The sequence below is a fragment of the Mycoplasmoides fastidiosum genome, assembly GCF_024498275.1.
GTDB lineage: Bacteria > Bacillota_I > Bacilli_A > Mycoplasmatales > Mycoplasmoidaceae > Mycoplasma_N > Mycoplasma_N fastidiosum.
This window is the reverse complement of the sequence record NZ_CP101809.1, coordinates 461,373-692,058: the sequence shown is the minus strand read 5'-3', so window position 1 is coordinate 692,058 and position 230,686 is coordinate 461,373. Positions and strand designations below refer to the sequence as shown.

Here is a 230,686-nt window from a genome sequence, read left to right as displayed (position 1 = left end):
GAATTTGACTTAGTTTGTTTGCAATCTAGTATGTTAGAAAAACAATTTCAACAGTTTCTTCTTGCTAAATTCAAGTATAAGTTTAATTACATCAGTTTAATTAATTACTTAATGTATAAGGATTTATCTTCTGTGCCTGATGATGTAGATCTTAGTGGAGTGGGTTATTGACGTTCAGTTGAATGGTGATTTGAACGTTACAACATTAATTTTTTAGGCAAAAAATTCACCCCTAATTTTCTAACTTCATTATGAGAATATGCCCGAAATTACTGAATTGTGCCTCACAAATTGGACTGAATCATTAATCATGATTGAATAATTGATTTAAAACGAGTTAAAGAACTACACAATCCTGAATTAATTGATTGTGATCCGATAATGATTTTGGGTTATTTAAGAGAAAAATTACGAGAAAAATTAAAATTTCTTAACTTAGAAATTTATCGGGAAAAATTTATCAAAAACTTTGATACTTATTTAACAAATAAAAAAATGCCTTATAAACAAATTGTGCGATCCGCAATTGTTGATGTTATTAAAAAACAAATGTTTTATGATTTGTTAAAACCAGAAAATTTTGGTTTGGTAATAAACCAATCAGAACATCCTGCCAATCAAATGCTTAGTGAAGAAATTGATACTTAGTTAATTGAAAATCTTGTTTTGGATCAGCCATAAATTGGTGAACTGCTGTAAAAAAATTATCAAAATCAGATCAAAACGGAATATGAGCACCACTATCTAAAATGATATGGTTGATATGAAGAAAATTTTGATTTAAAAACTCTTTAACGTCGTTTTGAGGGGTTAAAAAATCATAATGTTTACCCGAAATATATAAAACTGGCATTTTGCGTAATTGGGGTTGTGACATTAAAGCAATTTTTAATTTGATACTGTTTTTTTTAGAAAATAAATCACGAATTAATAAGTAAACCCAAGGAGACACTAGTTGCCGAAACTTGCGCTTTTCTTGTCAAAATCCGCCATTAATTTCCGCAAAATGATGATAATGAGCAATTAAATTACGAAATTGTTGTTTCAGCTTTTTATGTTCAACCTTAATATTGAAAGCGGGATTGGGTTTGCTTCCATGAATTAGTTGATGAAATATTTCCTTGATTCAATGTTTGAAGTTTATCAATCATTTTCGTAAAGTTCGGTAGGTTATTCCAACTCGTTCAGTTTTAAATGCCAAAGCAGGTGTAGCTGGAGAAATTAAAATAATATTTCGAATTCGGTGACTAATTTTTGTAATTAAAGTTAACGAAATGGCTCCTCCCATCGAATGTCCCATTAAAGTAATATTTGTTAAATTACGTTCAACAATAAATTGAGCGATTTGTTCGGCAAAATAATCAATTGTTAATTTAATCTTTTTTCATTCAATTTGCTCATCATGATTAGGTAAATCAACTGAATAATAATCATGTTCAGTAATTTTTTCAGCAAATTGAGTCATGTTTGAACTATTACCCACTAATCCATGAATAAAAAAAATTGGATTAGCTGCGGCCTGATTATTTTTAAATTTAAAACGGAATTTATTACGGTCAATAACAATCATTTTAACGATTCATCTTTTTGGTTAATTGCGCTTGAAGTGCGGTTTGTTGCTTCATGAATTCTTCTAATTTCGCTTCTAATTCAATAGCAACTTGTTGGGGAATTATTTGAGCTAATTCTTCGATTGGTACTTTTTGTAATTGACGTACTGTTTCATATTTTTCCAATAAAAGTTTAATTTTTTTAGGACCTAAACCTTTAACACTTTCTAATACACTTTGAAATTGTGACTTAATATTACGGTTTTTGAAAAAAGTAATAGCAAATCGATGGGTTTCATCTTGAATAGTAGTTAAATAATGCAAAAGATTAGGGTCACTAATTTTTAGTTCCTGATCCTGATAGATTAAAGCTCTAGTTCGGTGTTTTTTATCTTTCACTAAACTAGCAGTAGCGAAATTTAAACCTAAATTTTTTAAACAATTATTTAACAAATTTAAGTGAGTTTGTCCTCCATCAACAATCACTAAATCAGGTAAAACTCAATTTCGATCCAATAATCTCGTATAACGCCGATAAATTACTTCTTTCATGTAATCTAAATCAGAATTACCTTCAGCTTCTTTAATAATGAATTTTCGATATTGTTTTTTGTTAGCAATTCCGTTTTCATATACAACCATAGCGCCAACTGGATTAGTTCCAAAAAATTGACTAATATCAAAAATTTCAATTCGCTCCAATTTAGCTAGTCCTAACAGTTCTTTAAGTTGGTTATTAACTTGTTTTCGAGAATTTTCTCGACCATAATTTTTTAAATTATGTTTTTGTAAATTGAATTCAGCATTGTGCATGGCTGTGGTCATTAAATCCAAAAACTGTCCCTTCAAAGGTGTGATAAATTTAATTTTTAAATGTTGTTCTAATAATTTGATTTTCTCATCAATGAAGGATAAATAAACTTTGAAATTACTTTTTTGAGTTTTATAAAACTCATAAAGAAAATAGTTAAATGTTTCTCGCCAATCATCTAAGTAATGTAAAACTTTCTCAGTTTTAGAAATTAATTTTTGATCAATTCAGGTAAAAATATTGATGGCAACAAAATTCTCATCAACTTTAAAACCAATGATATCAATTTTACTTTGATTAACTTGAACATATTTATTTTGGTTAATTTCGTTTAATGCTTTTCTTAAATTTAAAAATTTTTGTGCATCTTCAAATTCAAAATTATTTTTATGATACAGTTCTTGATTTTCTAAATAATTAATTAAAGGTTTGGATTTACCTTGCAAAATATTATTAATTAAATTAACAATACTTTTAAAATCTTGTTGATTACTTTTTAAAATAGGAATTTGGATTCGTTTGAGAATCTCACAATTAAAACATTCCTTATTTCATTTGTGTTTACAATCTTGAATCGGTAAAATTTTTTTTAATAAATTATACAATTCTCAAGGTCGAGTCCCACTAACTGCAAAAGGCCCAAAATACTTTCCAGTTAAATGTGTAATTTTATTTTTAGTATAAAACAACCGGGGTTTAGGTTCATTAGTCAAAAATAAGTAAGGATATAAATTATTTTCCCGCAATAAAATATTATATTTAGGTTGATGTTTGTTGATTAGTGTTGATTCTAGAATTAAAGCTTCATTTTCTGATTTAACTACGATGTAGTCTAAATCATAAATTTCACTCACCATTTTTTGAGTGCGCAAATTATTAGAACCCGTAAAATAAGAATGGGTACGATTAAATAAATTTTTGGCTTTACCAATGTAAATGATTTCGTTATTTAAGTTTTTTCACAAATAGCAACCAGGTTTTTTGGGAACAATTGCCATTTTTTGTTCAAAAAATTCTGCGGGCATTAAATATCATATCCTTCAGATTGAATAATTCGGTCTAAGGAAATATATACAACTTCGGGAGCGATTGTTTCCAATGAAAAAGCTAAATCTTCAAATTCAAAATAAACATTATTAAAATTAAGTTTTAGTTGTTTTAATTCATTAAACCGAAAAACTAAGTACATCGTTTTACTAGCTAAAATTAACCGTTTGTTAGTGATGAATAAATTACAACCCAACTTATCAACGTCAAATTGCGAAAAATGACTTTGAAAAATTAAGTCGGCATAAAAAAAATAATTAGCTTCTTTTTTACTCATTGGAAAATCAGGATTTAATGATTTCAGTTTTCGTGTGATAGTGAACACAATCATGTTTAAACGCTCAAAATAATAGTGTTCTAAAAATCCAAATTTATTCTCAATTTCTAAAAAATCAACCAATTTTTGATAGTCTTTTAAATAATCATAATTATATTTTTCATTATTATTGGTTCAGGTGTATAACAGGGAAAAAAGATAAATTTCTAAATATTCTAATTGAGAGGTATTAACCATATCGTATATGCTACGAATATAAATTTTAGTGAAATTATTTTCGTTGTAAAATGGTTTAATTTGTTCAACAAATTGCTGGTATTCTTTTTCCAATCGTGGTTCTACAATTCGTAAAAAAGGCTTATCACCGATTAACATTTTTGTCTCTTTTATCCTCACCCATTTTGTAATTTTTGCCCCAAAAAATAAACCATTTTTTGTTCTTTTAATATAATATAATACTATTTATGAGATTTTAAATCATAAAAATTAATATTAATTATAAGAAAGTCTAATTACTTTCTTACTGTAATATCTTGCAAATTTTTATTAAATTTTCCTTAGAAGGAAGAAACGATAGATGAGTCAAATATTTAATTCTTTACTAGTTAATGCCACTGAAATGACTAAAAAGGCTTATGAAAATAAGTATGCCATTCCACACATTAACATTAATAATTTAGAGTGGGCTAAAACGGTCTTACTTACAGCTGATCGAGCTCGATCTCCAATTATCATTGCTACTTCAGCTGGTGCCATCAAGTATATGGGTGGTTATCAAACTGTGGTACGAATGGTTACTGGCTTAATTGAAGATCTAAAAATCAGCATTCCAGTTGCTTTACATTTGGATCATGGTACATATGATGCTTGTAAATTGGCTTTAGCAGCTGGATTTTCTTCCATCATGTTTGATGGATCACATTTAGATTTTGCTGATAATTTGGAAAAAGCCAAAGAAATTGTTGCCCAAGCACAATCTATGAATGTTTCTGTGGAAGTTGAAGTGGGAACTATTGGTGGAGAAGAAGATGGGGTTTCTGCTGATGGTGAATTAGCTGATTTAAACCAATGTGTGGAAATTGGCAAATTAAATATCTCCATGTTGGCTGCGGGAATTGGAAATATTCACGGGGTTTATCCACAAGGATGAAGTGGTTTAAACTTTGAAGTTTTATCCGAAATTTCTCAAGCAGTCCAAAAACCAATGGTTTTACATGGAGGTTCAGGAATTCCTGATAATCAAATCAAAAAAGCAATTAGTTTAGGAATTGCTAAAATTAATGTAAATACTGAATTGCAATTAGCTTTTGCTGATGCAGTTTCTAAATATGTCATTTCTGGTAAAGCGAATGATATGGTAAAAAAAGGCTTTGATCCGCGTAAATTACTCAATGATGGAATCATTGCTATGGAAAAAGTCATTTTAGATAAAATTAAATTATTCGGATCAGCAAACAAAGCTTAATTTTCTTATTGTCATACCTTTAAAAATAATCACAACCATTCAAATCATTGAAGACTACTTAAAATTCATGATGAAACTTAAAAAAGACAAATTAGATTATGAAAGTGGTTTTAACCCAAATTCTGATCAGGCTCGTACTGGTCTTTTTTCAAGAAAACCAAAATTAGATTTTTCATTTGATCTTGATAATGAAATTTTAACTTATTCTAATTGTTCTGATAGTAAGAATAAGATTGATGAAATTGATTATGAAACCCGTTATTTCATTACTTATGTTTTATTAAAGATTCAGAATGGAGATTGAAAAATTGATGAAAGTATTGCTTCAGAAAAAACACTAGCAAATAAATTAGATATGGCAAAATCTAAATGCCATTTTTTATTAAATTACTTTCAGAATGCTAAAATTTTACACTCGGTTCCGTTCAAATCTTGAGTTGTACAAGATTATTTATCTAATGGTAGTGTTTTAAGTTTTTGCCACCATTTTGATCAACCGTTTGATTTTCGGATTTCAATTAGTCAAAAATGATTACAAGATCCAGTTGATTTAGAGTTTGATGATCAAATTTTTTGCAGTTTATTACAACCTGAAACAGATTTTGATATCAACAATTTATTTTGTTGTAAAAAAGTTTTTTATGCCAATAAAGCTTCATTGAAGTCTTGTGTGCAAAAAATTGGAATTGTCAGACCACATTTCTTTAATTGAGATGTCGAATTAATTCGAAACGATATTCTAAAATTTTTAGCGGTTAATGGTCATGCTGTTTTTCGTCGGGTACGTAAAATTATTTTATGTAACCACAAATCTAAATTTCAAGAATGCGATGCAATCATTGAAATTTTTGAACTAATTTATAATCAAAAAAATGAATTAGTGATGGTGATTAAAGAATCACATACTCGCTTTAGTACAATTAATAACTTAATATTTAATGAAGGTGTTTACTAATCTGGTAAACAAGGTATTTTTTATGTTAAAAAATATTAAATATATTTATTTTGATCTTGATGGCACTATTTTGGACAAAAATAAGACATTAAGATTTAATTTAATTCAAAAAATTATTGAAATTCGAAATAAATATAATATCAAATTTGGTCTGGCAACTGGACGTCATTATGCGATGGTTAAATATGTTGCAGCTAAAATTTTGCCCGAATTACCAACAATTACTAACAATGGTGCTAGTATTTCTTATTCGGATGTCAAACACATTGATTTAGCTGTTTTATCACCTTTAGCTGTTGCGGGATTAGTCACCTTCTTACAAGCTTCTCGTTGTGATTTCTTTATTTACACCTCCCAAAGAATTTACACTAACAACCAAAAAAACTGGCGAATTCGTCAATTAACTGAAAGCGCGATTAAAAATAATTTAGGACCGCTAATGTGGAAATATTATCCTTTAGATCATGAATTAATTTCTCGAGAAAATGTTCTAAAAATTTTAAATTGTACTCCAGCTAAAAACCAAGACATTAGTAGTTATGTTCAAGAACATTTGCCCTATGTTGAATCAACTTCTTCTGAAGCAGACTTATTAGACTTGTATAATTCATCAGCTGACAAATTCTATTGCATTAAATACATCATGGAAGAGATGGATGCTGACATGGATGAGTTATTATATTTTGGCGACAACAACAACGATTATTTGTGTTTAAAAGAAATTAAACACAGTGTTTATGTTGGTAAAACCAACCCCAACTTATCTGCTGTTGCAACTTATGTGACTGATTCAGCTGATCAAGATGGTGTCTTAAAATTTTTAGAAGAACACTTTTAAGATCACCAACCACTCGTGACTTTCATAAAAAAACCATTCCAAAATTGGAATGGTTTTTTATTTTAAAATAAATAATTAAATTTTTTAATTTGCTAAATTTTTAAGCACATTAGCACAACGTGGCGATAGATTTTGTTGGTTTAATTGTTCAGCTGGAAAGTGAAGTTTACAACGATCACAGATTGGTTGACTGGTTTTAGTAACCCGAACATCTTGTTCAGCTAAATCTTGAAAACTTAATTCAGCTACCATTAAATATTTGGTTAATTGCTCAGGACCAAAATGTTGAGTTTGGTATTTTTTATTGACTTCTACTTTAGCTTCAACATTACTATTAATAATTTTCTGGTCCCGAAGGCGTTCGGTTTCTTCGTATACTAAATCTTTTAATTTAAAGAATTGTTCTCATTTTTGTTGATCAAACGCTTGGGGTTTGATTCATGCTAAATCGACTCATTTTTCTAAATGAACTGATTCTTGTTTAGACGGCTCGTTTAAAACTTGATAAGCTTCTTCGCAAGTGTGCGGAAGAATTGGCGCTAACAAAACTAGAGCAGTTTTTAAAATCTTATATAAAACAGTTTGCACTTGCCGTCGAACAGGATCATTAGCCTGGTTACAATAAAGTACGTCTTTAACTAAATTAAAGTATCATGAAGAATAAAAGTTTAGAAAGTTTAGTAGTTTTTTAGTTGCACGGTAAAAACTGTAATTATCCAATTCTTGTAAATAGGCTTGAACAGTTTGGTGAAATTCAGCTAGGACATAATTATCAACTTCAGCTAACTGGGTTTGCATGTCAGTAGCTGGATTAAAATCTCCTAAATTAGCTAGTGAAAACCGGAACAAGGAGTTACGAATTTTACGGTAATTATCAATTGCTTGTTCAAAAATGGTTTTACCTAAACGCATGTCATCAGTGTAGTCGGTTGAAGCAACTCATAAGCGTAAAACATCTGCACCACTTTCAGCGCAAACTTTAAGTGGATCAACTACATTCCCTTTGGACTTAGACATTTTAAATCCTTTTTCATCAAGAATAAAACCATGGGAAATTAGGTTTTTATAAGGTGATTGCTGGTTCACAATTACTGAAGTAATTAATGATGAATTAAACCAACCCCGAAACTGATCACTTCCTTCTAGATACAATTCGGCTTGAGGATTTAAGTGATGGTGAGTTAGGATATTATAAGATGTACCAGAGTCAAATCACACATCCATGATGTCCTGAGATTTAGTTACACCTTTTAAACCACGGTTTTTAGGAGATAAAAAAGCTTCAGCTGATAATTCAAACCAAGCATCACAACCTTTTTCTTGCAAAATACTAATTGTGTACTTAATTTGTTCTAAATCTAAAATTGGTTCATTATTACCATCAAATAAAATTGGAATTGGTACACCCCATAACCGTTGCCGAGAAATACATCATTCTTTACGTCTTAAAACGGTATCTTGTAATTGTTTTAAGATTCATTTAGGATGAGAATCAATTGTTTTGCAAACGTTAATGATGTCTAATTTAATATCATCAATATTCACAAACCACTGGTTAGTCGCTCGATAAATTAAGGGCTTATTAGTACGCCAGTCATGAGCTACACTGTGTACAAACCGATCGTGGAAATAAAGAGCTTGTTTAGTTTGCAGTCATTCAATAATTAAAGCATTGGCTTTAGCATAAAAAACCCCTTTTAGTTCGGGAATTTTAACTTGGTGATCAAATTTACCATCATCATCAATTGGACAATAAATTTCGATCCCATAACGTTTACACACGGTGTAGTCTTCAACCCCAAATCCAGGAGCATTATGAACTAAACCCGTACCATCCGCATCAGAAACATATTCATCAACCACAACAAAATGTTCTTCATCTAATAAAGGATTTACATATTTTAAATATTCAAGTTGTTGACCCTTATAGGTGTGTAAGATTTGCGGATTATTTCATTTTAATAATTCAGCAACAGCAGTTAGTCTGGTTGCTGAAACAATCACTGTTTCTTGATTAATTTTTACTAAATGATATTCTAAATCGGGATGAACAGCAATTGCTAAGTTAGATGGCAAAGTTCACGGGGTAGTGGTCCAAATCATTAATTTGGTACCCACAGGAATTTCTAAAAAAGAAGTAGTTGTTGCCATTCCAACATAAATGGAATCTGATTCAGCATTTCCATAAATAATTTCAGCTTCAGCTAACGCAGTTTTTGATGACCATGATCAATAAACTGGTTTTAAGGCTCGAAAGACTAAATTTTTTTGAACCATTTTCATGAAAACATGTAATTGATCCATTTCAAATTGGTGGTTGTAAGTGACATAAATATCATCAAAATCACTTAACATTCCCAAACGTTGAAATTGTTCTTTCTGGTTATTTAATTGTTCAGTCGCAAAGTCTTTACAGTTTTGGCGTTTTTCAGTTGGTGTTAAATTCGGATCAGTATTTTTATTCTGTTTAATTAAAGCCCACTCAATTGGCAAACCATGCGTGTCTCAACCTGGAATATATGGAGAATAAAAACCTTGAAAGGTTTTAGTACGAACAATAATGTCTTTTAAAATTTTATTAACAGCATGACCAACATGAATATTCCCATTGGCATAAGGTGGGCCATCATGTAAAACTCATTGGGGATTTTTTTGATTTTGTTGTAATAATTTTTGATAAATTTGGTGGTCTTTTCAAAATTTTTGTAAAACTAATTCTTTAGTTCCTAAATTAGCTCTCATTTCGAAGGGCGTAGTTTGAATATTAAGCGTTTTGCGATAATCCATAATTCAATAAAATTCTTTTTTATGTAATGGTTTCTAATTATAAATGGCTAAAAACATAATTGCTTTTTTTTCGTGTTGATTTTAAAAACCAGATTCAAAATCAAGCTCAGATTTATCTTAATTAAAAAGAAACTATTACAATAAAGTTTACCAAATTAATTTAACTAAAAAATCAGCAATAAAAAAATGGTGAATGATAAATTCACCATTTTTTTATTGCTGAAGTTTGGAATTATTTTTTAGTGGATTGGGTTAGATTTATGTGGTCGCAATTTTTGACCAACACGTTGATAAAAAATTTTAATTTTACTTTCATTTTTTAACAAGAAATGCAAAGCAACCGCTTGGGTTAGAGTACCAATAATTAAAGCTAAAATGGTGAATAAAATCCCAAACCCAATTTGAAGATTAGTACCACTAAATAAAGTTGAACGAAATAAGGGTAAGATAAAAATTCCTCCATGGGGTGCTAAAGCATTAATCCCCAATGCACCCGAAATTAACCCAGCACTGCCTCCGCCAATAATATTGGCTAAAACCATCACTTGAGGCCGAGCAGCTGTAAACGGAATTGCTCCTTCACTAATAAAAGATAGTCCTAAAATTCAGTTACTTTGAGCTGCTTTACGATCCTCATCAGATCAATATTTTTTAGAAACAATGGTTGATAAAGCAATTCCTAACGGAGGAATCATCCCAGTAATAATAGCAATTCCCATTGGTAATGAACCCGTAGTTGAACCATTTTTAACTGCTTCTGCTAAAGAAAAAGTGCCAAAAATATAAGCAGCTTTATTGATTGGTCCCCCCAAATCAGTTGCCATCATCACCCCAATAATTAAACCTAATAAAAATCCAATGTACTGGGAATTAGCATCAATTGCACCTAACATTTGGGAAAATCCGTAACTTAAGTATTGAAAAGGAATATTAGCAAATCAGAAAATCGCAACAATTAATAATGTGCCAAACAAAGGCATAATTAAGATATTAGTAATACCTTGAGCATTTTTAGGCAATCGATTAAACACGTGATTAGTTAGCAAGATGATGATTGCAGCAGCTAAAAAAGCACCGCCAATGGCTCCAAAAAAGCCAGAACTAACTCCAGTAATTGCTTCAGGAGCATTAATTGTGCTTAACAATTTATTCATTGACCCATTAGAAATTAATCCGACCATGAACCCAGGTAATAATCCAATTTTACCCACCATGGCAAAAGTGATATAAGCCGATAAAATTGGGACAATCAAACCAAAGGCCATTTCTCCTCCGATTGTATTAAACCATCGGGAAGTAGCAAACATTTTTCCAAAATTAGCATCAATGGCATTAATTTGACCCTGTACACCCAACTGCGCTAAATCAATAATAAAGCCTAGAGCAATTAAAATTCCTCCAAAGATCACAAAGGGCAACATGTAAGAAACCCCAGTTAAAAGGGACCGATAAGCCTTTTTGCCAAATCCATCGAACGATAAGCGTGAATCATCACTACCTAATCCTCCACCACTAGTAATATTTTTTAGTTGTACTCCAGTGCGGTTTTTAACTTGGTCAAATAATTTCGCTGGTTCATAAATCGCTTTGCGGGTTGTGGTTTCTACAACATTAGTGTGTTTAGCAAATCGGGAAGTATCAATGGAACGATCAATTGCTAAAATGATTCCCCCAGCATTATCAATTTCTGCTTGGGTTAAGCTATTTTTGGATCCTTCAGTGCCTTGAGTTTCTACTTTAAGCCGGACATTTGCTTCTTTGGCGTAATTTTCTAAGGCTTTAGCAGCTAGAAAAGTGTGAGCAATTCCGGTTGGGCATGATGTTACAGCAACAACATCGTATTTGGCATTAGGATCATTATTAATAACAGGGGTTGATGCATCAGTTTCAGCTGTTTCAATTACAGCTAGAACATCATTTTTATTTTTAGCAGTTAATAATTTTTCACGATTTTTTTCATTTAACAATAAATTTGATAACTGCATTAAAGCATCGATGTGTTGGTTATGACCTCCTGTTTTGGTCATGGCAATTCCAAAAATTAATTCAACTTTTTGGTTATCAATTGCTGCTCAATCAACAGGAGTTGTTTTTGCAAAGAAAATAACATTTTCAGTCATTACATCATGCAAAATATGCGGGATAGCAAGTTTATCTCCCATGCCGGTTGAAGCTTGGTTTTCACGGTCTTGAAATAATTGGTAAATGGTTTCAGAATCACGACCATATTTGTGAAGTACTAATTGATTACTGAAAAATTTTAAAGCTTCTTGTTTGGAACCAAATTTGGTGTCAACAAAAATTAAGTTAGATTTAAGTAATTGGGAAATTTTCATAAATTACCTGATTGATAAATTGAATACAAAAAAATAAAACACTCAGAAAATAAGTGTTTTGTTTTTTTGGAATAATAATGCACAAAAAAAGATAAACTAAACAGTTTAAAAACTATTTACGTTTTGTTTCTTTGTGAACAACCGCGTGTTTACAACGGTTGCAATATTTATTTAATTCTAATTTTTCAGGATGTTTCTTACTATTTTTTTTAGTAAGATAATTGATTTCTTTGCAATCACTACATTGTAAGCGAATGCTTCGTTTAATTGCCATAAGATCTGTTCTACTTTTTAAATTAAATATAAAATGAATATGTGAAAAAATTTTAAAAATGTGGCTTTTATTTAAAAAAATTCAATAAAAAATACACTACCAAGCAATTTTACAGCATTTTTAAATGATTTCCCAAAATAATTTAGCGCCTCTAACACTTTTTAGTTTTAAGATAATGCACTAAAAATAATTTTTAATCCCCAGTTTAATTTTGATCAGTTGTGAAAATAACGTTGCAAATGAACATATTTTGTTACAATGGTTGGGATTGTGTTATGTATAAAAGCAAAGTTAGTAGGTTCTAATAATGATAAAGAAAAAAACCAAAAAGTTCTTGATTTTCGGACTGTTTGTGCTCCCAACAATTCTTTCGGCGTGTTCTAATGCTGATTTTCAAGGTACATTAGATAATTCATTTGAAACTACCAATCATAAAAATGATTTTCCTTGATTAACTAATCAACAAAATCCGAATGAAGAAATTCAAAAAACTGAACCTAAAAAACCCAATAACACTCCAATTAAACCCAATTCCAACAGTTCTACTCAGTCACCTACTCGAGTTATTCGTTCAGGAATTCCTAAAAGACCAGTACGAAATATTCCTTTGACTGATGGGGTCTATCCTGGTGCCAATTATGGAGTTAATACTGCTGATGAAGCTAATTTAGGAACTTCTGGATGAGATCCATCTTTTTTTGGTGGTGACTACAGCAAAATTGACGAATTAAGTAATACTTTTAACTACTACACATTAGGAACTGAAAAACAGACTCATTTTTATCAAGATGAACTAAATTTACCAGTTAAAGATTCTCATTATCAAGTTGCTAATCAGCAAATTCCAGTTAATACACAATTTATTCGTTATCCTGAAACTAATAATGCTGTCAGTGTGGGTGATGATGGTAGTGTTAGTTTTGGTGGAGCAGGATATAGTGATTTAATTAATTCAACTTTATTTCCACGACCTGCTTACCGAATCAACGGAATGATTGCTAATGATTATTATGATTCCATTTTTAAATCATCTGTTTCATTATATTTCTTAAACGAAACTACCCAAACTAATCCAACTCCAGATGATCTTCAGGGAGAAAAGGGTCCTGGGCCAAAATATGGGACTGGTTGATTCCTTGATTACAAACTAACCAATGATGGATCATACCCTATTGTTTGATACCTTGCAACCAATGTTCATGTTGCTAAAAATTTATACAATGATAAAAGTTATGGTAAGTATAAACAAGCTTCTGAACACAATAAACTAAAAACCCAACACTTTCGCATGACTCGTTTTTTTGGTTATCAAAAAAACAACAATATTCCTGATTATAGTGGGGCGGATAATGATGAAAATTTCTCTCGACCACCTAAAGTTATTGGCTATAACACTACACCAACTGAATCTAACAGTAGTGTAGGTTTTGATTTAGATCATGTGAAATTGCTGTACATGGCTGATGATTTTTTAAAAACCAGACCTCATGATTTTTCTCCTGATATTTTCCAAGAAAGTGATGAAGAATTTTTAGATTTCGCTGTTTTGGAAGTGACATTTAAAAATGCTGATGATGCGAAATTTTATACTAATGATTATGCTAATTGGGGTGATAAGCAGTGAAAATTTCGGGCTAATTCTTACATTACTGATCCAAGTTTATGAAGGGATCCGCAATTTTATGTTTTAGGTTTTCCATACCAAACTGATTTACAAATTGCTAGCAATAAACCAGCATATGAATCATCTTTACTTCCTGTTGCTTATTCTGTTTACAACAAACGTAAATATCCCGATGAAAAAATCATCGATCAAGGAACTCCGTTTTCTAATTCTAGATGAAGTACCAGTGTTCAGGGGTATGAAGGTATTTTAAATCCCGCATTAGCTCTAAAAAATGTACCATTTCAAATTTATGGTAAAAAACACTATTTTGGTGGTTTATCTTATGCTGTGCGGGATGCTGGATTAGGAGCGGGTTCTTCAGGATCAATGATGGTTAATAAAAATCGAGAAATTTTTGCCATTCATCACGCTGAATGAAACAATGGTGGAATTGGAATTTCTCAAGCCTTAAAGTCTGAACGGTATTTGTATAGTAATTTAAAAAATTATTATATTCCTGATTATGATATTGTTCATGGTGGAGGGTTGGATCAGAAAACTTCTTATTATCAAGCTTTATTAGAACATCATTCAGACTACAAAACTCATTTATTTCCTAACGGATTACAACACAGATCCCGAAGATAAGGTTTAAGACTGATTTTTTAATCGAAAATTTTTAAAATAATTGCCAATTCAATTTCGAATTAGCAATTATTTTTTTGTTTAGTCAAGACTTTTGGAACAAAGATTATTAAACGCATTTTCTTGAAAGTTTTTCAACCGAAATTGAGTAAAAACCTAGATTTTTAAGTAAATAAATCAAAAGATTAAAAGAAAAAAGTGTAAAATTGTTTGGTATTCAATTTAATAAAAAATTAGCTATTTAATAAAAGTATCACTAATTATAGAAACATTGTTAGCTAATTGCTCTGCGATATTTTTCAATGCAGTTTTATGTAAATTGAAACTTTATATCCTTAGCCTATTATCAATTGGTTATTTTCAATCTAAAAATAATCAGTGAAACCGGGCCGGAACCCAGAAGGAATCAAAAATTAACACATGAACAAATATGAAATTATGTTAGTTGTTGATGGGGAATTATCTCATGAAGATTCAGATAAAGCCATCAGCAATCTAAAAAGCCTATTTACTGAAAAAAATACGACTAATTTTAAACAATCTGTTACTTGATCAGATATTTTAGCTTATCCAATCAACAAAAAAACCTCAGGTCATCGTTATTTATTAAACTTTGAATCTGATGATTTAAAAGCGATTGAAGAATTTACCCGTTTAGTTACAATCAACAAGCATGTTTTGCGTCATTTATTAATCAATGAAGAACGTAACTATGCTTACAAAAGTTTACATAACGCGAAAAAAATTAAGTCTGCTGAATTTCGTCAACGCAAGTTCCAAGAATATTTATTGAACAAACAACGCGAAGCTGCTGCTCAAGAAGCTAAAGAAGTGCAAAACGCAAACGTTGTGGAAGCAAAAAAACGTGAAGTTCGTGACTATAAAGGCTTGGACACTCAATCAACTACCACTAAAACTTTAGAACGCGAAGCAAAATTAGAAAAAACTGAAACTTCTAATGAAGAATAGTTCGGTTTTTTTACTAAATTTGAAGCAATAAAAGGATTGTATTTTTGTGTTACCAAAAGTTTATTTAATTGGCAATTTATCACAAGATCCTGTTATGGGAATGAGCAATAGCGGGGTAAAATACGCTCGGATTTCTGTTGCTTGTTCGGGAATTCCGACTAAAAACAATCCCAAACCACCAGCAAATTATTTCAGTATGGCAGTTTGACGCGGAACTGCTGAATTTGTGGAAAAATACTTGAAAAAAGGTGATGGGGTTTTTATTGAAGGAAATTTAACCGTTCGAACCTACACCAATAGTGATGGTCGAGTTGTTTATTCAACCGAAATTAGTGTAATTCAACTCCAAGTGACTAATCGTCGTTCTGGTGGTTTTGGTAATAATCAAGCAAACAATTATAGTAATGCTAGTTCTAGCAACTATAAAAGTTATGATAAAGAAACACCTGTTAATCAACCTGTAATTAATGATTACAACAATTTTAACGATGAAGATTTTACTGGAGTAAATGTTCCCAGTGATGAGAGCGAAATTGTTAGTACCACAAAGATTAATTACCAAGACATTAAGCCAATTAGTTATTCTGATGATCAAGATGAAGAAGATGCATCCATTTACGATGAATTATTTTCTTAATCAAAAATTAAAATCTTTTTTAATAAATAAATAGGAACAGAAAATGTTAAAACAAAAAACTCACTCAAAACGCAAAAAATTTGCAGCTAAACGCATTTGTTTATTATGTAAAAAAGGTCAATTTTACATCGATTATAAAGATGTAACTTTATTGAAACGTTACTTGAAAACCAATAATAAAATTTCAAGTTCTAAAATCACTGGAAATTGTGGTTCTCACCAACGTCAAATTTCTAACGCAATTAAACGAGCCCGCATTGTTGCCTTATTACCATTTGTTGCTGAATAAAAAATAATCCACAATTAAATAAAACAATTGTTGCATTGCAACAATTGTTTTGCTTTAATATAAAGACTAATGGAGGATATACTTATTGATGAAAGTATTTTTATTAGAAGATGTTCCTAACGTTGGCAAGAAACACCAAATTGTTGATGTGCGTGATGGTTATGCCCGTAACTTTTTGTTGAAAAAAAATTTAGCAAAAGTTTATGCAGCAAATAATCGCAAAGAAATTGATGCCATTTTAAACCAACAGCAATCACTGGCTGATGAAAAATTATTGAAAAATAGTTTGCTGAAAAAAACCCTTGAAAATTTGGAATTAGTTTTTAGTTTAAAAACTCATAACAATAAAGAATTCCACCGCATCACCCACCATGACATCATTAAGAAATTAAAATCTGATTATCAGATTGAATTATCTAAATTTGTTTTTAAAAATCACCAGTCATTTACAGTGGGATCGCATGAATTAATTTTACAATTGGATAAATCAGTTGCCGCTACTTTAAAAATTTTAGTTAAGGCTGAAGCATAATCATATGAATTTTGAGAATGATAAAGATCCAAATTCATTTGATCTTGACGCAATGGAATTAGAATTGGAAGAGCTTAATGCTAATAACGAATTACTTGATGAAATTCCAAGTGATGATCTCACACCAGCTGATTTAGATCCTATTACCCAAAAAGATGTTGAAGAAGCAGAACGAATTGTTTTAAGTGCTTTAATTCATGACTATAAAACTTTGGCTTCATCTGATTTATTGATTCAAATTAGCATAGATTTATTTGCGAGTCGCAATGCGCGAACAATCTATCAAGCAGCAAATAAGCTTGAATTAACTAGAATCCCAATTAATTTAAGTACTGTCACCAATGAACTAAAGGCTTTTTATCCAACTGATACCCCTTCAAATTTACAAAATAACATTGTCTATTTGTCCAATTTGCCTTATGGGACTTTTATTTTTGATTTGCAACATCAAATCGACATTTTAAAAACTCATAGGACTAAAAACAATATTGATCTTTTGTGTCGCAAAATTTTAAAAACTTATGTTTCAATTGATCAAATTAAAACAATGACGAACGAATGAAGTCAAAAATTTGCGGATATTGTTGTTGATAATAATGTTAAATCATTTTTAACAGCTAAAGAAGTGGTGGAAGAATACAACGATTTAATTAACAAATCACTTTCTCATACTGATCAAAGTGATAAGTTTTTAAAAACTGGTTATTCGCTTTTAAATCGTAAAATTAAGGGTTTAATTGGTGGAGAATTATTGATTTTAGCAGCTCGACCCGGAATGGGAAAAACGACGTTTGCAATCAATATTTTAATTAATAATCTTGATGCTTTAAAGCGTGATCCTAGCGAAACGGATATCACAAAAGTTAATAAAAATGCAATTGGGATTTTTTCTTTAGAAATGAATAAAGAATCACTTCTAGAAAAAATGATCGCTATTCACGGTAACATTTTTTTAAACGATGTGAAAAAACCACTTGAAGGAATTTTACCCACTCAAGACCAACAACGAGCGATTAATAATTCGTTACAACAAATTAAAAACAGTAATATTTTGTTTCACGATCGAACCGATGTTAACATTAGTGAGATTATTGGTATTATTAAAACCTGAAAACGCGAATATAACTTGAAATTAGTTATCATTGATTATTTACAATTAATCAATATTACCCGGGATGAAGCCAGCCGGGGCTTAAATGTGCAGCAACGGATTGCGATTGTTTCACGAAGTTTAAAAACTTTAGCAATTGATTTAAAAATTCCAATTTTAGCTTTAGCACAATTAAACCGAAAAACTGAAGAACGCAAATCAGAAGATCGAGAACCAATTTTATCTGATCTACGTGAATCAGGTTCGATTGAACAAGATGCTGATATTGTTATGTTTTTATACCAGGAAGATAAGGCTTCGAATGATTTGGGTGGTGATATGGAAAGTAGTTTGTCCAATGCCAAAAATTATTTGAATCCCGAAATCACTTTAAAAATCGGCAAAAATCGACACGGAGAAATTGGTAACATTAAACTAGTTTTTAAAAAACCAACTGGGCGATTTGAAGACATTGTTTAAGTTTTTTATTTCTCTAAAAAATCAAGAAAAAAATTATTATTTTCATGAAAAAAGCTTTTTGAAAAAAACCAAAATTAGTTTTAAGTTTTTTAATTTTTGGTTTAACCACACCATTAGTTTTAGCCGCGTGTGGTCGTTCTGGGGGACCAGTAACCCGTTTAGTGGAAACAACCCTGTTTTATAAAACTAAAAACCAAGCTAGCCAAGTTGTTAATAACGAATACAAATTATGGACTAATTATGGTGATCCAGAAAATGTTAGTGAATACCTTTTTACTGACCAAAACGATACTAACAAACGAGTGAAATTAGGCGAATTAAAAAATCCATTAAGTATTGTTCAAGCTAATTTCTTTTCTAATTTAATTTCAGGTGCTCTAAAATATCAGAAATATGCTTTAGTGGCTCGGGCTAATTTATTACGTAATTACTATACTTATGTTAATGATCAAAATAATCAAGTAACAGCGGTATTAAGTGATGCAAATGCCATTCAAAAGTATTTGGGTGAACCTGAGGCATTAAAAAAATTGAACCAAGCAACCCCAGCTGCTGCTAAACAATTTCTCGATTATCAATTTAGTTTTGCTGAAGCTAATGTTTTAAACCAAGGGAACGGATTTGCTGGAGGAAGTCCAGGGATTAAATTTGAAGTTCGTTCTATTTATTTTGATTTGGGAAATTTAGAAAACATTGAATTTGTTACCAATCAAAAGGGTGATCAAGCTTTTATTAAATTTACTGACCCAGCCAATACAATCACCAATCAAACAGTGACCACTTTAAATGTCAATAACCAACCTCAGGAATTAGTTCGTTTTAACATTCAAAAATCAATTTATAATTATGGTTTTCGTTTAGACAATACTGGACAATATACCGAAGATCCTGAAGTTATTAATAATTATTTTAAAATTTCTGGTAACAGTAACTTAATCCCGCCCACATTGCAACATTTTCAAAGCACTGATTTTAATGTTCATCTAGCTAATTATGCTTTGTGAGCGAATGTGATCAAACCAGTTCAGCAAGAAGGGATTAGTTCTGCTGATGCACCAGAGAAAATTTTAACCAATCCTAATCCTAATAATTTGGGTTGAAATAATTTGGTTAATCAAACTAAATTCTATGATGATAGTTTGGTTAAACTTAGTCAAGAATTAAATCCTAATAAGTTTTTTAATCCCACTTCGCGAGTATTAATCCAGAATACTTATGGATATTACATTGATCAAAAAGTTTTCTTTCCTAATAATCGGGTAATTAATGATTTCCGTCAGGAAATTAAAGCTTTTAATGATGGATCTGAAAATACTTTTAATTGATCAGGAATCCGTCAACTTCAAGTGAATGATTTGTTGTTTAGTCTTTTCCCGGACTTTGAATTTTCCAATAATTTTGACACGGTTGTAGCCAAGTCAAATGCGGAAAACTGACTGAGTCAAACCACGGTTGAAGAAACTAAAAATAAAATTATTAATGGCTAATCTAATAGAATTTAAACAAAAATTAAATAATTTAATTAGTAAATTAAGTCCGGGATGAAAACAATTCTTCCTTAATATTAAACATGAACCATGATGACAAGAATTAATTTCTGAATTGGCACGGTTATATAACGCTTATGATGTTGTTCCACCACTAGATAATTTATTTCATGCTTTCTTTTTAACACCCATTGAAGAAATGAAAGTAATTATTTTAGGACAAGATCCTTACCCAACCCCAAATGTGGCAAATGGATTAGCATTTTGATTTGCTGAAAACACCCGAACTCCAGCTTCATTTCAAAATATTATTGAAAAACTGAATCAGGAATTTAGTACTAGAATTACTGGTTATTTAGATATTAGTAATTGGGCTAAACAAGGGGTTTTCTTGTTGAATGCTGCACTAACAACTGAAATCAACCAACCAAGTAAGCACCAAAGAATTTGAAATTTATTTTCAAAAACTTTAATGAAACATTGTGCTCATTATCATCCTAATTTAATTTATGTTGGTTGGGGTAAATTTGCACAAAACTTAATTAATCATGTTTGTACTAATCCTGAACAAAAGATTTTTTCTTCTCATCCTTCACCCTTAGCAGCTCATATCTCTTTTTTTAAAGTGCCAATTTTTACAAAAATTAATGAGATTCTTGAACAGCAAAATTTAAAAAAAATAGAGTGGTATTAATACCACTCTATTTTTGTAATTTCTGAAGTTTGAAAAATTGAAATGATTTATGTTTCAGTTTTTAAGTGGGATCAATATCAACATATACATCAACTTTTCAATATACTAATTTTAGTGCTGTCTATTCTTTTTTATTTTTTTCACCATAATTTACTTATACGCTAGTAAGTATACAATTTGTACATTTTACAATAAAATTCTATTATCAAATTTTGTGCATAATCCATTTAGTTCATTAACATGAAATTGTATATCATTTGTTTTAATGTCGCAATTAAAACAAAATGTAGGTTTCTGATCAGGATAAATACTTTTAATTTTTCTTAGTTTTTTAATATTCATTTTTTATTACGAATTATAAATTTTTATGTAATGTAAATAAATATTTTTTACATCAATAACCCTAATTAAGAGTTTTTTTAAATCTTTTAAGAAATTTTTTATTCTTATAAACTCGAACAATATAAATTCCAAAAATAAAAATTAAAATAAAAGCTAAAATTGCTGAAATACTAATTACAGTAATATTGGCTGTAGAATAACTGGCATCTTTACCAACTGATAAAACAGTATAAATCATGCCAAAAAAATTATTAAATCCAATAATTGCTGCAGTAGCAAAAGCAAAAATTAAAATTTTAATTTCATTATCTTTTCGAAATATTTTGTCTTTTTCATTAATTCGATCGATTAACAAACGAATAGATGATTTTAAATTATTGATTTCATCAATTTTATAAACAATATGCCGAATTTGGGGAATCCCATAAAATTCATCTTGTCAGTCAAAAATTAAATTTTCTAAAGTATTAATTTTTTCACGATACAATAAAGCATTTTTTTTGGGATTTAAATCATTGTCAAAGTCGAATTCAATGTCTTTTCGAATTCAATTAATTGATTGAGCATAAATTTGAGCTCAGAAATAATCATGATAAACATCAACTGGTTCTGTTTTAAGAATTAAGATAGTTTTTTCATTTAGATAAGTGGCAAAGTTGTAATTTAGCTCACAATTAGATTCTTGTACTTTTTCATAAAAAAGTGGCATAGTTTTGGAATTAAATTTATTAGCTGCTAATACCCGAAGTAATTGTCCGTATTCAATAAAATATCCATCTTCATCCATGCCAAATAATTGGGGGGAAATAGTCATTAAATAAAATAATTTCATCTTATCGTTTTCTTTAAAGAAACTGTCTGCTGAAATTAATAAATTATTTTGACTATCATGAAATTCAAATACTGGTAATGGGAAACCAAATGATTCAAAACCTCGCTCTGCATTCGCTCAAGTACTTAGTTCAATTAATTCTTCAGCTGATCTAACTTTTTCAATTTTTAAATCTTTCTTTTTACTAAAATAGTTTTCTGATAAAAAGTGAGATAGCTCATTGTAGTCTTGTACAGGATCTTGTTGTTGACGATTAATATTGGTTGGACGATTTAAAATTCCTAAAATAATTTCAGGACTTTCATTAGTGAAATAAATTCGTAATTCTTCATATAATGACAAAATAATAATCACTGTAATAACAATGGAATAAAATAAGGTATCTTGAAAATATTGTTTAGCAACTTGATCAAGATCAAGATAGTTTAAAAACTTTTTGTTAATGATTTCGACTCAATTATTTTTGATGTCATCAACTGTAATGTCAGTAAATTTTAATTTATCTGTTTTAGTAGTTCGGGCTGTTGGTTTTCGGTGAGAATCAAATGTGCCAAACAACTCCAACAGATTTTCTAATGACATTGGATAAAGTTGTTTTAGAATAAAATTCCGAATTAAAGTTCGTAAATAAATTTTTTGAACCGAAGCATCAAAACTAATTAGCTGATCTCAATCATAATTAAGTGAAAACCCACCAGATAAAATTTCATTATCTTCATCTAAATAAAAAGATAATTGAATTTGTTCAATGTATTTATTCAGATAGGATGATTGATTAATATCAATAAAAAAATTATAGCGTCGTTCAATTTGACTGTAAACAGCACCATCGATTTCTTGGGGATGATACTTATGCATATAGCCAATGTACACAGGATTGGTTTTAGTACTTTCGGGCTGTAATTTTAATAGTCCATCACTTGAACCACTAGTCCGGGCCATAATTTTTTGTAAAGCCAAATTCAGCATTAACTTGATTTTTTCAGCTTTAGTTAAATTATCTAAAGCATCCAATTCTTCTAAGTCTTCAGCCTTTAAATTTTTTTTAATTGCTGGTAAAACTTTTTGAATGAAAGTTTTGTTAGGATGATTATTTAAGCTATCAAAAAACTTAACATTAATGTCAGAAATATAAAAAGGAACAATTTCTTTTAATTTAAAAATCTCAATTGTTTGATCAGAAAAACGGTGTTTAATCATCCTATCGTCTCCTTCTTTTTTTTCACTGCGCAATTTTACGTTTTAAATAGAATTTATAAAAAATCACTAAAAAGCCAATGAATAAAATCGTTGATAAAAATGATCCAATGACAATTGCGATTAAACCATCGGTTGTTAATTCGGTTTGATGCTGGTAACTAACTGGTAAAATTGAATAAACTGTGGTGAAGAAATCCAAAATTCCAAAAATAGCAGCCATAATAAAAGCATACTGGGTTGTTGCGCGTTCTTTGGTTTTTCCAAAACTACTATCGGTTCGCATTACCCGGCGGATTAAAATGCGAAGTGATGATTCAAAGTTATTGTATTCAACATATTTTTGGACTAAACGTTTGATTTCTTTCATTCCGTAGAAATCGTCATTTCAGTCAAATTTTAAGTTATTAAGTTGATAAAGAATATCGCGTAATTTACTAGAATTGTTAATACGTGATTTATTAAATTTAACTTCTAAAACTCACAGTTTTCAAAACCGAGCTTGAGTGTAAATCATGCTTCAAAAATAATTATTAAAAACGTGTAAGTTAACATCAAAAACATTAACTCCTGTTGCAGTAATAGTAACGGGATTAGCGTTTTTAATAATTAATGATGACAAGTTTTTATTAATGAAACCAGCATAATCATAATTTCACTCACAAATATTATTTTCCACATAATCAGCTAATGTTTCTTCTAATAACATGTTAGATTGTAAATTAGCAATTTTTTCATTGTATTTCTCATAACTAATATGACGATCACCATCTTCATTTAGACCAAATAAAGAAGGGGCCATAGTTAATAAGAAAAAGGTTTTGAATTGGGGGTCATCTAAAAAAATATTTTGTTCTTCATCCATGAAACTAATATCGGCTTGACGGGTAATTTCATAGGCGGGAATGGGTGAGAGAAACGATTCGTCTTCGGTCTTAGTTCAAGCAGAATCAACAATGCTTTCAATATCTTCTAGATCTCTCACATCATCAGTATCAAATGTGGTTGTGTAGAATTTTCGAATGATTGCTACAACATCCATTCAGTCTTGTTTAGGTGAAAAAGTTTGATTTACATTCTTTAACTTTAAAGGTTTAAAAGAATGTTTTAAAATTTTTTGAGTAATTGCTAATGGTTTGGTGTTTTGAAAGAATTTACGTAAATCTTCATACATCATTAGTTGGGCTGATAAAACAATTAAAATGGAAAAAAATCATTTGTGAGTTTGTTTAGACGCAAACATTTGGTCATATTGATTAGGATAACGCTTTCTTAATAAAGCTAATCATCGTTTAAATAAGACCGGATATTTTTCTGTAACATTTGAATCACTTTTTTCATCAATCAAATCAATGATGTTGTTAATGGAAATTTTAGTAATGTTTTTATTAATGAAAACATTACTAACATCGTTGATAAAAAGTTGATCAGTAATTTGATCAAATTGATTCAATTGGGGCTTAGTATCACCCCAGTTAACTGAAAAACCACCCGCGACCATATTATTTTTTTCATCTAAATAAAACGATAATTGGATTTTTTCAGCGTATTCAAAAACGTAACTAGTGGGATCAATTAAAATATCAAAATTATATTGACGATTAAAGTCTTTATTGCCAATGATTTTGAAATCATTAACTTTTTCATAGTCAAAAACACATCAATTTTTTTCGAAATGAAAAATTGATGTATTTCGTTCTGCAAATTTTCGGCTAATTCGCATTAACGAACTATTTAACAAAGTTTTGATCGCGGTTAAAATTTTAACGTTAAAGTTAAAGTGAATTTTTTCATCGTCCAATTCAGTAGTATTATCTTTATTAAAGAAGCTAATATTATAAGTTTTAGGAATTAATGTGTAATCAAAATAGAATTTGTTAATGTTGTCAATGAAAAATGTGTATACATTTCTGATTTTTAAACCGTTAATTAATTCGATCCCATGCTAAAGTACCTCTGATTCATTTTAAACTAGAATTTTTTAATCTAATGATCTTCTTAATTTAGTGCCTGCATTTGTTTTTGGGGAGTAATTTTTAAAATAGCTAATCCGTTAAACAAAATTTGTTGAACAACATAAATTAAGTGTAAACGTTGTTGTTTTAAAGCTGCATCTGTTAAGTTGAGGATTTTGTTAGAATTATAAAAAGTATGGAGTAATTTTGCTAATTCAAACAAGTAATTACAAATTCGATGGGGTTCATAATTTTCTGCTGCTTGAATTATATTTGTTTCAAAAAAATACAAATGATTAATTAATTCACGTTCGATCCCAGTTGTTAATAAACTAAAATCAGTGGGTTGAAACTCAAAATCTGTAACTTTATTTAGAATTTGTCAAATTCTGGCATAAGCATATAAAACATAGTAAATGGGATTGGATGCGGATTCTTCTTTGATTAGATCCAAATCAATATCAATGTGAGTGTTAATAGACTGAGCGACTAAATATCATCGTAATGCATCATAGCCAATGATTTCATACATATCGCGCATTAATAAAGAATTACCAGTTCGTTTGGACATTTTGAGTTCTTGACCATTTTTAATTAGTCGTACTAATTGAGTAAGTAAAAAACTGACTTTTTCAGCTTGATTAATTGCTTTTAAAAAAGCTTGCAATCGACTCACATGACCATGGTGATCGCTGCCCCAAATATCAATGAGTTGATAATGGGAGTTTTTTTGTTGGATCCGTTGTATTTTATTTCAGTGATAAGCTAAATCTTGAGCATAATAAGTAATTTGCCCGTCTGATTTTACTAAAACTTCATCTTTATCATTGTTTAAGTATTGAGAGCTTGCAAATCAAAGAGCACCATCTTTGTGATAGGTATGATTTTTAAATTTAGTAAAAATCTCAGTAATTTCTTGGTTTTGATGCATTGACTTTTCTGAAAAAAAATGATCAATTTGAATTTGATATTGTTTTAAATCAGTTTTAATCTCTTCAAGAAAATAATCAGTTGCAAATTGCTCCAAAATTACGGGTTGATGATCTAAAAATTGTTGCTCATGAATGTGGTAAAAAGCAAGAGCACAACTGATAATTTCTTGTCCATTGTAACCGTCTTCTGGCATTAAAACATCAACACCACAAATTTGAAGGTAACGACAATAAACTGATTTAGCTAAATTATTGATTTGATTTCCCGCATCGTTGATTAAATATTCTGTATCAACTTGATAGCCTGCAAATTTTAATAAGTTAACTAGAGTATCACCAAAAATTCCGTTACGGGCGTGTCCTACGTGTAATAGACCTGTGGGATTAGCAGAAACTAATTCTACTAAATAAATAAAAGGTTTGGTTGGTTGCTGGCCAAAATCATTGCCTTTTTTTCTAATATTTTGTGCTAAAGTTGTGAAATTATTTAATTGTAAATTAAAGTTAATAAAACCAGGTAAAGCAAATTCAACTTTAGTAAATTCATCATATTTTCTGAGATGATTAATTAAAAGATTAGCTATTGTTTGGGGATTTTGCTTAATTAATCGGGCAACAATGATAGCCACATTAGTTGAAAAATCACCAAAACTAATTTTTTTGGTTTTTTCCACTTTAATAACAAAATCAGATGGTAGGTTATTAGCAACTAAAACCTTATGAATAATTTCTTGAATTCTTTTAAGCAAAATCAATACCTCAACAACAAAATTATCTAATAATTTTAATATAAATTTGACTGAAAACCTAAGTTTGAAACAAAATGAGATTAGAAAATAGTTAATTGCTTTAACTAAAAAAATTAATTAAAAACAAAAAATCACAATAAAAAATCTCCTAATAATGTTAGGAGATTTTTTAAATTTAATTATCTTTTAATTGAATTTTTAAATTAAATCGAAACTAAATGTAATTACCGTTACCGTCTCTTACTACACCAAAGATGCTTAAGAAAATATCAATTGGTCATCAAATGGCGATTAAACCAATAAAGATACTAAGAAATTTTAGAATGGCAATTTTTAGATTTCCCGCATAAAAACGATCAACTGCAAAAAAACCTAAAAAAATAGAAAATAAAATTAAAAGAATGCGAGATTTAGAAGATGAAGAACTCATATAATTTTTATATTACACTTAACCTTATTTTTTAATGTAAAAATTCGAATTAAAATTTAATAAACAAATTTTTCTATTGCTAATATCTTATCACAAATTTATTGGTTCGGATTTGAGTTTTGATAACCAACTTTATTTTGCTTGTATTTTTGATAATAAACAGCAAAATAAGAATGGGTTTTACGAATGTTGTAATTTAAATAAAATAATGTATCTAAAAGATAAATAATGAAACCAAAATTAACTCATCCCAAGAAAATATTTTTGGAAATTGAGGGATTAAACTTTCAAATATATTGATTATTTTTTCATCAATTATCTCTATTAGTATAAACATTAAAAAAAATAATCAAACCAACTACACTAAAAAAGAAAAGAATTGCTAACCCAAATGCAATTGAATGAATAATTTTATTATATTTATGACATTTATCAGCCAAGCGATTTGATAAATACTTCCGGTCGTTTCAGAAAAAGAAAATTACCCATTCAGTAAAAAGAATTAAAATTGGCAGCAAAAAAATAAAATTAAATGCCACGATTCTAGTAAAAATAATTTGAGTTTGAGATAATTCAATTTCAATGTGATTTGACATATTTTATTTTTGTAACTTTAGAATTAATTGATAATTTTTTAATTCTTCTTGATAATTTTTTAATTTTATTTTTTCTAGTTCAACTTTTTCAGTCGTTGCTTTTAATAAAAAGTTTTGGTTAGCCAAAATGTTTTCTGACCGTACAACTTCGGCATTTAATTTAGCAATTTTTTTATTTAAAATTTCTTGGTATTGTTGGGTTTGTTCGAATGAGCAATACAAATCGAACAAATAATTTTTAATTGCAAATGAAATCTTAGTTTGATCTTGCGCCGAATTAATCAGCTCACAATTTACCATAGCAAATAAATCAGTAACTGCAGTAATTTCTGTTGCTATATGATTATTTTTATCATTATTATGAATTATAAATTGTCATTTAGTATGATGATCTTTTAATTCGTTACGAATGTTCCGCACTGCTTGAATAAACTGAAAAAATCAAGGGTGTTCAGGTTGTTCAAATTCAATTAAAACATCAACTTGATTATAAAATTGATTGCTTGTTTGATGAATTTGATCATAAATAAATTCGGTTACAAAAGGAATTAAGGGATTTAGTAAAATCAGAATTTTATGTCAAATAAAACTGATGAATTTTTGACTATTAACTTGAACTCTATTTGGGAAATTAAATTTAATAAATTCAATAAACCAACCACAAAAATCATTCCAAACGAAATCAGTGATTTTTTTACTAATTAAATTAAATTGTAATTGTTCATAATGACGCAACAATTGTTTGTTTAAAGCTGCTAATTTTGCATAAATTCATTTTTCAGATCAATTTAAAGTGTTTAGATCAAAATTGGTATCAGTTAAATTGATATTTTTATGCTGTAAAAAATTGTAAGCATTCCAAAATTTATTAATGAAAGCACTAGCATCTTTAACTTTAGCTTCAACATAAATTAAATCTTCACCACTATTAGTGTTGTCGATAAAGAACAATCGGGTAGCATCAGCACCATATTGTTGAATTAATTCTTGAGGATCAACACCATTTCCCAATGACTTAGACATTTTTCTGTTGAGTTGGTCGCGAATTAAGCCGTGTAAATAAACTTTTTTAAACGGCATCAATTTTCCAAAAACTGCTCCAAACATCATCATTCGCGACACTCAAAAAAATAAAATATCTGTTCCGGTTACTAATACTGAAGTGGGGAAAAAATGCTGAAATCGGGAGTTTTGATTCTTATAAGTTTCAGTGGTGGTTAATGGTCATAGACCAGAAGAATACCAAGTATCAAATACATCCGAATCTTGAACCCAATCGCCCGATTGATCAGGAGCTGTAGTTGCATTTACTATAGCTTTTGTTTTTTGATTATAAAAAATCGGAATTTGAATTCCCCAAGTGAGTTGTCGAGAAATACACCAGTCTTCCATATTGGATAAATAATGAAACATTTGTTTCAAAAAATTATCCGGAAAAAAAGATAATTGATCAGGGTTTTGTTCCAAAATTTCTTTAGTTTTTTTGGCAACTACTGAAGTTTTAACGAATCATTGTTCAGATAACATGGGTTCAATAACAACATTAGTGCGATCAGAATAGCCAACATTATTAATGTGAGGTTCAGTTTTTAAAATATTTAGCCGCTTAAATTTAGCCACTAATTGCTGACGACAATCCGTTTTATCTAAACCACTAAATTCCAAACAATTATTTAACATTTTGCCATCTAAACCAATGCATTTGACAAGGGGTAATTGGTGATCTAAACCAATTTGATAATCATTAAAATCGTGTGCAGGTGTACATTTCATTACTCCTGAACCAAAACTTGGATCAACATAAGGATCAGTAATGATTTTTAAAGGTTGATTATTTGCGGGATTAATAAATTCAAGATTTAAATATTTTTGATAACGTTGATCATCAGGATTAACGACTAAACAAACATCACCAAACATTGTTTCGGGTCTGGTCGTAGAAACTTTTAGCTTAATTTCAGAATTAGTAGCACAAGTATAATCAATATGATAAATAACATCAGCTACTTCTTTGTGAATGATTTCAATATTAGAAATGGCTGTTTGTAAATGAGTGTCCCAGTTAACTAACTTTTCGGCCCGATAAATTAAACCTTTTTGATAAAGTTCAGCAAACGAATCCAATACTACTTGAACCGAATGATCATCTAAAGTGAATCGTTCATTAGTTTTACTTAAACAAAAACCCATTTTAGCTCATTGCTGACGAATAGTTTGAGCGTGTTGGTTTTTTCATTCGGTAATTAAAGCGTTAAATTCTTGACGGGTGTATTGGTCTTTATCAATTTGTTTTTCGCGTAGTTCTTTTTCGAATTTAGTTTGTGTCGCAATTCCAGCATGATCCATTCCACTGGCTCACAAAACATTGTATTTTTGTAATTTATAAAACCGAATCAACATGTCTTGTAAAGTGCCGTCTCAAGCGTGACCTAAATGTAAAATACCTGTTACATTAGGGGGTGGTAAAACAATGGAAAAATATTTGGTTTGATCAGAAGCAATTGTTCCAATTGCCAAATTTTGTCAGCCACTGGGAATTTGGTTTTCGATTTGTTGGTGTTGATAAAAATTAATCGGTTTAGACATAAAAATTATTTACGAGTTCAAGCTTTGATTAGTGCTAAAAGTTTTTCGGTATTAGTTTTTTTGCGTGCGCTAACTAACAAAATTTTATTAAGATCTAAATTCATTTTAGCAGCAATTAGTTTCAGTTGATGCTGTTGTTGACTGTAAGATAGCTTATCCATTTTGTTTAAGGCTAATAAGTAGTTATCAAATTTAGTGATTAAATAATCTTTCACTTCAACATCATGTTCAGTAATGACATTGATATCACAAACTTGAACAACAGCAATTAATTGGGGTCGATGTGAAACGTAGTTTTCAATAATAGTAGTTAATTTTTGTTTACGGTCATAATTTACTTTGGCATAACCATAGCCAGGTAAATCGATTAGTCAAAATGAGTCAAAATTATAAAAATTAACCGTTTGAGTTCGTCCAGGGGTTTTGGAAATATAGGCAATTGCCTGTTTAGCCAAACCATTAATTAATGAAGATTTACCAACATTAGACCGACCAACCAAACAACATTCAAATAAATGATTGTCAGGGTATTGTTCGGGTTTTTCAACGGCGATAATGAATTTAGGCATAGTTTAAAACTTCCAAATAAAAAACAAATTATGATTGTTTTTTGAATTGATTCATAATTTGCTTAATTTGTTTTTCAGATGGTTTACGCCCCATTTGCATGTACATTTGTCGGATTTGTTTTTCAGTAATGGGCGGGTTTTCGCGGAGTTGTTTTTTAAATACTCGCATTGCTAAATATCAACCAATGATTAAACCAGCAATTAAAGAAAAAAAGATGCCTAAACCCACACCCAAACCAACTGCTAAATCGTATTGGTATTGGCTGTATTTTAAAACAACTTCGTTAGCTTGGGTGATAGTGTTTGCTAATAAGGAAAGAAATTTCACGTTGATTCTCCAGTATAGATCTCAAAAATTAATTGTAAAGCATTAATCTTGTTTCTGATTTTGCTTTTAAAATTTAGTTGGATAAACAAATGGTTCAGGCTGAGATTCGTGCAAAGCAGCCGTTTCAGTCTTAACTAATTGATAACATTCTTCAAATTGGTTGTTATTTAACAAATCCCAAAACATTTTAAATTTTGGTGGGGTTCAAGCTGCTTCGCGTTTAGGCTCTAACCGATCAGCCAAGAAAACAATTTTAGTTAACGGATCGGGTTGGGATACAATCGGCATCGTATGTTGAGCAACTGCGCTTAGAATTCGGGAATTATTTAAATAATATTTGTGCTTTAACCATCAAGCCGCTACTGGTCCGTGTAAAACTTTTTTAGTGGGTCACCATTTGATTTTTAATTGATTTCGGGCAATATCAATTAAATCATGGGACCGCAATTCTTTGCACAAATCGTGATACAACCCAGCGATATAAGCATCAGCAATTAATTTTTGTTGTTCAGTTGGATCGTGTTTAGTGTCAGCATGATTATAAATTTGAGCAATTTTAACAGCTGTATCAGCAACTGCTAAACAATGTTGGTAACGTTCTTGACTGACCATATGTTTTAGTTGGGCTTTAGCATAAGTGCCGTATTGGTTAATATAATCAATCACTTTTTGATTTAGTTCGTTCAGAGTGGGGTTTAAAAATAAAGGTGGCTGATTAGGATTGTACCCATCATCATCTATATATTCAATTTTCGCATCATTTAAAAAATTCGATTTAAGTTGATCAATATCCTTATTTTTATAACAAATAAAAGTTACCATCGATTTAATTAAAGCTGCATCGTACAATTCAGAAAAAGTGCTTAAAGTTTCATAATCAACTAATAAATAAAATTGAGCATCTGGGTGCAAACTTTTTAATGCTTCTAAAGTATCGTAAGGATTTGATTTTTCTTTTTTTTGCAGTTCATAATCACTTACAAGATAGCGCGGTTTTAAAGGTTTGGGGATTGCTAATCGACACATGTGAATGCGTTCTTGATCAGAAGCAGAATGAATAGTTCCATACTGACCATAGTAACTAGGCAATAAATAAACCAAATCAGCATCAACTGATTGGGCTGCTTGTTCAGCAATTTTGATATTAAAGTTACTAATCGGATCAAATGCAGAGCTGTAAACAATGATTTTGGATGGGTGAGTTCTAGCCATAATTAAAGGGTTTTTCAGTAATTAAATTGAGTAATGTGAACTTGGGGAGGTAAATAAATTATTACACGAATTGCACTTGGAGTATGGATATCAATTCAACCAAAATCATCAATTACAAAATGGGTATTTTGATCTAGTTGAAATTCATGTTTGCTTCAGTTTTCAGGTGCTAGTTGTGTATCAGCATACTTTTGTAATTGTGGAAAATTGTTCAAAATTTCAAGTTGAAAATTTTCGTTTTTAGTATGGATAACTTGGGTTACATTCGGTCCATGATAGATGATGCTAATTTTATCATCTGAATTTTTATTTTTATCGACTTGTAACACTAAATAGTTTTCAAAAAAATAAGTACGAGATTGAGAAGATTGATAAATTTTTTTATGTCATTTACTTTTTTGTAAAGTTTTAATTTGACTTGGAGCCAAATATTGAAAAATGCCAAAACTACGTTGGGTTCCGGGAGTATCAATTAATTTTAGACGTTCAATTTTATTAGCAATAATATTTTTGGTGGTATTCAAATAACTTCCAACCAAATTAATTGTTTTGGCACCTAATTTTTTGGTTACACTATTGATTAATAATGATTTACCGACTCCAGAATTACCAACGAAATAAATTTGAAAGAATTTTTTCAAATAACTTAAAAAGCTATTTAATCCAACTTGATTTAATGCAGAAAGAAAAGTAATTTGGAAGTTGAGCTTTTTTTGTTTTAAAACTTGATCCCAAGCATGCTTTAAAATTGCTTTTTGAAAGTATGATATTAATTCGGATTTATTAATACAAATTAAAACATTTTTAGAAATTAAATACTGATCAATTTGTTTTAAAAGGCTCAAATTATAAATATCAGTAACAACAACAGTCAAAATTTTATTGGAATCTTTGTTATTGATTTTTAAATTTTGGAGGGTATTTAAAAATGTAGTTGTTTGGGATGGGTCAATACGGGGTGGTTTTTGATAGTGTTTTAATTGGTAACAACACTGGCATAAACTCACTTCAATGATTGGTTTAGGGGTATAGCCTAAATCAACAGGATTAGTACTTAATTGACTACCACAACCCTTACATTTTTTAGCAGAATCAGTTTGCGGATTTTTAGAGGATTTCATCATCGGTGCCTATAATAATTTTGGATAACTCGGATTGGTTTAACATATTGTTTTTTTGTAAAGCGGCATAAATATGATTTTCCACTAAATATTTAAAGCTTAATTTTTTAGTGATTTTATTGACTGGTAAATTGATTAGTGATGTTACTAAAATGCTTTTAGAACCTAATCAGTTAGCTGCTCAAATATCAGTAATAAATTGGTCGCCAATAATAACGGTTTGTTCGGGTAAAACATTATATTTTTTTAGCACTTTTGCAATTTTGTACGGAAAAGGTTTTAAAGCAATTCAAATTAAATCATCAATCATATCAATGCCTCGAAAGAAATTAACAACCCTCCGTTTGTGGTTATTAGAAGCAACCACAACAATCATGTCCCGACTTTTTAATTTGTTAATAAATTTCAAAGCATAACTGGTTGGTTTCCGCCCAAAAAAGGGGGCTAATGTGTTATCTAAATCTAAAACAACTAATTTGATTTTATTGCCGACTAAAGAGTCAACATTAATTTGGGACAAATTAGAGACAAAAATATTAGGACGAAAGTATTGGAATCAACTAAATAAAAACTTTTGGGGTCAAAGTTTATTAATCAATTTCTTACTTTCTTTTCATCAAGTTTTAGAAGAAGTAACTAGATTATTAATTTTTTTCATAACCAATTTTCCAGTTCATTTTTTATTAAACGCCCCTAAAGTTTGTTTTATTCATTACTAGAATAATTTGGCGATTGGGGTTTCTTTTTCATTTTGAGTAAATGATAAAGGTTGGGCAAATAAGGTTTCTTTTCAAAGATCGATAAAAGTTTGATTTTCCACCCCCGTGCCTAAAGCAGTTTTTCTAAATTGACTCACAGGTATTAAATCAATCGTTTCATCAGTAGTTTTAATTCATAAAAAATCTTTTTCAGTTAAAAAGAAACCACGTTCTAAAGTGGTTTTGGTTTTGGCCAAACTAAAACCCTGCAAAGCTAATTTATTTAAATCATTTTTATTATTAAAACTTATTTTTTTAATACCAGATTCAAATCATAAAAATAATTCAGCATTAGAATTAGCTGGCACTTCTAAACAACCAACAATTGCATCGTTAGGTTTTAACTTCATTGCTCGTTGTCCTGAAGAATTACGGGATAAACAATTAATACTATTAATTAAAACATGACTACCCATACTGTTTTTAGTTAAAAATAACACTGATCCCAAATTATCATTAATTAATAAAGAATCAACTAGTTGGTCATTTTCGCTTAATTTGATTGCAATCAAACCCCGACTAGATTTATTTTTAAGAAACTGATTAATTAAAACTTTTTTAGTTAGGCCGTTTTTAGTCGTTAATAAAACCATTTTGTGATCTAAATTTCACGTATAAGAAATGGGATGAATGCCAATAATTTGTTCGTGGGGATCAGTTTTTAAATAACTACTTATTACAGTTGGTAATGCGTTGAGTTTTTTCGTATCAATTTTAGCAACATTTAAAACATAAGCATTGCCAGTATTGCTGAAAATTAGTAATGAATCACGGTTATTGATTTCTATTAAATCTCGATAAAAATCATTGGCTTTAATTTTGTTATTTTTTAAATCAGTGAAATCGATTTTTTTCTGATCAATAATTTTTAATTCCTGGTTTTTGGTTCAAGTATAAAACACAGGTTTATCAGCTACCAAAACTTCTTCATTAACTTCTAGATTTAATACCTCTTCAGTTAATTGGGTTTGACGTTTTAAACCAAATTCTTTGTTGAATTCTAAGATTAATGATTTCAAATGATAATTAAACTGTTCTTGATCATTTAATAAAGCTTTAATGCGAGCTAAATTTTGTTCTAGTTCTTGGTGTTCTTCTTTAAAAGTGCGTACATCAGCTGCACTTAAGCGATACAAACGTAACTGAACAATGGCTTCAGCTTGTCTTTCACTAAAACCATACCGATCTTGCATTTTGGTTTTCGCATCTTGTTTATCAGAACTGCGGCGGATTAAAGTGATGATTTCATCAGTAATTGACAGGGCTTTAATAAAACCTAATAGAATTTCAATGCGCATTTCAATTTGGTTGACATCATATTCAAATGCTTTACGAATTACATCCTTAAAATGGGTTAAAAACGAGTTTAGTAACGATGGCATACTCATTAATTTGGGCTTGCGATTATCAATCACCACAAAATTAATTGGGTAGCTAATTCTTAATCGGGTTTTTTTGTATAAGAAATTAATGATTGTTGGAATATCGGCGTTTTTTTCAACATCAATGACAATTGATAAGCCGTTTCGATCTGATTCATCTCGAACTTCAATTAAATTAGGTAAATCATTATTTCAAATTAAATCATCAATTTCTTTAACAATCACTGCTTTATTAGTATCAAAAGGAATGTCGGAAAAAACAATTTGTTTAATTTTAGCTTGTTCAACAACTGTGTAATTGGCATGAATAAAAAATTTACCCCGCCCAGTCTCATAAGCTTCTTTAATACCTGTTCCCATTTCAATTGTTCCTTTAGTTGGAAAATCTGGAGCAGGTAAAATTTTTAAAATTTGGTTGACTGACAGATTAGGTTCATCAATTAATTTTAAAAGAACTTTTGATAATTCAGAAGGATTAAAAGGGGGGATAGTGGTGGCATAACCCCCAGCAGCAATTCCAGTACTTCCGTTAACTAATAAATTAAAAAATTGGGCAGGTAAAACAGTTGGTTCTTTTTTGGTGTCATCAAAATTATTGACAAAATTAACTGTTTTTTTGTCAATGTTTTTTAACATTCATTCACTCACTGCTCCTAACCGAATTTCTGTATAACGACTAGCAGCGGCTGGATCACCATCAATCGAACCAACATTACCGTGCATCTCTAATAAAAGAAGATTAGATTTTCAGGGTTGTGCCATTCGCACGATGGCATCATAAATTGAACTATCCCCGTGAGGGTGAAAATTCCCCATTACCTCACCAACTAAATTGGTGGATTTTTTGTGCGGATGCTTGTGGGTTAAATTTTTTAGATGAGCAACATATAAAATTCGGCGTTGAACCGGTTTTAAACCATCGCGTAAATCAGGTAAAGCCCGTTCTTGGATTACGTATTTAGCATACCGGCCGTATAATTCAGAAATAACTTCTTCTAACGGCCGTTCGATCATGGATTCAGCAACAGTAGCGGATTTTTTATTTTTCATAGATTTCATCCTCAGCTACGAAATTGACATTTTCATTAATTCAATCCCGTCGAATTGCAATATCATTACCCATTAAAGTTAGTACCCGACGTTCAATTAAGGAAATATTTTCCATCGTAACTAAAACTAATTGACGGGTTTCAGGGTTCATGGTAGTTTCTCATAACTGTTCTGGTTGCATTTCTCCCAAACCTTTAAAGCGTTTAATTTCCACTGATTCGTGTTTTTGTTTCAGCTGGTTAATTTCATGATTGGTTCAAACATAAAACGGTTTTTTAATTTTGGGTACTTTGACCATATAAAGGGGAGGATTAGCTAAATACACATGATTATTTTCGATCAATGGTTTCATGTACCGATAAAACAAAGTCAATAATAAAGATTGAATATGCGCTCCATCATTATCCGCGTCGGTCATGATAATGATTTTGCCATAATTAATTTTTTTTAGGTCAATGTCCTTACCAAAACCAACCCCAATCGCATTAATAATCGAAGTGATTTCATCATTGTTTAATAAATCAATTAACCGAAATTTTTCAGCGTTAATAATTTTCCCTTTTAAAGGCAGAATTGCTTGATTAAATTTAGAACGACAGTTTTTGGCCGAACCACCCGCAGAATCTCCTTCAACAATAAAAATTTCATTATCACTTGCTTTTTTAGATTGAGCAGGAGTTAACTTACCCGCTAACATTCGGGTGTTTTTTGCGGTTTTAATTTTACGAACTTCTTCACGGGCTTTTTTTGCAGCCACCCGAGATTCTTGAGACAAGATTGCTTTTTTGATGATTGCTTCAGCTGCTGGTTTATTATCGGTTAATCATTTACTAATTTGGTTAACTGCTACTTTATAGACAGCATTTTTAGCTTCGGGAGTGAAGAGTTTGTTTTTAGTTTGGCCTTCGTACATGATTAAACTTTCAGGAATATGCACTGAAATTACTGCTGAAATACCTTCTAAAATGTCGCTGGTTTCTAAATCGCCTTTTTTTAATAATTTATTCTTCTTAGCATAAGCGTTAATAACTTCAGTAATGGCGTTTTTAAATCCAATTTCATGACTACCACCTAATTTAGTTTTTACTGAATTAGCAAATGAAACTACACTATCATTAATTTCATCGGTATATTGAAAAGCAAGTTTCACACTAATTTTTTCTTCTTCGCCCTGAAAAAAACAAATAGGACTGATACCTTTACGGTTTTCGTTCATGAATTTTACATAACCAGCCAACCCTTCAGTTGCATTGAAAATGTGGGTGTTATTTTCTTGATCAGTAAAACTAATGATTAAATTTTCAAATAAATATGAAGTTTCGCGCAACCGTTCAATAATAATGTTGCTACGAAATTCACAAATAGGAAAAATTGTTTTATCAGGTTTGAAATAAACTTTAGTACCTCGGATTGTAGTATTACCAATTTTTTTTAGGGCTTGTTTGATTTTACCCCCATTATGAAATTGGGATTGGTACAAAGTTTTATCTCGGGCTACTTCAACAATTAAGAATTCACTCAAAGCATTAACCACAGATGAACCAACCCCGTGTAAACCACCCGAAACTTTATAAGCTGAATCACCCCCAAATTTTCCTCCAGCATGCAATTTAGTAAAAACAGTATCAACGGTTGAAAGTTTGGTTGTTTTATGAATTCCAACCGGAATGCCCCGACCATTATCTTGAACCATTACTGAATGATCAGGAAATAGTTGGATCACAATTTTATTAGCATACCCCGCAATTACTTCGTCAACACTGTTATCAACGATTTCTCAAATTAAGTGGTGCAAACCTTCTTGGTTAGTAGAACCAATGTACATTCCGGGCCGTTTTCGGACAGCCTCTAATTCTTCTAAGACTTGAATGCTCTCATCAGAATAGGAGTGGTTAGTTTTTTTATTCATATGAACTCTTTTGGCTAAATTTCTAATTAATTATTTTAATACACTTCTGAATAAAAAAATGTGGCCCATTAAAAAAACACCATTACGTTTTTAGTAATGGTGTTTTAAAAAAATAAAAAATCACAATTAAAGGTTGGTGTTTCGCTTCTGTGCACCAGCTTTAATTTTGTTAAACACATTGTTTTGTTCCCGATCAATTTCATCAAAATCAATTTCTTCGGTTTCAGGGCAAGTGTTGTGGTAAGTATTGATTTTATTTAGTTCTTCAATATCTTTGGCATTTAAATCGATTTCTTTGGCTTTGGCATATTCATCAATTTCTTTTTTGTTGTGTGCACAAATAATTGGAGAAATATCAAAGTACATTAAATAAGCTAATAAAATTTGAGGCACTGTAGCATCGTATTTTTCAGCAATTTTAATGATGCGTTTATCAGTTAGATTAGATTCAATATCGCCTAAAGGAGCATAGGCTTGAATTGCAATATTTTTCGATTTACAAAAATTAATTCGGTCCCAACGCATGTTATTAACTGATAATTCAATGCGGTTAAATTCAGGAAGATAGTTAGTAATTTCGTATAATTTTAAAATTAAATCCTTATCAAAATTAGAAACGCCAATTACTTTTACATTCCGAATGCGTTTACAGTCGACCAATTGTTTTCAGGCACTAATAGTCATTTTTGTGTCGCAATGTGGACGGTGTAATAAGTAAGAATCAATTTCTTGAATGTTACCTAATTTTTGCAGTGATGTTTTTAACGATTTATTAATTCCACCTTTGTACTGGGAAGGCCAAATTTTAGATTGTAATTCCATTTTCAAACTAAATCGTTTGTATTTAGTTTCGATTTTTTTAATTGCAATTCCAATCGCTGCTTCGTTACCGTACCTTCAGGCACAATCAATAAAATCAAATCCGGCATTTTGTGCGTTCTTAATTAATTCAGACAAAACGTCAGCATCTCTGGAATGTTTTGTGCAAAGCCCTAATTTCTTTAAATTATCCATTTGATCCCTTCGACAAAACTTTTCTACTTTATAGATATTACATTTTAACATAAAAAATTATAAATTTTATCACTATATCCCCAGTTTTTATAAAAAAAGTTTGGGTTTTAAAATCTTTTTGTAACCTGATTTTATTAGTAGATTATTTAGGATTAAAATTTAAGAATGATAAAATGACATCACTGATTCCTCGGGATCAATTAACAGATAAAATACTTTTAATATATGTATAAAAAACGTGATTATGCTGCTAATTACTTCTTTAAAGCCGAAGCAATTATCAAGCAATTCAATCCTGATGCAGTGGTAACCCTCCAATTTTTCCAACGTCACGACGATGCACTTTTAGGTGGAATGAACGAAGTTTTAGATTTGTTAACCACCGAAACTGATACTTCCAAATACATAATTCGGTATCTGCCAGAAGGTTCAATTATTAATAACAAAGAGGTTGTTTTAGAATTAGAGGGAAGATACGCTGATTTTGGGGTATATGAAGGTATGATTGATGGAATTTTAGCCCGAAGCACTTCAATTGCCACTAATGCGAAACGTTGTTTAGCTGCTGCTAATGGTAAAACAGTGGTTTTTATGGGTGACCGTTCTGATCATTATTGCAACCAGGAACGTGATGGAATTGCTGTTGAGTTAGCTGGAATTAAAATGCATTCAACAAATGCTGGAGCTCAAGGTAATGCTGATGTAGTTTTTGGCTCTATTCCCCATGCTTTAATTCAGAATTTCAACGGGGATTTATTAACAGTTATGCAACATTATGCAACCTTATTTCCTGAAGATCAAGACTTAGTGGCTTTAGTTGATTTTAATAATGATGTGATTGCTGACAGTTTAAAAGTATTAGCTTATTTTGGTCCAAAACTAAAAGGGGTTCGGGTTGATACTTCTAAAAGTATTCGAGATAAAATGTTTCCTGCTAATGCAAACGAATACGGGGTAACTCCGAACCAAATTAAACAATTACGAAAAGCTTTAGACCAGCATAATGGCCAACATGTACGCATCATTGTTTCTTCTGGATTTACTCCTGAAAAAATTGCTGAATTTGAAGCAGTTAACACACCAGTTGATGCTTATGGAGTTGGGGAGTATATTATGGGAATTCGCAATTTTTTCAGTGCTGATGCTACTAAGATTAATGGTGTAGAGTTAGCTAAAGTAGGGCGAAAATACCAATTTAATCCGCGATTAGTTACTTACAAAAAATAAAATGAAAATTGGTATTTTTGGCGGATCATTTAATCCCATTCACAAGGGCCATGTCAAAATTGCAAGAAACGCTATTAAAGTTTTGGGTTTAGACTTGCTTTATTTTGTTCCGGCTTATCGTAATCCTGACAAAATTAATCATAACTATGTTCTAGGTTATGATCGGATGCAAATGATTGATTTAGTTAAACCAGATAAGAGTGTGATTTCAACTTGAGAATTGTCTCAAGCGAAACTGAGTTACACCTTTGAAACAATCAATCACTTTAAAAATCATTATCCTAATGATCAGTTATTTTTTATTTTAGGATCAGATAATTTGGATCATTTAGATCAGTGAGAGGGCATTGATCAAATTTTAGCTCAATGTCAAATTGTTTGTTTCAAGCGTAATAAGCGCATTAATTGAACTAATTTGCACAAATTAGGAGTGCAATTAATTGATCAAAAATTATTCCCCGAATCTTCAACTGCATTTCGAGCTGGACAATTTGATTATTTAGCAGTTAAAGTAAAACGGTACATTGGAAATAATTATTTATATTTATTTGAATTATTAACAACTCATTTAAAACAAAACCCTGAATTAAAACCCTTATTTGATTTTACAATTCAAATTTTGAAAAGTTTTTTGCACAACCACCAATTAAAAGTTGATTTCTTGTTATTTAATGAAAATCATGCACGAATTCAAGAATTATGAACTAAAACAAAAATTAATTTAACTGCTTTTAAACAAATTCAATTTGATGAAGTGCAATTATTAACATTAATTCAAACTCACCGGTTATTTATTGATTTGTTGCCAGTGATTAATTTAGTAACTTTTATTGCATTAAAACCCAAAGATTTTGTTCGTAAAAAATTTGGAAACAATTTAGTCAAAATCTTTGAATGAGGTCAAAAATATTCGTTAAATAAAACCATATTAATGATTTTTGGCCCAACCCAAAAAACTAAAGTTCAAAAAAATTGAACCCTAATTTATCAATTATTATTCGAACCAATTTTTAGTTTTTACCAAAATGAATTCAAAAAGCATACAAACTAATTGCCACTGAGTTAGCTAAATTATAAGATTTATCAGTTGCGATTGGTTCTAACATAATACGAGGTTGGCAAACATGAATTTGTTCCAGTTTTGTCAATCCAAAAGTTTCAGACCCAAAAATTAAAAACAAGTTTTGGGCTTCCATGATTTGTTCAGTTTGTAAATATTTTTGTAAATTGATTGCTTTGTGTTTGCTAAAATAAAGCAACAAATTATTATTTTGTTTTTGAACTTGTTGATAAAAATCTGCTCAAGAATCATATTCAACAATTTCTACTTGTTCAATACAACCCATTGTGGCCCGAATTAATTCAGCATTTTTAAATTCATCATTTGGTTGTTCAAAATACCGTAAATTGCCAATTCAACCATAAGGACGAATGAGTGAAATTTTTGCTTGAAAAATATAAGCAGTACGAATGATATTGCCTAGATTTGCAGCGTTTTCGGGTTGATATAAAACAATGTGTAGCATTTAAATTCACCATTTTAATTAATTGATCAAATTAAAAAAAACATTAAAACTAGTTTTTTAATTTATAAATCAATATCAATAATCTAATAAATTATATCCTCTGATTAAATCATTAGATTGTTTTTAAATAAAAGCAGAAAGTTTTTTATGAAATTTAATAAAAATTCAAAGCTACGATTAGTAACAACATTAGGATATTTTAGTTCCTTACTATTAAGTGCTTGTAGTGGTGGAAATGATCGTGTTGCTGATACAAACATTGGCAAACCAAACACAGTTTTAGTGATGAAAAATAATCAAGAAAACAAAGTTTTTACCAACTTAGAAGTTACTAAAGTTTCTGATAACAAGGGTTTCAGTCAATTACATTTTAGTCAAGAATTTGGTTTGTTAACAATTAATCAAGATCATGTTTTACAAACTTTTAAAAATAACCAATGAACCACAATTAGTGATCATGTTTTTCCCAATAGTCCAATTTCAGCTTCTGGAGGCAGAATTAGTTTTTTAGATAGTGATCAAAAATATGTTTGATATGAAAATGGAACTAAAGCTGTTTCTGATTTTGTAGTTAGTCCTTACAGCTATGCGGTTCATTTAGGTATTGCCAATATTGTTGTAGCCAAAATAAATGGCCAATATACTCTAACTCGGGTGAGTCGTTCTGGTTCTAGAATTACAATTGATAATTCCAGCCGTTCTCTGTTTTCTGAATACACCCAACCATTACAAATTGATTGAAATAATTCTAATCATGGTAATGGCCATATTGTGGCCTATGGTGAACCAACAACTGAATATAATCATTATATTTTTGATCCTAATCGAAAACATAATTTTAAAAAATTATTTTATTTTGAACGTCATGATATGAATGATTTAAGAGGCGAACTAAGACTAGCTAATGGAACTGTTTTTGAAGATGATGTTTTTGATGTTTTGTTTTATAAAAATAAAACTTATTTAGTAACAACAACTGCTAATGCAACTGAAGGTGCGCGAATTAATTTAATTAGTTATGAAAAAGAATCAGAAACAAGTAACAAATTTAATTTAAAAATTGTTGCTTCTTCTCAACCAATTGCCTCTGGTAATCGCTGAATTAGCCCAATCGTTTTAAACAATCAAATTTATGCAAACTTAACAAATGATACTGAAAGTGATTTAGTCAAATTTAATTTGTTAGATTTGCAAAAAACCGAATTAGCCAAAGGCATTAGTTTTCATGAAACAGGCGAAAATAGCGGAGCTGTTTATGGTTATTTAAATAATAATTTATTTGCTCGTAGTACTGATTATCAATCTTTAAAAGTGATTAATTTAACAGATCCAACTAAAACATTAACTGAAGACTTTCGTCAAAAAATTATTCAAATTGTGACTGGTCAAAATTCGGCTTTTGTTCGATTAGCTGATGGAACTATTCATGAAATTAAGCCAGTTATTGCAGATACTAAATAATTTTGATAAATCAAAATTATTGTTTGAATTTCAGAAAGAATTTTTTAGTTATTTACATGAAAAAAATTAATTGACTTAGTTGACTTGGATTAGTTGGCTCTCTAGTTTTAAGTGCTTGTGCACAAGCTGAATCCACTAATTTTGATCCTTCTAGTAATTCTCAAAAACTGCCACCTTCTTCCATGAATAAACCTCAAAAGCCACAACCAATTGTTCAACCCCAAAATCCCAAATCAGTTTTTCCTCAACCAAAAATGATTGAAGGTTGAACTAATATTAATATCCAACAAATTTCTCATAATTATCAATATACCCAATTGAATTACAGTTCTGAATTTGGTTTATTAGGTATCAATAACCAAATGAAGTTACAACGTTTTCAAAATAACCAGTGGTTGGATTTAGTTGATAACGTTCATCCTCATAGTCCAATTGCAACTGCGCGGGGACGAATTAGTTTAGTGGATAAGGATCAAAAATACATTTGATTTGAAAATAATAAAAAAACTGTTTCTAACATTGTGACTAGTTTACACAGTCAAGCAGTACATTTGGGAGCTGCTAATATTATTATTGCTAAAAAAACTGATAACTCTTATACTTTAACGCGAATTGAAAAGACTGGTAATGAAATCAAAATTGTAAATCAAAGTAATGCTTCATTTTCATAATACAGTCAACCCCGACAAATTGATTTAACTCAGGTTAATAATGATAGTGATGGGCATATTGTGATTTATGGTGAACCATCAACTGAATATTCTCATTATGTTTTGGGCAAACAACATAATTTCAAAAAGTTATTCTACATTGAGCGTCATAACATGAATGATAACTTGGCTGACCCATTAATTCTTGAAAACCATAATGTTTTTGAAGGTGATGTTTTTAATTTATTAAGTTATAACAATAAAAATTATTTAGTAACAACTACAGCAAATGCTGAACAAGGTGCTCAATTAAATTTGGTTGGATTAGCAACTAATAGTTTTCGAAATAATAAATTCCAAATTTTTGCTTCTTCTCAACCGATTGGTATGGGACAACGATGAATAAGTGCATTTGTGATTAATAATGAATTGTATGCCAATAAAACTCCCCATATTAATGGTGGATTATATAAATATAGTTTGCCAGATTTAAAACAAGAAACCAAAATAGTTGATGGTATTAGTTTGCACAAAATTGGAGAAACCACTGCAGCAGTTTATGGCTATTTAGACCAGCAATTATTTGTTCGTACTACTAATTATCAAACTTTAAGAATAATTAATTTAACCAATCCAACCCAAATTTTAGAACATAATTTTCAACAAGAAATCAAACAAATTTTAAGCGGGCCAAAAAGTGTTTTTGTTCGCTTAAATGATAATTCTGTTTATGAAATCCAAAATATAAACAATAAAAAAGAGCAATAAAAATGAAACACAATTATTCAAGAAAACAAACTCTATTCTTTGGTTTCAGTTATTTAAGCGCACTTTTATTAAGTGCTTGTAGTGGTAGTGCGACTGAATCAATTGATTTAAGAGTTGATCAAAACTCTAAAGCGTTTACCAAATTAAATAGTGAAAAAATTTCTGGTAATCAACAATATAGTCAACTGAATTTCAATTCAACATTTGGTTTATTAGCAATTAATCAACAGAAGCAATTACAACAATTCAAAAACAACACTTGAAATAAATTGGTTGATGGGGTCCATCCGACTAGTCCGATTTCAGCTGATCGAGGTCGTTTAAGTTTTGTTGATGAAAACCAAAAATACGCAATTTTATACAATCAAACTAAAGTTAGTTCCACATACACTGCTAGTTTATTTGCTCCTGCTGTGCACTTAGGTGGTGCTAATGTTGTTATTGCTAAAGCAACTAACAATAAATATAATTTAATGCGGGTAAATTTTGGAAGCAGTATTGGTTTAGATAATGCTAATTCTAAAAATCATTTTAATGAATACAGTAGCCCTCGACAACTTGATTTATATGGCAATAGTCACAGTAATGGTCATATTTTAGTTTTTGGGAATCCGGTTAATTCGGTAAATACTGATAAAGATGTAGCTCAATTTAAAACATTGTTTTATATTGAACGTCACAACATGGATGATATTAATTTTGCTAAACCATTAACTTTAACTCCTGATAATTTAGTTTTTTCAACTGGTACTTATCAAGTTTTAAATTTTAATAACAAAAATTATGTTGTTGCCACAACTTTGGATGCGCCCAAAAACCAAAGTTTAATTAATTTAATTGGCATTGAAAATAATGCTTTAAAAATTTTTAAAACATCTGTTCCGGTAACTGGTTTAAACAGTTGAATTAATCCATTTGTTGTTAATAATGAAATTTATGCAACCAAATCGACTGATTCAGATACTGGTAGTTTGTATAAATACAGTTTGCCTGATTTAGTTGAAACTAAAATCAGTAGCGGTTTTGATTTAGGCCAAAATCAAACAACAGCTATTGGATTGTATGGGGTATTAAACAATAATTTATTTGCTCGGGCTACTGATCATAAATCCCTAAAAATGATTAATTTAGTTGGTTCTAACACTATTTTAGAAGAAACTTTTACAAGTGATATTAACCAAATTGTGACTGGAAATAATTCTTTATTCGTTCGCTTAACTGATGGATCAGTTTATGAAGTTAAACCCGAATAAAACAAATTAAATTCAATATTTAATAGAAATTATCATAAAAAAACCACTGGTTATTAATCAGTGGTTTTTTTATGTCTTAATTGTTAATTTTAAAGTGCTGCTGCTTCATCCATTACAATTTCAACATCGGGATGAGAAGTTAAAATGGATGCTGGTAATTCAGGATCAAAAGTTGTTTGTTGTAATAATTTTTGCATAATTGCTTTTTTATGCGATCCAAAAGCAATTAAAATGATTTTTTTAGCTTTCATAATCGAAGCTAATCCCATGGAAATTGCTTTTTTAGGAACTAAATCAATAGAATCAAAATAACGCGAATTATCTTTAATTGTATTGGGGGTTAAATTGACAATTCGAGTTCAAGAATCAGGATTAGTACCCGGTTCGTTAAAACCAATATGTCCATTAGTCCCAATGCCTAAAATCTGCAGATCAATTCCCCCTGTTTTTTTGATTAAATGATCATAATTTTGTTTTTCATTCGGAAAATGGGTATTTCCATTACGAATATCAATTTTTGAAAACAAATGATGATTCATAAAAGTATGATAGCTTTGTTCATTATTTGGATCTAATTGGTAATATTCATCCAAATTAAAAGTAGTAACTTGACTGAAACTAATTTTTTTGGCTTGATAAAACTTAACTAACTCGGCATAAGTTTGTTCAGGAGTTGATCCTGTAGCTAGACCTAAAACAGTATCAGGTTTTTGATTAATTTGTTTCAAAATCTGTTCAGCAACATAAAAACTTGCGTCTTTGGGATTGCTATAAATTTTGGTTTTAAAATGCATTTTTTTCCTTTTGTTTTTTCACAAAACTGAATAAATTTACTTGTTAACTAACTTTAATTTTATAGAAAAACCATCATTAATGGCTGAAATCTTTAATTTGCCATTATTTCTTAAATCAAAATGGAATAATTTTTAGAATAATAAAATCCGTGTGTCATAATAAAAGAATTCAGTTTTATTCAGTAGTAATAAATTTATAAAAACTCTTTAAATCATTTTACAAAAAATGTAAGATGATTAATTTAAATATGTAATTTCTTGTTAAAAATTAGTTTTTTCAGTCTAAATTAGCTGGTTTTAAGCCAAAAATAGCTATTTTAGGCTGAAGTTCAGCAATTTCTAATTAATTCTAAGAAATATTTATATAATACACCTGTTTTTAGAGCCTCAAAAATACTAGTTAAAACTTTTTTTAACATACTAAATTTGTTTTAATTAATTTTTGAACCGATTTTTCAGTTCGTGGTTTTTGTTCTCTATTAATAAAAATAAATTTATTTATTTTTTAATACTGAAGGGTAAAGAAATATGACCGAAGTAGATATCAATACTGAGTTAGAAAATACTAATTCTAGTAATGATTCCAATGAAGCTCTTGAAACTCTTTCTGTTGAAAATGAGCAACCCCAAATGGATCCTATTATTGCTGAATCCGAAAGTACTAAAACCGTTTTTGAATATGATGATTTAAGTCCATCAACAAACTTTTATCATATTGTGCAACATCAGTTTAATAATAATTTTAAAAATGACTGGTTGAAATTTGATGGAATCAAATTCAAAAAATTTTTAGAATTATTGAGTTCACAAAATTTAGAATTAGCCCAATTTGTAATAAACAATTTTGACCGTGATAAATTTATTTATTTGTCTAAATTACACGGTGTGGAAGCAATGGATTTTGTAGTTAATCAATACAATCTTTTTCATGACGATTTAGTGGATAAAGTAATTAAACCAACCGAGCAATTACAAGCACAAAATGAAAATTATGTAAATTCTGATTTTGTATACGAAACTGCTAATTTTTATCAAGCTAAACAATTGAATCAATTCAAAAATAAAACCGTTAATTATTTTTTACACCAACGGATTAATAATCAAAAACAATTGAATGATTTAATTTATTTGCTTCAGAATAAACCGCAAATTAATTTTGTAGAAGCAGTTGATAGTGCGATCAAAACCCCAGGAATTAGCGCCTTAGGCAATAAATTAGAAAAACCTGATTTTAATAATAATCAATTTCGTAAGCGCATTGTTGGCCGTAAAATGATCTCTAATTTTTAGGATAAATTAAAAGATATGAATAACCAAAACAATAAATTTGATTGACTAAATAATACTGGACGAGATTATGATCTTAATGACTTACGAGTTGTTTTAAAAAAAGATCATGAACCAAATCCTTATGAAGATATTATCAGCATTAAAAAGAACTGAAAAATCTATGCCGAACGCTTTGAAGAATTTGCTCCACTTTTGCCTAATGCGATTAATCTTTATCGAATTAACAGCCAAAAATTTTTAAATAAATCAGAACTGCAACCAATTTTCATTAAAAAACAACAAACTAATTCAGTTGTCCCTCGAGTTGAAGCTAATTTGAAACATGAAATAAGATTGCATCAAATTGATATTGAAGTTCAACCCCAAATGGCAATTACTAGTCGAAAGCAAAGTGACTCAATCAATTTTCAGCATATTGATCCTAATGTAAGTGATTGAAAAAAACAGCCAGTTAATAAAAAGGTTTTAACTGAAATCTATAAACCATTAACTTATTACGATGTTAAAGACTGAATTAAATTTTTTATTAAAGGTAACAAATAATTTTTATTATGAAAAAATCAAAAACAAAAAAAACTAGTTTAACTAAATCAGTTAAAGCTGAATTACAAAAGAAAATTGCTTCTGCGTCTTTAAAAGGTCCAGTAGCAATTACTGAAGCTGACCTAAAAACTTTAGGATTACTTTTTGGGAAGAAAAATTCAATTGTTTGTTCATTTGACGAAGTTTTATTTATTTGTTACAAAACTTTAAATCAAGTAACTAATGAATATGAATATTTTGTTCACCGTAAATTAGACAAAAAAACTAAGGCACATGCTGTTTCTTTAGTTGATGAAACTCAAGCAAAAGCAATTGGATTACACGAAGGTATTAAAAAACTGAAAATTGGTGATGAAGTATTTGATATTCACTACGTTTCAGCTGATGCTTTTCCAACTCAATTTAAAAAATTTGCTCTTAAAGAAAAAGCACCAGTGATTAGTGATGATCGTTTCTTAACTCATTTCATGGATGCTGATGCAGCTGACAAAGAATTAAATATTTTCTTTGATGAATTACGTAATTGAAAAAAACAGATTACTGACAAAGTTTTAGAAACTAAAGAAGTAGAAAAAGTTGAACCAAAAGTTGTTAAACAACCAAGTGAAAAACTAATTGATATTACCGAACTTTCTACACCTAAAAAAGTAAGTGCTGATTCAGTTACTTATTCTGATGCTTTCAACATCCGCTCTGTTCAAAAAACTGGTTATCACTACTTAGCTGATAATGAATTAATTTTTGTACGCGAACCAAAAACTCCACGAAGCGAATTAAGTTTTAGTTATCAAACTAATTTCCGTGATGTTGATAACTTTTGATCTAAATTAGTAAAATTCTATAACATCAATGCGGTTGATCTAGATCGCAAATTAGATTCCTTAGAAAAACACGAGAGTCCAACTCGCGTGTTTGATACTGAACAAGCTGAATTAAAAATTACTTCTAAAACTAAATCAGCTGAAGAAAGTTTAGAACCAAAACGAATTTATCTAGAAGAAGAAAGAGATGTTTTACACGAAAAAGTAGAATCACTAAGATTGATTTTAGAAACCAATCAAATTCCACTTGATGACAGTGTTGAATATAAAAATTTGGTTCAAAAATACGAAGAAACAGTTGCTGAACTAGATCAAGTTAATAAAGCAATCGAAATTGTTAATACCGAAAATCAAACTCTTTCTCAACGTTACCAAAACTTTGTGCCACGTAACTATACCAAAGTAAATGCAACTACTGAAACTTTAAATCGCCATCAAGATTTTGTTATCGATAAACTAAGTAATTTTGATCAACAATTAAATGATATTGAATACCGTAAAAAAGAATTCGAAGAGTTATTGTATCAACGAGTTGTAAATACTCATAAAGCTAAGAAAGCTAAGGCTAAATTTGAATTAGAATTACGAGCTCAAAAACCTGATAATTCAGAATTATTATTAATTGCTGAACGAGAACAAGAGCATTTAAATCAACTAGCTGAACAAGGTCGAATTCAAGAAAATATTGCTTTAGTTCAAGCTCAAATTGACTTAGATGAAAGTAAAATTAACAATTCCATTGAAACTTTACGTGAATTTGAAGTTGTTGATAACTATGAAGAACGTATTAAAAATTTACACACCCAACAACAAAGTTTAAAAGAACGTCAAGTAGAATTAAACGATGTTTTAGTTGGTGCAAAAATTAAATTATTAAAACGACGTAAATTAATTAAAGAAGACTTGAAAAAACGTAGTCAATCTTTAATGTTCTTTGAAAACGAAATTTATCAATTATCTAAAAAATTGAATGAAGAAATCAGAGAAAACTTTGAAGTTGTTTGAAAATTATGAAATGGTAAAGGAATTTCTGAAATTAATGAAATCTTTACCAAAAAAATCGAATTACTAACTCAAATTTCTGAAGTAGTTGCTGCACAAATTGATCGTTTATCTATCAATCAAATGCAATCATTAGAACTTGCTAAAGAAAACCAAATCGATTGAGAAAAAGTTTATGAAGAAGTTGTTAACGAGTATAAAGTTAAAGGCTTCTATCAAGAAAATCCTAAAATTGAAGAGTTCATGTTTGATAATAATCAAACAAAACAAAACCCATTCGTACGTGTTGAATTAGCTCCAGCAGTAGAAAAAATTGTTAACTTGGATTATGCATTATCTTTAGCTGATACTCAATCCCGAGAAACATATTTAAATGATCAAGCTAAATTATCTTTATTAGGCTTAAACCCAGTTACTAAAGATGATGATGAATACTTAGTAATTGATCAGTTACATGAAAATGATGAGCTAACTCCAGAACAACAATCCCGATTAGAACAAGCGCAATTAGAGCGTCGCTTACTAGAAGAAGAACAAATGGCCAAAGAAGCTGAAGTTGTTGCGGCTCAGGTTGAAACAGAACGTGAATTGGAAGCAGAAATGGCTCGAGTCCGTGCTCAAAAAGAACAAATTGATCGTGAAATTGCTGCTGAAAATGCCGAATTAGAGCGCAAACTACGTCAAGAAGAAGCTGATGCTTTAGCGGTGGCTCAAGTATCTAGTGAAATTCATTCCAAAATTGTTAGCGAACACAAAAAAGAAGTGTATCACTTTGCTAAAAATTTGATTACTGAAAAATATGTGGAATTAAATGGTAAAAACTTGGTTATTACTGACCAGTTTGAACCAACATTGCCACAATCTAGTCAACGATTACAAAACCTAGATTATTTAGCTAAACCAGAAGATTTAAGTTTCCAAGAATCTAATGAAGTATTAGATTTAGAACCATTTGAAGAACCATGAACTAATAGTTTTGATAACCCATTAGCTGATGAAGCGCCATTAGGTCCAGAACTAAACATTGAAAGTGCTAATGAACAATTAGAAGCTTTCTTAGATCAACCAGTTGAGATTGAACCAACCAATTTGGATTCTCAGGAAACCCAACCAATTGAAACAAATGATGATAGTTTAATTGATCAATTAAACCAAGAAGAATTTGATTTAAGTGATGATTTAAGTTCAACTGATTTTGCTCCTGAACAAAATAATTTTGCTGAATTTAGTGATGTTGATGTCATTAGCACTGAAGACTTATTGGGTGATAATGTTGATCATGAATCTAATGTAACCGAAGATTTAGTAACTTTAGAAGATTTAAGTGGACCAATTCAACGGGTTGAATCAGAACAACAACCTGCTTCAACTGAAGACTTTAGCTTTGAAGCACCAGATTTCAGTGCCTTTAAACCCGAAGATTTAGTTGATGAATCCGCATTAGCAGTTGATGAAAATCAATTAGATCAACAATTAAGCTTAATTGAAGAAGAAAACGAAATTATGAACGATGATAAAACAGATGATAAAATCAGTGCGGTGTTTGATGATTTAACTTATCGTGAACCTGCTCCAACTGAATCCGAACAACCAAATCGAGTTTCAGAAATTGATTTATCTGAAATCAAAAAACGAATTATGCAAATTGATGAAGAAATTTTACATTTATCTTCCTTCACTGAGCGTAGCGAAACTCGGGTTGAACAAGCAGTTAAATTGCGTGATGAACTAAAACGACAATTTGATGAACAAATGGAAATTGGCAAATTAGAATTCGAACAATCCCGAGATGAATTCAATAATTACTTAAAGTCTGAAATTGATGAAATCAATGAAGAAAATACTTTTGATGAAGCAATTGAAAAACACTTATTAGAAGATGATTTATTTGCTGAACCAACTGCTCATGATGAAGTAGTTGATAAAGACACTGATCCAAGTATGCCTGAATTAAGTAGTCCTGAAAACAGTTACTTCGATACCCATCGTCACACTGATCAACAAGATGAATCAACAGGTGAACTAGATCAAGAACCAACTGATCATTTTAATCAATATGATACTACTGATCATAACCATGATCACGAACCTGAAGGATTAGCAGATGAAGCAGCTGAACAAAATCAAAGTCATGATTTAACTGATAGTTCAGAAGAAGAAACAGAATCAGAAACTGAACCAGTTGCTCCGGCTAAAAAAGAAGGTATTTTTGGCAAATTAAAAAACTTGTTTGGTGGTAAATAATTCTAAATAATTCGAATTAGTTTCCCCAAATTCAGTTAAAAACCCTCCACTGTTTGAAACAGTGGAGGGTTTTATTTTGCTTTGATTCAATGAAGCATGAACTTATGCTAAATTAAGATCATGAATCTTGTTTGAAATTATAATACGGTGTAATCGGGCTGAAAATCAGGACGTTTCACTAAATTAATTCCAGTAGCTTGAATTAGCTTAACGATTTCTAATGCGGTTGCTGGGGCTGAAGATAAGCCGGGTGATTGCATTCCAGCTGCGTTAATGAAGCAAGGTTCATTTTTCGCCGCTTGAATTACAAAATCATTAGTAGCAATGTCGATTGGACGTGATCCCGCAAAACTTAAAACAGTTCGATCTAAATCTAAACTGGGCACTAAATCCCGACCAATTTGACCGATGTAATTATATTTAGCAGGAGTAATTAAACTAGTATCAGTTTTAGGAATTCCTTCTTCAGCAGTTGGCCCGACTAATAAATTACCATTTAATAGTGGGGCAACAATAACGCCCTTACCGTGAATGGTTGGTACTTTAAAACAAACAGAATTTACCAATGAAGCTTGACTAGAATCTAATACCCGATACTCGCCACGTCGGGTAGTTTGTTGAAAATCTGGATAACCAGCCATAGCAGCTATAAGATCAGCATAATGTCCAGCAGCATTAATGATAATTCGGGCTTGGTATTGTTCGGTCTCATTAACTGTAACTTGAAATAACTGGTCAATTTTATGAATACGGGTAATTGCAGCTTTTAAAAACAGTTGCATACCATTATTCATCGCTGCTCCAGCAAATGCAGTTGCGGCTTTAACAGGATCAACAACCCAAGAACTAGTGCATAATAACGCTCCTAAAGCTTTAGGGTTAAGATGTGGTTCCCGATTTAATAATTCTTCTCTGTCAATCACTTTTAAATCTGCACTAGCAACTCCATTTTCTAGTCCGCGGTGATATAACATGCGAACATGTTCCATTTCTTCTTCATTAAAGCCAATTACTAATGAATCAACTTGACGGTGGGGGAAATGTAAATGGGGGAAAACTTGTTCGACCCATAATTTATTACCTAAAACATTTAGTCGTGCTTCTACTTTATGAGGTTCAGGATCAAATCCGCCATGAATTACTCCTGAATTACCAAAAGAAGTTTCTCGGGCTAGAACAGGATTTTTTTCAAATAGCCCAACTGTTAGTTGATATTTAGCTAATTCATAAGCGATTGCAGTTCCAACAATACCACCACCAATGATTGCAACATCAAATTGTTTCATATTTCTTCTCCTTAAAAAATTAATAATTATATTTTATCCCGATTTATTTCGAACATAATTAAATTCCATGTTTAATCAATTCTGAAATAATTTTACAAATTTATCCAGTCGAAAAACTTTAATTTAGGAATTTTTATTTCGATAACAAATAATTTAAGCAATTGATTTAGGCACTAATTCATTTAATTAATTTTATATTTTTTTTGGTATAATATTCTCTGTCTTATGGTTATGAATTAATTTTTTAACAAATTAATTTTCATCATAAAAAACAGCTTTTTCAATTTAATTTTTGAAACTAAATTCTTAAATCATCATAAATTTGACAAATTAATTTAAACATAAAGAAGGGATTTTCTATGGCACGTCGAGATCAGTTAACTAACCGCGGTCCACTATCTGGTAACAACCGTTCAAAAGCGTTAAACATCACTAAACGTAAATGGAATTTGAATTTACAAAATGTTCGAATTCAAACCAAAAATGGCCAATCAGTTAAATTACGGGTTTCAACTAAAACTCTAAGAACTTTAAAAAAACTTGGTAAGTTAGTTTAAGAATTTTATGATTGAGAAAAGATCCAACTTCGGTTGGATCTTTTTGTTTTTTTATTAAAAAAAAAACGAATGTCTATCAATTTTTATAAAACATACTCATTCTTCAGCCAAATGTTTAAAATTGTAAAATTTGGTTTATGTTGAAATTTTTTAGTAATTAAGCTGGAATAATTTTTTGTTACTTTTTAGAAAAAGAATAATTTTTCTTCTGAAAAAATAAACCATATTTTTTAATAGGAATATAATTTAGTAGAAATATTTTTAGTTATTAATAAAAATCCGCTTTGCCGTTTGGATTTAAATCATTTATCAATCATTCCTTTTTAACAGGAATTAGATTAAATTTTTAATATTCAAACTTGCAATCTGGTTCTTTTATAGTAGTGAAATAGGCTACTTAAAAGCTAAATTAATGATTTAACCAATTTTTATTTTTTGTACGATTCTAAACGACAATTATTTAGAAACCCATTCCTAAAAAAAAAAAAAATGAAAAAAACTAATTTTAAACGCCTATTAAAAGTTAAGAGTTTATTAATTGGCGTTTCACTAAGCAGTTTGATTTTAGCTGCTTGTTCTAATACTGGCTATGATCCAGAACTAATCTTTTCCATTGCACAATCCAGTGTTTATCCGATGGCCATTGCGTTGACAAAAATTGTCCCGCTTTATAATGAGCAACAAAAAAACACCGAAAATTTCTTGCCAGTTAAATTATTGACCACAAAAGAAAATAATTTAAATAGTGAGTTTGGATTGTTAAACGACACTATCACCAAAATTACTGGTAATGATAAACAAACTCCTTCTTTAATTTTGAATTCTGCAGCTAGTGCTGCAACTATTAATAGTTATCAAAGATTATTGAATGTATCAGATATTTTAAAACCTGAAGATTTTGCTCCTGAATTAAACCAACTTTATACAACTGTAGTTGGTTCTAACGATACTTCTCGCTTATATGCTATTCCTTACAATGTTTCAACCACTGAATCATTAGCCATTAATCTACCTGTTCTTAAATTTTTAATTGATCAAGCTACTTATCATGGTGCAACAGTTTCTGAACCAGTTACTAATTCCAGTGGGGTTTTAAAGCAATTAAAATCCACAACAACCGAACAAGCCAAAACAAAAATTGCACAAACTGTTTGAAACCGTTATGAATATAAAGATGGCACAAATGCTGATGCAACTAAGAAATTAACCGGATTAACCATTAATGAAGATACTTTCACTCATTATGATAAATTAACTGAATTTACTAAGAAAATAGTTGATGTTTTAACTTTAAAAACAGGCGAAACTGTTTCAAAAGACAGTAAATATGCTAATGTTTTATCAATCGATTATTCTTCTAGTGTCTTTAGTCGCCGATTGTGAGAAGAAACAGGATCTCAGATCAATGATTATATTTGGAAATATTTGCCAAAAGCTGAAAATAATAAATCTAATATTGTTGATTATACTTTCTTAAAAGATGAAACCAAAGCCCAACAGTTTACAAAAGCTTTTGATGCTTTCATTGCTTATTATGAAACTCCTAATGTGGCTAAAAAATTACGCAACATTTTCTTCACTAAAAACACTAATGACTGAGCATCTTGGTTATTAAGAACAGCTGATACTGCTATTGCTATTGCCCCAAATGTAGGTGTACGTCAATCAGTCCAATCCCAATTAAGCAAACTCTTTTTTGCAACAAAAGACAAACAGGTAAATCAAACACTTTTCAACAGTTTTGCAGAATTAGATAAAGATGTTTTCTGATTCAATCAATTTACCAAAACATCAACTCCAAGCACAAATGAACAACAATTACAAACTTATGTTGCTGGTGGTTCTTCATTAGTGCCAATTAGCATAAATGAAACTAAAGATTTGGCTTTAAAAAAATTCTTAAATTGGATTTATAAAGGACAATTAGAAAACGGAATGAAAGTTAGTGATTTTATTGAACAAGAATCTAGCTATTTTATTCCGTTAAAAGATAAATTTGGTGATGAAGCTAAAGTTCAAAAACAAATTGAATTTTATAAATCTAAACAAACTAATTTGACTGATAATGATCAAAATAGTGATGTTAAGTTTTTAAATCGTAGTTTACAACTTTCTGCTGAAGATTATCTCTTATTTTTACAAGCTCAAAAGGCTGCACCATATAATCTAGAAAATAGCAATAAACAAGTTTTATTTAATGATGCAAGTGACATTAATACGTTAAAATTAAGCAGCGAAATTTCATCTCAAATTAAAAGTTTAGGGGATGAAGGTGCTAAGAAAATAACTGGCAATGAATTACTTGCAAAATTAAAAGAAGAAAATTTATCCCAATAATTCTTAATAGAAAACAATTTAAATCGATCAAATGAGAAAAATAGCAATTGCAATCAATAATCTCTCAATCGAATTTCATAAAAAACTAATTTTAGAAAACTTAAATTTAGAAATTTATGAAAACACTTTAACCTGTCTTTTGGGTTCAAGCGGAACCGGTAAAACAACATTAATCAACGCCTTAGTGGGTCTTTTAAAACCTACTAAGGGTTCTGTTGTTTATAAGAATCCTAGTTGAAAATCTAATTTAGGTTTTGTTTTTCAAGATTCCATGTTATACGATGAGATCAGTGTTTATAAAAACATTTATCTTTCAATTAAAAATTCCTATGATTGAGTTATTAAAAAATTAATTAAACTAATCCAGCAATTTATTGACCAAAATCAAATTGATGATTCAAATTTTCTAGCTCATTTTCAGCAATTAAAAAATTGTTATGATGAGCAAAAATCAATCTGAAAAATTTGACAAAAACTTTATCAATTGTATTGAGTTTTAATTAGAACTAAAAAAATTAATTTATTATTGCAATTACATAAAGTCACTAATTTAAAAAAACACATTAAAAATGAAATTGAAGTTTTAAGTAAAAACTTAAAAATTGATCATATTCTTAAAAACAAAGCAAGTCAAATTTCAGGCGGGCAACGCCAACGTGTTGCAATTGCTAAAGCTCTTATTAAGAATAGTAAAATTATTTTTATGGATGAACCATTTTCATCCTTAGATGCAGATACTAAAACTCAGGCTCGGGATTGATTACGAGAAATTCAACGTAAATTTAAACTAACTGTTTTAATGGTCACTCATGATCAAAATGATGCTGTTTTAATATCAGATTATATTATTTATCTATCTGATAAAAAAGTTCAACAATATGATCATCCTGAGCGTTTTTTTGAACAACCTTATAATTTAGAGATTGCTGAATTCATTGGATACCCTAAAATTAACTTTTTAAAAGAAGAAAATGGCGTTAAACATTTTATTCGTCCTAAACATTTAAAACTTGAAAAAGATCCAAATGGAGAATTTGTAATTACGAACATTATTAATACTGGTAATTTCAATATTTGTGAAGTATTAAATGAAAAAACCCAATTAAAATTATCGGCTTTTTTATCCCATTTAATTTGTCAAACTAATGATCGAGTTAATATTAGTTATAAACCTGAAGCAGTCATTAAATTTAATCAACAAGGAATTAATTTAGTTTATGAAAAGCAAAATTAAACCTTGATTCACTGCAAATAAAATCAAACCATGACTATGAATGACCCCAATTTTTTTGATGACAATGATGTTTTTGGTTGTGCCATTTTTTACTGGAATCACTGAAGCATTTAAAGTTACTGAAATTTTTGATCGAGTGAATTTTACAATTGGTATTAAAAATTTTGAAACAGTCATTGGTGATCGTGATTTTAATAATGCTTTTTATTATTCCAACATTATTTTATTTCTTGGAGTTCCATTAGGATTTGGCTTAAGTTTAATTTTAGCTTTCTTGTTAAATAGTTTTTTTAACAAAATCTTTCGCAGTGTGGTTGTGGGTATCTTATTCTCCCAATTTTTTATTTCTGGTTTTGCAATTGGAATCGCTTTTATTTATTTATTTGATACTGAGAAAGCGGCATTCAATTTAATTTTTGGAACTAGAACTAATTTCACTGAAGGCAACAATAATTTAATCGTACTAGTTGTTTTTCATTTGTGACGCATTTGACCCTTTAATACTGTAATCTTTTTATTTCACTTTACCGCACAAAAGAAAAAATATACGGCTTTAATGAATATTGATCGATTAACTTTTGCTGATAAAGTGCAAAATATTTATTTTCAAAAAATTAGAACAACTTTAATTTTATTGATGTATATCAATATACTTCAAGCATTATTACTTAATCCTGTAGCGATTTATACAGAATCAACTTTACGCGTTAATAATGTTTCTACTTTTTCATATTACATTTATTACTATTTAAAAATTAGTCCAGAGCCATTATTTGGACGAGTGGGAGCTGCTTCTGTTTTAACTTTAAGTTATTTGTTATTAATTACTTTCATTTCTATTGCCATTTATTATTTGGCAAAATATCGTCGTCAAATTAATCAAGGAATACAACAACTAGTTAATAAAATAAAGCTACTTAATCTGAGTAGGAGACAATAATGAAACGCATTTTTTCTTTAATGATTCGGTTAGCTCTTGCAGCTTTTATGCTTTTGGTTATTATTTCACCAATTTATTTCTTAATCATTGTTTCTTTATTCAGTAACACTCAGATCACTAGTCCAAGTCAAAGTATCATTCCTGATGGGTTTAATATCGGCAATTTCCTTGAAGTAATTCGTTCAGATTCCCGGTTTTATTTCGCTTTAGGATGAACAATTTTATTTGCTTTATTAGCTAGTTTGTTAAAAACAATTATTTTAGTTACTGGGGGATTTGGTTTAAGTTTAATGAAACAAAAAACCCGATTAATTATTTCATTAGTGTTAATGTTTTTTATGTCGATTCCCGAAATCATTTTATATACAGGATTATATAAAAACACTATTTCTTGAGATCTAAAACAATCAGTAATCTTTTTGCCTTTAAGTGCACCCTTAATTTTTTCTTTTTTTTCATTGATGTATTTTCAAAATGCTTTTTTAAACATTGGAGAAAAATTTAGCAAAATGGTGATGATTGATCGCTTAAGTGTGTGGGATAGAATTGTTTATATGTATTTACCAAAAATTCAGTTTTCATTAATTGTCTCTGCAATTTTTAGTTTAATTTATGCTTGAAATAGTTTTTTATGACCGAACATTATTTTACCTGGTACAGGCATTATTTTCTTGGGACAATGGTTTCGCACTACAGGGATGATTCCTAGTGGTCAATTAGAAAATTTAGTCGCTGCTGGAGCGATTATTACGATGATAATTCCTTTAATTTTTTACTGATCAACCACAAAATGAGTAAACCGCAGTTTTACTAATCCGGTAAAACAAAATAATTAAGAATAATACCTAACAAGAAATCCAAAAACCACAAGAATCATTCTTGTGGTTTTTTATTATGATTCAAAAATAATTTCAATCATTCTTGGAATTTTAAAAATGAGTAAATCTTTTTTACATTAAAATAATTTAAATTGAACAAAATGAAACTAGTAAGAAAATGATTTTAAAAAATGCGTTAATCACAACTATTCAAAAACAATTCAGGGGCTGAATCGAAATTATTGATAACCAAATTACTCAAATTAATCGGGGCAAAACTGATCAAGAAGGGATAGATTGTCAAGGATTAATTTTAATGCCTGGATTTATTGATAGTCATACTCATGGTGGCTATAATTGATCTTTTAACGATATCATCGAATCTGATTATGAAAAAAAATTATTGTATTATGAACAAGAAATTATCAAAGAAGGCGTTAGTGCTGTTTTAGCCACAACGGTTACTTGTTCTCGGGTTGATTTGCGAGTAATGATGGAAAAATATCGTCAACTTTTTCAACAGGAGCATAATTTTAATTACTTAGGCTGGTATATTGAAGGGCCATTTATTTCAGTTGAAAAAAAAGGTGCACACGAAGCTGATTTAATTAATAGTATTGATTTGGATTTTTTATCAGAATTACAAAACCATTTTTCACCTAATCAAGTTTGTTTGACAATTGCGCCTGAAACTAATGCTTTAGAATTATTAAAACAATTTCAAAATTATTTTATTTTCAGTATTGGTCATAGTAATGATTATCAGTTTTCGCGTTTAGGCATCCAAGAAAATTGTTTTAAACGAATCACTCATTTATATAATGCCATGAGTGGATTTGATCATCGCAAAACAGGGATTGTAAATGTTGTTCTAGAAAATAAAAAATGAAATATTGATTTTTGTATTGAATTAATTAGTGATGGTTATCATACAACTAATTCCTTGATTGATTTTACTTACCGAGTTTTAGGAACTCAAAATTTAAGTGTGGTTTCAGATTCACTGCCAGCTAAAGGATTAGCTAATGGTCTTTATAAGTTGAATAATTTAGATATCTTAAAAAAAGATGATGTTTTTTATTTGAAAGACATGTCCAGTTTAGCAGGAAGTGGAATGAAATATAACAAAGTGGTTAAGCATTTTAAAGATGTAACCAATTGTAGCTGATCTGAACTAGTAAAAGTTTCATCTTATAATGCGGCCAAAAATTTACAACTAGAAAACCAATATGGGAATATTGCTATTGGTCATCATGCGAATTTAGTCTTAGTTAATTCTGATTTAGATATTTTATTGCATGTTCTTAAAGGCAAAGTTGTTGTCAACAATTTAACAAATTTGACAAAGAATAGTTAATAAGCATCTATTATTAGTATTGTTTTTCTAAAAGATCTAAAAATTTATTAACTTTTACTCCTTGTAAAAGGCTGTTAACAATAGTTTCATCACTAAAAACAGAAGCAATCTTGCTCATTACTTCCATTTGATCTTCATTAACTAAAGCCAAGCCAAAAATAAATTTAACTGGTTGATCATCTCACATAATAGTTTTAGCTAATTCTAAAAAGCAGATATAGTTTTGGGTAATTAATTGACTAGTTTCATATGTGCCATGAACTAAAACTAAATAATTTCCCATGGCTACTGGTGCAGTTTGATCACGCACTTCAAAAGAATCTAAATAGGCTTGGGGTGTTGTCGATTTTTGTTGCATAATTTTCCGAACTGTAGTAAAAACTTCAGCTTTAGTTTGAAGGTTAAGATTTAAATAAATATCGTTAATCATTTGATGATTCATTGTTATTTTCTTTCTAATTTAAAAATATTTTGATCCGGTTAAAAAGATTCATAAAATAATTATGATTAATTCCTTTTTGGAAAAAGTATTCTCAAATGGGATAAAGTCGTTCGTTTGGCATTATTTTCTGTTTTAGATTTCGTAAAATCCGGTTATTTTCATCAAGTAATTCAGGATTGATAAAACGCTGAAAATTAGTAATTAAATAGTTATGAACAAAATTTAACTTTAATTTTGTAATTGCTGCAATTGCCATACTCATTTCTGTTATTATTGCATGAATGATTTCTTGATAATTATTAATTTTTACTAGTTCGTTTACATATTGATAACCTTGTTCTTGACTTAAAAAAGCTAATAAAGTATGTAAACCATTAACACCTAAAAATTTTAATTGAAAGTATTCAGCAAAATTATCAACTGCTTGAATTTTTTTATTATTTTGATCCAAATTTGAAAAAGGAAATTTATAGTTATTCTTTTCATAAAAAATATTAACAAAATTTTCTACCATCAACAAATCACTAACTTGATTAGGAATAATACGATCAACAACTACGTTAATAAATTGAACTAATTTGTGATATTTGGGATTTAAATCAGCTTTGACTAAATTGGTTAAAGCTTCACTAGCTGCAAAATGATTTTCAAAAGCAATTAAAACTAATGGTTGATTAGTGATTCGTTGTTCAATTGCGTTTTTAATAATTGGTACAATCTTTGTGAAATTATGTGCACCAATTGCTGTTAATAAATAATCTGCATTTTTAAATTGTTTAGCTATGAAATCTGAATTATGAACATTTCAAATTTGATCCATTCGATATTCTAATATTTGATCACTATTCAAATAACTTACTTTGTAAGAGTGGTTTTTTAAGACTTGAATTAACTGGGGATCGGCATCAAAATAATTAAGTGAATAGCCATTTTCTAATAGTAATTCTGCAAGCAAACCACGGCCAATATTACCAGCTCCAAAAACATAAATTTGTTTTTTAATACTCATTGTTCATTATTTTGTTTTGTGTTTTTAAAATTTTTATTCATTCTATTGTATGTTAATGACTAGGAATTTACTACAGATTTAACAGTGAGTTTGACACTAAATTTTGCCAAAAAACTATAAGATTTTAATTTAAAAAATCAATCAATAATTAAGATAATAATAAAAAACTCCTCCAATTAAAAGGAGGAGTTTTTTGGTGAAAATTAGCAGATTAACTTAAATGTTTTTAATAATATAGTCTTTAAGTAAATCAACTGTTTGAAATTGGGTTTTAATATCATTAATTTCTTCAACAATTTTACCGCCTTTCATTAAATAAAGTTTTTTTGCAAAGCGATAAATTTGTTCTGCATCATGAGAAATAATTAAAACTGCCATGGATTTATGATTAAACAAGTATTCTAAATAATCGCCCAGTTCTTCTTTGCTTTTCAGATCTAAATTATTAGAATATTCATCTAATATTAAAAGCAATGGATCAGTAATTAAACTTGTAAATAAAATTAATCGTTGTTGTTCTCCGCCCGATAGAGACCGAACTTTTTTATTAAGAATTTTTGAAATTTCTAATAACTTATACAAATCATTATTTTCAAAATCAACTGTTTCAGTTGTCATTCTTGCCATATTTAGTACATCAAAAACAAATAAATTCTGGGGAAAACTAGCTGATTGAAATTGAATAACAATTTTTTCATTAGGACTTTTAGTATATGGATAATGATGAATAATTTCCCCACTAGTTGCTTTGCGAAAACCACAAATAATATTGGCTAAAGTTGTTTTGCCTGCTCCGTTATTACCAATTAAAGCAATGCGATCATTTTCATAAATATTAAAATTTAAATTACTAATTAATTTTTCTTTTTCATTTAAAAAGAAACGTTTAACCTTTTGTCACCAAGTTAAATCTCTATTCAATAAATAATTAAATTTTGATTTATAACTTTTATTGATATTTTTCAGTTCAATTAACAATTTAGATTTATCCATACCTACTCCGCTTTAAAGGATCCAAATTTAAAACAATTGCAAACAAACCAAAAGAAAAAATAATAGGCATGATTAAATCTAAAATTTTGTCTTGATAAGTAGCTAAAGCTACAACAGGTAAACCTTTTAAAAGGCCTAAATCATCTTGCACTTCTTTGCCAATAATCGTAAATAAATCTAACTTAGTTTCTTCGGTCAATGATCTAAGAATGGTTCGAAAATTTAAACCTAAAAAACTTTGATTAGGATTACCATTTAATTTAAAGTTAACTATATCCGAAGGATCCATAAAAATCGTAATTCAAGGTCGATTAATTTCAAACACCTTTGATTGTCCTAAATTAAAGGAATGACCTAAACTGCGCGCTGTTCACGATTCCATTGTTAAATATAAAATATATTTGAAAGGATTAATATACGAAATTTGTGCGTAATTTGAACTTAACGTATAAAGAATCATGTTATTAAAAACTAAAATTAAAAACAGAAAAAAAATTGCTACTAAATTAATTGTGGTTTGTTTTTTTAGAATGTTAGCAAAAATCAAACCAAAGGCAATCGAAATATTTAGGCCCCAAAAATTAGCATAAATCATTCCTAGATAATCAATATTTAGTTTAGATCCAGTGCGAATTCAGTTAAACAAATTTTGGTAGCTAATTTGTAATCAAATATTCGCTAAACTAATAGCTAAAATAAGAGCTCAAATAATCAAATTTTTACTTTTTTTGATTCCAGTATGAATAATAATTTTTTTATAAAAACTACTATTATTTAAATGCGAAGTGACAATGCTAGTTAAAAAAATGGGGAAACAATAACAACTAATTAAAATTGTAGTGCTTCAGAAGAAATAAGTAAAATTAGTAATTCAACCTAAAAAAGAAATCAAAAATGGAAAAGCAAAAATAAATAAAATTAAAAGTTTAGAACGTTTTAAATATAACAAAGCCGACTTATAAAGATTCAGTGTATCTGAATATTTAATATCAATTTGAGTTGAAAAATATTTAAGAAAAAAGTTCTGAATTTTAATTTGGTGTTGCATTTTTAATAATTTGAATTTTGGACTTATGTATATTTAGTTTTCTTTAAAGGATTTAATGCAAAAATAATTCCGAAAAATCCAGCAATAAACAATCATGGCATCAATAAATTTACAATTTTGTCTGCCTTGTTATTAACTATGTACAATAATTCTGTTGTTGGTTGTTGATTGCTAGGATTCATTTTGGCTTGATTAATTTTATTTAAAACATCTAAAATCTCTAATTGAGAGCTTGGAGTTAATTCGTGAAATATTCGTAAAGCTGTTTCGAAATTTGGATTATTTTGAGGGTCAACTAACAGATCAACACTATTGTTATCTGTATCTGTAAATCAATGGGGTAGTGTGGAAATTTGAGAAGCATCAATCGTTGTGTAACTATCATCAACACCACCACCAATTGCAATTTGGGGAACATTAACATCAAAAATGTTGGCTGATAATAAATTATAAGGAGTACCCGAATATCAACTTTGACCTTCTAATAATGAAATATATCGATAAGGCAAAACATAAGATAAATCTGCAAAAAATTTATTACCCATGTAGTAATTGAAATTAGTAAAAAGAATAATAAAAAAAGAAAAAAACAAGCCAATTGAAAAAACAGCCATTTTTTTAGTAAAAACATTTGCAATAATTAAAGCAATTAAAGAAGAAGTAATACCTGAAAGAAAAATTGTATAAAAAAATTCTGGACTAATAGGTGAGGTTTGTTGAGTTATTCAATAGTAAATACTAATGTATAAAACAATCATTCCTAAATTAACTGCTTGAAAAACTAGAACCAAAACAGCGGGAATCAACATTTGGTATTTGCGTTCACCGCAGCTGATTAAAATTTTTTTAAAAAAACTGGTGTTATTTAATTCAAATGATAAATAGATCGTGTTTGTAAGTGTTAAAAAAACACTAAAAACTTTAAATAATGAAAAGAAAAATTCGTTATGAGCAGCTGTTAAAACAGCAACAAGATAAATTAAAAAAGGAACCAAAATAGAAGTGATAACCACTCCTCTTGAACGTAATAAATATAAGACCGATGACTTTCAAAGATTTAGCGAACTAGGATAGGTTAAATCAATTTTAGTCGTCAAATATTTCTGATAAAATTGACGAATTTGCGACTTGTACATACGAATTCTGTTCCCAAATATAATATTCTTTCCATTTTAATAGAAATAAAATAAAAAAACCACGGAATTGTGGTTTTTTTAGTGAAAATATTTCTGGTGTTGGGCTCAAATTTTAAGTCCTTCAATAACAATATTGGACTGATGTAAATGGTCGGGAAAATGCTGATTTAAAAGTTCTTGGGCTAAAAAATAATCTCCTCCACTAACAATTAAATGATCGGGTTTGATTTGTAATTTTTGTAAATAAGATTCAATTACTAAAACTTGCGAACCTAAAATACCAATACTTAAGGCATCAATTGTGTTATTGCCTAAAATAGGTGGATTTTGATTTAATTCAGTATTTTTATCTAACAAAGCAGCACGATTTAATAATGTTTGTAATGAATCTTTAATACCTAAATTAAATCCTGCGCCTAAAATTTGGTGGTGCTTCTGGTGTAAATAAACCGAACTAGTACCATAAATGACAATTAAAAATTCAGCTGAAGGAGATTGTATTTCAGTAGCAATCTGATTAGTTGCAATTGCTGCTGCAATTAAATCTGCGCCAATGTATTTTTTAGATTCAGGATTTTGAATACCTGGAAAATCAATTAAATTTTGATTATAAAAATTTAAAAAATGCAATTGAAATTGTTCAGTTCATTTTTGGGCTAAAATTTCATTAATATTGGGATTAACTGAAGCAATATAAGTTTGATAAATTGTTGTAGTTGTGATTAATGATTGTCAAAAAGTTTGAGCAAAAAAAGTTTGATCAACAATTTGGGTATTAGAAATTGTTACAACTGCTATAGTGTTTTCAACATAAATTTTGGTATTGGTATTTCCAATATCAATATATAAATTAAGGGTTGACAAAGTTGAAAAAAGTTAAATAATTTTCTAAAGATAACCAATCAAATAATGATTATTCAATTGGTGTCAGTTGATCAATTTCTGATAATAAAATCATTTCGGATTGAATTGCATCAAAAATAGCTTTACCAATTAAAGCAGTAAAACCAAAGCCATAAAATCACAACATAGTTTGATAATTAGTTTTGATTTTAGTTGCGCCCAAAACTACTTGATAATAACTGGGTTTTTGTCACACACTGTAAGCAACAAAAATTCAGTTATTAATGAAAGCTAATACTACAAAGAAACTACCAATACCAACATTAACAGCTTGAGCAGAATTATAAAAAATTAAGGAAAAACCAATTACTGTAAATCCAATTCAAATTAATAAAGTAATTGTGCTCATTAAATAGCGTTGATAAGCTTCTTTATAAAAACTGCTTGTTTTAGATTTTCAAAAGTTTTTTAAAACTTGTTTAATTTCCTTAGAATCAGTATATCGCTCAGCAACAACATCAGTTGTTGCTTGATTAACATGATTCGCAAAAATATAATTTTTAAAAATTTGTATGTTATTAGCTTCGTTTTTCATTTTTATTTTCCATTTTTTACTGGTAATTGTTGTTATTTATTTCAGAATTATTTTTCCTCAATTTTATTAACAACAAGATTGGTCTTCAAATCTTTTTTAGGATCTTTATAGCGTACCACAGCTTGAATTAAATAATCTTCAACAATAAAACCTTGTTTTTGAAATTGTTCAATAACTGCATCGTGCAATTCACAATTGATTTCTAATGCGGTTTCACGTTCATCTTCAGCGACATAAGCATGAATATGGGGTACAGCATTTAATAACAATTCAAAAGTTGTTTCATTAGTAGAAATATTTAAATTCGGGCGAATTGCACCAATTCGACATAAAATTTCTAAATTGTTATAAACACTTGAAACATTAACTTTGGCATTAATTTTTCGCAATTTAGCTAAGATTGTGGTCATTGTTAAATAATGAGTTTCATTATTTAAAAAAACCTTTAATAAATCCAAACGACTTTTAGTAATTTTTAAATGCCGATCTTGCAAAAAATCTTTTACTTGTTCGATATTAATTAATCGTTCAGAAGTGGTGTGGCTAGTACAAAAATGACTGGGAAAACCAATTTTTATTTTCCGATTAACTTTTGTTTTCATTGTTTTTGCTTAATTGCCTCAATTTCGTATTTATATGGGGGCACACTAATTAAAGCTTGTGGGTTTTTTGGTGAACTAATTTCAACAAAAGGAGTTTCTAAAATTTTGGGTAAATTTACAAACTTGGGTTCATAAATTCATTCCAATAATGTCTTAAATCCAATTTTACCATAACCAATATTTTCGTGTCGATCCTTTCTTGAACCTTGGGAATTTTTTGAATCATTGATATGTAACACCTTTAGTCGATCTAAGCCAATTGTTTGATCAAAATTAGTTAAAATTTGCTCTTTTTGTCTTAAATCATATCCAGCATCGTGAACATGACAAGTATCTAAACAAACCCCCAATAATCTGTGGTTATTACAGCCTTGAATTACAGCTGCAAGTTCTTCAAAATTTCGACCAATTTCATTGCCCTTACCAGCCATAGTTTCAAGACAAATGGTGACATTTAAATGCTCAGTACGTTGTAAAACAAAATTTAAAGAATTAATTAAATGTTCAATTCCTTGAGCTAAAGTTTGACCAACAAAAGAACCTGGATGCAAAACCACTTTATCAATCCCCATTCCAGCAGCACGACGTAGTTCTTCAATTAAGAATTGTGTAGCAAATTTACGATTATCTTCTTTGAAGGTTGCTAGATTAATAATGTAAGGAGCATGAATCACAAAATTTGAAGAATCAATACCATGTTCAGCAGCTAATTTCAAACCAGCTTTGATGTCCATTAGCTCTAAATCTGTTCGTTTGGTATTTTGTGGTGGGCCAGTATAAATCATTAATGTGGTAGCATTATATTCCAACATCTCTTTAACTGCACCAACTAGATATTTATTCTTCTTACTCATGGAAACATGAGAACCTAAAATTAAATTCATTTATTAATTCAGTCCTTCTAAAATAATTTTCACCGGCATCATTGCTGCATCAATTTGATTTGAATGAACCAACGGTGCGAACATGTTTAAATCATCTAATAACAACTTATCATACTCCTGATTAAGCAAAAATTGCTGAAAATTTTTAATGATTTTTTGAGCTTGGTTTTTAGTTAAATGCATAATTTTCTTCAATAAAATTTCACACACAACCACACTAAAAATTGCAAGACCTTCACCGAAAAAATATCCGTCACAAATTTGTTGGTCACAAAATTTAAAACCAATTGTTAAGTGAGTATTACAAGGAATATCATGATCATCGCGGTGATTCATTTTATAGCTTTGATCATCGTAATTTCAAAAATCAGTTTGAATCTTTGACTTTTGAAATTGCGGATTTTTATAAATCTGCAAAATCTGGTTGCGATCAACAGTCATACTTAGTTCTCAAGTTGATTAAAATTCAAGCTAAAAACCAGATTTGTTTTTTTATTTTTTAAAACAAATTTATTTTTAGTAGGGGATCAATTCCCAGAAGAAAAATTTGCTAATTGATTTTTTAAATTGGTTTGAATTTGTTGAAAATTATTCTGATAAAGCATTAACAAATCAGCCAAAATTAAATTTTGAATGTTATTCTGAGTTCCTGCTGCCAAACTAAAAGGATAAGCATTAGCAACAAACTCATGATTTTGTAAAAAACTCATCCCACCACCAAATGCAATTGGAGCAATTGATGAATGAACATTTTGTTTAATACCAATCACAACTGAACCTAAAATTTTTAAACTGTTAAAAGGGTTAAAAATAAAACCATCAACTAATTTCACCATTGTTTGAAAATCTTCGTACAATAAAAAAGAAATATTTATAAAAATTTTCAAATTGACCAAAATTTTCTTAGCTTTCAAAATTAAAGTTTGAATCTCAAATAAGGAAAGTTCAGTCGTGTGGTTTATTCACAACAAATTATTATTAGTATTTTTTTCTTTCTCAAAAATTGTTAAATCTCAATCACTAGTTATTAATTCGTGAAAATTCATCTTTTTTAATTGGGTAGTAAAAATATTTTGTTCAAAAAAAGCTCCATCTTCACCCCAATAAAAAATTGTTCCCTGTTGTTCTAAATTAAGTAGTTGTAAACAAATTGTTTTTGCAATTACTTCATTAGGAACAAATGTTGTTTCGTTTTTGTGACATCCAAAAAAATTGGCAATAAATAAATCAGCATCTGCGATTTTTTGATTCAACAAAACTCCAGTGGATGAAGTTTTATTATGAGAATTAATCAAAAATTTTTGGTAATACTGAACTGCAGTTATTGCTGGATCTAATCAAAATTTAATTGGTTTCATGATAATAATGTGCTAATTAAAAAAGCTTAAATTTTCAAAATCTAATTATAAATCTTTTTTTGATGAATCAAAAATTACTCAAAAAAATTTTAGATTAAACTCCAAACTTTTTCAAATAACTAAAAAACAAAAAACTAGACCATTAGTAGTCTAGTTTTTATTTTAAAAAATAAATGATTTAGAAAAATTAAGCTTTGTATTTATTTTGTTGGGATTGGACTGATTTGGTGTGAGATTGGTGAAACATTTTAGTAATTGACTCAAAAACAAAATCAGTATTATTTTTAGAATTATCGTTTTTCAAATTAATTTCTCTTCGAACTTGGGAAGCTGGGACTGATCGCACTGGAACAACGCTAGAATTACGACTAACATTTCGTGCAGTTTGCACATTTTGTTGATTTCAGTTGTAATCAATTTTTTGCGTTTTTGTTTTAGAATCAGGTTCCATGAAATTAATTTCAATCGGTTCACACATCATAATATTAATCCGAATTTTGTCACTAATTTTATTATCATAAAAACCAAAACTAAAATCATTTTGATTGATATTTTTTTGGGATTTTAAAAACTGATTAATTGCTCCAGAAATGTCAGCGCAAAATTTGTTAGTAACTCGTTTTAAACCAAAATCAAAGAAAATTAAAAACCGGTTAATTTTGGATTTTTCAATTTGATAAATTTTTAATGACTCCTCTAATTTATGATTTAGTTGATCAATGTTATTAGAATTTACTTCCATTGAATAGAAACAGAAACGTTTACCCTCTTTCATTACTTTAATGAAATCATTACTATCAATTTCTTCGTATAAACGACCAGATAAATTTACAATCGATTCTAAACCGTCAATTAATGATTGATTTGCTAGATCAAAACTTGTTTTTTGATCCAAATTATCAACATAAAAATGATTATTGTTATAAACCGCCACAGAAGATGAATTATATTTAATTCGCGATAATGCATCTTTAAATTCATTAATTTTATTTTCAGATAAAAATTGAGTTTGGGGATAAAACACTAAACTAACAACCGGAATGTTTAACTCTTTTGCATATTTGGCAATAATTGGGGTTGCTCCACTACCGGTTCCTTTCCCAATTCCTGCTACTAAAATAATTAAGTTAAAACCTTTTAATTCATTAATAATTTGTTTAGATTGTTTTTCAGCAAAATTTTGAGCTACTTTTAAATCGCTTCCACTTCCTAAACCTGTATTGCCTAATTGAAACGTACGACATTTATTACTTAGTTTGCGTAATGCTTGTTCATCGGTATTTATTGCTAAATAATCAACATTTTTGTTGTAATTAATTTTTTTGCTAATAAACAAATCCAAAACATTATTTCCTGCTCCGCCAATTCCGATCACTTTAATTTTAGCCCGAGAATATGTATAATTTTTTAGTTTACGAATTTCTGAATTACGATATCGTTCAGTTCTAAATGTGGCTTCAATTTTAGTTAAACCAAAATTGGTAAATTGAACTAGTCCTTTCTTTGCTTTTCATAAAAAAGTAGGTAGTTTTTGGTTGAAGGACGAATGGGAATTAGTAATTTTTGCAAAATTAAATGTGACTAAACTTTGATGCATGGATAGGTACCTTTCTTATTTTTTCTGAATTACAAAATATTAGTAGAACTGGTTTGGGATTGGGTTTTAGTTAGATTTTTAGTTTGGCGAATTTCAGCTTTCTTAAGCTTTTGATTTTGCATTAAGAAAAAACTGTGAACAATGGGATCGTCGATATCTAATAATTGATAATTACTTGCGGCTAATAATTGATCAGGACTAATTCATTTACTGCCTAATTTAGAAAAATTTTCTTGGAATAATTTGTAAATGAAATCATTTTTATATAAACAAATTGTTTCTAATTGAGGAATTTTTAATTCATTCTTAAGCTTGTTTAAAGTTTTGTATAAAATTCCTATTAAAACTTCGTTAATAGCTTTTTTTAAGGTTGCAATGAAAAATTCTAAAACTGAAAGTGGCCGATCATTAAATAATAATAAAAGCGATAAATTATTTTTAGGATCAAGAACTGGATCGATTTTTAATAATTCAATCATTTTATCAATCTGGAATGACTGATCTAAATCATAAGAATCTTTAAGTTTTTTTGCTAAATGCTCAAAAATATAATCAACCCCATAAGAAATACTTTTAGTATTAAAAATATTTCTTCCGTAATAAAAATTATAGGTAATTTTTCGATCTTCTAATTCAATCACAGCGTTAAATTTTGAATTTTCAGCAAAAAATTGGGGAATTAATAAAGCCGGGGTGTAAATTTCAGAAATTTTTAATCTTAATTTCATGAATAAATTTTTGTATTTTTCAAACAAACTTTTATTAATGAAATAAGAATAATGGACTTTTTCAGCACCAATGTAGAATTTATAAAATTTAATTTCAAAAAATTGAATTTCATCAATCTTTTTTTCGTATCGTTCAAATTTATTATTAACAAAAATTTGTTTATTTAAGATGGGAATTTGAAATGGTAAAACCAAATTAATTTCATGAAATTTATCAACTAAAACGTTTTGACACAAAAGTTGATAATTTTGTTGAATGATTGTTGCTAATTGGTCAATATCCAGAATTGTAGAATTACTAATTAATTTATCAGTTGCAAAACTTACAAAGTCTAAAATCTGAAATTTGTTTGTTTCAGGATCTAAAAAGTATGCAGTCATGTTACTTGTGTTGTTAGTTAAATTAATTAAAAGATTAGGTTTCATGATCGTTTTTTTGAATGACTCACATCTTAGTACTACGGGCGCGGTTATTTGTTGCAATTTCAGCTGCAGAAGGCCGAATTGATTTTTTGGTAATTAAGTGAAAAGCTTTAGGAATTTGAATTGGTAAATTAGGTAAATCTAAATATCCGGTTTGTGATTTAATTCACTTTTTAATAATTTTTTCTTCTAATGAGTGAAATGTTAAAAAAACAACAATACCATTTTTATTAAGAACATCATTTAATTGTTCTAGAACTAATTTAATACTATCAAGTTCTTGATTCAAATAAATTCGTAATGCTTGAAAATAAGTTCGACAAGGATGTTTTTTTGCATACAAATTTTTTTTAGCAACTGTTGTTTTAATTATTTCAACTAATTCTAATGTACGAGTAATGGGTTGTTGTTGCTGGTGTTTGAGAATTGCTCGTGCAACTTTCAAACTTTCATCACATTCACCATAAATTTCAAAAATACGAGCTAATTCTCCAACTTTTATTTTGGCTAACAAACTAGCTGCTGTTTCTGATTGGTTTAAATCCATTCTCATATCTAACGGACCATCATGATGATAACTAAAACCACGATTAGGATCATCTAATTGTGGTGAAGAAACTCCAAAATCGAATAAAATCCCATCAACTTTTTGAATTTGTAATTTCGATAAGGTTACTTGTAAATTGCGAAAATTATTTTGAACAATCATAAAACGAGGATCAGCAGTTTGAAGCTGATTTCCTACAACAACAGCGGCTGGATCAATGTCCAAACCAATTAAACGACTATTAGGACTTAATTCTGCTAATAATGCTTTGCTATGTCCACCTCGGCCAAAAGTACAATCCACAAAAATTCCATTACCTTGATTTTTTCAAGCTTGAATTACTTCGTTTTTAAGAACTGGTAAATGAATTAGTTCGTTCATGATTCCAATTCTGCACTTGCATCTTCTAGTTTATTATCGGTTTCAGCTTGAAATTCTGCATATTTTTTAACATCTCAAATTTCAATTAAATCACCAACACCTACCAAACAAACTTCATGTTCAATTCCCGCAATTTTAATCAAATTAGTGGGCAATAAAATTCGAAACGATCGATCAACCACTAAATTAGCCGCATATCCTAAACGTTGTCGCAAAATAATGCGAGCATTACGGTTTTTGGTATCCAAAACTTTTAATTCTTGATCGTAATATTCTTTAAATTTACTTGCTGAACGTAATTCTAGCGCACCATCATACCCTTTAGAAAGAACAACATCATTAGAAAGGGCAGAACGTCATTTCGCTGGTAAAATCAGGCGTTTTTTATCATCTAGATTGAAATTGAAGGTGCCTAGAAAATCCATATCTCCCACTTTCTTCCATTATTCCCCATAATTTTAGCATATAAGCCCTAATATTTGGTTTTTTAATATAAGAAGTTCAAATATTTTAAGATGTTAACTCTATAGGATTTGGAAAGATGGGGGTTATAGTAATAACCGATTAAAAACAAAAAAAGAAGGAAAAATTAGGCAAAAACAATTAGTAAACTGGTAATCACTAAAATCAAAACAACTAAAAAATAGCTAAAAACACTACGATTTCAAACTAAAGAACTAACTTCATAACTAGCTCGTTTTAATAAGAAGTTTTCTACTTTTTCTAAATTACGGTTTTCAGCTGGCTTAATTAAGGCTACTTGTTTGGTTGGATTTTGTTTTCATTCACGAACATCAGCTAAAATTTGATCAACATTCTGATACCGATGATGTATTTCTTCATCTCGTGAAACCAATGATTTATAAACAATATTTTCAATAATTCCTGAAATATTAGGCACAAAATTTGACAGTGGTGGAAAATCAAAAAATTTAGGCTTTAAATAAACATCATATTTGCCACTACTACTTAAGTTATAAGGAAATTCAGCAGCAATCAAATTATAAAGAATTACTCCAGCAGCAAAAATATCCCAAAATTCATTAATAATTTTGGCTTTTTCAGTACTATTCATTCTCGAACTAAGCTTTTTAACCTCAGGTGGAACATAACCTGTTGATCCATAAATACTTTTTTCTTCAATTTTTAAAGAACGTAAACCAGTGTTATCCAAAACAGTTGCAATTCCTAAATCAATAATTTTGATTCGTGAAAAATCAGAAGTTAACATCACATTATCAAGTTTTAAGTCCCGGTGTAAAATCACTTCAGTGCCTTCACTATTACTTTGGTGTAAAGATTTAATGCCTAATAAAATTTTTTCATAAATTTCCATGGCTTCAACAACCGGAATCATACCTTTAAGCTTGATGTAGTTAGTTAAAACCATTCCATCAACTAATTCCATCACGATTGCAAAATATGCTTTATTAGGATTGCGCTTAGAATTAATTCAGAAATGATCATAAAATTCACAAAACGCATCAGATCGAAAATTGGCTCGTTGAGTGGCATTAATTTCTTTATTAATATTAGTAAATTGCTCTAGTTGATTTTTGGGATCTGGATCAATCATTTTAATGGCACAGTAATTTTTAAATTCAACTTCATAAGGATTAGTTATTGTTAACTGCTTGGCTTTTCAAATTACTGAATTCATTCCCCCTTCACCAATAATTTCTGTTAGTTCATATTTCTCATCAATAATTTCGCCAGGTTTAAATTCTTTTTTCATAATTAATTAGATTTAACATTAACTAATGCAATTGATAAATTATCATTACTCATTCCTGCTAATGCTTTTTTAATGATGTTATTAGCAATAACTTCAATTTTTTGACCAGAAGTAATTTCAGATGCAAAATCAGTTAGTTCAATAAAATTGTGAATGCCATCACTTGTACAAAATACCCAATCAAACTCAGATCGGTCATATACAAATAAATCATACTTAACTTCTACTTCATCAAATTGTCCAACATAGTTAACAATTGCATAAACTTGTGAACCATAAGCCGCAACTTCTTCATTGCTTAAACCACTGTCAAGTAAGTAATTATAAAAATTATGATCCTTACTAATCTGAACAACTTTTTGGTTTTGAATTCCAAAAATGCGGGAATCACCGATATTAAAACAATATAATTTTTCTTTTGTTAACACACCTAAGACTAAAGTTGAAGCCATTTTATGAGCTTCTGGATTGATTGCAATAAAACTGTTAATTTTAAATTTAGCTTCATTAACTGCATTGACAAACCAATCACGAATTTCGGTTTCAGTTAATTTTCGAAAATTGGTTTTAAAACTTTGAGCAACAATTGTGGTTCCTAAAATTGTTGCCGCTTCTTTACCACCTTCATAACCACCTAACCCATCACAAACTAAAAAAATTTGATCACCATAATGATTGGTGCCTGCAACAGTATAGTCTTCATTTTCTAAACGATCAATGCCAATATCAGTTGCTACTGTCATTTGGGAATGAGCATTTAATTTAGGTTCATTTTTGGTTTCCGTTAATGAATTGATGGGATTTTTTTTAAAAAGATTTCATAATTTCATAAGTTATTTTCGCGCAAGAATTTCAGCTTTAATAATCTTTTTTAACTCATTAGCTGCATCAGTTGCAACAAAATTATAAATTTTATGTTGATAGATATCTTGTAATTTTATTTCTTTTCGGGCTTTTTCTAAACGTTTTTCAATTAAATCAATTGTTTCAGTTTGACGCATGATTAATCGGTTTTTTAATTCATCAATACTTGGGGGCAAAATAAAAATTGTGACACAATCAGGCATTAATTCCATAATTTGTTGTGCCCCAATTACTTCAATTTCTAATAAAACATTTTTGCCTTCAGCTAACATTTTTTCAACAATTGGTTTAGGTGTTCCATAAAAATTATTAAAAAATTCGGCGTATTCTAACATATTATGTTTTTCAATTTCTTGTAAAAAAAAATCTTTATCAACAAAATAATAATCTTTACCGTGAATTTCATTAGGACGTTTAGGACGAGTGGTCATGGAAATACTGTAGTGTAAATTCAGACTAGTGTCATCAAATAAATCGGTCAAAATTGTTTTTTTGCCCACTCCACTTGGTCCACTGATTAAAAATAAAATACCTTTTTTCATAAAATTTTATTGAATCAAAATTATTGGCTAATTGAAGAAGAATAATGAAGAAATTTATTGTTTTGGGTCCTGTTAAATCAAAAGTAAATAAAATAAACAGGATCTCAAATAAAAATGTTTGAGATCCTTATGATAATGATTCTGCAATATCTAAAACAAAAATTATGTTGTTTTTATATTATAAAGCAAAGATTAGTCAATCAAGCCCCAAAATTCGGCTTTTAAGCCGTGATTTTCACATTTAAAGCCATAATATTACTATCTAATTTGAAATTAATTAATTTTTAAGATTTAATTTTCTGAAACTTGAACGAATAACTAATCTTTTTAAAAATTAAACATAATCCCCAATATTTAATAACTATAAACTTCATTTTTTCTGATTTTAATGACTTATTATGATAAATTGGAATTGCTTGTTTTATGTGTATAAACTAGTTATTCACAATAAAAAACAAAAAATGGATTAAGATTTTTGATTCTTAATTTTAGTTAAACAATAAATAAAAATAAAAGAAGTTAATAATTATGAAAAAATATTGTCGTTAAAAAAGGTTGGATTTTTAACTGCTAGTGTATTAACTCCTTTAATTATTAGTTCTTGTAGTTTAAATAATACAGAATCACAAAATAATTTTTCAGAAATTTCTTCTTCTTCAAACCAACAAAAAACAACTTCAAATAATTCCCAAACTTCTAATGATCAGGTTAAAGATAATTTACCTAAATTACCAACAGATCAATCTAGTTCTATCGATTCATCAAATCAAGGATTGAATTCCAGTCTAAATGAAACTAATTTACCTGTTTTAGAAGATTCTAAAAACAATAATTTAGTAAATTCAATAAACTCAAAACCTACTTCTGAAAGTGTTCTTCAAACTAAATTAACAACCCCTTTACAAATCACCGGATATAAAAAACATATTAGTAATGTTGATAATTTTATTACTTCACTTCAAGATAGTAATAAACAAAATGAAATTTTGCAGGAATATTTTGAAACTAATTACGATTCTGATCCTAATTTAACTTTTCAAATTATTGGTTCAATAACCAAATTATCTAATCAAACATCTAGTGATAATATTCAAAATATTACTAAATTACGTTTTAAATATCAACGTAAATATCAATACCAAAAATTATTAAACAATCAATTAACTACTCAAGTTAAAAATTCAGAAACAAATACTAATTTTCAGCTTGATTTAGAAATTTTGCCAGAAGTATATTGACAATTCAAAAATTTATCAGTTAAATCTGATCGAGACAATGGAAATAAAGAATTATACGAAAAACAATTTCCATCTTTTTGAAAAAATTTATTAGATAAAAATGGTACATTGAATAATACAAATCTTAGCATTCCTGAAACTTCAAAATATTCTCAAATCAATATCTCTACTGATGATAAAAGTAGTTTGGGATTATTTGCAGGTTTTGTTTCACATTGATTAGAATCCAAATACAAAAATTCAGAAAATTCCAATAACAATTATTTGTGAAAACTTCATTCAATTACTGAAACAAATGATTTGACTGGATTATTAAAATTTAATGTGCAATTGTTCCAACAAATAAGCAAAACTGATGGCTATGTTCCAACAAATTTAATTTCTAATTGATTTGAAGTGAAATTATTGAATATAAATATTAATGAAATAAAACAAAATTTAGAAAAAGGTTTACATATTGTTGTAAATGAAAAACATAATGGATGAAGTACAAAAATTACAAATTGAAAAGAACAAATTCACAAAGCATACACTGAAAAATCAAAAGTTTTAATTGATAATTCAAACTCATTTTTAACTCCAAATAATCAAACATTTGTTAAATCTAAAATTCCAGAATATTTCACTATGAAATTTGAGAAAATTTCTTATTTAAGCGAAAATTTAAGCGATATTTCTGAAAGTATTTGACCAATTCAAATTTCATTTATTGAAAATCCAAGTATATCTTCAATATATTTTGAAGCAAAAAATAATGAATCTGTCAAAAGGTATATTGTTTATAGCCTAAAATATACGATAAATTCTTTAGAAGATGAAGTATTAGGTAATTCAAGTATGATCACTTCTGTTTCCATTTCTGGATCAACGCCAGAATCATATACATTAAATCTCAGTAACTAAAAACTAATATTATTGACTCTTTTTAAATAATTAATAATATTTAGATTCTGTAGTTTACATTTATTTTGTAATTCTTACAAAAAAGCCTTCGAGAAAACAAAAAATTAAAAAAATATGAAAAGAAAACTATTTTCAAAAATACCCTGAATTTTAACTAGTAATATATTAATTTCTTCAGTATTAAGCTCTTGTGGTTTGAATAATACAGAATTACAAAATAATTTTTCGGAGTCTTTTTCATCAGATCAACAAGAAATAACATCAAATAATTCTCAAGCTCCTAACAATCAAACTAAAAATAACTTACCTAAGTTATCTAAAAACCCGTCTACTTCCACTAATCAATCAAATCAGGAATCAAATTCTCAAAGCAATAATTCTTTTTCTAAAAAAGAATTTCAAAATCTTTCAGAAGATGTAATTAATTATAAACTAGCAACACCTCTTAAGATTACTGGATACAAAAAATATGTTAGTAATGTTGATGAATTCGTTAACTCTTTACAAGATGCAGAAAAACAAAGTACAATTTTTAGAAAATATTTTGAAACTAATTACGATTCTGATCCTAATTTAACTTTTCAAATTGTTGGAACAGTTACTAAATTATCCAATCAAATTTCAAGCGATAATATTCAAAATATCATTAAGCTTCATTTTAAATATAAGCGTAAATATAAATATCAAAAATTATTAAATAATCAATTAGTTACAGATATTAGATATTCATCTACAAATAATAATTTAGAAATTAGTGTAGAAATTTTGCCAGAAGCATATTGAATTTTTAAACATCTGTCTATTAAAAAGAATAGTAATTCTACAGATAAAAATTTATACGAAAAGCAATTGCCTTCTTTTTGAAAAAATTTGTTAGAAAAAGAAGGTGAATTAAATAATTCTGAACTTAGTGTTTTAAATGATTCGATGTATTCTTCAATTGATATTTCTACTGATATAAAAAGCAGTATAGGTTTTTTTAGTGGATTTGCATCATATTGATTAGAATCTTCTTATAAAACAGAAAATAATTATGATAATTCTAATTTTATTTGAAAACTCAATTCAGTTACTGATGCTAATGACTTAAATGGCTCTTTAAAATTTAGTGTTCAATTATTACAAAAACCTAATAATGTTGATAATTATATTTCTACTAAATTAATTTCAGATTTTTTTGTTCTTCCTGAATCTTCATTAGCTAAAATTAATGTTAATAAAATAAAAAACCAACCTGAAAAAGGTTTACATATTAGTGTTAATAATTCTCACAGTGAGTGAAATACGAAAATTCAAAATTGAAAAGAAAAAATAAATCAAGCTTATACAAATAATACAAAAGTTTCAATTGACCAAGGATCATTAGCAATTTTTAATCAGGCTGCATTTGAAAAATCTAAAGTTCCTAAATATTTCAATATAAACTTTGAAAAAATTACTTATCTAACAAATAATAAAAATAGTTTAAGTGATATAAGCGAATATATTTGACCAGTTCAAATTTCATTTATAGATTCTCCAAAAATAACAGAAATATATTTTCAAGGATTAAATAATCAAGCTGTTCAAATGTATATTGTATATAGTTTGCATTATAAAATAAATGAATTAGAAGAAAATTTTGGTGGCGACAATCTCATTACTTCAATTAAAATTTCTGGAACAACAAAAGATTCATTTAAAATAAGCAATTAACAAATTAAAAAACTGGCGCAATTTAAATTGCGCCAGTTTTTTAAACTATTTGATTGTTCTTTATTTCAGAAAAATAAATTTCGTTTACTGAAAAACTATTATTTAATTTTCAATTTTTTATTTAAATTATTTTCCTAAATTATACGATTGTTTAATTAAATACAAAATGTAATCAAAATTATCTGCATTTTTTAAATGTCACTCTTCATCATAAACTTGGATTTCTTCTGATACTTTTTGAACAACTTCATCAGAAATATTAAATGGTGTATTTTTAATTGTATTATTTTGCACATTTACTTCTTCAATTAAAAAAATTTCATTTCCATATTTTTTAATTTCAAATAATTTAAACGGAACTTTACTTAAATTTACCGCATCTTTTTGATATGAAGTGAAATTTGGAGAAATAAAAATTAATTTAGTTTCTGATCAATTAAAATCTTTTTTCTGCTTATTAGCAGTAGGATTTTTTTCATTATAAAGAAGCACAAATTCTGCACTTTTTGTTAAAAAAGTATATAGATATGCATAACCTTGATCAACTAAACTTTCATTTTTACCTCTTTTATATTCAATAATTACAAATGATTTAGTTTCTTCATCAAAAGCTACAGTATCAAATCGATAATCTCCTGTTTGAAATTCGGTTGATAAAATTTTATATCCAAATAACGTTTCAAGATTTTTTTCAACAATATTTTGAATTTCCTTTTCTAATTTGAATAAATTTTCTTCTTTCTTTTCTAGAATGTCTTTATTTTTTAATATGAAAATCATAAAAATATAAATCCTTTTTATTTAAGTTATTTTTTAATTATTAATAAATTTAAACAATTAACGAATAAACCCTAAATTAAAATTTTTGAAATTAATTAACTTAAGAAATGATATGTTATAAAACAATAAATAAATTAAAGATCTGAAATTAACTATTTATTTTATGTTCAATAATGTTAATTATTTTTTCTTGAGTTTTTTCATTAGGCATATTTATCTCTAGTTTTTCTAAATCTTTAAAATAAATATGAGATACTACTGATCCTTTTTTAAGGATAAAATTTTCTTTTTATTGCTAAAAAATAAAAATAAATAAATTTAGTTGTAATAACACTTGAATTAGAAAATGAAAATAATGTAGAACCTATTCAACAGTCAAAATCAATAAATTTCATTAATCCAACAGATCCATCTTTAACAAAAAGAATACTATTTTTAGGAGCAAAAGATCCTAATTGATTTTCAAATTTTTTAATATTATTTTTTGATATTGAATCAGCATCTATAAAAAATTGACTTTGTCCCTCCTTCAAAGAATTTTTGAAAGTAAGTTCTTTTATTCTAATTAAATTAATAAATGATTTGTTATTAATTAATTATTTTAATAAATAAGTGTATCTTTTTTAGCACTAATTAGTCTAAATTGATTTAATTTAAGCAATTTTTCTAGAGGTTCAATAATATGAATAATGAAATTTCTAAAAAATTGCAATTAGCTGTAAAGAATATTTGTGATTTATTAAGAACTTCTATGGAAGTTAATGACTATCGAGATTTTGTATTAGGATTTTTGTTTTATAAATATTTATCAGAAACCATTGAAAATACAGTTAAAAAATTTCAAAATATTGATTATAAAGATTTTCAATCTTCACCCAATTATGATGATGAAAAAGAGTTCATTAAGATAAATTAGGATACTTTTTTAACTACGATTTAAGTTATGAAGCAGTTTTAGAAAAAATTGCTGCTGGAGAAAATATCATTCCCACTATTCAAGATGCTTTTAATCAAATTGAAAATTCTTCTGTAAATAGCAAATCCGAAAGTAATTTTAAAGGGTTGTTTAATGATGTTAAATTGGACGATACTAAATTAGGTAATATCGAACGTGAACGAGAAATAAAAATAAAACGTATTATCCAAGAATTATCAGATATTCAATTAACTCCCAATGATCATAGCATCGATTTTTTAGGCGATGTTTATGAATATTTATTATCCAATTTTGCAAGTAATGGTGGAAAAAAAGCTGGAGAATTTTATACACCAGAATCTGTATCTGAATTAATAGTTAGAATTGCTACTCACGGAAGAAAAAGTCTTAAAAGTGTATATGATCCAGCTTGTGGTTCTGGTTCTTTATTAATTAGAATTTTAAAGAACGCTCAAACACAAAATATTAAAGTTCAAAAATTGTATGGACAAGAAATAAAATCATCTACTTTCAATTTAGCTCGAATGAATTTATTTTTAAGGGGTTTAACTTATTTTGAATTCGATATTAGAGAAGGAGATACATTAATTGATCCAAAACATTTAAATTTAGATCTAAAATTTGATTGTGTTGTAGCTAATCCTCCATTTAGTTTGAAATGAAATCCCAATGAAACATTATTAAACGATGAAAGATACAATGAATACCGTGTATTACCGCCTCGTAATAAAGCTGATTTTGCTTTTCTAATGCACATGCTTTATAACGTGCATTTCGAAGGAGTAGTTGTCTCTATTTTTTCATTGGGAATTTTAGAACGAGGTAATTCTGAAAAGAAAATTCGACAAGTAATTATTGATAAAAACTATATTGATGCAATTATTCTGATGCCTGAAAGACTTTTTTATAATACAATAATTGCTACTTGTATTGTAATTGCTAAAAAAAATAAAAAGAATGATGATATTTTATTTATTAATGCAAGTCAAGAATTTAAGAAATCAAAAAAACAAAATTTTTTAGACGAAAATAATATTCAAAAAATTTATCAAACATGAGCTAAACGCGAAGAAATTCCTTATTTTTCTAAAATTATTTCTAAAAAACAATCATTGAAAACGATTATTTTTTATCAGTCCAAAAATATGTTGATAATGCACCTGATGAAGAAGAAATTATTGACATTGAACAAGTAGAAAAAGATATTCTTAGTGTTAAAAATCAGATTCAAGAATTAGAAGAAAAATTCCAAAAAAAATCTGGATGATTTTAAAAAAACCATCCAGAATATTTTAAATAATTGAATAAGAAAAAATTTAGCTCATTTTTTTCATTATTCTATTGTAGTTTTGTTCATTATATTTTTCAGAAAGATTCAAATATCTATAAGTAGTTTCCACTTTAGAATGACCCATTTGCAACATTAAACTTTTAGGATTGGAGCCATTGTTTAACATATGAGTCGCAAATGATCTTCTAATGGAGTGGGGAGTATATTTTTTATCTAAATATTTTTTGACTGCTAAACGTAATGATTTATTATGATAAAAACCTTTCAAGTCAGGAAAATACTTCAACATTAATATTAATGTTTCTTTAACATAGAATAGTTGTCGTAATTTATTTCCTTTACCTAAAGTATATAATTTTTCATTTTTTAACTGCAATGTATGTAATTCACTAGCTCTAATTCCAGTTTCAAAAATAAATCGAATAATAATCTTTCATTTTCGATCATTGTCACTATCATGATCTAAAATTTGAGTTTTTTTATAAAGCATATTTTTGGAAATGGTTAAATAATACTTTGTATCAATCGGAGGCAATTTAATCATTTCGAGTTTTTTAATGTATTGTTTGTTATTTTTAAATTTGAGATATTGTAATAAAACATTTTTATGTAAATGTACAGTATTAGCTGCGTAATTAGAATGAAATATTTTCTTTTTTATTTTAATTCAATCCCAATTTTCAACATCTAGAAATAACAACGAATTTTTATATGTAATAATTGTATTTTTTGATAAGTTTTTCTTCCTCAAATAATCTAAAAAAAATTTCATTTTTAACCTTAAATATTAAATACGTTTTTGATTTAAAACAGAAAATTTTTACAGTTTTGTCTTTGATGAACCTATCAAAACTTCAAAAATTCTATTCAATTTCAAAAACCAAAATTATTAAAATAAATTCTTCTATTTTGAAAAATAGAAGTTTTTTATTTAATTGGGGTGAGAACATCAGGATTTAAACCTAAAATTTCAATTTTTAAAATTGATGTTTTATCGTTAAACTATATTCTCTTAAAAATCACAATTTATTTTTCCCAGCTAAAATAGATAAGAAAAATGTTTTCCATTAAATAAAGATCAATTAATATTATTATTTCTTAAATTTTTTAGTATATTAGAAACTGAATGAGATTCAATTGAAAAAGTCTAATCAGAATTTGAACATTTCTTAAAAATGGATAACTTTTTTTAATAATTCTCTATCAAAATAAAGGAGTTTTTTGTGAATTACAATCGTAAAGTTTTACTAGGATTTGGTACATTTCGGTACGAAAATGGAACTGTTGATTCTTTTGTACAATCATTAAACGCAGCTTATCAATCTAAGTATGATTACATTGATACTGCTAAATATTATGAAAACGAAGCTGAAATTGGTCAAGCTTTAGTCATTTTGAAGGAGAAATATGGTGAAAATTTCCATTTTCCAGTCCAAACTAAAGTTTGAACTGAAGACTATTTAGATGCTTATAATGCTGTGCTAGGTTCTATGGAACGATTGCAACTGAAACAATTAGATTCGGTTTTATTGCACCGTCCTAGCACTAATTTAGCTAATGATATTTCAGCTTGAAAAGATTTAATCAAACTACAAAAAGAAGGTTTGGTTAAACAAATTGGTGTTTCTAATTATGATAATGAAATGTTGTATTTCTTCAAAGAAGTAACTGGAGTTTTGCCAACAGTTAACCAAATTCAATTCAACATTTACAATGCTCGTTTGGATCGTTATTTTAATAACAGCCGCATTGGCATTAGTTTACAAGCTTGAAGACCATTAACTTTTCGGATTAATGAATTATTAACAGATCCTGTTGTTCAAGAGTTAGCTAAAAAACACCAAACAACTCCAACTGGAATTGCCATTGCTTTTAATAAATTTTTAGGGATTGATCCCATCATCAAGTCAACTCATCCTGAACGCATTATCGCTAATGCTCAAGCATTTCATACCATTAATTTAGAAGAAGCTGATGTCTCTAAACTTTTAAGTTTAAATCGCTATGACGATGGCAAAATTGATTTTGGTTCTGCTAGTTACCCAATTAATCCAGAATATGCCGCAAAACTTAAAGCTGAAGTCGATTTTTTGCGTAAAAATAAATAATTTAGCCCTATTCATAGAAAATTTGTATAAATTTTTGAAAAAAAAAAAAAATTATATTTTTTGTAAATTTTTAGTTTTTTATGTATAATACTAAGTGAATAGTTGCCGAACTATTCAATGCAATACAAGGAATGTTAACACACTGAGATAAGAGTTTATCTCGTACAAATGGGGCTAAAGGCCCCTTTTTTTATGCCTGCTTCACACCAAAATTAATCAGGATTTACTGTTATGGGATGAAAAACTGTTACGATTGCATCGAATGAATCATTGCGGGTTTATCTAAATAATTTAGAAATTAAAAACGATACTCGTCGAATTTTAATTCCGCTTTCAGACATTGATACAATCATTATTGAAAGCTATCAAACCGTTTATAGTAACAAACTCTTAGAAATTCTAAAAAATTTCAACATTAACGTTATTTTTTGTGATTCTAACCATCTTCCGTTCATGCATATGGTACCAATTAATGGTCATCATAATTCCTTAAAAATTTTGGAAAGTCAAATTAAATGAAACATTCAGTACCGTACTCATTTGTGACAGAAAATAATTGCTAACAAAATTGACAACCAGAAACTAACACTAGCTAAACTTGGTCTTTTAGTTAATTCTGAAGAATTTGACGAATACAAAAATAATATTGTTAACATGGATTCAACCAATCGCGAGGGTCATGCTGCTAAAGCATATTGAAAATATCTTTTTGATCCCAAATTTATTCGTGATCACAAAGCAGATAAGTTTCCTGAAATTAATATCCCCCTAAATTTTGGGTACTCAGTTTTAAGAAGTATGATTGTTCGAAGCATTGTAAAAAAAGGATTAGATCCGCGAATTAGTATTAACCACCGTAGTTTTCATAATTTTTTTGCTTTAGCTTCTGATTTGATGGAACCTTTTCGTCAAGTGGTGGATTATATTGTTTATTTAGAATGACAGAAAAAACCATTTAATTTTTTAGAAACAAAAAAAGAAATCGTTGCTTTCTTAGCTAATCAAAAGGTACGAATTAATGATAAAGAATATCATTTAAACACTGGGATTGACATTTATATCGAAAAATTACAATCAGGACAAATGCTAGAATGAGTCGGTTTATGAGATTAATGTTATTTTATGATTTGCCAACCGAAACTGAAGAAGACCGGAAGCGTTATTCAAAATTTCATAAATGAATTGTTAAAAAGGGATATTTAATGTTGCAATTCAGTGTTTATTACAAAACCATTCCTTCTAGTCAAAAATATCCAATTGAATTACAGGCAATTAAAAATAATTTACCTAAACGGGGCAACATTCGGTTATTAATGGTTAGTGAAACCCAATTTTTTAATATGAAAGTATTAACCGGGCAACAAACCATTAATGAGAAATATAACGGCATGGAAAGGTATGTTCGGATCGAAGATGATATTGAAGACGAATAATCAAACATTAGAATTTACTACCCCCAAAATTATTCACTGTTTTGATTTATTAAAAACTTGAAAACAAATCTTGATTGATAATCCCAAAACTCTGGTAATCACTCCATTAACCAAAATCGAAGATTTATACGAAATTAAATCGAATAGTGCTTTTTTAAGTTATTTACAAAAGTATTTAGATCAAAATTTTTTAAACGAAGAATATTTATACAAATTAGAAGATATCATTAATAACGATTTGGGAAATATTTTAGAAATTAACAACAATAATGCCAAATTGATTAAAATTCTTTTTGAAATCAAAGAACAATATGTTGATTCTAAGATTTTAAAATTCTTTTTAAACAAAATGATTGAACATCTTCCTAGCATTCCCATTCTTTTAATTGGATGAGATGAACATTTTCAAGAATTATTTGATTCTACTCATAACTATAACCTAGTTTATTTTTTAACAACTAACGTAGAGAAACTTAATTTAACCAAACCTTTTTTAGAATTATTAGTCGTTCAAACCAAATCAGACAATTTTTTAGAAATTGATGATTTTTCACTTTTGAAATCATTTTTAGAAGCCGAATCTGGATATGAGATTGCTGATCATGAAATTTATCAATATTTTTTGGGAAAAAATGATGAAAATGGCTATTTTTGGGCAAAATCCTTAAAAAAATTGTAACTTTTTTTCAAAATGAGGTTTCAGTGTGTTAACATTCCTTATATTGCATTAACCCCAGTGATCCAAAGTTTTTTTGTATAAGCGTTTCAGTGTGTTAACATTCCTTATATTGCATTAACTTTTCAACCACTCCTAACAAGTCATCAAACGTTTCAGTGTGTTAACATTCCTTATATTGCATTAACTTTCTTTAAATGATATGCTTTCAAACAGGAGTTTCAGTGTGTTAACATTCCTTATATTGCATTAACATGAAGTCATTCAGTTGGATTTTGGTTTTTGTTTCAGTGTGTTAACATTCCTTATATTGCATTAACCAAATCCTATAGAATGTGGGATTCTGAAACGTTTCAGTGTGTTAACATTCCTTATATTGCATTAACTCAAAAAAACGGCACCCATCCCCGCGCGATGTTTCAGTGTGTTAACATTCCTTATATTGCATTAACCTCGTGATAGAGCTGTTCACCCCGTTCAATGTTTCAGTGTGTTAACATTCCTTATATTGCATTAACTGGAAGCTAAAAAATAAACCCCGAACGTAAGTTTCAGTGTGTTAACATTCCTTATATTGCATTAACATATGACGCGAAAATTCTCCACCCCATCGCGTTTCAGTGTGTTAACATTCCTTATATTGCATTAACATCATTTCCAACAAACCGACGTTGGGTTTCGTTTCAGTGTGTTAACATTCCTTATATTGCATTAACATTGTGGGCTCAGAAAACGAAGTTAGTTACGTTTCAGTGTGTTAACATTCCTTATATTGCATTAACCAGAAATAAATAAGCGGACAAAGCGTTGGCGTTTCAGTGTGTTAACATTCCTTATATTGCATTAACTCAATTCTGGCGCTAAAATTATCAAATTTCGTTTCAGTGTGTTAACATTCCTTATATTGCATTAATTGGCGAAAAAGCATTTGTTAATATTTCTACCTTTTAATTTATTAATATTTATTATCGACATTAATAAATTTAATATTTTTTGAAAAATTATGGTTTTAATATAAAAATACCAAGTCTTTTAAGACTTGGTATTTTTATATTAAATTTTTAAAATTTTTAAACTATAAATGCTTTATTCAATTTCTTTAATATTGAATATATTACCTAAAACATCAAGATCTGCAAAATAAACATATCCATCTTTCATTAAATTTTGTAAACTTTTCCTAATTCTTTTGTTTTTGTTTGTAGCATGGTATTCTAATTTTTTTATTTCTAAACTAGAATTCGATTGTTTAAAACCTACAAAATAAGCAGCTGAATCAATATTTTTCTTACCGTCTTCAAAGTATGTATTATGCAATATAATTGAATTTCTAAAAATTCTATGAAAAAAAGTAAAATTTTTTATCTCTTTTATTTTATCTGATTCTTTTTTTAATCTATTTTGTACGTAATAAAAATAACCACTTTTATAATCAATTTGTTTATTTTGTTTGATATCTGGAAGGTTAAAATTAGATAAATTGAAATAATTACGAAAATAATTATTAATTTTTTCTTTTTCCAAATTTCTTTCTAATTTTATATTTTCATTATTTTGTTTTTTATTATAAATCATGATTGTATTGCAATTAGCAGGAACTGGTAAATAATGAATTTGATTATCTATTTCATATTTATACACATCAATCCATAATCAATCAAAACTCTCATAAAAAGAATTAGAATTTTTTAACTTTAAGATTTCTATGGAATTTTTAGATTTTTTATCATAGTGTCTAATTTTGTTTACAACTGAAATTCTATTCTTAGAAGATGGTGTTTTAAAATTTATCATTAGACCATTATTATTTACAAAATTAAAATTTTTTTCTTCCTTTATTTGATCTGATATTGCTTTTCTAAAAGGGAATTCTTCTTCTAAAGAATTTGCTTCAAAAATTTCTTTTAAATTTTTTCATAACAAATGATCTTTTTCTTCAATTATTGGTTCTAAATAATCTCCACTTTCTGGATTGAAAAAGAATTAAAATCATTTTTTTCTATATCTGTTATTTTTTTGAATTTACTTTTCTTAATTTTCCTTCAATTTCTTTACCCGAATATAAAGTATCGTCATGAAATTTTATATTATTTTTGAAAGCTTTTTTCTAGAAAATTTCATAAACTTTTTAGAAGCATTCATTTTTTAACCAGTTCATTTAATCCTTCAACAAAAAATTTATGATTTTCATCTTTGGATATTAAATTGCTATAGGCATTATTTATTTTATTTTTTTCAAAAATTTCACCATTACTATTTTTTACTTCGATACTATTTTCTAAAGTATTTGCAATTTTTGGATTCGTAGTGGAATACGCAATTAAAACAGCATCTTGAGCGTGATTACCATTTCATTTTCTGTTTTTAATTTTATTGGAATAAAAAGGATCTTCAAGAGATACATATAATTGGTTATTCTTAAAATAATTATCCAATATTTTAGATCTTAAATTATTAATAAATTTTCCAGTAATTGTTCTTATTTTAGTGTCAGAAAAAATTTCATTGTTTTTAGAATGAAAATTAACAAATTCTTTTAGAACATTTAAAATTTCTGATGCAATATATCTTGTATCTACTAAATTACGAGCAATAAAATCTTTTTGTAAAGATTCAAATTCATCAGGATCTGATTTAAGAAAAGATAATTTTTTAGGATTTTTATCTTTATATAATTTATCTCATAAACCATTAATTTTAGATAATTTATTAAAATCATCTTTAGGAATGGTTTCTTTGGGAAATCCATTACTTTTTTTTCTGTTATTTTTTTCTTTGTTAAAACTTTGTTTTCCATAGAATTATCAAAAGATATAGAAAAAGGAATAATGTGATCTATTTCATAATCATTCATATTGCTAATGAAATCTTCTTTTTTGATCTCATTTCCATCATAAACATCACAACCATTTTGTTCTATTCACAATTTCATTTTCAATATTTTATTTCTTGAGATAGAACCTTTATTTTTTAATCCAAACTCTGTAATTACTTCGTTTCATTCATCAGATATTTTCTTTAAATGATTAGATTTTCTTTTTTTAACATCTATATTGTTTCTTTCTTTTGGCATTTCAAGAGTTATTGTTTCAATTTTGTAATTATTTTTTTTACAATAATCAAAAATAGCATTTAAAACATTAATCGTTTGTTTAACACCTCTTTTTACAGAAGGTGAAATTATCATTTTATTAATTCAATCGCCGGTTAAATGTTTAGTATTTTTAATTAATGTATTTTTTTCAAAAATTTCTCTTTTCCTTTTTTCAATTTCAAAGGCAACACCAGAATATTTTAAATATTGATTATGATTTCAATCATTTTCTAATAAATGTTTTAATTCTTTTTTAACCCTTTCAAAGAGAGTGAAGCAGTCCCAGAAATATTTTGAATGCCTTTTATTTCTTCACTAAATTTTCTCAAACTTTTTTTAAAATTTGAACTATCAAATAATTCACCAAAAAGATTATGAATTTCAGTTTCGTTTTGAAAATTATTTAATCGTATTTTTTTTGTAACAAATTTGCTCAAGAAAATAATAATTAAGTCAATTAAATCAATTAATTTTTGATTTCTTGAAAAAAAATCATTTTCTTTTGCAAAAGTGGACTTTAATTTAAATTCTGAGTTTAAAATTTTTAAATAAATTTCTTTAAGTAATTCATTTGTATATGGAAATTTTTTAGGAATGGCTAATTTTTCTTTATTATTTTTTGAACTTTTTAATTCAGTAGCAAAACCATAAATATCATCAATTTTCAATTCTTCATTATCAAGTTGTTGTTTAAATTTTTTCAAAATTCTATTATTAGATATGTTTGAAAATTTTATCTTCACAAAATCAAAATTTTCATGCAATAACCTATTTTTAGATTCATAGCTTAATTTTTCATTATTGCATGTTAAATTATTCAAATAACAAAGAACACTAAATAGATAATTAGAAAATGATTTTTTTGGGGCTACATTTTCATTTTGATAAATTAAACATTTTCTAATATTTTTTTCTCATAAATTTTCATCTTTTTTTTCAATTTTTCCATTAACTTCTTGTCATAAACCATATTCTGTCGGTGATTTTGGACCTCCTGGTCCAAGTTGAAATTCTCGTTGTCGATCAAAAATTTTTAAGAAGTTTTCTCGAAAAATTTCATCAGCAAAATGAGATTGTTTTTTTAAAATTATTTCTAATTCCTTGCGATAATCTTCACGTTTAAAATAATTATTTATCACACCCTTCACTTTTGTAGTGCTATGTTTATTTGGGTTTCATAATTTTAGTTGTTTTTCAACTATATAATCATTAGTTACTAAAATATCGTTAAGAGTTTTAATTTTAATTTTTTCATTTTCATCTATTTCTGATTTTTTTGAAGATGAATTATTTTCATCTTTTTTAGATTTTTTATTTTTTTCTCATTTAAATTTTCGTCATAATTTCATCCTCTATTAGTTAAATATCAATAAATTCCTCTCAAAAAATATTTAATACTATCCTCTTTTTCATATAACATTTTTTTGCGACATGAATATATATTAAATTTTTCTCCATTTTTTAGAGATAAATATTGAGAAAATTCAGGAATTAAATTATTATTTTTTCAATATTCTACTGAATCTATAAAATTATTTGGTTTATATAAATTATTTTCAATAAAAAGTTTAATGGCATCTCTTTTTCTAGTTTTAATTCTTGATAATTTTCTTCGCATAGCGCGATTAGATCTACGATCTTGTGATAATAATTTGTAAGTACGAGGAGAATCTACTGTATCAAATAAACGCACCCCATGTAAAACGATCTCATTATTTTCATCTAAAAGTGCTCATCCTACAGAAGCGATGCCAACATCGATTCCGATTTTAATTTTTTTGTCATTCATTTTTTATGACCTTTTTTTTTTTTTTTTTGATAAATAACAACTATTTTTTTGTAAAAAAATTAGCTAAATTTAACAGTTAGAAAAGCTATTTTTAATTATGCAAAATAGCCTATTACAAAATATTTTAACATAATCAAACTTAATTCATTTTTAAGTCTGCTTTAATAAGTGCATTAAATTACGGGATTAATTTCTAACAATAAATATTATGAAAAAACCCAAAATTATCATTTGTTAAATGATCTAAATTAACTCAATCAAAATAATTAAATTTGTTATGCTTGCCTTAAAAAAGATATGCACATTTTTTCTTTTAATTATTTGATTGTTTTTGTGAGGAAAAATTAATTAGAAAATATAATCAAAATGTATTGGTTGATATATCTAAAAGCAGGTCATTTTATGTCCTACAACAAACAAAAACGGAAATGATTATTTATTCCTACTATTGCACTTTTATTATCATCCTGTTATCCAAATGCTTCTTTACCAATCATTCAAAAACAAGCAGCTTGGCATTACATTAATCGTACCCCTTCAAAAAAAGAATTATTCACTAAAGCTCAAACTGCTCCTGATCCCCAGGTTTGTTCGAATACTGATCAATGTTATTTTGACTACATTAACCAACGAAGTATGAGTTTAAAAATTACCTCCATGGTTAATAAAAAGACCCAGTCCTCGTTTGGAACCGGCTGAATTATTGATCGGGAAGTTGGCAATAATAATTTTTATATTGTGACTAATATTCACGTATGTAATTTAACCACTGATGATTTAATTAAGAATCATCAAGATCCCGAACTGTTCAGTATTGAAATTGGTCGACAAAAATATGATGCCAAAACAAATTGAACCAAATCTAATAAACCGATTGTTTATAATCCAGTTGGTATTGATCAGACCAATTATTATGCTGAACAAAACCGCTATGCAATTCGGGTTGATTCATTAAAAACCACTGTTTTAAATCCGAATCAACACCAATACTACTTCAATTTTAGTATGCCCCCTGGTACCACTCAAGCTTTTTTACAACCCAAAACCCAAAAAATGAATAAAGTCTTTTTTGACAGTTTTGTCAATAACGAATTCATTAAAGCGGCCCAACGATTAGAAACCAAATACCAATGGCAAAACCAATCACTATTTTTACCAACCAGTTTTTATCAGTATTTTAGTCATTTGTACACTAGTAAAACCAATGGAATTGGGTTGTATGATTCTAATCAATTTAATGAATTAAATAAAATTGATTATGACCAGTTAACAACTGCTCAGAAACAATTTTTAGATGGGTTTTATCACGATGATAAGGTTGAATCATTCATTGATGCAGCCGTATTAAAAGTGAGAATTCCCGATCAAGTTTTAGCTGAGTGGTTTCCTTATTTTTTAGACACCAAAAAATACAACCAATGAACTTTCCCCCGGTTAGCCCAAACTAATTTATATGATTTCAATGCCGATCAGAAAAATTTAACCACTTTTGATTTAAACTCTGAACAACGAAAGCAAAAATTTTACCGGGCTGGTTATCCGTTAGAAACATTTAATAAGAATAGTTCAGCTGTCCCAGTTTTTCGGGGTTCAGCTTCAACTGGAATCAAAATCCAACGGGCGTATACCAACCAGAATTTGGATCATTTTAAATATAATCGAAATAAAATGCGGTTTGGTGGAGCCGATTATAAAGTCCCAATTGGGTTATATAACATTTATTCTCAAGATACTTATCCTACTGCAGCGGGTTCATCGGGATCAATGGTAATTGATCAAGATTATAATACTGTTGGAATTTATTGGGGTGAATCTAGTGGTGATGGTGTGAGCAAAACTACTGAGCGGCTAGGCATTCAAACCCCGTTTTACTCCGATCAAAATAATGTTAATTCCCAAAATCACATTAGTCATTGAGCAAATCATTTGCCTGCTCAACAAAAAAATTTGTTGTATCAAATCATGGGACAACATTATGGCACGCTGTTTGCTAAAAATTTAAGTGCAGTTGTCTGAGCTAAATACCAACAACAAACTGATCTCACCCAAAATGGTTTCAGATTTGGAGCTGATCCTGCCCAATTGTATGCAGACATTAACCAGTTCATGAACCAACAACCTACCCAGCATGCTCAAACTCATACCGATTGATCCGATGAACAAAAACAAGCTGCAATTACAACCGCACTAACTCAGCATTTAACAACATCATTAATTCCTGAATCTAATGGAACAAATTCTAAAACGATTGCTGAACTTTATGGGGAATTTTTTGGTGATTATTACAATCACACCCTTGATTTATTAAATGATTTATCGCTGACTTTTAAGGGCACAACTGTTGGTGATACGATTAATTTAAAACAACAATTGCAAGATTATTTTGCAACTAAAAATGTTGTGACTTATAATTTAAACCACATTAAAAAATCAATGTTGCGTCCGATCCGGGTTTTACCCCTTGTGCCTAATAATGAGGACATTTTATAATTGATAGAAAAATTAATTATTGGAACTTGTTTCAATTATTGATTATTATGATTGATTAATTAAATGCAATTAAATCAATAAAAAACGCTGTTTATTTTCATAAACAGCGTTTTTTATTGATGATTTTCCCCAAAAAATAAATATTTGTTTAATTGAAAAATTTATTTCACAACTTTAAAAAATTTGGGTGAGATGGGAATTGGTTGTACTGAAGTGGGTACTTGAAAATGAGCGTTGACTAAATGGGGAACTGGTTTAGTAAAAATTTGGTGCCCCGCTGCTGAAGTGATCACTAATCCTAATAAAGAATTCAGTTCTTGGTTTAAAGCTGCGACTTGATCATTGGTTAGGTTTTTAGCATAATCAAGCGCAAACTGGGATAAAGCTAAAGTCGGATCATATTGACTGTTGGGATCGGCTTTCATAAAACTAACCACATCAGCTCAATCTTTGTTAGTTCCGTTTTTAATTTGATCATAAGTTTTTGAAGCTGCTTGATCAGTATTGACAAAAACAATTGGCGAGTGTTTAAACTTGGTTGCTAGAGCATAAAATTGCGGGTATTGATCAATCTTTTGTTTTTGTTTTGGATTGTTTGGATCTAATTCAGCAAAACTAATGAACCCAGGTAAGTATGAGCTTTCTAAACTGCTGTAGAATAACAATTCTAAATAACCCCCATAGCCCTCAATGTCATAGCCCCAGCCAATTTCATTAACCGCACTTTTACCACCAATCAAAATTTGATCAACTTGCAGACTAAATGGTTGGCTACTAAATTCTAACCGCGGATCTAATTGATTTAAGACTTTAACCGCATTTGCTGTAGCGGCTCTTCGGGGTGCAGAAGTATCAAGTGCCCGATCATAAAAAATAAATTTAATGCGGTTGTTGTCGGGATCATTTCCTAAATTTTTACCTAATCCGTTTTGGTAAAAATGATCTAGTAAACGTTTAGTTTCGGTTTGCAAACTGACAAAATTAGTGGCTTGAAAACCTAAGGCTTGTTCGTTTTGATGATCGGTTCAATGGGTTTGATCATCAGCTAAAGTTTTACTAAATTTGGTCTTACCATCAGCCCCACCATAGAAGAAAAATTCATTTTGGTTGGGATAATCAATCAGTTTTTTGCGTGGATTAGTGGTTTGATCAGTGCCATTAATTAAACCATCTGGTCGGGCAAAACTGCCCCAAAACGTTGTATCACTATCGATGCTCGTATTGAAAGCATAGTAGTTAAATGCGGTTGATAAAAGGGAGCGAAAAATGTGGCCGTCTCCAGTTCAGTAGTATGATAAATTCTGTTTGCCCGCTTCTAAATCTTTGATGTTAGACCCATACATTAATAAAGCAAACGCATCATTATAAGCATAATTAGTTTGTTGAATTTGGGTATCGTTTAAATTCGGATAAACTAAAGTTCTTCAGGTTAAAGTTTTAGCACGAGGAAAGAAATTATGATCTGGTTGTTTAGTGTAATTTAAATTGAAGGCTTGGGCATGTCTAATGACTTCTAACCGTTGGGATTCGTTTAGAACATCATAATCTAATTTGGCAACTAAACCTTGTTTGTAATCATTAAATAAATTGTTGGTAAACGTCAGTGGATCGGTTCCGACATTTTCACTAACAATTGCTTTAACACTATCAGCAGCTTGCACTCAAACTTGATCATAAAAATGCGAATTAATTTGGAATGATTCAAACGAAGCATCAGAGCGGTTGACATAATATGGTCCTGCATACAACATCTCCTTAAAGTCTGCACCATATCAATAATAACCAAACTCGGCTGCTTCAGCAGCAGTATTAGCTAAATCCTTGGTTGGTCCAAGTTCTTTAATATACTGACTAGGCGCGGGCGTGAAAAAATCCAAATTGTAAATAATTTGGGCAAAAAAATTAACAAAATCAGCGGGGGTATTTGAATCTGTACTATCAAACGTGATTGCTTGGTGGGTTTGGTTGTGGAAATTGATTGGTGTTAAAAACGTTGCTTTCTTTTTTAGCTTGTTCGCATCAACATTAAATAATTTCACTAAGTATTCGTTATTAAACCGACTCGCGGCTGAAAACCGGTTGACTGCACGCAGTTTTCCCTGATAAATTTGATCAACTGCTTGTTTGTCTAATGCTGCTGAACCCCCGTGCTGGTGCCGATAACTAGTTTCAGCTAAAGCGGTCCGTTGGTATTTAGCATAAAAATCTTCAGGAATAACGGGGTATTTAGTTGGATTTCCTTGAGCATCAGTTCAGAATAAATTTTCTTTTAAAACCACTTGCACCCGCACTGATTGGGCTAATGCATTTGTGAAATCCGGGCTGTTAACTGAGCGCGGATTGGTTGATGATCAAACTTTTACACCCAAATACAACGGATCTGCAGCGGGGATGGATGCATCATCTTGATCAAAAACTAACGGGGTTGAACTGTTCGTAGTTGTGACAATGACCGCTTGGGCTAAACCTAATTTAATTTGGTGTTGACTAAACTGTTGGTTCACCACTGCTCCGGTTTCGTTTAACCGGGTTTGACCAGTGTAAGCAATTTCTAATAATCCTGGTGCAATTGCGTTGGTTAAATTATTTCTTCCTGTGGCCCGCACGGTATAATCATGCCGGAAAGCGGTGAGATCAACTTGATCATGACCCGCTTGAACTTTTGTGAAATATTCATTGCGTTGGTGGGGCAAACTGGCTTGTGAACAAGCGATTAAAACCCAGCTGCTAACCATGGCAGATAAGAGGGTACCAACCAATAATTTTTGAGAACGAGCGAATAAAGCAATTGGTTTCATGCAAAATGTTTCCTTCTGAATTTAGGCAATAATGGTTTTAATAATGAATTGAAAGCATCTTATTTTGATTTTTGTTTGATCAGGAGTGGTTGCAAAATTCTCATTTTCCGCAATAAAAAACCTACCCATAACAATTATGTTTTGGGTAGGTTGGAAAGTTGAAACTTAATTAAGTTTGCTTCTGAATCACTAATAAAAATGATCAAGAAAGATACTGTTATTAAGTTGTCGATGAACGCGCGAACCTACCGCTTTTGGTAAAATAAAAATACCAAAAAGCAGCAGAAAATGATGCAGATGCAAAATTATTTAGGCGCATTGATCAATTAAAAATGAAAATAATTAATTTGGATTATAACACAGCTAATTTTATTTTGACAAAATTAACAACCTCATTAATTTGTTTCATCAAGGGAAAATTAATATGAACTTTTATTTGTGAACAGTGACATATCTTAAAGCCACAACTCCTGATTCAACTGAAACCGGAATTGAATAATGTTGGTTAATTAGAATCGGAATGGGTTTGTTAACTAATTGATACCCAGTAGCTGAATTTAAACTAAACCCAACTAGTGAAGTAATTTCCTGATTTAGAGTTGCTGATTGTAAATTAGTTAAAGTTCGTGAATATTCCAACCCAAATTTCGACAAAGCTAAAACCGGATCATAATTAGGATTAACGACTGCGCGCATAAATTCATTGGCCTCAGCTCAATCCTGGTTGGTTCCGTTTTTCATTTTATTATAACTACTATAATCTTGTAAGTTAGTTCGGGGGAAAACTGTAGTTGATGCTTTGAAAGCTTGGGCAAATTTACTAAATTCAGGGAACTGGTCAAACCGGGTTAATAAATTTGGTTTTACAGCTTTAATTGCAGTTTGATCGGCTGGGTCAAATTGAAATAATGCGGTAAACAACGGGTTGTTTTTATTAACGTATAAAAAGTATTGTAAAAATCCCCCATAAGAATCTAGATCATAATACCAACTTGAGTAAGCATTTGCAGTCCGGCCTAAAGTGACAATCGCATCATTTTGCACCGTTAGTGGGGCTTGCACTAAAGCCAAACGGTGTTTGCGATCTAAAGCATTAATCGCATTTAAAGCATTCTGGGTTGCTGAACGCCGGGCTGGGGGGGCGTTTCGCATCCGATCATAAAAAGTAAACTGAATTTTATTGTTAACTGGATCAGTTTTTAAATTGCGACCTAATCCGGTTGCACTGTCATAAAACTGGTCTAACAACCGTTCCATTTCGGTTTGTAACTGTTCATAATTATTGGCCTGATAGGCCACAGTTTGGTTGGTTTGATTATTTTGAAACCGGGCTTGATCTTCAGCTAAAGTTTTTTCAAACCGGGTTTGTTGATCAGCGCCCCCATAAAAAAAGAAACTGTATTGGTTTGGGGCTTCTGATAATTTTTTAAATGGAGCAGTCGCTTGATCAGTACCATTGATTAACCCATCGGGTCGAGCGATTGTCCCCCAGAAACTGGTATTAATATTAATTTCATTATTGAAAGCAAAATAGTTAAATGCAGTTGATAATAAGGATCGTAACAAATACCCATCGCCAGTCCAATAATGACTTAAATTTTGTTTTCCCGCTTCTAAATCCGCAATGTTGACCCCATACATTAATAAACTAAATGCATCATTAAACGCATAATTAGTCCGCAAAGTTTCCGCATTAGTCAGATCAGAATAAACAATCGGTTTTCAAGTAATTAATCCGGTGCCTGTGTAATCATAATCGGCTAATTTTTGATACTGTAAATTAAAATCTTTTTGATTTAATCCCACTTGATTTTTTTGAACTGGAGTTAACGCCGCAAAATCAATTTGAGCAACTGCTCCTTGTTTGTATTCTTCAAATTGGTTGTTTTGAAAAGCTAAAGGATCACTTGAATCATTTTCAGTGACTAACAAGCGTAAAGTATCGTTCGCATGTACCCATGCTTGGTCATAAAAATGGGGGTTGATGGCATAAATTTCGGCACTGCGACTGGATTCTTGTACATAATAAGGTCCAGAATATAACATGTCTTCATAATCCGCCCCATACCAATAATAACCTGATTCAGCTGCTAACCCACTCACTCCAGTTGGATTACGGTCTTGATGATCTTTAATGTATTGACTAGGTGCGGCTGTGAAAAAATTAGCATTGAAAACGGTTTTGGCAAAAACATTTTTAAAATCAGCTCGGGCTACTGAAGCTAAACTGTGAAAAGTAACTGCTTTTTTGGTTTGATTACCAACTTGAACATTAGTTAAAAAAGTGGTGAGATCACGGAGTTTATCAGTGTCAACATCAAATAATTTTAGTAAATACTCACTGGCATAACTACTTTGGGGGCCAAACCGGTTGTTGGCTGCAAGCCGCCCCTGATAAGTTTGATCAATCGCAAATTGATCCGCAGCAGCTGATCCACCGTGTTGGTGCCGGTAGGCTCCATCAGATAAAATGGTGCGGGCGTATTTGGCATAAAAATCTTCGGGAATGACTTGATAAGCTGTTTGTTCACCCCTAGCATTAATTCAGTAAGCATTTTCCCGAACTGTGAACTGAACTTTAGTTGCGGTATTTAAAGCTTGATCGAATGCAGCACTGTTAACTGAACGGGGATTGTTGGACCGTAAAATTTTCACTCCTAGAAAAACCGGATCGTCAATCATAAAATCATCAGCGGCATCACTATCAAAAACAACTGGTTCAGCTTGGTTGGGTAAGGTTAAATAAATCGCATCGGCTAAACCAAACCGGATCCGGTATTTAGTGTACTGGTTGTTAATAACTTGACCATCCTGGTTTAGATCAGTGCGACCAGTGTATTCATAATCAATTAGTGCCGCAGATAAATCATTACTAATTTTGCTTTTACCATTAGCTTGTACCGTATAGTCATGTCGAAACGCATCCAAGCGAATGTCACGAGCAGCTAAGTTACTTTTTGTTCGGTATTCGTTGCGTTCATAAGGTAAATTAGCTCCCGAACAAGCTGCTAAAAACAAACCGGTTGTTAAGCCTGTAAGCAAACTAGTTTGAAACATCCGGGACCTTGTGCGGGTAATCAAGTAATTAAATTTCATGATGGTTAACCTCATATTTATTAAATAAATTTTGGACAAAAAGAGAAAATTATTTTGGTAATTAGTCTGGTTTTTAACCCCGTTAATGTGTTGAAGCCAATAAAAAAACCTATTTATTCTGTGGCATACGAATAAATAGGTTTTCAAATTTTTGTTAGATTAAAACTAATTAAAGCGGTTTCATTAATTGGTTTTAAATAAATGTTTTGCTTTATCAAAAAATTGTCAACCCAAAAATTCCTTACTTGAAACCAAGTAAGGAGTGGTTGTCTTCTTAAGGTTGATTGATAAACAAATTAAGGACATTTTTGGGGTTAAAAATAAAAAATAATTTATCCAGAATTATAGCACAACTAAAATTGTTTTCACTTTTTTTAAATTAATTTTGGGACAAACTTAATTGCGCACACGAACAAATAATTTCGATAATGAACCAGATTCTACACTGACCGGAACATCATAGTGTCTGTTAATTAACAGTGGGAGTGGTTTATCAGATAATTGATAACCAGCTGCAGAATTCAAACTAAAGCCCATTAACGAAGTGATTTCTTGGTTTAAGGTTGCTGATTGTTCATTGGTTAAAGTTCGACCGTATTCTAAACCAAATTTAGAAAGGGCTAAAACGGTATTATATTCAGTGTTCCCTTCAGGACGCATTACTTCATAAACATTACTTCAGTCTTTATTATTGGCTTTTTTCAGTTTTTGATAAAGTTGGGAAGAATTGCTTGAATCAATGTCGGGAAAAACAGTTTTAGACTCTTTGAAGGCTTTAGCGAATTTACTAAATTCGGGAAAGTTTTTAAACCGCACTACATTTGCTTGACTAGCTGATTGGGCTTGATTAGTTTTTGGAGTGGTTGAAGTATCATCAGCTGGATCAAAACTAAATAAAGCAGTGAATAAAGAATAATCACGGTTAGCATACAAGAAAAATTGTAAAAAGCCGGCATAACTATCGACATCATAATGTCAACCAGAATAAGAATATGGTGCCTTACCCAGTCTTACGATTGGTTCATTTACTGAAGTGGCTGCTTCTTGGGAAACATCAATCCGTTTTTGTTCCGGATCTAAAGCTTTTAAAGCAGTTAGAGCTGATTCAGTTGCTGCACGACGAACCGCTGGTGTGTTTTGGAACCGGTCATAAAAGATTAGTTTAACCTGTTTGTTCTCGGGATCATTTTTTAAACTTTCACCTAAACCACCTGCACCATAAAATTTATTTAACAGCCGTTGCATTTCGGCTTTTAATAAATCAAAATTAGCAGCTTGAATTCCGGCTTCGCGATTTTGTTGACTGTTAACAAACCGCTCTTGATCTTGTTTTAAAGTGCGTTCAAACCGAGTTTGATTATTTGCCCCACCATAAAAGAAAAAACTGTACTGGTTTTCAAATTGGGATAAACGTTTCTTTGGACTGGTTGCTTGATCAGATCCTTCGATTAATCCGTCTGGACGAGCAACACTTCCTCAAAAACTAGTATCAGTATTGATGGTGTTGTTAAATGCATAATAATTAAAGGCTTGGGATAATAAGGACCGGAAAATATACCCATCCCCAGTTCAGTAATAATTGACATCTTGTTTGCCTGCTTCTAAATCTTTTTTGTTCACACCATACATTAATAACGAAAAAGCATCATTAAATGCGTATGGAGTGGTTGTAGTTAGTGGATTAGCCGGATCAGAATAAACGATTGGTTTTCAAGCAAGCAGTCCCCGACCAGTGGAATTGTAATCAGGAACTTTTTCATAATTTAAATTAAATTCATTTGTTTTGCTGGTTAAAACAGTTGCGCGTTGTTGATCATCTAAGTTGGCAAAATTAATTCGCGCCACGTTTCCCTGACGGTATTCTTCAAATTCACTTTGACGGAAAACTAATGGATCAGTAGTATCATTTTGCACTACAACCCGACGCACTGAATCTGCTGCTTTAACCCAAGTTTGATCATAAAATTGGGGATTCATTTCATAAGATTCAAATTGGGTATCTGAGCGAGTAACATAATATGGTCCGACATACAACATGTCTTTAAAATCTGCCCCATATCAATAATAACCAACTTGAGCTGCTAATCCAGTGACATCTTTTGGATTTTTGGCCATGTTTTCAGCAATAAACTGACTTGGGGCGGGAGTAAAGTAGTTGGCATTAAATAAAGCTTTTGCAAAAAAGTTGACAAAATCAGGTTGGGTTGCACCACTAACCCCATCAAAAGTAATGGCTTTTTGTTCAACTCCACCAACGTTAACTGGTGTGATGAAAGTGTTTTCATGCCGTAATTTTTCTGAATCAATATCAAATAATTTAATTAGATATTCATTACTGTAATTACTTTGAACACTAAAACGATTATCCGCTTTTAGTTTATTGTGATAAGTTTTAGCAACCGCAAATTGATCCGCTGCAACTGAACCACCTTGGGCGTGACGATAATCCTGATCTTGTAAAGCTGTGCGAGCATATTTAACAAAAAAGTCTTCAGGAACAAGTTGGTACTTAGTTTTTTCGCCTTGAGCATTAGCTCAGTAAATATTATCTTTTAAAGTGAACTGGACTTTAGTTGCTTTTTTTAAAGCGGCATTAAATGCATCACTGTTAACTGAACGATTGTCATTAGAACGTAAAACTTTAACTCCAGTAAATAAAGGATCATCTACTTCAAGATTTTCAGTTACATTATCATTGTCAAAAACTAGAGGTACAGCAGGATTATCTTTTTGGGTCACATAAACAGCTTTAGCTAAACTCAACCGAATTCGGTATCGAGTGTAATTATTATTTTGCACTTCACCTTGACCGTTTAATTCGGTTTTACCAGAGTATTCGTATTCAATTAATGGTGCAGCTAAAGAATTACTTAATTCGGTTTTAGCAGTTGCTTGTAAGGTGTAATCATGCCGAAACGCATCTAAACGAATATCTGTGGCAGAGACATTATTTTTAGTTAAAAACTCGTTCCGAGTATATGGGGCTGTAGTTGATGAACATGCCGCTAAGACCAAACTAGTACTTACAGCAGTAACCAAACTACCACATCAAAAAGCAGTTTTTGGTTTTACTCAAAATTTGGGTTTCATTTTTGCGATCCTTTATTTAATGAAATTAATTATTTTGTTCAGAATAAATTATTTTTTAATTGGTTTAGTTTGGTTTTGGAATAAAACGAGCCAATGTTACTAAAAACAAAAAAACCTATTTATTCAAAAAAGAATAAATAGGTTTTTAATTTTTGCGGCTAATTTTTTATTGGTTTATTTTTTCAAAAAAATTAACTGATTCGTTGGAAACAACCAAAATTGCAAACCTAAATATTTCTTACTCAATAACAAGTAAGAAATAATAGTTGTAATCATGATAGTAAAACGAATGAATAACATTTGCAACCAAAGTTAAAAAATAATTTAGTCGAATTATAACATAGTTGCTCAAGTTGTTTGATTTTTTTAAAACAAAATTAATTATTTTGGTTTTATTAATTACAAAAAAGAAATCCGTTTGGTCTTTTTTTAAAAAGACCAAACGGATTCAATAAATTATTTATGAAATTTTTTTAACGAACTTTAATGAAGCGGTTGTAAACTGCACCATTCCCATAAGCCATGTTGGGACTAATATAATGACCATTTAATAAAAAAGGAAGTGCAATTTTTTCTCGAGTATAACCACCCCGACTGTTAAAAGAAAATCCTATTAAAGAACTAATTTCTTGGTTTAATTTAGCAGCATCAGCATTAGTTAATCCTTTGAAATAATCAAGGGCAAATTTAGCAAAACTAAAACCAGCATCATATTTACTATTTGTATCAGCTTTCATAAAATTAGCAAGATTGGTTAAATCACTATTTTTAGCATTTTTAAATTGTTCAAAAGTAATGGATTTTGCTCCATCGGTTTGAGAAAAAATAATAGTAGATTCTTTAAATTTTTTAGCTAATTTGGTAAATTCTGGATATTGAGTTACTCTTTGTTTTAGCACACTATCAGTAGATGTGCTACTATCATCAGCAAAATATGACAATGATTGTACAAATGTTAATCTTTCATTAAGAAAAAAGAAAAAACCTAAAAAACCTGCGTAAGTATTGACATCATAACCTCAACCAGCAAAAGTATTAGCAGATTTATTAGTTAAAAATATATTGCTATAAATATCATAAGTTATTGGTTCTGTTTTGAAATGTAATCGATTTTTAGAATCCAAGGAATTTAGTACTTCAATTGCATTTTGAGCAGCGGTTTTTTCTTTAGCTGACAAACTTAAACTACCTTCATAAAAAGTCATTTCAATCTTTTTATTATTGTCAGTTAAACTATTTCCTAAACCACCTGTATTATAAAATTTATCTAATAATTTTTCCATTTCTGTTTTTAATTGTTCGAAATTAGCAGATTGAAAAGATTTCTTTTGGTTATTGGTGTTATTAGCTCAGTGATCCTGATCTTGTTTTAAAGTTTTACTAATTTTAGTGTTATCAGATCCATAAAAGAAATATTCTTCTTGATTTTCAAAATCAGTTAAATGTTTTTGTGTAGAAGTCTCTGCATCAGTTCCTCCAATTAAACCATCAGGACGAGCTAAACTACCCCAAAAAGTTTGGTTGTCATTAATTTCATTAACAAAAGCATAATAATTAATTGCTTGAGATAAAATAGCTCGAAAAATATAACCATCACCTGCTCAATAATGACTAGTTAAATCTTGATCTTTAGTTTCTAAATCCTTAGTTGATTTACCTCACATCATTAAAGCAAAAGCATCATTAAAAGCATATCCATGTTTTTTGCTATCTTGAGAAATATTGACAGGATAAGGATTAGGTTGTCATAAAATAGCTGTAGGAATTGTATTGTAATCAGGAGTTTTAATATAATTTAAGTTAAATTTTTCAGGTTCTTTATTAACTTCATTTCTCTGATTTTGAGTTAAGGCAGAATAGCGAATGTTATAAACTGTTTCATCTTTAAAATCATTAAATGTAGCATCACGAAAAGTTGCTGGATCAGTGCCAATATATTCCAAGGTAATTAAATTAACACTTTTCGGATCATTCACTCAAGCTTGATCATAAAAGTATTGATTTTTAGTATAGATGTCAAACTGATCATTTTTCTTACTCAAATAATAAGGGCTACTATACAACATTTTAGAATAATCAGCGCCATATCAATAATAACCACTTTCAGCGGCAATACCTGTAATACCGTCAAAATTATTTTTTTGATTATTAGCTTTGATGTATTCAGTTGGTGCAGGTGAGAAATAACCCGCAGTTAAAATTGTTTTGGTTAAAAAATTAGTTCAATCAGAACTTGTTGCATTGGCAGCTGTTTCCATTGTTACTGCATCTTTTTGAACATTACCCGCAGTTACTTTGGTTAAAAAAGTATTTTTTTCTTTTAGTTTTTCTGAATCTACATCAAATAATTTAATTAAGTATTCATTACTATATTTAGATAATTCAGAAAATCTGTTAGAAGACGGCAGCTTATTTAAATAAACTTCGTTAATTGCTTTTTCATCAGCAGCTTTTGATCCACCGTGGGCACGGCGATAAGAAGTTTCAGTTAGAGCTGTTCGCAAATACTTAGTATAAAAATCTTCAGCAGTAACTTTATAGTCTGTTTTATTTCCTTGCGCATCAATTCAATAAACATCATCTTTAATGGTAAATTGTAGTTTCGTAGCTGTTTTTATTGCTTCAGCAAAATGTTTACTGTTAACTGATCGTGGATTAGTTGATGTTAAACGTCTGACTCCAGTATAAATTAAATCAATTTCTGGTGTTCCGTCAACTTCATCAGTATCAAAAACTTCTGGTTGAGTTTGATCCTTTTTAGTTACATAGACAGCATCAGCCAAACCCAAACTAATTTTGAAATCAGTGTAATTATCACCAATAACTTCACCTTTACCATTTAATCTAGTTTCACCTGAATAAACATATTCTAGTAATCGGGAACCCTTTAATTCAAAATCGGCTGCAACTGCAGAGCTGATTGTGTCATCTTCTCCAAAAGCATACAATTTACGATCTCCTGATTTAATATTAGATTTTTGATAAATCTGATTTATTGTATGAGGTAAAGGATTAGCAGAACAAGCTGCCATTAAAATCCCACTTGAGGTTGTAGCAATAAAACTTAATGGTAAAAATCAACGTCTTTTTAATTTTGAGAAATTAAGTCTCATATTTGTTCCAGTTTTTAATAAATATTTAAATTTTTTTATTTAGATGACTTAAAAAACAGGCTGATAAAATTTTGATAAAAATAAATTTAAAATAATGTTTGTAAAAATAAAAAACCTATTTATTCTTTTGTGTTAATAGAATAAATAGGTTTTTTATTTCGTTGAATGAACTTTAGTTTCTATCATTCAAATACTATTTTATTGCATTCAAAATAAAATCATAAACCTAAATATTTTTTCCATAAACAAGAATCAAATCATGATAGTTTCTATGATATTTTTAACAAGAATCAGTCTGATTTTCTTGGTGTGAAAAAATAACTTTTATATCATTAAGATGTTATCACATAGATTTACAATTATGCGAAATAATTGCGAAAATTTCACTTTTATTTTCAGGAAATACCAATAAAAATTGTCCACACTAAATTAAATAAATTGAAAAAATTTTTAAAATAAATAAAAAATATGAATTTATAAGTGTATTAATTAGATTCGTTTATTGTTAAATCAATTTTTAAATAACTATTTTAGTGCAAGAACAATATATTTTGTTTCATCACTAAATCCTGAATGGATCTAATTAATTTTTCATAGATATTTAAACAATTATTTTTTAGGTGAACAAGTATGAAAAAATATTCTTTTTTAAAAAATTTTCCATTTTCATTTTTGGAACTGCATTAGTTACTTCATCTTTTAGTTTAATTAAAAATGTAAGTAGTAATTTTGATAATTCAGAACAGAATTCAATTGATTTAAATTTTACTAATTTAAATTCAAAAAGAAAAAAATATGGATTCTGAATCTGTAGCTTTAACAACTTATAAAAAAAGAAATTTTGTAGCCTTGAATATTGCCAATGCTTATAATTGGGGTTCAACTAAAATGTCATCAACTCATTTTGAAACCTCGCTCTTGCTTTATTGTGACAATTCAATAGAATGCGGTGGTGGAGTTGATATTAGCAGTCTTGCTAGAGGTGGTGAAAGTGGTCTTGGTCGGATTGGCGGAGGCGGAGGTGGCTGAAGTGGTTCTGGTCGGGGTGGCAATGTTAGCAGAGGTGGTTCGGGTTGAAGCAGTTCTGGTCGGAGCGGCGGAAGTAATCTTGGTAGAGTTGGTGGAAGCAGTTCTGCTCGAGGCAGCAATGTTAGCAGAGGTGGTTCAGGAGGCAATAGTCTTGGCCAAGGCGGTAATCGAATTGGTAAGGGTAGTGGAAGTAGCAGAAGTTTAAAAGGCGGTCGAAACAGCCCTAGTCGAAGCAATAATAATTACAAAACAAGTGAGGAAAGATATCCTAACAGAACTGAAGATCATGTAAGAATAGAATCTGAAGCTTTAAGAATAAAAGCTGAACTTAAAGAAATAGGTAGACAAGCATGAAATTATGGGAAATCAATGGCAGGAAATTTTGAAGATCTTAGAAAATTAATACCAGAAATTACCCTTCAAAAATTCTTAAGAGATGATCAAAATAGAAATCGAATAATTTCATATTTTGATCACTATATTAACCAATTAGAAGCAGATAAATCAAAAATAGAAGCAAGAATTTCAAAAAGTAGACGCCCAGTTACTAATATGGTTAATTGAATTTACATCATGGATACAGAAAAATTAAAAGATTTATTTGGTAATCCTGGTGAAGGAATGTTAATAGTAATATATGACATGCTTTCTAATTTAAAAGAATTTAAAAATAATTTAATTAAGTTTGGATCATCAAAATCAGAAACATCATTAATTAGAAAGATTTTAGAAAATTGATGAAATTTTTTAAAATTAGAAAAAATAGCATCTGAAACAATAGCAATATCTAGTCCTAAAGAAATAAAAGAAAGTTTTTATTTAAAAGCTTTTGCTTAAAAAACATTTCAAGACCATAATTAAATATATGTAATAATCTTTTATAGAAAATTTAATTTACTTTTTTATTTTATTTCATAAAAAACCCGTTCATTGTTTTTAAGACAATGAACGGGTTTTAATTATTTTAAATAATGAATAAAACTAACGCAATTTAATGAATTTGTTTAATAATAAATTATCACTGTATGGTTGAATTGGATAAACGTATTTTTGATTAATTAAAATTTCAGTTGGGTTTTTAAAATGCGAATAACTGTTTTCTGAGGGAAAAGCAAATCCAAGTAATGAATTAATTTCCTGGTTTAGTTTAGCTGATTCTTCATTTGTTAATTCTCGAGCATAATCAACTGCAAATTTAGTGAAAGCAAAATTAGTGTTATATTGACTTTGTCCTTTTCCTGTTTTCATAAATGTTCCTAAATTAGCTCAATCTTTGTTTTTAGCATTTTTAAATTGCTCAAAACTAATAGATTCTTCTTCTGTTTTGATTGAGAAAACTTCTGAAGATTTACTAAATTTTGTTGCAAATTTAGTGAATTCTGGATATTGAGTTGCTTTTTGTTTGATCTCATTATCACTGCTTTTATCGGCATCAGCAAAAATAGCCATTGAATTAAATAAAGTATTAATTCGGTTTGGATAAGTGATTAATTCTAAAAAACCACCATAACTATCTAGATCATATCCCCAACCAAAAATGGTGGTTGCATTTTTGTTAGAAAAGAAAACATTCAGTGATTCTTCAACAAATGGCTCAATTTTAAAATTTAAATGTTCTGGGTCTAATGAATTTAAAACATTTAAAGCATTTGTATTAGCATTTCTGCGCTGAGCACTAGTTGATCGTGATCCTTCAGTAAAAGTTACTTCAATTTTTTGGTTCTTATTACCAGTAATTTTTTTCGCTAAACCACTATCACCATAAAATTTAGCTAATAATGTCTTCATTTCTTCTTTTAATTTTTCAAACTGTGGAGTTTGGAAGCCAATGTTATTTTGGTTTTGATTTTTTTGTCAATGTTCTTGATCTTGAGCTAGTGTTTTACTAATTTTTTCACCTTGAGCGTTATAAAAGAAAAACTCATTTTGATTTTCAAAATCAATTAAACGTTTTTTAGAACTGGTTTCAGCATCTTTACCATTAATTAATCCATCTGGTCGAGCTAATCCGCCTCAAAATACTTTTCTGCTATCTGCTACAGTTGTAAAACCATAATAATTGATTGCTTGAGAAAGAATCGAACGGAAAAGATATCCATCACCAACTCAATAATGTTTAGTTAAATCTTGATCACCAGCTTCCATTTCTTTAATGGTTTTTCCCCACATCATTAAAGCAAAAGCATCATTGAAATTGTAATTAACTGGAGTGTTGCCTTGATTAGGTGATGGGTAGATATTGGGTTGTCAACCAATTGTAATTCCAACATCGTTATAATCTGGTGTTCTTCGGTAATTTAAATTAAATTTTTCGGGATTGCGTTGAACACTTAGTTTTTGTTGGTCGGTTAAATTTTGAAAATTCGTAGTGAAACTAATTCCATCTTGATAAGAAGCGAATTCAGCATTATAAAAAGCTAACCGATCGCTTCCATCATATTCTGTGGTAATGGTTTCAATTGTTTTTGGATCATTAACCCATGCTGAATCATAAAAGTTTGGGTTTTTTTGATAAATTTTAAATTGTAAATCAGATCGACTTACATAATATTTCCCAGCTGATAACATGTCAGAAATATTCGCACCGTATCAATAATAACCACTATCAGCTGCTTCTTGGGTTAAACCTTGAGGATTTTTTTGGGGATTATTATCCCGAATGTATTCAGTTGGTGCAGCAGAAAAGAAAGCAGTATTAAGCAGAACTTTGTCAGTAAAATTTTCAAAATTAGCTTGAGTGTTATTAGATTTTGCTTCAAAAGTTATCGCATCTTGACTAACACCTTGTGCATCAGTGATTTTAGATAAGAAATGTTTTTTGTCTTTTAGTTTATCAGCGTCAACATCAAATAAACTTATTAAATATTCATTAGTGAATAATGATGATGTAGAAAAACGGTTTTCTGAATTTAGTTGGTTTTTAAAAACTTCATTAATCATTTGATTATCAATTTTTTCAGATCCACCATGAGAACGACGGTAAGTAGTGTCAGTTAAAGCTGTGCGTAAATATTTAGTATAAAAATCTTCTGCAGTTACTTTATATTTAGTTTTATTACCTTTAGCATCAGATCAGTAAACATTATCTCTAATAACTACTTGTAATTTAGTTGCGGTTTTTAAAGCATCACGAAAATTTTTGCTATTAAGTGAGCGCGGATTATTTGATAATAATTTTTTAACTCCCGCATAAATAAGATCATCTTCTTCATGATCAGTTTCATCATTATCAAAAACTTCTGGTTCAGTCTGATCTTTTTTAGTGATATAAATTGCACTTCCCAGATCAAAACCAATTTTGTAACGACTATATTGATTATCAATAATTTTGCCATCAACATCCATTTTGGTTTCTCCTGAATATTGATATTCAATTAGGTTATTACTGATTAATCCACTATACTCTGTCACAGTAGTGTCAACAGTGTAATCATAAGTAAAAGGATTATTATGAATTTGAGAAGTAGATTTATTATCTTTATAATAAACTTCCTTTCTAGCATATGGGAGTTGTTGTGAAGAACATGCTGCCATTAAAACTCCGGCTGTCATGGATAACACTGAACTCAATGGTATTAATCATGTTTTTTTAATTTTAGAAAAATTGGGTTTCATTGTGAGTTATTTCTTATAAATTTAATGTGATAAAAATTTTTATTAATACTTAATAATAAAATTGTTATTAGTTTTGTTATGTAATTATTTTTTCTTTTTTGAAAAAGAGAAAAGATTTGAAAAATAAACCTCCTGAAAATTACTAATAATTATTTTGCGTAAATGTCACAAAATTTAAAAAATTAAAAATAAAAAACCTATTCTTTCCTGAAACGAAAAAATAGGTTTTGTTTTAAACTTTCAAAGTTGAAAAATGCGTTTATTTTCTAGAAAAAAATGCAAGACCTATCATTTCTGATTAGAGTTAATCAAAAACGTTTTTGCTTCATTTTGGCTAGGGTTAAACGGTTATAAGACATTTAATTTTTCAAATTAATAAAAATAATTTAGCCTAGTATAACAAAAATTTAAATTTTTGTTATAAAAAAATATTTTTAATTACAAAATAAAAAAGTTATTAAAAATTATTTAGTTCAACGCTTAATTTGTTCGTCGGTTCCAAACAAGAAATGATCGGGTTCAATTTCTTGATAGTTAACAATATTAGGAAATTTTTGTTCTTTTAAATAAGCAGTGTCAACTTGTGAATTGACAAATGCTTGGTTTGCATTAGACATTTTTGGAATTGCATCAAATAAATTTTTGGTATAAGGATGCAATGGTTTTTCATAAATTTTTTTGGTTTGACCATATTCCACAATTCGACCTAAATGCATAATCAAAATTTTATCAGCAATATATTCCACCATTGACAAATCATGGGCAATAAAAATAATTCCGATGTTCTTTTTAATCCCCAACTCTTTTAGTAAGTTAACAATTTGGGCTTGAATAGAAATATCTAATGAGGCAATTGGCTCATCAGCAACAATTAATTTTGGTTCAGTAATTAAAGCTCGAGCAATCACAATTCGCTGGCGTTGTCCTCCCGAAAAAGCGTGGGGATATCGGTAAGCAAATTGGCGCAATAAACCCACATCAGCTAAAGCATTATAAATTTTTTTACGTAAAATAATGCCTGAACAAATGGAGCGACTTAAAACTTTTAGTTTAAATTTATGGTGTAATTTATCAAAAATTTTTATAACTTTAACTAAAGTTTCATGTTTTTTAAATTCAGTATGATTTTTAAAAAAATGTTTTAATAAAAAACGATACAAAGTCTTGGTTGGACTACCGTACAAAAATTTAACTTCATCAAAAGTCTTTTTTAAAATTTTAGTTTCGATTTGAAAATTAGTGAATGATTCTTGTTTTTTATTTACTTTAGATTTATAATCATCCAAAATAATTTCAATTTGACTGGAATTAAAGTTTTCTTCAGTCATTTTTTGTTTAGCTCAAACTAAAAATTCTTTATGCCGTAAATCAAAAAGTTTAAGAATCCGGGCTTGGGTTTCTAAAGTTTTAGTTTTTCATTCTTCTTCGAGTTGAATTAATCTGGTATAACGTTCTTTTTTACCAATGTTATATTTCTCTAACATGGATTCGAATTCAGTTTGATCCAAACTAGCTGCAGCCACTCGCTTTTCAAGTAATTGATTCAATTTTGCTAAATAATCTTTAGAATCAGTTTTGGATGATGAAGTTTTTAAATTATTAATTTTTGTTTTTAAAATTTTAATTTTTTTGAAAGCTTTATTTTGTTCATATTTAGCATGTTCATAAAACTTTTCGGTTTCTAATTGAAAATCATGTTTAATTTTTTCAATGAATTTTCGGCTAAAATTAGGATCATCTGGATTTAAATCATGTTTAAAATTAACAATAAAATCTTTGGCAGCTTGAGTTAAATAATTAGCAAAATCTTTAATTTGATTAGTATCAGAGTACACTAAAATATCATTTTGCTTTAAATAAAATTTAACTCATCCTAAATTAATTTGTAATGCTTTAGCGCAAATATTATTTACCGTTGAAATTAAACGGTGCTGAGCTCAAATTTTTTTATCAGAAGCTGCTAAAGCTGATTGAAAATTGATTTGTGCTTGGTATTTAAATTGATGTCTAAATGCTTGCAATAAATTTAAGTTGGTTCAAATTCTTTCATTCAGTTCTTTTGAAAATACACTTAAATCTTTTTTAGCTTGTTTTAACAAGTATTCTTCACTAAGAATATCATTAGCTTTTTTTAATGTTTCAATTTCCAAATCCACTGCATGTACATGGGTGCTAAAAGATTGGGGAGTGTCATCGCGAAAGGCTTTTTGTTTTTGAAAATAAAACTGGTATAAATCTTCGTATTTTTCGTACTGATAACCGATTGATTCAGCTTCTAAATTATTATTGTTTTCATAAAAACTATAATAAGCATTAAAAGCATCATCAACTTTGTCATATTCATCAAAAGTTAAATTAGTTAATTTTTCTTCTCAACCATTTAAACCTTTAGCCGATAATTTTAAGTTATTTTCAAGAATGTCAATAATGGTTTCATAATATTTAGTTTGAAAATCATAACGATACTCGTACTGAACATCATGTAAATCTTTCAAGATATCTTTGACACTATTTTTCAATAAACCATTAACAACTAATGGTTCTTTTAAAATTGCAAAAACATTTTTTTGCGGATTCAATGAAGAATGCGGATCTTGAAAGATCATTTGCATATTTTTTCGCAAAAATTTGTTTCGTTCCCGACTGATTTTTAGTCCAGATACAATTTTGTCATCTAAAGAAACAAATCCTGAATAATCATCATGTAATCGAACTAAACAGCTGCCAACCGTAGTTTTACCACTGCCAGATTCACCAATTAAACCAACAATTTCTCGTTCCTTAACATTAAAACTAACATCATTAACCGCATGTTTAACCTGAAACCGATTAATAAAAAATTTAGAAAGATTTTCAACTTGTAAAATGATTTTTTTATGATTCATTGAAGACCTTTCTAAAAGATTCTAAACGAGCTTTTAAATTACTATTTAATTCAATTTTTGGAGCATCGGGATGTAATAACCAAGTTGCTGCAGCATGAGTTTGACTAACCTGAATTAATGGGGGTTCTTTAACAAAATCCAATTCTAAAGCATATTCATTCCGCTGCGCAAAAGGATCGCCAGCTGGTAAGTTCAACATATCAGGTGGAGTTCCTTTAATGGTATATAGTCTTTCTTCTTTATTTTCAGGAATTGAATTAATTAAGGCTCAAGTATACGGGTGTAAAGCGTTGGTAAAAATATCTTTTCTTGTGCCGCGTTCAACCACTTTTCCCGCATACATCACATAAATATAGTCGCAGAATTTTGCTACTACAGAAATATTGTGGGAAATAAAAATAATTGCAATTTTATATTTTTTTCGAATTGTATCCAACAAAGATAAAACTGAAGCTTGAATTGTTGGGTCTAAAGCTGTTGTTGGCTCATCCGCAATAATTAATTCAGGATTTAAAGCAACAACCATGGCAATTACCACTCGTTGACGCATTCCCCCACTAAAAGTATCAGGATAAGCATTTAAACCCTTACGGGCATCGTGAATTCCAAAAGTTTCTAATAAACCAACTAAATAATTAATTTTTTCATCTGTTGTTTTGAAGCGCGGATCATTTTTTAAACAGTCTAATAATTGTTTGCCCACAGTTCTAGTTGGGTTTAAAGCAGTTAAAGGATCTTGAGGAATGTAACCAATTTTTTTACCCCGAATTGATAATCAATCTTTATTTTTTTTGAAATTTAATAAGTTGACATCAGATAATTGCGCCAAATCAGCGCTGGAGATGGCATTATCATTCACTCCTAAAAAAGCTTTAGAAGTAACTGTTTTGCCACTTCCTGATTCACCCACTAATCCAACAATTTTACCTCTTGGAATATCCAAATCCACTCCTCGAATAATGTGGATATATTGTTTAGTATTATGCGCTAAAAAAGAAATATTTAAATTACGAACTGTTAAAACTTGATCAGGATTAACTGAAAATTTTTGAGCATTCATTTTAAAAGTTGGCTCAATTAAATTCGCATTCATAATTCGTTTTTTATATGATCAATCTTGGTATTTTTTGCTTAAAGCTCTAAATGAAAAATCAGTTTTCAACTTTAATAAAACTGTTTTCGAATTTTGCAAAATTAAGCGAGATCATTCGTTGTTATTTGAAGGATTTTTATTCATAAAATGTTCCTAAATTTTAATTTTAGGATCCATTGCATCATGGATATTAATAGATAATAAGCGCAAAGAAACTGTTAAAGAAATTAAAATAATAGAAGGAAGCATTACTGCTCAAATATTATTATCAATTTGTTGTCGACCATCATTTAACACTAGTCCTAAGTTTGGTGATGTAGTTGGTCCTGAAACTAAAATTCCTAAGAATGCTAATCCAGTTAAAATAGTAAAACCAACAACTAAACTACCCATGAAAGACATTAATAATTTACCTAAAACTTGTGGTAATGCTTCGAAAAAAATAATTCGGAATTTAGAAGATCCAACAGTTTTAGAAGCATTTAAAAAATCACGATCTTTAATTGTCATCATAAAGAACCGAGCACCATAAACTGGTCCTGATCAGTTAATTAAAACTAAAATAATTCCTAGAGAAACTAAATCGCGCCCCATAATTCCCACCAAAATAATGATCATTAAAAATGAAGGAATGGAGTCAAAAATTTCTAAAACTCGGGTGAAAAAGGTGTCAATTCATTTACCTGCATGATAACCAAGAATCGCACCAACAAAAGTTCCAATAATAAAAGTAGCGACCGCATAAACTAAAGCTAAAAGTAAAGCATCTCTAGTTCCTTGTCATGATAATAATCATAAATCACGACCATATAAATCAGTTCCTAATATAGTTGTGATGTTAACTGATCCACCATTAGCAACAGTAGCTCCGTTAATCGCTGCAATTAATTCATAAGGTCTGTAAGTCACAACATAACTATTTCCCACTTGCAGTTTATCAATAATAATATTTAATCCACTATTATCATGATATCCTTGAATGATGTCAAAATCCACACTATTAAAAGTATTTTCTTTGACATCAATATATCATGGTGGTAAATCTTTTAGTCATGTTAATGAAATTATATCAATAGGTTGTACAGCTGAAAAAGGTGATAAAACAGGCACAATAAAAGCCATTAAAATAACTCCAATAACAACTGCTAAAGCCATTCAAGTTACTTTTTGTTTAAACAACCGTTTTTGAAAATCGCGGTAAAAATTAGAAGGTTTACCAATCAAACCGACATTAAAACTTTGCCGATTGTTGAAATTTAGTAATTTAACTTCATGGGATAATAAATTATATTTTCGGTTAAACTCTTCGCGGTTGAATTTTGTTCGTTCCATATCAATATTATCCTTTAATTTTATTAACTTTTAAAGATGGTAAAGTTTTTTTAGGAAAAAATCCTCAACGTCGTAAACTACCTAACCCCATTTTAAAACGAACTGATCAACGAGATTTTCGACCCAATCTTACTCGAGGGTCAAAAATGGTTAAAATAACATCAACTAAAATGCTCACTCCTAGTGATAAAGTACCAAAAAACAATAGCACAAACATGATAACGTTTATTTCCCCACTTTGTTGCGCATCTAAGATGGCACTGGCACTACCTGGTACTCCGAAGAAACGTTCAAGAAAAACAGTTCCATAAAGTAAACTAAAAAAGGATCTTAAAATTGTGTCCATAATTGGTAAAGAAGCATTTCGTAAAACATGTTTTTTAAACACTTCGAAAGGAGATAAGCCTTTTGTTCGGGCAATCAAAACTTGGTTAGAAGTTAAAACTTGTACCATTTGATTACGAGTAATAACAGTGTATCCAGATAAAGAAGTTATAGTGAAAACAAAAATTGGGGTAATTAATGAAAGTAAAGTTCGATCAAAACCAACTCCTGCTTCTGGGCGTGGATTAATGAAAGAATAAGGTAATCCCACATATTTATAAGCAAATACAACAGTTAACGGAACAAATACCACTGTAGGAATTGCGGAGATAAAAGTTGTGACCCCATTAATTACACGGTCCACTAATTTACCTTTTTTATAAGCTGAAATTGTGCCTAGAGTCACCCCAAAAATAGCACTAATTACAAAAGATGGAAAAGTAATTAATAAAGTTCAACGTAATGGTTCAAAAATACTTCCAGGAATTCTAAGTTGAGCAACATAAACTCGTCCTAAATTACCGTGAAATAAACCACTGAAATAAATAAAAAACCGGACAATCGGTGCGCGATCAAAGCCGTTTTCGGTTAATTGCTTACTAATAAGATCACTCAGGTTTTGACCTCGAGGTGGAGTAATCGCACCGTCCTGAGTGAAAGGATTGCGGCCAAAAGTTGCTTGAATTAGATAAACAACTAACATTGCAAAAAAGATGGTGACTACTAACAAACCGATTCTTTTGAAAATGTAATTAATCATTTCAAGTCTCCTTTCTTTTGTGGAAAATAAAATATTAGTAATATACTAAAACAAAATAAGCCTTGTTTTATATTTAAGACTTATTTTGTTTTTTTAATAAATAAAAATCTTTTTACTCTTTAATCACAATTTTAATTAAAAATTAGTTAATTTTTGATTAAAATTCAAGGATTTGGATAATTCAAAAGTTTATTTAATAATGCGAATATACCGATGGGATAAACTATCAGAATTAACTGAGATTGGAATTTCATAATGGGGATTTACTAATCGGGGTACTGCATTTCTAATAATTTGATAACTATCACTTGAATTTAAGGCAAAACCCATCAAGGAAGTGATTTCATAATTTAAGTCAGCTAATTCTTGATTATTTAAAGTAGTTATATAACTTAAAGCAAATCGGGATAAAGCCAATGAAGCATTGTATTTACTATTTTGATCTTTCTTCATAAAATTCAGTGGATCAAATCAATCTTTATTAGTGCCTTTTTTCATCTCTTCTCAAGATTTGGCTTCAGCATTAGGAGTTTTAGAAAAAACGATATCAGAATTTTTAAAAGCCTTTGCTAATTTGCGAATTGCTTTAAATTTTTCTGTTCCATTAGCTTTTCCAGAAGAAGTTGAATCATCAGCAAAATGAAACAAGGAACTAAATCATAACATTGGTCCAGAAGGAGATAAAAATGCTCCTAAAAATCCTGCGTAAGAATTTACATCATAATTTCAACTAATTATTGTTTGTGGACTTTTACCATTAAGTAAACTATCAAATCTTTCTTGAGTCCACTCGCCCACACGAACATCAAGTCGATTATCTAAGTTAGTTAAAACTTGAATTGCATTTTCAGTAGCTAATTTACGATTCGCTGAAGTATTAACGTAACGATAATTAAAAGTTATTTGAATTTTTTCGTTTGGATTAACTAGTTTTGATTTTCCATTAGAACCAGCTTCTGTAGATTTTTGTTCGTTATAAAACTTATCTAATAATCTTTTAGTTTCTGTTTTTAAAGCCTCATAGTTGGCTGATTGGTATCCAATTTTTTGATTGTTCGTATGATCTAAAGAATGCTGTCTATCTTGCTCTAAAGTTTTTTCAAATTTTTGATTACCATCAGCCCCTCCATAAAAGAAGAAACCAAATTGACGCGGATCATCGGCTAAATGTTTAATTGAAGCATTGGCTTGATCGCTACCACCAAGCAGAGCATCTGGTCGAGCAAGGCTATTCCAGTGAGAAAGTTGATTACCAATTTCATTAGTAAAAACATAATAATTAAAGGCTGAGGAAAGAATTGATCGAAGAATATATCCGTCCCCAGTTCAAAAATGTTGGTTAGACATTGAAATTTTGCCAGCTTCAATATCTTTAATTGTTCCACCATACATTAATAATGCAAACGCATCATTAAATTCATAATTTAATTTATTAACACTTGGATCTTGGTAATTTGAATAAAGATTAGGTCTTCATGTGATAGTTCCCGCACCAATATCGTTATAGTCAGGAACTTGAATATAAGATACATTGAACAATTCGGGATGATCTTTAATGCTACTTAAAACTTCAGTTTGTTGGGTTGATGATAAAGAATTAAAAGAAATATTAGGAATTTGATGACTTTTATATAATTCAAAATTTTGATTTCGAAAACTTGTGGCCTCACTATTGTCATATTCATAGACAATGCTACGCACAGAATTATCATCTTGAACTCATTTTTGGTCAAAATAATAAGGATTCATTTTGTAAGACAAGCGGGTTTCGCTGACTTCATCCAAGATATATGGTCCAGCATATAACATATCTTGGGGATTAGCCCCGTATCAATAATAACCAACTTCTGCTGCTAAATCTGTTACATCTTGGGGATTTCGACTTTGATTTGCCTTAATAAAATCAGTTGGTGCTGGAGTAAAATAACTACCAGCAAGAATAATTTTTTCAATAAAATTATCGAAAAAAACCGGAACTTTATTTTCACCATTACCAGCTGAACTATTAGTGCTTGTTAATGCTTCAAAGGTAATTGCTTGTTGATTCGTATCTTTAACTGAAGTTAAAAAAGTTTCTTTTTTAGTTAGTTTTTCAGCATTAATCCCAAACAATTCCAACAGATATTCATTACTATAGTCTGTAGAAGTCAAAAATGGATTTGATCTAAGATGTAAATTATTTTGATATGTTACATTATTAGCATAATCATCAGCTTTTTCAGAACCACCATGAGAACGACGATAAGGCGCATTCAACATTACTGTTCGCATGTATTTAGTATAAAAATCTTCTAGTTTAACTTCATATTCAGTTTTCTCACCTTTAGAATTAGTTCAATAAATGTCTTTTTTTAAGGTAAATTGAACTTTTTTAGCATCTTTTAAAGCTTGTTTAAAAGCCAAGCTATTCAATGATTTAGGTGAACTAGAAGTTTGTCTCATTACTCCAACTTGAAGATTATCAGGCTCACTACCATCTGTTGAATCATCATCAAACACTACAACAGTATCATCATTCTTTGTGACATAAATTGCTTCAGCCAATGCAAAAGCAATTTTATATGTTGCTTTGGCTTCTTCTACAGGTTTACCTGTTGAATCCAGTTTCGGTTGTCCGGAATATTGATATTCAATTAAATTAGGAGCAATATTGCTGAAATTTTTTCCTCCTGCGTCTTTTGTGTAATCATATTGAAAATTTCTTATTTGAATTTTTTGACCAGCCAAATTCTGCTTGACATAAAATTCATTACGCATATATGGCAATGTTTGAGAAGAACAAGCAGATAATAATGCGCCTGTAGTCATTGCAAAAACTGGACCTAAAGCAAATAGGCGTTTAGTGGTTTTTGATGAAGTATTTAATTTCATATTTTTTTAATCCCTTAATTAATTTTTAGAACAAAAATTGCCTTGTCACGACCCAACAATAAAAACGCAGAAATTGCCAACAAAATAATAAAAAAACCTATTTATTTAACTAAAAATTAAATAAATAGGTTTTGAAATTACAAATTTCGAAAATTAATTGATTTTTAAAAATAACTTTTCAAGAATTTTATTTTTAAGTTAAATGCTATTTCAACTCATTAAATAATTTCAAAACCAAAACCTCACTATAGCCAGTGGCCATAGTATTTTGGATTTTCAAGAATTTAATAAATTTCATTAAGAACATTTTAATTTTTGAACTATAAAAAATAATTTATACTTGATCATATCATAAAAATCAAGTTTTTTTTTTTTTTTACATGAGAAAACACAATGTGCACAAGCAATATTAAGATCAATAAAACAAAAAACAAACTAAGAATGAATTCAGTCTTAGTTTGTTTTTTATAATAATTAATAAGGATTGGAAAAAATTATTTTGCCATTAAGCGTCTTTTAAAATGCGAACATACCGGTATGATGATCTGTCACCATTTACATCAACAGGAATTTCATAATGACGATTCACTAAACGTGGTACTGCATTTCTAGTGATTTGATATCCATTAGCTGCATTCAAAGCATAACCCATTAATGAAGTAATTTCGTAGTTTAAATCAGCCAATTCTTGGTTAGATAAGTTATTTGCATAAGTTAAAGCAAATCGGGTTAATGCTACTGCTGGATTGTATTTACTATTAGCATCTTTTCGCATGAAATTTTGAAAACCATACCAATCTTTATTGGTTCCGTTTTTCATTTCTTCTCAAGTTTTAGATTCTGCACCAGTTTCTTTAGAGAAAACAACCTCAGAAGCTTTAAACGCTTTTGCTAATTTACGAATTTCTTTAAAATTCTCTTGAGGACCTGCAACTCCTGCATCACTTGATGAACTAGTAGTTTCATCTGCAAAGTGGAATAAAGAAGTAAATCATGAATACTGACGTTCAGGGTATAAAAATGCTCCTAAGAAGCCCGCATAAGCAATTACATCATAACCTCAACCGTTCCATGTGTGCGGACTTTTAGCATTAGTTAAAGCATCAAATCGTTCTTGGGTTCAATCTGCAACACGAATATCAAGACGGGGATCTAAACTGTTTAAAACTTTAACCGCATTTTCAGTTGCTGATTTACGGTTAGCTGTTGTTGCAGAAGAACGAGTGTTAAATGTTAATTGAATTTTTTGATGTTTATTATTTGTTAATTTAGCAATACCAGTACCAGTTGTATTACCGGTTGTTACCCCATAGAATTTATCCAATAAACGTTTTGTTTCTGCTTTTAGTTGTTCATAATTACTTGCTTGGTATCTAACTTCTTGATTATTGGTATTGTCTACAGAATGTTTTTGGTCAGCTGCTAAAGTTTTTTCAAATTTTGTTTTGTTATCTGCTCCGCCATAAAAGAAGAAACCAGTTTGTCGTACATCATCAGATAAATGCTTAAATGTAGCAGTAGTAGATTGATCAGACCCACCAAGCGGAGTATCTGGTCGAGCAAGAGTGCTTCAATGTGATAATTCACTACCAATTTCAGTAGCAAAAGCGTAATAGTTAAAGGCGGAAGAAAGAATTGATCGGAAAATATATCCGTCCCCAGTTCAATAATGTTTGCTAGAAGTTGCAACTTTTCCAGCCTCAATATCAGCAATGGTGTTATCATACATTAATAGTGCAAAAGCATCATTAAAAGCATATTCTGATCGTTGTACAAGTGGATTTTGATAATCTCCGTAAAGAATTGGTCTTCACGTAACAGCTAAACTGTTAAAACCACTATAATCAGGTGTCACTGTATATGATAAATTAAATAATTCGGGATTAGTTCTAACACTATTTAAAACTTCGGCTTGTTGAGTTTGTGATAAATTATTATAGCTAATCGTAGGAGTTTGTCCGGTTTTGTATAATTCAAAATTTTGGCTTCGAAAACTTGTGGCATCAGTTCCATCATTTTCAGAAACCACACTACGTACAGAACTATCATCATTAACTCACTCTTGATCAAAATAATGCGGATTCATTTTGTAAATAAATCGATTTTGGTTTGATTCGGTCACAAAATAAGGTCCAGCATACAACATTTCTTCAAATTTAGCGCCATATCAATAATAGCCAATTTCTGCTGCTAATCCTGATACATTAGCCGGATTTCTGCTTTGGTTGGCTTTAATAAAATCAGTGGGCGCTGGAGTAAAGTAGTTGCCTGTAAGAATAATTTTATCCATAAAAGTATCAAAAAATACTTGTCTTTGAGTTGAACTTGGGTTACTTGAAGTTCCACTTGTGCTGGTTGAAGCTTGTGGAGTTAAAGCTTCAAAGGTCACTGCTTGTTCACCAGTGCTGCTAACTGTAGTTAAAAAACTGTCTTTTTTAGTTAGTTTTGCTCCATCCACGCCAAAAAGATAAATTAAATATTCGTTACCAAAATCAGTTGAAGCAATAAATGGATTTGTATTAGGTTCTAAATTTTCTCGATAAGTCACATTATTCGCATGATCATCAGCTTCTTTGGAACCACCATGAGCATGACGATATCCGACATTTTGCATAACTGTTCGAGCATATTTAGTGAAAAAATCTTCTGGTTTTAGTTGGTATGAAGTTTTTTCACCCTTACCATCGGCTCAGTAAATACCTTCTTTTACAGTAAATTGGACTTTAGTTGCTTTTCTTAAAGCTTCATAAAAAGCGGGACTATTAACTGAATTAGATTGGGTAGAAGTTTCTCTCATCATCCCAATTTGAATTCCATCTGGTTCTACACCATCAACCGCATCACTATCAAATACTTCTACTTTACCACCTTCAGTGGTCACATGAATTGCTTTAGCCAATGCAAAAGCAATTTTGTATTTTGCATTAGTTTGGGGTGTAGGTTTTCCTTCAGCATCTAATCCAAAGTGGCCAGAATATTTGTATTCAATTAAATGCGGGGTAATGTTACTAAAGGCTTTATTTTGAGCACTTTTTGTGTAGTCCCAGTCAAAAGCTCTTGTTTTGACTTCAGCTGGATTAGAATTAACTTTATAATAAAATTCATTCCGCAAATGGGGCAATGTTGTAGAAGAACAAGCGGATAATAATGCCCCTGTAGTCATGGCAAAAACTGGTCCTAAAGCAAATAATCTTTTAGTGGCTTTTTTGAATTATTCAGTCTCATATTTTTCGAACCTCGTGGTTAATTATTTAGAAACAAACATTGTTTTATAGTTAGATAATAAAAATACAAACCCTTCAAATAAAGCAAGAAAAAACCTATTTATCGAACTAAAAATTAGTGAATAAATAGGTTTTGAAATTACGAATTTTGAAGAATAATTAATTTTTAAAAAATTAATAAGTTTTTAAAAATTTTATTATTTGAGTTAAGCTCTGCTTCAATTTTTTAAATAATTTCAAAACCAAAATATTATTATTGCCAGAGGCCATAATATCTTGAATTTTCAAACATTTAACAAATTGAATTGATAACATCTTGAGTTTAGATTTTTTGAACTATAAAAAAATAATTTGTAAATAATTTTACCACAAAACTCAATGAAAAAAATAAATATCAACTCTTATTAAACAAAACAAAATAAACTCCAATATTAATTAGAGCTTATTTTGTTTTTATGGATTGAAATTAGCAAAATTGCAGTTATTTAAGCGTCTTTTTCAATTCGAGCATATCGAGATGATGGTGCATCACCATTAACACCAACAGGTAGTTTATAATGTCGGTTAATCAATAATGGTACTGGGTCTCTAGCAATTTGATAAGCAGCAGTTGAATTTAAAGCAATTCCCATTAATGAAGTAATTTCATAGTTTAAATCAGCTAATTCTTGATTAGTTAAACCATTTGCATAAGCCAAAGCAAATCGGGCTAAGGCAACTGTTGGATTGTAATCACTATTTGGTTCTTTTTTCATAAAAGTTAAAGGACGGTCTCAATCTTTATTAGTTCCTTTTTTCATTTCTTCTCAAGTTTTAGCGCCAGAAGCAAAGACTAGACTAGAATTTTTAAATGCATTTGCCAGTTTACGAATTTCTTTAAAATGATCTTTATGACTGGCAATTCCTGGATTAGTTGAAGAACCAGTTGTTTCATCTGCAAAATGGAATAAGGAAGTGAATCATAAATATCTGCGGGAAGGATATAAAAATCCGCCTAAAAATCCTGCATAAGAATTTACATCATAATATCAACCAACTGGTGTATGTGGACTTTTAGCGTTAATTAAACCATCCAGCCGTTCTTGGCTTCAATCAGCAGTATTAATTTCCAGACGCGGATCTAAACTTTTTAAAACATTAATTGCGTTTCCAGTTGCTGATTTACGATTAGCTGTTGTTGCAGATGAGCGAGTGAAAAATGTTAATTTTACTTTTTGATGCGGATCACTAGGCAATTGAGCAATTCCAGTTCCCTTTGGATTAGCCTCTGTTACCCCATAGAATTTATCTAATAAACGTTTGGTTTCTTGTTTTAGTTGATCAAAATTATTAGACTGATATCGAACCCCTTGACTAGTTGTATTAGCAATCGAATGTTGTTGGTCAGCTGCTAAAGTTTTCTCAAATTTTTGATTACCATTTGCTCCGCCATAAAAGAAGAATCCAAATTGACGCGGATCATGAGCTAAATTTTTTAATTCAGCACTTGCTTGATCTTTGCCCCCAAGTGGAGTATCTGGTCGGGCTAAACTGCTTCAATGGGTTAATTCTTTTCCTAGTTCATTAGTGAAAGCATAATAGTTGAAAGCTGAAGAAAGAATGGACCGTAAAGTATAACCATCACCAGTTCAAAAATGTTGACTAGTTGTTGGAACTTTACCGGCTTCAATATCTGCAATAGTATTACCATACATTAGTAATGCAAAAGCATCATTAAAAGCGTATTCTGCTTTTCGAACAATCGGATCTTGATAGTTCGCGTAAAGATTAGATCTTCATGTTAAAGTTCCGCCAGAAAAACCTTGATAATCTGGAGAGACATTATAGGATAAATTGAATAATTTCGAACCACTTTTAACACTATTTAAAACTTCAGTTTGTTGAAGTTCAGATAAAGAAATGAAAGAAATACTTGGAATTTGACCACTTTTGTATAACTCAAAATTTTGAGTACGAAAACTTTGAGCCTCACTACCATCATTTTCAGACACAATACTTCGAATGGAACTGTCATCTTTAACCCATTCTTGATCGAAATAATGCGGATTCATTTTTAATGCAGTTCGAATATGGCTTGATTCAGTTATCACATAAGGTCCAGCATATAACATATCCTCAAATTTAGCGCCATATCAATAATAACCAATTTCTGCTGCTAAACCAGTTACATCACCTGGATTTCTGCTTTGATTAGCTTTAATGAAATCCGTTGGTGCTGGATTAAAATAGTCGCCCGCAAGAATAATTTTGTCCATAAAATTATCAAAAAAGATTTGTCTTGGTTGTTCATTAGCACTAATTTGAATTTGACTGGAATTAGTTGCAGTTTGAGCAGCAGCTTCAAAAGTAATTGCTTGTTCGCCACTGGCAACCGGAGTCAAAAAACTTTCTTTTTTAGTTAGTTTTTGAGCATCAATCCCAAATAAATCAATTAGATATTCGTTACTGTAATATGTTGTTGGTAAAAACGGATTGGAATTAGGTTCTAACAAATCTTTATAAGTCACTTCATTAGCATAATCATCAGCTTTTTTAGAACCACCATGAGCATGACGATAATCCACATTTAACATTACTGTTCGGGCGTATTTAGTGAAATAATCTTCTGGTTTTAATTGATACTCAGTTTTTTCACCCTTATTATTAACCCAATAAATACCTTCTTTCAAAGTAAATTGCACTTTTTTAGCAGCTCTTAAAGCCTCTTTGAAAGCTGGACTGTTAAGTGAATTGGGTTGATTAGAAAGTTGTACTGTCATTCCAACTTGAATATCATCTGGTCGCTCTCCAGCTGTGGCATCATCACTATCAAATACGACTACTTTTTCTTGACCATTTTCTTCTACGGTCACATGAACCGCTTTAGCTGCAGCAAAAGTAATTTTATATTTAGCATTAGATTCAGGTGTGGGTTTTCCTTCACTATTTAAAGTAAAATCGCCAGAATATTGATATTCAATTAAGTTGGGTGTGATATTACTATATGACTTACCTGCAGCAACTTTTGTGTAGTCTCAATCAAAAGCTCTTGTTTTAACTTTGGTCGGATCAGAATTGACTTTGAAGTAGTATTCATTACGCAAATATGGTAGTGTAGTTGTTGAACAAGCTGATAATAATGTAGCTGCAGTCATTGCAAAAACGGGTCCTAAAGCAAATAGGCGTCTACTTGCTTTTTGGGAACTACTTAGTTTCATAATTTGAGAACCTCTTGATTAATTTAAAAAAACATTGTTTCATAGTTGAATAATAAAAATTCAAGAAATCTTCAAAAAGGGAATAAAAAAACCTATTTATTTAACTAAAAATAGTAAATAAATAGGTTTTGAGATTATTAAATTTGAAGAATAATCAATTTTTTAAAAAATTATTATTTAAATTAAATTCTGCTTCAATTTTTTAAATAATTTCAAAACCAAAATATTATTATGGTCAGTGACAATAATATCTTGGGTTTTCAAAGATTTATTAAATTGAATTGAGAACATTTTGAATTTAAATTTTTGAACTACAAAAAATAATTTGTAATTAATCTTATCACAAATACGTATTTCAGAAACAAAAAATAAAATATTATTTTTTGGTATTTTTCAAACATGATATGTGCAAAAATATTGTTATAAAAAGGCTAATTTTGCTCATATTAATATCAAATTTGTTGATGATTTTTAATTTAATTAAAATTATTTTTTATTTCTTTGTCATAGATAAATTAACAAATAAATTTTCTAATTAAATGAGATTAATTGTTAATAATTTATTTGTATTTACACTAAAAAATAAATAATATTTCTCAAAATTTATTTTATTTTAAATTTGTTGATTTTAATTTTATATATTTTAATCTTGCTTTTTTTTCTGTTATTTTATCCACTGCTGCAAGTTTTTTAATAATTTCATTTTCTTCTTTTTCAGAAATTGAACTTCCTAATTTAATTTTTGTTTTTGCTTTATGTTCAAGTTTTCTTATAGATTTTAAAAATAATGCTTTAGCTAAAATAGATGCAGCTGCCGCACAACAGTATTCTTCATCCGCTTTTGATATAAGTTCAAAATTTTTTGGATCAAGAATTGATCAAAGTGAATAATTGGATATATTGTAAGAAAATTTATTTTTTTTATTTTTTTACTAAAATCATTTCAATATTTTAAAAAAATATCTTTATTTACAAAACTATCAATAATTTTTGGGCTAGAATCAAAAATGTTTTTCGTTATGCTAGAAGATAATTTGGAATTCAATTGACCTCAAACTACTAAATGAAAATAGACAAGTACTTTATCAATATTTCCAAATCGTTGATAAAACTTGTTATAAATTTCTGGTCTAATTGAATAAGATGTAAACTGATTAGCCAAAATTTTTTTAATTTCGCGAGCTAATTTTGGAATTTTAGCATCATCAATTTTTTTCGAATCTTTAACTCCTCTTTTTATCAGTTCTTCCTTTATTTCTTTACTTTTGAGAAAACAAACTGACACTGTGATGCTGCCAAAAGAATCACTTTTACCACTTTCATCATTTCCTGCACAAATATAAATTTGATTAATGTTTTCTATTTTAGTGAACTCATTAGTTTCGTTTGATTTTTTATTAATATTAGGTGTTAACTTTGGCTTTTTAAAATAAATTGCAAAAAAATTAGCAGGCAAAAATTTAGAAACTTCTTCAAAAGAAGATTCTTTAATAATATTTGAAATAGATAATTTCAATCTTTTTTACTGTTTTTAGAAAACATTAAACATATTTTTTTATTTTAAAACAGTGAATAATTCCTATATTTGGTTTGTTCTTTTTTAGTGATTGTATCTACTAATCCTTTTTTCTTAAAAAAATTAACAAGTTCTTGTCATTCTTCTTCGGAAATAATAGTTGATCTTTTTCTTTTTGGTGGAAATTTTTGAAATGAACTGTCACTCATAAATTTGTTTTAATTCCTTAATTCTTTTTTTAAAAATACTGGTCAATTATTTACTTTCAAAGATAAATGGTTTGATTTTTAATCATCAATTTTTTATTTTGTTGGTGTTTTGAAAGCAAATTTCATGTAGTTAAATTTAGCTTCTTCAGGTGATTTAATGTTTTTTACTTTCATAATTTGTTCAATAACTAAATCATAATAAATCTTGGTAAAATTAGCACCTAATTTAATATTACAATTCAGTTCTTTACAAGCATTTTCAATTGATTTTACAAATCTATCACGCGCCAAAATCGATGCACACGCTACTGATAAATATTTATCTTCAGCTTTAGCCACTAATTTAAAATCTTTAGCATCTAAAATTGGGGCGAAGGTAAATTCCCCTACTGAATCATAATGTCTGCCAGTTTGGGGATCCAGTGGAAATTTATTTTTGATTTTCTTAAAGTAATCTTCTAATAAATTCGCATCAGTAATAAAGCCATCAATAATTTTTTCAGCCTGATCAAACCCATCCGAATTTTTGTGTTCTCACACATATTTTTCTTTTAAACGAATTCAAGCAATTCAGTAAAGATAAGTTAGTACCACATTTTGATTTTCAAAAATAAGATAATACTGGTTATATAGCTTAGGCGGTACTGATATGATTACAAAACGGCCTTCAAGAATCTTTTGAATTTCTTCAGCAAGAATACAAATTTTTTCTGGACTAAGTTTTTTAGAATCTTGAATTTTATTTTCTAAATCAGTTAATTTTTTTTGGGTTTCATCATCCAGATAACAAACAGCAATCGTTAAGTTACCAAAATAATCCCCTTTTCCACTTTCATCTCCACCCGCAAAAGTAATTAATTTGCTTTCTGTTTTAGTTTGCGTTGCTTTCTTAGCCGATGTTGAGCTAGATGAATTATTTGTTTTATCAGTTACAGCTGATACACTTTTTTTTATATCGTTTTTATCGACATCAAAATAAGTTTTTAAAATTTCATCAGATAAAACTTGATAAAGTTTTTGCAAACCCATTTCTTCTTTTGCATTTTGAATAGAAAACGATCTTTTCTTCTTTTTTCTAAGATAGAAAATTAAATGCATTTTCCCAATTTTAAATCACTCTGAAATATTATCCATTTTCTTAGCCTTAGTAAGATTTGGATTTTTACTATCATAGTATTTTATTAATTGATGGGAATTAAATAAGCTGATTAAATTCTCATAATCTGCTTCAGAATTTAAAACGATTGTTTTATTTCCCGCAGAAGAAAACAACGATTTAAATTTTTTAAAATGTTGGTTGTTCATAAAATATTAAATTTAAATAATTATTATTAATATAAATATTTTGTAACTAATTAACTGCTCCTTATTTTCGAATTATTAAACATAAAAGATAAAAACACAATCAATTACCATTAGATGTGAAAAATTTATTAATTTTTTGCATCAAGTTTTCTGCTGATCGGTAACAATTTGTCTAATTCTATCGGTCACATAAAGAAATTGAATGCAGTTTCGCACGTCTTTATCAACAGAATTAGGGGATTGTCTTTGGGCCAGCAAGAAATTAGTATTTTTGGTTTGAATTCGGTTACTAAAAAACAATTAATAAATTTTTAACGAATAAAATTAAGTCTAATTTTGATCTTAAAAAGAAATTGTTTTTTCCAAAAATCGGTAACAAAAAATACCGTCGTAATCAATCTTAATCAAAAAACATAAAAATTAATGATTTTTATTGGAATTTTTTAATCAAAATTCTTACCTAATTGGGCGTGCTTCGCAATTTAAAACTGTAAAAAATTTTATATAATGGAAAATGGAACAATGTCTAGTTTTCAAGCAACTAGGCTTTGACTACCAATCTAGAAAACATAAAAATTGAAAGCATGATCCCAAACAAATCAGATTCTTTAGAAAAACAGAACCGTTTTGTATTTATTTATAACCGATTTAAGACGCAACAGAGTGGCTGCAAAGCAGCTAGTGACATTCTTCCCAACAGTAAAGATTTTGAAATCTTCTATACTTCGTATGAAGATCTAAAAAATCAGATGATACCCAAAGTGAAAACTCTTTTAGCAGATTTGCCAAAAGATTTGCCTTATTTCAAAAATAAGTTGTTAGTTGATTTATGGAAGTTGATTGATCAAATAAGCGATCATCCATCCATTGAAGCTTTTATTGTGAAATGTATTAATTGTTCAGGTATTTTATTGAAGGGTTTTTCAAAAATCTTTTTTGAAGGACACGAGTATATTTTTTTAGAAAACCAAATTTGTAAATTTCGGTGAAAAGACCGTTGTTTTGTTCCGAAATTACAAGATAAGCACGAAGTCATTTGACGGCGGAAAGTTTATATCTCCAAAGAACGCAAGATGAAGTCAGTTCGCTGACGCAAAATTGAAACTTTTGATGATTTTTACGCCTATTTTGGCAAACCTTTAAAAGACGAAGAAGAAGATTAACTTCTACTTCTGACCCAAAGTGACAAAAATACAAGGACTGCAACTTGTATTTTTTTTATGCCCTCAATAAGATTAATCTGGTTTGATTAATCATTAAAAATTTAATTAATCAAATATATAATTACAATTGCACTTCATAAAGGCCAACAAAAACCAGTTAGTCTTGAAGTTAAAATTGAATTGAAACTTAAATATTTGAAGGAAGATGCATGAGTAATCAATTACTAAAAGCGATTAACGCAATCCGGGTAGTGGGTGTTGAAGCCGTTGCTGCGGCTAATTCTGGTCACCCTGGAATTGTATTAGGAGCAGCACCGATTCTAGCGACCTTGTTTGCTAATCACATCAACTTTGATGTTAAAGATCCACACTATTTCAACCGGGACCGGTTTGTTTTAAGTGCAGGTCATGGTAGTGCTTTGTTGTACGCGTTGTTTGCAGCAATTCAGATGAAAGATGTTCATGTTGGCGATTTAAAAAACTTCCGTCAGCTGAATTCAGTTTATGCGGGTCATCCCGAACGCAACCATTTACCCGGGGTAGAAATGACAACTGGGCCATTAGGCCAAGGGGTTGGTGCAGCAGTGGGGATGGCGATTGCCGAAGCTCACTTAAGCGCTTTGTTTAAAGCTAATAACCAGAGTGTAGTCGATCATTACACTTATTGTTTATTTGGTGATGGGGATTTTCAAGAAGGAATTTTTCACGAAGCTTTAAGTGTTGCAGCTTATTACAATCTATCCAAATTAATTCTGATTTATGATTCGAATAACATCCAGTTGGATGGACCAACTAGTGGATCTGAAATTTTGGATCATCAGAAGTATTTTGAAGCTTTTAATATTGATTATCATCTAGTCACTGATGGAGATGATCCAGTTGCCATTGATCAAGCTTTACAAGCTGCTAAAGCTGCGAATCGACCAAGTGTCATTGAGGTCAAAACCGTAATTGGGGCGCATTCACCTAAAGCAAACAGTTCTGCTGTTCATGGTGCTCCTTTAAGCGCTGAAGAGATTGTGTGCTTGCGCGAAAACTTAGAATACACTGCAGCGCCTTTCAGTTATGATGCTGCGGTTTATCAAGCTTTTGATGGTTTACACACTCGTACCCAAGCAACTAAAGAACAATACCAAGAGCGTTTAGAAGCTTTAGCCACAACTGATCCGGAGCAATTTGGTTTATTCAACCAAATTAGTCATAACGAATTCGATCTTTCCTTCACTGAGACCGCATTAGCACTTAATTATGTCAACGAAGCCAGCCGGAATATTGTTGGTGATGTTTATCAATTAGTAACTAAAACTAATCCGACTTTAATTACTTTAAATGCTGATTTATCAGTTTCTACTAAAATCATCCACAAAAACCAACCATTTGCGTCAGCTACTGATCATGCTGCACCAAACTGGAATATGGGGGTGCGCGAACTAGCAATGCAAGCAATTAACAACGGAATTAGTGCTCATGGGGGAGTGTTGGCTGCAGGATCAACCTTTTTAGCTTTTGCTGATTACACCAAACCCGCAATTCGGTTGGGCGCAATTAATGAATTAAACACTTTAACTGTTTTCTCTCATGACTCCATTACTGTTGGTGAAGATGGGCCAACCCACCAACCAATTGAACAACTAGCAATGTTACGTGCCACACCTCATGTCTATGTAGCCCGACCAAGTAATGTTGCTGAAACTACAGCAGCTTTAGAACTATGATTGCAAAAAGATGCTAAAAATCCGGTTGTGATTACTTCTAGTCGGGCACCGTTTAAAATCATTGAGTCCAACATGAAAGATGTTCGCCGGGGGGCTTATGTGATCTATGGAACAGCTTACACCCAACCTGATGTCATGTTGTATGCCACAGGTAGTGAAGTCGAATTAGCCGTACAATTAGCTGAATTTTTAGAAACTAAAAATTTAACCGTACAAGTTGTCTCATTTTGATGTACCAAATTATTTGATGAACAAGACATCGAATACAAAAAAAGTATTCTACAACACCGTTATACCTTTAGCTTAGAGTTTGGTGCAACTTTAGGTTGAAAAAAATACGCCCGTTATTCTTGGGGGATTGACCGGTTTGGCTTATCAGCACCAGCTGGTGATGTTGTCAAAGCCTTAAATTTTCTAGTGGAAAAAATGGCGAATCGGGTGTTAAAAATTGTGCAGAAATAACCCCAGCACAACCGAAACATTTCAACCCCTGTTACTAACCAACAGGGGTTGTTTTATTTTAAGCAATCATTTCAATTTAAGAATTTTAGTGTCAGTAAAAAAGTTATTCATTCTCCCGAAAAATCTTTTAAAATTTGATCTTAGAAAGCAAAACTCAAGGCCTGTTATGAACTCTAGTGTGTTGAAAACTAACCCTTATTATTTAGCGTTTGTTGAAGAAATCAAAAACTATAATGGGGATCAGTTAACTCAGTTAGTTTTGAAAAAATTGTGGACTAACAACCAGTTAGAGCCTTTGTATCTAAGCGTTCTAAAGGCAACTGAATTGCTGATTTTAAAAACTAAACGGCATTTGATGTGAACTTTGCTTCACACTAAATCTGAAGCAAAGAAAAAGATTTTAAGCTTAAGCTTAAAATCAACCGCTGAGTATTTAGAAACCGAATATTTTTTAGATAATTTAATTCGGCCGAATTGGGAACAATTGCGCAGTAGTTATTCTGATCTCGCTGATGAACAATTATTCAAAATTTATTTAGACCAGTGGTCCAGTTATTACGAACATGCCAGACAACCACTGAACTTAGAGCAATTACACCAAAAATACGCTAACACCCCTGATTATGTCCTTAAAACCATTTTAAAGCACGAATACATTAAAGAAGTACGGTTACGTTCTGATGTTGATTTTCACCGTTGCCACCAGTTTTTTGAACGGGTCTTTTTTGGGAATAAAATTGTTGTTTGGGATTATTTACAAACCGATCAAACCCCAATTTTAATTTATGCTGATGAGAAAAAACAAATGGCCCTTGATAAACAATTAGACATCCGGGCCAATTATCAAAAATATCTTAACGATCCTGAAATTACTGACTGACAACTTTATTTGCAGCAGCAAAAACAAACTCAAAAATCCAAACCAACTGCGGCAAAACCCGATTATAAAAAGAGTTAAATTAGGTGTTTGTTTTCTGTAATCCCAGCATATTTTTTGCAAGAATTAAGTCGTTTTAGGTTATAATTAACGAACATGTGTTTATTCGCTTGCAGCTTTGTTAAGTAGGAAGCGAATAATCACTTTTTAATTTTTTAATTTATTTTCCTAATTTTTGTTCAATTAGCACAAAATTTCACCCTAATTATGAAAAAAAACATTCATCCCAAAGCCACAAACGTTAATTTTACATGTTCTTCATGTCAGTCTAAATTTACTGTTTTATCAACTTTAGAAAACTCCGAAGTTGTTGTGGAAATCTGCTCCCAATGTCACCCGTTTTATCTTGGTAAAAATACCATGGGTAAAGTAACCGGAAAAGCTGAAAAATTATTATCTAAATTTGAAGCTGGAAAAAAACAGATTGCTGAACCAGCAGTTAAAAAAGAAGTGACAAAAGCTAAACCAACCCGCAAAAAACGCCAAACTTTGGCTGATTTGGAAATTAAATAACTTGAACAAACTTCATTAAAGTAGTGGCAACATTGATGCTTGCCACTACTTTTTGTTGTTTTCTGGCACACTATTTTCCCATTTAACTCCCCCAAGGCAACAAGAAAGGTTCACTGCCGCTGTTATGAATCATAGTCAGCATTTATATGAAGCTTTAAAATCAATTCATGAAACTCATGAAAAACTAGTTGAAGAATTAAACCAAGTTGGTGATAATGCCACTAAAATTGTGCAACTCAACAAAAAAATTGCGCAAGTTGCCCCAGCTCATTATGGGTTTTTGGAATATGAAAAATTTCTAACTAATTTCAACCAAGCCAAAGAAATTATTAAGAAACAAAACAAAGAAGACCCCGAGTTACTTGAACTAGCTCAAATTGAATTAGACGAGCTGAAAAACCAATTACCCGAATTAGAAAAACGGTTAAAGTTTTTATTGATTCCCCCTGATCCAAATGCTAACAAGAATGTTATCATTGAAATGCGTCCAGCAGCAGGTGGGGATGAATCAAGTATTTTTGTGAATGACTTATTTGAAGCTTACAAACGATATGCCGCAAATAATAAATGACAATTACAAATTCTTGATTATTCAACCAATGCAATTGGCACAACTTATTTATCATTTAGTTTATCTGGCAAAAACGTTTATCCTAAAATGATTTTTGAATCCGGGGTTCACCGGGTCCAACGAGTTCCTGCAACCGAATCAAAAGGGCGGGTGCATACTTCAACAATTACGGTTAGTGTTTTACCTGAACAAGACGAAGTTGAAGTAAAAATCAATCCCGCTGATTTACGGGTTGATGTATTCCGAGCTGGAGGAGCTGGGGGTCAACACGTGAACAAAACTGAGTCAGCTGTTCGGATCACCCACTTACCAACCGGAATTGTTGCTGCTTGTCAAGAGGGTAAATCGCAAATTTCTAACCGGGAAAAAGCAATGACAATGTTGCGGGCCAAGTTGTGAAAAAAATTAAATGACGAACAAAACCAACAAATTGGCGAAATTGTGCGTTCTCAAGTTGGCACTGGTGATCGATCAGAAAAAATTCGCACTTATAACTACCCCCAAAACCGGGTCACTGACCATCGCATTAATTTAACCATTAACCGTTTAAATTCGATCATGCTAGGCAATTTGGAACCAATCACTGAAGCGCTGATCAATTATGATCAATCCGAAAAATTAAATAAACTAATTGGTTCTGATGAATAACCCCGTTAGTTTTCTGACATTAATTAACCAAGGCAAAAAAATTACTGACTACAAGCAAATGAGTCAGCAAATTCTTTTTGAATTGGTTTATTTTTTGTCTTCAAAATGCTCTAACAAGCTTGATTTCATCAGTTATATGTACCAACCAGTTGATTTTCCGGTTAGTGCTTTTTGACAAGTTGTACTTGCAGCTTGTTACAAAAAATTTCCTCTAGAACGAATTACTGGGCAAACTAGTTTTTATCACCGTCAATTTCAAGTGCATCCTAAAGTCTTTATTCCCCGGCATGAAACTGAATTAGTTGTTAAAGTTTTAATCACCCAAATTCACCGGTTAATAACCAGTTTACCCCAACCAGCAAAACCATGACAGTACATTGATTTGTGCACGGGTACAGGGATTATTGGTTTAAGTGTTCAACACGAATATTCAAACCAACTTGACACCACTTTATTAGACTTAAATCCCGATGCAATTGCTAATGCTCAAGCTAATGCCCAACTACACCAACTCCAAGTTAATTTAATGACCGCTGATTGATTGGACTTTTTAACCACAAATCCGACTTACCAAATTATTTCAGCTAATTTTCCCTATGTTGGTTATACGGATATCATTGATACTAATTTAGTTAAACATGAACCCCACTTAGCTTTGTTTGCTAACGATTATGGGTGAGAGCACTATCAAACCTTGTTAACTTATTTAACTAGTAATTCACATTGACGCTTAGTGGTTTTAGAAACAAGTAGTTTACACCAAATTCAATGAACTATAGCCCAACAAAATCATCCCGAATGGGATTTTGAGTTAATTAATGATTGAAACAACCAGCTACGTGTTGTTTGTTTAAAACCCAAACTCCAATAATTTAGTTGATAACAGCAAAAAGCCCTCTCTTACACACTCTTTAAATGTAAGAAAGGGCTTTTTATCAATGGGGTCTCTTTTGTGAAACCAATCACTTTTAAAAAAATGATTAATTTCTAAAATGGTGCACCTGGAGGGACTCGAACCCACACATCTCTCGATACTAGATCCTAAGTCTAGCGCGTCTGCCAGTTCCGCCACAGGTGCATAAGCATAAGAGTATGCTTAAAACTATGGTGCCGACTATAGGAATCGAACCTACGACCTACTGATTACAAGTCAGTTGCTCTACCTGGCTGAGCTAAGTCGGCAACAAAAAAAGATAAATCTTTTTATTGTAAAAAAATGGTGGAGTGTGAGGGGCTCGAACCCCCGACCTCCTGCTTGTAAGGCAGATGCTCTCCCAGCTGAGCTAACACTCCAAAAACAAAAGTTAGAAAAATTCTAACTCTGAAAGAAACTATTAGTAGTATTAATAATTTAATATGGTGACCCGTACGGGATTCAAACCCGTGAATGCACGCGTGAAAGGCGTGTGTGTTCGTTCACTTCACCAACGGGCCAAAAAATGGCGGTCACAGTAGGGATCGAACCTACGACCAACCGGTTAACAGCCGGTTGCTCTACCGCTGAGCTATGTGACCAAATATATAAAATATGAATGATGAAGTGATTTGCTTTTAAAAATAAAAACCTTAATAGATTATATTAAAAATTTTTGATTTTTTTGCTTTTTTTATCAAAATTTTACGAATTATAATTTCAATAATGCAAGAATAAATTTTAAACTAAATTTAAGAAAAAATAACATTTTTTAATTTGTCGTTTGAGCAACTTGTTCAATTGATAAGTTAAAATTGGGGTTTGAATGAGCAAACCCATTAGCTCTAATGAGTCATTTAGCGCTTGATCAAATTGGTTGTTGATTAATGTTTAAAACATTAACATCAAAACTAATGATACCCCGATCTGATTGATCGGTTGCAGGATTATGGGTTAGAGTTAGCCGATGAACATTTTGATCATCTGCAGTTGTACTAAAGCGCAGTAAATACCAATTTAATAAAGTCGTTAATTTGGTTTGATAAGTTTGAATTCATGAAGCCGCATCCGGATCAGATAAATTAACTGTTTTAATCGCTGCAAATAATTCTGGTTGTAACAAATTAAACTGCCGTTGATCATTAGTTAACACCCGGTGTAACTGTTCCCATTGTAAAAAACTAGTTACAGTTGGGTGGGTTCGTGTATTAGGACTGGAAAGTAAGTGGCCATGTTGGTCGAACTGGTTTAAAAACCAAACATAATTTGTTTTAGTCTGTGTTTTAGTTTCGACTTCAATCACCACCGCAACATTACCAGGAACCGGATAAGCATTAACTAAGGTTCATTTTTGATCAGTTGCTTGTTTAGTTAGAGGAATCGTTAAATTCTTAGCCACCAAATTTGAATTAGCAATTGCATAAGCGTTAGCAACATTGGATTGGTTAAAAATCGTGGTGTGAAATTCGGTTGATTTAACCCCTACATCATTCGGAATTTGGAAATCAGGTCGATATGGTTGCTGTAAATAATCAGTAATTCGGGGTAAAGCATATAATTGAGCAACTGGAACCCCGAAATTTACTGCAGCTTCCGGAGTGCTAATAACACTAGAAACCACTGGATCAGTCGAAGGAGTTGATGTGGTTGCAGCAGTTTGAGCGCTACAAGCACTCAAACCAAAGCTAATAAGACTAAAACTAGTTCAACAAAAAAGTTTAGCCGAACGAGAAAATTGACATTTCATGAAAAAATTAAGTTTGTTTAAATTCGTAGTTTAGGAGCCAGATGAGATAGTGGATGGGCAAATAAGCTCGAACTAGCTTCACCCCCGCCGTGTTCGTGAACGTGTAAATTCATCACCAAAAAAGCACTAATCATGCCTAAAATTAGTAAAATGATTGCTAGATATCACAATTTTTGGGTTTTGGCTTCAGCAATTACTTCGGGTAGTAACTCCACTAAAGCAACAAAGCTGAATAAAACCCCAACAATAATGTGTAATAACGCCTGAATTCAGGGTTGGGCACCAATAAAAGTGCCTAAATTAGCACCAATAAAAATGAAGGGAACTAACAATAAACTCATTCACAATGAATAACCCATTGCCCTTCATTTCGGAATTTGCATTTCGCGCATTCGGTAATACAAAATTAGTTCTTCAGGAATAACGTGAATAAAAAAACCAATGATGAAAGTAACAGAGATTCCTCCCCCTAAACCACTAACAATTTGATAAACCGTATAACCTAAAAATAACCCCGCTCCCACTCGGTGGGATAGTAATAAATAAATTGCTAAATACTTGTTTTTAATCGCACTGTTAGCTCGATCTAAGAAATAATCCTCACCATGAGCATGATGGTGAAATTGGTGGTGATCATGCTGGTTAGAATCGTGTTGGTGGGTATGATGAATTAGTTGGTTTCAGTTCAAAACTTTTAGTTTTTTACTAATTAAGAACTTAAAGAATAACGCTCCAGCTAAACCTAATAACGCTCCACCAGCAATTACCCCGACTTGGATACCAATTAAATGGGGATGATCAGGATAACCATCTTGCAAGAAGTGTAAACCTTCATTACTTTCGCCATACAGTCCTAAAACTAGAAAAAACCCAATGGTGAAAGCATACAATAACATTGTTGCTTTTTTACTTAAAGTTGCTTTGACTAAGGGAGCAAGAACGGTAATTAAAACCGGAACCGAAATGATGATTAAGCTCAAAATTAGGGCATTAAAATTATAATTACCATAAGCCGAAAACGAATTAATGATAATGCCATTAAACATAAATAGCCAACTAAGTTCCTTGTTTTTCTGATAACTAAATTCAATTCAGTATTTTATTATTTTTCTAAATACTTTACGAATAATTGTTATTTTTTTTATAATTTAACGAAGTAAATTTAGAAAAATTATAAATTAGATTTGCCAAAAATTGCAAAAACTTTTCCAATTTTAGCAAAATAGACATAAAAAATACCTGCTGAGCTTAAACAGGTATTTTTTTCATATAACGAAAGGGTCTATATTAATAGAAAGATATTCAAATTTGAATAGTAAAAAAGATTGAAAAACAAGTCCCATAAAGTATTTCTTTATCGACGAGTTTTTAATAAAGGAAGTATAAAAAACTTATATTTTTCAAATAATAGAAAGTTAATATGGTTCTAAACAAGTAGAAAAAAGAAAAATCCAGTAGAACCAATCTGAGATTGGCTGAACTTAGAGGTTACCTAAAAAAGAGCTTAAAAACTTGGAGCAGGTGATGGGAATCAAACCCACGCTTATAGCTTGGAAGGCTATAGTTCTATCACTAAACTACACCTGCGTAAATGGTGCTGGAAGGGGGACTCGAACCCCCACGAGATTGCTCTCACAGGATCTTAAGTCCTGGGCGTCTACCTATTCCGCCACTCCAGCAGAACCCAAAAAACAGTGGGATGTTTTTTGGTAAATGATTTGAAAAATATAAATGGTGATCCACCAGGGGATCGAACCCTGGACCCTTTGATTAAAAGTCAAATGCTCTACCGCTGAGCTAGTGGATCATATATGGCTGGGCTGGGTGGGATCGAACCACCGCGTGCCAGAGTCAAAGTCTGGTGCCTTACCGCTTGGCTACAGCCCAATATGGTGGGCAGGGAGGGATTCGAACCCCCGAAACCATGAGGTGTCTGATCTACAGTCAGAAGCGTTTAACCACTTCGCTACCTACCCAAATATCCGTCTGTTTTTGCAAAAATGGAGAAATTTTTGTAAAAACCAGATTAGATTATACCAAAAAAAATTATTTTCTAACCAAAAAGAGCATCAGAAATAATTTTAAAAAATTAATTTGGTTGAACTCAATTAATGGTTTCATCAACCAAATTGCTAATCAAAATTATAGCCTATTTTTTATAAATTTTCATGTGAAATTCGGGAAATTTCGGTCTTGTCAACCCCATTCAGCCCAATAAATTCAGGATTAAATGTTAAAATTGAATCAGCTGATTGGCTTTGGGTCACCAACTAAAAGAAGAAAGCAGCAACAAAACAATGAATCAGAAACAATATGCGGTTGAGTTTGTTGATTTGACGAAAGAATTTAACGGGTTTGTTGCAAATCACCAAATTAATTTACAAATTGAAAAAGGCAAAATTTTTGCTTTAATCGGCGAAAATGGGGCGGGTAAATCCACTTTAATGTCGGTATTGTTTGGATTGTATAACCCGACTTATGGTTACATTAAAATCAATGGCGAACGGATTGAAATTCAGGATCCGAATCATGCTAATGACTTGAAAATTGGCATGGTACACCAACATTTTAAATTAGTTGAAGATTTTACTAATTTAGAAAACATCATACTGGGATCTGAATTTGAAAAAAACCGAATGTTGTATCGGGAACCAGCAATTAAAAAAATTCAAGCCCTGCAAGCAAAATACCGTTTACATTTTGATTTAAACCAGAAAACTGGTGATGCAACTGTTTCTACCCAGCAAAAAGTAGAAATTATGAAAATGTTGTATCGTAATTCTGATATTTTAATTTTTGATGAACCAACTGCGGTTTTGAACCCCCAAGAAATTGATGGGCTATTAGAAACAATGTTGGAATTTAAAAAAGCCAATAAAACGATTATTTTTATCTCTCATAAACTGAATGAACTTAAAAAGGTTGCTGATAGTGCTGCAGTAATTCGGTTGGGTCAAATTGTTCTAAAAATTCCTGATTTTCAGCAAGTGGATTTAAAAACCGTTTCTCATGCTATGGTTGGGGCTAATTTAGTTGAATCTAAAAACACCCAAACTACAATTGATTCAGAAGTTTTTTTATCATTCGAAAATGTTTCAACTAAGGGTGTTAAGAAATTACAAGACGTAAGTTTTCAATTACAAAAAGGTGAAATTTTAGCGATTGCTGGGGTTGAAGGTAACGGGCAAGAACTAATTGAATTTATTATTGCTGGGTTAGTTAAACCCAAAACTGGCGCCATTAAGTTTTATGATCCTCAAACCCAGCAACTGGTTGATATTACTAAAAAATCAATTCATTTTCGTCAAGCTATGGGTTTATCTTACATCCCCAACGACCGACAAAAATACGGATTAGTTTTGGATTTCAATATTTTTGAAAATACGATTATCCGACGGTTAAAAGATAAGACCCTTCAGTTTTTGGGCATCATTAAAAACCGTGAACTCCGCCAATTTTATCACCAAATTGCCACCCAATACGATGTTCGGGGTGATAATCAGGGTCAAGCTAAAGCTCGGGCTTTATCGGGAGGAAACCAACAAAAAGCAATTGTGGGACGAGAATTATTAACCCCGCATCACATATTACTAGTTTGTCAGCCTACCCGGGGTTTAGATGTTGGAGCGATCCAAAACATCCACCAGGCTCTATTGAAAGATAAAGCCCAAAATAAAGCTATTTTGTTAATTTCATACGAATTAGATGAAGTGTTAGCCTTAGCCGATTCGGTTGCGGTCATTAATAACGGAACATTATCCCCGAAAATTCCGATTAGTCAAGTCAGTCGGGAAATGATTGGATCAATTATGACCGGAATTAATAAAACAAAAAACTAACCACTAACTATTATGAATAAGATCAGCATTTGAAATCAACAAATTAACAACGGAGTTAACTGGGTTTGACGTAAATTACGCGCTGTTCAAGACCAGAATGGAAGACGCAAATTGTACAACGTTTTCTGAGCAGTGATTTTTGGATTAATTTTAGCCGGAATTTTTATTTCTTTTTCTGGAAGCAACCCCTTACTAGTTTATCAAGCCTTTTTTGCTGCAGTTGATGTTAATAGTAATAAATACTTGTTAATTACTGCAATCTATATTTTTTCAGGAATTGCTGTAGGAATTGGGTTTCAAGCCGGATTATTTAACATCGGTGTCCCTGGGCAAATGATGTTAGGTGGAGCGTTTGCAACCATGTATTTACACCAGTTTGCAAATGAACAAAATTCGTTTCCTGTTGATACAGGAATTTTGTTTGTGAGCTTTCTGATTGCTAGTTTAAGTGGGTTTGGAATTGCACTTTTAGCCGGAATTTTAAAGGCCTATTTTAAAGTTAATGAAGTGGTTAGCACAATTTTATTTAACTGGATTGTTTTTGAATTGTGTCGATTTATTTTCCGGTTGGATGGAGGGTTTAACTTTCCCGGATTTGCTTTTCGATCTTATGCACATGTTTTGCCTAATTTTTATGAAACCCTGAATTATTTCTTGTTGTTGTTTTTTATTGCGGTTGGGTTTGCTTTTATCATTTGATGAATCGTTCGCAAAACTACTTTAGGTTATGCCATTAAAATGACCGGATTATCTGCTACTGCTGCGCAATATTCAGGAGTTGATAACCGTAAACTAACCGTTTTGGTAATGGGATTTTCGGGTTTTTTAGCCGGGTTATGCGGATTTTTATACTTTGTGATTCTGAATAAGGACTTTAATATTGCGGGTTTAAATGGTCCGTTAAATTTAGGTTTTGATTCAATTGCGATTACCATGTTAGCTTTGAATTCACCAGTCGGCATTATTTTTAGTGGTTTATTCTATGCTGCTTTTAATGTTGGATCTGAAGGTTTAGGGATTTATGTTGGTAATCCCAATTTAAACATCAATACTTACACCATTATTGTGGGCATCGTAATTTATCTGGTCGCCATGGCCGCGGTTTTTAGTCAGTTTAACCCGTTAATTTGAATTCAGACTAAATTTTTATTATTGAGAAATTCCCAAATTTATTGAACCCGTGACCAACAACAACAGTTTCAAAAACGGTTACACCACTTCCAAACTGAACTCAAACAACAACCAGATCAAGCCAAAAAAATTCAGTTCATTAGTACATTTTTAAATCAGTTAGAACAAGAATGAACGAAGCAATCCGTCTTAAATCTCAGTTTTTACCGGCAGTTGCAAAAAATTCATTGGCAGCAATTTTGATTAGAGTGACGTCATTACAGTCGTTTACTGAAACAAAACCACAAAGCAATTGTTCAACTCAAAAAACAAGCTCAAGCGAATTGGAACTATTATTTAAGTTTAGAAAGCGATCAAGCCCAAATTGCTTTTTTAGATCAAATCCAAAATGCTAAAAGCCAAGTGCAAACTCAGCTGACCCAATTGCACTATTACAAGAAAAAGCAGTTAATCTCAAATTTTTGGGCATGATACCGTGAGAAAAAGCAGTTAACCAAAAAAGTTCGCACTCAAGCTCGAGAAGTGATGGGCCGTTATTATTGATTATTATTTTACCGCCAATTTTATCCCAAAATTTATGCCCAAAAACTATCCCAATTTTTAGAATTACAACCCCAACGTTTTTTAACCACCCAGCAGTATACCCAATTAATGACTGATCAAACTCAACAATTAAAGGAGTAGAAAACCATGGAAATTTTTGCTTCAATTTTTGTCGGTAGTATTTTATTTTTCTGTATTTTAACAATTGCAGCAATTGCGGCTTTATTTAGTGAACGGGTGGGAATTGTTAATATTGCAGTTGATGGCGGCATGATTTTTGCCGCAGCTTTTTATGGCATTTTTGCCCAAATTTTTAGCAGCGAAAGTATTTGGGTGCAATTACCCTTATATCTGGTTGCAATCATTGCCGGAATTATTTTTTCGCTTTTACAAAATTTATTAGTTATCAAATTAAAGGCCGATCAAATTATTGCGGGAATTGCCATGAATTTATTGGCTTTTGGGATTGCTATCATTTTCTTATTAGTCTTAGGTACTAGTTCCCGGTTTAGTTTAGTTACTCCAGAATTAGCCTTAGCACAAAATGCAATTGCGGGAAATTGGGGAAATATTTTATCGTTAAAACTAATTTTAACAATTGTGATTATTGGTTGTGCTTGGTTTGGTTTATCCAAAACCAAATGGGGTTTACGTTTAAAATCAATCGGTGAAAACCCCCAAGCTGCAGCAGTGGTTGGAATTAATGTTAATAGTTATAAATACCAAGGAACAATTATTTCAGGGGCTTTATCTGGTTTAGCCGGGGCAATCTATATTGATTATGTTGGTTCTAACTTTGCTGCTAATGTTCAGGGTTTAGGATTTTTAGGTCTAGCAATTTTGATTATTGGTCAGTGAAAAGTTTGGTCAATTGTTTTAGCTGGGTTTGGTTTTAGTTTGCTTTATTCTCTAGGGATTGTGTTAGGGACTGGAGTCGGTGCTTTAAAACCCCTAGAAAATTACAGTCACTTCTTTTTCATAATTCCTTACTTGTTCACAATTATTGTTTTAGCTTTGACATCAAAACATTCATTGGGTCCTAAAGCGGTTGGGAAAAATTATGATAAACAAGCCCGGTAGCTTAAAGCCAATTTTTTCAACAATTACTGACTGAAACGACAATAAAAAATCAACCAAATCATTTGGTTGATTTTTTATTTTTAATCACAGAAGCAATTAGTTGCCTAGAATTAGTTCGTGTTTTTTAGGTCTTTTTAACATTGATAGTGATTGCATTAAATTGCGTTCAAATTCGGAATTTTGTTGCAAACGGTGTTCATAAATTTGCACATAATACTTATTTAACTTCACAAATTCTCATTCAACTTCATGCGTTCAAGCAATGTATTTGGCTAGAATATCTTTTCAAACGTTTAAATAAGCAACTCAACGTTCTTGAATTTTTTGTTTGTCTTTACTGAACTCTAAACCATTCAGAATTTCATAATCTCGTAAAATTGCACTAGTTAGACGGGCGTATTTATCAGGAAACATTTTGAAAAGATTTAAAATGATTTCAACAAAACTAGGTCCAAATTTTTTTTCATGAAAAATTTGCATTTCAATTTCATCACTGATGATTTCCCAACTGAAAAACCCGGGTAGAATTTTTTCAAAATCACCCATAATTTTTTTAAAGAAATGATCTTTAAGATTGAATTCGTAATTGATTTCAGTGTACAAACGTTCAGATGGTAATTCCAAAAATTCTAAAGAAGAAGTTAGTTGTCGGTAAATGGTGTACGCGTTTTCTGTTAATTCACTCATCATTTGACAATAGTTATCATAACTTAGTTCGGGATTAACTACATACGGAGCATTATCAGTTCGTTTAGCGACAAAAATCCAGTCATTACTTAAATATTTTTGAATTAATTCGTCATTTTTATATCGTTTTTCTTTCAACATGTAACTTAGTTTGTTACGAAAAGAATTAAGAATGTTTTGTTGAAGAAAAGCAGTTTGAACAATTTTGCTGGGTTCAGAATTGGTTGGATCAACTAATTCAGTTTCAGCAACATCAAGGTTTTCATCCCGATCGGGATGAGAAGGTTTCTTTTTATTTTTGAATTTAAAAAGATTAGATAATAAATTAGCCATTGTTGCTCATAAACTTTTTAGATAAAAACATTTACTGGTACTACAAAAATACCGCTAAGCTGCATTTTAAATTAAAAAAATGGTTTCTTAGGAATTATTATTCAAACATATTTTCTTTTTGCTATTGCAAGTCAAAAATTTAGGAAGACAAAAAGAAAAATCACCTGCAAAAAACAGGTGATTTTTAACATTTATTAATTCAATCTCAAAACTAATTAGCAATTATTTTTGAGCAGCTACACCCGCTGCTGCTCCAGCTGCAGCACCACCCGTTGTTCCTCCAGCAGTTACACCTGCACCAGCAGTAACTGTTCCGGTTGTTGCTTGAGGTTTGTTAACATAATCTTTAATGAACGCATTCAAAATAGTTTGGTTTTTAGTTGCGTCTTGCATATCCGGAATATTCAATGAACCATATGCGGCTGCAAAAGTTACGCCAGAAATTGTTGCAGATGCTGAACCACTAGTTCGTTTTGTAAAAATAGTTTGTGCAGCTGCTAACGCATCATTAGCTAATTTACGGTCTGTTTCATCTTTTAACGTTGATGCAGAATAAGCAACAAAATCATCGCTAAACCCTTTATTTAAAATCACATTACTTGGTTTAGTAGAGCCTAGAGGACTGAAACGATGTGTTTCATCTTGTTTTAAAAATTCACTAGTCGCGGCTTTGTTTAACAATAATTCTGCCATTGCTTTATATGCAGTTAAACCAATCCGTTTTTCAATGGAAGTAAAGAATTTTTCTTTAAATTGGGGATAAGCTAAAGCTTGGTTAGTATCAACACCAATCACTAATTGTTCAGTATCTTTAATTGCTTCTAAAGTAGTACCGGTTAATGTTCCTGCAACTGGTAAAACCACTTGCGGAGTTTTTTCTTGCACTAATCGGGTAATTTGGGTACGGACATTTGCGTTATCAGCAAATCCGGTATTCAAAATAATTGTGTCCTGATTAAATTTCACTGGTTTAGCTTTATTAGCTTCTAAAAATGGTGTAGTCATGTTGGCATTATTTCAGTAACCAACTCCGCCTAATCAACCAGATAAGAAACTAGTCACACCCGCAAAAGTTCCCCCACCAAAACCAGTAACAAATCGTTTAGCATCATCATTTTCATATTTTTTAGCTAGATAGCCTGCAGTTGCATATCCAACCATAAATGCTGATTCTTCGGTTTTATATAATAGGCTGATGGATTGACCTTCAGGAATAATATTTGCAGGCGGAACTCAGTCCACCCCCACAACAACAATTTTATTATCGACAAATGCTTTTTTATTGCTGTCAACTTTTAACCATTTTTCTAGTTCACTGGCTTGTTGGAAACCACTTAATAACCAAATTTTTTTATTACTTCTTAAAGCAAATTGGTACTGGCCCGCTAACTCAGTTTCAGTTCTTGTTTCCTGATAAGATCCAGGCGTAATTCCTGCTTGTTGAGAAACTTTACTTACCGCTTCTCACAATGATTGGTTAAACGAATTATCATTCACTTGTCCACTAGCAGTAATTAAAGTAATTGGCAAATCTTGCACTGTTTGTGCAGCTTTAGCAGCCGCAAAAACTTGGTCTTGAGATTGCACATAACTTTGCATTCTTGCCACATCAGTAGTAGCCACTGGAGTTGCACCAACATTAACACCAGCACCACTACCACAAGCCGCTAAAATTAATGGTGATAAAATCCCCATTGTTAAACCAGTCAATAAAACTTTTGGCTTCATCATTTTTAAGTTTTTAGTCTTAAACAATTTGATTATTCCTTATTTTGAATTAAATAAAATTAAAAAAACTTTTACTTCCACAAATTTTCATTTTTTTGCTCAAGCAAAAGCTTACAATCTCACAGTTGATGGTACTAACCATTGAGTCTGCAAAACTAATTATAATTTAAATTTAATTCTGGCAAAATTTAAATCTTTTTAATGCAACAATTAAAAGGTGAATAAATATTTGACTTGGAGCAAATATCTTGATCATAAGCATTTTTTTCTAGATCTTTGTCTTCATTGAAAACAAAAATCACCTTGATTATTCAAGGTGATTTTTGTTGTTTAACTTTAATTTTTATTGAATTTATTTTGGTTTTTGCACTGGAGTAGATTGGTTTTGGTTTATGTAATTCCGAATGTAAGCATTTAAGATCATTTGATTGTTAGTGTCAATTGATACATCAGGAATATTTAAAGAACCATAAATTTCAGCTAGTTTGACATCTGGAATGTGCACAGTTGGTTTGGAACTGTGTTTGGCAAACAGTTCAGCTGCAGCTTTTAGTGCATCATTAGCTATTGCACGATCAGTGGGATCAGCTAAAGTAGAAGCGGCATAACTCACATATTCATCATCAAAACCCTTATTTAAAATGACATTACTAGGTTGCATACTGCCAACTAAATTAAACCGATTAGCAGAATCTTGTTGTAAAAATGCACTAGTATTAGCTTTGTTTAATAATAGTTCGGACAAAATTTTATAAGTTGTATAACCCAAGCGTTTTTCAATCGAACTAAAGAATTTATTTTGGTACTGTGGATAAGCTAAAGACTGATCAGTATCAACACCAACTACTAATTGGTCACTGTTTTTGGTTGCTTCTAAAGTAGTTCCAGTTAGAACACCTGCAACGGGCAAAATAATTTGGGGATGATTGTGATTAACTAAGGCATTAATTTGTGCCCGAATCGAATTATTTTCGATGAAAGCTGTATTCAGAATAATTGAATTATCATTAAATTTAACCGGTTGATTATCGGCTTTATTTGAAAAACCCGTAGTTTCATTCGTGTTGTTTCAAAATCCAATGCCACCTAATCAACCAGCCAAAAAACTGGTTACTCCCGCATCAGCAGCACCACCAAAAGCACTAACGATCCGCTTGGTTGGATCAGTCGGATATTTTTTAGATAAATAACCCGCAGTCGCATATCCAACCATAAACCCTGATTCTTCAGTGCGGTATAATAGCTCAATGCCTTGGCCAGGCGGAACAACTTCTGGATCTGGAGCTCAATCAACCCCAATTACAATGACTTGTTTGTCAATAAAAGCCTGACGATTAGCGGGAATTTTTAATCAATTGCTTAAAATTGCGCCTTGGGTGAAACCGCTTAAAACCCAGATTTTTTTATTATTACGCAAAGCTAATTGGTACTGACTAGCTAAGTTGGTATCTTCAAAAGTTTCTTGATAAGTCCCAGGAGTAATTCCTGCTTGGACACTAACTTTACTTACAGCTTCTCATAAAGATTGATTAAACGAATTATCCTGAATTTGACCTGAAGCAGTAATTAAAGTAACTGGTCAATCTTGGATTTGTTTTGCTTGTTTAGCAGTTTCAAAAACTGGGTTTTGTCGATCAATAAAATCTTGTAATCGGGCCACATCAGTAGTCGCAACTACTGGAGCACCACTGCCACAAGCAGTTAACACCATGGAACCAATCATACTGAAGCAGAAACTAGTTGCACAAATTTTTCATTGTGCTTTTTGGGATTTTTTTGGGGTGATCATTTTAAAAATTATCCTTGGCAAAATTCTGGTTTTGGTAAAACTAATCTTCGTTTTGCAAGATCAGTTCCAACATGTTTTGCCGTTTTTTTGCAACTTATCAACCATTCGTTTAGAAGAAACTTTTGGTCATTAAAATAATTATAAAATGATTCATTGTAATTTAGTTTTTTTCAAACGAACAAACCGCTTTTTAGTTAGGGATAATTCTGGTGCTCCAAAAATATTTGAACAATTGCAACTAAACTCTTGGCTAGTGCTTGACTTGTTAGAGCCCAGAAAAAAGCCAAAATTAACTACTTGATCAATTTTTTTATACTAAAATTAGAAGATATGTTAATTTAACTTGAAACGCGATTAAAATTGTGGTTTCAAAACACCATGAAGGAATGATTTTATGCCACTTTGAATGCAAATTTTGTTAGGAATTTTAATTGTAATTTCGATCATTACTGTGATCTCCATTTTTCTAACATTCCGTCGCATGGGAAATGTCACCAAAAAAATTGATTATGTGGTTGAAGATTTAACTTATAAAACTGAATCGCTCTCCACAACAATTGATGCCATCAAAGTTTTTTCTAAATACATTAGCTTGATTCAAAGTTTAACTGATGATCAAAACCCTGAAAAAAGCGAATACGTCAAACAAAACCGTAAAAAAATTATGGCATTATCCAAATATTTAAGCAAGATTGCAGAAGATAAGGAATAAAAAACTTGAACAAAGCCATTACTCCCCTATCCCACATCATGATTAAAGGGGCGCGGGAACATAATTTAAAAAACATTGATTTAAATATTCCTAAAAACCAGTTAGTTGTTATTACTGGTTTATCTGGAAGCGGTAAATCCTCATTGGCATTTGATACGGTTTATGCTGAAGGCCAACGCCGTTTTTTAAATTCATTATCAGCTTATGCCCGTCATTTTTTAGCTAGCAATAATTTTGAAAAACCCGATGTTGATTCCATTGATGGACTTTCACCAGCGATTTCGGTTAACCAAAAAAATACTAGTCACAATCCCCGGTCCACCGTTGGAACCGTCACTGAAGTGTTTGATTATTTGCGATTATTGTTTGCCCGGATTGCCACTCCAACTTGTCCCAACGGACACGGACCAATTGAAGCAATGACCATTGCTAAAATTGCTGAACAAATTACCAATTTACCCGCAGGAACTAAATTACAAATTTTAGCTCCTGTAGCCCGTCAGGAGAAAGGGACTTTTAAAAACCGGTTTCAAAAATTTAAAAACCAGGGTTATTTACGATTGATGGTTGACGGCTTAGCTTTAACTTTAGATGATGAGATCAAATTAGATCGCAACAAAGCCCACAACATTGACATTATCATTGACCGAATTGTTTTACAAAAAACCCGCGAAATTGAATCCCGGGTTTATGCTTCGGTTGAAATTGCAACTAATGAAACTAATGGTTTAGTCAATGTTCATTACATTCTGCCTGATTCTGAACAACACCAAAGCATGGATTTTTCACAAAAACACGCTTGTAAAGTTTGTGGGTTTTCCATCCCCCAATTAGAACCCCGGTTGTTTTCGTTTAATTCTCCAGTTGGAGCTTGTAAGGAATGTGATGGGTTAGGGGTAACTTTTGAACCTGATCCCGAAAAAATTTTCTTACATTCTGATTTATCAATTTTTGATGGGGGGATTGATTTTTTTAAAAACACCGTCAATACCCAATCGCTTGATTGACAACGGTTTGAGCACTTGCTAAAACACTACAAGATTGATGTTTTCAAACCTGTGAACCAATTAAGTGATCAAGAAATCGAATGAATCATGTACGGATCAGAAGAACCAATTCAAGTTAAATTAGTTTCTTCAGGTAACCGGACCCAGAATTCTTTTGATTATGTTGAAGGGGTTGGGGCGTTGATTAAACGCCGCCACTTAGAAACCCAATCTGATGCTAGTCGGGATAATTACATTAAATACATGTCTGAATACAAGTGTAAAGCTTGTAAGGGTCATAAACTATCCAAACAATCCTTAAGTTTTTTATTGAATGAGAAAAACATCATGGATGTTAGTGACATGGAAATTGAAAACACCATCAATTTTTTATTAAACCTAAAACTAACTGAAGAGCAACGAGCAATTGGGAAACTAGCTTTAAAAGAAATTGTGGATCGATTAAGTTTTTTAATTGATGTTGGTTTGGGATATTTAACCTTATCCCGAAATGCTTCAAGCTTATCAGGAGGAGAATTACAACGAATTCGGTTGGCCTCACAAATTGGATCATCGCTAACTGGTGTGTTATATGTTCTAGACGAGCCTTCGATTGGTTTGCACCAACGTGATAATTCACGGTTAATTAATGCTTTGAAGAAAATGCGCGATTTAGGTAACACCGTTTTAGTTGTGGAACATGATGAGGAAACGATGTTAGAATCTGATTACTTAATTGACATCGGTCCTAAAGCCGGGATTTTTGGGGGTGAAGTAACCGCTGCGGGTACTCCTGGTGAAGTTATGGAAAATCCCAATTCGTTAACTGGTCAATATTTATCCAAAAAAAGACAACTCTACTTGCCCCCGCGCCGTAGAATTGGGAATGGACAAGTGATTAAATTACGCGGAGCTAAAGGGAATAATTTAAAAAATGTCAATGTTGATTTTCCCTTAGGCAAATTAATTGTGGTGACTGGTCCGTCTGGAAGTGGCAAATCAACTTTAATTAATGAAACGCTAGTTAAAGGCATTAGTAAGGAATTGTTTAACCGGTTTGAAACCCCAATGCCATACGAAAGTTTAAATGGTCACCAAAACATTGAAAAAATTATTCGGGTTTCAACTAGTCCAATTAGTCGTACTTCGCGTTCTAATCCCGCTACTTACATTGGTTTATTTGATGACATCCGGGATTTGTTTGCTTTATTACCCGAATCAAAAGCCCGTAATTACTTAAAGGGTCGGTTCTCTTTTAATGTTCGGGGAGGACGGTGTGAAACTTGTGAGGGTGAAGGAGTGCGTAAAATTGAAATGTATTTTCTGGCTCCAGTTTATGTCACTTGTGAAGCATGTAATGGCAAAAAATACAACCAGGAAACTTTGGACATTAAATACCATGATAAATCAATTTATGATGTTTTAGACATGACCGCCATTGAAGCTTTAGAGCTCTTTAAAAACATCCCCACTATTCGTGATAAACTTCAACTCATGTGTGATGTGGGAATTGATTATTTAAAACTAGGCGCGACTGCTAGCAGTTTGTCTGGTGGAGAAGCCCAACGGATTAAATTAGCTAAGTTTTTACAAAAAAAATCCCAAGGTAATGCCTTGTTTGTTTTAGATGAACCAACTACGGGTTTACACGTTCATAACATTGGTTATCTAATTGACATTTTGAACCGCATTGTTGATCGGGGTGATACAGTGATTGTGATTGAACATAATCTAGAACTAATTAAAATGGCTGATCACATCATTGATTTAGGTCCTGAAGGTGGTAAATTAGGCGGGCAAGTTTTAGCCACTGGCACCCCCGAACAAATTTGTACCACTGCTAATCCAACCCATACCGCAAAATATTTGGCTCCATATTTAAACCTTGATAAATAACAATGAAACCAGTTAATCAAACTACCAGTTTATACAATAAATACCGCCCCCAAGCCTTTAAGGATTTAGTTGGTCAAGATATTATTAAAGAAATTCTTGTGAACGCAATTAAATCTCATAAAGTTGATCGGGCCCATATTTTTTCTGGTCCCCGGGGAACTGGGAAAACTTCGTGTGCCCGGATTTTTGCCAAAGCCGTTAATTGTTTAAACTTTAGAAATGACATTTGTAACAAGTGTGTTAATTGTGGCAAAATTGATGAAAACCAAACTAATGATTTAATTGAATTAGATGGTGCTTCGAATAACGGGGTTGAAGCAATTCGGCAGTTAGTCGATAATGCTTATTATTTACCCGCTGATTTAAAAATTAAAGTCTTCATCATCGATGAAGCCCACATGTTAACTACTAATGCTTGAAATGCTTTATTAAAAATTGTTGAAGAACCACCCCAACATGTGATGTTTATTTTCTCAACCACCGAGTTCAATAAAATCATTCCCACAATTCAATCGCGGTGCATGAAACACTATTTCTTTTTAATGGATCAACCCTTGTTAGTTCAACAAATTAATCAAGTGTGTGAACGTGAAAAATGCGCGATTGAACCGGCTGCTGCAGCTAAGTTAGCCCAGTTAGCTGATGGTTCACTACGTGATTGTTTAAGCTTGTTAAGTCAAATTATTATTTTTAGCAATCACAATATTAGTTTAAAAAAAGTTGAAGAAGCATTATTTTTAGTTGATCAAGCAACTAAAATTAAGATCTTAAAACATTTATTTGCTGCTGATTTAAACCAAACATTAACATTAATTGAACAATTGCATCATGAGGGCTATCAGCTGCACAGTTTCCTTCACGAAATCAATGCTTTACTAGTTGATTTATGGGTTTATGCCACCACAAACCAAAGTTCTTATTTAACCCAATTAAGTTTAGCTGAATTACAAAGTTTGAAATTTACACATGTTCCGTTAGCTGATTGAATTGAAATTTTAGAACACGCTGAGCAACAATTACGGCGCGATAAAAATAATTTTTTAACGATTAAAATTGCGTTATTAAAATTGTTTAATAGTTTTAATAAAGTCCCAATTGCACAACCTAATTATTCGCCCATTCAACCCATTAACCCAACAGTGAACTCATCTCCGAAATTAAATCAACCTGTTTCCACCAATTCAGCAACTGATCCGTTTGCTCAAGCTAATTTTCGACAGCAACAAACCCAATCAACCACTAAACCACCAGCAGAATTACCCCCGCTTGCAGAACCTGATTTTTCACCAGTACAACCAAGTTATGAAGAAACTGCGGGAATCGAACCAACTCAATCACTCTCCCCATATCAACTTAATCCTGACACATTCAAAACTAAAACTTTATTTGTCAATAAACCCGAAATTTTTGAATCACTTAAAAATACCGTACCAACCCAAACCATCAAACCCGATCCGTTACCCGCTCCAGTTGAGGTCTTTGATTTTGCTAATGAACCGGTTGATTTTCGCAGTGAAGAAAATTTAATTTTGTGAACTTTGAATAATTTAGATAAAAATTTATCAACCCAATTAATTGCAAAAACTAATGAATTATTAACAACTGCTGAAGTAGATGGTGATTTAGTTTGGTTAAAAAATAGTTTCAGTGAATTAGTCAAAAATAAATTTGCAATTCTAGCAGCACCAACCGGAATTTTATTATGTTTTGATAATCTGATCAGTTCACGCAAATTTAATAAACAGGCTAAAACCGAACAATACTTAACCATTTTGAATAATTTTTTTAACACCCAAGCCTACTGAATTAGTGTTCACTTTCCCAAATTAAATGATTGAACCAAAATGCGTAAACTTAAATCCACTATTCCTGTGCCAGTTTATCAACCCGATGCCCCCCAGAAAACTTTGGATAGTTTTTTAAGTGAAATTAAGCTAAAAACTGAATAAAATTAAACCAGAAAAAATCAAGAAGATACAACCATGAAAGACCCACGTGTACTCAAACGTTTGATTGATGAAGCTAAAAAAACCCAAAAACGTTTGGAAGAAGAACTGACTAAATTTGAATCCCAAGTTTATGAACAAACTTTTGGCGCAGATCATGTCAAAATTGAAATTAAGGGTAATTTAGAAATTAATAAAATCGAAATTAACCCCGCTTTATTAGAAGATAAAGAAATGCTAGAAGAAATTGTGACTGATGCGGTTAATACAGTAGTAAGAAGCATTTCTGAAGCGCGTAAACATATCGAAGAAGAATTAATGCCTAAAAATAATTTGTTCTAACCTGTGTATACCAAAAAATTAGATCAACTCATTGATAATCTGAAAAAACTCCCCGGAATTAGTACTAGAGGAGCAGAAAAAATTGCGTTTCACTTACTGTACCAAGATCCAATCAACATTGATTTATTAGTTAAAAGCATTTATGATCTACAAACTAAATCCCAGTTTTGTAATCAATGTAATTTTTTAGTTGATCAGTCTGATTCAGATTTGTGCCAACACTGCATTAACCCCCAACGGAACCACCAAAAAATTTGTTTAGTTCCTTCGCTATTTGAAGCGTTTAAAATTGAAAATGCCAAAATTTATGATGGACTTTATTATGTTTTTAATGGTGAGTTATCATTAAAAAATAACCAAAATTTAACCACTTTGGATTTAGATCGTTTAATTCACTGGTTAAAACAAATGCCTGATAAAGCAACAACTGAAATTATTATTGCCACCAACCCAACTACTGATGGACAGTTTACCGCAAAAAAATTAGCCGAATTAATTTGTGGAATTGATCCCCAAATTAAAATCTTTCGGTTGGGGTTTGGGTTGCCTTATAATTCGCAAATTAATTATGTTGATGATATTTCTTTAGAACAATCATTAACCCACAAGCAAGAAATTCGGATTGCAGAAAAAAAGGATCCTTTCCAACATTAAGAAATTATGACCAGAATCTATAGTGATCAAGAAAAAATTCGTCGTGAAAAATTAAATGAATTAATTAATCACAACCTTAATCCCTACTTAATTGAAACGATTACAACAAACACAAATATCGCTTCACTAACCCAACAATTTAGCCAAGCTGCAGCTGAAGAATTGCTAATTCAAACCACACCATGAACTTTAACCGGACGGGTTATGGCAATTCGTCAAACTTTTTTAGTGCTAAAAAAAGAGAATGCGAAATTACAAATTTATTTCAACAAAAAACATTTAGATCCCCTTATTTTAGATCAATTAAAAAAATATGTTGATATTGGTGATTTGTTATGGGTGGAAGGAAATTTATTTTTCACAAAGTTAGGCGAACTAACTTTGAATGTCCAGAACTTTCAAATTATTGCCAAATGTTTGCATCCTTTACCTGAAAAACACCATGGTTTAAAAGATCCTGAATTACGATTGCGCAAACGTTATTTAGACGCAATTGTTAATGATGAAATTTTAGCCACTTTTAAAATGCGTTCACAAGTGATTAATTACATGCGAGAATTTTTAGTCCAAGATGGTTATTTAGAAGTAGAAACTCCGTTTTTAAATCCCACTTTAGGCGGTGCAGCTGCTCGACCTTTTATTACTAAACACAACACTTTAGATCAAGATTTTTATTTACGCATTGCTTTAGAACTACCCCTGAAAAAAATGGTAGTAGCGGGGTTTGATAAAGTTTTTGAAATCGGACGGTGTTTTCGTAATGAAGGGATGGATGCAACACATAATCCTGAGTATACCAGTTTAGAAATGTACACTGCTTTTGAAGGCATGGAACAAACGATCAACCGGTGCGAAGCTTTAGTAAAATACATTAGTGCCAAAACCCAAATCCATCAAGTACACTGAAACCAAGTTGATATTGATTTAACCCCACCATTCCAACGTGTTAGTATGGCTGAATTAGTGAAAGCTAAAACTGGGATTGATTTTTACCACGAAACAGTCAATTTAGACCAGGCTTTAAAATTAGCTGATCAATACCAAATTAGTTTAAAACCGCACCAAAAAACCGTGGGACACATTTTTACTTTATTATTCGAACACTTGTGTGAAGCTGATTTAATTCAACCAACTTTTGTTTATGGTCATCATAAAGATGTTTCTCCTTTAGCTAAAGCAGATCCGCACCATCCTGATTTCACTTTGCGGTTTGAATTGTTTATTGGTAAAAAAGAAATTGCTAATGGGTTTGCTGAATTGAACGATCCCATTGACCAATTAAACCGGTTTGAAGCCCAATTACAAGAAGCTTCATTAGGGAATGATGAAGCTAATGAAATTGATCATGAGTTCATTGATGCTTTAGAATATGGTTTAGTACCTACAGGCGGGTTAGGAGTGGGGGTTGATCGGTTAGTAATGATTTTCACCCAGCAAGATACCATTAAAAATGTTATTTTCTTCCCCCATTTAAAAAAGGAAAATAAATAAATTCTATGAATACGAATTTGAAAATGACCCAAAGTGATTTATTAGCCATTATGAAAGAATATGGGTTATTGCTTTCGTTTTTTACAAACTTTTTTGTTAAAGAAAAAAAGCTTTTTCAAATTCAACAACCAGCAATTAAATTAGCTGATCGCAATGAGTATGAAAACATTTTAAAAGAAATTTATTTTTCTAATTTAACCACTGGACAGCAAATGCAAATGATCCATGATTACAATCATTATTTGCACACTTTTTTCATTCGGCTTTTTAACGAATTTCCCTTTGGGGTTTTTTCGTTTATTAAAAAAATTAATAAGGATGCTGATCTTAGTAATGACTTGTTAATTAACCAATGGTTTTTAACTAAAATTAAACGCGATGAATTTCGTCATGATTTAGATGATCTATTACGATTCATGAATGATTTTTGGGAATTGTTCATGATTTTTGTACAAAATGATTACACCATTAAAAATAGTTTATGAACGAAGTTTTACCAAACTTATTTAGAACATTTTAAATTCCGGAAAGAAGATGCCATCCATTACCAGTATTTTCATGATGAAGTTCGCAAAATGGAAACTGAGAAAAAACTCTTTTTAGTTTATGATGTGGGAAAACTAAACCAAACATTTTATAACCCTAATCATTTAGCAACTCCATCTAATTTCTATACAGTTTTTTTAAAAGAAACTAAACACCAGTATGTTCCGTTAATGTATGGTTATTGGTCTGAAGATCAACAAAATCATGAACACCAATTTTTATCTTTGGGTTTTAATTTTGAAGCCTTTTTAATGATTTATTCCCAACTGAAAAAAATTGAAGAACTTAATTTTTTACACGTCCAATAAACCAATTTAAAACATGAACCTTACAAAGTAAGGTTCATGTTTTTTTGCATAATCTTTTTTGTGCTATAATTCATTATTAAAGTTTTTAGTTACTTTTTTCATCCCTGATTCTAACTAAAACTAACAAATAAATTTCCCCCCATCAAACAGTGAGTTCGAGGTCTTAATGGAGCAAATCACTTCTGATAATTCAGCCGAAAATGATGATGTTGCTGTGCAATTATCCGACATTAATTTTGGTTATATTGAAAACAAACCAACTGTAAAAGCGATTAACTTCACCATTACCAAAGGTAAATATGTTTGTTTAATTGGGCATAATGGTTCTGGTAAATCAACCCTTTCTAAAATTTTAATGGGGTTATTAAAACCTTGAACTGGAACCGTGAAAATTTCCAACCAAATTTTAAGTGTTGCAACTTTAAAAGAGATTTTGAATTACATGGGGTTAATCTTTCAAAACCCCGATAACCAATTCATTGGTTTAAGTGCTGAAGATGATATTGCTTTCGGATTAGAAAACCGCAAAGTGCCTCGGGATGTGATCGTAGAAATTATTCGGCTCATTTCTGAATTCATGAACATTGAAGATCTCTTGCATAAAAATGCTACTGAATTATCAGGTGGTCAAAAACAAAAAGTAGCAATTGCTTCAATTTTAGCCATTAACCCTGACATTGTGATTTTTGATGAAGCAACTTCAATGTTAGATACTTTTTCTAAAGAAGAAATCAAATTATTAATGGCCACACTAAGTCGGGAATACAAAAAAACCGTGATTTCGATTACCCACGATATGGAAGAGGTCATTAATTGTGATGAAGCAATCGTGTTAAAAAACGGCGAATTAATTGCGATCATGCCTCCTGAGCAATTATTTAAAAATCCCGAATTCTTATTAAGTGCTAATTTGGATTTACCCTTTACAATTGGTTTGAATCATGAACTAGCTAAACAAGGCGTTAAAACTGCTTATACAACTGATTTAACCGAATTAATTGCTTCCATGAAACGAGCTTAAAATGACCCCAACAAAAAAGTTTTTTGCAATTAAAACCGAACAAATTCAGTATTTACAAACATCCCACAAAGAACAAGCCGAATCATTATTACGTCATTTGTTTAATCGATTCAAATGATCATATTTAATTTATTTCACTTCTACTTACCGCTCCGCCCGAAAAGCCGCAATTGAATTCACTAAAAATTTTCGCATTAGTGATGATGATGCAATTGTAGTGCAAGATTTAAATGCTTATTACACCGACTTTCACCTCCGTGAATTTCAAGTTTTAAAAAACATCAATTTTACTTTTAAAAAAAATAAAATTTATTGCATTATTGGGAATTCAGGTTCAGGGAAAACGACTTTAGCAAATCACTTTAACGGGTTGTTAAAAAGTGCTTATGGCAATGTTTATTTAACTAACGAAAACAAAATTCTTTTCTACCAAAAAAAGATTCGTAATTATAAAAAAATTCGGTTAAACATTGGTAGTGTAATGCAAAGTCCTGAAAACCAATTATTTAAAGAAACTGTGTTAAAAGATGTGTCATTTGGACCCAAAATTTTAGGCATTCCAAAGGATGAAATTTTAGCTCGCTCAGCAACCGCATTATTAGATATGGGGATTGGCGAAAACTTTTTTAATTCTAATCCGTTTAATTTATCCGGAGGCCAAAAGCGTAAAGTTGCTTTAGCTGGGATTTTAGCGATTGATCCGCGCATCATCATTTTTGATGAACCAACTGTAGGTTTAGATCCTTATTCTGAAAAGAAAACCATTGAAATGATTGCTAATCTGAAACAAGATGGCAGAACTTTAATTGTGATTAGTCATAATATGGATCATGTCCTAGAAATTGCGGATCATGTTATTTTATTGGATAAGGGAGAAATTGTTCATGAAGCCCCCACTTTTGAATTTTTTCAAAATTACCAGTTATTGGATAAACTGAACATTGCTTTGCCCCGAATCATTACTTCAATTAATCAGTTTGTAAAAAAAGATCAGCAATTTTGCCAACTTTGAAATCTACAGCCCCGTACGGTAACTGAATTAGCCCAACATGTTGCCCAAATATTTTTAGCAAAGGATTAAAGTCATGAATAATTACGTTCACAATAATTCAATCATTCATAAACTTAATCCCATTATTAAAGTCATCATCTTTTTATTAATTGCTGTTTTGATTTTTTTAAAAACTGATTTTTTAATTCAAATCATTTTGATGATTTTATCAATTGGGGCTTTTTTTGCGGCTAAACTATCCTTTAAAACTTTCCGCCATTTAATGTTAATTTATTTAGTCACGTTCATTATTTTGGGCATCATTAATTTTGTGGGCCAAAAAAATCCCTTAGTAATTACGGCTGAAGAACTAGCTACAGCTAAAGTTTTGCCAACTAAAATCGAAATTCCGCACAACTATGCATGGGCTGGTGATTTGTATGGGGGGGCAATTGTCACTGATCACCAAAATCCGAACTTCGCTTTAATTTTTAATATTACCCCTGATCCAAGCCAAAACATTTTTACTGTTGTACGGGATTATATTAATCAGTGAGCAATCCAAAATAATTTTTATAATTCTCATCCCGGGTTTAGTGTGGAAGATTTGAAAATCAGTATTATTGATCGGGTGGAATCTGCCACTGCAGCAACTGAAACCAATCACACCCAGCTAGTTCACGCAATTGGTTATTTCATGAAACCATATGGATTAAGTCAATTTGCCTGAATTTCTGCGTTTTATGTTTCTAATAAAATTTTGATGATCGTGATTGCTTCAACAATTTTAACTTTTGCCACTTCCACGATTGAATTAACTTATGCATTTGAAAATTTATTACGACCATTAAAATTAATTCGGTTTCCTGTTAACGAATTAGCAATGATTATTTCTGTTGCTTTACGGTTTATTCCCTCTTTAATTAGCGAATCATTCCGCATTATGAATGCTCAGGCGAGTCGGGGCATTGATTTTCGTAACGGTAAATTTTTCGAAAAAATTTCTTCCATTGTTTCTTTAATTGTCCCGTTGTTCACAATTGCGTTTATTAAAGCTGATGATTTAGCTAATGCCATGACCGCACGTTCTTATAATCCACGGTACAAGCGTTCCCAATTCCGCACTTTTTCGCTGCACTCTGGGGAATTGATCATGTTTGGGTTATTTGTGATTTTCATGACAATTGCTTATCATCTAACTTCTAATTCGTTTGTGTTTGGACCTTTAGGTTTAGCAAATTACTTAATTGTTTTAGGAATTTAGTGTTTGGTGCATCATGACTGCTGTTAAGCAAACTTGAACCACTTTTCGAATTGATTTGGCTTATCATGGCGCTTTATTTGCTGGGTATGCAATCCAACCCCAACCCCTTCGGACCGTTCAAGCCGAATTACAAACCCGTTTATCATTTTTGTTTCAACAAGACATTAAACTGTTAGCTTCAGGGCGAACCGATGCTTTAGTCCATGCTTATCACCAGGTTTGTTCATTTCGCGTTAAGGGACCAACACCGATTAGTCCGGTTAATATTTACCAATTTTTACAAAAAACCGCGCCTGATATCCACATTTTGCGAGTTAATTTAGTTGATAATAGTTTTCACGCCCAAAAATCGGTTCGTTCTAAAACCTACCAATACATCATTCAAAAGCAATTTGATCTAACCAAAGTTCATCTCACATATTTGTATGATGGTCCTATTGATGTATTAAAATTACAAAGATGTTTAGACTTGTTTGTTGGCACGCATGATTTTTATTCGTTTACGACCAGTCCCAACCAAACATCCACGATCCGCACAATTAATTGGATTAAAGTCAAAACAACTAAAACCCAAATCATTATTTCCATTAATGGCAACGGGTTTATGCGTTATATGGTGCGCATGTTAGTTGGTTCAGCATTCATGTATGCCACCAACAAAATCCATTTAAGTAGCGTCCAGGCAAAACTAATACAACCCCAAAAAGGAAGTGCGATTTATAAAATGCCTGGATCAGGTTTATACTTAAAAAAAATTTATTATTAATAAAATCGGTTCAAAATGTCAACTGGTATATCGATCTTTGTTTATGTTATTGTGATTATTCTTTTCTTAATTGGGAGTGGTTTTGTTTCAGCTTTAGAAACTTCTTACACTAGTATTAGTGAAGTTTCATGACGCTTGTATTTAAAAAATTTTGAAGATAAACGTTTAAAAGTCTCAATCAAAATTGCTAACTTGTTACTGAAAAAATACTCGATCACTGTGGCCATGTCCTTGCTGGTGAACAATGTTTTAGCAGTTGGAGCTGCTACTTTTACGGTTGTGTGATTAACCCCCATGGCTGGTGAAACCGTTGCTGGATTGATTTCATTAATTTTAATTACGATCTTACTGGTTTTGTTTGGGGATTTTGTGCCCAAAAATTTAGTTAAACGCCACGGCATTAGTTTTGTGATTTGAACCAGTTATCCTTCGTTTGTGTTATGAATTATTTTCTTTCCAATTACTTATTGATTTGGGTTGTTATTTAAAAATAACAACAATAAAGAAGAAATTTCCCGAGAAATGATTGATAATTTAACCGATGTCGCTTATGATGAAAAAGTGATTGATCATCACGAAGCCGAACTAGTTTCTTCAGCTTTAGAACTCAATGATAAAGTAGTCAGTGCTTTCATGTCGAATAACACTGTTTTTGGTTATCGTGATAATTCGCTTACTGATTTATTAAAAATTTATAACGAATACAAATACACCCGAATTGTGATTTTGCAAAAAAACGGGGAAGTTTATGGCACGTTAAATTACAAATTATTGCTTGATTTAATGATTGATCCGCAGGGTCAAATTAAACCTGAAACCGATATTAAAATTGATGATGCGATTACTGAAGCCCTTTATTTACCAGCCAACATGAAACTAGATGATGCTTTACGCACAATGCAACATTTTCACAACCACATTGCAGTGGTGACCAATAACAAAGATTCCAAAGAAATGATCGGGGTGATCTCAATTGAAGATATCTTAGAAGAATTAGTGGGTGAAATTTATGATGAGAACGATGATTCTGATGATATTCGGCCAATTAATGATATTGACTGAATCATTGAACAGCGCGCTTTAGCTGTCAATATTGTCAAAAAACTAAATTTAGCTAATTCAATCACTTTTTTTATTCCCCCCAAAATGCGCGCTCGGGAATTTTTCATTCAGTATTTCAAAACCCCCCACTTAAAACTCGAACAAGTTTATAAAAACCAAAACGTGAGCTTAAAAGTCAGTCAAGGACTTGATTCCCGTAAATACCGCTATTTTGTGACTGTAGATGAAATCGTGGAAAATCATGACGAGAAAATGAAGTTTTCGCTTAAAGATTTCTGATTAAAAAAACAAACCCGCAAAATCACTAATTAATATTCCAAGTTTTATTTGTTGACCATGTCTAAAAAAGTTTATATTACCACTCCCATTTACTACCCTTCAGCTCAACCCCATATTGGCCATTTGTACACCACTTATTTAGCTGATGCACTAAAAGATTATTACCAACTAATTGGCTATGATGCTTACTTCTTGACAGGAACTGATGAACACGGTCAAAAAATTGAACAAGCCGCTAAACAAGCCCAACTGGATCCGTTAACTTACATTTCCCAGTATGTCGAAATTTTTCAAGATCTTTGAAAAAAAATGAACATTAACTACAACCAATTCATTCGAACCACTGATCCACAACACCAACAAACTGTACAAAAAATCTTTCAAAAACTTGAAGATTTAGATTTAATTTATGCGGGAACTTGAACCGGATGATATTGTATTTCTTGTGAAGAAAACTATACTTTAGATAAAGCCCAGGAAATTGATGGTCAATGATATTGTGTCTTTGGTCACCAGTTAATTGAACAAAATGAACCATCACTTTTTTATAAAATTAGCCAGTTCCAAAATTGGTTAAAAACTTATTATCAAACTCATGATTTTTTATTTCCAGCTAACCGGAAGCACGAGTTATTAAATAACTTTATTGATAATGATTTAGAAGATTTATCAGTTTCCCGTACTAAATTTCAGTGGGGAATTCCGATTTTATCCCATCCTGATCATGTTATTTATGTTTGGATTGATGCGCTTTGTAATTACATTAGTGCTTTAGGTTATTTAACCGAAGATGATCAATTATTCCAAAAATACTGGAATGATCCAACCACTAAAATCATTCATATTACGGCTAAAGAAATTTCCCGGTTTCATGCCATTTACTGACCTATCATTCTGAAGAGTTTAGATTTACGGTTATTTGATAAACTGATTTCACACGGTTGAATTTTAATGAATAACACCAAAATGTCTAAATCATTAAAAAACGTTATTGATCCGTTTTTTCTAGCCCAGCATTTCCCGCATGATGGGATTCGTTATTTCTTATTATCCTTTAGTTTAGAACGTGATAATAATTTTAGCTACCACGAACTAATTGCCAATTACAACACTAATATTGTTAATACTTATGGCAATTTAATTTCACGACTAGTGGGGATGTTAAAAAAATATACCAATGGTCAAGTTCTTCATTTTAGTTTGGAACAATTAAGTAGTCCCTTACAAACCATTGAACAAAATTTACAAGCTTTTTTAACCACATTTCCTAGTTTAGTGGAAGCTGATAATCCTAAAGTAATTTTAGAGCGCATGAACCAATTGATTGTGGAGAGTAGTAAAATTATTGAAATTTTAAAACCTTGGGAATTATGAAAAAATAATGAGCACACTCCAGTTCAACAGTTATTGTTTGTTTTATACAAATTAGCAGTCATTAGTTGTTTTGTTTACCAACCAGTTTTAAAAGACAGTTTCCAACAAGCAAAAACCATATTAGGCTTAGCTGGAATTGATTTAACTTACCAATGATTATTAGATCATCAAAGTTGAATTAATTTGGCAATTAATCATGAAGTATCGGCTATTTTATACCAACGCTTAGAATTAGATTATTTCGAAAAACTGGTTGATAATGAATAATTCAACAACCAAAAAATTACAAAAAATTCATCACACGGTTCAAGCAGATTTTGCTGGCTATCGGTTAGATAAAATTTTCCGACTACTACAACCCCAGTGATCCAAAGTTTTTTTGTATAAGCTAATTAACAAAAAAACTGTGTTAGTTAACCACAAACGTACCAGAGCAAACTATCATTTACAAGCAGGTGATGTGATTAGTTATTATGGGGCTGTTAATGTTCAACCCAATCAAGAACAAGTTTTCAATCATAAACAACTGCAAAAACTTCCTCCCTTAAATGTGGTCTATGAAGACGAGTATGTGATTATTGTCAACAAACCAGCTAAAGTTCCGGTTCAACCAAGTTTACACAAAAAATATGACACCATGAACAACCGGTTGTTGAATCACTTAAATTTTGACGCAACAACCCAAAAATTTAAACCGGTTTTTATTCATCGTTTGGATATGAACACTACGGGATTATTAATTGGTGCTAAAACTTATCAAGCTTATCACCAATTAGTCAGCCTATTAAAAAACCAACAAATTATAAAAAGTTATCATTGTTTAGTTTGGGGTCAAGTGAGTCCAGACAAACAGGAGTTACAACATTATTTATTTAAAGATGCTACTAAAAACCGTTCGTTTGTTGTTCATGCACAACATCCTGGTGCTAAATTAGCTAGTAGTTTGTTGCAACTAGAACAAGTTTGGTCACAACAATCTTTAGTTCAAGTCACTTTAAAAACGGGACGAACCCACCAAATTCGGGTACAATTAAGCCATCTGCATTACCCAATTTGTGGCGACCGCAAATACGGGATGCATCCCCAAAATAAACTATTCCCAACCCAAGCTTTAGTTGCTTCAGGATTAGTATTTCAGCCAACTGAATGAACCAAAGAATTACAAGGATTGAAAAAGCGATTTCAACTTTTCGATCACTGGTTTACTAATCCAAAATACATTCTTTAAGCAATTACGTCATGACCAAACCCTTAATTCTGCACCAGCAATACCAAGATTGAATTTGTCAAATTATTATTCATCAACCTGATCAAATTCATCTTCCTGTTGTTGTGCTATCAGAATTTTGTTTACTGAAGCAACAAACCTTAAACTTGGAATTGTTCACTGGTCATCCCGTTTACCACTTAAATTTTAGCCCAGTTAATCCCAATCAAGAATGAACTTATCCCCTGCTAGCGCATTTAGTGCTCGAAGTTCTGGCGGAATTGGGTTTAACCAAGATTATTTTATGGTGTGAAGGCAGTAGTTTTATCCTTGGTGCTTTATTAACCATGGTAAAAAACCAGATTCAGCAAATTTTTTATTGACAACCCCACATTCCCCACCTAACTAATTTTCAGCACTGACAACAACTGCATAAAACCAACCAGCAATTAGGCCTTAATTTTTTGGCACCAGGGTTAAACCAGATTGTACAATGATCGCTGTTAAACAATTCCATTCCCGCTTATTTAATAACTGAAGTCCATGATTGCTTACACCAATTTCAAACTCAAACACTTTTAAATTCAGCTCACAACTTCTACTGAATTAGTTTTCAACCCCAGAAAATAAAATCCTTGATTCAAACTTAATCAAGGATTTTTTCTTCGAATTTTTAAACCAAACTAATTGTTAATCTTTTGTTTTGGGAAACAAAATAATCAGCCAAAATTTTGGCCGCAGCAAAACTGTCTGAACGGGCTTGAATTGTTTTGGTTTTATAACCCCAAGCATTTAAAGTAGCTTCGCTCCACTGGGTCGAATAAGTTTCGGACTGGGTTAACACCGTTCATGGCGTTCACGCCCGTAACATCCGGTAGCATTGGTTGACATATTTAACACTAAAACTACAAGTTTGCTGGTCAGTGTTATAAGGCATTCCAAGGACTACTGCACCAATTTCTGATCAGTAATTTTGCAAAATTTTTTGAAGTTGAGCAAAAAATTGCTTTCCATTAAACCGTGAAAGCCTGATTGTTTCTAAAGGGGTAATTATTGTTTGGTTCAAATCAGTGATCGCCACCCCAATTTTTTTCTCGCCCACATCCAAACCTAATACGCGTGTCATCTAGAATTATTTTTGATTAATTATTTTTATAAAGCTAGTTTTTGAAAAACCAGTTGGCTTTCATCATAACAAAAAAACTGTTTCTTCATGAGTAAACATGAAGAAACAGTGCAATGATAATGATGTAAAAATTAAATGCTTGTAACGAACAATTATTGTTTAGTTAAATAATTATGGTCACGGAATTTCAGACCTAAAGCCCGAATAGCAGAGTATAAAACAAAGTTCAATGGTTTGTTTAAGTGGGGTAAGAAGAAGAAATCTAGGGTTAATAAATCAAAAATGGTCATGTTTTTCTGAATTGCTAAAGCCAGAACGAAAATGGATTCGGCGTGAGAATCCTTACGGGGTGAACCAATTTGGGCTCCTAGTAAGCGCATGGTATTTTTTTCTCAAACTAATTTAATTCGCACTGGAGCATAAACATTCATAAACTCACAACGATCATTGGCTTCATGGAAAAAGCTGTCAACTTCTAAACCTAAACGTTTGGCGCCTTCATGGGATAAACCCGTAGAAGCATACGCAAAATCAAAAACACAAATCGCATTTGAACCCGCAATGGATTCTAATTTAATTTGGCCTAAAACTGGGTTTAGTTGGGAATTAATGTGAGAAGCAGCAACTGCACCTAGTTTTACCGCATTCGTTGCTAAAGCCACGTTTTCATGGGTTTTAGTTGGTGCATAATAAGCTGCTGCTGCATCCCCAATCACATAAATTCCTGGTACTGGTTGGTGATTAGTATCTAAAGCTTGGGCGTATTGGTTAACAGCAATCGCTTTGTTACGAGATAATAACAAGTTAGGAACAGCATTGGTTAACAAAGATGTTTGGGGGAAGAAACCAACACAAGAGATCACTAAATCGGCTTGAACTTCAGTGATTGCTTTTGTTTCACAGTTTTCAGCTCGTAATCCTGTAACGTTGTTATCATTATCAACAAGTAATTCAACCACTTTAGAAGACATCACTAGATTGATTCCTTCAGCCCGCATTTTCTCTTCCACTTGATCAGTGAATTCAGTGTCAAAATAACGCGGCATAATGCGGTTTTCCATGTCGATTAAAGTCACGTTTTTCCCACCCGCGTGTGCGAAAGCTTCGGTTAATTCAATACCAATATAACCAGCTCCTAAAATAGTCACATTTTTAATGTCACTTGTTTTAGCGTCTTCAATTAACTGTAATGCTTGGGCATAGCTCTTACATAATTTAATCCCTTTGTATTCGGGTTTGTGGAAGGGCATAATGATTGGTCAAGAACCACCCGCATAAATCAAAGTGTCAAAACTTTCTTGAAAAGTAGAATCATCAACAAGGTTTTTTACAACCACAAATTTTTGTTGGTAATTAACTTCAACCACTTGGTGTTTCATGTGGATTTTAGCCCCTAAACTTTCCAGTTCAGCAGCGTTGGAATAAAATAAAGTAGTTGGATCTTGAACCACCCCACCCACAGCTAAAGCAATGCCACAGCCTAAAAACGAGGTATTATCATTTTTTTCAATTCCGACAACTTGCAAATTAGGATTTTCAACTAGTAAGGTCTTAATCGCAGAAGTACCAGCATGGTTTACTCCGACAACAACAATTTTGTTATTCATTCAATCTTTCCTATTTATGAATAAAATTTCATGTTTTAAAAATCAGTGAAGCCCAAGCCCAAATCAAAATCAACAAATCCAAATTGATTTGTTCTTGATTTCACAATACCCTAATTATAAAGGTTTTAAGCTAATAATTTACAGAATTGTCAGCATTTAAGTTGCTTTTTTAGGTAATTAAAGCTTGAAAACAATAAAAATCCTCCCAAATGCAGATTGGGAGGATTTTTTTGTTAAAACTAAAACGACTAACTATTCTAAAACTTCAATTACTGATCCAGCCCCGATAGTTCGGCCACCTTCACGAATAGAGAATTTAGAACCTTTTTCCAAAGCAACTTTGCTGATTAATTCAACTACGATTTCCGCGTTGTCACCTGGCATAATCATTTCTGAACCTGGTGCTAATTCAATGCTACCGGTCACATCAGTGGTTCGGAAGTAAAATTGGGGACGATAACCCTTCACAAACGGAGTGTGACGGCCACCTTCTTCTTTTTTCAAAGCATAAATTTGGGCTTTGAATTTTTTGTGCGGAGTAATTGAGCCTGGTTTAGCTAATACTTGACCACGTTCAACATCATCTTTGTTGATTCCCCGTAATAAAATCCCAGCGTTATCACCAGCTAATACTTCGTCTAATTGCTTACGGAACATTTCAATTCCGGTAACAACTGCTTTACGAGTATCACGTAATCCCACGATTTCAATCTCGTCACCAACTTTTAAAGTTCCCCGTTCTGCACGACCAGTTACAACAGTTCCCCGACCAGTAATGGTGAAAACGTCTTCAACTGGTAATAAGAATGGTTTTTCAGTTTCCCGAGTTGGTAAAGGAATATAAGAGTCAACAGCGTCTAATAATTGTTGTAATGAATTATTGAATTGTTGGTCGCCTTCTAGGGCTTTTAAAGCAGAACCACGGATCACTGGAGTATTTTCGCCATCAAAACCATAAGATGATAATAAATCACGGACTTCCATTTCCACTAAGTCTTGCATTTCTGGATCAGATGCCATATCACATTTGTTCATGAAAACTACCATTTTTGGCACTCCAACTTGGCGAGCTAATAAAATGTGTTCTCGGGTTTGGGGCATCGGGCCATCAGTTGCTGAAACAACTAAAATTGCTCCATCCATTTGGGCTGCTCCAGTAATCATGTTTTTCACGTAGTCAGCATGACCTGGACAGTCAACGTGCGCGTAGTGACGGTTAGCGGTTTCGTATTCAACGTGAGTGGTGTTAATAGTAATTCCCCGCGCTCGTTCTTCTGGCGCGTTGTCAATGGAAGCGTAGTCGCGAATTTCACCTAACCCCTTGTTTGCTGAATAAGTACAAATCGCAGCTGTTAGGGTTGTTTTACCATGGTCAATGTGGCCAATAGTTCCAATATTAACATGGTCTTTGGAACGATCAAACTTCTTTTTTGCCATAATCGATAAATATTGATTCCTTAAATATATGTATAAATTTAATAATTATTAAAATTTGTTTGATTCCCTACATTTAAGCCATTTAGGAAAGCGTAATCTCGTTAAGTGATAGTTGCGTTTGTTATCTCTGGATTACATTCAAACTGCAGGTTGAATTAATTTTTATCAATAAAAAACCACACCACTTTCTAGAAATTTGGTGTCGTGGTTTTTAAATCAATTCTTTAAACATTATAAAGTAAAATTCAAGTTTTTTTGTTTATTCACCCACAAAATTAGGCTCATTCGAACAGTAATTGATCTTCACTAAAAGCCCCAATTTTAGCTAATAAATAATCCAAATCAGCAATTGTATTAATGAAACAAAACGAAACCCGCATTAAATTCCGGGTCGCATAAATTAAATTGGAAAATTTAGCACAATTAACCCCTGAAGCAATAATGATTTTATGGTGACTGAAATAACGTTGCAAGTCTGGTCCCATAAATTTATTGTGACTTAGCACAATGTATTTTAGGGCTGGGTGATCAAGGTTTTTAATTGTAAATCCGTGGTTTGTTTTGGGAAAATGGGCAATGAAATACTCAGCTAAAAAAGTTTCGTACTGATCAATTGCTGCTAAAGTTGCAGGATCAGATCATAATTCTAGAAACTGTTCCATTGCTAAAAAATTATTCAGATCTAAAGTTTGGTAGTTGGTAATAAAATTAGTCGTACTTAAAAACCACCCACTAACTCGACTAGTATGTAATTCGGTTAAATACTTGGGATGAGCGTATAAAAACCCAACCCCAAACCCGCCATAAACTTTATGCATGCTACCAGCTAAAAAATCAATTTCACTGTTAGCTAAATCAATGCTGTAGTGTTGTAAAAACTGGGTGGCATCAACAACTAAAATAATATCAGGACGGATTGCTTTAATTTTACGGGCTAAACTGGTGACATCAATTTTTCAACTGGTGACATTAGAAAAATTGTGAATCGGAATAATTTTTGTTTGTGGGGTAATCATTGCTAAAATCAATTCTTCTGTTAAAAATTGGTTAGCAGGAATGTAATTAAGGTTTAAATTTTTGCGTTTTGCTAATTCTTGTCACGGATACAAATTAGCAATGTGCTCGTGGTGATTCACTAAAATTTCATCACCTGGTTGGAGTTGGTCTTCTAAAAAATAAGCTAATAAATTTAAGCTGTAAGTTGCTGAGTTGGTATAAAGCACTTGCTCAGGACCAACGTTAAAACACCGCGCTCACAAAGTTGCGCAGCGGTGAAATTTTTGTTGAATTTCAGTTAAGTTACTAAAATCCAAATTTTGATTTAAAGCATTTAAAAAAATGGGGGGTTTAAAACTGGTGGCCGCGTTGTCCAAATAACAAACCGAATCGGTTGCACCATAATAACCAAACTTTTGTTTAATTGCATCAATGCGAGCAACTAAAGCAGTGATTTCTGCGGGAGTAAGGGCAAGTTTCACAGTTAAGAATTAACGATCAAAATAAGCGCGTTTATCTGCTTTAGCATTTAAAACTAACGGATCTTGATCCCGAATCACTAAAGTATCTTCAATCCGTAAGCCCCCAATTCCTGGAACATATACCCCTGGTTCAACCGTAATCACCATGCCATTAGTTAGTCGGGTGTTTAACTGGGGATTAGAAGTAACATTAGGTAATTCATGGACATCTAAACCCACTCCATGACCTGTGGAGTGCACAAAATATTCGCCATAGCCCTTAGCTTTTAAATGTTTCCGGCAAGCTGCGTCAACTTCGTTTGTCGAATTATGAGCTACAGAAGCAGCTAAGCCTAAATCTTGAGCAGTTAGAACCGCTTCGTGCATTTTTTCTAAAGCTTCAGGAAGTTTAGTGTTAGCAACGGCCCAAGTGCGGGTCATATCAGAACAAAATCCGTGATAAACACAACCTAAATCTAAAGTAACTAATTCGTTTTCTTCTAAAATGCGTTGGGTTGGATGGTGGTGCGGATTAGCCCCGTTAATTCCTGAAGCCACAATTGGATCAAATGAATTTTTTTCACCGCCCAATTCTAACATTTTAATCGTTGCCATTTGGGCCACTGCTAATTCACTCATTCCAGGGACGACTGTTTGTTGTAAAAAAGTGGTGGTTTCTACAGCAATATCAGCAGCACGAATTAAGGCATTAATTTCACTTTCGTATTTATTAATTCGCACTCCCATTGCGGAGAATAATTTAATTTCAAAAGTGATTGCTTCTAATCTTTTGAATAACGCAACGTTTGTGTAACTGTCTTCAATTAAAATTGTTTTAATTTTGTGTTCGTTAAAAAAATCTTCTAAGTCTTTAAAAGAGCGGAACAACCGTACATCAATATGCGCACTTAGTTGCTCATGGGCTTTTGAGTGGTAACGACCATCAATTAAAAACGTAATTTGGCCTTCTTTTTGGACAATCACAAACCCATCACTAGATTGGAAATTTAATAGTCAAGACCGGTTTTGGGCGGAATTAATAATCAAAGCATCAGCTTGGTTTTTATTAATTTCGTTGACCAGAATCTTCCGGGATTTTTGGAAATTATTTAGGTTTAGCATAGTCACTTGCTTACAATTTTTCTTCTTCAATTGGTTGTTTGGTTAATTGCGAATAATTATAATTCAATTAAATTAGTTCACCGCATTTTTACAAGTTTTTTAGATGTCCAACCAACCTTTTTATTAGGCAGCATAATTAAGTGCCAACAATTAGTTAAGTGTTTGTTTTATCAAACTTAATCAGTTTGGTGCAAATCCGTGCATGAATTTTTTTGATCCCAAAAAAAACAAAAAAAATTTATTGATCGAAATCAATAAATTTTAGTGGTTTTCATTAGCTGCAAAAATTAATTACTTTTTGGTTGTTTTATTGCGGTGAATCCCAGTAGCAGCAATGGCAATTTGGGATCAGTAAATTGGATAACGCAACCAGTGGGTTCAGCTGTTGTTACATTTTTGCAAATGCGTCATTTGGCTTAACAACTGTTGTTCAGCAGTTGGTCCTAATGGTTGTAAATAAGGGGTTCAAAAAAACCGGTTCGGTTTTTGAACTGCTGTAGTAACTAATTCTTCTAAGTCTTCAGTTGCTAAATTCACATTAAAATACGCCTCAGCATTTGCTTTAATCCGGTGCGGATTCACTGATTTAACGATGACATCAACATTTTGGGCTTTCACAAAAGCTAAAGCAATTCCGGGCGGGGTAGTTTTGTATTTTTGAGCCATCACGTTAACTAAACTGTCCTGGTGAAGCTGAGTTAATGAATCAGTTAAAGGACGTCAAGCCTGCACGTGTACATTAAGGTTTTTAAAGGCCTGTAAATCATATTCCTGGTTATACAAACTGTATTGCAACTGGTTAGTTGCTGGCATTACTCCGGTGATTTTGGCAAAAAAACCCAACATGGCTACTGGGTAATTCGAAACCCCAATTGATTTGATCAATCCTTCTTTTTGTAATTGAATTAAGGCTTCTCAAGCCACTAAATCTTGGGCAAAATTAGGACTGGGCCAATGTAATAAAACCGAATCCAATTGTTCAAGACGCAGTTTTTTTAAGGAGTCTAAAACAGCTGCGCGCGCTTTGGGATAATTGCCTGGTCAAATTTTAGTTTGGACAGGAAAATGAAAGTCGGGGCCATATTTGGTCCGCAATAATTCCAAAGCTTGGCCGATCATGGCTTCGTTTTTATAATATTTCGCTGTATCAATGTAAGCATATTTACTTTGATAAGCCGTTTCAATGATCTCGACTCATTTCTCAAGGCTGTCTTCTTGCATTTGGTAAGTGCCAAATCCTAATAATCCGGATTGATTTTGAATATTCATTTTTAATTGTTAAATAATTTTTTATTTGCTTAATTTTTAGTGTTTTCTTGTTAACAACAACAGTTTGTTATCACCCTTTTTTCGGGCGGGGTTTTTTGGGAATTGGGGGAATTTTAGGAGTTGTTAAAATTTTGTGTACCTCCGCTTTTAATTTGGCAATGGTTGCATCATTAAAAGGTTCGGTAAAATCAACTCAGAAAACATCATTTTCTTGATGTTTGGCTTTAGTTTGCAATAATTTGATTTCTTCTGGTGATAATTTCAGATCGTGAAAAGCATCAGCATTTGCTTTAACCCGATCGGGATTAGCGGATTTAACAACCACATCCATCCCTAAAGCTTTAACAAACCCAATGGCAACTGCGGGTTGGTTAGTTAAATGATTTAAAGCAATTTCTTCAACTAGTGAATCAGCTTGTAATTTACGGATGTTTTCAGTTAATGGACGTCAAGCTTGCACTTGAATACCCATATCAAGAACTGCTTGATAATCATAATCACGGTTATGCACACTATACTGGACTTGGTTAATTGCTGGTTTAACCCCAGTAACCGGCTCAAAAAACCGCAACATGTGGGGAGAATAATTGGAAACACCAATTGAATCAATTATTCCTTCTTTTTGCAATTGAATCAATTCGGTTCAAGCTGCTAAATCTAAAGCAAAATTACCACTAGGTCAATGCAATAAAACTGATTCAATTTTCGGACGCAATAGTTTTCTTTTTGAATCTAATACAGCTGCGCGGACATCACGATAATGTTCGGGATTGATTTTAGTTTGAACATCAATTTTAAAATCATCGCCCACAATTTGTTTGGTTTGGGCTAAAACAATTCCTACTGCAGTTTCGTTTTCATAATATTTGGCAGTATCAATGAAATCATATTTACCCTTTCAAATGTGAAACATGATTCCAGATCAGTCTAAAAGGTTGACGGTGTTGGTTAAATACGTCCCATATCCCAAACGGGGTTTGGATCGTTTTTTCATACCTAAGTTCCTCATTTTTTATTAAAAGACAACTTAACAAAGGTTATGCTTTAATTTTAATTCTTCAAAATTCAAAACTAACTAATTTTCGTGATAATTTTGTCACCAAAAAATAATGGCCCTAATTGCAACTAAATCCGTTTTTGTTGTTCACGTTTGAGCGTTTTTAGTTTCAAATCTTCACGCTTATCATACAACTTTTTGGGTTTAGCTGTGGCAAAACTTAGTTTAATTTTGTTAGTTTTTAAATAAATTTTCACCGGCACCAGAACATATTTTTCTTGTTTCATCAATAAGTTCAGCTTTAAAATTTCTTTTCTATGTAAAAGTAGTTTACGGGTGCGAATCGGGTCAACATTAAAAATGTTACCATGATCATACGGGCTAATGTGCAGTCCAAACACCCAAACTTCACCGCTTTTAATTAAAACATAAGCTTGATCCAAACTAGCTTGGGATTGGACCAGACTTTTAACTTCTGTACCGGTTAGAACAATCCCTGCTTCATAAGTTTGGTGCAGGGTGTAATTAAAATTAGCTTTTTTATTTTGAACTAAAACTTTCATGGAGACTTGATCATGAATCACTGATTCAACAAACGTGATTCCATAAATTAATCAGAATTTTTAGCAGGTGATTTTGGTTGCTTCAGTACATCAATAATTTCAAAATCAATGCTAGCCAGTTGTAAATCAACTTTATGTACTTTCACTAAAACTGTGGTACATAAATCAAGGGGAGTGTGGGAATTTTGGCCAACTAATCGTTCACTAATTGGGTCAAAGCGGAAGAAATCAAACTTTGTCAACGCCATTGGGGCAAAACCCTGAATTAAATTATCTAATTGGACATAACATCCTTTAGGATTAACTTCAATGACAGTCGCTTCAAATTCATTGCCCACAAATTGCTGCATGTACTCCGCAAATTTGTAAGCATTAACATCACGTTCGGTTTTAACTGCTCGGACTTCTGCTTCTGAACTTTTCAGACTTAGTTCTTCTAGCCGGTTTTTCAAAAAGGCGCGGTCATGATCGGTGTAACTGTTGCGATCAAAACAGTACATTCAGAATAACCGGTGAACAATCATGTCCGGATAACGCCGAATTGGTGAGGTAAAGTGGGTGTAGTGTTTAGAAGCTAAACCAAAGTGGTAAGTATTTTTGTGGGAATAAACTGCTTTATCCATTGTTCGTAATAACAGCATGTGAATCACAGTGTTATAAGGATTATCCTTATTAGCTTCAATTCATTTTGCAATATCACCTGGGTGCATTTGGTCATTAATTTGGGTGGTAATTTTAAAGTTTAGTTTTTTAGCTAATAAACTAAATCGTTCCATTTTTTTCAAAGCGGGCAAACCATGCACCCGATAAATGAAAGGTACATCATGTTTGTTAGCAAATGCGGTAACTGCTTCATTTGCTGCCACCATGAAATCTTCAATCATGTTTTGGGCGTGTCATGTTTGATAAATTTGAATTTGGGTTGGATGGTTATTTTCATCAACCAAAATTTTTGGTTCAAACAAAGCAAAGAAATTAATGTAACCACGGGTTTTTTTCACTTTTTCCATTTGGAAAAATAATTCATAAGCCGCGTCAATGCTGGCTTTGACAACTGGTAGTTCATTATCTAAAGTTTGTTCTTTTTTGAAATAAGCATTGATCTCATCATAACTAAACCGCCGGTGGGATTTAATTAATGCGGGAAAAACATCCACACTACTAAAATCAATTTCGCCTGCAAAATTCAGTTTCATGTCACAAACTACAGCGCAACGTTTCACATTAGGATTTAATGAACACAAATCATTTGATAATAAGTGGGGTAACATCGGAATTACTGAGTTGACCAAATAAACCGAACTTCCCCGGTTTTCAGCTGCTTCATCTAAAGCTGACCGGAATGGCACATACGAAGTAACATCAGCAATCGCCACTCGTAATAAATAGTGATCTTCTTTTTTAGCAACAAAAATGGCATCATCAAAGTCTTTAGAAGTCGCTGGGTCAATTGTTACAAAAGCCACATCAGTTAAATCTTGTCGCATGGATTGGTTTTCGAATCGGGTTAGAGAATGATCGATGGCATCAATTTCTTTATTTACTAAAGCTGAAAAATTAATTTCGACACCGTTATCATAAACAATTGATTCAATATCAACCCCAACATCATTCTTATGGCCTAAAATTTTAACAATTTCTCCGGTCATTTTTTCGGGATTAAAATCAACAATTTTTAATAAAACTTTATGTCCTTCCACAATGCCAATGGGATTTAAGATTTTGACTGGATGGGCAATTTTGGGATTATCGAGTTTGGCAAAATAAGATTGGGCTTCAATGCCAATTGAACTGTCAATCACTACTTCACCAACATACTGGTCTTTAGGATGAGAAATGATCTCGATGATTTTCACATCTTCTGAATTCATCTTCTTTTTAGCTGAAGAAGTATCTAGTTTAATAAACTTAACTAAATCACCATCAATTGCTTGGTGAAAATTGCGTTTGTGCACATAATAACTAACTGGGTCTTGGCCCTTAGTTTTAACAATTACATGACCAAAATTACCCCGTAAATTACTTTTGAACACCCCTTCAGCTTCAGTGTTAGCTAAGACTGGATAATCTAAGTATTCCAAGTAGTATTTTTCACGAATGTTACAGTTAACAGTGGAATTAGCTTTTAGTTTGTTAATCACCCAAATAATTTCACCCTTTTCGATGAAACCTTTATACTGGGATCGTTTTACTTCACGAATTGTTTTGTTGATTAAAACAAATAAAGGCATCGCCATTTCATCTTCGCGTAAAACTTTAATGATCGCTGCTTTTAGCAGTTCTTCTAATTTTTCATCTTTAATCGGAATTGGTTTATCTTCATCAGGGCGGGCGTACTGGTTTTTTTTGAAGCGATTTGACACAAAAGAATTCGCCCGAGCTTCACGATGGTTAAAACCAGAATTGTTCGTAAAACTTGAGCGATGGCGCGTTGATCCAGATTGAGAGGAATTAAAAGACTTGAACGGCTTTTTATTGGGTCTATTACTATTATTATTAGACCGAGATCAATTATGAGATGATCCGTTTTTATTGTTAGAGAAATGCATTTTTTCAACTCGTTAGATAGCACAAAATAGTTCTACTTTAAAAAGTCAGTAGAACTATTTTACTTTTTATAAATGGGGGAAACCATCCGGATTTAACCGACATGGCTTGCGACGACAATACGATAGACGACCGCAATAATAAGCAACAAAAAAACCAAAGAAAACATTACAATTTGCAAAATTTTAATCGAACCGCGATCTTTAGTCTTTTTAAAAATTTCTAAATCCTGACCGGATAAAGCTGCCAATCCTCCAGTAGAACCAGAATTGGATAATAACAACCCAATAATCAGGATAATCACAGCAATTACATAAATAACGATTTCTAGTGTACTCATGGTTTAGACTTTTGTTGTAAACTTAAATTTATGCATCCCATGAATGAATGGGGTCATAAATTAAAATTGATTTTATCACAAATAAATTTGATTGGTTTTTTTATCCCCAATAAATTTAGTGTTTCAGGAGATTTTGAATTTTTAATTAAGGTTTCAAGGACTTAATTTTTTCAAGTAACTGTTGGTGGATTCCTGGAATATCAATGGTTTGTTTTGGATCGTGATGATGTTGGAATAAATACCCTGTTGCTTGGTGATATTTCGGGATAATATGAATGTGGGTATGAAAAATGGTTTGACCCGCAATTTCAGCTTGGTTACTCACATAATTAAACCCCTGAATGTCAACTAATGTGTCAGCTAAGACTTGGGCTGTTTTTTTAGCTAACAAAGTTAGATCAGCTAAAACTGAATCAGGTGTTGCCAATAAATGGGGGTAATGGTGTTTGGGTAAAACTAAAGCATGACCTGGTGCGGCTGGAAAAATATCCAGAATGCTAATACCAAATTCGGATTCTAGTAATTGATAACTGGGAATTTCGTGATTAACTAATTTGCAAAACAGACAATTAGAATCGTGGTGGGTTGGGTTCATTATTTTTGCTCAGTTTCTGATCGGTATAAACTAGCTCAGTTTAATCCTAATAAATTAACAAGTCGTTCATCACGAACAACCAATTTTTCAAATTCGGGACGAATTGTAAAGTTATCGAATGCTAAACCTTGAATGCGATCGACTTTAGCTAAATTCACAACCGTTTTTAAGAAAGCATCAAACCCAATTTGTTTGATGAAAGCCCGGAACTTATCGACATTCGACACATCTTCATTATTAATTTGAACTATATAAGCAACATATCCAGTTCGTGCATTAACTTCAGTTGGAATGAAGTATTTTAAGTTTGGAAAAATAGAACTGGCAGCTTGGGGATTTTGTAACACCCCAATAAATCGTTCTAAATCATTTTTATTAAATAAAGCAAATGACTCATTAGGTTTGAATTCCTGGTTGTAAATTGCATCAAATGAACTTTTTAAAGTGTCATTATTAGTTTGATCCAAGTTATATTCCATTCCGTTTAAAACATTAATCATGGCTTGAATTTTTTGTTTTAAATTAATCCGTAATGGGGGTAAGGTTTGTGAAGCAACAAATTGGTTGGGAATAACTGTCTCATCTTCACCCTTAGCTGGTTCTAATTGATTGACACTATTTTGGGAAATAACACTGTTAATGCTTGCGGTGATTTTTGGGAAGAGATTAGCTAATTCTTGACCAACTGTGTTAAACGCCCGGAAGGTTTTAACATTACGCACAGAATCTAAAATGTAATCTAAAGTTTTTTGTAAATCAAACTCAGCAGAATCATTTAAAATTGCAGAACCAAACAATTTACCACGGGATAAAACTTGTTGGGTAGATCCTAAATCAAAAATACTTTTATTGCCATCTGGATTAGATTCAGCAAAATTAGTGAAGATCGAATTTTTCACCACTTCAGGAATGGCATTAGGCAAACTTTCATTTTGTAAAGCTAAACCATAAAAACCACTTAAACGTTTTTTCTGACCAGTATTATCAGAAGTATATTTATCAGTAGTAATTGCTTCAGCACCAACATAATTAAACAAACTATTGTTAGTAGTAACAGATGTTGGAGCTGCTAATTCATAACTAAAGTATGGAGAAGATAAAACGTTATTAGGGTTTGGTACAAATTTAAAATCTTGATCAAAAGATTTTAAATGCGTATTGTTATTAGTAACAGTTGCTTCACCCGTGTTTGGGGCTTGGTTTAAAGTATGTTCTTGGGCCCAAACAATGGCGCCATAACTATTGAACCCAATTTGGTTTTGCAAGTAATTTAATAAATTAGTATAGTTGTCTTTTAACAACCAATCTAAAGTATATAAAAAAGTAACATAACGGGACATGAACTGGTCGCCCAAGCTCTGACCTAAGTTACTGAAAGAATATAAGATTTGGTTTCAGTAAGAAATTAATTTGTTAGTGTAACTGGTTACATTGCTGGTGGAATTAGAAGTATCAATTTTATAACCACCAATAAAGTCACGACCGTTATTAATATTTTGAGCAACACCCAAATAAACTTCAGAATAAAAAACTTCAGCAACTGCATCTAGCACTGATTTTTTCAGATCAGTTGCACTCTTACCAAAATCAGTTGTTAATGAAGTGCGGCCAAAATTATAATCAATGCTATTTTTGCGGTAATCAAAATTAATTTCGTTAGCTAAATAAGCGCCTTTTAGATAATTACCAACTCCATCACCAGCCCCAGTGGGGCCAGTGGTTAAAAGAGCTTGAAATAGGTAATTAAACTCCAAACTATTTAAATGAAATAAATCTTTGTTAGAAATTAGGTTGTCATTTGAATTAGTTAGTGTTTGTACCCATGCGTCCATTTTGGTTTTGGCATCATTGGTTTTAGTTAAAATTTGGTTTAATTTGAAATCAGCTACTTGATTATTAATTTGGTCAGACGAAAAGAATTTAGTAACTTCAGGATAATCACCATTATTACTAAAAGTAGTTGTATCTGCAGTTGATCCAGGATTGAAAACCGGATCATCTGTTGTGGTATTTAAATTTCGTTTGAAACCTAAAGGAGTTGCTAAACCATTGGCATATGGCGCATAATATTTATCGTTTACTTTAACAAATTGTTTATTAGCTAAACCAGAAACTGTTTGAGCTAATGAGTTTCGGAAATTTACTAAAGTTCGTTGGTTATTAACAGTGCGTTTTAGATCTTCTAAAGCAATTGTTAAATCAAATAATTGCTGGTTATTATTCAGTAAAAAATTTTGTTCAGCAGTGAAAAAATAAGTATCATTAGTTAATTTTTTCAGGGTTTCAGGGGTTTGTAAGGCGCGCGCATAAGCAACAATTAAATCATTGAAATTAGCTTTAGCATAATCTTTTAAAACTTTTAGCAAATCAATGTTAATAACCCGATTATTACGACGGGGATTCAAACTAAATAATGCTTGCCGTCATAAAATGTTTTCTTTGATTCGGGCTAATTTATCAGCCAGACTTGTTGCTTCATTAATTCGGGTTGTACCATCCACTGCTAAAGCACTAATTCCGGTTTTAGTACGAGCTAGGGTTCAGTTCGATAAAGTTTTAGATGAACTAGTAGTTTTAATATCTCTTAAAGGATAAGAAAAGTTTTTATCCTTAAATTTAGTGTTGTTTTGGTTGAACAAAACCGCATTATTAACCTTAATTCCCGCTTTTACTGGAGTTGTACCATTAATTATGGTGCTTTTGGTATCAGTTACTTGATCTAAAAAAACATTTAAGGGATCGCCCATTTGTTCATCAGTTCACGCATTTGAATTGGATAAATCAATTTCATTTACTAACCCATTTGTGCCAGTAAATAATTTATTGTACTGATGGGCTAAAGCTGAAGATAAATAACCATCTTCGGTTCGAGCAAGATCATTTTTGGTATAAATTTTTCAAGAAGTTAGTTCTGGTGAAGTATTAGTTCCATCGTTGAAAACACTTTGTAAATTAATATCCCCGTTCTGGGTATTAATTAAGGAATTACCTTTCACTCCAGTTTGTCACCGGTTAAAGGTCGCTAGTGTTCCAACACTAGTGCTGTTATCACCAATATCAAAAGACGGAAAGTTATAATTTGGTTCAGTTGGTAAAGTCACATCATTTTCACCTAACCGGTTAGTATTGTAAATATTGGCTAAACTATTAATAACTGAAGTACCATATTTCCATTCCACGTTTCAACCAATGAAAGGACGTTCTTGATCAAACCAATAATTAAAAACAAAGGCCTGAAAATTAGCAAACATTTTTTGGTATTTTTCATTCCCAATGCGTAAGTCATCATTACTTGGAGTGAAAACAAAATTAGAATAAAAAGAAGGGTTATTAATCTCGTTTTCTAAAGCATTATTAGTGAAAAAAACTTCACCATTAGAAGTTTTGCGTTGGTAACTGAAAAATAATTTTTGAAAAATGGCTTCAACCAATCGATCATTTAGTTCTGGACCAACGTGATGAATTTTTCAACCCTCTTTAGTGCCTCCGAACGGGTTTAGTTGGCGTTGAAATAATTTTTGTCAGTCACTATCACCACTAGAACTAAAACTATTTAATGACTCATCATAACTAGTTTGGCCTTGTTTAACAATTGCTTCAATTGCTTCTTGGGTTTTAAATAATTCACTTCCTTTATCAACTGTTTTATCAGCAATAAAATCTTGAGCTCATTGAAATTTCAAACGGTTAGCAACCGCTTCGTTTAATTTAGTTTGTGCAAAAATTAGATCTGAATTTAAGATGGTACTTACTAAATTATTTTGTTGTAAGTTGGTTAGATGAAAATTGGTTGCTAATGCAGGTGTATTGTTATACTGATCATTAATTGCATCAGATGATGTTTTTGCACAAGCACTTAAAATAACAGCACTAGTTCCCAGGATACTTAGTCACCGAATTTTACGAATTTGATTTTTTAAAGCAATTTTTTTCAATAAATTCATGATCTTAATCCTTTTTAATTAGTTTGTTCTTCATTACTTACTTGGGCTTTTACCACAGATCATTGCATTCCTAAAGAATTGCGTAATGCTTGATCATAGACAACTACTTTTTGGAAGTTGTTACGGTTTAAGAAGTCAAATTTCGCTTTAGCTTGCACATCTGTTAATTTCGCGGTATTTAACAAGGTTTGCATAAACACATCACTTGAAATTTGGGACATGAAGCGACCGAAATTTTCGGTTGATAAAACGTCTTGAAAATTAATTTGTTGCATATAAGCCACATATGTAGTGAAATTAGATGCGGTGTTAGAAATCGCATACGGCGCTAAAGAATTAGGTGTGCCATTTTTGATGGAACCACCAAATGCTAAAAATGCATCATCAGTAATTCGACCAGTTCCATCGCCGTTTCAAGCACATGAATCAGTTGCTAATTGATCATTATCACAATGATTCCGTTCGGTCGGTCGAGTTCTATAGATTCGCTGCACAGATTCTTCAAAGATTTGTTCACTATCATCCCGATAAGTATAACTGTAACCATAAACAATATTTAATAAAGCAGTGACTTTTTCGGTTAAAGTTAATCTGATTGGTTTAGATCCAGGTAGTGGACTTAATACTGTTGGTCGGTTAACATTATCAAATGAAATATTTGGATAAGCTTTAGATAAAGAGCCAACAATACTATTTAATTCAGCAAAAGTTTTAATGTGTGTAATGCTGTTTACTAAGTTTTCAAAATTACCCCAGTTATATAACTGACCTTGACTAGTTGTTGTGTTCCGAGCTAGTTCAAAATCTTGGAACAGTAACGGACCAACAACTGTATTGGTTTTAGCTACCGCATCACTTGTTTTTAATAATCCTTTGAAACCAACCGCATCAAAATTACCAATTTTCGCAAAACTTCAGTTGTTTTGATCTAAATTGAAATTAGTTACTTGACTAAAACTTTTATCTTTATTAATGTATGGAGTGTTAATAATATTGCTTGGATTTTCAGAGAACTTGTAATCATTAGAATTAGTTGCTGAAAACGCTTGATTTCCAAAAGTTCAGTTTAAGGTTGCTGAACGTCGGTTTTCGTTTTGTCAAACAAAACCAGCAATTCCGTTAAACCCAATATAATCAGCTAAATACTCCCGGAAGTTAGCAAAATTATCCCGAATTAACCAGTTTAAAGTTAGGAAAAATTGGTATTCATTTAATAAGTCCACACCTAATAAATCATAACCACTAGTGCTGTTTAAATAATATTTTTGGTATCACAAATTAGCTAATAATTTATTGTAACCACTGCGGTTTTCACTAATTTTATAACCACCAAAAACTTGTTTTACTGGAGCTTTAGTAAAATCTTCACCAACTTTTGATAAATAAAAATTATTCTCAAAAGAGGTTTTAAAGGTTTCACTAAAATTTCATAAACCTGGATTAGTAGTTGCAACTTTAATGCTGTTAGTTTGAAAATCAAAATAATGATCAATCCCGTTTTGGGCATAAAGTTTTTGCTGGATAATGTTACCAATTCCATTTTGTTGATCCGCTGAATTTTTAGTTAATTCCATTAATTCATGATCAATATCAGTCAATAATAACCGACCATGTTCCACACTAGGATCAGCAGCAAAATGCAAGAAACGTGATAAACGGCGCGCTTCTTCAGAAGCATATTCAAAATTTAAATTAAAAGTATTAACTCGAAAATATTCCGCTAATTTAGCTAAATATGCTTGGTAAGTTGACTGAATTTTACCCGGTGTTAAAAAGTCTTTGTAAGCATCATCAGGATTTTTTTTTTGTTTTGTATTGAAATAAACTTTTTCTAAATCGGTATAGCCACCATCATTAGCATTTGTAGCACTAAATTTGGTGTAATCAGTTGGATCTTTAGTATAATCTGCTGCAATTTTAAACGGCAGATTAGCAGCTAGACCATTGCGTAAATTAGAAAAATAATTAGAAGAACTCTTAGTAAATGGTTCTGATGTAACTAATCCGCTATAACTTGCGGTTAATTTTTGACGTAAGCTAAATAATTTATTTGCAAAAAATGAAGCATTTAAAAAATCAGATGCGGTTTCTAATAGTTCTGCTAATTTGGTTTTAGAACTACGAACATGTTCATTATGTCAAAAGGGATTATAAGTACCATTAAAAAATAAATTAGCTGTTGCATTTAATTGACCATTGAAAACATTGGTGTTATTCACAGATGCAGTCGCAGTTAAAATATTGAGATTACCAGTGCGTAAAATTTGATTAATTTGTTGGGTGTTGGCAATAGCAAAATTTTGACGCAAATAACGCAGCATAATTGCATCAAAATTAGTTTCTAAATAAGATTTTAAAGTAGCAAATAAATCAAAACTAGCACCAGTGGTTGTGCTGATATTATTTTTGAAGCGCATGCTTCTTCATAAAATTAATTTTTTCAGATAAGCTGTATCAGTATCGTATTTGCCAATGCCATCAATTGCAACTGCATGAACTCCAGTATCATCTTTATACAAAATTCATTTGTTATTAATGTTGGAACTAGTTGTAGAATCGGTTATCTGAATTAAATCATAAACTTTAGTTGGAAAATTGTTAGTGGTACTGCTATTTGTCAAAGCCGTATTAGCTTTAAAAATGGTGGAACCATCAATACTAATACCAGTCATAGACGAAGCAGTTCCGTTATATCCTAAAAAGTTCTTTAGAATATTATCTCCAGTCAATGAATTACTTGCAACACCATTAACTACACTTTGTTTAATTTTAGAATTGGAATTATAAAGTTGTAAAATTGCTGCATTTCGTTGGGAACTGTTAGATGCTGCGCCTAAATCAGTTAAACTTTGCATTTGATAAGTATTATCGGTTACATCACTTAAATTAGTCACCGGAGAAACAATGGCATTAGAATTAATTAAAGTATTAATGTTAGTAACAAAGTTTTTAAATTTAGCACCAGTGTTAGTGGCTGATTGGGATACATCATCAAAAGCCGGATAATTGTAATTTGGTGCAGAAGGCAAACTAATTCCTTGCAGCAATAATTTTTCCTTATCATAAATTGATTCTAAAATTGGCAACCCATTAGAAGCTTTCAAATCAGCTCCTGCATAATTCCAAGATACAGTAACAACTGGTACAGGTTGAGTGTATTTGTACCAGTCTTCAAATAAGAAATCTTGAAATTCCGCAATAATTTGGGCTAATGGATCAACTAAACTATTATTTTTGAACTTTAAATTAACTCAATTGGTTGGATTGTCCAAAGTATCACGATCAATAAAATTATTCCCACTGTAGTTTAAGTAATTATCATCTAATAAACTAGCAATGAAATTAGTGCGCAATTTTGCTAGAGATTTAAATTTGCGGTAACGAATTAAATCCCCCCCATTACTATCTAAACTAGCTTGTTTGTAATCAATTTGGGCTGAAGTGTCATTAGGATGGGTTTCTAAAGCCTTTTTTTCTAGATCAGCATATTCGTTATTAACTTCGGTGTTAATCGAACTTAATTGTCCTAAAAATTTGTTAGCAACAAATGAAGCATCAGGAGTAGCGTTTTCACTTAAATAAAGTAGAGAGTTGTAGAAATTGTAAATTAATAAATCATTAAAACTCTTAACAAAATTTTTAGCACCAGTGACCGTTTTCATGAAGTCGTGAGTTGCTTGTGTTAATGTATAATCCTGACCATTAATTCTTGCAATCACACTATCATTAACTTTTTCAACTTTAGGTGTTTCAGCAACAGCAGCTTGTTGTTGAAAAATTGGAGCACAAGCGGAAACTAAAACACTAAAGCCTAAGAAAAATAGACTTCCTTTAACTTTAATGCGATTATTAGTTTTTTTGGACTTAAAAAATTTGGACATTAATTACCTCGCTGATCAGCAAAATTTTAGGAATACAAAAATTAGTTTTTGTTAGAAATATAAGTAGTGGATAATGCTTTTTGGAAGCGAGTATCATAAACAACCATTTTTTCAATTGTTGATTCAAAATCAGTTTTAGCTAAATCTTGGAAGAATTTCTCACTAGCTAATTGCACCAATCAGTTAGCAAAAACGTTATCACCTAAGTAGTTTTGAATTAGTTTAATAAAACTTTCAGAAGTATCAAAATCTGCAGAGCTAACTTGCACAGCATAAACTAACTGAGACAATTTATTGTTGTCTTTAATACTAAAAGCAAATTGATTATTAGAAGTTGTTGTGTTTGTAGCAGATTTGAACAAATCATTGAACCGTACAAATAAATCTGCAGAAATATTATTGGCAAACTCTGTTCCTGAAGTTTGCAAAGTATAAACATTATCTAAAGAACGGTAGCCATTTTCTGGATCTGTTCCATAAATGCGTTTAAAATCTGCTAATGCCACTGCTTGGTTAACTGAAGGCATTTTATAGTTATTAACTAAAGCTAATAAAGCATTTTTCTTTTCTTGAAAACTTAATGGACGAGTAACTACTTTATTATCTGATAATTTGATTTGCAATGTTTGAGTGTTAATAGCATTAATTGTTAAACTATTAACTAATTCTTGTAAACGTTCTGCCATCTGTTCCACTGCAGCAACTGAGTCCAAATTATTAATAAATCGGGTTAATCCTTCTAAATTACCATAACTAAACAATAAACCATTTCTGCCCGCATTAGTGTAACTACGAATGTCTTTTAAAGCACTGATAACCGAATCAGACTGGGTTGGATTTGTTCAAGAACGGTTAGCCCCATCAATTACTAAACCACTAAATCCTTTAAAGATATTGGTGTGGTTTTGCATAGAACTGGCAGATGCAGCAGGCATCGGAGATGATTGCATATTATCTGCTCCACTATTTGCAACAGTCGATGTTGTCGGTCTGTTTAAAATGGTGGTGTAATTAAATGAATTAGTGTAATCAGTATTGTAAGAATTAAACTTTTCAGTTGGACTAACAAATGGATTTAATAATTTGTTTTGATAATTTAAATTAGTGTTTTCAAATTTATTTAATACAAGATCTTGGGTGGTTAATCCAGTAATTTTTTCATTGGGTACATCAACTAATCAAGCAAATGCAGCATTTGTTGTCGAAGAAAAACTACTCCGTAAATATAAACGTAAATTTTCAAACCGATTACGAGTTAAATATTTTAAAGCTTGTAAGAAAGCAAAATAATCATTATTATCGGTGGAATAAGGATTGTAAGCTAAACTAGTTTCATAATAAAAATTGCGTTCAAATAACTGTTTTTGTTTGTCGTTAAAGTTTTTAGCAAAAGCTGCAACATCAACATTAGTACTTTCATTAATATGTTGAAAACCCCCATAAATTAATGGGTTTTTGCTATCTAAATATTTCTTAGAATAATACGCATTAGCAACCGCATCATTCAATGGCAGATATTCACTACTATTAGCACCTGTTTGAGTTGGATTAGCTTGTGCTTTTTTAGTGTCATCTACTTTTAAAGTTTTGAAATTATCACCTAATAACTTATCATCTTTTAACATGTATGAATTTAAGTCAATAATTTTAGATAAATAATTTTCTAAAAGTAAGTTGGTAGAAACAATCGCTGAAATATTACTTGGATTATTTAAGTATGTATTTAAAGCATAATTAAACACATCAACATTACTTAAAATAATTTGTGAGCCAGCTGGATTTTCTAAGTTTTGAGACGGTTGTAAATTAATATTTTCAACAACTTTTTCGACTGCGTCAGAAAAATCTTTTTCTAAAGTTTTTAAATTTTTAACAGAATTAGAATAATCAAAAACTTGATAAAAATCATTGTATTTTTGATCAGTAAAAATTGGTGCTAATGTTTTGTAACGACCAGTATTAGTGGTGATCGTTGCAGCTTGACTAAAATTAGTATCTAATGCATAAGGCATAACAGAAGCCAAGCCATTGGCAATATTGGATAATAATTCAGCTTTTTGAGCTGGTTGTGCCGGAGCAGCTGCGGCCGCTGGGGCCGGTGCAACAGCAGCTGGTGCTGCAGTGGCTGAACTACCACCGCCTCCGCCACCACCTGCACCGCCACTAGTACCACTTCCACTAGATTGTGATTGTGTTACTTGAGCTTGAATTTGTGAATGAGTAGAAGTGGTTGCTGTTGTAGCAGTAACGTGTGGTTCTAAATTAAAACCAAGGTATTCTGATTGCAAACGTTCACCCATCAAATTTAAACTGTTAGCAAATGAGTTTGCCCAGTTTAAATTAGCTAAAGCTTCTAAAGCTTTTTTAAATTCACTTAAAACAGTTTGATCAGTCACCAAATCAATTGATCCATCGACTTTAGCTGAACCTAGCACTTTACCGCTAGGATCTTCTACTCCAGCGAAAATGGAGTTTGCATTAGAAAGATTTTTGTAATAGTAATCAAAAATTAAAGCATCAAAGTTATCAGAAATAAATTTGTTTGCATCAGTTAAAGCATTAACAGAACTGGTGTCTTTTAAATTCAATACTCCTTCATAAAGTTTTTGTAAGGCCCGAAAATTATAAAATTCATAACTACGTTTTAATGCATCAGCAACTGTAGAAGAAGTATTTGTGTTATTTTTATTCTTAATGTAGTTATAGCCATCAATTGCAATCGCGTGTACTCCTGCGGTGTTGCGTAAAAACATTCACGGCGAATCCTTCACATCACGTTGATCCATTACAAAGTCATAATCTTTGTAAGCAGAATTAGGATTAAAAATTGATTTGTCAAAATGAATCCCAACTAATGATTTAGATTGAACATCTGTATTTTTTTCTAAAAATAAATTAATTAAATCTTTAGACATTAAATCTGAAGTTTCAATTTCATTCACATTTTTAGTTGCTTCACTATTAGTTGAACTAGAATCAGTTACTTGTAAAAATTTATGAACTACTCCAGCTGCAAATTGGGGGAATAAAGTACTGAAAATATTACTTAATGTAGTTGGAATACTAGTTCCACTATCATCGGTGTAATTTTTGGGTACATTAAAAATTCCTTTGCTTGCATCAGTTGGAGTTAAAGCAGTTAAATTTTTAACAAATTGTTGAAATTTAATTGGGGCATTGTTCGTGCTTAAAGTGGGATCGTCATTAGTTGTTGATCCATAATAGGGGAATTTATAATCTGCTTTTTCGGGAAAAGCATTTTCTAATTTATCACTGTTATAAACTGATAACAAATTATTTTTAGTTGCTTTGTCATCATATTTTCACAATGACATTGCTACATTAATTGGTTTGTTAATTTCTTGTCAACGACGGTATAAAAAATTATGCAAATCAGCCAATCCAAAAGCAATGTTTTTGTTATCTGCTGTTTTTTCAGCATCAGATAATTGCGGATAAAAACCAATTTTAGATCAGTTGTCAGAATTGTCTAACAGTTCATTAGTAATTTTGAAATCATAGTCTAAATAAGCTTTATCGTTATAAACTAGTTTACCATTACTATCAAATTCAGCATTCGGGTTAATGTTGAAATTAGAACTACTTAAATTTACAAACCGAGTTTTAAATTGTTGGTAGTAGTTATCTAACAACTTATTATTAATATAAGTTTGGGAATTTCCCCCAGATTGGTCTAGAGTACTGTTTTGGGATAAAGTACTTGCTGTACCAATATTACCCCCTTGACTAATTAAGATTCCAGATAATTCTTCAGTTGTATCTTTTTTATATTTAGCAAACGCGTTAGGAATATCTGAAGTTCCACCAATCATTTTTTCAGAATCCAATTTGGCTTGGTTTTCAAATCAGTTCAAAATTAATTGGCGAACAAATTGACGTAACAAATTTTTGCCAGCATCAGTTTTAGTTAAAATGCTGGAAGTAAAGTTTTTTAAAGAATAAGCATCATTACTAGCAAATTTGGTACGGTCACCTAAATTCAAAAGCGCATTAGTGTTAGTTGTAGAAGCAACATTAATGCCCCCACAAGCAGCTAGAACAGTTCCACTAATTAAACTAAGACTTAAAAAACTTAAAAGTTTTTTAGCAGTTTTTTTGTAGTTATTGATTTTCATGTATTCGAAAGAATCTGAATTAATTTTGTTATTTTCATTTAATAATGAAAAACAAAAAATTATTTGTTAATTATTCAGAACCCTAAATCAGAATCCTGAATATCAAAAAAGGACATTTTTTTCCGAGAAAAAAGTGCCTATAGTAACTGTTATTATACAATAAATTGACCTAATTTTCGGTTGCAATCCACCCGAAAAACCCGTAAAAAACCAGTGAAATCAAATTATTGATTTACTGGTTAAAATCATATTATTTGCAGAAAAACCACACCTTTTTGATATTTTTTAATTCAAAATATCAAAAATGATTTTTTTAATTTTTTCTTGCTCTTCTTTGCGGGAATCTTGATGCGGATTCAATAAATTATGATCAGGCAAATTGGGTTTTAAAGTACGAAAATAGATGGCAATAAATTTCACTGGTTCATCAGAACGATATTCTTTTTCAAATAATTTAAATAAATAAAAAACAATTTTGTCAAATGAATCCAGTTTAGTGGTTAAATTTTTTAAAGTAAATCCCTGTTTAGTTTCATCAGCAAATCGAAAGTCCATTTTAATGTTATGCGGAATTAAATTATTGGTTGTTTCTAATTTTTCATAACAACTGGATAATAACTTTAAAATATATTCTTTTAAAATTTCATAATTAGTTGTCGCCTCATCTAAAGTGCGACTAGCTGAAATCGATTTATAACCATAATGACGTGCATCAACAAAATCATCCCCATAACCCCAAGCATTAGCCATGAAGGTTTCATACTGATTTAAAAAAATTTTTTGTAAATTATCAGGTTGTGGATATTGGGCAAAATCACCAATAGTTTTAATCCCTAATTTATGTAATAGTGGTGTAGTTTTGATTCCAATAAAATAAAAATCTTTAATTGGTTTAGGTCAAAAAATTTTTTGAAAATTATCGGTTCCAAAACAACTCACAATTCCCATGGGTTTATGTAAATTCGAAGCCATTTTAGCCACAAATTTATTATCACTAACCCCGATATTAATTTTTAGTTTTAAATGGTTGAAAATTTCAATTTGAATTTCTTTTGCTAAAGCTAAAGCTTGATTAATCGTTTTAACCCGATTAGTGACATCTAAATAGCATTCATCAATTGACATAATTTGTATTTTTTTGCCGTAATGAGTTTTGAGAAAATGAAAAAATTGATTGGAATATTTTTCGTACTGATCAAAATGGCCTAAAACAAAAACTAAATTTGGACAAAGCCGTTTTGCTTCAATTTTATTCATGGCCGATTTAACTCCGTAATTTCGGGCTAAATAATTCGGACAAGAAATAATGCCAAATTGATTGGCTCGAGCACAAACCGCAATTGGTTGGGTACTGTAACTAGGTTCTAAAATTTCTTCAACTGTGGCAAAAAAGGCATTAATGTCAATATGAAAAATGAATTTATTCATAAAAAAATCAATGACTGTAAATTGGTTTTAATTGCTGACGATAATAATAAACACTGCTGTTAATCACAATAAACACAACTCAACAAATAAGCGCTAAAACAAGTGGAGCTACTGTTCATGCATAATGATGAAAGTATGTTGAGCCAAATAAAATTCAATTAAAAATTAAACTGGATAAACCAGTAATTCACCGGTAATTATTTTGAAAATTTTTGAAAAAATTAATATGATTTTTCAATCATCATTTTAACACAGTAGCAATCCCAAAACCAACAAAAAAAGCAAATAATGCTCCCCAAGTTCAAGCATTATTTAAATGATAAGTAATTAAAAAAATCACTGGTTGATAAGTTTGAGTGATAAATAATCAAACAAGTCCACTAATGCCAATTCATCATGACAATCCAGCAGTTAAAATTCCGACTAAAAATAAAGTCGTATTAAATCCCACTGCGCCATAAGCTAAATTTAGATCTTGAAAAAAAACATTGAAATCATTAATTTCAGGCACCGGTGCAGTATGTACAAAACTTAATTGACTAGTATTATGATAAAAACTAATACCATCAATTGTGCTAATTTTATTTTGGTTCAAAACAAAAAATAAAATTAAACAAATGCCACTAATGATAAAAGTAGCCAATAAATAAATTAATCCCAAAACTTTTTGTTTGTACTGATCAGCTCCACCCAAAACTATTTTAGGTGGAGCAGGTTGGTTTTTTTTAGTTTGATAAAACTGTCATCCAAAATAACTCACTAATCAAGTTGCAATTAATAAATTGCATAAAACCAAAAACCCATCCCAATCAAGAAGAATAAGAACCAAACTGATAATAAAAGAACCCACCATTGCTGTACTTAAAAGTTGGTAGTTCATGATTGTTTGTTTATGTTCTGATCATCAAATTTTGCACCGTATCTTCCAATCAAAAGTGATTGTTGGGGCTGAATCAGGTTTTGGTTGGGATGCAATTTTTTGGGCTCCAAAAAAAGCTTGAAAAAAAATTAATAAATAAATGGGAAAACTTAAAGTTAATAAAAAAAAGCAATAATTAATTCCAGCTAATCCAGTGAAAATTTTTGCTTTATTTTTCTTCATACTTTTTCTTTTTCTTTTCAAACGGAAAACTAAATCACTGGTGTCACATTAAATACCCGCTGCTAGCGTTGGCTTCATTAATTGAAGTATTTTTATAACCAAGTTCGTACAAATACTGGTTTAAACGGGCTAATAATTTGAAATAGTCCCGCTTTTTTTCAAAAACTGTGGCGGCTGATTTTTTATGACCTCCCCCACCAAATTCCCGGGCAATAGCATTGATTTGCACATCCCGAGAACGAATTGAAGCTTTTCATTTTTTGAATTCAAAATCATACATTAAACTAGTTCAAATTTCCACATTATGAATGTTAGCCAAAATTGGAACAATCGTGGGAATATCTTCAACCATATATTTTTGACTATCTTTTTTAGAAATGATGGCGTAAGCTAAACCATTTTTGGTAATCTTGATTTGTTCAATTACATGCCCACTAAATTTTTTCTGGGTTAAGTTTTGCATGAAAATTGCATCATGAACTAAATTTCGGTTAATCCCCCGTAAAACTAATCGACCCATCACTTCAAAAGTTGACGGTAAAACCGCTGGGCTTAACATGTTGTTAGTATCAGTAATAATACCTGCATACAAATATTGGGCAACAACTGAACGAAAAATATAATTCTCTTTTTCTTCTAATCATTCAAATAATTCCGCCAAAATTTGGGCTGTGGCTGGATAGGTTGGGTCAATAAATTCCAACTGGGTAAACCGTTCAGAACGAGGGTGGTGATCAATTGCAATTAATTCTTTACATGCGGTATGTAATGAAGTTAACACTCGGCTTTCATTAGCCGTATCCAAAATAATCCCTAAAGCATTACTCAGTTCTTTGGAAGTAGCCAGTTTGTCTAACGGGGGGAATAAAATTTCATCTTGACTTTTTAATGCATCATCAGGAACCATTAAATAAATGCGTTTATCTTCTTTACCAAAATTATCAACTAATCATTGATACATCGCATAAGCTGTACCTAAAGCATCAAAATCAGGTTGGCGGTGACAAAAAATCGCGATTTGATCCGCGTGTTTAATTTTTTCTAAAAAGTTTTTAATGAAATTTTTTTCTAGCATAGACAGTTATTTTAAATGCGGATACCCATAACTAAATCACTCTAAATCAGCTGAACTCATTTCCGGACTAATTCCGGTTACAATGTGGGCTTCATACCAAGCTTGTGCATAATCAATCGCGGCTTGAAAACTTTGCCGATCCATTTCAAATTCTTCTAATAAGACAATGTTTTTATTAAGATCAAAATTTTCAGGATTTAAATAGTCGGCAGTTTCTAAAAAAGCAACACAAAACAAGCCTTTTGTTTGGTTGCGTAAATAAAGGTATAACCCCAATTGAAACATGTAACTATTACGAATTTTAATGTGTTTTTGATCAATCCACTTACTAAATCGTGTGCCCTCTGATTTAATCAAAGGCAACCCGTTTTCATCACGTTCTAAAACTAATTCGTTATCGCGCTTAGTTCAGAAATATTCATCAATAGAAGTTGTTTTGATTTCTAACATCGGAATGTTAGATTCGTAATTAACTTGATTGGTTTGGGGGTCTAATGGTTCACCATCAGGCATGCCCCCAAAGTATTTATTGGTTTTAAACACATCAAAGCCCACATCTGGACCATGATAAGACTGAAATTTACAATTCAGTTTAGATTCAACAAATTCCCGCAATTTAGGTTCAATTACAATTCCTGCATTTAAAAAGAAGGGATCAGGAGTAGTTTTGAAAAACCCCATCATGTCACACCAAACTTGAAAGGGTGAACTGTATTCATCAACCCCCAAAATTGCTCCCAGTCGTGATCCAGTAATTTTTTTAGGACGATAAACTTTTTGGCGTCCAGCTGGGGTTAGATGAATTTGCTTATTTTGAAAGACGAATTCATTTGGTTTAAATTTGTTGAATTCCATGGTTAGTGTTTGGGCTCAATAATTAAATTAAAAATTTTGTTGACAACATAAACTTGTTTTTTAACCACTTGATCCTGAATTCGGTGGGCTACTTTAGGATCGGCTAGAACTAATGGCGTTACTGTTGCTTCAGCAGCATCGCGTTGAACTTTTACAAGGTTGACAAATTTTCCATTAACTGTAACTGCTAAATCAACTTGCTCATCAACTAGTACATCAGGATTAAAGCGGGGTCAAGTTGCAAAATAAACTGAATCGGGTTGGTGTAAGAAATTTTGTCATAATTCTTCACCCAAAAATGGAGCATAAAAACTTAAAATTTGGACAAAAGTTTTCAAAGCTTGTAGTGAATAAGTTTTATGATCATTCAAGTAATTAATGAAAACCATCATCTCACTCACCCCGATATTAAAACTAAAGCGGTCGACACAACTCTCAAAGTTCTTAATCAACTGGGCTTCTAGTTTTTGCATGGTTAAATCATCGTCATTAACGCGTTGAAATTGATCTAGTTGTAAAAACGTTCCATAAACGCGGTCAATTCATTTCCGAATTGCATTTAAACCCGATTCACTTCATGGCATTGAATGAGCCACTGGGCCCATGAAACATTCGTATAACCGCAACGCATCAGCTCCGTGAGATTCAGCAATTTCATCTGTAGAAACAATGTTGCCTTTTGATTTGGACATTTTAGAACCATCGGGACCTAAAATCATGCCTTGGTTAAATAATTTTTGAAATGGTTCTTTAGTTGGAAAAATTCCGATGTCATATAAGAACCGGTGTCAGAAACGGGCGTATAACAAGTGTAAAACCGCATGTTCTTGACCACCAATATAAACATCAACTGGTAACCAGCGTTTCAATAATTGATAAGTTTCAGGTGTGTCAATGGCTGCATAAGTTCCGGTTGTCCGGTTTTTTAATAAGTAGCCCACATAATACCAACAAGAACCAGCTCAGTTAGGCATGGTATTGGTTTCCCGAGTAAATTTTTGTCCATCTTTTTCCAAACTTAACCAAGCAGTTGCGTGTACTAAAGGTGAACGTCCATCTTTAGATGGCTGTACTTTATCTAAATCAGGAAGGATAAGTGGTAAATTATAATCAACATGGGGTTGATCATGTTGATCAAAAACAATCGGAATTGGTTCACCCCAGTAACGTTGGCGACTAAAAATTCAGTCGCGCAATTTATAGGTCACAACCTTTTGGAAGTGCTTGTTTAAATCTTGGGCTAGCAAATTGGTTTCGGTCGTTGGATCAACCAGATCTGCTTCTGGAGCAGCAAACATTGGTACAATTTCGGGATTTTTTTCATCCAGATTTTTTGTTAACACCACAGGAACTTGAATGTTGTAGGCGGCATTGATTACTTGAACATCCAGTTTGAAATTTTGGGTTTGTTGGGGATCTTGATAAAAATTAGTAATTTGTTGGTTTAAGCTAGGATCTTGTTTTAATCGTCTGGTTAAGACACTAAATTCATTAGTTAATACTCCGGTTAACTGGTGAATGTTAGAAGCATAACTTAAGTTTAAACCAAATCCAAAATCAGCATATTGCATCAAGAATTGGTATTTTTCTTGTCGCCCAATTCAGTTCCGTTGGTGTTCTTTAATGCCTTCGGGCCAGTCTAATTCATCTAAACCTTCTAATAATTTATCCGCGTATTGAGTGATTTTTAAAACCCATTGTTTCATCGGTTTGAGCACAACTGGAAATTCCCCGCGTTCAGAAAGCTTGACCCCATTTTGAATGATGATTTCTTCGTTGGATAACACACTCCCTAAATCCGGACACCAGTTAACTGTTGTTTTTTGCACTTCAGCTAATCCGGCTTCAAATAGTTTAATAAAAATTCACTGGGTAAACCGGTAGTATTCAGGATCAGTTGTGCAAACTTCTTTTTTTAAATCAAAACAAAATCCCAGTTTTTTAATTTGGTTGCGAAAATTATTGATGTTTTGATCAGTGAAAGTACCTGGATGATTACCCGTTTTTAAAGCATATTGTTCTGCTGGTAAACCAAACGCATCCCAACCAATCGGGTGTAAAACATCAAAACCTAAAGCTTTTTTGTAACGGCTAATAATTTCAGTCGCTAAATAACCCTTTAAATGCCCGACATGAATTCCGGCTCCAGAAGGATAGGGAAACATGTCTAAAGCATAATATTTGGGTTTATCAGCAGAATCAACAAACCGGTAAGTGTCTTGTTCTTCCCAGTATTTTTGTCATTTTTTTTCGATTAAATTGTGATTGTAAATCATCATGAATCCTATTTTTTTCAGTTAGTCAAATGCAGAATTTCCAGTTGTTCTTCGCTGAAAGCAGATGGGGTATTTTGCATCGTGTCAATGCCTTGGTTATTTTTAGGAAAGGCAATAACATCACGAATAGTTGGGGTTTTTAACATGATTTGTAATAACCGTTCAATTCCTAATCCAATTCCCTGGTGAGGCGGAGCACCATATTGATAAGCTTCTAAAAATCAACCAAAAGCGTGTTCGGTGGTTGCTTGGTCTAAACCTAGAAAATTAAATAATTGGTGTTGTAAATTCGGATCAGTAATTCGTTTTGCACCTGAACCTAATTCTAAACCGTTTAAAACCAAATCATAAGCATCAGCTTTAGCTTGTTCGGGTTGGGTAGCAAAAGTGGATAAAGACCCAGCTGTTGGTGAAGTAAAAGGATTGTGTGCAGAATCCCATTTGTTTTCAGTGGGATTCCATTCAAACAATGGTCAATCAGTAACCCATAAAAACCGGAATTCATCCGGATTTTTTAAATTAAATAAATCACCTAAATAAGAACGTAAAGCTCCCATGCCACTTGTTAAATTGGGTTCATCCCCAGCCACAACAATTAAAGTCCCTGGTAAAGTTTGAGCAGTTAAATACTGCTGGGTTCATTCAACTAATTCGGGTTTAAATAAATCTCCTTTAGGAGTGGCTTCCAAATTAATTCCGATCAAAACATAATGAAGTTGGTGCTGGTTTTTCAGCATCAACTTAATTTCGTCTAATTTTTGACGACTTAAATTTTGTTCGGGAACAAAAATAGCTTTATGACTAAATTGGGTACTTTGGTTTTGGTTTCATTTGGTAGCGGGGAAATTAGGTAAGTGCGCAATTTTTAACCCAAATCGTAAATCGGGTTTATCGGTTCCATAATCAGCTAAACATTCTGCATAACTCATTTTCACAAATGGAGTAACTAGTTTAGTTTGAAAAAACTTGGCTCACAAATCACTAAACATTGTCTCAATTAATGTCATGAATTGGGGGGTGTTAGAATAAGCAACTTCCAAATCTAATTGGGTAAATTCGGGTTGACGATCCGCGCGTAAATCTTCATCCCGAAAATTAGTCGCAAACTGGAAGTACCGTTCTAATCCGCCAACCATTAACAACTGTTTGTACAATTGGGGTGATTGGGGTAAAGCAAACCCTTTAGCTGCTGTTTTTGAACGCACGGGCACCAAATAATCCCGTGCTCCTTCGGGAGTGGAACGACCCAGAATTGGGGTATTAACTTCAGTGAAATCAGCAGTCAATAAAAAATTGCGTAAATAGTTAATAATTTGGGAACGGGCTTTTAAATGAGCAGCTGCTTTAGTAGTGCGAAAAAATAAATACCGGTATTTTAAAGTGGTGTCTTCGGTCACATTCAAAATTTCATCAATGGTAAAAGGTGGAGTTTTTTGGGCTGGATTTAAAACCGTTAACTGCTTTACCACTACTTCAAATTGACCAAATTGTTGTTCAGGATTAATGTCCTTCCGAATTTTTAATGTTCCGGTTACACAAATCACTGATTCTTTAGGAACTTGGAAAATTTGGTCTAACAGTTCTTGCTGAAACACCAGTTGCATTGAGCCGGTGGTATCAGTTAAAACCACAAAACATAATTTTCCTAGTTTACGCTTTTGTCGTAAAAACCCCGCCAGAACAACGGGTTGTTCTAGATAAGTTTCATTAGCAATTGTAGCGATTCATGTCCGCTGTTCTAAAAGGGAGTTCATAAATTATTCTTTCTTATACAAGATGTTATTGCTTCATCGCTCAAGATCAACTTGACTCATCACGGCTAAAACTTCATTAGGTTCGGTTAATTTAACTGTTGTTTTTACCCGTGTCTGTAAATCTTGGATTGTTACAATACCTCGTTCTTGTTCTTGTTCGCCATAAATCATCATGATTGGTTTGTTGTAACTATCATAGATTTTCAGGTGTTTGGTCCATTTTTTAATCGAATAGTTAACAACTAAACGCACGCGGGCTTGGCGGAGTTTTCACATTAATTTAATAAAATCACCATCAACCTCATCAACCATACAAGCGACATAAATATCAACTGGTTTATAAGCTGGAAATTTAAAGCGGTTTGCTTTTAAAACCACTAACATTCGTTCCACACCAATGGCAAAACCCAAACAAGTCGCATCATTGGGATCACCAAATTCCTTCAGAATTTGTTTATATTCACCCCCACCAATTAAGGTGTCTTGTCCTTCTAAACCCCTTCCAGTGTAAATAAATTCAAACACAAACCCAGAATAATAATCAAACCCACGGACTAATTTATGATCAATTTCGAATTTAATTCCTAATTTTCTTAAAGCTCGGGTAATTCGGTCAAAAGCTGCTTGATCAGACTCAGATAAAAAATCTAATGCGGTTGGAGCGTTTTGCACACATTCTAAGTGTTGGTCGTTTTTATCATCTAAAATTCGTAGGGGATTAGTATTCACCCGGGCTTGGTTGATGGGAGATAATTCGTGTAAGTGTTCGCTAAAATGAGCTTTTAATGCTTCGTTTCATTTTAGTTTAGTTTCATCATTACCCAAATAATTAATGTGGAGCTTCACTTTTCCTGATAAGTTTCACTCATCAACAATCTGTTGGCAAAATTCGATTACTTCTAAAAAATTAAAAAAATCAGCGCCAACGACTTCAGCGCCAAATTGGTAAAATTGGCGTAATCGTCCCGCTTGGGGTCGTTCGTACCGAAACATGGGACCATGGTAATAAAACTTTAGTGGTCAAGGCAATTTGAATAATAATTTTTCATTACTTATCATCCGCATAATTGGCGCGGTTCCTTCGGGACGTAAGACGTAGTTGCGGTTTTCTTTGCGGGGTTTTAGTTCAAAAAATTCTTTTTGGACTAAATCACTAGTTGCTCCTAAAGAACGGTTAAACACGTTTGAAGATTCATAAATTGGCGTACTAACTTTTGCAAAGCCATAAATATTAGCTAAAGCAACTAATTTATCAATCACAAACTGGTGTTGGCTTTGTTCTTCACCATACAAATCTAAAGTACCACGGGGTTTGACGTAATTAGTATTCATAATTAATGTTTATTTCTCTTTTCTGGCAGCTTTAATTAAAGCTGTGAATAATGGGCCAACCTTTAAAGGTTTGGAATTAAACTCAGGATGAAACTGACAAGCAACAAAAAATTTGTTTTGGGGAATTTCAATGATTTCTTGCATCCCGTGAACTGACTGGCCAGCAAAGACAAACCCAGCTTGTTCAAACTCAGTAACAAAATCATTATTAAATTCATAACGGTGCCGGTGGCGTTCAGAAATAACCGGATTGTTGTAAATTTGGTAGGTTAAACTAGAACGTTTTAAATGAATCGGTTCTGATCCTAACCGTAAAGTTCCACCTAAATTAATCTCAGCATCTTTATCTTTTTGTAATTTAAAAATGGGCGTGGTTGTTTGGGGATCAAATTCAGTAGAAGTAGCATCAGCATAATGCAGTTGGTTGCGGGCAAATTCAATACACGCTAACTGCATCCCTAAACAAATTCCTAAAAAGGGTAAATCATTAATTCGACAGTATTCAATCGTATTAATTTTACCTTCTACTCCCCGATCACCAAAACCATACGGGACACAAACTGCATCACAATGACCTAATTTTTCGGGTAATAAACTTTTATCTTCAAACTGTTCGGCATTAAATAGTTCAATTTGTAATTCGGTATCTAATTCATAACTAGCCAGTTTGAAGGATTCAATAATTGATAAATACGAATCGGGTAATTCGGTGTATTTACCAACTAAACCCAGATGGCAAACATATTTTTTAGGAGCGGTGATTTTCTGGGTAAAACCCATTCATTTAGTTAAATGATCATCGGTTTGGGGTTGGTTTAAATGAAAGAATTGTAAAATCTTCTGATCGATATTTTGACGGTATAGCAATTCAGGAATTAAGTAGATGTTAGATACATCTTCACACGTAAAAATTGAATCACCTTCAATGTCACACGTAATGGAAATTTTTTCTTTTAACTGTTCATCTAAAGGTTGTTTAATGCGTAAGATTAATAAGTCAGGAATAATGCCGTGTTCACGTAATGATTTAATTGAATGTTGGGTTGGTTTGGTTTTTAGTTCTTGGGTAGTATCAATCATTACTAATGGTGCCATGTGAATGAACATCATGTTGGTGCGACCATAAGAATTTTTGAATTGGCGTAAAGCTTCAACAAAGGGTAGTGATTCAATATCACCAATAGTACCACCAACCTCAATCATTAAAAAGTCCAAATCAGCTTGAACTGTTAACAACTGGGTGATGTGGTTTTTAATTTCATCAGTTACATGGGGAACAATTTGAACCGTTTTCCCTTTGTAGTCACCATTTCGTTCTTTTTTTAAAACTAAATCATAAATCTTGCCAGCTGATAATGATGAGAGCTTAGAAATTTTATAATCCAAAAAGCGTTCGTAGTGACCTAAGTCTAAATCGGTTTCTGCTCCATCATCAGTTACAAAAACTTCACCATGTTGGTAGGGCGACATTGTGCCAGGATCTAAATTTAAATATGGATCAAGTTTGAGCGCACCAACTTTAAAGCCCTTTTCTTTCAAAATTCGGCCCAAACTGGCCGCTGCAATTCCTTTACCTAATGACGAGAAAACTCCACCAGTGATGACAATAATTTTTGTCTTGTTCATATGCTTGCAATCTAACTAAATTTAAACTATTAATTATACCAAAAATTCAATCGCTTCTGGAGCTGGTTAGAAAGAACACTGGGTTATCAGGGGGCAAAAGAACCCATTAATACCTAGTTAGTTCAATAATTTTGACTAATAATTGCTGCACTTATTTATTAAGTTAATTTGACTCAAAAAGCGAATTTTTTTAACATTAATTTACAGAATTAATCCGACCCAAAATTATTTTTCAATCTCGTTATTCCAGTGTTGCATTTTTGATTGATTAATCCGTGGTTGTTGTCTTCATTCAACAAAAAACACAAATGAAATTTCATTTGTGTTTTTTGTTAATCGTGACTACAAACCCTGTATTAAGCAGCAGCAACATTTGGTAATAAACCAAATAGCCCGATAATAATACCCCCTAATGCAGGTGCTAAAACTGGTAATCAGCCGTATTGAAAATTCGCGCCAATCGTTGGTTTTTGTTTGATGGGATAGGCGAATTTTTCCAGGAAAAAATAAACAATGCGGGGTCCTAAATCCCGAGCTGGATTAATTGCATAACCAGTAGATGAACCAATAGACATCCCGATCACAACCACTAATAAAGTTACAGGAATTGGTCCTAATGAACTTAAGGATTGGGAATTATTGCCCCGACCAAAAGCCAGAATTAAGCCAACTAAAGTTAAAGTACCAACTAATTCATAAGCAAAATTAAATACAACTGCCCGGTCTTTACCTCCATTAGTGAAAGCTGGTCCAGTACAGTGGGTGCTGCGGACAATCGCCGCATCAGTTTCCACAATGTGTTTTCAGTTAATGAAATCTAAAACCATTTGTCCAAACATTGCTCCACCAAACTGGGCCAAAATATAAACTACAGGTAAAGCTCCACCTAAACCACTAGCAAATTCAGGATTACTAATTCAAGCAAACAACGTAACTGCAGGGTTTAAATGAGCCACTCCGTTTAATGCTTGAGAAACAATCACGCCCATCATTACCGCAAAACCCCAAGCAAACGCGATTACAACCCATTTACCTGGTTGGTTAGCAAACATTCGGGAATGACTAACCGAAAAACCAACCCCGTTCCCTAACAGGATTAAGACCATTGTGCCTAAAAATTCAGACAAAATATCTAAATGCATTTTAACGAATATCCTTTGTTCAGTTTAATGTTCGCTTCACAGCTTGGTTCCACCCTTTTAATAAGGTTTGTACCACTTCAGGGCTTAGTTCTGGTTGAAATACTTTGGCAACTTTAGCAATTGTTTTTAGTTCTTCAATACTGGTTCAATAACCCACAGCTAACCCCGCCATATAAGACGCGCCCATAGCAGTAGTTTCGGTGTTTTCTGGGCGAATAACTTCTAAGTGGGAAATAGAGGATTGAAACTGCATTAGATAATTAGAATTTGAAGCTCCACCATCGACTTTTAAAACCACAATTGGTTTTTGTAAATCTTTGGTCATTGCTTCAATTAAGTCATTAGACTGGTAGGCAATGGCTTCTAAAGTAGCGCGAATGATGTGTTCTTTTTTAGTTCCGCGTTCTAATCCAAACAAAGCTCCCCGGGAATAAGAATCCCAATAAGGTGCACCTAAACCCGTAAATGAAGGAACCATATAAACGCGTTGATCATCATCAACTAATGAAGCATAATAATCAGCTTCCCGGGAATTAGCAATTAACTGAATTGAATCACGTAACCATTGAATTGCGGCTCCAGCAATGAAAACTGAACCTTCTAACGCATAAACAGTTGGCTGATCACCAATTTTTCAGGCAATGGTGGTTAATAATTTATTTTCAGAACGCACTGCTTGAGTGCCCGTGTTCACTAAAGTAAAACAACCGGTTCCATAAGTGTTTTTTACCATTCCGGTTTCCACACACAATTGTCCAAATAACGCGGATTGTTGGTCCCCTACCACTCCGGTAATTGGAACTTCGCCCACAGCTTTGGCTGATCAATGTTTTGGTTCAACAATCCCATAAGCTTGCGCATCAGAAGAAGCGTGCACTTGGGGCAGAATTGCACGAGGAATTCCTAATAAATCCAGAATTTCTTGATCCCAATCTTGGGTGTGAATGTTGAATAACATGGTTCGAGAAGCGTTGGAAACATCAGTGGCATGCACTTTTCCCCCGGTTAGTTTCCAGATTAATCAAGTGTCAACAGTTCCTGCTAACAAGCGGTTATTTTGTAAAGCATGTTGAGCTTCAGGAACGTTTTGTAAAATCCAGTGGATTTTGGTTCCACTAAAATACGGATTAATAACTAATCCGGTTTTTGCACTAATCATTTCGCTATGACCAGCAGCAATTAACTGGTCACAAAATTCACTTGTTCGGCGGTCTTGTCAAACAATACCGTTATAAACTGGTAATCCGGTTTTCTGATCCCAAAGAATAATCGTTTCACGTTGGTTTGTAATTCCTAAAGCTGCTAAATTAAAGGATTTAATTTTCGCTTGGTGCTTAGCGGTTTGCATAGTTGATAATTGGGTGTTCCAAATCTCAATCGGATCATGCTCAACCCAACCAGATTTAGGAAAATACTGGGTGAATTCTTTTTGTGCAAGCGCAATAATTTGGCCTTGATGGTCAACAACTAGTGAGCGACAAGATGTTGTACCTGAATCAAGGGTAATGACATATTTTTCCATAAACATTTCTTTCTTCTTGAATTGTTAAGCAATTTGTGATTCTGGTGGTTACTTAATGCAACTGTAACCTCCAGCACCACGCAAACCTAAACTAACTAGTTCAGATTTGTTCGATTTTATTTTAAATGTTTTTTCGCATTATCAACAAAAGAAGCCGTTTTTTTCACCAAAAATGCAGCAAAAAAATCCTTTTTAACAGACACCAGCTAATGCTTAACAATTTTTGGGGTCATAATAATACCATTTAGATACAACAATTCCACAACTAGATTAGTTGTGGAATTGGCAGGATTTTGGAATTGATTCAGTGAACAATGACACTTTTTTGCAGGATTAATTATTTTTGGATTTTTTCACAGTTTGCGCCATGTACAACCGTTTACTACGACCCCGGTAGCGTTTTCAAAGTAAATAAGCTCCTGTTAAAGTTCCAATAGTCCCACTTCCCCCAAAAATTGGACCTAGTAAAAGTGGTAATTGGTTTTTAAAATCACCAACCGTATACCAAAAAGTTTGAGTTCCTAAATTAGTACCATCTTGGTAGTAGTTTTGGAATTGGAGTTGAATGTATAATCGTCCTAATAAGTCATTAGCACTTACCTTAATAATTGGGTCTTCAATTTGTTTATGATCACTCATAAATTGAACCAGTGAGCGCAACCGTTGTTGGTCGGATTTTAAAAGGGTTTCAATTGCAGACGGGCGTAATTGATTTAAAGTATTATCCTGTCGTAGTGCTTCAAAGTTGGTAGTGAATTCAGTTGTGAAAGCGGTGTCAACGGTTAATTTAATTTCTGGGACTGCAATCACATCGTTGTTTTGGGGCACATTGTGAACATACCCGTGTAAAATTTGTAAGTTTTTTAAACTAATTACCCCACTAATGTGATTAATACTTATTGAATCAACTAATTTAGCACTAGGAGTTAAGCGAGGTCGGGTTTGGGGGTCATTGAAAACCGAGTTTAAAAAAACTAAACCATTACCCAGCATCAGCATTTCATTGAAATCTGTTTCAGTAAACTGGTTGTGTAAAACAGCTTGTTGCAAATCAAATAATAGTTCTGAAACCGATTTGGTTAAACCAAATAAATTGCGTAATCAATTAATGATTATCGTATTGTTGTTGGGTAATAATTCAGTTGAACTCACTGCAAATTGTAAAACAATATCGGGCAGTTCTAAAGTGGGTCCAATTTTCCCTTCGGTTCAGGGGGTTAAAATGCGAATTTGACTTAACCGTAATTCACTCCCAGTTAAACTAATATTGCCAATTTGACCAACGGGGCCAATAATATTAGTTGGATCAGAACCACTAGTTAAAACTGAATTGGTGGCATTGCGTAAGTGATAAACTTTTTGGTTTAAAAATTGTTGGAAGCTAAAAGTTGGATCAGTTTGGGCTCCCAATTGTAAACCCAATTGAGTTAATAATATACTTGGGGGTTGGTTTAGAATATCTTCATAGTCTGCTAGTGGATTACAGATAAATTCGGTGTTGGCTCCGGTGTTTAAATACCAAATTTCGGCCACTTCAATTTCATAATCAGGAACTACCGGACTATTCTCATCCGTGGTATTCGCATATAACGCAAAGATCAGTTTATTAACTTTTAAAGTCCGCTCACCATTGGAAATTTCAATCTCAGCCGGATAAGCAATCGTGGTATCATATGCTCCCCCATACGGCACATTATTAGCCATAAAAGTACTAATTCAGGCTTGCTGAATGGAGCGTCAACGGTGGGAGGCGCGCACCGATAAATTTTTGCGATTGGCAGTCAAAAATTCTAAATCGGCTTTCATGGTGGCTGCATCAACATCGTTTCATAATGGCGCTAATAAGTTAGCACTAAATTCGCCCTGGCTTAATTGTTCAGGGACCTCTTGGTTTGCGTATTTATGAAAAATGACTGTGGTACCATTGCGTAAAAAATTCACATAAATGAAGTCATTAACCAAATGTAGTTGGGTTGAACCGTTGGCTAAATAATTCACAATGTGGGGTTTGCGAATAATCAAAATGGAAGAGTCTAAAGCCGATGCTTCAATCCGTTCAGCAATGAAATAAGTGCGGTTAACTCCGCTTGATACCGCCGAATTAACAAATGCTAAATAATTGGGCAAATAAAAATAATTTTGAAAATTCGTCTTCTTAATGAAGTCATTTGCTGACTGTGCTTTTAGTTGGTTAATGCGGACTAAATCAGTTGGATTAATGCGCGCCGCATTATTATTCACTAATCATCTGCGGATTAAGTTTGAACCAACTTGGGTGGTTTGATGAACTAAATTGGGGGTATTTAAACTGGCAACTGCATCATCAACAACTTGTTTTTGGGCGGGAGTAATTCCGGCTGCGGTGTAACTGTAACCAAAATAAAATTTGGCATAATCATCTTTAAACCCAGCCGCAGAAGTGATGTTGGTATTAACCTGAAAAGTAGTTAAATATTTATTTGGTAGACTATAAGTTTTAGCTTCAGTTACCACATGATCGACTGGTTCTTGACCCGCAGTGGAAACAAAATTGGTCATGGTTATCGCATTGGCTGCAAATGTAATGGTACCCGCAACTAAATCAACTTGAATTTTGGTTGGATCAATGCGGTAATGGTTTTCGCTGATGTTGTTAACATCAAAAGTTTTTTTACCAACATTGAGTGCATCAATGTAAGCAGGGGCTAAAGTGGGTGAACTAAAAATTTGTTCGACTTCTAAAACTGATTTATTCGCTAAAGCCGAACTGATTGATTGGGATCAGATGAAACTGTTGACAACTGAACTGGCTTGGACACTATGTTCTGGTACATCGTGAGTTACTGTAATAAAACTATTCGCTTCTTGTCAGTTTTTAAATTGCAAATTTTGAAAAGTTAATTGCCCAGTTTGATTATTAGCCACTAAAGCTTCATTTAACGTTGTTTTTAAAGCAAAATTATTTTTGTTAATGTTTTGTAGAGTGAACAAGTTCATGTCAGTTAAGTTGAGATTATTGTTAACAATCGCTTGTTTTAAATCATAAACATTCATTTGGTTTAAGACTTCTTCAATTGTTGTGGCTTGATTATTATTGGGATCAACTTGGACTAAATTATTGGTTTTTAAATAATTTTTAATATTCGTAATAATTTGATCATCTGTTGCTCAAGTTAAAGAAGATACAGGACGTTGACCTTGGTAGTTAGGTGAAATTGGAATCGTTAGATAAGTCGGGGTTTTTGTAGCAGTTTGATTTTCTGGCTGACCATTGTTATATTTAATCCCATTTAAAAAATGATTTTTTAACCGAATATTTGTGAACCGAATTTGGCCGTTAACCATACTTTTAATGAAGTTATCTGCTTGGGTTACTAAATCAGCAGTTGTTAATTGATTGTTGTTAGGCTTGTTCACAACATTTAAAAAAATTTGCGGATTAGCTTTAAATGCGGCCTCAATTTCTTCAGGAGTTTTGCCTAATAAAAAACTGTTTAATTGGTCTTGGGTTTTTCAAGTGACTGTTGTTGTTTGGTTGAACAAATGTTCTCATAACACTGTAATCCGTTGTTCGGGAATACCATTAACTAAATCGCCCGGAATTCGCACTTGTCATAATAGTGTTCCGTTTGCATCATTAGGAAACAGGGTGAAGTATTGATTAGCATCAGTTTTTGTTACTGATTTTCAAGTGGAAACATCTGTGGTGACTGCACCTAATTCAAAAATATCTTGAGCAGTAATCGCACTTGCTGGTTTAGCAATAATTTTATTAAATAAATCTAGTTTAGCTTGATCACTACCAAAAGTTGTGGCATTAAAAGTTTGTGCCGCATCAGCATCAGCAATGTTTTTCCCAATTACCGTGGTATTGGTTTTTGGCAATCCGGTTCATTTATAAACGACATTTTTTAGCTGAGTTGGATAACTAAAACTGGTCCCGTTTGCAAAGGTGTAATCAGGAATTTCCACTTTAAATTGCACCGTTCCATCCACTTGGTTTTTAATGATCTCAGTAATTCATTGGGCATTAACATGGGTTAATTGATCTTGGTTAGCTTCAATCGTTGATTGTTGGGCATTATCAACCATTTTGTTGCCCAAGTAGTTGGTTTTAAAAGTTTTAGCAATTAAAGCTGCTGTAACTTTATTGTAATCAGCAACTGTACTAATTGCCGCTTTAGCACTTTGTGGCGCAGCATATTCTAATAAATTATTCTTTGCGCTACTAGAAGTGAAAGCTTCAAAACTTCCTTGTTCATTTTCTTTTTGAATTTGCGCTTGAGCAAATCCGGTGACAGTTTTATTGACTGTGACATCAATCGTTGGCGTACTGTCATTAGAAGCTGTAGCTTGAGTATCACCCATTTTGTACAACCGGCCCTGACGAGAATAACCCGGCGAATAAATACGGAATTGGTAAGTTAATGATCCTGCTTCTGGATCATAGCTGAGTTTGACATTATTTTCATTCAACCGCTCCATATAAATTTCATCAAATTTTTTAGTTGATTTTCAAAATTTATTTTGTCCATCTAAAATATCATCGACCCGGACATTTTGGGGAAATTTATTGTGATATTCGGATAAATTTAAATCATTAGTGTCAGCTGTTGCAGCTACAGCACTAGCAAAATTACTAGTTTGATCTAATTCTGTAGCAATGGTATCAACCACATTAAAATAACTGGAATAATTGTATAAACCATTATTCATCACAAGTGATGAAGTATAAGGAATGGGAGCATCTTTTCTGACCCCAAAACTACTGTCACGGTTAATATTCGATACTCAAGTAACTGGTGAACCAACGGTTAAGTTCATAATCGGTAGATTCCCAAAAACACTACCAAAGTGTCTAATACTATTGTTGACATTTTGACCAGATCTTTTCCCAGCTGCATTTCCGTTATAAAGATTAATCGGGTTTTCTGCATAATTGGCCATCAACCCAATTTCGCTCCGCCCTGATGGCGAAAAATTTAACCGGGCGTTAAAGTTTTCATAATTCCGCGCATCATAAAAGACATTACCATCAAAAACTGGTTGATAATCTGCGCCCCGTTCGGATTTAGCAAATGATTTAGCCGTGATTAAATAAGTGCGAAAGGGTTTGTACCGTTTGTAATATGTTTGGTTATTTACATCCGTAAAACTCATGCGCCCTGAACCACCATTATTTCTAGGAATTGTAACTCACCCTTTAGTGCCCCAGAATCCACTTTTTTTCCCGTTATTAGTTCCGTTAATAAAACTCTCTAGAGTTGGGGCATTAGCGGCACGTTCGTCAGGATTGTATAATCCTGTTCAACTATCATCTTCTTGTTTACCAAAATCTGACAGTTTAGGAACCTTTCAACTAATACCTGTGCCCCCACTTAAAGCAGTTGTACCACCATACGGATCTGGCATAGGTGGTTGTGAAGCTGCTGAACTATCTCCCCCACTACTTGATGGTGCAGATTCGGTCATGTTATCCCAGTCATTTCCATCCGCATTATCAGCTCGTGAATCTTGGTTTTGTTCTAATAAACCAAAACCATTAAATGATCGAAACGAATAAACACTTAATAACGGCCGAGCAAAATTATAACCAGGACGAATGCCTGTTGTCCACCCATTGACCCCCATAAACGGAAAAATGGAATCGGGTTGGGGCACTAACATTTCCGCATTCGCATTGGGGTTAGTCGCATCATTTTTATTTGTAGAAGTAGTAATGATTTCTTGTTGGGTTTGTTTGTAAGCCGATGATTTGTAATCATTTAACCCAACATATAAATTGACACTTTTTTGTTGGGGTGAGGTCGATGAATTAGAATCAAAATTAACGTTCGTATTCCGGAAAACCATTGGTGCTACAAGGTTATTATTAGAAAAACTAAAATAAGGATTTTTACCGCCTGAAGAAGCCGTCATGCCATTGGCATGAACGACATTAGCATCTAATTGTTGATCTGTTTGATTGGGAACATCATTGTAATTGCCAAACGTTAATCCCCGAATTGGTCAGGGAGATTGACGTCAACGGGCAACTTGTTCATCCGTATATTTATATTGGGTTTGATCATTTACTTTTTTATCCCCCGAATTATAAACATCAATGCCGTATGGGCCGCGAATATTTGGGTCTTGAATACTTAATAATCCTGTAGTATTCGTAGTTGTTTTTAATGAATATCACGGCGTTGCATAAATCCCCAGTGGATCAGTTTCGGTTCCTGAACCTAATTTATTATTGCTCATGTTTAAATAAGCCAAATTAATTTTTAAATAGTATTTGGGAATTTCGCGAATGTTGTTTGACGCCACATCATAAAACCGTGGTACACCTTGATGAATTGGGGTGTTGTACTGGTTTTCGGCATTAGTTCTCTCTTCTGTGCCTTCAGTTAATTGGTCAAATGGATCCAGAACATAAGAAGCAACATTAATCATCTTATTTAAGTGAGAATTAGTTGCCAAAATTTTATACAATTTTGGCATTTTAGTTTTGTCAAACTTAATTTCATAATCCCCAAAATGATTGTTAGACAAATTAATATTTCACAATTCACTCCAAACAATTGCGGGGTTTAAAATCGCATCAATTTCAGTTAAATTTAAATCGCTTAAATCAAGTGATTTAACCTTTGCTAAAGCAGCTTTAGTAACTTGGGAATTAACTCCTAAATCATACTGGGAATTACTAATGGTTTGTTCGGTTGCTTTCAATGCATCTAATACCCGGGTGGCTAAACGGGATAAGGGAAAAACATCAATAATCCGTTTGACACTAGATTCATCAGCTCAGTCCACATAGTGAACTGTTGTTGTTGCTTGTTGATCAGTTTTGTGGTCTTGAACCCGATAGTTTAAACCAGGCTGCAATTGTGTCATTTGACTGATGCTTAAACTGAAACTGGCTAAAGTGATTAAACCGAAAATCATTCAATTATTTGTTCGGAGATTTTGAAGTAGCAATTTTTGTTTGCGATTCATAGAAAATTATTTAGTTTGATCCTAATGAAAAAAACCATTGTTCGTCTTTGGTTTGAAACGACGAAATTTGATTGAACGAGTCCCAGTAAACTGGGTTACTCCCTAGATGCATTTAAAGTCATTTAGTAACACAACAACAATGATGCATGTTGTAATATCTGCAAATAATTAGGAAGATCAAACCCCAATTTATTCCAGTAACAATACTTAATTTTTCGGTTAATATTATTGGTTTTTAAAAAGTGCGAAACTGTGCTGTTTGACAAACGCCAAAAACCCAAACCTGTGCTGGGGTTTGGGCTAAAAATTTGGAGAGTGAAAATGAAATTATTTTTTAATAAATTAATTCCATTATTGTCGGTGAAATTAGTGGCAAATAAAGCCCCCCCCCGACGCAATTACTTGATTTGGTTGCATCATGTGAGCTCAACCATTTTGTACTGCAATAGTTGGGTCCACAAGTTGTTGGTTTGGGGATTTGTGATCAAATCAATAAGCTAAGTTTATAAAACTAACAGTCCTAGAAATAAAAATAGCAAAATTGATTGGTCATTTTCTTGTTCAAGAAAATGCATATTTATCAGCAGATGCCATAAACAATTGGTTGAATTTTCCAGTCATTGAAAATTAAATAATCAATTCCAACAATGACAACTTGTAACTTTAAATGAATAAGAAATAAGTTACAAAAATTAATATAGCAAATTACATGTTCAATTCAAAAATTGAACATGTAATTATTGAAAAAAGTTATGCTACTTGAGAGCAAAATAAAGAATATTGGGTAATATTACTTCAATTCTACCACAGTTAAGATTTCTAGTTTTTGTTAAACTCCGAACTTAGTTTTATAGTTTCAATTTCACTTGCATATACCAAGAAGTTTGTTAACTAAATGTAGTCAATAATGATTTATTGCAATGAGAAAATTTATGACAACTTGTCTAGTTTGATTATTAGTTATTCTGCTTGTTTTTTGGATTTTGTTTGGCGAAGTTTTTTATTTGGAGCACGCGTTTGTTGGGTTGTAGTTTGCATGTATTTAATGCTGCTAGTGGTATGACGGTGCCGTCAAATCCCATAATAAATCCCAACCCCTAAAAGGGTTAATAAGACCATAATTCATGGTAAATGGGTGTTAACAAAAACATGTGAATTCGAATCAAACCCAGTTAAAACTAGTTGTTTCTGTAAATTTTTAACTTGTCCGTTCACAAACGCATTTTCAATTTCATAATCAATGATAATCTGGTTGTTAACCAGATCAGATTGAATGGCCCGAATGATTAAGCGTTGTTGGTCATTTTCACTAATTAAAACTTCACTTAATTGTAAATACCGATAAGCCAAAGCAAATTGATCAGATTGTAAAGCCATAGTGGTATTGCGAATGTTCGCTTGAATTCCTTCTCGGACTAAATCCGTGGTAATCTGTTCGGTTGTTTCAGCTACAATCCCTGTGTTCACTAATTTTAGTTGGGTTAAATCAATTTGGGCTTGATCAAACTTTGCTAAAAATGGGGTTAAACTAATCGGATTGGGGTTTAAATCATCAACTGTTGTCTGATAACTATTAACTAATTGGATACTGCCAGCTAAAAAAGTCAGCTGACCAATACCGTCGTTAATTAAAATGTAATCAGTTAACTGCTCAACTGGAGTTTGGGTGGCTAATAATTGCGCAAAACGGGGATTTAACACTAATGACAATGGATTGGTTGGGCGGGAAAATCCTTGAACTTGGAAGAAAGATTGTAAGAACGTATTAATAGCGGCTGGTTCGTGTAAATTTGTTCTTAATCACCCTAAAATGTCTGCGCCCGAAACATCTTTAACTGCTTTAAAACTCCCGTTAAAATTCAGTTGATAATCAGCTTGGTCATAAGCTTGGGGATGAATTACAATTGGTTGGCGTTTAAAACCCTGAATAATTACATTATTCAAACCAACATTAACATAATTACCCGTTTGATCAATTAAACTTTGGGTTGTTTTATTCAAATCAAAAATGTTTTTCAGAATTTCAGTTTGTTGATCAGTTGCATTAGGAACATGAAAATGCAAGAACGGATTAAGCACGTAAATTTGTTCGTTTTTCGCACTGTAATATAAATCCGCTTTGCGCACATTAAAACTGAAACGATATTTTTCCAGTTGCTGTTTCAAAATTTGAAAAGCTTCATTATATTGTTGGTGTTGATTACTAATTGCAATTCCGGTATTATCAACTAAGGTTCAACTGACTAAATCTAAAAGTTGATCGGTATTAGTTAGTTCAACATAATCATTATTAACTGGATTAATTTGGTGAATTAATTGTTGGTAGTATTCTTCGACAGTTAAATTTTGAAATTGGTTATTCGTTACTGTTCCTGAACTGGATTCTCCATCTAAATTCCTTAGTTTCTCATCATCAGTGCGAATTTTTAAATTGCTTTCAGTAAAGTTTTTTCAACTGGGTAACAAAAACACCCCTAAAGCATTCGTGATTTCAAAAGTTTGTTCTTTATTAGCTAAAGTAAAATGACCCGCACTTAATCCGGTAATATAATTTTCCACTTGAACTTTAACAGTTAAGCTCCCCGCATTATAATCTGCAGCACTGAATGCTAGATTAGTGAACTTTGTCATTTTGCCGACATTAGTTTGATCCACATCTTGACTGGTAAATGTTGTGGTAAAAAACCGTTCTGCATCCGGATTCGTGTAATAAATCGGGTGAATAAATTTAAATTTTAAAATGTTAATCGCATCTTCAGCCGCTAACAAATCCGCACCAGTTAATGGTTGGTTAGCTGGAGCATTATATAGTTTTTGGGCTTTTGCTAACAAGTCCTGCAGTTGGTTCACAATCCCTAGCACACTTTCGTTGGCAAAAGTGCGATTCACATCAACATTAGCTGCAAAGGGTAATTGTTTTTTAATTTCCGCATCAATCCGGAAAAAGTAGTTACTTAAGAAGAAACTAATTGGTTGGTTATAAAATTCTGGAGCCGGATTGCGTTCTGGTTTAGCTGAATTTTTATAAACATTATTAACAAATAAAGTATTGGCCGCAATTTTAACTTCACCCGTAGAATTGTTAATTTGGATCCCACTGAAGTCATTTAAATCAACATATGTTTGATAGCTGGTATTTGATGTCGAAGTGGTTAACACATGGTTTAAAAATCCCGTCAAATTATCATAGGTTTGATAATTCACTTGACTTGGTAGTTGACTAGTTTGCAGATTTTTTAACCGGCGTAATTCCGCCAATCATTCACTTGGTAATAAATCTTTTCATTGCTTAGCTAACGCATCATGGAATAAAGATCCGCCTCCAGTATAAGTGGAATCTGGTTTATTAGTGGCATTTGGAGTTGCTGATGATTTGTATTTATCATCAATTGCTTGGTTTTGGGTAGTATTAGGTTTAAAAGCGACTAATAAATTTGGTAATCGGGTAATTGGTGCATTCGCTTCAGTGCCTTGATAGAATTTACCGTTTAAATATCCACCTTTAATTACCAAGCCATTAATTTCAACTAAATCTGCATCAGTGCGTAAACTTACGTGTTTTTTAATTGTATCTCGATCATGACTTGGTACACTACCAAAACCAATGACTAATTGTTTTTGTTTTGTGTCATCTAACGCTGTAGCGCCATTTAATTCTTTGTCCTTAGTTGTTGCAAATGATGGAGCAGCAGAATTAAAATCTAATAGCGGAAATAATAATTCACTGAATTTAGTTTGTTCTGTAGCTGCTGATAATGCTGTTTGAAAGTTACTGATTGAATCTTTATAAGCATCATAATTGATGAAAGAAATGCCTGAAACTGGATCATTATTTTGTTTTCATGTGAATGAAGAAGTGAAATTGGATAACCCAAAAAAACTGCCCGTTCGAACATCAATTACTTGATGACTCCCTGTTGTTTCAGATAAAGTCACTGCAAAATCCACACTACCAACTTCATCATTACGATTAACATCAGTTAATTGTAACTGGGTTTCAGGTGGTAAAAAATCAGTTAATTTATTCTCAGTTTCAGCTTCTGTTCATTGTTTAGTTACGATATTTTTTTCTGTGCCCTGAATCGTTTGAAAAGTTTTTAGGGTAACAAATTCTTTGAGTTTGTTATCCGTATATTCTAAAGCACCTAAATTTTTTGCAGCATTATCGGTATTAATGGAAAAACTAAATTTTTTAAACGTGGTAATCGTGTGGTTTTCAACTAAGTTGATCCCACCATTGACTGGATTAGCATTGATTTGTAAAGTGAATGATAATGTTCCATCATTCTTATTGAAAAAGACGCTGCTAACGTATTTATCTGCAGCTTTTAAATCAGCTAATTTATGAATGTTTTGACTTTTCAAATCAGTAACTGAAGCTGATGGGTTTTCTAAATCAGAAGTTAGTTTACCATCAGTTCGTTCTAACCCAATTCAGCGCACACCGACATGATCTTTAATTCATGTTAGCGCTGCACTACGGTCTTTAGAGGCAAAATTTTTTGGGGCATTAGTTTCATCATCAAAATTAGTAACAGTTTTGTCATTATTAATTAAAAAAACTTTTTGTTGCGGAAATCCGGTTAATGTAATATCTTCAATACTAATCTTATTGTTGTTAGGATCATTGACATCAAACCCCACCACAATTTCATTTTTGATTAGATCTACTTTTTTAATGAATAAAGCATTGGAGTTGTTACGAATGTAATTGTGAATGTAACTAGTTCCTGATGTTCACTGATCAATGTTATTGGATAAATCAGTTTGACTGATCATTGATGCAAATTTAAAGCGATTAGTAAAATCACTTGCTGTGGAAACATCAAATGTTCTGTCACTACCTGTTGTATTTTTAGCGTTTAAAAAATAACTGGTATCAGTCAGTACATTAATCGTGTAACGATAAGTTCATTCTTGAGTTGGAGCAGAAATAATTAAATTGAATGATGGTGATTTAGGCACTGCATTTGTCCCACTAGTTTCAGCAAATGTTTGAATATCAATTCCTAATGATTTATTTCCAGTTGCACCAGATCAAGTTGTTGCTTTTTTTCGTCCGTTGTAATAGGGAAGTTGTCCTAAAACTTCAGTTAGAAATTTATAACCGTTGTTGGTAACTTGGGGAGTTTGACCAACAATTGCAGTTGGTAGTCCATTTGATTCAGAAGGTTGATATTCAGCGGTCAATTCTTGAAAAGCTAAATTATTTTGAAGTCCATTCGCATTGGCATACAAACTTACCCAATCAATATTTTTAAAATTTGTATCAGCTACATCTTCATTATTTTGGTTTAGCAGTTGAACATTAATTGATTGTCCTGGACCATTCCGACCATCTTGTCTACCTCAAGAATTAGTAACCGAATGGTTTTGGGGTAGAGTGCGGGTTAAGATGTAAGGCACTTGGGAATTATAAGATTTGTAAGCATCTGAAGTGGTCTGTAAAATATTATCTGCAAAAGCCTTTCTTTCAGGTGCCATGTCTTCAGTTCGAGAAACTGAACGTGCATTACGAACAGGTGTTGCAGTTGTGCCAATTTGTTTTAACTCCCCGTTAGAATCAAAACCCGGTAGGACAAATTTTTTATTTTCTTTCTTAGCAATCGTCACGTTATAGTTGATTGTTTTGTTATAACTTTGTAAATAAGTTAGAATTTTGTTATCGTTTAATTGGTTAAAAAAGATTCCGTACAAATTATTGGAATTGGCTCGTCCTCCTGCACTGTTTTGAATATCGTGAATAAAATTCCCATCAAAATTACCCAGATAAGTTGAAAATAAATTATTACCATCTTGGGTTCCGATTCAAACGCGATGAAATCATGGATAAAACTCATTTGTCGTGTTACCAATTTGCCGATTTCATGGACTAACTGGATAACCATTAACATTGGAGTTCACAGTTGCTCCCGCGCCTTGAACTCTTTGAGATTCAGGAATCGTTAATTTCGGTCACGTGTACCAACTACTATTCGTATCTTGTTGAGGTCAAAAATCTAGCAATTGATTGCCATAAAAAGAAAAATTTGGCAGGGTGTAATTATAATTACCAGTTTTTAAAGCATCAAATATTCGCTCAGTTTGCGAAGTTCAATTACTTGGTTTGGTTTCATTGTCTTGATTGTAATATTTTATTCAATTGATCGGGTTTACAACATTGTAAAAACTTGAAGTAAGATTAGCAATTAAAAAATTTAAACCATGAAATCATGGTAATGGTTTTGCAGCAATTGGGGTAATATAGCGTAAGCGATTGTTACTAAAATCCACATTAGTAAACATGTTTTTAGATAACGGAATGCGCTCGATTTGGTTGTTAGAAAAATCAATCCGATAAATATCTTTGGAAAGATCTAATTTAACTCCGCCAAAGTTGATGCCTTTATCTAAGTTGAAATGAGTACTACTATTCGTATTAACTAATGTTCCATCCACAGTTGTAGTAATGTTACTTGTTGTATCATACGGAATATCACTAGAACTAGTATCTGTTGGTTTTAAACCATTTTTATTAGCTGATAAAGTTGTAGACTGGTTAATATATTTGTTGCCGTCTCGTGTTTTAAAATAAAACGGATCAGCTGAAACTGCATCTAGAAAACTACTATAATCAGTAATTGATTTTGTGCCAGTTTTACTAACTGAACTGCTACTACTTCCTAGATAATTCACAGCAGGCAAAGTGATTTCTAATCACTTTTTAACACCTTTAACAATTGCTAAATCTTTAACATCAGAATTGGTATCTCACAAACTTTTTAAATAATCATAATAATTTTGATTGTCTTGAGAAGTTGGTGAGGAACTTTGTAATTCCGTAGTTGTTCGGTACTCAGTTGAATAATGATTATTACTAAAAGTATTAAAATTCCCGATCGCTTGAATCGCATTCCGACTAGCCCGAATGTTTTTTAAAGCCGGAAAATTTTTGTAATTCGGATTGGGAAAATGGGTAATGATATTATCTTCGACATTAATCGTACTCAAACCGCGGTAACGAATTTCAAAATTAGAATTACCAGCGATACGCGAAGAAGAATTAGCGGTGCCTAACAAATCATAAATCCCTAAACCCCAACGCAGGTTGGGATTAAAAATCTCCGCAATTGAAGATAATGCACTATTTGATAAATCTAAAGTGATGCTAGTTTTATCAAAGGCATTAAACCAATCTTCTTGAGAAAAAGCTTCTTCAGAACCTTTACCTAAAATACTTCCAACCGCATTGCGAATTGCCCGAGTTGGAAACAGTTCAGTTAATTTGTTACCAGAAGTTTTTAGGGTTGGTCAATTATTACTGGTTTCAGTTAAACTAAACAAACCTGGAGGCGGAGCAAATTTCACATCCTTTAATTCTTTAGTTTGTTTGTTATACTGAACGTATTTTAAATTGACATAATCATAGGCATTAGCTTTGATTGTTTCACTGTTTTTAGTCAAACTAACTTCAGTTGAAACTACCCGAATGCCGGTTTTGGGTAAATCACCTTGAAACGAAATTGCTTTAGCTTCTTTTTCGATGATAATGTTTTCTAGATCAGCTAAATCACGGCCTAAAAACGCACTTAAATCTGAATCAGCAACGGAGTTAGCACTAGAACTAACCCCCCCCGTGGTTGTTTGGCCAGATTGGGTAATGCGGGCAATGCGGGCTTGAACCGGATCGATTTGTTCAGCTGCTTGTTGAGCTTGGTATGCTTGGTGTACTAAATAAGTGGAACTGATAAAAGCAGTAACACTAGAAGTCAAAAGAGCCAAACTAATTAAGCAATTTGTTGAGAAAGAAAAACGGTCTTTACCAGTTGCTCCAAAAACGAATTTGTTAAATTTCGGATTCATTGAAAATGGTCATGATAAATCGAAACAATAACAACTTGTAACTTCAAAAGTTAAAAAAGCAAAGCAAGAAAGCTAATATAGCTAATTATCCATTTAATTGAAAAATGAAATGGACCTTCATTCAATAAAAGTTACAACAATTTTGTGAATATATGAAAAAATATCGGTTGATAATGGTTTAATTTTATCATAAGCAAATTTTGCTGTTTGTAAATGTTTCAAGCCGATTTTTAACATGAAACCCCATTACATATAACAAGAATTTGTACAAGAAATATTTATAAATTATTTTGGTTTATTTAATCAACAAAAAAACAACCACTGGTAATTTCCAGTGGTTGTTTTTAATGCATGATCATAAGAAATAGTTTGATTAACTATTTTTTCATTTTAACAGCAGTGTTGGCCATATAAAATTTCTTGCTGCCCAAATACTTCCGTCTTCAGAAATAATAAGCTAAACCAATCAAGCTAATCCCACCAGAACCGCCAAAGACGGGAGCTAAAACTAATGGGAGTTGGTTTTTGAAATTTGATAAGGTGTAACTAAAAGTCTTTGGCCCTAAGTTGATGCCGTTTTCGTAGTAGTTTTGGAAACTCACTTGAATGTAGAGTTGACCCAACAAATCATTCGCACTAACGCTTAGTTCGGGTTGTTCAATTTGTTTATAATCATCCATAAAGTGGATTAAAGCGTGTAAACGGGGTTGATCCGCGGTTAAAACACTTTTAATTTCAGAAGGTCGGAGCTGGTTTAAATCAGCAGCTTGGTTCAGTTCGTTGAAATTAGTTACAAACGTGGTTGTAAACGTTGTATCAACCACTAACCTAATTTCAGGAACATCAATGATTTTATCATTTTGGGGCACATTATCAATATAACCGTGCAAAATTTGTAAATTTTTTAAATTAACTGCCCCACTAATATGATCAATTGTGACTGAATCAGCTAATTTTTTTGTTGGAGTTAACCGCGCTTGGGTTAATGGATCAGCAAAAACCGAATTCAAGAAGACCAGACCATTGCCAACTCTTAACATCTCATTAAATTCAGCTTCCCTGAATTGTTCAGTTTGGATTGCGGTTTGTAAATCAAATAATAATTCGGCAACTGATTCTTTAGCCCCAAACCGGTTTTTTAATCAACCAATAATCACGGTGTTGTTATTTGGTAACAATTCAGTTGAACTTATTGCAAATGGCAGCACAATATCGGGCACCATTAAAGTTGGCCCAATTTTCCCTTCAGTTCATGGAGTGAGGATTTGAATTTGACTTAAGCGTAATTCATTACCAGTTAAACTAATGTTCCCAATTTGACCAACGGGACCAATGATATTGCTGGTGTCAGAACCATTGGTTAAAACCGAATTAGTTGCATTGCGTAAATGATAAACTTTTTCGTTTAAAAATTGTTGGAAGCTAAAAGCCGGATCAATTTGAATTCCCAATTGTAAACCCAATCGAGTTAATAATAAACTTGGTGGTTGGTTTAAAATATCTTCATAATCAGTTAAAGGGTTGCGAATAAATTCGGTGTTAGCACCCGTATTTAAGTACCAAATTTCAGCCACTTCAATTTCATAATCAGGCACCACCGGACTGTTTTCATCCGTGGTGTTGGCATATAAAGCAAAGATTAATTTGTTAACTTTTAAAGTGCGCTCTCCATTAGAAATTTCAATCTCAGCCGGATAAGCAATCGTGGTGTCATATGATCCGCCATATGGCACATTATTCGCGGTAAAAGTACTAATTCAGGCTTGTTGAATGGAACGTCAGCGGTGGGAAGCCCGGACCGATAAATTCTTACGGTTTGCGGTTAAAAATTCTAGATCCGCTTTCATAGTCGCTGCATCAACATCATGTCATAATGGCGTTAGTAAGTTGGCGCTAAATTCGCCTTGGCTTAATTGTTCAGGAACTTCTTGGTTTGCATATTTATGAAAAGTGACAGTTGTACCATTGCGTAAGAAATTGACATAAATAAAGTCGTTAACTGGATGTAATTCTGTGCCCCCATTGGCTAAATAATTCACAATGTGGGGTTTGCGAATAATTAAAATCGAAGAATCTAAAGTGGATGCTTCAATCCGTTCAGCAATGAAATAAGTGCGGTTAACTCCGCTTGACACGGCTGAGTTGACAAATGCTAAATAGTTTGGTAAATAAAAATAACCACTGAAATCAGTTCGTTGCACAAAAAGATTAGCAGATTGTTGTTTTAATTGGTTAATGCGGGCTAAATCAGTTGGATTAATGCGGGCCGCATTATTGTTCACTAATCATCTTCGGATTAAGTTCGAACCCACTTGGGTAGTTTGGTGGACTAAGTTCGGGGTTTTTAACGTTGCAACTGCATCATCAACAACTTGTTTTTGTGCAGGAGTAATTCCGGCTGCAGTGTAGCTGTAACCAAAATAAAATTTCGCATAATCATCTTTAAACCCAGATGCAGAAGTAATGTTCGCATTCACTTGGAAATTGGTTAAATATTTATTTGGTAAACTATAAGTTTTTGCTTCTTCAATTACATAATCAACGGGAGCTTGACCTGCACGCGAAACATAATTAGTCATAGTAACTGCTTGGGGTTCAAATGTAATGGTACCCGCAACTAAATTAACTGTAATTTTGGTTGGATCAATGCGGTAATGGTTTTCACTAATGTTATTTGCATTAAAGGTTTTTTTACCAACATTTAACGCATCAATGTATGCCGGAGCTAGAGTGGGTGAACTAAAAATTTGTTCCACTTCTAACACAGATTTATTCGCCAAAGCTGAGCTAATTGATTTGGATCAGATGAAACTGTTAACAACCGGACTAGCATTGATTGTGTGTTCTGGAACATCATAAGTCACTGTTTCAAAACTATTCGCATTTTGTCAGTTCTTAAACTGTAAATTTCTAAAAGTTAATTGTCCAGTTTGATTATTAGCAACTAAAACTTCATTTAAACTGGTTTTAAGACTAAAGTTATTTTGGTGAATATTTTTTAGATCAAACAAGTTCATATCAGTCAAGTTTAAATTGTTATTGACAATTGCTTGTTTTAAATCATACACATTCATTTGGTTTAAAACTTCATCAACTGTTGTTACTTTTTCATTATTGGGATCAACTTGGACTAGATTATTTTTTTGTAAATAATCTTTAATGTTTTTGATTACTTCAGTTTCGGATTTTCAAGTTAATGCAGAAACCGGACGTTGTCCTTGGTAGTTCGGTGAAATCGGAATTGTTAAATAAGTTGGATTAGTTATTGGAGTTTTGTTTTCGTCCTGGCCGTTATTATATTTAATGCCGTTTAGGAAATGGTTTTTCAACCGAATATTCGTCAACCGAATTTGTCCGTTATTAACATTGATAATGAAATTTTCATCTTCAATTTGTAGATCAGCTGCAGTTAACTGATTATTATTCGGTCTATTAAGTACATCTAAAAAAGCTTGGGGGTTAGTTTTAAATGCCACTTTAATTTCTTCTGGGGTTTTCCCCAGTAAGAAATTATTTAATTGGTCTTGGGTTTTTCAGGTGACAGTGGTTGTTTGGTTAAACAAGTGTTCTCACAAAACTGTAATCCGTTGTTCGGGAATGCCATTGTTTAAATCACCCGGAATCCGTACTTGTCATAATAAAGTTCCGTTGGCATCATTGGGAAACAAGGTGAAATAATCATTTGCATTGTCTGCAGTAACTGTGGATCATGTTGACACATCTGTGGTAACTGCACCTAAATTAAAGATATCTTGAGCAGTAATCGCACTTGCGGGTTTAGCAATAATTGTTTTGAATAATGCTAATTTAGCTGCATCATCTTTAAAAGTATTTTCTATAAAAGTTTGTTGTCCAGCATCAAGCGCAATGTTTTTCCCAATTACTGTGGTATTAGTTTTTGGTAAACCGGTTCATTTATAAACAGCCGTTTTCAGTTTAGTGGGGTAATTAAAACTAGTGCCATTGGCAAACGTGTAATCCGGAATTGCCATTTTAAATTGAACCGTGCCATCGACTTGGTTTTTGATGATTTCAGTAATTCATTGCGCATTCACACTAGTTAATGTGTGTTGATTGGCTTCAATTGTGGCTTGGTTGGCTCCTGCAATCATTTTGTTACCTAAGTAATTGGTTTTAAAAGTATTCGCAATTAAATTTGCATCAACTTTAGTGTAATCTGCTACTGTGGTGATTGCAGTTTGAATACTTTGGGGTGCAGTATATGTTAATAAATTATTAGTTATATCACTGGAACTAAAATCAACAAATGTTCCGCTTTCATTTTCTTTTTGAATTTGCGCACGTGCAAAACCAGTTACCGTTTTATGAACTGTCACATCAATGGTGGGCGTACTATCTTTTGAAGCCATCACTTGATTATCGTCTGCTTTAAACAACCGCCCTTGCCGCGAATAACCGGGTGAGTAAACCCGAAATTTATAAGTTAGTGACCCAGCTTCAGGATCATAGGTTAGTTGCACATCATTCGGGTTCAACCGTTCCATATAAACGGCATCAAATTTTCTTGTTGATTTTCAAAACTTATCTTTACCATCTAAAATATCATCGACCCGCACATTTTGGGGGAATTTATTTTGGTATTCAGACAGATCTAAATTACTAGTGGTTGTTCCTACTTGAGTACTAAAATTGGCAGCATTATTTAAATCAGTTTTAATTTCATCGACAACATTAAAATAACTCGAATAGTTATATAAGCCATTGTTCATGACTAATGAAGAAGTGTAAGGCACCGGAGTATCTTTGGCTACACCAAAACTACTGTCACGGTCAATGTTGGACACTCAAGTAACTGGAGATGCAGATGTGAAATTGACAATCGGTAAATAACCAAAATAACTGGCAAAATGTTTAATACTATTATTAACATTTCTACCACTTAATTTACCACTTGCACTTCGGTTATAAAGATTAATCGGGTTTTCGGCATAGTTAGCCATTAACCCAATTTCACTTCGTCCTGAGGGCGAAAAATTTAACCGGGCATTAAAGTTTTCATAATTTTTGGCATCATAAAACACATTCCCATCAAAAATTGGCGCATAATCTACACCCCGCTCAAATTTAGCAAATGATTTGGCAGTTACTAAATAAGTGCGGAATGGTTTGTAACGCTTTCAATAAGTTTGATCTGTATCATCATTAAAACTCATTCAACCTGAACGAGGATTGGCATTAATGGTGACAAAATTATTTGTTCCCCAGAAACCACTTTTATGGTCGTTATTATCTCCCTTAATAAAATCCTCTAATGTTGGTGCGGTTGCATCTCTTTCATTCGGATTATATAATCCAGTTCAATTGCCACTACTATCCATCTTCCCAAAATCAGAAAGTTTAGGAACTTCTCATTTAATACCAGTTCCACTTTCTTGTGAACTAGTACCAGCATACTGATCCTGATTAGCTGCTCCAGTACTGCCACTTCCAGATGTTGTTGTTGAAGGTACTGTATTATCCCAATCATTCCCCTCACTACCATCTTCCCGAGAATCTTCATTTTGTTCCAACAAACCAAACCCATTAAAAGAACGAAATGAATAAACACTTAACAAAGGTCGGGCAAAATTATAACCCGGCCGAATTCCAGTGGTTCAGCCGTTTAAGCCCATAAACGGAAAAATCGAATCAGGTTGGGGAACTAGTAATTCCGCATTTGCATTTGGATTAGTTGTATCACCTTTAGTTGTCGAAGTTTTAATGATTTCATCTTGTGCTTTTTTATAAGCCGAAGTTTTAAAGTCTTCTAAACCAACGTATAAATTGACACTTTTTTGTTGGGGTGAGGTGGAAGAGTTTACATCAAATGTCACATTGGTATTTCTAAAGACCATTGGCGCCACAAGGTTGTTGTTGGAAAAACTAAAATATGGTTTTTTGGCCCCTGAATCAGCTGTAGTACCTGAACCAACAGTTACTTCAGAATCCAGTGCACCAGTGGCTCGGTTTGGTACATCATTGTAATTACCAAAGGTTAAACCCCGAATTGGTCAAGGTGATTGGCGTCATCGCGCCACTTGTTCATCGATATATTTATATTGACTGGGATCATCTGTTTTTTTATCTCCAGAATTATAAACATCAATACCGTATGGTCCACGGATGCTGGGATCTTGAATTGGTAATAAGCCACTAGTATTTTGGGTTGTTTTTAACGAATACCACGGCGTAGCATAAATCCCCATGGGATCAGTTTCGGTCCCTGATCCTAACTTATTATTGCTCATATTTAAATAAGCCAGATTAATTTTTAGATAGTATTTAGGAATTTCACGAATGTTGTTAGATCCTAAATCATAATAGCGTGGTACACCTTGCCGAATTGGAGTGGTGTATTGGGTTGCAGCTTTTCCTCTTTCACTTGTACCATCTTCAGTTTTATCTTCAGGATCTTCGACATAAGATGAGACATTAATCATCTTATTTAAGTGGGAATTTGATGCCAAAATTTTATAAAGTTTAGGCATTTTAGTTTTGTCAAATTTAATTTCATAATCACCAAAATGATTATTCGACAAATTAATGTTTCACAGTTCACTCCAAACAATTGCGGGGTTTAAAATCGCATCAATTTCAGTTAGATTTAAATCACTTAAATCAAGTGATTTAACTTTTGCTAATGCTGCTTTAGTAACTTGAGAGTTAACCCCTAAATCGTATTGGGAAGAACTAGATGTTTCAGTTGCTTTTAAAGCATCTAAGACCCGAGTTGCTAAACGGGATAAGGGAAAGACATCAATAATGCGTTTTGAATCAGTACTATTCCACTCTACATGATGCACAACAGTTGCTGCTTGTTGTTTGTGAAAAGAAGAATTAGTTGGTGTCTGAGCATAGTGTTGACTCATTTGGTTAATGCTTAAACTAAAACTAGTTAATGCCACTAGTCCTAAAATTAATAAATTAGAATTAAATTTTTGTTTATTATGAATTTTTAATTTGTTGCTCATAGCAGCTTATTTATTTTAACTAATCGTGAACCACTGCTTTTCTTACGTTGGTTAAACGTAATTGGGTTAAACAAGAACAAATGTTATTTCGTTCTTCCTGCATGAATTTGACACTATCAATTGTGTATTGGTAATGTCAAATTGCGTAATCAAGTGCCATGACTAACACTATTAAAATAATTAGTGTTCATGGTCAATGAATCCTTCAGAACTGCTGGTTCGAATTTTGTAATTCTGTATCTGTTGAGGCTTCAATTGAGTAATGATTATTGTTAAAAGTATTCTGATTGCCAATTACGTGAATGACACTCCCACTTGTATGCATAGTTTTTAAGGCCGAAAAGTTTTTATAATTCCGATTAGGCAAATAAGTGATGATATCACCTGTCACATTAATCCTATTCGAATGCTGGTAACCAATTTTTAAATTCGAACCAGCAATAATTTCAGAAAAAATATTAGCGGTTGGTGATAAATCATAAATACCCAAACCTCAATTGAGGTTTGGGTTAAAAATTTTAATAATTAAACTTAGAGCGTGATTGAAGAGACCTTGAAAAACACGAAGTTTCTTGCATGCTGCGCACCATTTATTTTTGAAAACACTTCCATCTACTGATTTTTCCAAAATGTTAGCTACAACCGTTGGGATTGTTTGAGTAGAAAGAAATTTAGTTAAGAATGAATCAATCTCTGTTAGAGCAAAGCAATTATTTTGCTCTTGATCCAACCTAAATAAGCTTGGAAACAAAGCAAATCTAACATCAGTATAAATTTTAGTTTGCTTGTTATACTGAACGTATTTTAAATCGAGATCGTTATAAGCATTTGCGGTGCTGGTTTGATTATTTTTATTCAAACTCACAGCTGTTGTCACTGCTCAGATCCCAGTTTTAGCTAAATTACCTAAAAATGGGATTAGTTTGGTGTCGGTTTTAATAATGATGTTTTTAATATCGGCTAAATCACGACCTAAAAACACTTTTAAATTTGTCTCATTATTGCAACTAGTAGGAGTTATACCCCCCCCCCGGCGGAGTTGGGTGACTGGATTGAGTGCTGTGGCCAATAATCGTTTGCACTGAATCAATTAGGTGTTGCAAATCGGTTTGTTGGGTCAAGTAACTTGAAGCACTAAAGCCAACATTAATAGACGCTAAAATGCCAAAATTAATTAACCATTGGGTAGATAGATCCCATTTGTTATCATTAGTTTGGGATCTGAAACTGGTTTTAAATTTTGATGTCATTGCAAATAGCACTAAGTCTATACCATGACAACTTGTAACTGAAAGAAATTAAAAATAAAAATCTAACGAATCAACTGATTTTACGTAGTCGATTTTTAGATAAAAAAGTTACAACAAGATTTTTAAAATGAACTTTTCATTGTATGAAATTAATACAATTTTAACATAACCTTAATACCACTATGGTATTAAATCAGTTATTGATTAATTCAAATAGTAACTAAACTCATACATGATATAACCAATTTATGATTTGGAACTAATTTAACAACCATAAAAAAACCACAAGCTGGAAGCTTGTGGTTTTTTACTATCTTTATTTTTTAGTTAATTGCGAAGCGTTGTTTTGCTTCTGTTTTTGAGCACGAATTTTATATCGATTCTTTTGCATGAATTTAATGCTATTAGTTGCGTACCGAAAACGTCAAA

At 31.5% G+C, this 230,686-nt stretch carries 160 protein-coding genes, 10 tRNA genes, 2 pseudogenes and 1 CRISPR repeat array (2 of these 173 only partly in view); of the genes and pseudogenes, 61 read left to right on the top strand and 111 right to left on the bottom strand.

The genetic code is table 4. The annotated features are described in order from the left end of the window. Positions 1-648: the 3' portion of a hypothetical protein gene (locus NPA10_RS02280; RefSeq protein ID WP_256547107.1), read on the top strand. It extends 372 nt beyond the left edge of the window; only the last 648 of its 1,020 coding nucleotides appear in the window; its start codon lies off the left edge, out of view; it ends in the stop codon at positions 646-648. On the opposite strand, the gene NPA10_RS02275 is transcribed toward NPA10_RS02280, so the two are convergent. Genes NPA10_RS02275 through NPA10_RS02265 form a run of 3 tightly spaced genes read right to left on the bottom strand, consistent with a single transcriptional unit; the run spans position 626 to position 4,060 of the window. Then, positions 626-1,570 carry an alpha/beta fold hydrolase gene (locus NPA10_RS02275; RefSeq protein WP_256547106.1) on the bottom strand — a complete coding sequence of 315 codons (945 nt, stop codon included), beginning with the start codon at positions 1,568-1,570 and terminating at the stop codon, positions 626-628. The two genes, NPA10_RS02280 and NPA10_RS02275, sit on opposite strands and share 23 nt — an antisense overlap. A gap of 1 nt (position 1,571) precedes the next feature. Then, entirely contained in the window at positions 1,572-3,386 is a 1,815-nt protein-coding gene (gene uvrC / locus NPA10_RS02270) for an excinuclease ABC subunit UvrC (protein ID WP_256547105.1), read from the bottom strand. Beyond that, positions 3,386-4,060, bottom strand: a complete 675-nt coding sequence (locus NPA10_RS02265) for a hypothetical protein (RefSeq protein WP_256547104.1) — start codon at positions 4,058-4,060, stop codon at positions 3,386-3,388. Before NPA10_RS02265 ends, uvrC begins: the two co-directional genes overlap by 1 nt. 223 nt (positions 4,061-4,283) lie before the next feature. On the opposite strand from NPA10_RS02265, the gene fba reads away from it, so the two are divergent. The 3 genes from fba (at position 4,284) to NPA10_RS02250 (ending at position 6,943) form a co-directional block, all read left to right on the top strand. Beyond that, positions 4,284-5,150 (top strand): class II fructose-1,6-bisphosphate aldolase, encoded by an 867-nt coding sequence (fba, locus tag NPA10_RS02260; protein ID WP_256547865.1) that lies wholly within the window; start codon positions 4,284-4,286, stop codon positions 5,148-5,150. Between the two features lie 70 nt (positions 5,151-5,220). Next, positions 5,221-6,105: a hypothetical protein gene (locus tag NPA10_RS02255; protein WP_256547103.1), complete on the top strand. Its 885-nt coding sequence runs from the start codon at positions 5,221-5,223 to the stop codon at positions 6,103-6,105. 22 nt (positions 6,106-6,127) lie between these two features. After that, the gene (locus NPA10_RS02250; RefSeq protein ID WP_256547102.1) at positions 6,128-6,943 is read left to right on the top strand and encodes a Cof-type HAD-IIB family hydrolase; all 816 of its coding nucleotides are present in this window, start codon (positions 6,128-6,130) and stop codon (positions 6,941-6,943) included. Between the two features lie 84 nt (positions 6,944-7,027). On the opposite strand, the gene ileS is transcribed toward NPA10_RS02250, so the two are convergent. The 3 genes from ileS to rpmG all read right to left on the bottom strand — a co-directional run bounded on the left by ileS (position 7,028) and on the right by rpmG (position 12,340). Next, positions 7,028-9,730 carry an isoleucine--tRNA ligase gene (gene ileS, locus NPA10_RS02245; protein ID WP_256547101.1) on the bottom strand — a complete coding sequence of 901 codons (2,703 nt, stop codon included), beginning with the start codon at positions 9,728-9,730 and terminating at the stop codon, positions 7,028-7,030. 239 nt (positions 9,731-9,969) lie between these two features. After that, positions 9,970-12,066, bottom strand: coding sequence for a PTS fructose transporter subunit IIABC (locus NPA10_RS02240; RefSeq protein ID WP_256547100.1), 2,097 nt, complete (start codon positions 12,064-12,066; stop codon positions 9,970-9,972). Positions 12,067-12,178: 112 nt separating this feature from the next. Then, positions 12,179-12,340, bottom strand: coding sequence for a 50S ribosomal protein L33 (gene rpmG, locus NPA10_RS02235; protein WP_256547099.1), 162 nt, complete (start codon positions 12,338-12,340; stop codon positions 12,179-12,181). Between the two features lie 352 nt (positions 12,341-12,692). On the opposite strand from rpmG, the gene NPA10_RS02230 reads away from it, so the two are divergent. From NPA10_RS02230 to NPA10_RS02195, 8 genes are all read left to right on the top strand, one after another. After that, on the top strand, positions 12,693-14,594 hold the full coding sequence (locus tag NPA10_RS02230) for an MIP family Ig-specific serine endopeptidase (protein ID WP_256547098.1): 1,902 nt from the start codon (positions 12,693-12,695) through the stop codon (positions 14,592-14,594). Between the two features lie 417 nt (positions 14,595-15,011). Beyond that, positions 15,012-15,560, top strand: coding sequence for a 30S ribosomal protein S6 (gene rpsF / locus NPA10_RS02225; RefSeq protein WP_256547097.1), 549 nt, complete (start codon positions 15,012-15,014; stop codon positions 15,558-15,560). Positions 15,561-15,606: 46 nt separating this feature from the next. Beyond that, positions 15,607-16,197: a single-stranded DNA-binding protein gene (locus tag NPA10_RS02220; protein WP_256547096.1), complete on the top strand. Its 591-nt coding sequence runs from the start codon at positions 15,607-15,609 to the stop codon at positions 16,195-16,197. Positions 16,198-16,240: 43 nt separating this feature from the next. Continuing rightward, entirely contained in the window at positions 16,241-16,486 is a 246-nt protein-coding gene (rpsR, locus tag NPA10_RS02215) for a 30S ribosomal protein S18 (RefSeq protein ID WP_256547095.1), read from the top strand. Positions 16,487-16,574: 88 nt separating this feature from the next. Continuing rightward, a complete protein-coding gene (gene rplI, locus NPA10_RS02210; RefSeq protein ID WP_256547864.1) occupies positions 16,575-17,018 on the top strand; it encodes a 50S ribosomal protein L9 in 444 nt (147 codons plus the stop codon). A gap of 4 nt (positions 17,019-17,022) precedes the next feature. Then, entirely contained in the window at positions 17,023-18,588 is a 1,566-nt protein-coding gene (locus NPA10_RS02205) for a DnaB-like helicase C-terminal domain-containing protein (RefSeq protein WP_256547094.1), read from the top strand. Between the two features lie 44 nt (positions 18,589-18,632). After that, positions 18,633-20,075, top strand: a complete 1,443-nt coding sequence (locus tag NPA10_RS02200; RefSeq protein ID WP_256547093.1) for a hypothetical protein — start codon at positions 18,633-18,635, stop codon at positions 20,073-20,075. Further along, a complete protein-coding gene (locus NPA10_RS02195) occupies positions 20,068-20,769 on the top strand; it encodes a uracil-DNA glycosylase (RefSeq protein WP_256547092.1) in 702 nt (233 codons plus the stop codon). Before NPA10_RS02200 ends, NPA10_RS02195 begins: the two co-directional genes overlap by 8 nt. 403 nt (positions 20,770-21,172) lie before the next feature. Here NPA10_RS02195 and NPA10_RS02190 read toward each other — a convergent pair whose 3' ends face one another. The 14 genes from NPA10_RS02190 to NPA10_RS02125 form a co-directional block, all read right to left on the bottom strand. Further along, complete coding sequence (locus NPA10_RS02190; protein ID WP_256547091.1) at positions 21,173-23,143, bottom strand: MPN338 family protein; 1,971 nt, start codon at positions 23,141-23,143, stop codon at positions 21,173-21,175. Between the two features lies 1 nt (position 23,144). Next, on the bottom strand, positions 23,145-24,863 hold the full coding sequence (locus NPA10_RS02185) for an MPN338 family protein (protein ID WP_256547090.1): 1,719 nt from the start codon (positions 24,861-24,863) through the stop codon (positions 23,145-23,147). A 275-nt stretch (positions 24,864-25,138) separates the two neighbouring features. Continuing rightward, the gene (argS, locus tag NPA10_RS02180) at positions 25,139-26,776 is read right to left on the bottom strand and encodes an arginine--tRNA ligase (protein WP_256547089.1); all 1,638 of its coding nucleotides are present in this window, start codon (positions 26,774-26,776) and stop codon (positions 25,139-25,141) included. Positions 26,777-26,990: 214 nt separating this feature from the next. After that, a complete protein-coding gene (locus NPA10_RS02175) occupies positions 26,991-27,206 on the bottom strand; it encodes an NINE protein (RefSeq protein ID WP_256547088.1) in 216 nt (71 codons plus the stop codon). A 98-nt stretch (positions 27,207-27,304) separates the two neighbouring features. Beyond that, the gene (locus NPA10_RS02170) at positions 27,305-27,802 is read right to left on the bottom strand and encodes a hypothetical protein (RefSeq protein ID WP_256547087.1); all 498 of its coding nucleotides are present in this window, start codon (positions 27,800-27,802) and stop codon (positions 27,305-27,307) included. 3 nt (positions 27,803-27,805) lie between these two features. Then, positions 27,806-30,388, bottom strand: coding sequence for a valine--tRNA ligase (locus NPA10_RS02165; protein WP_256547086.1), 2,583 nt, complete (start codon positions 30,386-30,388; stop codon positions 27,806-27,808). Between the two features lie 5 nt (positions 30,389-30,393). Then, complete coding sequence (yihA, locus tag NPA10_RS02160; protein ID WP_256547085.1) at positions 30,394-30,957, bottom strand: ribosome biogenesis GTP-binding protein YihA/YsxC; 564 nt, start codon at positions 30,955-30,957, stop codon at positions 30,394-30,396. A 28-nt stretch (positions 30,958-30,985) separates the two neighbouring features. Then, on the bottom strand, positions 30,986-31,204 hold the full coding sequence (locus NPA10_RS02155; RefSeq protein ID WP_256547863.1) for a YneF family protein: 219 nt from the start codon (positions 31,202-31,204) through the stop codon (positions 30,986-30,988). A 147-nt stretch (positions 31,205-31,351) separates the two neighbouring features. After that, positions 31,352-32,497, bottom strand: coding sequence for a bis(5'-nucleosyl)-tetraphosphatase (symmetrical) YqeK (gene yqeK, locus NPA10_RS02150; RefSeq protein ID WP_256547084.1), 1,146 nt, complete (start codon positions 32,495-32,497; stop codon positions 31,352-31,354). A 2-nt stretch (positions 32,498-32,499) separates the two neighbouring features. Then, the gene (rsgA, locus tag NPA10_RS02145; RefSeq protein ID WP_256547083.1) at positions 32,500-33,618 is read right to left on the bottom strand and encodes a GTPase RsgA; all 1,119 of its coding nucleotides are present in this window, start codon (positions 33,616-33,618) and stop codon (positions 32,500-32,502) included. Then, a complete protein-coding gene (locus tag NPA10_RS02140; protein ID WP_256547082.1) occupies positions 33,605-34,276 on the bottom strand; it encodes a YqeG family HAD IIIA-type phosphatase in 672 nt (223 codons plus the stop codon). Before NPA10_RS02140 ends, rsgA begins: the two co-directional genes overlap by 14 nt. Positions 34,277-34,333: 57 nt before the next feature. Continuing rightward, entirely contained in the window at positions 34,334-36,808 is a 2,475-nt protein-coding gene (locus tag NPA10_RS02135; RefSeq protein WP_256547081.1) for a DNA gyrase/topoisomerase IV subunit A, read from the bottom strand. After that, positions 36,798-38,717, bottom strand: a complete 1,920-nt coding sequence (locus NPA10_RS02130) for a DNA gyrase/topoisomerase IV subunit B (RefSeq protein WP_256547080.1) — start codon at positions 38,715-38,717, stop codon at positions 36,798-36,800. The genes NPA10_RS02135 and NPA10_RS02130 overlap by 11 nt, the downstream gene beginning before the upstream one ends. A 126-nt stretch (positions 38,718-38,843) precedes the next feature. Next, positions 38,844-39,674, bottom strand: a complete 831-nt coding sequence (locus NPA10_RS02125; protein ID WP_256547079.1) for an aldo/keto reductase family protein — start codon at positions 39,672-39,674, stop codon at positions 38,844-38,846. Positions 39,675-39,956: 282 nt separating this feature from the next. Here NPA10_RS02125 and NPA10_RS02120 point away from each other — a divergent pair, with 282 nt between their 5' ends. Then, positions 39,957-40,958 (top strand): nicotinate phosphoribosyltransferase, encoded by a 1,002-nt coding sequence (locus NPA10_RS02120; RefSeq protein WP_256547078.1) that lies wholly within the window; start codon positions 39,957-39,959, stop codon positions 40,956-40,958. Between the two features lies 1 nt (position 40,959). Further along, the gene (gene nadD, locus NPA10_RS02115; protein ID WP_256547077.1) at positions 40,960-42,009 is read left to right on the top strand and encodes a nicotinate (nicotinamide) nucleotide adenylyltransferase; all 1,050 of its coding nucleotides are present in this window, start codon (positions 40,960-40,962) and stop codon (positions 42,007-42,009) included. Here nadD and NPA10_RS02110 read toward each other — a convergent pair. Beyond that, entirely contained in the window at positions 41,969-42,484 is a 516-nt protein-coding gene (locus tag NPA10_RS02110; RefSeq protein WP_256547076.1) for a TrmH family RNA methyltransferase, read from the bottom strand. The genes nadD and NPA10_RS02110 overlap by 41 nt on opposite strands. Before the next feature lie 147 nt (positions 42,485-42,631). On the opposite strand from NPA10_RS02110, the gene NPA10_RS02105 reads away from it, so the two are divergent. Continuing rightward, entirely contained in the window at positions 42,632-43,945 is a 1,314-nt protein-coding gene (locus NPA10_RS02105; RefSeq protein ID WP_256547075.1) for a hypothetical protein, read from the top strand. A gap of 52 nt (positions 43,946-43,997) precedes the next feature. On the opposite strand, the gene NPA10_RS02100 is transcribed toward NPA10_RS02105, so the two are convergent. Continuing rightward, positions 43,998-44,129 carry a hypothetical protein gene (locus NPA10_RS02100; protein ID WP_256547074.1) on the bottom strand — a complete coding sequence of 44 codons (132 nt, stop codon included), beginning with the start codon at positions 44,127-44,129 and terminating at the stop codon, positions 43,998-44,000. Here NPA10_RS02100 and NPA10_RS02095 point away from each other — a divergent pair. The 3 genes from NPA10_RS02095 to NPA10_RS02085 are packed head-to-tail and all read left to right on the top strand — an operon-like array spanning position 44,128 to position 46,616. After that, entirely contained in the window at positions 44,128-44,616 is a 489-nt protein-coding gene (locus NPA10_RS02095) for a hypothetical protein (RefSeq protein ID WP_256547073.1), read from the top strand. The two genes, NPA10_RS02100 and NPA10_RS02095, sit on opposite strands and share 2 nt — an antisense overlap. A gap of 60 nt (positions 44,617-44,676) precedes the next feature. Then, positions 44,677-45,363: a hypothetical protein gene (locus NPA10_RS02090; protein WP_256547072.1), complete on the top strand. Its 687-nt coding sequence runs from the start codon at positions 44,677-44,679 to the stop codon at positions 45,361-45,363. A 2-nt stretch (positions 45,364-45,365) separates the two neighbouring features. After that, positions 45,366-46,616 carry a hypothetical protein gene (locus NPA10_RS02085; protein WP_256547071.1) on the top strand — a complete coding sequence of 417 codons (1,251 nt, stop codon included), beginning with the start codon at positions 45,366-45,368 and terminating at the stop codon, positions 46,614-46,616. 89 nt (positions 46,617-46,705) lie between these two features. On the opposite strand, the gene nagB is transcribed toward NPA10_RS02085, so the two are convergent. Beyond that, positions 46,706-47,410: a glucosamine-6-phosphate deaminase gene (gene nagB / locus NPA10_RS02080; protein WP_256547070.1), complete on the bottom strand. Its 705-nt coding sequence runs from the start codon at positions 47,408-47,410 to the stop codon at positions 46,706-46,708. 528 nt (positions 47,411-47,938) lie between these two features. Between nagB and NPA10_RS02075 the strand changes: the two genes are divergently transcribed. Genes NPA10_RS02075 through NPA10_RS02065 form a run of 3 tightly spaced genes read left to right on the top strand, consistent with a single transcriptional unit; the run spans position 47,939 to position 53,310 of the window. Next, positions 47,939-48,700 carry a hypothetical protein gene (locus tag NPA10_RS02075; RefSeq protein ID WP_256547069.1) on the top strand — a complete coding sequence of 254 codons (762 nt, stop codon included), beginning with the start codon at positions 47,939-47,941 and terminating at the stop codon, positions 48,698-48,700. Between the two features lie 15 nt (positions 48,701-48,715). Continuing rightward, positions 48,716-49,243 (top strand): hypothetical protein, encoded by a 528-nt coding sequence (locus NPA10_RS02070; RefSeq protein ID WP_256547068.1) that lies wholly within the window; start codon positions 48,716-48,718, stop codon positions 49,241-49,243. 8 nt (positions 49,244-49,251) lie between these two features. Continuing rightward, positions 49,252-53,310, top strand: a complete 4,059-nt coding sequence (locus NPA10_RS02065; RefSeq protein ID WP_256547067.1) for an AAA family ATPase — start codon at positions 49,252-49,254, stop codon at positions 53,308-53,310. A 137-nt stretch (positions 53,311-53,447) separates the two neighbouring features. On the opposite strand, the gene glpO is transcribed toward NPA10_RS02065, so the two are convergent. Then, the gene (gene glpO, locus NPA10_RS02060; RefSeq protein WP_256547066.1) at positions 53,448-54,596 is read right to left on the bottom strand and encodes a type 2 glycerol-3-phosphate oxidase; all 1,149 of its coding nucleotides are present in this window, start codon (positions 54,594-54,596) and stop codon (positions 53,448-53,450) included. A 359-nt stretch (positions 54,597-54,955) separates the two neighbouring features. On the opposite strand from glpO, the gene rpmB reads away from it, so the two are divergent. From rpmB to nagA, 6 genes are all read left to right on the top strand, one after another. Next, positions 54,956-55,153 (top strand): 50S ribosomal protein L28, encoded by a 198-nt coding sequence (rpmB, locus tag NPA10_RS02055; RefSeq protein WP_256547065.1) that lies wholly within the window; start codon positions 54,956-54,958, stop codon positions 55,151-55,153. A 489-nt stretch (positions 55,154-55,642) separates the two neighbouring features. Continuing rightward, positions 55,643-57,490 carry a P68 family surface lipoprotein gene (locus NPA10_RS02050; protein WP_256547064.1) on the top strand — a complete coding sequence of 616 codons (1,848 nt, stop codon included), beginning with the start codon at positions 55,643-55,645 and terminating at the stop codon, positions 57,488-57,490. A 31-nt stretch (positions 57,491-57,521) separates the two neighbouring features. After that, positions 57,522-58,724 carry an ATP-binding cassette domain-containing protein gene (locus NPA10_RS02045; RefSeq protein WP_256547063.1) on the top strand — a complete coding sequence of 401 codons (1,203 nt, stop codon included), beginning with the start codon at positions 57,522-57,524 and terminating at the stop codon, positions 58,722-58,724. Further along, entirely contained in the window at positions 58,708-59,664 is a 957-nt protein-coding gene (locus tag NPA10_RS02040) for a carbohydrate ABC transporter permease (protein ID WP_256547062.1), read from the top strand. Before NPA10_RS02045 ends, NPA10_RS02040 begins: the two co-directional genes overlap by 17 nt. Further along, positions 59,664-60,500 (top strand): ABC transporter permease subunit, encoded by an 837-nt coding sequence (locus NPA10_RS02035; RefSeq protein WP_256547061.1) that lies wholly within the window; start codon positions 59,664-59,666, stop codon positions 60,498-60,500. Before NPA10_RS02040 ends, NPA10_RS02035 begins: the two co-directional genes overlap by 1 nt. Before the next feature lie 160 nt (positions 60,501-60,660). Then, positions 60,661-61,839, top strand: coding sequence for an N-acetylglucosamine-6-phosphate deacetylase (nagA, locus tag NPA10_RS02030; protein WP_256547060.1), 1,179 nt, complete (start codon positions 60,661-60,663; stop codon positions 61,837-61,839). 13 nt (positions 61,840-61,852) lie between these two features. Here the strand turns inward: nagA and NPA10_RS02025 are convergent, their stop codons facing one another. The 18 genes from NPA10_RS02025 to gmk all read right to left on the bottom strand — a co-directional run bounded on the left by NPA10_RS02025 (position 61,853) and on the right by gmk (position 77,566). Beyond that, positions 61,853-62,281, bottom strand: a complete 429-nt coding sequence (locus tag NPA10_RS02025; RefSeq protein WP_256547059.1) for a PTS mannitol transporter subunit IIA — start codon at positions 62,279-62,281, stop codon at positions 61,853-61,855. A gap of 13 nt (positions 62,282-62,294) precedes the next feature. Continuing rightward, a complete protein-coding gene (locus NPA10_RS02020) occupies positions 62,295-63,290 on the bottom strand; it encodes a mannitol dehydrogenase family protein (protein ID WP_256547058.1) in 996 nt (331 codons plus the stop codon). Positions 63,291-63,506: 216 nt separating this feature from the next. Beyond that, positions 63,507-64,283 (bottom strand): ATP-binding cassette domain-containing protein, encoded by a 777-nt coding sequence (locus tag NPA10_RS02015; RefSeq protein ID WP_256547057.1) that lies wholly within the window; start codon positions 64,281-64,283, stop codon positions 63,507-63,509. Further along, on the bottom strand, positions 64,276-65,331 hold the full coding sequence (locus NPA10_RS02010) for a hypothetical protein (RefSeq protein ID WP_256547056.1): 1,056 nt from the start codon (positions 65,329-65,331) through the stop codon (positions 64,276-64,278). The genes NPA10_RS02015 and NPA10_RS02010 overlap by 8 nt, the downstream gene beginning before the upstream one ends. A gap of 23 nt (positions 65,332-65,354) precedes the next feature. Continuing rightward, positions 65,355-66,467 (bottom strand): hypothetical protein, encoded by a 1,113-nt coding sequence (locus NPA10_RS02005; protein WP_256547055.1) that lies wholly within the window; start codon positions 66,465-66,467, stop codon positions 65,355-65,357. A 78-nt stretch (positions 66,468-66,545) separates the two neighbouring features. Continuing rightward, entirely contained in the window at positions 66,546-67,331 is a 786-nt protein-coding gene (locus NPA10_RS02000) for a type III pantothenate kinase (protein WP_256547054.1), read from the bottom strand. Positions 67,332-67,380: 49 nt separating this feature from the next. Then, a complete protein-coding gene (locus NPA10_RS01995) occupies positions 67,381-67,905 on the bottom strand; it encodes a hypothetical protein (RefSeq protein WP_256547053.1) in 525 nt (174 codons plus the stop codon). 47 nt (positions 67,906-67,952) lie between these two features. Further along, entirely contained in the window at positions 67,953-68,507 is a 555-nt protein-coding gene (locus NPA10_RS01990; protein WP_256547052.1) for a transcriptional repressor, read from the bottom strand. Next, entirely contained in the window at positions 68,480-69,391 is a 912-nt protein-coding gene (locus NPA10_RS01985; RefSeq protein ID WP_256547051.1) for a deoxyribonuclease IV, read from the bottom strand. The genes NPA10_RS01990 and NPA10_RS01985 overlap by 28 nt, the downstream gene beginning before the upstream one ends. Positions 69,392-69,394: 3 nt before the next feature. Then, complete coding sequence (locus tag NPA10_RS01980) at positions 69,395-69,727, bottom strand: hypothetical protein (RefSeq protein ID WP_256547050.1); 333 nt, start codon at positions 69,725-69,727, stop codon at positions 69,395-69,397. A 107-nt stretch (positions 69,728-69,834) separates the two neighbouring features. Further along, a complete protein-coding gene (locus NPA10_RS01975; RefSeq protein WP_256547049.1) occupies positions 69,835-70,749 on the bottom strand; it encodes a hypothetical protein in 915 nt (304 codons plus the stop codon). Positions 70,750-70,936: 187 nt separating this feature from the next. Beyond that, on the bottom strand, positions 70,937-72,346 hold the full coding sequence (locus NPA10_RS01970; RefSeq protein ID WP_256547048.1) for an FtsZ/tubulin family protein: 1,410 nt from the start codon (positions 72,344-72,346) through the stop codon (positions 70,937-70,939). 29 nt (positions 72,347-72,375) lie between these two features. Beyond that, a complete protein-coding gene (locus NPA10_RS01965) occupies positions 72,376-73,500 on the bottom strand; it encodes a hypothetical protein (protein WP_256547047.1) in 1,125 nt (374 codons plus the stop codon). Further along, positions 73,490-74,425, bottom strand: coding sequence for a 16S rRNA (cytosine(1402)-N(4))-methyltransferase RsmH (gene rsmH, locus NPA10_RS01960; RefSeq protein ID WP_256547046.1), 936 nt, complete (start codon positions 74,423-74,425; stop codon positions 73,490-73,492). The genes NPA10_RS01965 and rsmH overlap by 11 nt, the downstream gene beginning before the upstream one ends. Beyond that, positions 74,413-74,850 (bottom strand): division/cell wall cluster transcriptional repressor MraZ, encoded by a 438-nt coding sequence (gene mraZ / locus NPA10_RS01955; RefSeq protein WP_256547045.1) that lies wholly within the window; start codon positions 74,848-74,850, stop codon positions 74,413-74,415. Before mraZ ends, rsmH begins: the two co-directional genes overlap by 13 nt. Before the next feature lie 164 nt (positions 74,851-75,014). Continuing rightward, positions 75,015-76,160: a serine/threonine-protein kinase gene (locus NPA10_RS01950; protein WP_256547044.1), complete on the bottom strand. Its 1,146-nt coding sequence runs from the start codon at positions 76,158-76,160 to the stop codon at positions 75,015-75,017. A gap of 2 nt (positions 76,161-76,162) precedes the next feature. Next, positions 76,163-76,990: a PP2C family protein-serine/threonine phosphatase gene (locus NPA10_RS01945; protein ID WP_256547043.1), complete on the bottom strand. Its 828-nt coding sequence runs from the start codon at positions 76,988-76,990 to the stop codon at positions 76,163-76,165. Positions 76,991-76,993: 3 nt separating this feature from the next. Continuing rightward, positions 76,994-77,566 carry a guanylate kinase gene (gmk, locus tag NPA10_RS01940; RefSeq protein ID WP_256547042.1) on the bottom strand — a complete coding sequence of 191 codons (573 nt, stop codon included), beginning with the start codon at positions 77,564-77,566 and terminating at the stop codon, positions 76,994-76,996. A gap of 539 nt (positions 77,567-78,105) precedes the next feature. Between gmk and NPA10_RS01935 the strand changes: the two genes are divergently transcribed. Further along, positions 78,106-79,707 (top strand): hypothetical protein, encoded by a 1,602-nt coding sequence (locus NPA10_RS01935; protein WP_256547041.1) that lies wholly within the window; start codon positions 78,106-78,108, stop codon positions 79,705-79,707. Positions 79,708-79,902: 195 nt separating this feature from the next. Further along, a complete protein-coding gene (locus NPA10_RS01930; protein ID WP_256547848.1) occupies positions 79,903-81,402 on the top strand; it encodes a hypothetical protein in 1,500 nt (499 codons plus the stop codon). A gap of 126 nt (positions 81,403-81,528) precedes the next feature. Here NPA10_RS01930 and NPA10_RS01925 read toward each other — a convergent pair whose 3' ends face one another. Then, complete coding sequence (locus NPA10_RS01925; protein ID WP_256547847.1) at positions 81,529-82,182, bottom strand: PDDEXK family nuclease; 654 nt, start codon at positions 82,180-82,182, stop codon at positions 81,529-81,531. Positions 82,183-82,864: 682 nt separating this feature from the next. On the opposite strand from NPA10_RS01925, the gene NPA10_RS01920 reads away from it, so the two are divergent. Both NPA10_RS01920 and NPA10_RS01915 read left to right on the top strand, forming a co-directional pair. After that, positions 82,865-83,098 (top strand): type I restriction-modification system subunit M N-terminal domain-containing protein, encoded by a 234-nt coding sequence (locus NPA10_RS01920; protein ID WP_256547846.1) that lies wholly within the window; start codon positions 82,865-82,867, stop codon positions 83,096-83,098. Continuing rightward, positions 83,095-84,315: a type I restriction-modification system subunit M gene (locus NPA10_RS01915; protein ID WP_318034587.1), complete on the top strand. Its 1,221-nt coding sequence runs from the start codon at positions 83,095-83,097 to the stop codon at positions 84,313-84,315. Before NPA10_RS01920 ends, NPA10_RS01915 begins: the two co-directional genes overlap by 4 nt. 120 nt (positions 84,316-84,435) lie before the next feature. On the opposite strand, the gene NPA10_RS01910 is transcribed toward NPA10_RS01915, so the two are convergent. Then, positions 84,436-85,182 (bottom strand): tyrosine-type recombinase/integrase, encoded by a 747-nt coding sequence (locus NPA10_RS01910; RefSeq protein WP_256547845.1) that lies wholly within the window; start codon positions 85,180-85,182, stop codon positions 84,436-84,438. A gap of 451 nt (positions 85,183-85,633) precedes the next feature. Between NPA10_RS01910 and NPA10_RS01905 the strand changes: the two genes are divergently transcribed. From NPA10_RS01905 to NPA10_RS01890, 4 genes are all read left to right on the top strand, one after another. Beyond that, on the top strand, positions 85,634-86,518 hold the full coding sequence (locus NPA10_RS01905; protein WP_256547844.1) for an aldo/keto reductase family protein: 885 nt from the start codon (positions 85,634-85,636) through the stop codon (positions 86,516-86,518). A gap of 231 nt (positions 86,519-86,749) precedes the next feature. Further along, the gene (gene cas1, locus NPA10_RS01900) at positions 86,750-87,631 is read left to right on the top strand and encodes a type II CRISPR-associated endonuclease Cas1 (protein ID WP_256547843.1); all 882 of its coding nucleotides are present in this window, start codon (positions 86,750-86,752) and stop codon (positions 87,629-87,631) included. Further along, on the top strand, positions 87,622-87,951 hold the full coding sequence (gene cas2 / locus NPA10_RS01895) for a CRISPR-associated endonuclease Cas2 (RefSeq protein ID WP_256547842.1): 330 nt from the start codon (positions 87,622-87,624) through the stop codon (positions 87,949-87,951). The genes cas1 and cas2 overlap by 10 nt, the downstream gene beginning before the upstream one ends. Then, complete coding sequence (locus NPA10_RS01890) at positions 87,938-88,630, top strand: hypothetical protein (RefSeq protein ID WP_256547841.1); 693 nt, start codon at positions 87,938-87,940, stop codon at positions 88,628-88,630. Before cas2 ends, NPA10_RS01890 begins: the two co-directional genes overlap by 14 nt. Positions 88,631-88,647: 17 nt before the next feature. Further along, a CRISPR array of direct repeats spans positions 88,648-89,541; the repeat unit is 36 nt; unit sequence GTTTCAGTGTGTTAACATTCCTTATATTGCATTAAC. Positions 89,542-89,713: 172 nt separating this feature from the next. Here the strand turns inward: NPA10_RS01890 and NPA10_RS01885 are convergent. The 6 genes and pseudogenes from NPA10_RS01885 to cas9 (NPA10_RS01865) form a co-directional block, all read right to left on the bottom strand. After that, entirely contained in the window at positions 89,714-90,550 is an 837-nt protein-coding gene (locus NPA10_RS01885) for a hypothetical protein (RefSeq protein ID WP_256547840.1), read from the bottom strand. 164 nt (positions 90,551-90,714) lie between these two features. Beyond that, positions 90,715-91,062, bottom strand: a complete 348-nt coding sequence (locus tag NPA10_RS01880) for a hypothetical protein (RefSeq protein ID WP_256547839.1) — start codon at positions 91,060-91,062, stop codon at positions 90,715-90,717. 63 nt (positions 91,063-91,125) lie between these two features. Beyond that, positions 91,126-91,176 (bottom strand): annotated as a pseudogene (locus tag NPA10_RS04410) (hypothetical protein); the annotation flags it as partial. Positions 91,177-91,205: 29 nt separating this feature from the next. Further along, entirely contained in the window at positions 91,206-91,814 is a 609-nt protein-coding gene (gene cas9, locus NPA10_RS01875) for a type II CRISPR RNA-guided endonuclease Cas9 (protein WP_256547838.1), read from the bottom strand. A gap of 149 nt (positions 91,815-91,963) precedes the next feature. Continuing rightward, on the bottom strand, positions 91,964-93,070 hold the full coding sequence (locus NPA10_RS01870) for an HNH endonuclease family protein (protein ID WP_256547837.1): 1,107 nt from the start codon (positions 93,068-93,070) through the stop codon (positions 91,964-91,966). Beyond that, complete coding sequence (gene cas9 / locus NPA10_RS01865; RefSeq protein WP_256547836.1) at positions 92,983-93,510, bottom strand: type II CRISPR RNA-guided endonuclease Cas9; 528 nt, start codon at positions 93,508-93,510, stop codon at positions 92,983-92,985. Before cas9 (NPA10_RS01865) ends, NPA10_RS01870 begins: the two co-directional genes overlap by 88 nt. Before the next feature lie 402 nt (positions 93,511-93,912). On the opposite strand from cas9 (NPA10_RS01865), the gene NPA10_RS01860 reads away from it, so the two are divergent. Further along, positions 93,913-96,000: a DUF31 family protein gene (locus NPA10_RS01860; RefSeq protein ID WP_256547835.1), complete on the top strand. Its 2,088-nt coding sequence runs from the start codon at positions 93,913-93,915 to the stop codon at positions 95,998-96,000. A 161-nt stretch (positions 96,001-96,161) separates the two neighbouring features. Here NPA10_RS01860 and NPA10_RS01855 read toward each other — a convergent pair whose 3' ends face one another. From NPA10_RS01855 to NPA10_RS01840, 4 genes are all read right to left on the bottom strand, one after another. Beyond that, positions 96,162-98,798, bottom strand: coding sequence for an OppA family ABC transporter substrate-binding lipoprotein (locus NPA10_RS01855; RefSeq protein WP_256547834.1), 2,637 nt, complete (start codon positions 98,796-98,798; stop codon positions 96,162-96,164). A gap of 432 nt (positions 98,799-99,230) precedes the next feature. Then, on the bottom strand, positions 99,231-101,894 hold the full coding sequence (locus NPA10_RS01850; RefSeq protein WP_256547833.1) for an OppA family ABC transporter substrate-binding lipoprotein: 2,664 nt from the start codon (positions 101,892-101,894) through the stop codon (positions 99,231-99,233). Between the two features lie 396 nt (positions 101,895-102,290). Then, on the bottom strand, positions 102,291-104,984 hold the full coding sequence (locus NPA10_RS01845) for an OppA family ABC transporter substrate-binding lipoprotein (RefSeq protein ID WP_256547832.1): 2,694 nt from the start codon (positions 104,982-104,984) through the stop codon (positions 102,291-102,293). A gap of 473 nt (positions 104,985-105,457) precedes the next feature. Continuing rightward, on the bottom strand, positions 105,458-108,097 hold the full coding sequence (locus NPA10_RS01840) for an OppA family ABC transporter substrate-binding lipoprotein (protein WP_256547831.1): 2,640 nt from the start codon (positions 108,095-108,097) through the stop codon (positions 105,458-105,460). Positions 108,098-108,892: 795 nt separating this feature from the next. Between NPA10_RS01840 and NPA10_RS01835 the strand changes: the two genes are divergently transcribed. Then, positions 108,893-109,963, top strand: a complete 1,071-nt coding sequence (locus NPA10_RS01835; RefSeq protein ID WP_256547830.1) for a hypothetical protein — start codon at positions 108,893-108,895, stop codon at positions 109,961-109,963. A 144-nt stretch (positions 109,964-110,107) separates the two neighbouring features. Here the strand turns inward: NPA10_RS01835 and NPA10_RS01830 are convergent, their stop codons facing one another. The 11 genes and pseudogenes from NPA10_RS01830 to NPA10_RS01785 form a co-directional block, all read right to left on the bottom strand. After that, positions 110,108-112,741: an OppA family ABC transporter substrate-binding lipoprotein gene (locus NPA10_RS01830; protein WP_256547829.1), complete on the bottom strand. Its 2,634-nt coding sequence runs from the start codon at positions 112,739-112,741 to the stop codon at positions 110,108-110,110. 464 nt (positions 112,742-113,205) lie between these two features. Continuing rightward, the gene (locus NPA10_RS01825; RefSeq protein ID WP_256547828.1) at positions 113,206-115,626 is read right to left on the bottom strand and encodes an ATP-binding cassette domain-containing protein; all 2,421 of its coding nucleotides are present in this window, start codon (positions 115,624-115,626) and stop codon (positions 113,206-113,208) included. After that, on the bottom strand, positions 115,616-116,686 hold the full coding sequence (locus NPA10_RS01820) for an ABC transporter ATP-binding protein (RefSeq protein WP_256547861.1): 1,071 nt from the start codon (positions 116,684-116,686) through the stop codon (positions 115,616-115,618). The genes NPA10_RS01825 and NPA10_RS01820 overlap by 11 nt, the downstream gene beginning before the upstream one ends. A gap of 186 nt (positions 116,687-116,872) precedes the next feature. Beyond that, complete coding sequence (locus NPA10_RS01815) at positions 116,873-118,051, bottom strand: ABC transporter permease (protein ID WP_256547827.1); 1,179 nt, start codon at positions 118,049-118,051, stop codon at positions 116,873-116,875. Between the two features lie 7 nt (positions 118,052-118,058). Then, positions 118,059-119,135, bottom strand: a complete 1,077-nt coding sequence (locus NPA10_RS01810; protein WP_256547826.1) for an ABC transporter permease — start codon at positions 119,133-119,135, stop codon at positions 118,059-118,061. A gap of 189 nt (positions 119,136-119,324) precedes the next feature. Then, positions 119,325-122,006: an OppA family ABC transporter substrate-binding lipoprotein gene (locus tag NPA10_RS01805; RefSeq protein ID WP_256547825.1), complete on the bottom strand. Its 2,682-nt coding sequence runs from the start codon at positions 122,004-122,006 to the stop codon at positions 119,325-119,327. A 505-nt stretch (positions 122,007-122,511) separates the two neighbouring features. Further along, a pseudogene (locus NPA10_RS01800) lies at positions 122,512-125,202 on the bottom strand (OppA family ABC transporter substrate-binding lipoprotein); the annotation flags it as partial. A 513-nt stretch (positions 125,203-125,715) separates the two neighbouring features. Then, entirely contained in the window at positions 125,716-128,427 is a 2,712-nt protein-coding gene (locus NPA10_RS01795) for an OppA family ABC transporter substrate-binding lipoprotein (RefSeq protein ID WP_256547823.1), read from the bottom strand. Positions 128,428-129,035: 608 nt separating this feature from the next. Next, the gene (locus NPA10_RS04405) at positions 129,036-129,227 is read right to left on the bottom strand and encodes a hypothetical protein (protein WP_416388926.1); all 192 of its coding nucleotides are present in this window, start codon (positions 129,225-129,227) and stop codon (positions 129,036-129,038) included. Next, positions 129,224-129,943, bottom strand: coding sequence for a ribonuclease H family protein (locus NPA10_RS01790; RefSeq protein ID WP_256547822.1), 720 nt, complete (start codon positions 129,941-129,943; stop codon positions 129,224-129,226). The genes NPA10_RS04405 and NPA10_RS01790 overlap by 4 nt, the downstream gene beginning before the upstream one ends. Before the next feature lie 302 nt (positions 129,944-130,245). Beyond that, on the bottom strand, positions 130,246-131,457 hold the full coding sequence (locus NPA10_RS01785) for a ribonuclease H family protein (protein WP_256547821.1): 1,212 nt from the start codon (positions 131,455-131,457) through the stop codon (positions 130,246-130,248). Between the two features lie 584 nt (positions 131,458-132,041). Between NPA10_RS01785 and NPA10_RS01780 the strand changes: the two genes are divergently transcribed. The 6 genes from NPA10_RS01780 (at position 132,042) to NPA10_RS01755 (ending at position 138,337) form a co-directional block, all read left to right on the top strand. Further along, positions 132,042-132,620, top strand: a complete 579-nt coding sequence (locus NPA10_RS01780) for a hypothetical protein (protein WP_256547820.1) — start codon at positions 132,042-132,044, stop codon at positions 132,618-132,620. Positions 132,621-132,829: 209 nt separating this feature from the next. After that, positions 132,830-134,797: a transketolase-like TK C-terminal-containing protein gene (locus NPA10_RS01775; RefSeq protein WP_256547819.1), complete on the top strand. Its 1,968-nt coding sequence runs from the start codon at positions 132,830-132,832 to the stop codon at positions 134,795-134,797. A 178-nt stretch (positions 134,798-134,975) separates the two neighbouring features. After that, complete coding sequence (locus NPA10_RS01770; RefSeq protein WP_256547818.1) at positions 134,976-135,755, top strand: hypothetical protein; 780 nt, start codon at positions 134,976-134,978, stop codon at positions 135,753-135,755. A gap of 186 nt (positions 135,756-135,941) precedes the next feature. Further along, on the top strand, positions 135,942-136,247 hold the full coding sequence (rpmE, locus tag NPA10_RS01765) for a 50S ribosomal protein L31 (RefSeq protein ID WP_256547817.1): 306 nt from the start codon (positions 135,942-135,944) through the stop codon (positions 136,245-136,247). 124 nt (positions 136,248-136,371) lie between these two features. Further along, the gene (gene prfA, locus NPA10_RS01760; RefSeq protein WP_256547816.1) at positions 136,372-137,466 is read left to right on the top strand and encodes a peptide chain release factor 1; all 1,095 of its coding nucleotides are present in this window, start codon (positions 136,372-136,374) and stop codon (positions 137,464-137,466) included. Then, positions 137,459-138,337 (top strand): HemK family protein methyltransferase, encoded by an 879-nt coding sequence (locus NPA10_RS01755; RefSeq protein ID WP_256547815.1) that lies wholly within the window; start codon positions 137,459-137,461, stop codon positions 138,335-138,337. Before prfA ends, NPA10_RS01755 begins: the two co-directional genes overlap by 8 nt. 122 nt (positions 138,338-138,459) lie before the next feature. Here NPA10_RS01755 and NPA10_RS01750 read toward each other — a convergent pair. The 12 genes from NPA10_RS01750 to NPA10_RS01695 all read right to left on the bottom strand — a co-directional run bounded on the left by NPA10_RS01750 (position 138,460) and on the right by NPA10_RS01695 (position 142,102). Continuing rightward, a tRNA-Leu gene (locus NPA10_RS01750) sits at positions 138,460-138,544 on the bottom strand. Between the two features lie 27 nt (positions 138,545-138,571). Continuing rightward, a tRNA-Thr gene (locus NPA10_RS01745) sits at positions 138,572-138,648 on the bottom strand. A 35-nt stretch (positions 138,649-138,683) separates the two neighbouring features. Beyond that, a tRNA-Val gene (locus NPA10_RS01740) sits at positions 138,684-138,759 on the bottom strand. A gap of 64 nt (positions 138,760-138,823) precedes the next feature. Then, positions 138,824-138,900, bottom strand: a tRNA-Glu gene (locus NPA10_RS01735). Positions 138,901-138,906: 6 nt separating this feature from the next. Continuing rightward, positions 138,907-138,981 (bottom strand) — tRNA-Asn (locus tag NPA10_RS01730). Between the two features lie 170 nt (positions 138,982-139,151). After that, positions 139,152-140,126 carry a hypothetical protein gene (locus NPA10_RS01725; RefSeq protein WP_256547814.1) on the bottom strand — a complete coding sequence of 325 codons (975 nt, stop codon included), beginning with the start codon at positions 140,124-140,126 and terminating at the stop codon, positions 139,152-139,154. Positions 140,127-140,143: 17 nt separating this feature from the next. Beyond that, positions 140,144-141,172 (bottom strand): ZIP family metal transporter, encoded by a 1,029-nt coding sequence (locus NPA10_RS01720; protein WP_256547813.1) that lies wholly within the window; start codon positions 141,170-141,172, stop codon positions 140,144-140,146. A 467-nt stretch (positions 141,173-141,639) separates the two neighbouring features. After that, positions 141,640-141,713: transfer RNA gene (locus NPA10_RS01715), tRNA-Gly, on the bottom strand. 5 nt (positions 141,714-141,718) lie between these two features. After that, positions 141,719-141,805, bottom strand: a tRNA-Leu gene (locus NPA10_RS01710). Between the two features lie 53 nt (positions 141,806-141,858). Next, positions 141,859-141,933: transfer RNA gene (locus NPA10_RS01705), tRNA-Lys, on the bottom strand. Positions 141,934-141,938: 5 nt separating this feature from the next. Further along, a tRNA-Gln gene (locus tag NPA10_RS01700) sits at positions 141,939-142,013 on the bottom strand. A gap of 3 nt (positions 142,014-142,016) precedes the next feature. Further along, positions 142,017-142,102: transfer RNA gene (locus tag NPA10_RS01695), tRNA-Tyr, on the bottom strand. Positions 142,103-142,423: 321 nt separating this feature from the next. Here NPA10_RS01695 and NPA10_RS01690 point away from each other — a divergent pair. Genes NPA10_RS01690 through NPA10_RS01680 form a run of 3 tightly spaced genes read left to right on the top strand, consistent with a single transcriptional unit; the run spans position 142,424 to position 146,719 of the window. Then, the gene (locus NPA10_RS01690; protein WP_256547812.1) at positions 142,424-143,965 is read left to right on the top strand and encodes an ABC transporter ATP-binding protein; all 1,542 of its coding nucleotides are present in this window, start codon (positions 142,424-142,426) and stop codon (positions 143,963-143,965) included. 12 nt (positions 143,966-143,977) lie between these two features. Then, entirely contained in the window at positions 143,978-145,780 is a 1,803-nt protein-coding gene (locus NPA10_RS01685) for an ABC transporter permease (protein WP_256547811.1), read from the top strand. Positions 145,781-145,786: 6 nt separating this feature from the next. Then, positions 145,787-146,719: an ABC transporter permease gene (locus NPA10_RS01680; RefSeq protein ID WP_256547810.1), complete on the top strand. Its 933-nt coding sequence runs from the start codon at positions 145,787-145,789 to the stop codon at positions 146,717-146,719. 96 nt (positions 146,720-146,815) lie between these two features. On the opposite strand, the gene NPA10_RS01675 is transcribed toward NPA10_RS01680, so the two are convergent. The 3 genes from NPA10_RS01675 to NPA10_RS01665 form a co-directional block, all read right to left on the bottom strand. Then, positions 146,816-147,739 carry a hypothetical protein gene (locus tag NPA10_RS01675; protein ID WP_256547809.1) on the bottom strand — a complete coding sequence of 308 codons (924 nt, stop codon included), beginning with the start codon at positions 147,737-147,739 and terminating at the stop codon, positions 146,816-146,818. 222 nt (positions 147,740-147,961) lie between these two features. Next, positions 147,962-149,470, bottom strand: a complete 1,509-nt coding sequence (locus NPA10_RS01670; RefSeq protein WP_256547808.1) for a BMP family ABC transporter substrate-binding protein — start codon at positions 149,468-149,470, stop codon at positions 147,962-147,964. Positions 149,471-149,819: 349 nt separating this feature from the next. Then, the gene (locus tag NPA10_RS01665; protein ID WP_256547807.1) at positions 149,820-151,256 is read right to left on the bottom strand and encodes a type 1 periplasmic-binding domain-containing protein; all 1,437 of its coding nucleotides are present in this window, start codon (positions 151,254-151,256) and stop codon (positions 149,820-149,822) included. Positions 151,257-151,650: 394 nt separating this feature from the next. Between NPA10_RS01665 and NPA10_RS01660 the strand changes: the two genes are divergently transcribed. The 15 genes from NPA10_RS01660 (at position 151,651) to NPA10_RS01590 (ending at position 168,751) form a co-directional block, all read left to right on the top strand. After that, positions 151,651-151,968: a hypothetical protein gene (locus NPA10_RS01660; protein WP_256547806.1), complete on the top strand. Its 318-nt coding sequence runs from the start codon at positions 151,651-151,653 to the stop codon at positions 151,966-151,968. A gap of 38 nt (positions 151,969-152,006) precedes the next feature. Then, positions 152,007-154,850, top strand: coding sequence for an excinuclease ABC subunit UvrA (uvrA, locus tag NPA10_RS01655; protein WP_256547860.1), 2,844 nt, complete (start codon positions 152,007-152,009; stop codon positions 154,848-154,850). Between the two features lie 2 nt (positions 154,851-154,852). Further along, on the top strand, positions 154,853-156,799 hold the full coding sequence (gene dnaX, locus NPA10_RS01650) for a DNA polymerase III subunit gamma/tau (RefSeq protein WP_256547805.1): 1,947 nt from the start codon (positions 154,853-154,855) through the stop codon (positions 156,797-156,799). Positions 156,800-156,832: 33 nt separating this feature from the next. Beyond that, the gene (locus tag NPA10_RS01645) at positions 156,833-157,138 is read left to right on the top strand and encodes a YbaB/EbfC family nucleoid-associated protein (RefSeq protein ID WP_256547804.1); all 306 of its coding nucleotides are present in this window, start codon (positions 156,833-156,835) and stop codon (positions 157,136-157,138) included. A 3-nt stretch (positions 157,139-157,141) separates the two neighbouring features. Continuing rightward, positions 157,142-157,792 carry a toprim domain-containing protein gene (locus tag NPA10_RS01640; RefSeq protein ID WP_256547803.1) on the top strand — a complete coding sequence of 217 codons (651 nt, stop codon included), beginning with the start codon at positions 157,142-157,144 and terminating at the stop codon, positions 157,790-157,792. A 6-nt stretch (positions 157,793-157,798) separates the two neighbouring features. After that, positions 157,799-159,283: a lysine--tRNA ligase gene (gene lysS / locus NPA10_RS01635; RefSeq protein ID WP_256547802.1), complete on the top strand. Its 1,485-nt coding sequence runs from the start codon at positions 157,799-157,801 to the stop codon at positions 159,281-159,283. A gap of 5 nt (positions 159,284-159,288) precedes the next feature. After that, positions 159,289-160,137, top strand: coding sequence for a hypothetical protein (locus NPA10_RS01630; RefSeq protein WP_256547801.1), 849 nt, complete (start codon positions 159,289-159,291; stop codon positions 160,135-160,137). A 166-nt stretch (positions 160,138-160,303) separates the two neighbouring features. Beyond that, a complete protein-coding gene (locus NPA10_RS01625; protein WP_256547800.1) occupies positions 160,304-161,158 on the top strand; it encodes an ATP-binding cassette domain-containing protein in 855 nt (284 codons plus the stop codon). Between the two features lies 1 nt (position 161,159). Further along, entirely contained in the window at positions 161,160-162,239 is a 1,080-nt protein-coding gene (locus tag NPA10_RS01620; protein WP_256547799.1) for an ATP-binding cassette domain-containing protein, read from the top strand. A 4-nt stretch (positions 162,240-162,243) separates the two neighbouring features. Next, a complete protein-coding gene (locus NPA10_RS01615; RefSeq protein ID WP_256547798.1) occupies positions 162,244-163,413 on the top strand; it encodes an energy-coupling factor transporter transmembrane component T family protein in 1,170 nt (389 codons plus the stop codon). Positions 163,414-163,426: 13 nt separating this feature from the next. Further along, positions 163,427-164,179: a tRNA pseudouridine(38-40) synthase TruA gene (gene truA / locus NPA10_RS01610; protein ID WP_256547797.1), complete on the top strand. Its 753-nt coding sequence runs from the start codon at positions 163,427-163,429 to the stop codon at positions 164,177-164,179. Positions 164,180-164,194: 15 nt separating this feature from the next. Next, the gene (locus NPA10_RS01605; protein ID WP_256547796.1) at positions 164,195-165,553 is read left to right on the top strand and encodes a CNNM domain-containing protein; all 1,359 of its coding nucleotides are present in this window, start codon (positions 164,195-164,197) and stop codon (positions 165,551-165,553) included. Between the two features lie 24 nt (positions 165,554-165,577). Then, entirely contained in the window at positions 165,578-167,161 is a 1,584-nt protein-coding gene (metG, locus tag NPA10_RS01600; RefSeq protein WP_256547795.1) for a methionine--tRNA ligase, read from the top strand. Continuing rightward, a complete protein-coding gene (locus tag NPA10_RS01595; RefSeq protein WP_256547794.1) occupies positions 167,154-168,122 on the top strand; it encodes an RluA family pseudouridine synthase in 969 nt (322 codons plus the stop codon). The genes metG and NPA10_RS01595 overlap by 8 nt, the downstream gene beginning before the upstream one ends. Positions 168,123-168,133: 11 nt before the next feature. Further along, complete coding sequence (locus NPA10_RS01590; RefSeq protein WP_256547793.1) at positions 168,134-168,751, top strand: hypothetical protein; 618 nt, start codon at positions 168,134-168,136, stop codon at positions 168,749-168,751. Positions 168,752-168,774: 23 nt separating this feature from the next. Here NPA10_RS01590 and ruvX read toward each other — a convergent pair whose 3' ends face one another. The 31 genes from ruvX to NPA10_RS01430 all read right to left on the bottom strand — a co-directional run. Continuing rightward, positions 168,775-169,227, bottom strand: a complete 453-nt coding sequence (gene ruvX, locus NPA10_RS01585; protein ID WP_256547792.1) for a Holliday junction resolvase RuvX — start codon at positions 169,225-169,227, stop codon at positions 168,775-168,777. 152 nt (positions 169,228-169,379) lie between these two features. Further along, complete coding sequence (locus tag NPA10_RS01580) at positions 169,380-170,834, bottom strand: FAD-dependent oxidoreductase (protein ID WP_256547791.1); 1,455 nt, start codon at positions 170,832-170,834, stop codon at positions 169,380-169,382. Between the two features lie 252 nt (positions 170,835-171,086). Then, positions 171,087-172,271, bottom strand: coding sequence for an elongation factor Tu (gene tuf, locus NPA10_RS01575; RefSeq protein ID WP_256547790.1), 1,185 nt, complete (start codon positions 172,269-172,271; stop codon positions 171,087-171,089). Positions 172,272-172,546: 275 nt separating this feature from the next. Next, a complete protein-coding gene (locus NPA10_RS01570; protein ID WP_256547789.1) occupies positions 172,547-173,749 on the bottom strand; it encodes an aminotransferase class V-fold PLP-dependent enzyme in 1,203 nt (400 codons plus the stop codon). A 9-nt stretch (positions 173,750-173,758) separates the two neighbouring features. After that, positions 173,759-174,850 carry an aminopeptidase P family protein gene (locus NPA10_RS01565; protein WP_256547788.1) on the bottom strand — a complete coding sequence of 364 codons (1,092 nt, stop codon included), beginning with the start codon at positions 174,848-174,850 and terminating at the stop codon, positions 173,759-173,761. Positions 174,851-175,141: 291 nt separating this feature from the next. Then, entirely contained in the window at positions 175,142-176,119 is a 978-nt protein-coding gene (locus NPA10_RS01560; RefSeq protein WP_256547787.1) for an aldo/keto reductase, read from the bottom strand. 67 nt (positions 176,120-176,186) lie between these two features. Then, a complete protein-coding gene (locus NPA10_RS01555) occupies positions 176,187-177,113 on the bottom strand; it encodes an aldo/keto reductase (RefSeq protein WP_256547786.1) in 927 nt (308 codons plus the stop codon). A gap of 131 nt (positions 177,114-177,244) precedes the next feature. Beyond that, complete coding sequence (gene smpB / locus NPA10_RS01550; RefSeq protein WP_307291997.1) at positions 177,245-177,700, bottom strand: SsrA-binding protein SmpB; 456 nt, start codon at positions 177,698-177,700, stop codon at positions 177,245-177,247. Between the two features lie 26 nt (positions 177,701-177,726). After that, the gene (gene rnr, locus NPA10_RS01545) at positions 177,727-180,228 is read right to left on the bottom strand and encodes a ribonuclease R (RefSeq protein ID WP_256547785.1); all 2,502 of its coding nucleotides are present in this window, start codon (positions 180,226-180,228) and stop codon (positions 177,727-177,729) included. Between the two features lie 92 nt (positions 180,229-180,320). After that, positions 180,321-180,566, bottom strand: a complete 246-nt coding sequence (gene secG, locus NPA10_RS01540) for a preprotein translocase subunit SecG (RefSeq protein ID WP_256547784.1) — start codon at positions 180,564-180,566, stop codon at positions 180,321-180,323. A 145-nt stretch (positions 180,567-180,711) separates the two neighbouring features. After that, on the bottom strand, positions 180,712-181,161 hold the full coding sequence (locus tag NPA10_RS01535) for an HIT domain-containing protein (protein WP_256547783.1): 450 nt from the start codon (positions 181,159-181,161) through the stop codon (positions 180,712-180,714). Continuing rightward, on the bottom strand, positions 181,161-185,105 hold the full coding sequence (locus tag NPA10_RS01530) for a DUF3713 domain-containing protein (protein WP_256547782.1): 3,945 nt from the start codon (positions 185,103-185,105) through the stop codon (positions 181,161-181,163). The genes NPA10_RS01535 and NPA10_RS01530 overlap by 1 nt, the downstream gene beginning before the upstream one ends. Positions 185,106-185,119: 14 nt before the next feature. Next, a complete protein-coding gene (locus NPA10_RS01525) occupies positions 185,120-188,986 on the bottom strand; it encodes a DUF3713 domain-containing protein (RefSeq protein ID WP_256547781.1) in 3,867 nt (1,288 codons plus the stop codon). A 41-nt stretch (positions 188,987-189,027) separates the two neighbouring features. Beyond that, the gene (locus tag NPA10_RS01520) at positions 189,028-193,122 is read right to left on the bottom strand and encodes a DUF3713 domain-containing protein (RefSeq protein WP_256547780.1); all 4,095 of its coding nucleotides are present in this window, start codon (positions 193,120-193,122) and stop codon (positions 189,028-189,030) included. A gap of 285 nt (positions 193,123-193,407) precedes the next feature. Next, positions 193,408-194,550, bottom strand: coding sequence for a Y-family DNA polymerase (locus tag NPA10_RS01515; RefSeq protein WP_256547779.1), 1,143 nt, complete (start codon positions 194,548-194,550; stop codon positions 193,408-193,410). Beyond that, positions 194,543-195,652: a hypothetical protein gene (locus NPA10_RS01510; RefSeq protein ID WP_256547778.1), complete on the bottom strand. Its 1,110-nt coding sequence runs from the start codon at positions 195,650-195,652 to the stop codon at positions 194,543-194,545. Before NPA10_RS01510 ends, NPA10_RS01515 begins: the two co-directional genes overlap by 8 nt. Continuing rightward, entirely contained in the window at positions 195,639-196,727 is a 1,089-nt protein-coding gene (locus tag NPA10_RS01505) for a DHH family phosphoesterase (RefSeq protein ID WP_256547777.1), read from the bottom strand. The genes NPA10_RS01510 and NPA10_RS01505 overlap by 14 nt, the downstream gene beginning before the upstream one ends. A gap of 6 nt (positions 196,728-196,733) precedes the next feature. Next, entirely contained in the window at positions 196,734-197,582 is an 849-nt protein-coding gene (locus NPA10_RS01500; RefSeq protein ID WP_256547776.1) for an MPN551 family DNA-binding protein, read from the bottom strand. 2 nt (positions 197,583-197,584) lie between these two features. Further along, a complete protein-coding gene (locus tag NPA10_RS04390; protein ID WP_465223499.1) occupies positions 197,585-199,855 on the bottom strand; it encodes a class I tRNA ligase family protein in 2,271 nt (756 codons plus the stop codon). Between the two features lie 11 nt (positions 199,856-199,866). Next, complete coding sequence (aspS, locus tag NPA10_RS01485) at positions 199,867-201,612, bottom strand: aspartate--tRNA ligase (RefSeq protein ID WP_256547775.1); 1,746 nt, start codon at positions 201,610-201,612, stop codon at positions 199,867-199,869. Positions 201,613-201,615: 3 nt separating this feature from the next. Next, on the bottom strand, positions 201,616-202,944 hold the full coding sequence (gene hisS, locus NPA10_RS01480) for a histidine--tRNA ligase (protein WP_256547774.1): 1,329 nt from the start codon (positions 202,942-202,944) through the stop codon (positions 201,616-201,618). Between the two features lie 9 nt (positions 202,945-202,953). Then, complete coding sequence (locus tag NPA10_RS01475; protein WP_256547773.1) at positions 202,954-204,570, bottom strand: CTP synthase; 1,617 nt, start codon at positions 204,568-204,570, stop codon at positions 202,954-202,956. Positions 204,571-204,926: 356 nt separating this feature from the next. Next, entirely contained in the window at positions 204,927-205,712 is a 786-nt protein-coding gene (locus NPA10_RS01470; protein WP_256547772.1) for an MIP/aquaporin family protein, read from the bottom strand. Between the two features lies 1 nt (position 205,713). Continuing rightward, positions 205,714-207,240 carry a glycerol kinase GlpK gene (gene glpK, locus NPA10_RS01465; RefSeq protein WP_256547771.1) on the bottom strand — a complete coding sequence of 509 codons (1,527 nt, stop codon included), beginning with the start codon at positions 207,238-207,240 and terminating at the stop codon, positions 205,714-205,716. A 327-nt stretch (positions 207,241-207,567) separates the two neighbouring features. After that, positions 207,568-214,143 carry a hypothetical protein gene (locus NPA10_RS01460; RefSeq protein ID WP_256547770.1) on the bottom strand — a complete coding sequence of 2,192 codons (6,576 nt, stop codon included), beginning with the start codon at positions 214,141-214,143 and terminating at the stop codon, positions 207,568-207,570. A gap of 417 nt (positions 214,144-214,560) precedes the next feature. Continuing rightward, positions 214,561-214,815 carry a hypothetical protein gene (locus NPA10_RS01455; RefSeq protein WP_256547769.1) on the bottom strand — a complete coding sequence of 85 codons (255 nt, stop codon included), beginning with the start codon at positions 214,813-214,815 and terminating at the stop codon, positions 214,561-214,563. 339 nt (positions 214,816-215,154) lie between these two features. Then, positions 215,155-222,036 carry a hypothetical protein gene (locus NPA10_RS01450; RefSeq protein ID WP_256547768.1) on the bottom strand — a complete coding sequence of 2,294 codons (6,882 nt, stop codon included), beginning with the start codon at positions 222,034-222,036 and terminating at the stop codon, positions 215,155-215,157. Positions 222,037-222,413: 377 nt separating this feature from the next. Continuing rightward, on the bottom strand, positions 222,414-229,007 hold the full coding sequence (locus tag NPA10_RS01445) for a hypothetical protein (protein ID WP_256547767.1): 6,594 nt from the start codon (positions 229,005-229,007) through the stop codon (positions 222,414-222,416). Between the two features lie 19 nt (positions 229,008-229,026). Next, a complete protein-coding gene (locus tag NPA10_RS01440; protein WP_256547766.1) occupies positions 229,027-230,076 on the bottom strand; it encodes a hypothetical protein in 1,050 nt (349 codons plus the stop codon). Then, on the bottom strand, positions 230,015-230,257 hold the full coding sequence (locus tag NPA10_RS01435) for a hypothetical protein (protein WP_256547765.1): 243 nt from the start codon (positions 230,255-230,257) through the stop codon (positions 230,015-230,017). Before NPA10_RS01435 ends, NPA10_RS01440 begins: the two co-directional genes overlap by 62 nt. Positions 230,258-230,573: 316 nt before the next feature. Next, a protein-coding gene (locus NPA10_RS01430; RefSeq protein ID WP_256547764.1) for a hypothetical protein crosses the window boundary here: on the bottom strand, positions 230,574-230,686 show its end. 4,309 nt of this gene lie beyond the right edge of the window; only the last 113 of its 4,422 coding nucleotides appear in the window; its start codon lies off the right edge, out of view — the gene reads right to left on this strand; its stop codon occupies positions 230,574-230,576.